The sequence below is a fragment of the Nonomuraea sp. WAC 01424 genome, assembly GCF_003947315.1.
GTDB classification, from domain to species: Bacteria; Actinomycetota; Actinomycetes; order Streptosporangiales; family Streptosporangiaceae; genus Nonomuraea; species Nonomuraea spiralis.
On record NZ_QHHZ01000010.1, the window covers coordinates 109,667 to 340,352 of the forward strand.

The window sequence follows — 230,686 nt, forward strand, 5'->3', positions numbered from 1 at the left end:
CCATCCGGGACGTGGCCGAGTCGCTGCTCCAGCAGCTGGCCGACGGCGCCGACCCCGGCGACCCCCGGGTGCGCGAGGACTGCACGGCCGGGGCCATGCGGCTGCGCCGCCTGATCACCGAACGCGAGGACGTGCCCGACGCGCTGGTGTCGGCCCTGCGCGAGCGCATCGACGCGGCCGAACGCCGCCAGGTGCTGGTGACCGCGCCGCCGTTCGGGGAGAACCTGCCCGCGCTGCCCGAGGGCGTACGGGAGGATCTGCTCAGGGCGCCCGTCCTGGCGCTGGACGGCGCCCGCTCGCGGGCCAGGGTCACCGTGTCGGCGATGTCGGCCATGGTGAGCGTGGCCGTCGTCGCCGACAACGACGACCTGCCGGTCAGTCCCGTCCCGGTGCGCGAGCCCAGCGGGGTCGTGGTCACCTACCAGCGCCAGGGAGGGGAGGTATGGGTCAACAGCATCTGGCAGCGCCCGTGACGGTCGCGCTGGTGGAGGACCACCAGGTGGTGGTGGACGGCGTGCGCTCGTGGTTCGGGCCGGGCAGCGGCGTGGAGCTGGTCGCACAGGGGCCCACGATCGAGTCCGTCCGTGGCGTGGCCGCCGACGTGCTGCTGCTCGACCTCAACCTCAACGGCACGATGGTCGCCGACCGGGTGGGCGGGCTGTGCGCGGACGGCCAGCGGGTGATCGTCTTCTCCGAGCACGAGGAGCCCGAGATCGTCCGGGCGGTGCTGGACGCGGGCGCGTCGGCGTTCATCGGCAAGGGCCGGGCCACGCGGGAGTCCTGCCTGGAGACGATCATGGAGGTGGCCGCCGACCGGCCGTCGGTGACGCTGCCCATGGCCCAGGCCATCGCCACCGACGAGGGCCCGCACCGCCCCCAGCTGTCCGACAAGGAGCGGGCGGCGCTGCTGTTCTGGTTCCAGTCGATGTCGAAGGCGTCGGTCGCGGCCCGCATGGGCATCAAGGAACGCACCGTACGCCAGTACATCGACCGGGCAAGGGTCAAGTACGCGGCGGCCGGGCGGCCCGCGCCGACGAAGGAGAAACTGCTCATCTGCGCCATCCAGGACGGCCTGATCCGGCCCGACGAGGTCGGGATTTACACCTCGCACGCCCGCCAGGGCCCGGCCTCCTGAGTCCCGCGCGCCGGTCCCCGGTGGGAGCGCCGGTCACCGGCGGCGGCGGCGCGGGCGTACGATGGCGCTCGCCCGAGACCTGAGGAGGACCGTGGACCTGAGGAGGACCGTGGACCTGGCCGAGCTGGGCGCGGCGTTCGCCGCGTTCTGGCAGGAGCGGCACCTGTGCACGCTCGCCACCGCGCGACCCGGCGGCCCGCCGCACGCGGTGCCCGTCGGCGCGACCCTCGACCTGGAGACCGCGACCGCCCGCGTGATCACCTCCGGGACCTCGCACAAGGCGCGGCTGATCGGCGAGGACGGCGCTCCGGTGTCGTTGTGCCAGGTCGACGGCCGCCGCTGGTCCACCCTGGAGGGGCGGGCCGTGGTGCGCACCGACCCCGAGCTGGTCGCCGACGCCGAGCGCCGCTACGCCGCCCGCTACAAGCCGCCCCGGCCCAACCCGTCCCGGGTGGTGGTGGAGATCCAGGTGACCCGCGTGCTGGGCAACGTGTGATCACCAACGGCCGGTCGTGCCGGTCGGGGCCCCGCGCGGGCGGGTCGTCGTGGTCTTCCGCGCGGCGAAGTAGGGATGTTAGCTTTCGCCCGTGAAGTCTGAGCCCGGCCGACATCCCGCGGCCGACCGTCCGCGACCCCCCGCCGTGTTATCCCAGGGCCGCGGCTGACGTGCTCCTCGACGCCGTCTACCTGCTCGCTGCCCTCGCCCTGATCCTGGCCAACGGCGTCTTCGTCGCGGCCGAGTTCTCCCTCGTCACCGTCGAACGCGGCCAGGTCCGCCAGCTCGCCGAGGACGGCGACCGGGGCGCCCAGGGCATCGAGGCCGCGGTGCAACGGTTGTCGTTCCACCTGTCGGGCGCCCAGCTCGGCATCACCGTCACCTCTCTGCTGCTCGGTGTCGTCGCCGAACCCGCCATCGCCGACCTGCTCGACCCGCTGCTCGGCGGCGTCGAGGTCGTGCCGGTGGTGGTCGCGATCGCCCTGTCCACGGTGGCGCAGATGGTGCTGGGCGAGCTGGTGCCGAAGAACGCCGCCCTGTCCAGGCCGCTCGCCGTGGCCCGGCTGGCGACGCCGCCGCAGCGGGCCTTCTCGGCGGCGTTCGGGCCGCTGATCCGGCTGTGCAACGCGGTGGCCGACGCGATCGTCCGCTGGGTCGGCGCCGAGCCGCAGGAGGAGCTGGCCTCCGCCCGTTCGCCCGAGGAACTGGGCCTCCTGGTACGCCTGTCCGCCGAGGCGGGCGTGCTCCAGCCCAGCACCGCCGCCATGCTCCAGCGGGCTCTGCGCTTCGGCGACAAGACCGCGGCCGAGGCCATGACACCCCGTACCGACTGCGTGACCGTGCCGGGCACCACCAGCGTCACCGAGTTCCTCAAGCTGGCCAGGAGCCGCCGCCACCTGCGCATCCCGGTCTGCGGCGAGGAACGCGACGACATCCTCGGCATCGCGAGCGTCCCGGGCGCGTGCGCGGTGCCCCTGGCCGAACGCGACGGCACGCCGGTGGCCGCGATCGCCAGGCCCGCCCTCCAGGTGCCCGAGACACTGCGGCTGGAGATCGTACGGGAGCGCCTCGGCTCGGCCCGCGCCGAGATGGCCGTCGTGATCGACGAGTACGGCGGCTTCGCCGGCGTCGTCACCGTCGAGGACCTGGTGGAGGAGCTGATCGGCGACATCGCCGACGAGTACGACCTGCCCGAGGAGCACTCCGACGAGCCCTCGCCCGTGTTGCTCCCGCCGGGCGCCTCGGTCGGCCTGCCCGCGCTGCTGCGCGCCGACGAGGTCGAGGAACGAACCGGCTTCCGCATGCCCGAAGGCCCGTACGAGACGCTGGCCGGGCTGGTGATGGCCGCGCTCGGCCGCATCCCCGGCCCGGGGGACGAGGTGGCGGTGCGGGAGTGGACGCTGCGGGTGGAGGCCATGCGGGGCCGCCGCGTCGAGCAGATCACGCTGACCGCGCCGCGCCGGGCGGGGGAGCGGCCGTGACCCTCGCCGACGGGCTGGTCATCGTGTCACTGCTGGCCGTCAACGGCTTCTTCGTGGGCGCGGAGTTCGCGCTCATCTCCGCCCGCCGCACCCTGATCGAGCCGCGGGCGCGCGAGGGCTCGCGCCGGGCGCAGGCCGTGCTCGCCGCCATGAACGCCGTCCCCACCATGCTGGCGGCGGCGCAGCTCGGCGTGACGCTGGCCTCGCTCGTGCTCGGGGCCGTCGGCGAGCCGGTGGTGGCCGAGGCCGTAGGGCCGCTGCTGGCCGCCGTGGGGCTGCCCGAGCGGCTGACCCATCCGGTCGCCTTCGCGCTGGCCCTGCTGCTGGTGGTCGCCGCACACGTGATCATCGGGGAGATGGTGCCGAAGAACCTGGCGCTGTCCGCGCCGGACGTGGCCGCGCTGTGGCTGGTGCCGCCGCTGTTCGTGCTGGCCAGGGCGACCCGCCCGCTGCTCGCGCTGGTCAAGGCCATGGCCGGGGTGGTGCTGCGGCTGCTGCGCGTCCCCTCCGCCGAGGAGGTCCGTACGGTCTACACCTCCGGCGAGCTGCCCGTGCTCATCGAGGAGTCGCGCCGCCACCGCCTGCTCCGCCAGGACGAACGCGACCGCATGATCGCCACCCTCGCCCTGCACGCCCGCCCGGCCGGCTCGGTGATGGTGCCGATGAGCGAGGTCGTCAGCGTGCCCGAGACCATCGACAGCGCCGGCCTGCAACACTACGCGGGCCGCCACGGCCACTCCCGTTTCCCCGTGCACGGCGCCGACCCCGCCGAGCTGCGCGGCTACCTGCACGTCCTGGACGCGCTGAACGGGCACGGCGCCCGCGAGCCGCTGCCCGTGCGCGCCCTGCCGCAGGTCCCCGCCACCGCCACCCTGGCCCAGGTGCTGGCCGTCATGCGCGCCCGCCGCGCCCAGCTCGCCGCCGTCGCCGACGAGTCCGGACGCGTGCTCGGCGTGGTAACCCTGGACGACGTGCTCGGCGGCATCCTGACCGGCTGACGCGCCGACGCCGACGCCGACCGGGGGCGGCCGGTCGGCGCCGGCCGCCGCGCGTCACCGGACCGGGCGGACGCCTTTCGCGATCTTCCTCAGCTCACTCATGGCGTCGATCTCCTTGGCGTACTCGGGGCCGATGAGCAGCTTGACGGCCAGGTCCTTGCGGAGCTTCCAGGTGACCGTGGGCGTGACCGGGCCGCCGGCGGCCCCCGAGTCGCCGTCCCTGGACAGCCGCGCCGGCCTGCCGCCGAGGTCCACCGTCTCGACCTCCCGTTCCGGCTGGAAGTCGTACAGCGCGGCCGCGGACGCGCCGTGGGCCACGATCACCTGGACGGCGTAGTCGGCCTGCTGGAGGCCCGACTTCCGGAAGCTGGTGGTGTAGCTCTTGCCGGGACCGACCACATCGTCCTTCGACCATTTGCCCCATTCGAGCCCGTCGGGCAGGTAGGTGAGCCGGATGCCGCCGAACTCCCGCCCGTCGCCGAGGTCCCCCAGGGCCTGCGGCGTCGGCGCGGGCGGCAACTGGACGTGGAGCGTGACCGTACTGCCCCACGCGACGACCTTGCCGGCGGCCGGTTCCTGCGTGCCCACCAGGCCGTTGGCGCTGCTCATCCCGGCGAGCGCGGCCTTCAGCCCGGCGTCGTGGAGCGCCTTCGCCGCCTCGGTGGCGCGCCGGCCCGTCACGTCGGGCACGGTCACGTCGTTGCGCATCACGACCTGGTTCTGGCCGGCGTCCGCGGGTCCGCCGGGATTCAGCATCACCGGCACGGTCACGGCCACCGTCGCCGTGACGATCGCCGCCCCCGCCACGCGGAGCCTGGTCACGCGGGCGCGGTGCCCCCGGCGTACGGCGCCGCCCAGTCCGGGCCCGGCCTGAACATCGGCGACGTGCGCCGCCATGGCGTCGGCGAGGTCGTCCTCGATCGTCATCTCGTCACTTCCCTTGCGACATCCATGTTCTGGCGGATCCTGGCGAGCCCGCGCGCGGCCTGGCTCTTGACCGTCCCGGCCGAGCAGCCGAGCAGGGTCGCGGTGGCCTGCTCGGACTGGTCCTCCCAGTAGCGCAGGACGAGCACGGCGCGCATCCTGGGCGGCAGCCTGCACAGCTCGCCGATGAGCGTGTCGCGCAGGTCGAGGTCGGGAGAGTCGGCGGCGGTCTCGGGCGGCCGGGCGAACATGATCTCCTGGACGACCCTGCGCCGCCTCGCCCTGCTGATCGCCGCGTTCACGACGACCTTCCTCGCGTACGCCTCGGGGTTGTCGTGCCTGATCCGAGGCCAGTTCCGGTAGACCTTCTCCAGCGCGTGCTGGACCAGGTCCTCGGCGTCGTGCCGCGTCGCCCCGCACACCAGGATCGCGGTACGCAGCAACGAGGTGCTTCTGGTGGCGAGGAAGTCGTCGAAGGCAGCCTCGTCGTCATCTGTCATCAGTGAAGGTCCCCTTTCGCCCTCCCCAACGCGCGAGCCCGCCCGGAGGTTGAGTGCCTTCTTGAGGGGCTCGTGGTCAGGCGACGACGCCGTCCGCGTGCAGGAACGCCAGCTCCGGCGGCGACAGGGACAGCAGGTCGGCCAGCACCTCGTCGGTGTGCTCGCCCAGCTCGGGGGCGGGCGACGGCGGGACCTGGCGGCCGTCCAGGAGCAGCGGGCCGCCCGGCGCCAGGTGGGGGCCGACGCCCGGCTGGTCGAGCGGGGCCATCAGCGGCTCGCCCCGCAGCGCCGCGGCCCCGCCGGCGGCCAGGTCCTCGAACGTCCGGTACCGCGACCACAACACCGACGTGCCCTGCAGGCCCTCCTCGGCCTGGGCGGCCGTACGGGCGGCGAACCACGGCGCGAGCAGCCCGGCCAGCGCCTCGCGGTGGGCGTACCGGTCGGACTCGGAGCGGAAGTCGGCGGGCAGGGCCTGCTCCAGCGCCGACACCACCCGGGTCAGCCCGGTCGCGGCGACCAGGTCGCGCCAGTGCCGTTCGGTGAGGACCAGGACCATGAGCCGCCGCCCGTCGGCCGTGCCGAAGTCGCGGCCGAAGTCGCCGTACAGGTCGTTGCCGATGCGCGGGCGGCCGGCGGCGTGGAGCTGGGCCTCGGCCAGGAATCCCAGGTTGCCCGCGGTGGCCAGGGCCACGTCGTGCAGGGCCAGGTCGATGCGGCGTCCCCGTCCGGTCGCGGCCCGGCGGCGCTCGGCCGCGAGCAGGCCGACGGCCAGGTAGAGGCCGCACGCCACGTCCCAGGCGGGGAGCACGTGGTTGACCGGGCCGTCGTGGCCGGCGGGCCCGGTGACGTACGGCAGGCCCAGCCCGGCGTTGACCGTGTAGTCGACGGCGGGCCGGCCGTCGCGGTGGCCGAGGAGGCGGGCGTACACCAGGTCGGGGCGGCGCTCGGCCAGCTCCTCGTACGACAGCCCGGCCCGGGGCGGCGCGTTGGTGAGCACGGTGCCGGCGGCGGTGGCCATGGCGGCGACCAGTTCCCGCCCCCGGGCCGAACGCAGATCGACGGTGACCGAGCGCTTGCCCTTGTTCAGTCCCGCCCAGTAGAGGCTGCGACCGGACGGCGCGAGCGGCCAGCGCCGCGCGTCGGGCCCGCCGCCGAGCGGATCCACACGTACGACATCCGCTCCGAGCTGGGCCAGCGTCATCCCGCCGAGGGGCGCGGCGACGAAGCTGGACAGCTCGATCACCCGCATTCCGGCCAGCGGCGCGATCTCCTCATCCGTCACGTCCGTCACAAGCACCTCCAATTACCTCATTGATCTTATGTGCGGACGCGGCCGAAGATCTCGCACGGAAGTTCTGGTAACAAACATTTCCCGAAATAACCGGTCTGCCCCATTGTCATTAACTGGAATTGTTGGAACATATGGTCTGAGTCACGAGTGAAGTCCAAAGATCGCCTACCGCAAGAGGGTGGCGGCGAGGGGAAAGGGGCAACGCTCATGCGCCAGCGTGCTGTCCGGAACTTGGCCAGGCTCGGCACGGCGCACGCCAGGATCACCCGGATTCTGGACGCCGCCGCGGGTGGGAAGAACAACTTCCTCGCCGACCGGGACCTGGTTCGCCATTTCGATCAAGTAACTCCCGTCGCCACCACCGCGGCCCGCGCAGTCCTTGAATATCTGTCCCGGGTGGTACGTCATTTGGCCGCTGTCGAAGGCGTGGACCAATTCATGATCGTGGGAAGCGGGGTGCCGAACGGCTCGTCGGGCGGCAGCCGCCTGCACGAGGTGGCCCGGCTGGCCTCCCCGGGCTCCGACGTGCGAGTGGTGTACGTGGAGAGCGACCCGATGGCGTTGACGCTCGCCCAGGCCACCATTGAGCCGTTCTGCGACCTGGTGCGCGTGGTGGACGGCGATGTGCGGGAGATCGACGAGATGCTCGGCGATCCGGTGGTCCAGACGTTCCTCGACTGGGACCGGCCCATGGCGGTGCTGCTGCTGTCGGCCCACAGCCTGGATGACGAGTGCGCCCGTACCGCCATCAAACGCCTGCGCCACGCCGCGCCGGAAGGCAGCTTCCTCGGCCTGTTGCACATCACGTTCGACGGGGTGCCGCCGGAGCTGGCCCCCGCCATCCGCAGCCTGCTGGCCATGACGCTGCCCGGCCTCACCGTGCGCACCCGCGACGAGGTCGCGGACCTGCTGGACGGCCTCGACCTGATGGAACCCGGCCTGGTGTGGGTGCCCGAGTGGCGTCCCGAAGGCGGCGACCCCGCCTGCGCGGAGGCCCCCAGCTCGTCGGGCAACTACGGCGCCGTGGCTCACATCCCCTAGCATGCCCCCCGCGGGCCGGCCCGTCGCCGGCCCGCGGGCATCCTCTCGCCGGGCCTTCCACGCCTGTCGGCACCCGCCCCCGGCCCCGCCGCGAACGCGGACGCGGGTCACGGGAGACAGCTGGGTGACCGCCATCCTCGTGGAAGGACCGATGTGACCCTGCTGAATCTCCCGGAGCAGGACGACGCGGAGGTGATTCTCCGCTCCAGGGACGACCCCGAACAGTTCGCCGCGGTGTTCGACCGCTACGCCCGGCAGATCCACCTGTACGCCGCCCGCCGGCTCGGCACGCAGGCGGCGGACGACATCGTGGCCGAGACGTTCCTGGCCGCGTTCCGCCGCCGCGAGTCCTACGATCCCGCCGTCCGCCTGGCCAGGCCGTGGTTGTACGGCATCGCCACCAAGCTGATCGCCCGGCACCGGCGCGACGAGGAGCGGCTGCTGCGCGCGCTGAGCCGTACCGGGGCGGACCCGCTGCCCGAGCCGATCGGGGACGTCGTCACCCAGCGGGTCGCGGCCCAGGCCGAGGAGCGCCGGCTGATGGCGGCGCTGGCCGCCCTGTCGCCGGGCGACCGTGACGTCCTGCTGCTCGTGGCCTGGGAGGACATGAGCCTGGAGGAGGCCGCGCAGGCCCTCGGCATCCCGGCGGGTACGGCGCGCTCCCGCATGCACCGCGCGCGCAAGAAGATCAAGGCCGTGATCCCCGCGGAGGAGGAGAACCGATGAACGACCTGAACGCGGTCAAGCAGGTGCGCCGCTCCGTCCCCGCGATGACGCCGCAGGCGGAGCGGGCGGCCCGCGACAGGCTGCTGGCCGCCGCGCGCGAGCCACGACCGCGCCCTGGACGCCCGCGGCTCCCGCGCCTGGCGTGGCGGATGGCGACGGCGGCCGTCCTGGCCGTCGTGGTCGGCCTCACCTGGGTCGCGACCCGCGAGGACGGGACGGCCCCGGTCGCGAGCGTACGGGCGCTGGGCGAACGGGCGGCCGGCGCGGCCGAGGGCGGCCCGGACCCGGGAACGAGCCGCGGCCAGTGGCTCTACATCAAGGAACGGAACGCCGCCCCCGGCGCCTACAGCGGCTACGGCGTGGACGCGAGCAGGCGGATCATCTCCGAGCTGTGGACGAGCGTCGACGGCCGGCAGGTGGCCTGGTACGACGAGAAGGGCAAGCTCCTCGTCCAGGGCACCCATCCCGGCCTCGGCGCCGCCGACCTGGCCGAGGAGCCGGTCACCCCGGAGAGCGTGCTCGACCGGCTCAGGGCCGCGCTCGCCCGGGTCGGCCCGATCGAGCCGGGATCCGGGGAGCCGCCGCCGTCCGTCGACGAACGGCTCTTCCAGGCGATCTATCAGCTCATGGGCGAGCAGGCGCTGCCCCCCAAGGTACGGGCGGCGCTGTTCCGGGCCCTGCCCACGATCGCGGGCGTCCAGGCCACCCCGGACGCGGTCGACGCCGACGGGCGGCACGGCGTCGCCTTCAGCTACACCGGCGACTGGGCGCGCTACGACCTGATCCTCAGCCCCGGCGACTACCGCTACCTGGGGGTGTACGGCGTGAGCGTGGCCGACAGGACCTTCACCTGGACGGGGGGCGGCGTCGAGGTGCCCGCCGGCACGCCGGTCACCTGGTCGGCCCGGCCCACGACCGGCGTCGTGGACGAGCCCGGACGGCGGCCCTGAAACCGGGCTCACCCGCGATACTCCGCCATTTACTAAACTGTTGATGAAAACCTCTGTAATAGGTGGTGAACACCGCCGTCCGGCCGGGCGGCGGTTCGTTCGGTGTCGTCCGGTTGTCGTCCGCGTTCGAACCGGTCGGGGGTGCGTCACGGGCCGTCCGCTGCTAGGACATGTCCTTTCTGGTCGTCGTCGGCAGAGCGATGAATAGGTGGCCCGTTATGTGGAAAAATGTCGGACCAGCGACCTTTTCTGGTCGTACCGTGACCCCGTTCGAGGATGCGGCGATGGACGACTCCGCCTGGCACATCGAGGAGGCGTCCCTGGTGCTGGTGGAGGCGACGCTCGACGCCATGGCCGCGCTCGGGGACCTGTCGGTGCCCCGGCTGCGGGTGCTGCTGGCGGTCGACCGGCACGGTCCGATGAACCTGCGTTCCCTCGCCGAGCGCCTGGACATGTCGTTGTCGGCGGCCGGGCGGGTCGTCGACCGCCTGGACACGGCAGGGCTGCTGAGCAGGGCTCCCGCCGCCCACAGCCGCCGTGAGATCCGCATCAGCACGACGCAGGCGGGCCGGGACGTGCTGGAGCGGTTGCGCGCGGCGCGGCGGCAGCGCATCGGTCACGCGCTGGAGAAGCTGGCCCCGGCCGACCGTACGACGCTGGTGCACGTCCTGCGGAGGCTGACCGAGGCGGCCGACTCCTAAATCACCCCGCCTGCCGATTTTTCCCGACATTGCGGTCAATGTGCGTAATGCCGTTTTCGGGGGCGGTAAAACTTCTCGCGGAACTAACACATTCCATATGGACACTGTCGCATGCTAGAAACAGTCGTCTGACTACGCGCCTCACCGTCAGTCGATACGCCGGTGTCCGGCGGCACGGCAAGAGGGCCGCGTCCCGGCAGAGCTAGCCCGGATACCGAAAAAAGCCTCATTTCCGCATAAAGGGGGTCATGCGTCGTGCCTGGTGGAATACGCATGCGTCTGACACGAGCCGAGCGCGCCGCCGGTGCGGCGGCCGCGCGGCTGCTGGCGGCGGGCACCCTGCTGCTGCGCGCCGACACCACGCCGGACCGGCGGGCGGTGTACCGCGCCGAGGAGAAGGTCAACGACTCCCCGTACCGGCGACGATGGGCGCACGACAAGGTCGTGCGCTCCACCCATGGCGTCAACTGCACCGGCTCGTGCTCCTGGAAGGTCTACGTCAAGGACGGCCTGATCACCTGGGAGACCCAGCAGACCGACTACCCCAGCGTCGGCCCCGACCGGCCGGAGTACGAACCGCGCGGCTGCCCCCGCGGCGCCGCCTTCTCCTGGTACACCTACTCGCCCACCCGGGTGCGCTACCCGCACGCCCGCGGCGTCCTGGTGGAGCTCTACCGCGAGGCCAGGGCGCGCCTCGGCGACCCGGTCGCGGCCTGGGCGGAGATCACCACCGACCCGCGCAAACGGCACCGCTACCAGTCGGCGCGCGGCCGGGGCGGCCTGGTCCGGATCGAGTGGGACGAGGCGCTGGAGATCGCCGCGGCGGCCCACGTGCACACCCTCATGACGTACGGGCCCGACCGGGTCGCCGGGTTCTCGCCGATCCCCGCCATGTCGATGGCCTCGCACGCGGTCGGCGCCCGGTTCATGTCCCTGATCGGCGCGCCGATGTTGTCCTTCTACGACTGGTACGCCGACCTGCCCGTCGCCTCGCCCCAGGTGTTCGGCGACCAGACCGACGTGCCCGAGTCGGGCGACTGGTGGGACGCGGCCTACATCATGTTGTGGGGCTCCAACGTCCCGGTCACCCGTACGCCCGACGCCCACTGGGTCACCGAGGCCCGCTACCGGGGCCAGAAGGTGATCGTGGTCTCGCCCGACTACTCCGACGCGACCAAGTTCGCCGACGAGTGGCTGCACCCGCATCCCGGCACCGACGGCGCGCTCGCCGTGGCGATGGGCCACGTCATCCTGCGCGAGTTCTTCGTCGAACGGCAGGCGCCGCACTTCGCCTCCTACGTCAGGCGCTTCACCGACCTGCCGTTCCTGGTCGCCCTGGAGGAGCACGACGACGGCGGGCTGCGTCCCGGCAAGTTCCTGACCTCGGCGCAGGCGGGCGGCCAGGAGGAGATGGCCGCCTGGCGGCCGATGATCCTCGACGCCGCCTCCGGCCGTCCGGTCGCGCCCAACGGCACGCTGGCCGACCGCTGGAGCACCGAGCAGGGGCACTGGAACCTCGACCTGGGCGACCTCGACCCCCTGCTCACCCTGCACGAGCCCGGCTGCGACAGCGCCGAGGTGGTCCTGCCGCGCTTCGACGAGCCCGGCGGCGTGATCAGCAGGGGCGTGCCGGTCCGGCGGGTCGGCGACCGGCTGGTCACCACCGTCTTCGACCTGCTCCTGGCCCAGTACGGCGTCGCCCGCCCCGGCCTGCCCGGCCGGTGGCCCACCGGCTACGACGACGCCACCGCCCCCGGCACCCCGGCCTGGCAGGAGCGCCTCACCTCCACCCCCGCCGGGCAGGCGATCAGGATCGCGCGGGAGTTCGCCGCCAACGCCGAGCGCACGGGCGGCCGCTCCATGATCGTGATGGGCGCCGGCACCAACCACTGGTTCCACTCCGACACCATCTACCGTTCCTTCCTGACGCTGCTGCTGCTCACCGGTTGCCAGGGCGTCAACGGCGGCGGCTGGGCCCATTACGTGGGCCAGGAGAAGGTCCGGCCGCTGGCGGGCTGGCAACAACTGTCCACCGCGGCCGACTGGGTGCGCCCCTCGCGTCAGATGGCGGGCACGCCGTACTGGTATCTGCACACCGGTCAGTGGCGCTACGAACGGTTCTCGGCGGAGACGCTGTCGAGCCCCGCCGGGCCGCGCCGGTTCGCCGGGCGGCACACCGCCGACCTGGTGGCCCAGTCGGCCCGGCTGGGCTGGATGCCGAGCTACCCCACGTTCTCGGCCAACCCGCTCGACCTTGGCCGCCGCGCCCGCGAGAGCGGCCAGGACCCGGCGCGCTGGATCGCCGGCGAGGTGGCGGCCGGGCGGCTGGCGTTCGCCTGCGAGGACCCCGACGCGCCGGAGAACTGGCCGCGGGTGCTCACCGTCTGGCGGGCCAACCTGATCGGCTCCTCGGCCAAGGGCAACGAGTACTTCCTGCGCCACCTGCTGGGCGCGGCCGACAACGCCACCGCCGAGGAGGCCCCGCCGCCGGACCGGCCCCGGGAGGTCACCTGGCGGCAGGCGCCGCGCGGCAAGCTCGACCTGCTGCTCGCCCTCGACTTCCGGATGACCTCCACGACCCTGTTCGCCGACCTCGTGCTGCCCGCCGCCACCTGGTACGAGAAGCACGACCTGTCCAGCACCGACCTGCACCCGTTCGTGCACGCCTTCACCCCGGCGATCAACCCGCCCTGGCAGGCCCGCACCGACTTCGACATCTTCCACTCCCTGGCCCGCAAGCTGAGCGCGCTGGCCGAGGGCCGCCTCGACGTAGCCCACGACCTGGTCGGCACCGCCCTCCAGCACGACACGACCAGCGAGATCGCCCAGCCGGGCGGCGGCGTGCCCGACTGGCGGCAGAGCGGCGCGACGCCGGAGCCGGGACGCACCATGCCGGCCGTGACGCTGGTCGAGCGGGACTACACCGCGATCGCCGACAAGCTGGCCGCCTTCGGGCCGCTGGCCGAGCGGCAGGGCATGACCGTCAAGGGCGTCACCGTACGGCCGGGCCCCGAGTCGGCCTGGCTGGCCGCGCGCTGCGGCACCGCCGACGGCGGTCCCGCCGGAGGGCGTCCGCTCCTGGACAGCGACGTCAAGATGTGCGAGGCGATCCTGGCCCTGTCGGGCACCACCAACGGCAGGATCGCCGCCGAGGGCTTCGACCGGCTGGCCGAACGCTGCGGCCCCGGCTCGGGGTTGTCGGAGCTCGGCGCGTCGGTCGCCGGGCACCGTACGGTGTTCTCCGACACCCAGGACCGGCCGGTGTCCGCGGGGGCCAGCTTCGAGTGGTCGGGCGCCGAGGGGCACGACCGCCGCTACGCGCCGTTCACCATCAACACCGAGCACCGCAAGCCGTGGCACACGCTCACCGGCCGCCAGCACTTCTACCTCGACCACGACTGGATGGCCGAGCTGGGCGAGCAGCTCCCCGTCTACCGCCCGCCGCTCGACCTCGACGCGCTGGGCGAGAGCCTGCCCGCCGCGCCCGACGGCGGCAAGGCGGTGAACGTGCGCTACCTCACCCCGCACTCCAAGTGGTCGATCCACTCGGAGTACCAGGAGAACCTGCTGATGCAGACGCTGGCCAGGGGCGGCCCGGTCATCTGGATCAGCGTCGAGGACGCCGCCGCCATCGGCGTGGCCGACAACGACTGGATCGAGGCCGTCAACGTCAACGGCGTCGTCGTGGCCCGCGCCGTGGTCTCCCACCGCATGCCGGCCGGCACCGTGTTCATGTACCACGTCCAGGAACGCCTGGTGAACGTGCCCAGGTCGCAGGCCACCGGCCGGCGCGGCGGCGTGCACAACGCGCTCACCAAACTCCTCGTCAAGCCGACCCATCTGATCGGCGGCTACGGCCAGCTCTCCTTCGCCCCCAACTATTACGGCCCCACCGGAAACCAGCGCGACGCGGTGACCGTCATCCGCCGCAGGGATCAGGAGGTGCGTTACTGATGCGACCGATGGCCCAGATCGCCATGGTGATGAACCTGGACAAGTGCATCGGCTGCCACACCTGCTCGGTCACCTGCAAGCAGACGTGGACCAACCGGCCGGGCACCGAGTACGTCTGGTTCAACAACGTCGAGACCCGTCCCGGCCAGGGCTACCCGCGCGGCTGGCAGGACCAGGAACGCTGGCGGGGCGGCTGGCGGCTGCGCCACGGCCGCCTGGTGCCCAGGGTCGGCGGCCGGCTGCGCCGCCTGGCCACGCTCTTCGCCAACCCCGACTTCCCCGGCCTCGACGACTACTACGAGCCGTGGACCTACGACTACGACAACCTCATCGGCGCGCCGCTCGGCGACGACGTGCCGACCGCGCCGCCCCGCTCGCTGATCGACGGCCGGCCCACCGCCGTCACCTGGGGGCCGAACTGGGACGACGACCTGGGCGGCGGGCTGGAGCAGCTCGCCGCCGACGTCGTCCTGCGCAAGGTGAGCGACACCGTACGCCTGGACTACGAGCGGGCGTTCATGTTCCACCTGCCGCGTATCTGCGAGCACTGCCTCAACCCCTCGTGCGTGGCCGCCTGCCCGTCGGGGGCGATGTACAAGCGCATGGAGGACGGCATCGTCCTGGTCGACCAGGACCGGTGCAGGGGGTGGCGCATGTGCGTGTCGGGGTGCCCGTACAAGAAGGTGTACTTCAACCACCAGACCGGCAAGGCCGAGAAGTGCACGTTCTGCTATCCGCGCATCGAGGCGGGGGAGCCCACGGTCTGCTCCGAGACGTGCGTCGGCCGCCTGCGCTACCTCGGCGTCATGCTCTACGACCCCGACCGCATCGGGGAGGCCGCCGCCGTGCCCGAGGAGCGCGACCTGTACCAGGCGCAGCTCGACTGCTTCCTCGACCCCGCCGACCCCGGGGTGATCGCCGCCGCCGAGGCGGCGGGCATCCCGCACGACTGGCTGGAGGCCGCCCGCCGCTCGCCCGTACGGCAGCTCATCACCGAGTTCCGGATCGCCCTGCCGCTCCACCCGGAGTACCGCACCATGCCCATGGTCTGGTACGTCCCGCCGCTGTCGCCCATCGTCGACGCGCTCGCCGACACCGGGCACGACGGCGAGGACGCGGGCAACCTGTTCGGCGCCATCGACTCGCTGCGCATCCCCGTCGAATACCTCGCCGAGCTGTTCACCGCGGGCGATCCGGCCCCGGTGGAGGCCGCGCTCCAGCGTCTGGCCGCCATGCGCGCCCACATGCGGGCCCGCAACCTCGGCGACGAGCCCGACCCGGGCGCCGGCGCCGCCGCCGCGCTGGACGCCGCCGGCCTGGAACGTATGTACCGCCTGCTCGCCCTCGCCAAGTACGACGAGCGGTACGTCATCCCCACCGCCTACGTCGCCTCCGACCACGCCTCGGGCGCGGGCTGCAGTCTCGACGTCCCCGGCGGCCCCGGCATGCTCGCCGAGGGCTTCCACAGCCCGCCGGTCACCAAGGACGAACAGTTGCGCGGCCGCGTCAACCTGCTCAACTGGGACGGCAAGGGCACGCCCGACGGCCTGTTCCCGTCCAGGGGCGAGGCGGCCGAGTGAGCCGGCACGACGGCCGCCTGATCCATCAGGCCGCCTCCCTCCTGCTGAGCTATCCGGGGGAGGACTGGACCGCCCGCCTCGACCTGGTACGCGCCGCGCTCGGCCCTGTGGGTGGTGCGGCGGGCGAGCGCCTGCGTACGTTCTGCGCCGAGGCGGCGGCCCTGCCCGCGCTCGACGCCGGAGCCGCGTACGTGACCACCTTCGACCGCAGCGGCCGCCGGACCCTCCACATGACCTACTACGGCGACGGCGACACCCGCAGGCGCGGCGAGTCGCTCCTGGACCTCAAGACTCTCTACCGCGCCCACGGCTGGCAGCCCGGCACGGGCGAGCTGCCCGACTTCCTGCCGGTGATGCTGGAGTTCGCCGCCCGCGTGCCGGGCCCCGGCGGCCGGCTGCTGCGCGACCACCGTCCCGGTCTCGACCTGCTGCACGCCGGTCTGGCCGCCCGGCGCAGCGGCTACGCCGCCGTCGTGGAGGCCGTGCTGCTGACGTTGCCGAGGCCCACGTCCGCCGACCGCCGGGCCGTGGGCGAGCGGGCGGCGCTCGGCCCGCCCGCCGAGCGGGTCGGCCGTACCGTCCTGCCCGAGGTTCCCGGAGGAGTCCGCTGATGAAGCACCTGAACATCGCCCTGTGGGGTGTGTTGCCGTACGTCGTCCTGGTGTTGTTCGTGGCCGGGGTGATCTGGCGTTACCGCTACGACCGGTTCGGGCTGACCACCCGTTCCACGCAGCTTCACGAGAGCCGCCTGCTGCGGGTGGGCGGGCCGCTGTTCCACTTCGGGCTGCTGTTCGTGATCGCCGGTCATCTCGTCGGTCTGCTCGTGCCCGAGCGGTTCACCGAGGCCGTGCACGTGACCGAGCCCATGTACCAGCTCAACGCCCTGGTCGTCAGCGGGCTGGCGGGGCTGGCCAGCGTGGCCGGGCTCGCGGTGCTGCTGTGGCGGCGGCTGCGGGTGCGGGCCGTACGCCGCGCCACCGGGCGCTCCGATCGCGTCCTGTACCCGGTGCTGGCCACCGTGCTGCTGGCGGGGCTGATCGCCACCCTGCTCGGGCCGTCCGGCCACTACGACTACCGGCTCGGGGTGTCGGTGTGGTTCCGCAGCCTGCTCGAACTGGAGCCGGACGTGGGCGCCATGGCGGCGGCGCCGTTCGTCTTCCAGGCGCACACGCTGCTCGGCATGGCCCTGTTCGCGTTGTGGCCCTTCAGCCGCCTGGTCCACGCCTTCGCCGCGCCCGTCACCTATCTGGCCAGGCCGTACATCGTCTACCGCTCGCGTGGCGGTGCCCTGCCCCGATGAGCACCCGCCCCGCCCGGCCGCCGGCGGCCCGAAGGAGGTGGACGGCATGAGCGCCGAGGCAGCCACGGGAGGCCCGGGAGGCCCCGGATCGGCGGAAGGCCCGGGAGCGGCCGAAGGCGCGGGAGGCGTGGCGCGGTCGCGGGGGGCCGTGCGGGCGCGGGTGGCAGGCGCGCTCGCCGTGTCCTGGAAGGCCGCCCTGTGCATCAGCGTGCCCGCCCTCGTCGCCTGGCTGGCCCGCCAGCCGTTCGTCTTCCCCTCCCTGGGGCCGACGATCTACCTGGTGCTCACCGCGCCGGGGGCGCCCGCGTCGGCTCCCCGCCGTACGGTCGCCGGGCACGCCATCAGCGCCGCCGGCGGCTACCTGGCGCTGACCGTCACCGGGCTGACGCGCACCGCGCCCGACCTGGGGCACATCGACGGCCGCCGGGTTCTCGCGGTCGTCATCGCGCTGTCGTGCACGACGCTGGGCATGCTGGCCACCGACAGCTCCCACCCGCCGGGCGGCGCGACCACGCTCATCGTGGCCCTGGGCTTCCTGCGCACCCCGCTCAACCTGGCCGTCCTGCTCACCGCCGTCGTGCTCACGACGTTCGTGCTGCTCGCTCTCGGACGTCCGCGCCGTTCCTCCGTGGTAGCTTCTCTGAAGAAGCTACTTCCTGGAAGATTTATCTTCTCCAGGAGGAGGAACGGGAAGTGAGGATCGCGTGCCGAACACGTCAGACCGCCCGGACGCCGGCCGGCTCTACCGCCGCTACCTCAGCGCGGTCATGCTGCACGGCCACGCCGCGGCCAAGGCCTGCGGCCTGGGCGCCACCGACCTGTACGCCCTGAACATCCTCGAACTGGCCGGCCCGATGACCCCGGGCGAGCTCGGCACCCGCACCGGCCTGACCACCGGCCCGACCACCCGCCTCATCGACCGGCTGGAGCAGGCCGGATACGTCCGCCGCGCCCCCGACCCGGACGACCGCCGCAAGGTGATCGTCGAGCCGGTCGGCAAGCCCGCCCAGCTCGACCAGGTCATGGACCCCGTCCGGCGGAAGATCGGCGACATCCTGGCCGACTGCCCGCCCGAGCACCTCGACGCGCTCTTCGACTACTTTGACCGGGCTGCCCACACCTACCAGGAGGCCGCCGAACGCCTGCGCTCCGGCTCCTGACGGCGACGGCGGCCCGGCCGTCCCTCGGTCAGCGGAAGTCGGAGATGCGCAGGACCGCGAGCATGTCCGTCGCCCGGGAGCCGGTCGAGAAGGACGCCTCCACCCCGACCCACCCGCGGAAGGCCCCCGAGTCGTCGATGATCTGCATCAGCGGCTTGACGTGGGAGTTGCCCGTGTAGCAGAACTCGCCGCGCTCCATCGCCAGGCACGTGCACCAGTGCCACAGCGTGTCGCGGCGGTCGGACTTGGAGATCGTCGTCAGGTAGTACTGGATGGAGCTGACGTTGGCCTTCGTGCCGCCGCCGTACTTCGGGCAGCCGCCCGACTTCTGGCACGCCCCGCGCGAGGACGGCTGGAGGTAGGTCAGGCACGAGGTGGCCGAGGCGCAGGCGCGGAAGGAGGAGTGGCCGAACGGCTGGTTGCCGGAGTTGACCAGCGTGCCGCTCGCCCAGCTCGTCAGGTCCTGGCGCAGCGAGCCGGGGAAGGCCCGTACCGAGCTCATCGCGCGGCGGGTGGCGGGGGAGGCGTTGCTGCCGTAGCCGTAGCCGTGCGTGGCCAGGGTGCTGCGCTTGAGGTCGAGGCGGGCCAGCTTGCGGTCCGGCGAGGTGCGCACGTACCACTGCTCCGTCCAGGTCTGGGCGATCTTCCAGCGGATGGTGAGCACGTCGCCCGCCAGCGTGTACGTGCCGGTGCGGGTCTCGTTCGGGCCGGCCGTGTAGCCGCCCGCGGTGAGCACCTCGCAGGCGCGCGGGCGCGAGGACACCCCGCCGGACTTGGTGGTGCAGCTAGCGTCGGGCACGGTGCCGGTGCGCTGCCTGGCCTTCGGATAACGCTGCCACCACAGGTACTGGGCGGCGCTCACCGTGCCGTTCGCGGCGAAGCGGTAGGTGCCCAGGCGTACCCAGTTCTGCCGGGAGGCGGCCTGGAGGTGGCCCTGCGAGACGACGAAGGTGGTCTTGCCGCCCGGCAGCGGCGCGGCGGCGACCGCGGCACTCACCGGCAGGACGAGCAGGGTGGGGAGGGCGAGCACGAAGGAGAGGACTGCCGCTGCGGTACGCATGGAGAGACTCCGGAAGGCTTACGGGCGTTGGCTGAGCGTCAACGGCCCACCGTATTCGGGCCGGACCGGATCTGTCTCCGAAACGCGGTCAAGAGGGACCTGACGCCGCTCGACTGCGCCGGTGAGGTCCGCCGGGCGCGAGCGGCCCTAGGATGAAGGGGTTCCCGTCCAGCGAGGAGGTCGATCATGTCGTTCCCACCACCCGGCATGGTTCTCGGCGACGCCCCGGCGCGCACTTCCTCGCGGGAGGCCGCCACAGGCTGATCCACCGCGTCGAAGTGCTCTTCATGACCATCACTGGTTCGATCATGAGGAGCCCGAGTGCTCGAGATCCGCTGGACCGAAGACGGCGAGACCCGGTCCGCCCGCTGGCGTTCCGCCAACGGCTCGCCCCCGCCCGCCCGCGTGGTGGTCGCCGACGACCGCCTCGCCGCCGCCACTGCGTACCGACTGGCCTGCGAGGGCACGGCGCTGCTCTGGCGCGGTGACTTCCAGGCCGCCCGCCGGCTCCTGCGCGCCATGGCGCGCAGGACCGAACGTCCACCGCGCCGGCCCGCGCCGTCGCCCGCCGACGCCTTCCACCGGCACCGGCGGGACCGCGCCCAGTGGGCCGTCACGCTCGGCCGGCTGCTGGTGCCGCTCGGCCCGGACCACGCCGTCCACCTGCGCCGCGCCCCGGACGTGCGCCCGGCCTGCGCCGAGGTCTACGGCCCCGCCGCGGAGCCGTCGGTGACCTCGCTGCGCGAGCTGCTGGGCATCGTCGGGGCCCACGAATGGCGCAGGAGGGGCGTAGAGGTGCCCGCCCTGAACGACCGCATCCATCCGCACTACGGCGTCTTCTCACCGGTCCGCGGCGAGTACGTCGATCTGGTGGCCCGCGCCCCCCTCGGCCCGCTCGCGCGGGCGTTCGACGTCGGCACCGGGACCGGCGTGCTCGCCGCGGTCCTGGCGCGCAGGGGTGTCGAGCGCCTCGTGGCCACCGACCGCGACCCGCGCGCCGTGGCCTGCGCCCGCGACAACCTGCGGCGGCTCGGGCTGGCCGGCCGCGTCCTGGTCGTGGACGCCGACCTCTTCCCGCCCGGACGCGCGCAGCTCGTCGTCTGCAACCCGCCGTGGCTCCCGGCCAAGCCCGCATCCCCCCTCGACCACGCGGTGTACGACCCCGGCGGCCGCATGTTGCGCGGCTTCCTCGACGGCCTGGGCGAGCACCTGGAACCGGCGGGCGAGGGCTGGCTGATCCTGTCGGACCTGGCCGAACGGCTCGGCTTACGGACCCGAGCCGACCTGCTGACCGCCTTCGCGGACGCGGGCCTGCGGGTCGTGGACCGGCTCTGGACGCGCCCCCGGCACCCGCGCGCGTTCGACGGGACCGACCCCCTGCACGCGGCCCGCGCCGCCGAGATCACCTCTCTGTGGCGCCTGCGCCGTACCTGACCGCGTCCGGGCGGGATCACCAGGCTGCACGGGATCTCCACCTCGCCTCCCCGGGATCTGCGAACCGGTCTGGTTGGCTGTGCGCATGATCGACATCGACCCCTCGTCCCGCCCGGACCCGATCGCCTACCTCGACCACGTCGCCGCGACCGACGTCGGCAGGGGCTACAAGCGGCAGGTCCTGGACCTGCTGGAACTGCGACCCGGCCAGACCGTGCTCGACCTCGGCTGCGGCCCCGGCACCGACCTGGCCGCCAAGCGCGAGGCCGTCGCCCCGCACGGACGGGTCGTCGGCGTGGACCGCGACCCGGCGATGGTCGCCGAGGCGCGTGCCCGGCTGGCCGCGCGGCCCCTGGTCGAGGTGCGTCCCGGGGACGTGCACGCGCTGCCGCTGGCGGACGGGAGCGTCGACCGGGCCCGTACCGACCGGGTGCTCCAGCACGTGGACGACCCGGCGGCGGTGCTGGCGGAGTTCCGCCGGGTGGCCCGTCCCGGGGCGCGGATCGTCATGGCCGAGCCCGACTGGGAGGGCATGCTGATCGACTCGCCCGACCCGGACGTCGGCCCGGCGTTGGCCCGGTTCATCGCCCGCCGGGTGGTCCGCCACGGCACCGTCGGCCGCCGCCTGGCCCGGTTGTGCGCCGAGGCCGGTCTCGTGGTGCGTTCGGTGGGGACGGTCGCGCCGGTGTTCCGCGACCTCGCCACCGCCGACCGGGTGCTCGGGCTGCGCCGCAACGGCATCAGGGCGATCGGCGCCGGGTGTCTCGAACCCGGCGCCGAGGAGTGGTTCGACGACCTCGCCTCCCGGCCCTTCCTGGCCTCGGCCCTGCTGTTCCTGGTGGCGGCCGAGGTGGGACCGTGACAGGTCAGCCGATGCGCAGCGGGAGCGTGCGTGGTCCGCGTACCTGACCGGTGGCCCAGGTGACGGCGTCGGGGTCGGCGAGGGTGAAGTCGGGGATGCGCTGGAGCCAGACGTCGAGTGCGGTGCGGAGTTCCATGCGGGCCAGGTGGGAGCCGACGCAGCGGTGGATGCCGAGTCCGAAGGCGGCGTGGCGGTTGACCTCTCGGTCGATGAGGACGTGGTCGGGGTGGTCGACGTGGGCGGGGTCGCGGTTGGCGGCGGGGAAGGAGAGCAGGATCCAGTCGTCGGCCTTCATGTCGACGCCGTTCCAGTGCATGTCGTGCTTGACGAGGCGGGCCATGGTGACGGGCGCGTAGGCGCGCAGGAGTTCTTCCATGGCGGTGGGCAGGAGTGCGGGTTCGGCGACGAGCCGTCGGCGGTCCGCGGGGGTCTTGGCGAGGTGCCAGAGTGAGGCGCCGATCGCGCTCCAGGTGGTGTCGATGCCCGCGATCAGCAGCAGGGCGATCGTGCCCGCGACGTGCCCGGCCTCCAGCTTGTGGCCGTACAGTTCGGCGTCGACGAGGTAGGTCGTCAGGTCGTCGCGCGGGTGGTCCACGTGGTCGCGGATCTGCTCCAGCAGGTAGTCGAAGAGCCGGTCCATGTTGGCGATCCGCTGCTCGGGCGGCAGGTTGACGCCTTCGAGGGCGTTCTCGATGAACTCGCGGAAGCGCGGGCCGTCCTCGGGCGGGAAGCCCAGCATGTCGGCGATCACCCGCATCGGGATGTGCTGGGCGTAGTCGCGGGCCGCGTCCACGACGTCCTGGCCCTCCAGGCCGTCGATCAGCTCGTGGCACAACGCCCGGGTCGACTCCTCGCGCCGGGCGACGGCCGTCTTGGTGAAGGCCGGGAGCAGCAGCTTGCGGGCGTCGTGGTGGAAGGGCGGGTCGGACGAGATCGGCGGCGTGCCGCCCACCGGGGCGCTCTCGGGCGGCGGGCGGAAGTTGCTCATGATGATCGAGCGGGAGGAGAACCGGTCGGTGTCGTAGGCGATGGCCGCGACGTCCTCGTAGCGGGTGGGGAGCCAGCCGCCGCCGAACCGCTCGGTGCGGGCGATCGGGCAGCGTTGCCGCAGGTCGTCCTGGATCGGGTACGGGTCGGCGGCCCACTCCGGCTCCAGGTGGGAGAAGTCGGTCGCCCAGTCCGAGACCGGGCCGGTGACGATCTCGCTGCGGGTGCCGGCCCGCTCGTCCTCGCCGGGCTCGTCGAAGCTCTTCACGAACCGCTCGTCCACGCTCATGTCACGCCTCCCCGACCAGGTCGATCGCGTGCTCCGGGCAGTTGGAGACGGCCAGGCGCGCCGTACGCTCCTGGCCGGGGGCCACCGCGCCGTCGCCGAGGACCGTTCCGTAACCTTCGTCGTCCTCGCCGAACAGGTCGGGGGCGAGGTCGTAGCAGCGGCCATGTCCCTGGCAGCGCCCGGGGTCGATCTGTGCTTTCACGGCGTTCCTTCGTGCGGTGGGGCGGGGGAGAGGGCGGCGACGACGCGGGTGAGCAGCGTGGCCCACTCCTCCTCGCCGACCTGGTACGGCTCCGGCGCGATGAGCGCGCTGCCCATCGCGAGCAGGAGGCAGAAGTGGGCGATCGCGTCCGGAGACAGCCCGGGGTCCAGCTCGCCGCCGGCCTGTCCGGCGCGGACGAGGTCGGCGAGCCGGCCGGCGCGTTCGCCGACGTAGTCGCGCATGGCAAGGGCCACGTCCTCGTCGCGGCGGGCGGCGACCAGCGCCTCGACGGTGAGGTCGCCACCGGTGTCCCGGGGGCGGGGGAGCCGACGGCCGGCGGCGAGGAGCAGGTCGGCGACCGGACGGCCGGGCTCGTCGTCGAACAGCCCGGCCATCAGCCGCCGGCCGTGCGCGCCCAGCGCGGCCACCAGCAGTTCGGCCTTGGAGCCGAAGTGGGCGTACAGGGCGCCGTTGCTCACGCCCGCGCCGGCGGCGATGTCGGCGACGCGGGTGCCGTCGTAGCCGCGCCTGGCGCCGACCACGGCGGCGGCGCGCAGCAGGCGTTCCCGCGTCTCGGCGGCGGTGACGCCGGCGATACGTCCCATGCACGAATTAAAAGATCGTTCATTTCATTCGTCAAGAGCAGGCTCCGATCCCGTTTCGGGCTTCATTTCCGTCGTGGGCTCTTATTCCGTGATGGGCGCCTTCACCACCAGCAGCTCCTCTCCCGCCGCGCCGCTCAGCCGGACCGACAACTCCCACACACCGGCCATCGGGAACAGCTCGCCCTCGGCCGCGTACCGGCCGGGTTGCCGCTGGTCGGCGGTGATCTCCGGGGTGGCGTGGCCCATGCCGGGCATCACGGTCGACAGCGTCACGGTGTGCGGGTCGCCGGAGGTCACCCGTACCTCGGCCGCCACGCGGCCCGTCGTCGGCCTCGGGATCGAGACCGTGACGGCGTACCGGGTGCTGACGCTGGTCAGGGTGAGCGGGGCGGGGCCGGAGCCGCGCGCGTACAGGAACAGCGCCAGCGCCGCCGCCAGCAGGGCGGCGACGGCCAGGACCCGCCTCATCCGAGGGCCTCCGTGACGTCGACGGTGAAGGGCACGGTCACGATCCGGTCGCCGGTCGCGTACTGGGCCCAGGCCAGGTAGCGGCCCGGGGCCGGGAAGCTGAAGGTGAAGCGCAGCCGGGGCGCGGGAACGCCCATCTCGTGCACGTGGCCGAGGAAGGTGCCGTCCTGGCTGCGTACGATCAGGTGCCCCGACATGCCCAGCCACTGGCGCGGCGTGACGCCGATGCCCAGCTCGATCGCCGCCGGACGGCCCGCGACCGGCGCGGACGGCCGTACGACAGGGGTGGCCGCCGGCGCGGGCGGCGGCGGGGCGGCCACCGCGTGCCCGGCGACCTGGAACGCGCCGCTGAGCAACTGGCCGCCGGAGTCCTCGCGTTCCAGCTCCGCGTAGGCCAGGAACCGGCCCGGCCGGTCGGCGCGCAGCCGGACCTCCAGCCGTCCCGGCGCGGTGCGCAGCGGGTGCAGGTGCCGGAAGTACGCACCGTCCTCGCTGGTGACGACCACGTGCGCGAGCGCCTCGTGATGCAGGACGAGATCGTCCACCGGATACCCGGTCGAGCCGTCGGTGAGGTCGAGGCGCAGCGTGAACTCCTGACCGGCCGCCGGACGGGCCGGGAAGGTCGTCACCCGCCCCTGCGCGAACGGCCGCCCGGCCGCCTGCGCGCTCACCGTGGGCACGGCGCCGTCGGGCGGCGGGGGCGGCAGCATGGGCTCGAACACGACGACCATGGCGGCCACGGTCACCGCGGCCGCCGCGCCCCCGGCCAGCGCCATCGCCGGCGTCCTGCGCGACAGCGCGCCGGTCAGCAGGCCGCCGACCAGCAGCAGCCCCGCCACGAGCAGGCCGCCGTAGATCAGGAACTCGCCGGCGGAGCCGCGGTTCACCAGGACCCGGAACGGCAGCACTGCGACCTCGTCGCCCGCCGTCAGCCGGAGCTCGTGCGGCCCGGTGCGCTCCACCGGCAGCTCGACGTAGCGGGGGTCGCGGGCGGCCTGCGCGGTGGCGGTGACCTTGTGGCCGTCCTCGACCGAGCGCACCTCCAGGCCGACCCGCGGCCCGGTCGCCGGTTCGTACGCGATCAGGCCGATCAGCAGCGGCCCCGGCACCCGCGAGGTGGCCTTGACGACGACCGTGAGCTCCGCGCCGGCGATCGTCTGGGCGAAGCGCAGGTCCGCCCCGGCCGCGACGTTGTGGGCCGCGGCCGGTACGGCGCCCGCGAGCAGCAGGACGACGGCGAGACAGAGGACCCGGAGCAGCCGGGTCATGCCCGGCCGGCGTCGGCCGCGTTCGCGGGCAGGGCGTTCGGCAGGAACAGCGCGCCGAGCGCCAGGCCGATCAGCCCGGCGACCACCGGCGCGCCGGTCCACAACTCGGGCACCGCGGGCAGCCCGCCCCCGGCGACCGAGGCGACCGCGATGTAGAGCGACCAGGTGATGAAGGCCGACAACCCGGCGAAGGCCCAGTAGGCGGCCCGCCGCGCGCCGGACGGGCGCAGCAGCCGGATCAGCACGTCGCTCGCCAGGCCCGCGGCGACGAACGTGAGCAGGGTCGGCAGGTTCTCGAACGCCGTCTGCGAGCCGGGCATCAACGCGGCGACCGTGTACATGACGGTCACGCCGCCGAAGGGCAGGTTCCAGCGCCGTACCACCAGCAGCACCGGGGCGAGCAGGACGACGTTGCTGATGGCCATCGAGGCGGCCAGCAGGTCCGCGCCGGGCCCCCGTACGTCGGAGAACGACTCGACGATGGCGGCGGAGCCGTACTGGAGGGCGTCGCCGTACGACAGGAACAGCGACACCAGAGTGGCGGCGAACGCGAGCCCGGCCAGCGCCGGGAACAGCCGCCCGAGCGAGGGCCGCACGCCCACGTCGGGGGCGCTCCAGGCCGAGCGCAGCGGCGTGGTGATGATGAGCAGCATGGTCACGATCAGCCCCAGATGGGACGGGCTGAACAGGATGTCGATGCTCGTCTCGATGCCGAGCACGGTGTGCCAGGTCATGTCGGCCAGGCCGCAGACCGCGAACGCCGGGATCGAGACCAGCCCGGCCAGGTAGCCCTGCGGTACGGCGGCCAGCCCTTGGCGGCCGAGCCGCACGTTGCGGTAGACCTGCCAGATGATCCAGCCCGACACCGCGGCGAACCCCGAGTAGAAGGCCGCGTGCCACGGCGTGAAGAACGTCTCCAGCTCGGTCAGGTTGCTGTGCGCCCACGCGTCGATCATCAGCCCGATGCCGAACCAGACCCCCAGCAGCGCCGTGACGAGATCCGCCCGGAGCGGGACCCACCCGCGTGGTTCCCCCGAGTCCGCAAGTAATCGCCGCACGCCGGCGTTGGTCTCCGCCACTTCGTGTCTCCCCTTTCCATGAACGATCAGTTTCGGAAGCCGCGAAGTGGCGGAAAGCCGAAGATCACCCGCACCGTACGGCCCGGGCCCGCGCCCGTAGCCGCCAGTCTGGTGGACGGCCGGTGAATGTGCGCGGCCGGTGGCTCATCCGGAGGCCGGGCGCTGCCTGGCCACCACCAGGTGCAGGCCGTGGGGGAGCGGTTCGGTCCGCGCGACGTGCAGCCCGGCCGCCTCCAGCAGGGACTCGACGCCGGTCAGCGTGCGTTCGCGGCCGCCGGTGAACAGCGTGAGCATCTTCATGTCCAGCGCCACGGCCGACGTCGGCGAGCGGTGCGGGTCGTCGTCGAGGATCGCGTCCACGATCCACAACTCGGCGTCCGCGTCCATCAGGGCGGCGATCCGGGCCAGCAGCTTGGCGGCCTGCTCGTCGGGATAGTTGTGCACGATGTTGCTCAGCAGGTACAGGCCCGCCAGGGGCAGCGGGTCGGCGAACATGTCGCCCTCGGCCACCGTGACGGCGGACCGCCCGTCCAGGTGCCGCCGGGCCTGCGCCGCCACCTCGGGCAGCTCGAACAGCACGCCGCGCAGCCGCGGATGGGAGGCCAGGAGCGTGGCCAGGACGATGCCGGTGCCGCCGCCGATGTCGGCGACGGCGTCCACGCCGGTCAGGTCCTGCCCGGCCAGCGCGCGGGCCACGGTGACGCTGCGGGTGGCCATGTACTCGTTGAACAGGGCGCCGGCCGCGGGACGCATGCTGAGCCAGTCGTAGGGGGAGCCGACCTGGTGGAGCTCCAGGGCGGCGGGCCCGCCGCGGGTGATCGTCCGGTGCAGCAGGTCGGCGGAGTCCCGCCACAGCTCCTCGCCCCACATCAGCGCGGCGGGGGCCAGCGAGTCGTCCCGCCCGCTGGTGAGCAGGTCGCCCTCGCCGGTGAGCAGGTAGCGGCCGCGGGCGTCCCGCTCGACGAGCCGCAGGTGCTCCAGCGCCCTCAGCAGGCGGCCCAGCAACTGCTCGTCGGGACGGCCGGTCCCGCCGGCGGCGATCTCGTCGGCCAGCTCGTCCACGGCGCAGGCCCCGGCGGCCACCAGGTCGAAGACCGACAGCCGCAGGGCCGCCCGGACGGCGGCGTACAGGATGTAGTCGTCGATCAGGCGCAGCACCCGCGCCCGCTTCCACGTGTCGCTCATGGGTTCCCCTTCCCCGATTCCCAGGGCGGCCGGACGATCATGCTCTCCGTCCGCAGCGGCGCGGGCAGGTAGCCGAACCTCACCATGGTGTCCACCACCGCCTGCAGCTTCTCGGCCTCCAGGCCAGCGGGGAACGTCCCGAGCGTGATGGTCGGCAAAACCTCGCGCGGGATCTTCGTGTACGTGCCCAGTACCCCGGTGACCAGGGCCCGGTCACGCGAGTCGAGCTGGGCGTGGGCCATGGCCCGCTGGAACCCGGCCACGCTGCTGGGATGCGCCCCCGCGTACGACGAGGTCGTGGCCCATCCGGCGATCGCCTTGAACGCGACGTCGGCCGCCGACAGCCCGGCCGCGGCGAGCACGGTCTCGGCGCTCAGCGTGGCCACCGAGCGCAGCGTCGCCACCGCGATGCTCCTCTTCGGGCCGCCGGACGTCTTGAGGTCGCGGACGCTCCGGATCGGGCTGCCGGGCGGCACGAAGAGCTGGAACGCGCCCGGCGCGGCGTGGTAGGCGTCGGCGACCAGCTTGAGCTGTCCGGGTTCGCGCCGCTGGTACAGGAAGCCCGTCACGTAGTTGATCAGCGCGAACTCCAGGGCGCCGCCCCGCATCTTCTCGATCGCCGGGCCGCCGCCCCGCACGACCACCGGCTCCACCTCCAGCCCCTCGGCGGCGAAGTAACCGCGGTCGCGGGCGAGGTAGACCAGCGCGCTGTCGGGGATCGGGATGACGCCGACCCGGATCTTCTCCGGCGGCGCGCCGGACCGGGCCGTTCCGGCGCCGCCCGTCGCGGGCGCGGACCCGCTGCAGGCCGAGGCCCCGACCAGCAGCACGGCCAGCAGCAGGCCCAGCAGGGCCGGTAAGGGACGTAATCGTCTCACGGTTCTCCCTTCGAGGTCCGCCGCCGGCTTTCGCTCCCGCTGGCGGCCTGACACAGGTCGGAACCAACGCCCTTGAGTGCACCATCGGGACGCCCTCCTTGCAACGCCAGGTCAGAACGGGAATGCCGTCGTGTCAGAAGCGGATCACCCTGTTGACCCGTGGCGCGGCCCGTCGTACGGTCCGGGAGAAATATTCGCTGCTAGGCCGAAAGTTTCGGAGTGCCCATGGGCAGAATGTGGAAGCTGGTGGCCCTCGCCGTCGCCGGGGCCGCGGTGCTGACGGCCGCGCCCGCCACGGGCGCCGCCGACCCGTCCTCGCTCCCCGGAGAACACTGGGTCGACACCTGGACCTCGATGCCGCAGCTCACCGAGCCGGGCAACATGCCGCCGCCGCCGTACACACAGGACGGGCTGGTCCTGGCCGACACCACGCTCCGGCAGACCGTCCGCGTCTCGGCCGGCGGGAAACGCGTACGGGTGCGCTTCTCCAACGCCTTCGGCGGCGCGCCGCTGCCCATCACGCGGGCCTCCGTGGCGTTCCCGGAGGGCGGGGCGGCCGGGGTGAGCACGATCCAGCCCGGCACCGCACGGCCCCTGACCTTCAGCGGCCGTGCCTCCACCGTCGTGCCGGCCGGGGCGCAGGTCGTGTCCGACCCGCTGGACCTCGCGCTCGCGCCGCGCTCGGTGTTGTCGGTGACCGCGCACCTCGCCCAGGGGCAGGCCTCGAACGCCCTCACCTCCCACCCCGGCTCCAGGACCACCTCCTACCTGGCCCCCGGCGACCAGACCGACGCCCCCGGCCTGACCGGCGCCACCCCGGTCGACCACTGGTACCTGCTGAGCGCGGTCGAGGTGCGGGCCAAGCGGTCCACCGCCGCCCTCGCCGTACTGGGCGACTCGCTCACCGACGGCAGGGGCTCCACCACCAACCGGAACGACCGCTGGCCCGACCAGCTGCTCGACCGGCTCCAGCCGCGCCTGCCCGGCCTCGCGCTCGCCAACCAGGCCGCCGGCGGCAACCGGGTGCTGAACGACGGACTCGGCCCGGCCGCCCTGGCCCGGCTGGACCGCGACGTGCTCGCCCGGAGCGGGCTCGCCTGGCTGATCGTCTTCGAGGGCGTCAACGACATCGGCACCGCCCCGGCCACCGAGGCCGCGCAGCGGCAGGTCGCCGACGACCTGATCGCCGCCTACGACCAGATCGTCACCCGCGCCCACGCCCAGGACCTGCGCGTGTACGGCGCCACCCTCACCCCCTTCGGCGGCAACACCTCCTACGACGACCCCGGCGGCCTGCGGGAGGCGGCCAGGCAGCGCGTCAACGAGTGGATCCGGACGAGCGGCACGTTCGACGCCGTGATCGACTTCGACCGCGCGGCCCGCGACCCGGCCGCCCCCCGCGCCCTGCTGCCCGCCTACGACGTGGGCGACCATCTGCACCTGAATCCGGCGGGGTACCGGGCCCTGGCCGAGGCCGTGGCGGCCGGCCTGCTGCGCCGCTGACGCGGGAACCGCGGCAGATCCGCGTCCGGGAAGCGTTGCGCCGGAGTGTGTGACTGGTGAGAAGATCGGGGGTGCTCCGAATAGCAAACGCCGTACTCGCGAGATTGCCGGAACCGCTGCGCGCCCTGGCGCTGAAGCACCGTGAACCACTGAAGTTCGCGGTGGTGGGCGGCACGACGTTCCTGGTGGACAACGCGCTGTTCTACGGGCTGAAGCTGACCGTCCTGGAACCGAAGCCGGTGACCGCGAAGATCATCGCGGTGCTCGTGGCGACGATCGTGTCCTACGTGCTCAACCGCGAATGGTCGTTCCGGACCAGGGGCGGGCGCGAACGCCGTCACGAGGCGGCGCTGTTCTTCCTGGTCAGCGGCGTCGGTCTGGTGCTCAGCTCCGCGCCGCTGTGGATCTCCCGGTACATCTTCCACATGGAGACCCCGGACGTGAGCCTGATGACCCAGGAGATCGCCGACTTCATGAGCGCGCAGGTCATCGGCACGCTGATCACCATGGTCTACCGCTTCTGGGCGATGCGGAAGTGGGTCTTCCCCGTGGAGCAGGCCCGGCCCGGCGGCCTGCGCCTGGCTCCCGCCCCCGGCTCCAAGGACAAGGCGGCCTGAGACCGCGGCGCTCCGCGGGTCCGGACCCGCGGAGCGCCGGCAATCTCATGATCAGCGGTAGGCGGCGGCCTGAAGGGTGTAGAGGTCGGCGTAGAGGCCGTTGAGCGCCATCAGGGCCTGATGGTCGCCCTGCTCGGTGATCTTGCCGTGGTCGAGGACGTAGATGCGGTCGGCGTAGCGCACGCTGGCCAGGCGATGGGTGATCAGCAGGACCGTACGGCCCTCGGAATGGTCGCGGATGCGCTCGAACAGGGCGTGCTCGGCGCGGGCGTCGAGAGCGGCCGTGGGCTCGTCGCAGATCAGCAGATCGGCCTCGCGGTGGAAACCACGGGCCACGGCGATGCGCTGCCACTGGCCGCCGGACAGCTCGTGGCCGTCCTTGAACCGGCGGTCGAGCAGGGTGCGGTAGCCGTGGGGCAGGCCCGCGACGACCTCGTCGGCGCCCGCGACCGAGGCCGCCGCGCGCAGGGCGGGCTCGCCCTTGTCGGTGCCCATGGTGATGTTGTAGCGGGCGGTGAGCGGCCAGCGGGTGTGGTCCTGGGCGATGACGGCCGTACGCCGGCGCAGCTCGTCGGGGGGCACGCCGGCCACGTCGGCGTCGTCCCAGGAGACGGTGCCGGTGTCGGGCTCGTAGAGGCCGGAAAGGATCTTGGCCAGGGTCGTCTTGCCTGAGCCGTTCTCGCCCACGAACGCGATGATCTCGCCGCGCTTGATCTCGACCGTCACCCCGCGCAGCGACGGCTCCTCCGCGCCCGGGTAGGTGAACGTCACGTCGTCGGCCACGATGCGGTCGAAACTTTCGGGCACGGCCCCGGAACGATCGGCGGGGACGCGGCGTTCGGCGTCGGCGCAGAACTGGAGGAAGTCGGTGAAGTAGAGGCCCTCCTCGTAGAGGCGGTTGGTGGCGTACATGAGGTTGGCCAGCGAGGACTGGCCGGTCCTGATGGCCAGCACCGCGGTGCCGGCGACCGCGAGCGGGATCGCGGCCACGGCCAGCAGCACGCCGAGCGCGACGTAGACCAGAGCGGTGCCGAGGCCGCCCAGGGCCTCGCCGACCAGCCTGGCCAGGGTCTGGCGTCTGGCCAGGGCGAGCAGGACGTCCTGCTCGGCCCTCGCGACCGCGTCGTACATGCGCAGCAGGAAGCCGCGCATGGTGAACGAGCGCACCTCGGCGGCGGGCTCGCGTTCGGCCAGCAGCTCGGCGATGATCCACTTGCGGCGGCGGGCGGGGATGAGGGAGTACATGGTGGAGTAGCGCATGCGGGCGCCGCGCACCGCCGCCCAGGCGTCGGGCAGCACGGCCAGCAGGAGCAGCGGCAGCAGGACCGGGTGGAGCACGCCCAGCACGCCGGCCGCCGCGGCGATGCCGACGGCCGCGGTGACGACGTCGATGGCCGAGGTGACGACCGAGCTCGCCACCGAGACGCCGCGCTGGTTGGCGCGCTCCAGGCTGTCGTGGAACTCCGGGTCGTCGTAGGCGACCAGCTCCACCTGGCTGGTCAGGCCGTAGAGGCGTTCCTCGGTGTGGCGGGAGATCTGCGGGGTGAGGCGCGACTGGGCCCAGCCCGTGCCGGCCTGCATCGCGGTGCGCAGCACGGCGGCGGCCCCCACCAGGGCGAGGCTGGGCAGGGCGGCCAGCACCCGGTCGGGGGTCGGGCCCTCGCTGAACAGGGCGCTCAGCACGCCGGTGGTGGCCAGCAGGCCGAAGGCGGTGAACAGGCCGCCGAGGAGGTTGAGCACGATGGTGGCCAGGGTGTCGCGGGGGCCGGCCCGCCAGGACATGCTCATCGCCTGGGCGACGAGCGAGGGCAGGCGTCTGGCGATGGTCAGGAAGCCGACCTCGGCCATCTTGTCGTTGTGGGCGTACCAGTCGGAGATGGCGATCTCGCCGAGTTCGAGAGGCTCATCGGGCATGCGTTGAGTGTGCGCCCGGCAACTGACAGTTTCCGGCCCCGGAGGGGGCGAGGTGACAGGACGGTGTCCCGGAGGCCAGCCCGCCTCCGCCGGGTCACGGTGTTCGCGGCCACGGGCTGCCCCTGACGAACCCCCGTCCCCGGCGGGCGGCTCGGCGGGCGGTAGTTGAGTGGGACAGATATATCTGATTTGGAATATTTTCCAGAGAAAGCATCATGGTTACGCTCTTCAGCCATGACTCCCATGAAGCCCCGCCGCCGGCTCGCCGTGGCGGCCGCGCTCGCCGTGGCCGGGTTAACCGTGGCCGCCCCGGCGCAGGCCCGCGAGGCGGCCACCCCATCCGCCGGCACCGTCCTGCGCGGCCTGGACCTCGACCGCGCCAACGTGCTCGACCTGCAGCGCGCCATGGACCGGGGCCGCTTCGACGCCGTGACGCTCACCCGGTTCTACCTCGACCGCATCCGCGCGGTGGACCCGCTGGTGCACGCGGTCGTCCAGACCAACCCCGGCGCGCTGCGCGAGGCCGAACGCAGCGACCAGCGTCGCCGCCGGGGCGCCCACGGCCCCCTCGAAGGCATCCCGGTCCTGCTCAAGGACAACATCGACACCGCCGCGCCGCTCCGTACGACCGCCGGCTCGCAGGCGCTGCTCGGCTCCCGCCCGGCCCGCGAGGCGTTCCTCGTCCAGCGGCTGCGGGCGGCCGGCGCGGTGATCCTCGGCAAGGCGAACCTGTCGGAATGGGCCAACTTCCGCTCCGCCCCGTCCTCCAGCGGGTGGAGCGCGGTGGGCGGCCAGACCAACAACCCGTACGTGCTGGACCGCAACCCCTGCGGGTCGAGCAGCGGCTCGGCGGTCGCCGCCGCCGCCACCCTGGCCGCGGTCACCATCGGCACCGAGACCGACGGCTCGATCGTCTGCCCGGCCGGGATCAACGGCGTGGTCGGCATCAAGCCCACGCTCGGGCTGGTCAGCCGGGCCGGCGTGGTGCCGCTCTCGGCACGCCAGGACACCGCCGGCCCGATCACCAGGAACGTCACCGACGCCGCCGCCGTGCTCTCGGTCATCCAGGGGGCCGACCCGCGCGACCCCGACACCGTGTCCGACACCGTGCCGGGCGGCGACCGCGACTACCTCAGGGCGCTGCGGCCCGGCGCGCTGTCCGGCGCCCGCATCGGCGTGTGGCGCTCGGTCGCGGGCGACAACCAGGAGGTACGCGCCACCCTGGACGCCGCCGTCGCCACCCTGCGCGCCCGCGGCGCGACCGTGGTGGACGTCGAGCTGGAGCGCATGGACGAGGCCGGCGAGGCCGAGTTCCCCGCGCTGCTGACCGAGTTCAAGCACGACCTGAACGCCTACCTGGCGGCCACCCCCGGCCGCCACCCCGCCGACCTGGCCGGGCTGATCGACTTCAACCGGCAGCACGCCGGGACCGAGCTGCGCTACTTCGGCCAGGAGCTCTTCGAGCAGGCCCAGGCCACCACCGGCGACCTGGACGACCCCGCCTACCGCGCCCTGCGCGAGAAGGCCACCACGCTGGCCCGCCGGGCGATCGACTCCTCGATGGCCGCCGGCCGCCTGGACGCGCTGCTGGCCCCCACCAACCACGCCGCCTGGCTGACCGACCTGACCAAGGGCGACGACTTCACCGGATTCGTCTCCTCCTCCGCCCCCTCGGCCGTCTCCGGCTACCCGGCCGTCACCGTCCCCGCCGGGTACGCCCGTGACGTCCTGCCGCTCGGCGTCACCTTCTTCGGCGGGCGCTTCTCCGAACCCGCCCTGATCGCCCTCGGGTACGCCTTCGAACAGGCGACCCAGATCCGCAAGCCGCCGACGTATCTGCGCACCCTGCCCTGACGGGCCGCGGCGGCGGCTACGGTAGGGGGCGACGGCAACGGGGGAAGGAGGCGACGTGCGCACCAGAGTGCCCGCCGCGCTGCTCCTCGTCCTGTCGTGGCTGCTCCCCGCGATCGGCCACGGCGAGATCGCCTCCCAGGTCGCGGCCGTCATGGCCCCGGCCCAGGCGGCGGCCCAGACACCGGCCCAGACACCGGCCCAGGCACCGGCTGAGGCGCCGGTCCGGGCGTCGGTCCGGACGGTCGTCCGGGCTGAGGCCCACCGGCCCGCCGCCGCCAGTCTCCGTTCCACGCCGCCGCCGCAGCCGCTCGCCCAGGCCAGGCCGTCCGGGCACGACCAGGCGGGGCCCGCCGGGCAGGCGTTGCCCGCCGCCGGCCCGGCCCGGCCGCGTCCCTCCTGGACGGCCGTCGTACGGCCGCTCGTCTCCCGTTCCGCCGCCGACCGCCCGCAGGGCGCGCCGGCGGCCCGCGCTCCGCCCTCCACGGTGCTCTGAAGATCCCTCTTCCGCACACCTGAGCCTGTGGAGGCCTCATGTCACGTGCGCCCATGTGGCGCGCGCTGGCGGCGTTCGCCGTCATCGCGACCTCGATCATCCTGTCCCTCACCGCCACGCCACGCCTCGGCCTCGACCTGCGTGGCGGTACCCAGCTCGTCTTCGAGGCCAGAGACTCACCGACGGTCAAGGCCGACTCCTCGGCCACCGACCGCGCCCTCGACGTGCTCCGCCGCCGGGCGGACGCGCTGGGGGTCGTCGATCCCACCCTGGTCCGCTCCGGCGAGAAGCGGATCATCGTCGAGCTGCCCGGCGTGCTCGACCCGGCCAAGGCGGCCGAGGTCATCGGCCGTACCGCGCAGCTCGCCTTCCACTCCGTCACGGGCGAGGCCCAGGCGGGGGACGCCGGCGCGCTGCCCGACGAGAGCGGCCGGCACCTCGCGCTCGGCCCGGTGGCGGTCAGCGGCGACGGCGTCAGCGACGCCGCCGAGCGCAGCGACCCGCAACGCGGGCCCGGCTGGTGGGTCACGGTCGACTTCCGCGACGCCGCCGCCTGGCAGCGGCTGACCGGCACGGCCGCCTGCCAGCAGGCGGGCGACCCCAAGCGGCGCGTGGCCATCGTGCTGGACAAGAAGGTCATCTCCTCGCCGCAGGTCGATCCGTCCGTGCCGTGCGGCACCGGCATCTCCGGCGGCAGCACCGAGATCACCGGGTCCTTCACCCACGAGGAGGCCCGCGACCTGGCCGTGCTGATCAAGGGCGGCGCGCTGCCCGTGCCGCTCGACCTGGTCGAGCAGCGGACGGTCGGCCCCACGCTGGGCGCCGCCGCCGTCGAGGCCAGCGTCAAGGCGGCCGTCGTCGGGCTGGTGCTGACCGCCCTGTTCATCATCGCCGTCTACCGCCTGTCCGGCCTGCTCGCCGCGATCGCGCTGACCTGCTACGGCCTGATCTCCTACGCCGCGCTGGTGGCGATGGGGGCGACGTTCACGTTGCCGGGACTGGCCGGGTTCGTGCTGGCCATCGGCATGGCGGTGGACGCCAACGTGCTGGTCTTCGAACGCGCCAGGGAGGAGTACGCCCTGGCCCCCGGGCGCGGTCTGGCGCCCGCGCTGAACCGGGGCTTCAAGAACGCCTGGAGCGCCATCGCCGACTCCAACGTCACCACGCTCATCGCCGCCGGGCTGCTGTTCTGGCTGGCCTCCGGGCCGGTCAAGGGGTTCGGCGTGACGCTGGCGGTCGGCGTGATCGCCTCGCTGGTGTCGGCCATGCTGATCACCCGCGTGCTCACCCAGGCCGTCATGGGCCGGATCGGGCCGCGCCTCTCCGGCCTCGGCTCCCCCGGCGCGGTCAGGACGTGGGTGGCCCGCCGCGACCCGCAGCTCATGAAGGCCAGGAAGATGTGGCTGGCGGTCGCGGGCGGCCTGGTCGCTGCGGCTCTGGCCGGGTTGTTCGTACGCGGGCTGGACTTCGGGGTGGAGTTCACCGGGGGCCGGCTCGTGGAGTTCGGCACGTCCAAGCCGGTCGAGGCCGACACCGCCCGGGAGATCGTGGCCAGGGCCGGCTATCCGGGCGCGGTCGTGCAGGCCACCGCCGACGGCGTGGCCGTACGGGCGGGGCAGCTCGACCCGGCCAAGATCCAGGCCGCGCTGGAGGCGCAGGCAGGTGAGGTGACCAAGCAGCGCGACGAGTTCATCGGCCCCACGCTGGGCGAGGAGCTGCGCCGCAATGCCGTCATCGCGCTCGGCGTGGCCGTGGCCGCGCAGCTGGTGTACCTGGCGGTGCGGTTCCGCTGGACGTTCGGCACGGCGACCGTGCTGGCCCTGGTGGTGGACCTGGCCGTCGTCCTCGGGCTGTTCGCCTGGCTCGGCAAGCCGGTGGACGGCGTCTTCCTCGCCGCGATGCTGACCGTGGTCGGCTACTCGGTCAACGACAAGGTGGTGGTGTTCGACCGGGTGCGGGAACTGTGGGCCGCCCGCCGGACCGCGCCGCTGGCCGAGGCGGTGAACACGGCGATCCTGCAGACCGTGCCGCGGACCGTCAACACCGGGCTCGGCGCCCTGTTCGTGCTGGTCGCGCTGGCCGTCTTCGGCGGCGACTCGCTGCGCGACTTCGCGATCGCGCTGGTCACCGGGATCGTGGTGGGCACGCTGACGTCGTCGTTCGTGGCGGGTCCCGCCGCCATCGGGCTCGCCCGGTACGACCGCCGTCCCGCCCCGCAGCCCCCCGCTCCCAAGTCCGCGCGGCGGCCCCGCGAGGGTTCGGGAGCCGTGTTGTGACCGGCCGCGGGCCCGCCCGGCGCGGGCCCGCGGTGCCGCCTCAGAGCTGGGTGAGCCAGTCGAGGAGGAGGCCGTTGACCTCGTCCGGGCGTTCCTGCTGGACCCAGTGGCCGCAGTCGTCCAGGAGATGGGAGGAGACCAGGCCCGGCAGGGTGGCGGGGAAGGCGTCCACGGCGTCGGCCAGCCATCTGGTGGTGGCGTCCTGGGCGCCGCCGATGAACAGGGACGGCTGGGTGACGGGCGCGCCGTCGTACGGGGCGAGGTCGGACCAGTCGCGGTCCATGTTGCGGTAGCGGTTGAGCGCGCCGGTCAGGCCGGTGCGCTCGAACTCGGCGGCGTAGAAGTCGAGGTCGGCCGCGCCGAGCCAGCCGGGCAGCCGGCCCTCGGGGAACCGGTCGCGCAGCCGGCCGCCCGGGGCCACGAAGTGCGGGTCGGGCGCGCTAGGGCCGGGCATGGTGTCGGCCGACAGGGCCGCGTACGTGCCCGCCAGCCAGCCGCGCACGTCCGGCTCGATCTCGGCCTCGGCCCGGCCGGGGGTCTGGAAGTAGCTGACGTAGAACTCGTCCGTCCCGCCCATGGCGGCGAACGCCTCGCTGGGACGCGGCCCGCCGCGCGGCACGTACGGCACGCTGAGCATGGCGACCGCGCGGAAGACGTCCGGCCGGAGCAGGGCGCTGTCGGCGGCGATGCCCGCGCCCCAGTCGTGGCCCACGATCACCGCCGACCGCTCGCCCAGCGCCCGCACCACGGCCACGCCGTCCTCGACCAGCTCGGTCATCCGGTACGCGGCCACGTCCGCCGGCCTGGACGAGCGCCCGTAACCGCGCACGTCCACCGCGACCGCCCGGTAACCGGCCGCGGCCAGCGCCGGGAGCTGGTGCCGCCAGGAGTACCAGGACTCGGGGAACCCGTGCACCAGCAACACCAGCGGCCCCTCGCCCGCCTCCACGAGATGCACGCGGCCGGCGGGGGAGGGGACCAGGCGGTGGATGCCCTCGGTGACCGGGGTGAGCTGCGACATCGATCCTCCACGCACGTGATTCCTGGCCTGTCACCAGGATCATGCGCCGGCCGTCCGGCCGCCCGCCAACTCCTTTGCCGTTTCGGCAAACCCTCCGCCAAGGGTCGGTGGCGATGCTCAGAGGTCGGTGGCGATGATCTTCTCGATGTTCCGCTCGGCCAGCGCCGTGATGGTGACGAACGGGTTCACGGTGGTGTTGCCGGGGATCAGCGAGCCGTCGATGACGTACAGGCCGGGGTAGCCGGCCAGGCGGCCGTAGTTGTCGGTGGCCCTGTTCAGCACCGCGCCGCCGAGCGGGTGGTAGGTGAGGTGGTCGCCCCAGATCTTGTACACGCCGAACAGGTCGGTGCGGTAGATCGTCCCCTCCTTGGCGTTGATCTTGTCGAAGATCGTCTTGGCCATGTCGATGGACGTCTGCTTCCACGCCGTCTGCCAGCTCAGGTCCACCTTGCCGGTCGCGGCGTTCCAGGAGAACTGCGCGCGGCGCGGCGTGTTGGTGATCGACAGGTAGAACGAGGCGTACGTCTCGATCCCGGTCGGCAGCGGCGCGACCTCGCCGACGGCGCCCCCGGCCGACCAGTTGTCGATGCCCGCGCACGGGATGGCCGACTGCAGCTTGCCGGTCGGGTCCCACAGGTGGTTGGCCCGGCCGCACATGACGTTGCCGTTGTCGCCCCAGCCCTTGCCGACCTCGTCGTTCAGGCCGGGCAGCGCGCCGGTGGCCTTCAGCTTGACCAGCAGCGCGCTGGTGCCGACGCTGCCCGCGGCGAAGAACACCCGGGTCGCGGTGACGGTCTTGGCGGCGGTGACCGAGCCGTCGGTGGCGAGCTGGTCGATCCGTACGGTGTAGCCGCCGCCCGCCGCCGGGGCGACCGAGGTGACCTGGTGCAGCGGCGAGATCGTCACCTTGCCGGTCGCCCTGGCCCGCGCGAGATACGTCTTCTGCAGGGACTTCTTGCCCTGGTTGTTGCCGTAGAGGATCTCGCCGGCCAGCGCCGACTGGGGTACGGTGCCGGCCGCCTCCTGCTTCATGTAGTCCCAGTCGTACACGTCGGGCACGAAGGTGAACGGGAAGCCGGAGCGCTGGGCGTGCTTGCGGCCGACGCGGGCGTACTGGTAGCAGGCGGTGGTGTCGAACCAGGCCGGGTCCACCAGGCCGACGCCGAGGCCGGAGTTGGCGCGCGGGTAGTAGACGCCGTACATCTCGTCGGCGTTGACCGACGGCAGCACGCCGGCGAAGTTCTCGCGCTTGGGCGTGACCGCCATGCCGCCGTTGACCAGGGAACCGCCGCCGACGCCGCGGCCCTGGTAGACGGTGATGCCGGCGAACTCCTCGGCGTCCAGGATGCCGGTGTGACGGGGGATGTCCCGGTCGATGGGGAAGCCGAGGAAGTAGTTGAGCGGCGCCTTGGTCCTGGTGCGCAGCCAGTAGGAGCGGTAGTCGGGCTCGCGGGTGTTGCCGAAGATCTTCCCGTCGGAGCCGGGGGTGTCCCAGGCCATGCCCATCTCGATCATGTGCACCTCGACGCCCGCCTGGGCCAGGCGCAGGGCGGCCACCGAGCCGCCGTACCCGGTGCCGATCACCAGGACGGGGACGCGGGCGCCGTCCGCGATCGGACCGGCGGCGGCGGTGCCCGCGGCGGCGGCGCGGCCGGGCAGGACGGCGGCGCCCAGGAGGGAGGCGCCTGTGGCGATGAAGGTGCGGCGGCTGGGGTTCATGTCACGTGCCCTCGCTCGGTCGCTTTGACGGCCGTCGGGTTGACGGCGGTCGGCTTTACGGAGGGTGACGGGCCGTCGGTCAGCATGCAGGCCGTGTCGAGACCCAGCACGTGGTTGAGCCGGCCGAAAGCCCACCAGGAACCGATGCTCATGCTCAGTTCCACGATCTCGTTCTCGTTGTAGTGCTCGGTCATCCGGGACCAGAACTCCTCGTCGAGCCCGCGGTGGTCCAGGGCGTACCGCTCGGCGTACTCGGCGGCCAGCCGGGTGCGCGCGTCGAAGGCGTCCGTGGTGCGCCAGGCGGCGACCGCGTCGGCGAAGCCGTCCTCGACCTTGACGCCGTCACGCTCGGTACGCCAGTCGAGGCAGAAGACGCACCCGTTGATCTGCGCGATCCGCAGCCGGGCCGCCTCGAACTCGCGCAGGCCGAGGGTGGTGTGGGCGTAGACGGCCAGGGAGAACTTCGAGGCGGCGGCGCCGATGCCGGGGACCATCTCGCCCCAGACGTACGCGATGGGGTCCCTGCCTCCGGGGACGTCCACGATCATGGGTTCTTCCTTCCGAGCCGGCCGGTCGCGGGTGTCAGGGGGACGTCGAGCGCGTCGTACAGGACGGGCGGGGCGGCGGCGAGCCAGCCGATGGCGTTCACCAGCCGGCCGGCCGCGGTGGCGTTCCCGCCCGCCGAGCGGCTGCCGCCCTCGTCGGTGGCCTCGATCGTGACCTCGATGCGCGGACGGCCTTCGACGATCACCCGGTGGGCGCCGTCGCCGCCGTCCGGGGGGAGCGGCCAGTCGGGGGCGCAGGAGGAGTGGATGCGGGTGACGTGCTCGATCACGATGCGCGGCACGCCCTCGACGACGCCCTGTACCTCGAAGCGCACCGCGCCCTGGGTGCCGGCCTCGAACACGCCCATGCCGGCGGTGCTCACCGTACGGCCGAGCGGGCGGCGCTCCACGACCTCGCGGATCTCCTCCAGCGTGACGCCGAGGGCCCGCGCCATCAGCCGTACCTGGCCGCCCCACACCATGGACGGGACGGACGGCGCGATCATCGGCGGCTCGTAGTCCATCGGGCGGCCCATGCCGACCATGTCACGGACCGCGTCCGGGCGGTCGTAGCCGGAGTAGTCGAAGATCTCCTGGCAGCGGATCGCGTCCACGACCGAGCCGAGGCCGCTGAGCAGCAGGGGCAGCACGTCGTTGCCCCAGCCGGGGTCGATGCCGGAGGCGAACAGCGAGCCGCCGCCCTCCGCGACGGCGGCCAGCACGTGCTCCCGCAGTTCGGGCGGGGCGCCCTGCTGGTCGTAGAGGGCGTACAGGGAGGGCGTGACGACGACGGCGCCGGCCCGTACCGCGCGGACGACGTCGGCCAGCGCGTCGTCGGGACGCAGGTCGCCGGAGGCGGCGTACACGACGGCCCTCGGGCGCGTGGCCAGGACGGCGGCGGGGTCGTCCGTCGCGGTGACGCCGAGGTCGCGGCCGAGACCGGCGAGCTGGCCGGCGTCGCGGCCGACCTTGTCCGGGGAGCGCACGACGACGGCGGCGAGACTGAGGTCGGGATGGGCCTCCACGGCCCTGATGGCGGCGCGGCCGACGTTGCCGGTACCCCACACCACGGTGGACATCATGGGCGGAGCGTAGCAAGCGCTTGGTTTGGTGTACAGGGCCCAAGTCCGATCACCCCCAACGCCCGCGCCCCCGTCGGGACGCCCCCGTCCGGGCACGGCGAGGGGCCGGTGGGGGGCCGGTGGGGCCGGTGGGGGCGACGTCCGCGTTCCGTGCGGCAAGGCGTGGCCCGGGGTGTGGTGCGCCCTGACGGCGGATACCCCGCGGCCCGGCCCGGCCTGGGGGGCGAGGGAGGGGGCGGGTGGCCAGGTCTCCCGGCTCGGCGGCGGGGGAGAGGGCGGGTGGTCGGGAGCTGGGCCGAGTCGCCCGGCTCACGGGCTTGCCCACCGTGAGCCGGGCCCGGTGTGTCGGGGGAGCCCGCGCGCCCCTGCCGCCGTACGTGTTCCGCGGCAACCCCACCTGCGGGGAACCGGGCTCCCTGTCGCCGAGAGTTCTCCGATCCCCCGCCGGTGTCAATCGCGGGAGGAGGAAACGTCCGGATGTGGCCGCGCCGAGCTGAGCGTGACCGGCTTGTCCGGCATGCGTACCCGCAGGTCACGGGCGGGCGAGCGCCCGGCGGGCGCCGCGGCGGGCGCCGGGGCGCCGCCGGGCATCCCGCCCGTGGTGAAGTCCCACCACACGCCCGGCACCTCGTGGGCGACGACGGTGTCGGCCGTGGCCGTGCCGCCGTCGTAGCCGAGGGTGTAGATCAGGCGCTGGTCGTCGTCGGTGATGAACGCCGTCACCGGCCACGACTGCCCCGGCGCGCCGCCCGCCAGATGGGTGACGCCGCCCCGGTAGCTGCGCAGGCTGCGCACCGAGTCGTCGTCGGTGTACTCGTAGGCCAGCGCGGTGCCCGTCTGGCTGAGGAACAGCGCCTTGCCGTAACCGTTGACGTCCTCGGGGACCAGGCAGTTGCCCGCGCCCGGCGTGGCGCCGCCGACCCTGGCGACCATCAGGCACGAGGCCTGGGACGGATGCGCGGTGAACCGCAGGGCCACCACCTGCCCGTCGCCGGAGATGATCGGGTCGCCGATGTCGGTGCCCGGGAAGATCTCCGTCGTGCCGCCGGCGGCGGCGTCGTACAGCCAGGTGTGGTGCTTCTGGGCGGTGGCGTCGTAGGTGGACCAGGTCACCCGGTTGCCGTCGCCGGACAGGATGCCCTCGCCCGTCGAGGTCGGGCAGTCGCCGTCGGTCTGCGAGTCGCACGAGGTCAGCTTCTGCGCCGCGCCGCCCTTGACCTGCCGGTAGAGGTTCCACCGGGAGGAGCCCGAGTGCACGTCCAGCTTCTTCCAGTAGACGACCGCGTGCCCGTCGTCGCTGACGGCGGAGACGTAGCCGTACTCCTCCAGCGTCCAGGAGGTCCTGGCGGCGATGTCGTGCACGATCGACCTCGGGGTCAGCACGCCGGTCCACTCCAGCGAGGTGAAGGCGACCACGTTGCCGTTCCGGCTGGCCAGCGGGCCGCCGACGAAACCGGTGACCGGGGTGACGCCGTCGGCGCCCATCGACACGACCTGCGTGCCGCCCTGCGTGTCCTTGCGCAGGATGAACGGCGCCGCGCTGGAGGGTACGCGCCGGTCGTCTGGCATGAGGTTGCTGCGCGCCTTGGTCATGAAGAAGATGTAGCGGCCGTCGCCGGAGGCCGCGGCGCCCGTGGCGCCGCCCGCCGTGCCGGAGGAGTCGGGCCGGCCCTGCGTCTCGGTGCTGCCCGCGAGGTCCGCGCCGAGCGTGGAGGGCGGGCCGAAGAAGATCACGTCCGTCGGCGTCAGCTTCAGCGGCGCGGACGGCTCGCCACTGCCCTGGGCGTTCTGCGCGATCACGGTGACGCTGTACGTCACCCCGGGCGTGAGCCCCTGGACGAGCTGGTGCGTCGCGTCGCCGCCATAGGCGTACGCCCGCGCGGTCTGGCTGCCGTCCTCGGCCGTCGCGGTCACCACGTAGCCGGAGATGTCGCTCATGCCGGTGTCGGCCGGTGGCGACCAGCTCACGGTGGCCCCGCGCAACGTCGGCGCGGTGAAGGTGTCGAGTTTGGGCGGGCCGGGTGTGCCGTACTTCGTACCGATCTCGACTCCGCCGCGCGCCTGCAACTGCGGGTGCCCGCCGGTCGCGGGGCTGGTCACCTCGACCTCGGCCATGCCCTCCTGCGAGGAGTTGAACAGGCCGTCCGGGGTGAGCGTGCCGGGGCCGCTGATCAGCTTCCACTGGGTGACGACGTCGTCGGGATAGCCGGAGACGGTGACCCTGAACTGGTAGTTCTGGCCCGGTCCCACCCCGCCGAGCTGTGGGGTGACCTTGATGCCCTGGAACGCGCCCGCGGCGTGGGTGACCGTCCAGAACGTGCTGATGATGTCGTCCTTGCGCCAGACCGAGTAGTCCTTGCCGATCGAGCCCAGGTCGATGGCGGCCCCGAGCCGGGCCAGCACCCGCAGCTCCCACCACGGGTTCTGCGTGGTGTCGGCCTTGAGCTGCACGCCCGGCACGTCCACCACCAGGGCGGGGCCCGCCAGGCCGTACAGCAGGAGCTCGATGTCGGTGGAGATGGCGGCGGTGACCGTGCCGTCGCCGTAGGCCCCGACGCCGCCGTCGCTGTAGAAGCCGGGGCCGCCGTCGTTCGGGGTGCAGGACGTGCCGCTCTTGCTGGTGTGGCAGCGTGTGCCGAACTGCTTGTCCCAGTGGACGGCGAAGCTCAGCCCGACCGACGCGGACGCCTCGACCGACAGCGCGACCGAGAAGCGCACGCACACCACGACCGGCACCTTGCCCACCCAGAACGTGAAGCACGGCCCGTTGACGTGCCCGAGGTGCACCCGCTTGTCGAAGGAGAACCCGAGGCCCTGCTTCACCCGCACCTCGGAGCTGATCTTCGTGGTGTTGCTGATGTCCACGCCCCGGCCGGCGGAGTCGGTGCTGGCGCCCATCTTGGTGTCCTGGTCGATCACCGCCCAGCCCTCGACCTTCGTGATCGAGCGGCCCTTCTGCTCGAACGACTCCTCGAACTCGATGACCAGGTTCCCGTCCCGCAGGCCGATCTGCGGCCCGGCCGCCCGGTCACGGGTGTTCTCGACGGGTTTGACCAGCCGCGCTCCCGGCACCGACGGCACGAACTCCACCTGGTCGCCGGTGTCCACGCGGCCGTCGGTGGCGAAGTTGGCGTCGGTGAAGGCGTCGCTCAGCGAGGCGGCCGTGGTCGAGACGACGAACCGCCCGTTCTGCAGCGCGGTGCCGGACACCTTGCCGAAGAAGCCTTCGGGGGTGCGTTCGGTCTGGCCGATGACCAGCAGCGTGCCCGCGGTGAGCCCGGTGACCTCCGCCGGCGGGTTCTCGAACTCCAGGGCCCGCCCCCGTACGGCCCGCAGCGTGGCCGCCGCCTGCGGGGACAACACCCGCGGCTCGCTCTTGACCGTGAGCTTCGGCGTGATCGCCTCGGTCGGGGCGCTGGCCGTGCCGGTGCCCGCGGCGTTGGTGGCGCGCACGGTGAAGGTGTAGGCCGTGGCCGGGTCCAGCCCCGAGATCGTGGCGGTGGTGGCGGTGACCGTCGCGGTCTTGCCGCCGGGGCCGGCCGTCACCGTGTAGCCGGTGACGGGGCCGGTGCCGACGTCGGCGGGCGCGTCCCAGGTGACCTGGACGCTGCCGGAGGCCGGGAGCCCGGCCCGCAGGTGCGTCGGCGCGCCGGGCGGCCGGCTCGCCGCCGGGGTGACCGCCGCCGCGGTGCTCGGGGCGCTCGCGCCCACCGCGTTCCTGGCGACGACCGAGACCGTGTACGCGGTGCCGTTGGCCAGCCCGGTCACCGAGGTGACCGTCGTGTCGGGCGGCGTGTCGAGGGTCCGGCCGCCGGGCTGGACGGTCACCGTGTACCCGGTGATCGCCGAGCCGCCGTCCACCGCGGGCGCCCACTGCACGTCCACGCGCTGGTCGAGGGGGGTCACCAGCAGCGCGGGCGGGGACATGGGCACCTCGGCGGGCGCCGGGCGCACCGCGTCCGAGGGCGGCGACGGGTCTCCCGCGCCCGCCGCGCCGACCGCGGTGACGGTGAAGGAGTAGTCGGTGCCGTTGGTCAGGCCGGTGACCGTGGCCTCCGTGGCCGTCGTGTTCACGGTGGCGCCGCCGGGGGAGGCCGTCACGACGTACCCGGTCACGCCCGCCGCGCCGGTCTCGGGCGGGGCCCAGGTGACGCGTACCGCGCCGTCCCTGCCGTACACGCCGGTGACGAACGGGCGGCCGGGCCTGCCCGCGACGCCGGGCGTGACCGGGTCGCCGGGCGCGGAGGCGTCGGAGACCCCGTTCGCGTTGGCCGCCGTGACGGTGAAGGTGTACGCGGTGCCGTTGGTCAGGCCGGTGACCGTGGCCTGTAACTGGTCGCCGGCGACGGTCGCGGTCGCGCCGCCGGGGGCGGCCGTCACGACGTACCCGGTGATCGCCGAGCCGCCGTCGGAGGCGGGCGCGCGCCAGGTGACCTTCGCCGTGCGGTCGCCCGGCGTCGCGGACACGCCGAGCGGCGGCGAGGGACGGGTGACCGCCCCGGCCGGCGTCACCGGCGCGGACGCGGCCGACTTCGCCGAGGTGCCCACGGCGTTGGCGGCGGTCACGGTGAAGGTGTACGCGGTGCCGTTGGTCAGCCCGGTGACCGTGGCCTTCAACAGGTCGCCGGAGACCGTCGCGGTCCTGTCACCGGGGCTGGAGGTGACCGTGTACCCGCTGATCGGCGCGCCGCCGTCCGCGGGACGCTGCCAGGAGACGGTCGCCGTCGTGTCGCCCGCCGTCGCGCTCACACCGGCCGGCGCGGACGGCGCGGACGCCGATCCGTAGTAGTCGAAGGTGTCGACGGTCACGCTGACGCTCGCGGTGCCGGTGTTCAGGATCACGAACGTGCCGCCGTTGCCCAGCTTGACCGGCACCAGGCTCGACCAGAAGTCGTTCGGCTGGTACGCGATCGAGCCGCCGCCCGGGATGCTCGCCTGGCCCGTGGGGTGGACGCGCAGCAGGCCGTTGACCGTGCCCTTGGCGGTGATGTTCACGCCGACCGCGCTCACCCCGGAGGCCGGTACGCCACCCTTGCCCAGCGGGGCGACCGTGTACGAGGCGCCCGCCGCCACCGTCACGGAGGTGAGGGTCCGTGACGGGGCGACGGGCGCCAAGATCGAGGAGGCGACCGTGGCGGCGGGCGTCGCGAAGTAGCCCGCCACGTCGGCGTACACCGTCAGCGCGGCGGCCCCGTTGTTGTTGACGGCGATCTTGCCGTCCGCCCCGAGGGCGGCGATGACCAGGTTCGACTGGAAGTAGGAGGGCCGGTAGTCGATGTTCGAGCCGGTGGGCAGCGTGCCGCCGGACGGGTAGGCGATCATCTTGCCGGACCCGGTGCTCTTCACCGCGAACGTCAGCGCCACGTACGCCACCCCCGAGGTCGGCACCCCGCCCACCCCGGCCACCGCGAACGTGGCGGTCGAGTTGGCCGCGACCGTCTGGTTGCCGATGACCCGGCCGGTGTCCAGCGGCACGTACCGGGCTCCCGCCGTCGCGGCGGCCGTGGCGGTGAAGTACCCGTGCACGTCGGCGTAGACGTTGACGGCGGCCGTGCCGGTGTTCTTGACCTTGAGCGAGCCGTCCGGGCCGAGCTTGACCGTCACGAGCTGGTCGTCCCACACGCCGGACCGGTAGCGGGTGCCCGTCACCGCGGGCGCCGCGGCCAGGTCGGAGGGGAAGGCGATCAGGCCGCCCGCCGCGCTCGCGCCCTTGGCCGCGAAGTTCACCGCGACGCTGGCGACCCCGCTCGCGGGCACCGCGCCCACGCCCGTCACCTTGACCGTCGTGGTGGCCCCCGCCGCGATCGACACGTTGCTCAGCACCCGGACCCGGACGCCGTAGAACTGGCCCGGTCCCGGCTGAACCGACGCGGCGGCGGCCGGGGCCGCCCCCGTCACCACGAGGATCCCGGAGAAGACCAGGATGAGGGCTGACAACCATCGCATGACCACACCGGCCTCCTGGCTCAGGATCACTCCGCGTTGCGCGGCTGACGCTACCAATGGCCCTGAGCTCGTGAAATACGGCGAAAAATAGAGATTCTTCGTCTATCAACCGCCGTACGGTGGCTTGTCCGACTGCAACTTCGGCGGTAGCCGCCGTCAGCCTTCGGGGGTGGCGTCCAGGGCCACGCCGTACAGGTGGTCGACGCGGAGCCTGATGACCAGGCGGCGGGCTCTGGCCATCTCCGCCAGGAACGCGGCCTCGTCCGCCGGGTCGGCGAAGCCGCCGGACATCGCCAGCAGCTCGCGGCCGGTCGCGTCCCCCGGGGTCGCCGACGGCTCCGACACCTCCGCCCGCCCCTCGGCCACCGCGTACGACAGGATGTTCTCGCCCTGGAGGTGCACCGACGCACGCGGGTCGCCCAGCAGGTGGCGCACCTTGACGCGGCCCTCGGCGGAGGAGAAGCGGATGACGCGCTCGCTCGCGTCCCAGTTCAGGGCCATCGAGGCCAGATGCGGCCGGCCGTCGCGCTTCAGTGTCGCCAGCACGCCGAAGGGCTGGCGGCCGAGGATCGCGAGCAGTTCGTCCTCGGTGAGGGGGCGGGCGCCGGGGCCCTGTCCGGGGCCGTACGAGGGTTCGGTCATGATGATCAGATCCTTTCGGGTCGGGTCGGGTCAGGTCAGAGGGCGGCCGGCTGCTCGGGCCGCACCGCCGCGGGGGCATCGGCGGCCCGGGGGCGGCGCAGGACGATCAGGGCGACCACGACGGCCGCGGCCAGCAGGCCGGCGGAGGTGGCGAAGGCCAGGTGGTAGCCGCCGGTCAGCGCCGCGGCCTCGGCCGCCCCGCCGGCCCGCAACTCCTGCGTACGGGAGGCCGCCAGCGTGGACAGGACCGCCACACCCAGCGCCATGCCGATCTGCTGGGTGGTGTTGAACAACCCGGAGGCCAGGCCCGCGTCGTCCGCGCGGGCGGCCGACATGCCGAGCGCGGTCAGCGCCGGGAGCGCCAGGCCGCCGCCCGCGATCAGCAGCATGACCGGCAGCAGGTCGGTGACGTAGTTCGCGTGCACCGGCACCCGGGTGAGCCAGCCCATCGCGGCCAGCAGGAGCACCAGCCCGGCCAGCAACACGGCGGGCGTGCCGAAGCGGGCGCTCAGCCGGGCCGACACGAACAGCGATACCCCACCGATCGCCACCGCCGCCGGCAACATCGCCAGGCCGGTTTCGAGCGCGCCGTACCCGAGGACCTTCTGCATGTAGAGGGCGACGATGATCTGGAAGGCGAACATCGCCGACAGCGAGAGCATCTGCACGACGTTCGCCCCGGCGACGTTGCGGGAACGCAGCACGCGCAGCGGCATCAGCGGCGTGCGCGCGGTGGCCTGGCGGACGAAGAACCCGGCGAGCAGGGCCAGCGAAACCGCGCCGAACGCCAGCGTGCGCCCGGAGAGCCACCCGTGCTCCTCGACCTTGACCACGGTGTAGATGCCGAGCATCAGACCCGAGGTGACCAGCAGCGCGCCGGTCACGTCGGCGCCCCTGGCCAGCCCGAGGCCGCGGTCGGCGGGCAGCGCGGGCAGCGCCAGCGCGATCGTCGCCAGCCCGATCGGCAGGTTGATGAAGAAGATCCAGTGCCAGCTCAGCACGTCGGTGAGGACGCCACCGAGCACCTGGCCGATCGAGGCGCCGGCCGCGCCGGTGAAGCTGAAGACCGCGATCGCCTTGGCCCGCTCGCGCGGCTCGGTGAACAGGGTCACCAGGATGCCGAGCACGACGGAGGAGGCCATCGCGCTGCCGACGCCCTGGAGGAACCGGGCGGCGATCAGCATGCCCTCGCCGGTCGCCGCCCCGGCCAGCAGGGACGCGCCGGTGAAGACCGCGTTCCCGGCCAGGAACAGGGTCCTGCGGCCCAGGAGGTCGCCGAGCCGGCCGGCGAGCAGCAGCAGACCGCCGAAGGCGAGCAGGTACGCGTTGACCACCCAGCTGAGCCCGGCGGCGGAGAAGCCCAGGTCACGCTGGATGGCGGGCATCGCCACGGTGACGATGCTGCCGTCCAGGATGGTCATCAGGGCGGAGGTCGACAACACGGCCAGGGCTGTGCGCCGGGAATGGAAGGACATAGGTCGTCTCCTGTTCAGGGGGTGAACAAGAGAGACCGTAGCAGATAGTTCCGTTACAGACGATATGTGACGGAACTATTCAGCTCCGTTCCCTGGCCCGCCGTACCGGCTGGGGGGCCTCGGCCGGGGTCTCCAGGTGGCCGGTGACCAGCCGGTTCAGGGCGCGTACCAGCGCCTCGCGCTCCTTGCCGGGCAGCGAGCCGAGGGCCGCGGTGTGCACGCCGTCCACGATCTCCTGGCTGCGCCGGGCCACCTCCGCGCCCTTCTCGGTCACCGCGATGATCCGGGCCCGCCGGTCGGTGCTGGACGGCCGGCGCTCGGCCAGCCCGGCCTTCTCCAGGGCGTCCACGGTCACCACCATCGTGGTCTTGTCCATGTCGCCGATCTCGGCGAGCTGGATCTGCGTGCGCTCCTCCTCCAGGGCGTGCACGAGCACGCAGTGCATGCGCGCGGTCAGCCCGAGCTCCGCCAGGGCGGCCGCCATCCGGGTCCGCAGCACGTGGCTGGTGTGGTCGAGCAGGAACGACAGGTCGTGCTCGGTACGCGAGGGGGCCATGGAAGTCATGTCATCGAGGCTACCCAACTCATCCCGTAGCGGATTATCTGTCGGCCGGCGAACCCGGCAAATCGCCCGCTCTGACGGTCTGGCGCAAGTTGATCTCACTATGTATGTTCGAGCGGAAGGAAAGTTTCGTCCATGGAGGCATGGTGGGCAAGAAGTTTCACGTTCTGGCGTTACCGATCGCCGTGGCCGCCCTGGCCGTAGTGGCGTCCCCCGCCCAGGCGGCGACGGGGTACGACCGCTGCCAGGAGGGCAACTACTGCCTGTTCTCCGGTCTCGACGGCACCGGGGACATCGTCCAGCTCCAGGGCAACACGGCCAACCTGGCGGCCCTGGGCATGGGCGACCGGGCCAAGTCCGACTGGAACCGTACCGACACGCTCATCCATCTCTACTCCGAGGCCGACTACGGCGGCTGCACGGCCGTCACCGGCGCGCGCGGCAAGGGCAACTTCTACATCACCTTCCGCGACTTCTTCGACTCCGTCCGCTTCGGCGGCCCGAACGGCCCCTCCTGCTCCATCGGCGGCGACGACCTGACCATCAAGCGCGCGGCGGCCACCGACTCCCACGGCTGACCTCCGCGGCACCCCCGGCCCGGTCGCGCGCGCGGCCGGGCCTCCTGCCGGCCGGGGCTCTATGATCAGGGCCTCATGAGCCTGCCGCCCACGCTGTCCGCCACCGAGATCACCTCGGCCCGCCTCCTGCTGCGCAAGGCCCGGGACGCCGACCGCGACGGCCTCGTCGAGCTGATGACCGACCCCGAGGTGCGCGAACACCTCGGCGGCCCGCGCCCCCGGGCCGACGTGGAACGTTTTCTCGACGCGGCCGGGACCGCCGCCGCGACGTCCGCCCCGGGCAGCTACGTCATCGCCGGCCGCACGACGAACCGGCTCCTCGGCACGCTGGCGTTGGACCGCCGCGCGGCCGACCGCCCCGGGCACGTCACCGCCGACGGCGGCGAACTGGAGCTGTCCTACGTGCTGCGCCGCGCCGCGTGGGGCGGCGGGCTCGCGTACGAGGCCGCGACGGCCGCGCTGCGCGTGGCGGCGGGCGAGCTGCCCGACCAGCCGGTCCTGGTCGTGACCCGGACCGCGAACGAACGTTCCCTGCGACTGGCCGCCCGCCTGGGGTTCGAGCCCGTCGCCGCCTTCGAGGAGTTCGGCGCCGAGCAGACCCTCGGCGTCGCCCGGCTGGGCTCGTTCACGGGCTGACCGCGGGCTCCTCCGGGGTGCGCAGGGTGGCCATGATGCGGTCGAGGGCGGCCAGGTCGCCGGGGTCCAGGGCCAGCAGGGAGCGCGGCGGGCGGGCCAGGATGCGTTCGGCCTCCGCGGCGGCGGCCGTACCCGCCGGGGTGAGGGCGACGATCTTGCTGCGCCGGTCGCCGGGGGAGACACTGCGGGTCACGTAGCCGCGCCGTTCCAGGTCGTCCACCATCAGCGTGGTGTACGGCTTGTCCGTGGACAGCTCGGCCGTCAGGTCTCTCATGGTCATCGGCCCGGCCAGCAGGCGGCGCAGCGCCTTGACCCGGAAGAAGCTCATGCCGAGCGTCTCGGCGACCTCCTTGCGACGGTCCTCCTGCCGCAGGACGAGGTCGTACATGGCGGCCCAGACGCGGGCCACCGGCTCCTGGCCGGAGGTGTCGCTCATGACGCGGCCGCCGTTCCGGCGGGGGCGAGCCGTTCGGCGGTACGGGTGGCGCTGAGCCGGGCCCACTCGGTCGTGGTCAGGACGCCGAGCAGCAGGACGGCCAGCCCGCACCCGGTGACGATCCACCAGCCGACGTGGCTGGCCGCGGCGAACGCGGCGGCGAACGGCCCGGCCACCGCCGAGGTGACCAGCGAGCCGATGACCGCCACGCCGAGCATCTGGCCGATCTGGCGGCTGGTGGAGGCGACCGCCGCGGCCACCCCGGCCTGCGCGCGCGGCATGCCGGACACGGCGGTGTTGGTGATCGGCGCGTTCACCATGCCGAACCCCAGCCCGAACAGCACGTACGCGGCCATGAGCCGCCAGAGCGGCGTGTCCGCCGTCAGCCCGGTCATGATCAGGCCGCTGGCCGCCATGGTGGTCCCGGCCACCAGCAGCGGGACCCGGGGCCCGGCGTTCCCGACGATCCGCCCCGACAGCGGCGCGCAGACCACGGTCAGCCCCGCCATGGGCAGCGTGTAGAGCCCGGCGTGCAGGGCGGACAGGCCCAGCACCTCTTGCAGGTAGAGGGTGTTGACGAACAGGAACCCGCCCAGCGCGGCGAAGCCGCACACGGCGATGACGGTCGCCCCCGTGAACGGCGCGCTGCGGAAGAAACGCAGGTCGATCAGGGGCTCGTCGCGGCGCAGCAGGTACGGCGCCAGGACGGCCAGCGCCAGCGCGGCGACCGCGAAGCAGGCGAGCGTGCGCGGCGACGCCCAGCCGGCCGTCGGCGCCTCGATGAGGGCGTACGTCAGGGTGGCCAGCAGCACGATGACCAGCACCTGCCCGACCGGGTCCACCCGGCGCGGGCGCGGCGCGCGCGACTCCGGCACGAACAGCGCGCACAGCGCGAACGCGGCCAGCCCCACCGGGATGTTGATCCAGAAGATCGCCTGCCAGCCGACCGAGTCCACCAGCGAGCCGCCCACCAGCGGGCCCAGCGCCATGCTGATGCCGACCACGCCGCCCCACACGCCGATGGCGCGGGCCCGCTCGCGCGGCTCGGTGAAGGTGTTGGTGATGATCGACATCGCGACCGGGTTGAGCATCGAGCCGCCGACGGCCTGCAACGCCCTGGCCGCGATCAGCCAGCCGAGTCCGGGCGCGAGCGAGCACATGAGTGAGCCGAGCGTGAACACCGCCAGCCCGGTCTGGAACGTGCGCCGCCGGCCGACCCGGTCGCCGGTCGAGCCGGCCAGCATGAGCAGGCTCGCCAGCACCACCGTGTAGGCGTCGATGATCCACTGCAGGCCGGAGACGGAGGCGTTCAGGTCGCGGCGGATGGCGGGCAGCGCGACGTTCACGATCGTGTTGTCCAGCCCGACGATGAACAGGCTCATGCAGCAGATGGCCAGCACGAGCAGCCGCCGCCGGGGGCTGAGCGAGGGGGCGGGGACGGCCGGCGCTCGGCTGGTTATAGGCATATAACGATTATATTCGCATAACTAAGGACATGTCGGGCCGCCCCCCGCCCGCCCGCGTGACCACCGGTCGCCCCTGTACGGACTCCCGGTGGTCACCCGGCGCGCGCTAGCCGATGAGGACCGCGCCGGTCAGCGAGATCACGATGATCGCGTAGGCCGACATCTCCTCGGGCAGCAGGAGGACCGCCAGCAGGTTCACCAGGATCAACATTCCGACGACCGCCCAGGTACGCGGTCTGCGCACGATCTCCGCCAGCCGGCTCATGGCTTGTGGAACTTGAACCAGTTGGTGAACGACCAGGTCGCCTTGGGTTTGGTGGTCATGTTCCTGGCTCCTCTCAGTGCCTCGGAGGCCATCGGCAGTTTCACCCCGGCCTCGGCCTTGGCCAGCTCCGTGCCCGCCTTCAGCATGCGGCCGGCGCCGCCCAGCGCCGCCCCGGTGATCCCGGCCGTGGCGAGGCCGGTCCAGGTGAACCCGCTGGTGCCCGCGTTGTTCACCGAGTACGTCGCCATGGCGAAGCTGGCGCCCAACGCCACGCCGCACACCACCGTGATCCCGCACGCGGTCACCGCGACCGCCCCGGCGACGCCGACGGCGACGGCCGCCACCGTCCGGCCCCAGCGGTCCCACCAGCTGCGCTTCTTCTTCTGCTTCTCCCTGGCCAGCGCCTCCTCCGCCTTCCGGCGCTTGGCCTGCTCCTCGGCGAGGGCGTCGCTGATCCGCTTGTTCTCGGCCATCAGCTCGGCGATGCGCCGGGCGGCGGCCGGGTCGTTGAACCTCAGCATGCACGACTGGCTCGTGCACGCCCCGGGGTTGGTCGTGGTGGTGGAGCCGCCGTAGCTGCGTCCCGTCCCGCCGCCGCTGCCGCCCGTGGAGACCGAACTGAGGTTCGTCCGGGCCGGGGGAGCGGACGGCGGCGGAGACGCGGGCGGCGTCTGGTAGGGCCGGCCGTCGGGACGGATGCCCATGTCCTTGCACTCCTGGCCGTCGCAGACCCGCAGGCCGGTCGGGTCGGTCCAGGTGATGGGGTTGTTGCTGGCATAGGCGTAGCCGTTGATCTGCTGCGGGTCCGACAGGTCCATGATCGGGTCGGCGGAGACGAACCGGCCGGTGGCCACGTCGTACTCGCGCGCGCCCAAATGGGTCAGGCCCGTCGAGTCGTCCACGGTGCCGCCGACGAACCCCTTCTGGCCCGGCCAGGAGGCGGGCGCGGTGCCCCGGGACCCGCCGTACGGGGTGGTGGACCTGCGGGTGTAGGCCAGCGTGGTGGCGTTGACCACCAGCTCGTCGGTGTCGTGCCGGTCGCCGAGCAGGTAGTTGACCTTCCCGTCGCCGGTCCGCACCACCGTGGCCTTGGGGCCCTCGTAGTAGCGGGTGCCGCTCACCTTGCCCCCGGCCAGGGTCAGCTCCTGGCCGTCGAGGTAGAGGGTGACTGAACCGGGGTCGCGGCGGATGATCCGGTTGCCGTCGGCGTCGTAGACGAAGGTGCTCGTCCGGCCCGCGACGGTGGAGGCGCTCAGGTCCCCCTCCGCGTTCCAGGTCAGGCTCTGGTCACCGAGCGCGGTGACGCGGCGTTTCGTGTTGCCGGTGGCGTCGTACTCGTAGGTGTCGGTGCGGGCGCCGGGGCCGGTGGTCTCCACCTTCTGCAGGGTGTGCGGCTGCGGCCGGCCGGCGGCGGGGTAGGTGTAGGTGCGCGTGACGTCGCCCGCGCCGCCGTGCTGGACCTCCTTGGTACGGTTGCCCACCACGTCGAAGCTGAACGACTGCCAGTACGGAGCCGGCCCGCCGACGGTCGAGGCGGACGGCGCCGCCGCGCAGTCGTCGGTGGCGGTCCACGCCTCGGTCAGCCGCCGCCGGTGGTCGTAGGCGTAGCACTGGGTGTCGGTCGAGGACCTGTCGTCGCGCGAGTCGCGGGCGCTGACGACGTCACCGGCCGGGTTGTAGGTGAACACGGTGTCGTCGATGGTCTGCGGCCCGACCTTCTCCCGGTCGTCGACCACCCGGGCCGGGCGCCGGGTGGCGTCCTGGTAGTCCAGGGTGCGCACGACCCGGGCGCCGACGTCGCCGAGCACGGTCTGCAGGACCTCCCCGTAGGGCGAGTACTGCGTGCCGCTCACGTACGTCCTGGAGCCGTTGTCGAGCGAGGCGAGCTGGCCGAGCCGGGTGTAGCCCGGCCGGACGGTCTCGGCGGGCAGCCCGCCGGACGCCGGGTAGGAGGTGGAGGCCACCAGCCCGGTCGCGGACCGGTACGTGGTCCCGACCGTGTACGCGCCCGCCAGCAGCCCCTCGCTCGGCGGGATCGTCACCGTCGAGCCGGTCGCCCGGCCCGCGGCGTCGTAGCCCTTGACCGCGTTGACGTAGGCGCCGCCCTCGTCGTAGCGGGTGGAGGAGGTGAGCAGGCCCTTGCCGCCCGGCAGGGTGTCGTAGGTCCACTCGGCGAACTTGGTCGCCCCCTGGGAGGCCGAGGTCTTGCGGCCCAGCTCGTCGTAGGCGTAGGTGAGCGTGACGCCGCGGGAGTCGGTGGTCCCGGTGCGGCGGCCGGCCGCGTCGTAGGTCCAGCGGGTGAGGCCGACGTCCGGGTCGGACAGCGCGGTCCTGCGCCCGCGCAGGTCGTAGGAGTAGGTCCAGGTGTTGCCCGCCGGGTCGGCCACCTTGGTCAGGTGTCCCGCCTGGTCGTATTCGTACCGGGTGACGTCGGCGCGGGAGTCGGCGAAGTCCGCGACGCGGCCGGCGTACTGCCGCAGCTCGGTCGTCCTGCCCCTGACGTCGGTCACGGTCAGCGTGGCCGCGGCGCCCTCCGGCGGGACGGTCGCGGTGTAGTTGCCGCCGTAGGAGGTGGTGGCGCGCCACTTCTCCACGTTCAGCGACTTGAAGATCTCGGCGGTCGGCCGGTCCTGGCCGTCGTACTCGGTGACGGTCTGGGAGGGGACCAGGTTGTCCGCGGCGCCGAACAGCGACGTGTCCGGCGGCGCGGAGTTCCAGTAGGAGGCGTTGGTCTTCCACGACCGGCCGTGGGAGTCCAGGAAGGTGTCGGTGACCAGCCGGCCGCCGCCGTGGGCCTCCTGCTGGGTCTGCCGCTCGCGCAGCAGGCCGTCGTACAGGGTGGTCGTCGTCCGGTAGGAGCCGTCGTCGAGCAGGTCCTTCTTCGTCACGGCCGTCGGCGACGTGGCGGAGACGGCGTAGCCGAACAGCAGGTCGGCGGCGGCGGCGCGGTCGTGGCCGGGCAGCCACACCTTGACCAGCCGGCCCAGCGCGTCGTGGTCGGTCAGGGTGGTGCGGCCGTTGGCGTCGGACGTCGACAGCGTCAGCCCGCGCACCCCGTCCAGGGTCGTGGTGGTGGTGAAGCCCTTGGGGTCGGTGACGGTCGTCCCCGTCGGGACGCCGGTGGCCGGGGTGTAGGCGGTGGTGGTGGCGCGGCCCAGTTCGTCGGTCACGCCGGTGACCCGGCCGTACGCGTCGTGGGTCGCGGTGGTGGCCGTGTGGACGGGCGTGGAGCCGTCCATGCGGTCCAGCGTCTCGGTCCGGGTGACGTGCGCCTGGCCCGGCCTGGGAGCCGTGCCGAGGGGCTGGCCGTCGTAGAAGGTGCGGGTCTCGGCGGACACCGCCCCGGGCGCGGCGCAGGTCCCGCCGGTGGTCCTGACGACCGACGGGTACGAGACCAGCCAGTTGCCGGTGTCCCTGGCGGCGTAGGTGGTGGTGACGCACTCCTCGTCACCGTTGACCGCGGTGTCGCCCTGGTCCGCCGACGACAACACCTGGCCGAGGTCGTCGAAGGTGTAGTCGGCCCGGGTGCGCCGCCAGGCCGTGCCGGTCGCCGTCGTGACGAGCGTACGGCTGCGCTTGACGGACGTCCCGGTCCGCCGGGCGGTGAGCGCCGCCCGGTCCTTCACCGCCCGGGTCGCGGTGACCGGCGACAACCACGGCTCGGACACCGACGCCGAGGAGAGCGCGCCGCCCTCCCCGGTGTAGGTGAGGGTCTCCAGCGTGTTCCCGGCCAGCGCGGGGTCGTCGCTCACCTGGTTGCCCTCGGAGTCGGTCACCGTCCCGCCCAGTCCGCGCAGGTAGACGGTGTCGGTCTGGCTGCGGGCCGCCTCCCCGACCCTGGTCCGTACGGTCCGGTAGCCGCGGAACTGGTTGTACGTGCGGTGCTTGTCGAGGGTGAACTCGCCCTCGTCCTTCGCCCAGGCCGCGCCGTCCAGGTAGTCGTAGGACGTGACGACGGACTCCGAGCCGGACCCGGCGACCTTGTCGTCCTCGACCACCTGGGTCACCACGTACTTGTGGAACCAGTCCTTGACCGGCTCGGCGTACCCCTCGGGCGTCCACCACGACGGGTAACACCGGCGGTTGTTGCCGGCCGGGTCCGGGGTGGCGCCGGCGGCGCAGTCCTTGGCCGAGTACGCGACCAGGGTGTCGGCCCCGGTGTCGGTGCCGATCCGGGTGATGCGGTACTTGTACAGCGGCGGGCGTCCCTCGTCGGAGTCCACCCGGTTCTCCATGAGCGTGCCGGCGAACGTGGTCGCGGGCAGGGTGATCGGGTCCCCGGCGCCCGACCCGGTGCGTACGATCTTCGACAGCCACAGGCCGGCCGCGGTGTTGTCACCCGTGCCGGGGAAGTCCTGCGTCAGCGCCCAGGAGTCGGCCACCCGGCCGCCCACCTGCGTGCTGATGGACGTCAGCCGCTTGCGCGTCCAGAACGTCGGGCCGACCGTCGTGCACTTGGCGCCGCGCGCGCAGTTCTGGTCGACCGGCGTGTCCGGCCAGTTGGCCGCGTGCGCCACGTCGAAGGCGTCGCAGGCGGACAGGCAGCGCTCGGACACGCCGAAGCTCACCTTCGCCGCGGGCGTCGCGAAGACGTCCGAGGCGCGCAGGCCGTACTCGATGCGGTTGAGGTGGCCGGCGCGGACGTAGTCGGTGTTCGCGGTGGGGGAGCCGGCCTTGGCGTAGGAGTTGGTCTGCCGGTCGTAGTAGTAGGCGATGGCGTTGCCGTGCGGGTCCACCACGTAGTCGAGCTGCCAGCGCCAGCCCTGCGAGCAGGAGGAGTCGGCGTAGGCCGCCGCGTGGCACGGCTCGCCCGCGTGGTTGCCGAACACCGGGACGGTGTAGGCCGAGCCGGTCTCCGGCTTGCCGGAGCCCCAGCCGGGCAGCCGGTTCCTGCCGAACCAGTACTGCGTGCCGTCGGGCCGGGTGATCCGCCAGTACTCGTTGTCGTCGTCGCCGTTGGCGGTGTCGGCCGCGGTGCCGCGCAGGTGCTCGACCCGGGAGCCGTCGTCGTGCGACAGCCGCCAGGTGCCCGAGGCGTCGTCGCGGACCAGGGACGTCGCCGAGCCGTTCAGCGACAGGGTGGCGTTGTCGGACTTCCAGCACAGGTCGCCGGTCTTGGTGCTGTTGTTGGCGCCGTTGCCCTGGTCGTCGGCGCAGCCCTGGTAGGAACGCTCGATGAAGCCGGGCTCGTACTCCCAGCCCTCGCCCAGCCAGGACGGCTGGTTGTTGGTCGCGGCGACCCGGCCGTCCACGGCGGAGGAGGAGTAGAGCAGCTCGACGGACGGCGCGAGCCCGCCGGGCACCTGCGGCACCTCGATGCCGTAGGTGTAGGCGAAGCCGCCGGAGTTGCCGCCGTCCGACCACGTGCCGGACGGCGCGAGGGAGGTGGCGGCGTACGTGCCGGTCGCGCCCTTCGGCGCGGCGACCGTCGCGAGCACCGCCACGCCCGGAGCGGGCACGTCGGCGGCGAGCGTGCCCGCCCCGGTGTCGTTGACCGCCGCGAGCGGCGTCCTGGTACGGCACTGCGGCAGGTCAGGGGTGCTCAGCGCGCACCCGGGCAACGTGACCAGGGACAGGCGGGAGGCCCAGTCGCCGCCGAAGGCGCCCTTGAGGGTCCCGTACCCGACCTTGACCGACAGCGTGCCCGGCGTGTCGGGCCGGACGGCCAGCAGCAGGCCGTCCACGCCCGCCCGGGCGGCGTCCTCGCGGGAGGACAGCTCGACCTCGGCGCTGCCGGGCCCGTCGGCGGTGGGCACGCCCACGGTGACCGGCAGCTCCCCGGCCCGTACGCCCTTCCACCCCGGCGCGGCCTTGCCCGCCCGCGCGTCCTGCCGCCCGGCGGCGCGCAGGTCCACCTGCACCCGGCCCGCCCCTGGCCAGGCGACGGCGGGCGGGGTCTTCCACGTCCGCGTCTGGGAGTCGGCCAGGGGCGCCGGAGCGTCCCTGGTGACCTTCCCGCCGGGGACCGAGTGCTCCTTCTGCACCGGACGGATCTTGAATTCCGGCCGTGCGGCCTGCGCCGGCGACGGGTGGAGCATCCCCGCCGCCAGCGCCGCCACGACGGCCATGACTGTTCTTCGCATCATCGTCAGGCCCCGTTCAGGAGATTCCGGTGATCCAGCCGGTCCAGCCCGGACCGCCGACGTTGACCGCCGGCTCCCTGCCGGCGGGCGAGCCCGGGTAGAGGTACAAGCCGTCGGAGAGCGCCGCGGTCTGGGCGGCGACCCAGAAGTCGGGGCCCTCCTTGCCGGGGGTCGGCCTGAAGGTCTTGACCCCGTCGACGTCGGCGACCGTGCCCTGGAGGTCGCCGGGCGCGGCGATCCACGGGTAGCCGGCGGCCGGCCAGGTCTCGGTGCCGTAGGCGCGTCCCTCGCCGAGCACGTACTCGCCGGAGTCGGTGAACGAGCCCGGGTAGAGCGTCACCGCGCCGCTGTCCCGGCGGCGCAGCACGACGTCCGCGGCGTTCTGCGGGTCGGGGGAGCCGTCGCCGTCCGCGTCGGCGATCACGTCGCCGGGCGTGAAGGCGTCGTAGCCGTCCAGGCTGATCGGCGCGGAGCCGGCCCCGCCGGACGGGACGTCGAGGACGCGCGGCGCGGCCAGCTCGCCGTTGGCCGCCGTGGCCAGGGGACCGGCCACGGTGCCGGTGTAGAGGTTGAGCCGGCCGCCCTCGACCACGATCAGGTCGGCGCCCGGCCGGCCGTCGATGTTGCCGGGAGCGATGATCCGGGTGGCCGCCGACCAGTCGCCGCCGCCGGGATGCCGCAGCTCACGCCTGCCCTCGTGGGACGGCCAGCCGGTGCCCTCGTTGGGGTACAACGACAGCCTGCCCGACGTCGAGCGGACGAAGATGTCCTCGTAGCCGTCCCTGCCCATGCCGTCCTCGGGGCCGACGAAGTCGCCGCGGTGGGCCAGCAGCGCGCCGCCGAAGCCGGAGTAGGCCACGTCGGTGCCGCCGTCGGTGGTGCCGTCGCCCCGGCCGGCGTACAGCCGCAGCGTGCCGCTGTTGTTGGTGGCCAGGATGTCGGGACGGCCGTCGCCGGTCAGCGCGCCGTCGCGGTCGCCGGACACCATGCCGTCGGGGTCGGCCACGAAGACCGGCGGCGCGGTGACGATCAGCGTGGTGTTGCTCGCCGATTGCGAGGGCGACCCGTCGTACGGCGAGACGTTGCCGGCGACGTCGATGGCGGCGGCGTGCAGCCGGTTGTTGGGCCAGCGGTGCGGGTAGATCTCGACGGTCGCCGAGCCGTCGGGCCCGGCCTTGACGTAGGTGCCGCCCCCGCACTTGCCCCCGCCCACCGACAGCGGGAGGTTGAGCCGGTAGCAGAAGCCGTCCAGGTGGGCGTCGCTGGAGGTCAGCGTGACCTTGCGGGTGTAGCGGGCCGGCACCTCGCCCACGTCGATGCGGCGGCCGTCGGCGGAGGTGACGACCGGCTTGGTCGGGGCCGTCTTGTCCACCGTGAACGGGCAGGAGTTGGTGGACCAGTCGCCGTCCACGCCGTCGGAGACGCTGGCGTACCACCAGTAGTACCCGCCGTCCTGCAACTGGTCGGCGGGCACGGTCACGGTCGCGGTCGAGCCGCTGGCCACCGTGCGGTTGTCCGACCGCACCGCCGGGCCGTTGTGGAACCAGAGGCCGAAGGCCACGTTGAGGTTCTCGCCGTCGGGGTCGCTGCCCGTCGCCGTCAGCGTGACGTCGGTGTTGCCGACCACCTCCCAGGAGGGGTTGGTGGCGCTGCACGGGATCGCCCGGTCGGAGGAGTTGTTGTTCCACGGCCCCTGGAAGGCGGTCTTGGAGACCAGGCGGGGGGCGCGGTTGTAGGTGACCTGGAGCACCGGGTTGGTGCCGTCCACCCGGAACTTCTTCCAGCCGTAGGCGTCGCTCTCGTTCTGGGCCCGCAACCCGAAGGTGATGTTGCTCTGGCCGTTGTTGGCCGCCTCCTGCACCGCCCCGGCGACCGCGCCGTCGGCGAAGTCCTCGCCCGCCGACCCGCACGAGCCCCAGCCGTGGGCGAAGGACTTGGTCTGCAGGGTGCGGATCCAGCCGGGCTGGTTGTTCCAGGTGACCCAGTTGCCGATCCCGCCGGTCCAGCCCAGATCCACCGCGCGTGCCGAGCAGCTCCAGGAGGAGACGTTGAAGACGTTGAAGGTGGCCGAGATGATGCGCGCGCCCTGGAGGCCGTTGATGTTCATCTCGAAGTAGGCGCGGGCGGTCAGGCCGGTGTCGGTCTCGTGGCCGACCCGGGCCACCGGCGGGTTCTCGCTGCCCACCCGGTTGCCGCCGTCGTAGTAGACGGTGTTGGCGACGCCGGAGCTGCTCGCCTTCTTGACCGCGTTGGCCCAGTGGTTCTTGTAGCCGCCGCTGAAGATCGGGTCGATGACCACCGGGTAGACGGTGGCCGGGTCGTCCAGCAGGGCCTGGTCGGGGGTGATGCGCAGGGTGCCGCCGCCCGCGCCGGGCTCCACGACGGCCTTCATCGGCGCGTTGCGCACCGGGCCGTCCTCGTCCGCCCCGGCCGCCTCGGCCGCGCTGGAGGCGTCCAGGCCCTTGGCGGCGGCGGCGCTGTGGGAGGAGTCCCACATGCGCGGCACCGGCGCCGAGAAGACCGGCGTGCCGCCGCCGTCGGCGGCGGTGATCCCGCCCTCGGCGGTCGCGGTGACGTTCAGGCCGGTCCCGCGGATGCCCAGGCGCAGGGTACGCAGCCGGGGGTCGGCCGCGGCCGCCCGGTCCTTGACGATCAGGTGGTGCACGAAACTGTCGGACTCTGCGATGATCTTCAGGTCGACGCCGGGCAGGACGTCGGCGTACGTGGCGGTGTCGCCGTCCAGCACGGGGGCGGGCAGCCGCGAGGGCCAGGTCAGCGACAGCGTCTTGCCGTCCTTGACCAGGCTCGCCAGCGGCCCGGCGCCGCCGCCTGAGAACGTCATCGGGAACGTCGTGGCCCGGGGGGAGATCGTGCCGTCGGGGTTGCGGCGCAGAGTGTCGTCCACCGGCCGCCAGGCGCCGTCGACCCGGGCGCGCACCGGACGCAGGTGCTCGCGCAGCGTCAGGGTGCCGTCCGGGTTCGCCAGCACGTCGGCGGTCTCGGTGCGGGCGGTGGTCACCTCCACCGGCTTGCCCGACGTCCTGGCCTTGGCCAGCGCCGTCCCCTCGGGGGTCGCGGCGGGCACGGGCGGGGTTTCGGCCAGCGCCGCGGGGAGCGCGGGGGTCGCGGTCAACAGGAGTGCCGCGGCCAGGACGAGCGTCCCGGCCCGGCGCGCGGACGGCGGGGGCCCGCCGGTCCGTGCGACGGCCCTCAGCTTGTCGATCACTAGTGGGGTTCCTTTCAGCGGGAGGACGTGGCGCCCCGAGGGCGCGACAGGACCGTCGTCAGGGAGTCGTGAATCGCCGGGCACAGGGATCGGCCGCGCCGGACTGTTTCGGTCCGGCGCGGCCGTCGGTAATTGGTCGCCGGTTCACGGCGTGGTCACGTGGATCACGCTAGGACGGCCGATCCTTGATCCACCCTCGTCGGATCCTCGCCGCGTCCTCGCCATTGGACAGCGGTGATGTCCAGGCCGTCGAGGGCCTGGAACAAGGGAGAACGTGTATGGCCACAGCCTGGTTCGGCATGCTCGGACCGATGGACGTCAGGGTGGGCGGGCGCCGGGTGGCGCTGCACGGGCCGCGGCAGGAGAGGACCCTCGCCGCGCTGCTCCTGGACGCCGACCGGGTCGTCACCGTCGACCAGCTCGTGGACGTCGTCTGGGAGGAGCCGCCCGCCTCCGCGCGACGGCAGATCCAGGACCTGGTCACCCGGTTACGCCGGACGCTGGTCGACGCCGGGGCCGCCCCCGGCCTGATCACCACGCAGCGGGCGGGCTACCTGTTGCACCCCGGCGAACGCGGCCGGGACGCCCGGACCTTCGAGAGCCTGACCGCGGCGGCACGGCAGACCGCCCGCGCCGACACGGCCGCGGCCGTCGCCGGCTACCGCGAGGCGCTGTCGCTGTGGCGCGGCCCCTTCCTGGCCGGCATCCGCGGCCGGGCCTTCGAAGGCGCGGCCAGGATCTGGCAGGAACGCCGGCTGGCCGCCGTGGAGGAATGCCTGGCGCTGGAGCTGTCGACGGGCCGCCACCACGAGGTCACCGCCGAGGCCCTGGAACTGGTCGAACAGCACCCCTACCGGGAGTCCCTGGTCGAGCTCCTGATGCGGGCGCTGCACGGCACGGGCAGGCTGGCCGACGCCCTGGACGCCTACCGCGCCCTGCAGAAGCGGCTGGCCGACGAACTCGGGCTCGACCCCGGCGCCGACCTGCGGCGTCTGCACGACACGCTGCTGCGTTCCCAGACCGAGGCCGTCCCCGTCGCGCACCCGGCCGGGCACGTCGCGGCGATGCTGCCCCCCGGCGTGTACGGCTTCGCCGGCCGCGCCGCCGAGCTCGCCCGCCTGGACTCCCTGCTCGCCGCGGCGGGGGAGCAGCCGACCGGCGTCGTCATCGCCGCCGTGACGGGCACCGCGGGCGTGGGCAAGACCGCGCTCGCCGTCCACTGGGCCCACCGCGTACGCGACCGCTTCCCCGACGGCCAGCTCTACGTGAACCTGCGCGGCTTCGACCAGCGCGGACGGCCGACGTCGCCGGTCGAGGCCATGCGCGTGCTCGTCGATGCCCTGGGGGTGCCGGCGAACCGCGTCCCGGCCACCCCCGAGGCGTGGACCGGGCTGTACCGCAGCCTGCTGGCCGGACGCCGGATGCTGATCGTGCTGGACAACGCGCGCGACGCCGAGCAGGTACGCCCGCTGCTGCCCGGCGCGCCCGGCTGCCTGGTGCTGGTGACCAGCGGCGACCAGCTCTCCGGCCTGATCGCCGCCGAGGGCGCCCACCCGCTCCGCCTCGACCTGCTGTCCGTCCCCGAGGCCCGGGAACTGCTGGCCCGCCGGCTGGGCGGCGAACGGGTGGCCGCCGAGCCCGACGCCACGGCCGAGATCATCGCCCGGTGCGCGCGGCTGCCGCTGGCGCTGGCCGTCATCGCGGCGCGGGCGGCCGTCCACCCCGGGTTCCCGCTGGCCGCCATCGCCGGGGAACTGCCCGCCGCCCACGACAACCTGGACGCGTTCGACGCCGACGGCCCCGGCACGCAGCTCCGGTGCGTCTTCTCCTGGTCCCACCAGGGGCTCAGCGCCGAGGCCGGGCGGCTGTTCCGGCTGCTCGGCCTGCACCCCGGCCCCGACCTCAGCCTGCCCGCCGCGGGCAGCCTCGCGGGCCTGCCGGTCGCGCTGGCGCGCCCGCTGCTGGCCGAGTTGTGCCGCGCCCACCTCCTGACCCAGCACGCCCCCGGCCGCTACACCTTCCACGACCTGCTGCGCGCCCACGCCGTCGAGCTCGTCCAGGCGCTCGCCCCCGAGCCGGAGCGCCGCGCCGCGACGCGCCGGCTCCTCGACCACTACCTGTACGCCGCCCACGCCGCGGCGCTGCTGCTGAACCCGGTCCGCGACCCGATCTCGACCGTGCCGCCCGGCGACGGCACGGTCAGCGAGGAGGCGGTGGACGACCGGGCGGCGCTGGCCTGGTTCACCGCCGAGTGCGCGGTGCTCGTCGCCGCCGTCTCCCATGCCGCTGACCAGGGGTTCGACACGCATGCTTGGCAGCTCGGCTGGGCCCTCGCCGACTTCCTCGACCGCCGCGGGATGCGGCACGAGCACCTGGCCGTCCAGACCACCGCGCTGGCCGCCGCCCGGCGCGGCGGCGACCGGCTCGGGCAGGCGTACACCCACGTCAACCTCGGCTGGGCCAACACCGCCGCCGACCGCTTCGAGGAGGCCCGCGGCCACTTCCTGCTCGCCCTCGACCTGTACGCCGACCTCGGCGAGTCCACCGGCCTGGCCCGCGTCCACGGCAACCTGTCCACCATGTACGGCTGGAAGGGCCACCACCAGGACGCCCTCGGCCACGCCGTACAGGCGCTCACCCTGTACCGGGAGTCGGGCCACCTGACCGGGCAGGCCCGCGCGCTCAACGCCGTCGGCTGGTTCCACGCCCAGCTCGGCGACCAGGAACAGGCGCTCGACCACTGCCGCCAGGCGCTCGACCTGCACCAGCGGCTCGACGACCGGCTCGGGCAGGCCAACTCGTGCGACAGCCTCGGCTACGCCTGCCACGGCCTCGGCCGCCACGAGGAGGCCGTCTCCTGGTACGAGCGCGCCGTCGAGCTGTTCCGCGACGCCGGCGACCGCTACCACCAGGCCGACACGCTCACCCGCCTCGGCGACACCTTGGACGAGGCGGCCCTCCCGGACGCCGCCGCCTGCGCGTGGCGGCAGGCGCTGGTCCTCCTCGAAGAGCTCGAACACCCCTCCGCCGCCCACCTCAGAACCCGCCTGCCCGCCTGACCGAGCACGTACGACGTGGTGGACCCGCCTTGGGCTGTCATCATGGGGGCGTGGAGGAGGAATCGCCCGTCACCGCGTTCCTGCGGACCGTGAACGCCGGTGACGTGCTCTCCGGGACCGTCGCGGAGATCACGCGATCGGGCGCGGCCGTACTGCTCGACGCCTTCGACGGCGGTCCGGTCGGCGTCATCGGCCCGCTCGACCTCTCCTGGAGCTCCTTCGGGCGCTCCGCGGCCGACCTCCTGGACGTCGGCGCCCGGGCCGCCGCCTGTCGGGCACGGTCGCGGCCGTCGAACGCTTCGGCGTCTTCGTCCGCGTGGCGGACGGCGTCGAGGGCCTGATCCACCTCCCCCGTCCCACCGGCGACCCGGCCGGCGCACCCCGGCCCGGCGACGAGATCACCGTGACCGTCACCAAGATCGACACCCCCCGCCGCCTCCTCACCCTGTCCCGCGAGGCCGCGAGGTGACGCCAGGCGTCTGGCTGCGCCACCTACGGCACCACCTACCACGCCGGCGGCGCGCTGGGCTGGTCCCACCAGCGCATCTCTCAGATCGTCCCTCGCACTACTGCCTGGTCGCGAGCGTCCGAAGTGCATGCCCTTCGACGCAGCGTGCACGAGACGGCAGGGGAGGGGCTGCGGCCGGCCTGAGGGGTGACGCCCTCCCGGGGGCCTGGCCTTCGCCGCTGTACGGCGGATCGCGGCGGCGTCAGTCCGCGGCCGCGGCGTCGATGTTGCCGACGGTCAGGTCCGTCAGCGCCGCGATGGCCTCGGCGGCGGTGGCACGCCCCCGGTTCAGCTCCGCGGCGATCGCCTCGGCCGCGCCCAGCACGCCGACGCAGCGGAGCCGGAGTGCTTCCCGCGTGAGCCCCGAGTACGGCCGCAGGGCGGTGGCCATCAGGTCCGTGTACCCGTCGAGCAGCTCGCGCTCGATCGCCTCCATCTCCTGGCTGCCCTTGAGTGCGGCCGAGACGGCGGTCCACTCCGGCATGTCGGTGGCGCAGGCGAAGTAGGCGGCGCTCAGGACGCGGGCGATCTCGCGGGGGACGGCCGGGGCGTCATGCAGGGCCTCCTCCGAGGCGGCCCGGTGTCGCTCGTCGAGCCGCCGGTAGAGCGCGATCAGCAGGCCGGGGCGGGTGCCGAAATGGTCGTAGACGACCGGCCTGCTCACTCCGGCGGCCTCCGCGAGGCTGAGCAGCGTGAGGTTGTCGGTGCCGTGGGCGCGCACGATCGACATGGCGGTGTCGAGCAACTGCTCCCGCCTGGCCGGCTTGGACAGGCGAGTCGATCCGGTGGCCATCGTCCTCCCTTGCGTCGCCTCTCAGCTTAAGCTACAAAATGTAAGTTACAGAATGTAGGTTAGTGAGAGGACGTCACCATGGAGCACTCCGTACTGATCTTGGGTGGATCCGGCCAGGCGGGCGCGGCGACCGCGACCCTTCTGCGCCGGTGGTACCCGGAGCTGCCGCTGACGATCGCGGGCCGCGATCTCGGCCGCGCCCGGCGGGTCGCCGACGAGCTCGGCGGCGCGACCGCCGCCACCATCGATCTGCGGCGCGGCGACCTCGGCCTCCAGGAGGCCGGCGGCCACTCGGCGGTCGTGGCGACGGTCTGGGACAGCCACCTGAACGGACTGCGCTACGCGCAGGACCGCGGCCTGCCGTACGTCAGCATCTCCAGCGGCCTGGTCGACATCGGACCCGAGGTCGTCGCCGCCGGCCTGCGAGCCGGCGCGGCGCCGATCCTGCTGGCCAGCCACTGGTACGCGGGGCTCGTCGTGCTCGTGGTGCTCGGCCTGGCCAGGGAGTTCGACCGGCTCGACACCATCGAGGTCGGCGGCGTGCTGGACGAACAGGACAGCGGCGGTCCCGCGGCCACGGCGGACATGGAACGCCTGCTGGCCGCCGCCTCGGCGGGGCACGTCCGCCGCGACGGCGTCTTCCACTGGGTCGGCGGTCCCGACGCGGAGGTGGAGGTCACCAGCGTCGACGGCACCGTGTTGCCCGGCCAGATCGTCCCCATCCTCGACGTGCCGAGCCTGGCCCTCGCGACGGGCGCGCCCAACGTCCGCTTCGCGTTCGCGATCGGTGAATCGGCGGGCAGGCGGCGCGGCGGGCCCGCGTCCACGGAGGTCAGGATCGACCTCGAAGGCGTGGATCGCGCGGGCGCGCCACTCAGGACGAGCCGCTACCTCCACCACCCGGAGGGGCAGCGCCCCCTGACGGCGCTCGGCGTCGCCCTCGGCGTCGAACGACTGCTCGGCCTGCGCGGCGCCCCCGTACCGCCCGGCCTCCACACCCCCGAGGCACTGATCGACCCCGGCTACGCGGCCGAGCGGATGGCGGAGATCGGCGCCGTCCTCACCGACGCGCACGGCGACCGCTGACGCGCCCACTGGCCCGGAGAGGCCCGCGGAGTCGCCCGTGGAGTCTTCAGGAAGTCGGAATCCCGTGCGCTTGAAGCCGGGAGAGAATCAGTTCTCGGAGTTCGCGTTCTTGGGCGGCGGCTTCGTGACGTCCGGTGCGATCGGCGGCTGCGGCCCAGCGTTCGTGGACGTCGATCGCGAGAAGCCATTGGGCGATCGTGAGCTTGGGTTTCACGATCTCGCCCGGTGGCGGCCACGAGCCGGAGCCGGGAACGCCGGGTGTCCAGAGGACGATCTGATCCCAACCGGCCCTGCGGATCAGGCCGGCACTCATGTCGGCATGGTGCCGAGATCACGAAGGGTGGTCAAGATGATCAGCAGGCCCCGGCGTGGCAGCGCCAAGGGCTGGGCGGCTCCGTCAGCCGGCGTCCAGTACGAAGAACAGGAAGCTCAGGAACCTCGTGCCGGTGATCTCGCGGAACTCCTCGGGGAACAGTTCGCGGGCTTCCGGCACGTACGGCGGTTCGCTGATGACGCTGATGCGAAAGCCTGCCGCGCTGAAGGCCTCGGTCATCGCGTGCAGCGGCCGGTGCCAGAAGCTCATCCGGGCGGTCTGCCCACCCATGGTCCATTCTTCGGTTCGGCTACGGGTCTCGAAGTATTTGGGCCTTTCCCCGGCCATGACGCCCATGAGGGCGATCACGAAAGGATGGTCGACCGAGACGAGGAGCCGGCCGCCAGGCCTCAGTACGCGTCGCAGCTCGGCCAGTGTCGGTCCCCAGTCCTCCAGGTAGTGCAGCACCAGGGACGTGACGACGTCGTCGAACGTGCCGTCGGGGAAGGGCAGCGGGCCGGCCAGGTCGGCGACCCACAGCTCCGCGTCGGCACCCAGCCGGCGTCGGGCCTGCTCCAGCATCCCGGCGCTCGCGTCGATGCCGGTGACGATGGCGCCTCGATCGCGCAGCGCGGCGAACAGCGGCCCCGAGCCGCAGCCGGCGTCGAGAATCCGCCTTCCGGTCACGTCCCCGGCCAGCTCCAGCATCGCGGGCCGCTCGTAGTACGCGTTCGCGAGGCTCGTCTCGTTCTCGGCCGTGTACCCCTCGGCGATCATGTCATAGGCGTTGAGTGCGGAGGGGTGTGCGGTCTCAACGTGATCTTCGGGCATCGTAGGCATGCGGGCCATTCTGGCCCGGCGGTCTCGGCGGCGCAGACATACGGCAGATCCGGATCAAGCACGCGAACGGACTGACATTCCTGGTGCCGTACTGACTGTCTGGAGGCACCGAAGATGACAGTGAGACCCGCCCCGGACCTGGGCACTGTCAGTTCGACGGATATCGAAATACCAGCGTTTGCGTCATCGAAGTTGACAGTACAGAGCCGAAGATCAATTGCTGCCCAGAGTATGACTGAGCGCTTCAGCTGGTTGGAATCGCCCGCTGAACGCTCAGTCACCACAACCGATCGTGACGAGGTGCTGTTACCTGGCTTCGAGAACGAAGAACAAGAAGCACAGGAACCTCGTGCCGGTGATCTCGCGGAGCTCCTCTGGGAACAGTTCGCGGGCTTCCGGCATGAACGGTGGTTCGCTGATGACGCTGATGCGAAAGCCCGCCGCGGTGAAGGCTTCAGTCATCGCGTGCAGTGGGCGGTCCCAGAACCTCATCTGTGCGGTCTGCCCGCCCATGGTCCATTCGTCGATCCGGCTGCGGGTCTCGAAGTACTTGGGCTTCTCCCCGGTCATGTGCTGGTGGAGAGCGATCCCGAAAGGGTGGTGGACCGAGACGAGGAGCCGGCCGCCGGGTCTCAGCACGCGCCGCAGCTCGGTCAGTGTCGGTCCCCAGTCTTCCAGGTAGTGCAGCACCAGGGATGCGACGACGTCGTCGAACGTCTCGTCGTCGAATGGCAGGGGACTGGCCAGGTCGGCGACCTGCAGATCCGCGTCAGCGCCCAGCCGCTGCCGGGCCTGCTCCAGCATCCCGACGCTCGCGTCGATGCCGGTCACGGTGGCGCCTCGATCGCGCAGCTCAGAGAACAGGGGACCCGAGCCGCAGCCGGCGTCGAGGATGCGCCTTCCGGTCACATTCCCGGCAAGCTCCAGCATCGCGGGCCGCGCGTAGTACGCGTTGACGAGGCTGGTCTCGTTCTCGGCCGTGTAACCCTCGGCGATCCTGTCGTAGTCGTTGAGCGGGGAGGGATTTGCGGTCTCAACGTGATCTTCGGGCATGGTAGACATGCGGGCCATTTTGGCCCAGTAGTTTCGGCGGCGCTCGCGCTATCGATATGGACAGTAGTCGGCGGAAGATCGTTCTTCTTGGTCCGCGCAGGGACCATGCGACGGTCAGATGCTCCAGGCTGGGCAAGCCGGAGCATCTCGGCGTCAATGGCCCGGCGACCTCAGGAGCATCGGGAAGGTTCGAGGTGGTCGGCGAGGCGGCGGAGGGTGACCGCGAACCGACCGCGGATACGAGGAAGAACGCGCTTGCGTGAGTGCGGCGGGATCATGCGTAATCGTTCGGCCGCGGCTTGCTGTTCAGCGAGGTGAGCGCGGCCCCACTCCTCATGCATGAAGGACATGGAAGGCTCCTCAGGGCTCTTCGGGGAACGCGTGGTAGAAGATAAAGATCGGGCGTGTGTCCGGCGGAGGCTCGCTCGACTCGACGCGCGCCTGGGTCAATTCGCGCCACGGCTTCAACACGGCATTGAGCTGGTCGGCGAGTTGCGTGAGCTCATCCTTGGTGAGCCGCAGGTGGCGGCTGCTTCCGAAGGACGCGTGGCGCCAGTCCTCGGGAAGCGTCATATGAGTGCGTTCGAAGTCACGCAGCCGCTCGAACTGGTCGATCACCCACTGTGAAGTCCACGCCTGCAGCGCTCGTTGAGATCGAGAGGATCTCCCGGCCGTCGGTCCAGATCTGCGTCCCGGTCACCTCGCAGGCCAGACCAGCCTCTTGAGGATAGGAGGCCTCCGGGGTCAGCTCTGCTCCGTTTTCGAAGATGGGAGGCTTGTCGAAGAAGGTCCATCGACGGCCATGCGCATCGGTGAACCTGGCCTCGACCCAGCCTGGTTGCGGCTCGTCGCTGATCCAACGAACGACTTGCACCTCAACGTCACCACCCGAACAGCCTGGCAGAGGCTACCCGACGTCAACAAGTCGGGCAGCCGCTGGCAAGCCGGGGGTCGTGTCTCAGGTCGCCGTGCCGGGGTCGGCGAACTGTGCTTCGAGGTCGGCAAGGCGACGGTCCTGGAACCGAAGGTTCGCCCGTGCGGCCTTCAACCGCTCCTCCAAGGTCCGGTTGTCGGTGGTGAGTTGCCGTACTCGCTGTTTGATGGGTGGTGTTCTCAGTGGTGATGCGCTGGATGGCCTCCTGGGTCCACTCGGCCTCCAGATCGCGGACCTGCCCCATGAGCTCGCCGATCCGGGACCGCTGCTGGACGATTTCGGCGTGGGCGGCCTTCAGCGCGTCCTCGGCGTTGAGGGCACGTTCCCGCCAGGTCGCTTCCTGCGCTGCGTCTTGGTCGTCCCGCTCTTGCGCGAGCCGTGTCCGCGTGTCGATCTGGGCTTCGGCCACGGCTGCTCTGGCCTGCGAGTTGGAGTAGAGGAAGGTTCGGGAGACTTCAGCTCGACGGCTGACGGAGGTGACGCTGATCGGGACCTTCTCGCGTCGCATCCGCGCGATCGCGGCGTGGACTCGGTCGAGGGCAGCCAAGGCGCTGTGGCGGCGGGCCGCAACCGCGGCGGCCGTCTTGTGACCGTCGCGGCTGGTCATGCGGACGCCTCTGCAGGGTCGTCGTACTCGCTCCCGCCGGCGTCGTACTCGTCGTAATGCTGCTCGGGTCGCCCTGCCTCGGCGAGGGGGCATCCGTTCAGCAGGGCCATCCGCTCGACCCACGACGCGAACGACTCGCTGTACGCCGGTGCCACCACCAACGCCAGCCGCCGAGGCCAGATCGCCGCCATCTCCGGGGCCGAACCTCCTGCCGTACACGCCGCTACTGTCAACTTCGATGGCGCACTTCCATGTCCGCTTCCAGTTGCTGTGACGGACTGTCATCTCCAAGGCCGCCAGACACTGACAACGGTTTCGCGGGGAAGTCTTGACGTATCAAATGAATGCTTTTTTAATTCGGTTCAGTGACGTGAACCACCCCGAACGGAAGGCAGACGAGGACGTAAGAAGGGGAGCCAGGTTGTGAAGACTCAGATCGACTCCGGCCGGTGCATCGACGTCAGGGATGGAGCTGCGAGATGACCGTGGACGACCGTTTCGGCCCGGAGCTGGAAGAGACGCGCAGGAACCGCCTGCGCGGTACCGTCAGCGAGATCGTCACCGATCCGGTCTCCGACTGGGCCACCGACTTCTCCCACGTCGACCCCCAATGGGCCGCCGACCCGTACCCGATCCAGGACGACCTGCGGCAACGCTGCCCGATCGCGCACACCGAGCGGTTCGGCGGCGTGTGGATCCCCACCCGCTACGAGGACGTCGCGGCCATCGCGTACGACACCGACCGGTTCTCCTCGCGGGCGGTCGTCGTCGGCAATGTCAAGCCGCCCCGGGAGCTCGCGCCGGTGGGCGGCGTCCCGCCGATCTCGTCCGATCCGCCCTTCCATCACGACGCCCGCAAGCTGCTGCTCCCGGCCTTCACCAAGACGGCCGTCGCGCGGCGTGAGGCGTCGACGCGGGCGTTGTGCCACGAGCTGATCGACGGCCTGGAGGGGCGGGAGGTCGTGGACGCGGCCCGCGAGTACGCCCAGTACATCCCGATGCGGGTGATCGCCGACATGCTGGGCTTCCCGCTCGAGGACGCCGACCGGTTCCAGGGGTTCGTGGAGAACGCCCTGGAAAGCGTCAACGAGCCGACCGAGAAACGGCTCGAACGCATCTCCGAGTTGTCGGACTACCTGGTCGCGCAGATCCACGACCACCTGGCCGACCCGCGCGACGACCTCACGACGTACCTGCTCGACGCCGAGCTCAACGGCGCGAAGCTGGACCCGGTCCATGTGGTCGGGACGATGACGTTGCTGCTGATCGCGGGCATCGACACCACCTGGAGCGCGATCGGCGCCTCACTCTGGCACCTCGCCAAGACCCCGGCGGACCGACGGCGCCTGGTCGCCGAACCCGCACTCCTCCCGACGGCCGTGGAGGAATTCCTGCGCGCCTACGCGCCCGTCACCATGGCCCGCCTCGTCAAGCACGACATGCACTGGAACGGCGTCGACATGAAGGCCGACGACTGGATCCTGCTCTCCTTCCCCGCCGCCAACCGCGACCCCGCCCACGTCGACCACCCCGACCACGTCCTCATCGACCGAGAGGTCAACCGCCACGCCGCCTTCGGACTCGGCATCCACCGCTGCGTCGGCTCCCACCTGGCCCGCATGGAACTCCGCACCGCACTCGACGTCTGGCTCCAGCGCATCCCCGACTTCACCCTCGCCGACCCCGACGCCGTCACCTGGGCCGCCAGCCAGGTACGCGGACCACGTACGCTCCCGCTGCGCATCGGGTGATCGAAGCCCGCCGGGGAGGAAGGTGACCGGGTGACCGGTTACGCCGGGCGGGTGTGGTGATTCGTTCGGTGGTCACGTTCCGGGTGGGCGGGCTGTTTAATGCTGCCATGGGCCGAATCGCCGGCGTCACCGCCGCGGAGACTCGTCAACGGTTGTTGCGCGCCGCCGCCGAAGTGTTCGCCGAGCGCGGCTACGACGGCACCCGTGTCGCGGACATCGCCGCCGCCGCCGGGGTGAGCAACGGCGCGTTGTACGCGCACTTCGGCTCCAAGGCCGAACTGCTCGTGGCGGCGCTGGGCGCGCACGGCCGGCGGCGGCTGGCCGACCTGTTCGCCGCCGACCCCGACCGGCCGGTCCCCGATCTGCTCCTGGAGATCGGACGCTGGCTGCCGCAGCGCCGCGACGCCCGCGGCTACCTCATCGTCGAGGCCCTCGTCGCCGCCCGCCGGGACGAGGACGTCGCCAGGCCCATGCGCGACCACGTCGGCGAGAGCGCCGGATCCATGGCCGCGCTGGTACGCCTCGCCCAGGACCGGGGGGAGCTGGACCCGGCGCTGTCGCCCGCCGCGCTGGCCCACTTCTGCCTGCTGCTGTCGATGGGCAGCGCCCTGGTCACACCCGACCTGCACGCCGTCGACGACGAGGAGTGGGCGGCCCTGCTCGCCCGCGTCGTCGGCGCGCTCACCGCCCCCACTTCCGCCCCCGCCCCCGCCCCCGAAGGGAGCACCGCCATGAACGTACGCATCGACCCCGAGCGCTGCCAAGGACACGGCCGCTGCCACGACCTCGCGCCCGCGCTGTTCGGCGAGGACGAGGAGGGTTACGGGCAGGCGCTCGGCGACGGGGTCGTGCCGCCGGACGAGCAGCGGGCGGCCCACCTGGCCGCCGCCAACTGCCCGGAACGCGCGGTCGAACTCTCCTGACCCGCCAAACCATCCGAAGCCGCGGCCTCCACACCCTCTGAAGCCGCGGCTTCCACGGCTGCCGTGATCAGCGGCCAGGCGCTCGACAGCGGGTCGATCAGGCTGAAATGCCCGGCGTCCGCCGGTTCGACCAGGATCGCCGACGTCTCGCCCGCGGCCAGGCGGCGGCTCATCGACACGGGCAGCACCCGGTCCTTGACCCCGTGCACCAGCACCAGCGGCCCCCGGTCGTAGGGCAGCAGGCGCATCGGGTCCACCTCGTCGAGCAGGTCGTCCCGGTCGTGGAGCAGGGCGCGCGCTGCGCCGCCGCCGAGCCCCGCCGTGAACGCCTCACCCAGGTCGCAGACGGCGGCCAGGCCCACCACTCCCAGGATCGCCGGATCGCCGTGCCACCGGGAGCCGGGCGGCAGGCGGTGCCGCAGCGCCGACCACAACGCGAGATGGCCACCCGCGGAGTGGCCCACCAGCAACACCCCGGACGGGCACTCCGCCAGGACGAGCCCGAGCGCCGCGCAGACGTCGTCGAACGTCCCCGGGTGGCCACCGCCCTCCTGGCCCACCCGGCGGTACTCGGGCAACCAGACGGTGTGGCCGAGCGCGGCCAGGGCGGCGGCCATGGGACGGGTGTGCCGCCGGTCGTACCCGGCCAGCCAGTAGCCGCCGTGCAGCAGGACGAGGGGCGGGCGGCCGGTGCCCTCGTAGACGTCGATCACCTGGTCGGGGTGGCTGTCGCCGTAGCGGAGGACGCGGTCGGGCGGGCGTACCGGCCGGGACAGCAGGTCGTGGTAGGACATGTCGTGATCGTAGGAGCGCGTACAGGGGCTTGACCTGGGGTTGCGCTGGCAGGAACGTGCCGTGGGGCGGCAGCAAGAAGACGGGTCGCGTACCGCCGCCGGGGGCCGGGCGCCGCGACGATGGGGGAGTGACGTCCGAGGGAAGTGAGGTTCTGGCCATGTCCCCAATCCGCCGTGTCGTGGTGATCGGCTGTGGGTTGATCGGCACGTCCGTGGCGTGCGCGCTGCGGCGGGCGGGCGTGCGCGTCGAGCTGGCCGACCACGACCCGTGGGCGCTGGCGCAGGCCGCGCGGATGGGGGCGGGCACCGCGCTGCGGGCCGGGGACGGCCCGGCCGACGTGGTGGTCATCGCCACGCCGCCGTCGTCGGTGGCCGCCGTCCTGCGCGAGGCGCAGGCCCGAGGGCTCGGCACGGTCTACACGGACGTGGCCAGCGCCAAGACGCGCGTCCTCGCCGAGGCGGAGCGGATCGGCTGCGACCTGACCGGTTACGTGCCGGGCCACCCGATGGCCGGGCGCGAGATCTCCGGACCGGGGGCGGCGCGGGCGGGGCTGTTCGAGGGCAGGACGTGGGCGCTGTGCCCGCACCCGGCGCTCTCGCCGCGCGCCCTGCGTACGGTGTCGGCGCTCGCGTCCGCCTGCGGGGCCGAGGTGACGTTGCTCGCGCCGGACGCCCACGACCGGGCGGCCGCGGCGGTGTCGCACGTGCCGCTCGTGTTGTCGGCGGCCCTGGCCGCCAGGTTCGCGGCGCAGGGCCCGGACGGGGACCCGGGGGAGATGGGCGCGTTGCCGCTGGCCGCCGGCGCGTTGCGGGACGTGACCCGGGTGGCCGGCAGCCCCGCCGGCATGTGGCGCGACATCCTGGCGCACAACGCGGGCCCGGTGGCCGACCTGCTGGAGGCGATGACCCGCGACCTGGGCCGCGTCGCCGCCGCCCTGCGCGCCGCCGACGACGGCCCGGTGGCCGAGGTGCTGGCCAGGGGGAACGAGGGGCACGCCCGCATCGTCCGCGCGCTGTCGCGCACCCGGGAGCCGGAGCGGGCCGCGTCCTGACCCGGTGGCCGGCGTCCCGGGGGAAGTGCGCACGGGAGGACAAGCGCCCGCCCTCGCCCCCGCCTTATCGTCGCCCCAGGGAGGCTCAGGGGAGGGCGCTGTGCGCGACACGGACCCGGTGGACGTCGACAGGCACGTCACCGACATCTGGAACACGGTGCTCGACGTCGGCGCGCACGAGAGCGACGCCACCTTCGGCGAGCTCGGCGGCACGGCGCTGGCGGCGCTGCGGATGGCCGCCCAGATCCGGGACCGCCTCGGCGTGGCCGTCGACCTGGCCACGCTGCTCCACGACGGCACGCTGGACGCCGTGCTCGGCCAGGTCAGGGCCAGGGCACTCTCGGAGATGTAGGTCCGTGGGCCCGTTGCGAGAATCACGTGCAGACCTTGAGAAGGGACGGCCCATGACCGGCGAACTGAGCCTCTCCGAGCTCCGGGAGAAGGTCGGCGACATCTGGTACGACGTGCTCGACGTGCCCGAGGGACTGGAGGCGGCGACGTTCTCCGACCTCGAAGGGGAGTTCGCAGCCGCGGCGCGGCTGGTCGGGCGGATCAAGGAGGAACTGGGCATCTCCATCGACGTCGGCGACGTCTTCGACGCCGACCCGAACCTGGAGGCCCTGGTGGAGCGCGTCGCCCTGGACGCGCACGTGCCGACGGCGGTGTAGGCCGCGCGATCCGACCCGGGTTCCCGCGGTGCGGCGGGAACCCGGGTTTCCGTCTGTCCGCGGGTTCCCGTCAGGCGGGCAGGGAGCCGAGGTGGTTCTCCTCGGCAGGCAGGGCGGCGTCCTCCAGGGCCCGCGGGCACCCGCACGCGCGGACGCGCGGCAGCCGTCCCACCGTCGCCAGGACCAGCGCCCGCAACCGGTCCAGCCCCTCGTGGAAGATCGTGAACAGCTCGTCCCGGCGTGCTTCCGGGCCCACGCCGAGCCCGGCGTCCAGGTCCGTCACCAGGGCGACGGGCACGTAGCACAGGGCCAGTTCGCGGGCGAGCGTCGCCTCGGGGCAGCCGGTCATGTCGACCAGCGACCAGCCCTGTGCCGCGTACCACTGGGACTCGGCCCGGCTGGACAGGCGCGGGCCCTCGATCACCACCATCGTCCCGCCGTCCACGCAGTCCTGGCCGGTCGCCGCCGCGGCGCCGAGCGCCGTCTCGCGGCCCACCGGGCAGTACGGGTCCGCGAAGGGCACGTGCACGGCCGCGTCGTCGAAGTACGTACGGGCCCGTCCGGAGGTCCGGTCCACGAGCTGGTCGGGCACCACCATCACACCCGGCCCCAGCTCGGGCCGGAGCGAGCCGACCGCGCACGGCGCCAGGATCTGGCGCACGCCCACCGAGTGCAGCGCCCACAGGTTCGCCCGGTAGTTGATGCGGTGCGGCGGCCGGCGGTGGTCGCGGCCGTGCCGGGGCAGGAAGGCGACCGTGCGGCCACCCGCCTCGGTGAGCGAGAGCGGGGCGGACGGTTCACCGTACGGGGTGGTGAGCGTGACCTCGCGTGCGCCGTCGGCGACCGAGGAGAACCCGCTCCCGCCGATGATCCCGATCTCCGCGCTGATTCCGTTCATGATCAGCCTTTCATCGCCGGGGCGGCCGGGACCCGGCGTAGGTGATCCGCCCGGGAAAGGGCATCACGTGCATCGTGGCCCCTCCGCGCGGCCGGGGCATCTCCTGGATTGCCCGACCGGTTCCGATGCCGCACAGCGAAAGAACCCGGCACGCCCGGCCGTGGTTATTCTCGGAACCGAACCTTCGTCGCGCAGGTCATCGGAGAAGAATGCTCGACGCCGATCTTGGATGATCTGTGTCCGGGAAATTCGAATTGTTTCCCGCCGCCAGGATGTGGAGCCGTTCTCATGCCAAAACTGATTCATCTGCCGAAGCCCAGGAAACCGCGTACTCCGGTGACCGCTCTCGACCTGCGCACCCCTTCGGGGCGCCGGCTGCCCTACTGAGGGGGCGGTCGTGTCACGCCGTTTGTTCACCTCCGAATCCGTCACCGAAGGCCACCCCGACAAGATCGCCGACCGGATCAGCGACAGCATCCTGGACGCCCTGCTGGAGAAGGACCCCGGCAGCCGGGTCGCGGTCGAGACGCTGATCACCACGGGCATGGTGCACGTCGCGGGCGAGGTCACCACGCAGACGTACGTCGACATCCCCGCCCTGGTCAGGCAGACCGTCCTCGGGATCGGGTACGACGCCTCCCAGAAGGGCTTCGACGGCGCCTCGTGCGGCGTGTCGGTGTCGATCGGCACCCAGTCGCCCGACATCGCGCTGGGCGTGGACGACGCCTACGAGCACCGCGGCGCGGACGACGCCGACGAACTGGACCGGCAGGGCGCCGGCGACCAGGGGCTGATGTTCGGCTACGCGTGCGAGGAGACGCCCGAGCTGATGCCGCTGCCCATCATGCTGGCCCACCGGCTGGCCCGGCGGCTGGCGGAGGTCCGCAGGGCCGGTACGGTGCCGTACCTGCGGCCGGACGGCAAGACGCAGGTCACCGTCGAGTACGAGGGCGACCGGCCGGTGCGCCTGGACACCGTCGTGGTCTCCACCCAGCACGCGGCGCACGTCGCGCTGGAGGAGCTGCTGACCCCCGACATCACGCGCGAGGTCGTCGAGCCGGTGCTGGCCGGGGCGGGGATCGACACGACCGGGGACCGGCTGCTGATCAACCCCACGGGCCGGTTCGAGGTCGGCGGCCCGATGGGCGACGCGGGCCTGACCGGCCGGAAGATCATCATCGACACGTACGGCGGCATGGCCCGGCACGGCGGCGGCGCCTTCTCCGGCAAGGACCCCTCCAAGGTCGACCGGTCGGGCGCCTACGCCATGCGCTGGGTGGCCAAGAACGTGGTGGCCGCCGGGCTGGCCGGGCGGTGCGAGGTCCAGGTGGCGTACGCGATCGGCAAGGCGCGGCCGGTGGGCCTGTTCGTGGAGTGCTTCGGCACCGAACGCGTGCCCCAGGGACGCATCCACGACGCCGTGCGCGAGGTGTTCGACCTGCGCCCGGCCGCGATCATCAGGGACCTCGACCTGCTGCGTCCCGTCTACGCCGCCACCTCCGCGTACGGGCATTTCGGCCGGGACGAGTTCACATGGGAGCGGGTGAATCGTACCGAGGACCTGCGGGCGGCGGCCGGACTGTGACCGTGGATCCGGCAGGCCGGCGTATGCCCGGGAAAAAGGGAATGGCTGGAAACGGCGGCGGGAAGTCAGCTTCCTGCCGCCGTTCCGCATTTCCCGGGCGGCGCCGGCGGCACATCATGAAAACAGCCTCAAAAAGCTGAGAGAAATTCGGAGGTCGCCGTGCCGGTCATTTCAGAAATCGAGCCCTATCCGATGCCGGACGCCGCCGAGCTGCCGCCCGCCGCGGTCACCTGGACACCCGACCCGCGCCGGGCCGTGCTGCTCCTGGTGGACCTCCAGCACGCCTGCCTCGACCTCTTCCCACCCGGCGAGGCCCCGCTGACCGACCTGGTACGCAACGTGAGGTCACTGCGCGACCTGTGCGCGGGCCTCGGCGTCCCGGTGGCCTACGCGGCCCAGCCGGGCCTGCTGACCGGCGAGCAGCAGGGGCTGGCGAAGGACTTCTGGCGGCGCAGCGACCGACTGGAGCCCGCCCGGCGCGGATTCCCCGACCAGCTCGCCCCGGGGCCGGGCGACTGGATCTTCACCCGGCGGCGCTACAGCGCCTTCCACGAGACCACCCTGCTGTGGTGGTTGCGCGAGTCGGGACGCGACCAGCTCCTCATCGCCGGCGTCTACGCCCACATCGGCGTCCTGACCACCGCGCTGGACGCCTTCACCCACGACATCCAGCCGTACGTGGTGGCCGACGCCGTCGCCGACCTCACCGCCGCCGACCACCGGCAGGCGCTCGGGTACGTCGCCGGCCGCTGCGGCGTCACCCTGACCACCAAGCAACTGCTCGCCGGACTACCGCGCAATTTGTGAGTTGTCAGGCCCGGGTTCGCGACGGACACTGATTCCGCGATCTCCCGGAGCGGGCGCATTCGAAGGGGACCGAAACCATCCACCGGCGATCTCGCCGTGCCGGGACGACGCGTGACCGACGATCCCGGAAGCCGAGGTTTCGCATGGCCACCCACACGGTGTCGACGCCGACCGGCCTGTTGACCGCGCTCAACACCCGGTACCACAAGCCCGCCCTCACCCTCTACCTCGTCGTGGTGCTGGCCCACTGGGCCGAGCACGTCGCCCAGGCCATCCAGGTCTACGTGCTGGGCTGGCCGCTGAAGGAGGCGCGCGGCGTCCTCGGCATGCCCTTCCCCTGGCTGGTCAGTTCCGAGTGGATGCACTACGGCTACGCGCTGCTGATGCTCATCGGCCTGCTCATGCTGCGGTCCGGCTTCACCGGCAGGTCACGTACGTGGTGGAACATCTCCCTGGGCATCCAGGTCTGGCACCACCTGGAGCACCTGCTGCTGCTCCTCCAGGCGATCACCGGGAACAACCTGCTGGGCCGGCCGGTGCCGACGAGCATGATCCAGCTCCTCGTCCCGCGCATGGAGCTGCACCTGTTCTACAACGGGCTGGTCTTCGTGCCCATGGTGGTGGCCATGCTCCTGCACCGCCGTCCCCGCCCGGCCGAGCGGGCGGCGATGCGCTGCGCCTGCGCCGTGTCGCCCGCGTGATGGCGGGCTCCGGGCGCCGCGGGGTCTCCCCGGCCTTCTCGTTCGTCCTCAGCCTGGTGGCGGGCTTCCTGCTGGTCCTGACCGTGCCGAACCTCGGCACGGTCGTCCGTGCCGCCCGCGCCGACGGCGCGCCCGGGGTGTTCGTGCCGCGCACGCTGTCGTGCATCACGCATCCGGGGCACGAGTCCTGCGTCTGGACGGGGGACTTCCGCTCCGACGACGGCGCCATCCGCCGGTCGGACGTCGAGATCTACGGCAGCGACCGCTACACCCACCAGGCCGGGCAGCCGGTCCGCGCGGTGGACATCGGCTCCGGCGGCCGCGTCTACGGGCCGGGCGGGTCGAACGAGTGGGTCTTCAGCGCCCTTCTCCTGGTCGTGGCGCTGGGCCTGCTGTGGTTCCTGCACGCCGGTTCGCTGCGGCGGCTGCTTCCCGGCTCCTCGCGGCCCGGGCTAGCACCGGGTCCCGAGGTCGCCGGCCACTCAGCGGAGGCCGGCGAGCGTGCCGGACAGGAGAGCGGCGAGCGGGCCGGGCGCTGACACCATCGGCCAGCAGCCCGTGTCCAGGGTGTGGAAGTCCCACGACGGCTCGGCGCGTAGCGCGGACACGTCGGGGGACAGACTGCCCTGGAAGTGGTCCAGGGCGCAGACGACGTAGCTGGCCTTCTGCCGCTCCAGCGGAGTGCTGAGCACGGCGGGGTCGGCCACGGCGCGCCCAGGGTGGCCGACGAACCGGGCGGCCAGCCAGCGCGCCTGCGCCGCCGTGAGGCCCTGTCCCTCGGCCACCAGGGTGTGGTCGGGGGCGGGCCAGCGGCCCCCGCCCGTCTCGATCAGGCGCAGCTCCTGCTCCCGCTGCCGGTCGGGGAAGGCGTGCAACATCGAACGGCCGTCGTGCGGCAGGAACGCCTCGACGTACACGGTGTGCGCGACGCGGCCCGGCGCCCGGTCGGCGACCTGCCCGGCCACCAGCCCCGAGTAGCTGTGCCCGACGAGCACGACGTCGCGCAGCCCCTCGTTCTTCAGCAGCGTCAGCACCTCGTCGACGTGCGTCTCCAGGCCGACCCCCGCGACGTCGTCGCGCGGCCCGGACAGGCCGCGCAGGGTGACGGCGCGGGCGTCGTGCCCGAGCAGGCGCAGCCGCCGGACGACAGGCTCCCAGATCCACGCGCCCGACCAGGAGCCCGGCAGGAGGAGGAAGGTCCCCTTCATCTGGATCGTCCTCCTGCTCACGCGACGCCGGCCAGCGGCCCCGGCACGGGGCCACGTGCGAAGTCTGCCCGCGCGGCGGGCAGGTGGAACTCCACCGCCTCGACCGGACGGCCGGTGATCACCGCGACCGCGGCGACGTAGCCGCTGCCGGGCGACAGGACGCGGAAACGCAGGCTCTCCGGCGGGATGTCCAGCGGCCAGCTCAGCAGGGCCGGATCCTCCGCCGGCCCGCTCACCGCCACCTCCGTCGGAGGCACCCGCAGGCCGTGCCCGGTGGCCTTGAGCGCCGCCTCCTTGCGCACCCAGACCTTCGCGAACGCCTCGTACCTGTCCTCCTGAGGGAACGCCTCCAGAACGGTCAGCTCGGCCTCGGTGAGCGCGCAGCGGGCCAGGTCGTCCACCGGGTCGGCCGGTACGGCCTCCACGTCCACGCCCACCGGCCCCTCGGCCGTCACCGCCACCGCCACCCGGTCCTCCGAGTGCGAGACCGACACGTGCAGCGGGAAGCCGCGCGCCCGGACCCGCGGCTTGCCGTGGTACCTGGTGCAGTCCGGGCACGACCGGTCCACCACCACCTCCTCGGGACGGATCCCGAACTGCACGGCGCTCGCGGTGCGCAGCAGCCACGACCCCGTGAGGAACCGCCTGCGGTCGGGCTCGCGGCGGAACCGCGCGGCCCGCTCCAGCTCGGGCTCGCTGAGCACCGACAGCAGGGTCTCCTCCGGATGGTCCCGCGGGCCGGCCCACCAGACCTGGCACTCTCCCGGCGCCACCACAGATGCGATCACTGGTCTTCCTCCCTTACGGCTGTGCTGTTCTGGGACAGGACGTGGCAGGCCACCAGCTCCCACCGGTCCACCTCGGGGTTGGCGAGGGTCTGCGTCACCTCGGCGCGCACCTGGGCGCTCGTCACGGGCTCGTCCACGCGCATCCGGATGACGATGTCCCCGCCGGCCTGGGTGAGGTCCTTGTGCCACTGGCCCGGCAGGAGCGCCATGATGCGGATCCCGTCGATCGGGGAGCCGAGGATCGGCATCCCGCGCACCTGGCGCATCGTCACCTGGATCAGCATGGCTTCGTCGTCGCCGTACGGCGTGAAGGGGCGAACATCGGGTCTCATCTCCATCTCGTCTGCCGGATCTCTGTCTCTCGCACTTTCCACTGTGGGATCCGGGAGGGGCGCGATCCAGGGATGGGGACGTCAGGAAGCTGCAGGCCGCCGCCGCATGCTGTCAGCGTGCCCGGACGATTCCCCGCAGGGGTCCTAGGTCGAAGGTCCCGTGCCGTGCCGACCGGGCGTCCGATCCCGTGGACCGGGGGTGGGTGGCATGGTCGTACCGGAACCAGCGGGGAGGGAGGGACGATGACCGGACCGGACGGACCGAGCCCGGGCGCCGCCCACCCCGCCGCCCTCAAGGGGTGTGCCAACAAATGTCCGCCGGTCGCGGTGCAGCCATGACAGGCCACCGGACCACACACGGACGAAAGGCACACCCATGTCAGCGACCCAGTCCCCGGCCCACGGGCGGCGGCCGGGATGGAGCCTCGCGCTGCTCGCGCTCGGGCACCTGATCATCAGTCTCGACTTCACCATCATCTACGTAGCTCTGCCGGACATCGCAACCGATGTCGGTTTCACGCCGCACACCCTGCAATGGGTGGTCACCGCGTACGCCGTCCTCTACGGAGGCTTCCTGCTGTTCGGCGGCCGGTTGTCCGACCTGATGGGACGCCGGCGCATGTTCGTGCTCGGCCTGGCCCCGTACGCCGCCGCCACCGTACTGGGCGGCCTGGCCACGGTGCCGCCGGTGCTGCTCGCCGCCCGCGCCTTGCAGGGCCTGGCCGGCGCGGTGTTGTTCCCAGCGGTGCTGGCCCTGGTCAACACCACCTTCGCCGAGGGCAGGGAACGCAACCGGGCGCTGACGGTCTGGGCCATGGCGGGAGCCGGCGGGCTCACGGCGGGCTCGCTGGCGGGCGGGGTGCTCACCCAGGCCCTGGGCTGGCAGGCCGTGTTCTACGTCAACGTCCCGCTGGCCGCGGCGGGCGCCGTCGCCGCGTTCGCCCTGCTGCCCGCCGACGGCCGGGTCGCCAGGGGAGGCGTCGACGTGCCCGGAACCCTGACCGGCACCGCGGGCGTCACGCTGCTGATCTTCGCGGTCGCGCACGGCTCCGAGGCCGGCTGGGCGCGGGGCGAGGCGATCGCCGCCGCCGTCCTCGCGGTGGTCCTGCTGGCCGTGTTCCTGCGCCTCCTGGCCCGTGGCCGGACGCCGTTGATGCCGCTGCGGTTGTTCCGCAACCGCGCGCTCAGCGGGGCGGTCGTGGTCATCCTGGTGTTCGGGCTGACGATGCAGGCCGTGCCGTACTTCCTGACGCTGTACTTCCAGGACGTCCTCGGCTTCAGCGCCCTGGAGACCGGGCTGGCGTTCCTCGGCCCGACGTTGTCGATCACGGCCGGCAACGTCCTCAGCGAGCGGCTGGTCCACCGCCTCGGCACCCGCGGCGCGCTGATCATCGGCATCCTCGCCAACGCCGCGGGCGCCGTGCTCCTGGCGCCCGGCATGCACGGGGACGGCTCGCTGCTCACCGTCCTGGCCGGGGTCGTCGTCATCGGCCTGGGCATGGGCATCACGTACGAGGCCATGTGGATCGCCGCCGGCACCGGCGTCCCGGCGGAGGAGCAGGGCCTGGCCTCCGGGGTGGCCTCCACCGCGTTGCAGGTGGGGACGGCCGCCGGCCTCGCGGTCCTGGTGGCCGTCGCCAACCACGGCATCGAGGGGCTGGCGGGGCAGGCCCTGCGCGCCGCCTCCACCGAAGGGATGCGCGCCGCCGTCTACGTCCTGGGCGCCGTCATGCTGACAGCCGTCCTGGCCGCCCTCAGGCTCCCCGCCCGGGCCCGGTCGCACGTGTGACCGTGCGCCCCGCGTGCGGGGCCTGCAGTGCGGCCTACAAGGGAAGGTTGCCGTGTTTGCGCGGTGCTACGTGCTTGCGCTTGTCGCGCAGCATGGCCAGCCCGCGCGCCACCGCCGAGCGTGTCTCCACCGGGTCGATCACGGCGTCGACCAGGCCGCGTTCGGCGGTGTAGGCCGGCTGCACCAGCTCGCGGGTGTACTGCTCCAGCAGCTCGGCCCGGCGGCCGGCGGGGTCGGCCGCCGCGGCCAGCTCCTTGCGGTGGATGATGTTGACCGCGCCCTCGGCGCCCATCACGGCGATCTCGTTGGTCGGCCAGGCGAGCGACAGGTCGGTGCCGATCGAACGGGAGTCCATCACGATGTACGCCCCGCCGTACGCCTTCCTGAGAATGACCTGGATGCGCGGCACGGTCGCCTCGCAGTAGGCGTAGAGCAGCTTGGCGCCGTGCCGGATGACGCCCGCGTGCTCCTGCTCCTTGCCCGGCAGGAAGCCCGGCACGTCCACGAGCGTGACCAGCGGGATGGAGAAGGCATCGCAGAACCTGACGAACCGGGCGGCCTTCTCCGCGGCCGACACGTCCAGCACGCCCGCCAGCACCGTCGGCTGGTTGCCCACCACGCCCACGACCTGGCCGTCGATCCGGGCCAGCGCGCAGATCACGTTGGGCGCCCAGCTCTGGTGCAGTTCGAGGAAGTCGCCGTCGTCCACCAGCTCGGCCAGGACCAGGCGCATGTCGTACGGCTTGTTCGGCTCCACCGGCACGATCTCGGCCAGCCGGGGCCGGGCGTCGCCGGCCGCGCCGCGCGCGGGCAACGCCGGCGGGCGGCTCAGGTTGTTGCCCGGCAACATCGCGACCAGGTCGCGTACGGCGGCCAGGCAGCTCTCCTCGTCGTCGTGCACGAACGTGGCCAGCCCCGACCGGGTGGCGTGCACCTGCGCGCCGCCCAGCTCGGCGTGCGTGATGCGCTCGCCGGTGACCGCCTCCACCACGTCCGGGCCGGTCAGGTAGAGCTGGGCGGTGTCGCGCACCATGAACGTGAAGTCGGCCAGCGCCGTCGAGTAGGCCGCGCCGCCCGCGCAGGGGCCGAGCACGACGGCGATCTGCGGGATCACCCCGGACGCCTGAACGTTGCGCTGGAAGATGCCGCCGTAGCCGTTGAGCGACAACACGCCCTCCTGGATACGGGCCCCGCCGCTGTCGTTGAGCCCGATGAACGGCGACCCGCTGGACAGCGCCAGGTCCATCACCTTGTGGATCTTCTGCGCGTGCGCCTCGCCGAGCGAGCCGCCGAAGACGGTGAAGTCCTGCGCGTAGACGAAGACCCGGCGGCCGTCGATGGTTCCGGATCCTGCCACGACCCCGTCGGTGTGCGGGCGCTGGCGTTCCATGCCGAGGCCCTGGGCCCGGTGCCGGCGGAACATCTCGATCTCCAGGAACGAGCCCTCGTCCAGCAGCAGGTCGAGCCGTTCGCGCGCGGTGCGCTTGCCCAGCGAGTGCTGCCGTTCCACGGCCTGCGGGTGGCCGCGCGCGATGTCCTCACGCGCGCCGGCGAGCTCCTCGCGCAGACGGTCCATGGCCGGCGGGGCTTCCTGGAGGACCTCGGGGGAGATGCTCATCGTTTCCTCCTCGGACTCTTCCGGTACGTCCAGTTAAAGATCGATGGCCGCCGGATGTCACCTCCTCCAGTGCTTGACCCGGCCGGACGTGGCAGGAAGCGGCAACGGCCTGCAGCTTGCTGCCTCGCCGAAGCCTGGTTCATGGCCCCGCCGACGCGCAAAGTTGGAAGTGCGAGGAAACACCGAGAACAACCGCCGAGAAAGAGGCAGTGAAATGACGAACAGCATTGTTGCCAAGAGAATTTCCCAGTGGATTATCGCGATCGTCTCCGGGATCGTCGTCTGGGCCTTGGGTGCCACCGCCGCGCAGGCCGCCGTCGCTGCCGGCCCGGGTGTGGTGAAGGCCGAGGGCAACACCTGGCCCGCGCCCGCCGGCCCCGACGGGAACACCTGGCCGATTCCTTCCCCGCTGGGCAACACCTGGCCGTAAAAGGCCCCGACCACAGAAAGGAATTGACCGTACATTTCCCCGAGGAGGTCTGCTTATTGGAGAAGAGCCGGAGAATGACGAAACCCCCGCGATCGGGTCGCGGGGGTTCGTCCGTGTGCGGCGCGTTTCGTTTGCGGTGCTTTCGTGTGCGGCGCTTTCGTGTGCGAGAGGAAGGAGGGGATCAGATCCAGTGCTCCTCCTTGGCGCGCAGCGCGGCCTGGAAGCGGTTGACGGCGCCGAGCCTGGCCATGAGGTCGGCGACGTAGCGCCGGTAGGTGCGTACCGAGATGTCGAGCTCGCGGGCGGCGATCTCGTCCTTGTCGGCCGTGGCCATCACCGCCAGCACCCGCTGCTCCATCTTCGACAGCGCCGGCTCCTCGCCGGGCGGGTCGAGGTGGTCGGCCAGCGGCACGGCGGCCTTCCAGAGGCCCTCGAAGTAGATGACGAGCTGGGAGATCAGGCCGGGCTCGCGCACCAGCAGCGCCCCCGTGGAATGGGCCTTCGGGTCGATCGGGACGACGGCGACGCTGCGGTCGTACATGAGCATGCGGTCCATCGGCTGGTCGGTGACGCGGATCTGGGCGCCCAGGTGCGCCAGCTCGCGCAGGTAGGACACCATGCGCTGGTCCTCCAGCGCCTTGGGGTGGAAGATCTCGCGCAGGGCCAGGCCGCGCCGCAGCGAGCGCGTGTCGAGCGGCAGCGCCGACTCGATCATCACCTCGTTGAACGGGCCGCCCGGGTGCAGGCAGAGCGTCTCCTTGTAGGAGAAGAAGGCCAGGTCGTCCAGGCGCTGGCGGACCCGCGCGCCGCTCTCCACCCGTTCGATGTCCAGCACCGGGGAGGACCGGTCGCCCTCCCGCTTGTCCTCCAGGAAGCTGGAGATCGCGTCGCGGGCGCCGAACACCCGGCGGATCTCGGCGTTCAGCTCCTCAAGGCGCTGCTCGACCAGGCGCTCGATCGCGATCCTCGGCTCGGTCGCGGTGACCCGGTGGCGGTCGTTCAGGTCGAGCATGGCGAGCCGGTCGAGCGTCTCGACCGCCGACTCCACCGTCTCGGGATCGAGGTCCAGGGCCTCGGGCACCGAGCCGACGCTCTCGCCCCGATGGCGCAGGAAATAGCGGTAGACCGCCTCCGCTTCGGGGGTGACTCCAATGACGGACAGATCCACGCCCCACCTCCCGGGGTCGGCGGCCGGAGCTTCAGTTCCATTATCGGAATCCAGACGGCGCGCACTCCTCGCAGCTTGCGGTTCCTGGCCGGCTCGGTCAGGGCACCGGACAGGGCAGCACGGTGGCCCCGGACGCGGCCCGGTAGCACAGCGCGCCCGGGCAGAGCACCTTGACCACCGGTCCGTCGCCGTCCGCCCGTACGGCGACGGGCTCGTGCCCGAACCGGCGCGCGGCGATCTCCGGCCAGCCGGACGGGCGCAGCCCGCTCACCTCGTCGACCAGCCGGGGATCGGCGTCGACGGCCAGGCGCTCCAGATAGGCGGCGTAGTCGGCCTCCCGCTGCCACACGGCGAACCGGCGCAGGCAGTCGGGCAGCTCCAGCGTGCTCCACGGCTGGGCCTTGGCCGCCATCGCGCGCAGGAACGCCTCGCACACGGCCTGCCTCACCGTACGGCCGGCCGCCGCAGCCAGCGTCGCGCCCTCGCCGCCGACGGTCACCAGGGCGACCCGGAGATCGGGCACCGACAACACGAACGCCGACATCCGCAGCCCCAGCCCCGAGGCCGCGGCCGTCACACCGGCCGGCAGCAGGCGGCCGAGCGCGGCCGAGACCCGCAGCAGCGGCTCGCGCGGCTCGGCCCACCAGCGGGCGACCACGTCGTGGGCGACCACCTCGGCGATCGCCTCCGGCACGCCGCTGTCCACCACGCCGCTCGTCGCGGGCTCGACCAGGCATTCGTGCCCGCCCGCCCACACGACCTCCGCGGGCAGCCGGTAGCGCCGCCCGCTGAGCAGGCCGGTGCCGGGCACGTGCAGGCCGAGGCCCGCGGGCGGGTCGGCGACGAAGTCCGACAGGCGCAGCTCCGTCCCCGCCTGTACGGTCCTGTGCCTGTCGCCGGGCAGCCGGCGCAGGCCGCGCAGGGCGGCCAGCCGGGTCAGGGCCCGCGCCCTGGTCTGGGCCTCGTAGCCGGAGAAGCCGGCGACGATGACGGCGAGCTCGTCGGCCGGCGACTCGGCGCAGGCCAGATGAACGGCGCCACCAAAACACTCGGCCATGGGCGCCGCCACGGGCGCGGCCGTCGGCTCGGTCGTCGGCTCGGTCGTCCCGTGGGTCGCCTCACCGGTCGTCCCGCCGGTCGCCTCAGCGGTCGCCTCAGCGGTCGCCGCAGCGGTCGTCTCGCCGGGCGCCTCCGTCACCGGCCACGAGCCCGCGGGCGTGGATGCCATCGCTTCTCCTCCGGAGCGCGACGGCCGTCGGAGCCGCCGCACACCCAGTACACGCGCAGCTCAGCGGGCCCGTCAACGATCCGGACGCCATCCCGCAATCCGGGAGAAACGTCAGCAAGCTGCCACGCCCGCCAGCTTGCTGACGCCGCCGGACCCCCTGCGGACGCCCCCCGCCCGGCACCGTGGAAGGCGGAACCAGCCCACGAGCGGAGCAGCGAGAAGGCATGCCATGGACTCTTTCAACATCGCCGGACGATTCCTCGACCAGGCCGACGGCGCCAGGACCGCGCTGCTCACCCGCGAGGGCCGCGTGGACTACGCGACGCTGCGCGCCCTGGCCGCCCGCGCCGGCAACGCGCTGCGCGAGCTCGGCGTACGCCGCGGCGACCGGGTGCTCATCGCCGCCGACGACAGCGTCGAGTCGGTCGCCACCTGGTACGGCGCCCAGAAGATCGGCGCGGTCACCGCCGAGGTCTACACGTTCCTGCGGCCCAAGGACTACCGCTACTTCGCCGGCTACGCCCGTCCCCGGCTGGTGGTCGCGGGGCCGTCCGCGCTGGAGAGCCTGCGCGCGGCGGGGCTGACCGGGATGCTCGTGACCGGCGTACCGCGCCACCTGCTGCGCCCCGGCGAGCACCACTTCGACACCCTGGTCGCCGCGCAGGACGCCCGGCTGGACCCGGTGCCGGTCGCGGCCGGGGACGTGGCGCTGTGGAAGTTCACCACCGGCAGCACCGGCGCGCCGCGCGCCTGCGTGCTGCCCGCCAGGAGCCCGCACGTCAGCTTCGACTCCTACGCCCGGGGCGTGCTGGACCTGCGGCCGGACGACGTGGTCCTGCCCGTGCCCAAGCTGTTCTTCGGCTACGCCCGCGACCTGACCGCCCTGTTCCCCTTCGGCGTCGGCGCGGCCGGCGTGATCTTCCCCGAGCGCAGCCGGGTCGAGACGATCTTCGAGCTGATCGCCGAGCACCGGCCCACGGTCCTGGTGAACGTGCCCACCATGATGAGCGCCATGCTCGCCCACCCCGACGCCGGCCGGCAGGACCTGAGCTGCCTGCGGCTGTGCACGTCGGCGGGGGAGGCGCTGCCGCCGGAACTGCACCGCCGCTGGAGCGACACCTTCGGCGTGGAGGTCGTGGACGGGCTCGGCTCCTCCGAGGCGTACCACATCTTCCTGTCCAACCGGCCGGGACGGGTGCGGCCGGGCACGCTCGGCCAGGTCGTCCCCGGCTACCGCGCCCGGGTCGTGGACCCCGAGGGGCGCGACGTCCCCGACGGCGGGACCGGGCGGCTGGAGGTCAGCGGCGACGCGGTCGCGCTGGAGTACTGGCAGGACCCGGACAAGACGGCCGCCACGTTCGTGGGCGGGCGGACCGTGCGCTCGGGCGACCTGGTGAGCAGGGACGCCGACGGCTACTTCCGCTACCAGGGGCGGGCCGACGACATGCTCAAGGTGGGCGGGTCCTGGGTGGCGCCCGCCGAGATCGAGAACTGCCTGCGCGAGCACCCGGCCGTCGTGGAGTGCGCGGTGGTCGGGTACGAGCTGCGCGGGCTGACCCGGCCGCACGCGTACGTGGTGGCGACGGGCACGGTCGAGCCCGGCGAGCTGAAGGCGTTCGTACGGGCCCGGCTGGCGGCCCAGAAGTTCCCCCGGAAGATCACGTTCGTGCCGCGGCTGCCGCAGACGGCGTCGGGCAAGGTGGACCGGCGCGCGCTGGAGGCCGGGGTGTGAGGAGCGGGCGCGCCCGGGACTGGGGGAGTTCCGGACGGGCGCGCCCGCGGTACCGGAAGGCCCCTCAGACGCCGGCGCGGGCGAACTGGCCGGGCTGCCGCCCCGCCCCCGCCGGGCCGCGGTAGGCCTGCGCGAGGTCCAGCCAGCGGTCCGCCTCGGCGCCGGTCGCCGTGACCGCGACCTGCGCGCGGTGCCGCCGCCTGGTCACCAGCAGGCAGAAGTCCTCGGCCGGGCCGCTGACCCGCTGGGCGGAGTCTTCGGGACCGTAGGCCCACACCTCGCCGGACGGGCCGGTGATCTCGAAGCGGAACTCCTCGGCCGGCGGGGTCAGCCCGCGCGACAGGTAGCCGAAGTCCCGGGTGAGTACGGCGAAGACGACCAGGTGCCGGAGCCGGTCGGTCCGCTCCAGCCGGACGCCGAGCGCGTCGGCGACGTCCTGGCCGTGCGCGAAGGTCTCCATGATGCCCGCGCACGCCAGCACGATCGGCGGCAGCGGGTTGACCAGCCACGGCACGACCTCGCCCGCCGGTACGGCGGCCAGACCCGCGTGCACCTCGGCCCGTCCGGCCCGCCACTTGGCCAGCAGCGTGCCGGGCGAGTCGTTCTCGAACGCCTTGAGCGCGGCGTTCACCGCGCCGTCGAAGTTCTTCTCGGCGCCGGCCGTCATGGCCTTGAAGCCCTCCGCGTCCGTGGCGGCGGCGGTGGCCAGACGGAAGATGAAGGCCAGGTGGGCGATCTGGTCGGAGATCGTCCAGCCCGGCGCGGGGGTGGGCAGCTTCCACTGCTGGGCGTCCAGGCCCGACACCAGCGCGTCGAGCTGGTCGCCGTCGGCCGCCAGGTCGTCGAGCACTACCTCTAGCTCGGTCACGTCCTCGTTCCTTTCAGTCGGCTGTCGATGCGGTAGGTAGAGGGGCGGGGGCGCACCAGGCGCCGGTCCGGCGGGCGGCGGTCATGGCCGCCCAGGAGGCGGCCTCGACGAGCGCGGCCTCGCCCGGCGTGGCGGCCTCGAACTCGCCGACCACCCGCCGGTCCACCTGGTGGGAGGCCAGGGCGGTCAGCAGCGCGAGCCGGGCGGCCGGGCGTTGCGCGGGCGGCAGCGCGGCGGCGGCCTCGCCGGCCCAGCCGCGCCCGGGGCCCGGCGGGACGCCGTCCCAGCCGGACACCCGTTCGGCGACCAGCTCGCGGACCGGGTCAGGCAGCCGCCGCGCGCCGCCCTCCTCGATCGCCGCCGCGGCCCTGGCGAACGCCTCGCCGAGCCGCGGGACGCCGCCCGTCCAGGCCAGGTCGTCCGGCAGCGGCGCGCCGGGCAGCAGGCCGAGCGAGCCGCCGGGCGGGGCGGGCCGCCGCGCGGCCGGCCGCATGAGCGCGCCGAACACGCGCAGCGCGGGCCCGCGCGCGCCGCCCGGCAGCTCCGGCGGCAGCGGCGAGTCGCCGAGGAACACGTTGACCATGCGGTTGAGGTACTGGAAGGTCACCGCGACCGCCGCCAGCTCCACGCCCGCCTCCCCGGCGACCGGCGGCCCGCCGGCCCCCGGGGTCGCGCTCGCCCTGGCCCAGGCGGCCAGCGGCCGCAGCCGGGGATCGGCCGGGGCCAGCGCCCGCAGCGTCGCGCCGTGCACGTCCACGCAGTACGGGCACGTGTTGCCCGCCGAGACCTCCATCGCCACCAGCTCCCCGGCCACCCGCCCGGCCGCGCCGGAGGCCAGCAGCGACTCGCGCAGCACCAGCCAGCACGCGGCCAGGACGGGCGGCGCGGGCGAGTGCAGCGCCACGGGCGGCGCGAGCATGCCGAAGTCCCGCTCGACCTGCTCGTACACCCGGGCCACCAGGCCGCGGGCGGCGCCGGGGAGCACCGGGCGGACGTACCGCACCTGGCCGAGCGCGCGCCGCGCCGTCATCCGGCTGAGCAGCCGGCCCATCGCCGGCGCCCTACCCGCGCAGCGCGGCGGCGGCCAGCGGCGCGGTGGCGCGGCGCCCGGCGGTGGAGCCGTCGGGCGCGGGCGCGCCGTAGGAGACCTCCACGCCGCGCTCCCTGGCGGCCCTGACGATCCCCGGCACGGCCCGCTCGGCCAGCGCGGAGATGGTCATCGCCGGGTTGACGGTCAGCGCGCCCGGCACGGCCGAGCCGTCCGTGACGAAGATCCCCGGGTGCCCGCGCAACTCGTGCCCGTCGTCCAGCGCCGAGGTGTACGGGTCGTCGCCGATCCGGCACGAGGACAGCGGATGCACCGTGTACGCCCCGACCAGGTCGTTCGTCCACGGCGTCACCGTGGCCAGCCCGTCGCGCTCCAGGATCTCCTTGCACTCGGCGTCGGCCATCGCCCAGGCGGCCGAGGTGTTGGCGGTCGGCTTGTAGGACAGCCGGCCGACGCCCAGCATCTGCTGGGAGACGCGGTCGGCGTTGCCGCGCGCGGGCGGCGGGCCGAACACACCCTCGTTGTCGTCCTCGATCATCTGGAAGATGATCAGCCAGGACCGCCAGCGCTCCAGCATCTCCTTCTTGCGCAGCCCGAACCACGTCGGGTCCGGCCCGCCGGCCAGCGCGAGGATGGTCCCGAGGCCGGGCGGGAAGTAGAGCTGCTCCAGCGAGTAGCGGGTGTACTCGGGCAGCGAGCCGTCCAGCCGGTCCCAGTTGGCCACCGTCGGGCCCTTGCCGATCTGGTTGGCCGCGTACGCCAGGCCGTCGCCCCGCTCCAGGCCCAGCACCTCGCGCACGCGCTCCTCGTTCAGCACGGCGGTGTTGAGCCGTTCGCCGTTGCCGGAGAAGTAGCGGCCCACGGCGTGCGGCATCGTGCCGAGGTCGCCCTCGCTGCGCTGCAGGATGACCGGCGTGGCGGCGGCGCCGGCGGCCAGTACGACCACCTTGGCCTCGATCGTCCCCTCGCCCTCGGTCAGCCGGTAGTCCTCGCCGTGGACGATCTTGTAGGTCACCCGGTAGGAGCCGTCGGAGGTCCTGGAGATGCTCTGCACCTCGTGCAGCGGCCTGACCTCGGCGCCGTGGGCGATCGCCGCCGGCAGGTAGTTGGCCAGCAGCGACTGCTTGGCGTCGAACCGGCAGCCGGCCATCATCCAGTTGCAGTTGACGCAGGCCGCGGTGTCCACGGCCGCCGGCACCGGGTTGGCGGTACGGCCGGCGTGCCGGCAGGCGGCCGCCCACAGGCCACCCGAGTACGACACGTCCTCCCAGCCCTGCTGGGTGATGGAGATCGACTCGGCGACCCGGTCGTACCAGGGGTCGAGGGTGTCGCGGCTGATCGCGGCCGGCCACATGCGGCGCTTGATGCTGCCGCGGCGCTCGAAGACGAAACGCGGCGCGCGGGGCATGGCCGCGAAGTAGACCACGCTGCCGCCGCCCACGCAGTTGCCGCCCAGCACGCTCATGCCGTCGCCGACGGTGAAGTCGAAGATGCGGGTGTAGGAGGAGCCCAGCTTGAAGTCGTGCTCGTACTCGGATGACTCCAGCCACGGGCCGCGTTCCAGCACGACCACGTCGGCGCCGCCGGCGGCCAGGTGGTAGGCCGGGATCGCGCCGCCGAAGCCGCTGCCGATCACCAGCACGTCGGTGCGTTCGACGCCGTTCATGCGGGGCTCCCTGAAGCTGTCGTGTCCGGGTGGAGGTCGGCGAGGGGACGGCCGTAGGAGTAGGAGGGGAAACGCCACAGCCCGTCCGCGTCGGGCGGGGCGATGCCCATGGCGGTCAGGCCGGGGTGCCCGGCCTTCAGGGCGTCGACGGTGTGCAGGTGGGCCGCGGAGTCGTAGGCCATGTAGCAGAACAGCACCAGCAGCACCCACAACGCCTTCTCCGGGTGGCCGGGCGCGGTCAGCGTGCGCACCAGAGCCGCGCGCTCCTCGAACGGCAGGGCCACGAACTCCGGGACGGCCTCCTCCAGCACGACGCCGTGCTGGTCGGCGTGGGCGCGGGCGTGCTCGTTCAATGAGCGGGCGTAGTCGTCCAGGCCCTCGCTGACGCCGGTGGCGTCCCATTCCAGCAGCTCGATGGCGCCGGCCGCGACCGCGCCGCCCGTCGGGCTCATGCCCGCCACCGCCCGGTCGCCCGGACCACGTTTCGCCCCGGGCACGATGGTGTCCGCGAGCGCCTCCAACGTCTCCACCCGCGTCTCGTAGAGCAGTGGACCCATGGGTACTCCCTCGTTCAGGTCGGCGTTCTGTCGGTACGGTCGGTGGGGCCGGTGCGCGCCAGCACGGCCCGCAGGGTGGTCAGCGCCCTGACGGTCTGGCTGCGCACCGTCGAGGACTCGTTGCCCATGACCCGGGCCGTGTCCTCGGCGCTGCGGCCCTCCCAGAACCGGAAGAAGATCGTCGCCCGCTGCCGCGGCCCGAGCCTGGCCAGCGCGTCCATCAGCACGATGCGCTCGCCCACCAGGTCGTAGGGGTCGAGGGCCGAGACGGCGTCGGGCGGCGCCCCGCTGAGCACCTCCCGGGACCAGCGCATCGACCTGCGGTCGCTGATGAGCAGCCGCCGCATGATCTGCCGCGCGTACGCCTCGGCGCGGTCGCGCCGGTCGAGGTCGTCCCAGCGCCGGTGCAGTGCCAGCAGGGTGCGCTGGACGAGGTCGTCGGCCTCGTGCCAGTCGTCGGACAGCCGGTAGGCGACCCGGCGCAGCATAGGTCTGGCCTCCTTCGCGAAATTCGCGAATTCCTGCCCCCGCGCATCGGCCATCATCCTCACCCCCGGAACACGGCCTTGCGATTGCCGCTTTCTTCGGCATGCTCAGAATTGAATGCGCGGATCGCCGCAACAACCCCTATCGGCCGTCCCCGCGCCCTTATCCACAAAGGCGTCCGCGCCACCCCCTATTCGGCCTCCGCGGACCCCTGTTTTTCGTGCTCCGGCGCTCTTGAGCCCTTCTCGCGTGCGTACGCTCGCGGCGTGAGCGCCTCCGGTGCGGCATTACTGGCGATCAGCGACCTCCACGTCGGGTTTCCCGAGAACAGGGCGGCCGTCGAGGGGCTGCGCCCGCGCACCGAGGGTGACTGGCTGCTGGTGGCGGGGGACGTGGCCGAGCGGCTGGACGCGTTCGAGAGCACGTTGCGGCTGCTCGGCGAGCGCTTCGCCAAGGTGATCTGGGCGCCGGGCAACCACGAGCTGTGGACCACGCCCGGCGATCCCGGCCTGCGCGGCGAGGAACGCTACCGGCGCCTGGTGCAGATCTGCCGGCGCCTCGGCGTGCTCACGCCCGAGGACCCGTACGCGATCTGGACGGGGGAGGGCGGCCCGGCGGCCGTCGTCCCCCTGTTCCTGCTGTACGACTACAGCTTCCGCCCGTCCGGCACGACCCGGGCCGAGGCCCTCGACCTGGCCCGCGGGCAGGGGGTGGTGTGCAGGGACGAGTTCCTGCTGCATCCCGAGCCCTATCCCAGCAGGGAGGCGTGGTGCCGGGCGCGGGTGCGCGAGAGCGAGGAACGGCTGGAGTCGCTCGACCCCGGCCTGCCCACGGTGCTGGTCAACCACTTCCCGCTGCTGCGCGCCCCCACCCGCGTCCTGCGGCACCAGGCTCTGGCGCAGTGGTGCGGCACCGAGCAGACCGCCGACTGGCACCTGCGGTTCCGCGCCGCCGCGGTCGTCTACGGCCACCTGCACATCCCGGGCACGAGCTGGCACGACGGGGTGCGCTTCGAGGAGGTCTCGCTCGGCTACCCGCACGAGCGGCGCCCCCACCACCGCGCCGGACGGCTGCTCAGGCAACTGCTGCCGCCACCCCGCCGCGAATGGTCCAGATAAAACCGCATTCTCAGATAAATTGCCGAGATTTCCGAAGATTTCCCAAAAAAGGGCGATTTGTCATGCAGCGTACTGCCGGCCCAAGAGCGTGTACCAGGTGGCAACCGAAAGGCAATGCATCCGGAGCGCCGCGGAATCGTCGCGACTCCCGGGAATTCGACGGCCGCACCGGCCGGAGAATCGACGGGAACCGCGCGCCCAAGGCCCTCCGGGTTCCGGGAGACCATATGGACGACGTCATCGAACGAGCGGTCCTGCGGGTCATCGAGAGCATGCAGGAGAACCACGGAGAGCAGCTCACCATTGACGACATGGCGCGGACCGCGATGTTCAGCAAGTTCCACTTCTCACGCGTGTTCCAGCGCGTGACCGGGCTGTCCCCTGGGCGGTTCCTGTCCGCGGTGCGGCTGCGCGAGGCCAAGCGCCTGCTCGTGTCCACCTCGCTCAGCATCACGCACATCAGTCACCAGGTCGGCTACTCCAGCGTCGGCACGTTCAGCTCGCGCTTCACCCACAGTGTCGGGTTGTCGCCGAGCAGGTACCGGCAGTTCATGAGCGTCACGGCGGCGGACCTGACCGTCGGCGACCGCGCTTCCGGCGGCCCGTCGGCGAGCCTGCACGGCGTCGTGAGCTCGCCCCTGGCCGACCGGCCGGTCTTCGCCGGCGTGTTCCCCGGCCAGATCATGGAGGGCAGGCCCGCGAGCTTCACCCTGATCAGGCGGCCCGGCCCGTACGTGCTGGAGCACGTGCCCAAGGGCAGCTGGTACGTGATCGCCCAAGCCGTGGCCGAGTCCCGCGAGGACGCCGTGCACCACCCACCAGAGGGTGACGCGGCGACGTGCATCGCGCGCATCGGCCCGATCGAGGTGGGCGGGGGCGACGGCACCGAGCGCGCCGACCTGCGGCTGCGGCCGATGAGCACGCTCGACCCGCCCGTCCTGCTCGCACTGCGCGACCTGCTGGCCTGGACCGACGGCCGCGCGTGACAGAAGGGCCCGCGGACGGCGAACGCCGTCCGCGGGCCCTTCTGTCAGGTCAGGCCGGGCTCACCGTCATCGGCAGCCCGCCGCGCACCCGTAGCGACAACATGGCCTCCGGGACCGCCCGGCGGCCCGGCAACCCGGTCAGCCGCAGCTCGCGGGTGACCATGGCCAGCACGAACGTGGCCTCCATCATCCCCAGGTGATTGCCCACGCAGAAGCGCGGGCCCGCGCCGAAGGGGATGTAGGCGTACCGGGGGCGGTCGGACGGCGCGCCGGGCTCGAACCGCTCGGGCCGGAACGCGTCCGGGTCCCGCCAGTACGCCGGATGCCGGTGCAGCGTGTACGGGCTGATGAGCACGTCCGCCCCGGCCGGGACCCGGTACCCGCCCACCTCGTCGTCCTCCCGCGCCACCCGCGTCAGCGCCCACACCGGCGGGTACAGCCGCATGACCTCCTCCAGCACCGCCGCCGTGTACGTGAGCCGGCGCAGGTCCTCGTACACGGGCGGGCGGTCGCCCAGGACCGAGACGGCCTCGGCGTGTACCCGCTCGCGCACCTCCGGATGCCGGTCCAGGAGGTGGAAGGCCCATGACAGGGTGCTCGCGGTGGTCTCGTGCCCGGCCAGCAGCACCGTGATCAGTTCCTCCCGCAGCCGCTGCCGGGCGGGCCCGGGGTCCTCCCGCAGCCCGGTGGACTCGATCAGCAGGGACAGCAGGTCGCCGCCGCCGGTCGGGTTCGCCAGCCGCTCGGCCACCAGCAGGTCCACGATCCGGTGCAACTCCCGCCGGGACCGGCGGAAGCGCAGGTGCAGCGGCAGCGGTAACCACAACGGCACCATGGCCAGCGTGACCATCTCGAACATGGCCTGGTCCTGGACCCCCTCGAAGGCGTGCCCGATGGAGTCGTGCGCGCCGAGGTCGGCCGCCAGCAGGGTGCGGCCGAGCACGCCGAGCGCCAGGCCGGTCATCTCGCCGGCGACGTCGACGGGCCCGCCTCCGGCCTTGGCCCGCAGCCGGGCCACCAGGCGGCCGGCCTCCTCGGCCAGGACCGTGTCCTGCTGGGCCAGCCGCTTGTTCTGGAACAGCGGCTGGATGGTCCTGCGCTGCTGCCGCCACCGCTCGCCGTCGCTGGTCAGCAGCCCGTCGCCGATCACCCGGCGGGCCTCGTCCAGGCCGATGCCCTTGCGGTAGTTGCCGCTGTTGTCGGCCAGGACGTGCTTGGCGTGGTCGGGGTGGTTGAACAGGTAGATGGCCTTCGGGCCGATCGTCATGCGCACCGCGTCGCCGTACCGGGCGGTCGCCCTGGACAGCAGCGCCAGACGGTCGGAGACCAGCCGCTTGTACAGGACGGGCGCCGCCCAGGGCGGTGGGCCGGGCGGCACGCGGCCGCCCAGCGCCACCGGGCGGGTGCCCAGCGCGGTCACGCCGACACCCGTTGCAGGGCCGGGGAGGTCTCCCCGAAGCGGCCCCGGTAGACCAGCAGCCCGTCGCAGTCGTCCCGCCGGGTCAGCGACAGCACCTCGCCGACGAAGATCGTGTGATCGCCGCCGTCGTACGCGCGCCAGACCCGGCACTCGAACATGGCCGCCGCGCCCGCGATGAGCGGCACGCCGGTGACCTCGCCGGGCGTCACCTCGATGTCGGCGAACTGGGCCAGGCCGAGCGGCCGGTAGCGGTCGGCGAAGTGCCGCGCCTCGGCCTCCTGGTGCCCGGCCAGCACCGACACCCCGAACGACGTCGCCGCGGTGATGCACTGGTGCATCACGGCGCCCTTGCCGACGCACACCAGCAGCAGCGGCGGGTCGAGCGAGACCGAGGTGAAGGAGTTGGCCGTCATGGCGTGGGGAACGGAACCGCCCGTCGTGATCACGGTGACGCCGGTGGCGAACACCCCGAACGCGTCACGCAGCGCCTTGGCGTCCGCGACCGCGGGGGCCGAAGAGTGGACTTGCACGGTTGACCTCCTGGGGTCCGGGGGCTAGGCCACGTACGGTTCGAGCGCCCGGACCAGGGGGTCGGGGACCCTCGCCGGCGCGGTCTTGGTGTTCGGCCCCCGCATGCAGGCCACACGCTGCCTGCCGCGGGCGACGAGGACCTCGGGCGCGCCCGGGGTGACCCGGACGTAGTCGAAGCCGAACTCGATCTGCGTCTGCGCCAGCTCGATCAGGCGCATCCTGATGGACAACTGGTCGAAGGCCGTGATCTCGGCGAAGAACTCGCAGTCGACCTTGAGCGTGAACAGCTTGAGGTCGTCCTGGAGGTCGGCGAGCACGTCGCGGGCCCGTTCCATGAGGAACATCTCGCGGCAGCGTCCCTGCCAGCGCAGGTAGTTGACGTAGTAGACGTTGCCGACGAGGTTGGTCTCCTCGAAGCCGACCGTGTGCAGGTACTCGTAGTAGGTGCCCATGGGCTAGGACCGCCCTTCGGTGAGTATCGCGACGACGACGGGCGCCGGCAGGCCGCTCACCCGGGTGGCGAGCGTGGCCACGGTCGCGCCGGCGGCGGTCAGGACCACCCACCCGTCGGAACCGGCCCGGTCCACCGCGAGCGGTGTCCCGTCCCGTGCCCCGTCCTGCGTCCCGGCGGCCCGTACGCAGGCGAGCGCGGCGCGGACGCGGGCACGGGCGGTGTCCGCGCCGTCCCCGGCCTTCGCGGCGATCTCACCGGCGAGCGCGTCGTGCCCGGTTGAACCGTCGTGCCCGGCGGGTGTGTCCTGCGTGCCGTCCGGGCCTTCGGCGGTGACGGGCTCGACGGCGCAGGCGAGCGGCCCGGGGGCGGCCACGCACAGCGTCAGGCCCGGCACGCGGGCCGACATCGTGCGGCGTCCGTCCCCATGGGCGCCGTCCGCCGCGCCGAGCCGCGCCACGGCCAGCTCGCCGCCGCCGTCGCCCGGTTCCACGACGACCGCGACCCGCGCGCCCGTCAGGTCCTCCAGCGTGCGCTCCAGGTACGAGCCGAGCAGCGGCGCGGCCCACGGACCGGCCCCGCCCTTCTTCCGCACGGCCTGGAGCCGCAGCCCCTCCCAGCGTTCGACGACCTCGCCGTCCTTCGTCCGGACCGCGATGTCGTAGATGTAGGAGTCGCCGTCCCTGGATCGTTCGGAGGCGCAGTAGCGCACCTCGTCCGCGCCCGACAGGGCGGCCCCGGCCGGGTGGACCCGTCCGATGCCGGTCGGCAGCAGGGTCGCGTCGGGCACGCACACCTGGTTGCCGTGCATCAGCGCGTCCCGCATGCCCGGGTCGCCCAGGAGCAGGTCACCGGGCAGGAACCCGGCGAACCAGTCGCACTCCTGCGCCACCTGGAGGTCGGCGTCCACCTCGCGGGCCGCGGCCCGGTGGTAGCGGCGCAGCCGCTGGAAGCGCCTGCCCTGGAAGAGCACCTCGCCGTACAGCTGGGTGTCGGGGTCGAGAGCCACCGGCGGCAGCTCGTCGCCGGACTGCTCGGGCGGCCCCGCGGGCGCGGGCCCGCCGTCCAGGCGCAGCACGGCGGTGAAGTGGTCGACGTCGAAGCCGGTCTCCTGGCTGCGGATGGCCACGGCGAGCGTGTCGTGGCCGGTGACCGTCGCCGCCACCCGGAGCGTGGTGCTCCCGTCGGGCGGCACGATGATCGGCCGGACGAACTCCGCCTGCTCGACGACGGGCGCGCCGGGCCGGCCGGTGACCGCGTACGCCACCTGAGCCATGGCCTCCAGGCCGAACACCGCGGGGAACAGCAGGTTGCCGTCCAGCAGGTGATCGGCCAGGTACAGGTCGGTCCCGGCGTTCACCTCGACCTCGCTGACCAGCTCCACGCCGTGGTAGCGGACCAGCGGAGCGCCGACGAAGCGCAGCAGCGGCAGCTCCGGCTCCTCCCGCCGTACGGTGTGGATGCCCTCCGTACGCCCGCTGATCACCACGACGCCGGGTGCGTCGGGATCGCTCACCAGGCGGCGCATGATCTCCACGCCCCGGTCCACCGGGATCGGCGTGATGCCCTGCTCGACCAGCCGGTCCACGACCGACAGCCGCTCGCCCATGCCGACCTCGGACCAGACCGACCACTCCATGCAGATCGCCCGGCAGCCGGGGTGCCGCTCGCCCGCCTCGCGGGTCAGGTCGGCCAGCCACTCGTTGGCGGTCGCGTAGTGGCCCTCGCCGTGCAGGCCCGCCCGGCCGATGATGCTGCCGAACGTCACCAGCAGCCGCAGCCGTCCCGGCTCGACCGCCTCCAGCACGTTGCGCAGGCCGTCGATCTTCGGTGCGAACGTGCGGCGGAAGGCGTCCAGGTCGAGCCCGGCGATGCCCTCCGGCTCGTTGCGTCCGGCGCCATGCAGCACCGCGGTGACCGGCCCGAGCTCCTGCTCGGCCGCGGCCACGGCCGCCCGCACCTGGGCGGCGTCGGTGACGTCGGCCCTGGCGTAGTGGACGGTGAGCCCGGTCTCGGCCATGCGCCGCAGGTTCGCGGCCAGCTCCTCGTCCTGGGCGGGGTCGGAGCGGCCTAGCACGGCCACCTTCGCCCCGCCGGCCATCGCCATCGCGCACTCGGCCGTGATGCCCTTGCCGCCGCCGGTCACCAGGAGCACGTCGGAGCCGGTGAGCGGCTCCTCCGTCCGTTCCTGCCGGTAGGGCAGGGCCCGCAGCGTCGGCACCCGCCGGACGCCGCCGGCATCGTAGTGGACCTCGCAGAACTCCGTCGTGGCCGCGGCCTCGGCGGCTACCCAGCCCACCGCCTCCGGCACGCCGGCCGGTACGTGCACGACCGTGGTGGGCAGGCCGCTCTCCAGGTGGAACGTCTTGGCCAGCCCCGCCGCGCCCCGCCCGTGCTGGACGAGGACGAGCCGGGCGCCCGGCCCGCCGGCCAGGGCCGCCTTGGCGCCGAGCAGCGCCTGCTCAAGGTCGTCGGCCGCGCACCGCGCGGGTAGGCACACCAGGACACCGGATCCGATCTTCTCCCCTTCGAGGGCCTCGCGCAGCGGCTGGGCCAGGAGCGAACCGGCCGGCGCGAACACCTGCCACCGCCCGTCCCGCTCCTCGGCCGTACGGCGGGGCCGCGGCTGCTCGTCCAGGTCCACGGCGAACGGGCGCACCCACGGCGCCGCGCCCGTCACGCCCCTCGCCGACTGCGCGCGCGGCTGCGCGGCCAGCCGGTCCAGGGCCTCGCCCAGCTCCTGGAGCGTCGCGGTGGCGACGTTGGCCGGCGCCATGCCCGCGGGCACGCCCAGATGCTGGGTGGCCTGGTCGATGATGTGCATCACGGTGACCGAGCTGAGGTGCAGTTCGTCCAGCGGTTTGCTGTCCTCGGTCACCATCTCCAGCGGCAGCTCGGCGCGTTCGGCGGCCAGCCGCCGCAGCAGCTCCACCGTCGACTCGCCCTGCCGCGCCACCTGGCCGTCCGGCGCGGCGGCCCGCTCCCGCGGCTGCGGGGCGGCGGCCTTGACGCGCACCTGCGGCGCCTGCTCGGCGGGGCTGGTGAAGAACGAGAACGCCGCGCCGATCTCCAGCGGCTTGACCAGCCGCCCGTGGAACAGCTCCTCGCAGGCGACGGGCACGCCCGCCACGTGCGCGGCGCCGGCCACGCCGAGCAGCCCGGCCAGCGACTCGCTGTCGGTGTCCAGCGCGACGGCCGGCACGTCGGTCAGCTCGGCCGCCAGCCTGCTCAGCACCCGGCCGGGACCGACCTCGACCAGCAGGTCCACGTCCGCCGCCAGCGAGCCGAGCGCCTGGGCGAACCGTACCGGCGCGGTGATCTGCCGGTGCAGCAGCGCCGGGATGTCCGCGCCGGGGGTCAGGTCGTCCCCGGTGACGGTGGAGACGACCCGCCGGGCGACCGGCCCGAAACGTTCCTCCTCCAGGTATCCGGCCAGGGCCTCGGCCGCCGGGGCGACCAGGGGCGAGTGGAAGGCGTGCGAGACGTTCAGCCTGGTCCAGGTGAGCCCGGCGCGCTCGGCCGCGCGCCCGGCCTCCTCCACCGCCGCCACCGGACCGGCGACGACGGTCTGGAGCGGCCCGTTGTACCCGGCGATCACCACCGGCAGGCCGCCGGCCAGCTCCAGCACGGTCTCCGGAGCGGCCCGGACGCCGGCCATCGTGCCCGGCTCGCTGCGCTCCCGCATCGCCCGGCCGCGTTTGGTCGCCACGCGCAGCAGCGCGTCCTCGTCCATCGCGCCCGCCCAGTGCAGGGCCGACAGCTCGCCCAGGCTGTGCCCGACGGCCGCGTCCGCCTCGATGCCGAGCAGCGACAACGCCCGCAGGCCCGCCATCGAGCCGGTGACGATGCGCGGCTGGGCGATCTCGGTGGCCGCCATGTCGCCGTCGGCGGGCAGCGCCGCCGTGGTGTACACCTCGGCGACGTCGGCGAAGCGCCTGGCCAGCGCGCCGCCGCCGGTCCCCTGGCCCGAGCCCTGCCCGGGGAAGAGGAAGCCGATCCTGGGCCTGGCCGCGGCGCGGCCCACGAACGCCTTGCCGTCAGGGCTGACCAGCGTGTTCTCGCCGGACTCCAGGACCGCCAGCACGCGGGTGAGCCGGCGTTCGGCGTCGTCGGGCGAGGAGACCACGACGGCCGCCCGGCACGGCAGGCCGCGCAGCCGGCCGCGCAGCGTGGCGGCCAGGTCGGCGAGCTGGCCGTAGGACACCTTGGGCACGAACGCGAGCAGCTCCGACACCAGGCCGCGCAGCTCGTCCCAGGAGCCGGCGTCCAACAGGAACAGCTCGGCGTCCTGGGCGGCGGCGGCCAGCGCCTTGACGCGGCTGGACGCGCGCCGCCGCGGCCCGGTGTTCTCCAGCACCACGTGCGTGTTGATGCCGCCGAAGCCCATGGCGGTCACCGCGGCCCGCAGCGGCGCGCCCTGCGGCCACGGCTCGGCCGTGCGCAGCACCCGCAGCGTGGCGCCTTCGTCGGTCAGCACCTGGTGCGGGTCGACGCAGCCGATGGTCGGCGGCAGCACCTGCTCGTGCACGGCCATGGCCGCCTTGATCAGGCCCGCCACGCCCGCGGCCGCCTTGGCGTGGCCGATCATGCCCTTGATCGAGCCGACCGCGGCCGGCCGCGCGGCCGACTCCCTGGCCCGCGACAGCGCGGTCAGCTCGGTCGCGTCGCCGAGCGCCGTGCCCGTCCCGTGGCCCTCGAACAGCTCGACGGTCTCGGGGCCGAACCCGGCCTTGTCGTACGCGCGGCGCATCGCCAGCAGGTAGCCGCTCACCTCCGGCCGGGTGATCCCGCCCTTGCCGTCGGAGGAGACGCCCCAGCCGGCGATCGTGGCGTAGATCCGCCGCCCGGCGGCCAGCGCGTCCTCCTCGCGCATCAGTACGACGATCCCGCAGCCCTCGCCGGGCCAGAACCCGTTGGAGTGCCGGTCGTACAGGCGGAAGTCGCTCTTGGCCAGCGCGCCGGTCTTGGCGAACCCGATCACCTCGAACGGGTCGATGGACAGGTCGACGCCGCCCGCCAGGGCCACGTCCACGTCGCGGTCGGCCAGCGCCTTGCCGGCCGTCACCACCGACAGCAGGGACGAGGAGCAGGCGCCGTCCACGGTGTAGCCGCCGCCGTTGAGGTCGAAGTGGTTGCAGATGCGCCCGGCGATCGTGTTGGACAGCCCGCCGGCCAGCGTGTCCTCGTCCACCGGCGGGAAGGGGCTCTTGTAGGACTCCTCGTAGTCGGCCAGGAACGCGGCCAGGCGCTCGTCGTCCCAGCCCTGCTCCTTCAGGGCCGCGGCGAGCGTGCGGCGCACGTACGGCCAGCGCAGGCGTAACACGTTCGCCCGGGTGAACTCGCCGGTGAGCGTGTTGCCCACGACGACCCCCGTACGCTCGCGGGGCAGCCCCTCGCCGTCCGCGAACCCGGCGTCGGCCAGGGCCCGGCCGGCCATGTCGAGGGCCAGCCAGTGGGCCAGGTCGGTCGACCGGTACGTGCTACCGGCGATCTTGTGTGCCACCCGGTCGAAGGCGTAGCCCTCGATGACCGCGGCGGTCTTGGCGTAGAAGCGGTCCGGCGCTGCGGGATCGGGGTCCCAGTAGTCCTCCAGCCGCATGCGCTCGTCCGGGAGCCGGCGGAAGGCGCGGCGGGCGGCCACCGCGTTCTCCCACAACTCCCTGGGCGAGGCGGCGTCCGGGTACCGGCAGGCCATGCCGACGATCGCGATCCTCGTCATGCCTTCGCGACCTCTTCCCGCGCGTCCCGCAGCGCCTCCGCGGCGGCTGCGCTGACCCTGGCGGCGTCCAGCTCGCGCGCCTTGTTCACGATGTGCAGCGACCACAGGAAGCCGCCGCGGATCAGGCAGACCGCCGCCGTGGCGAAGAAGATCCCGTACGGGATGTTCATGCCCATGAGCAGGCCGTACACCACGGCCACACCGCCGCCGAAGGCGACCTGGGACAGCGGTCTGGACGGGCTCGTGCCCGGGTCGGTGATCATGTAGTTGGTGAACAGGATGAACGCCACCCCGGTCATCATCGACAACCCGCCGAGGATGGAGATGTCGTCGATGATCAGCCCGCGCACCACGGCCTGGAGGGCGAAGACGCCCACCCAGCCGCCGATCAGCCACATGCGGCCGGTCAGCTTACCGTTGATCATGGTGCCGCCGATGATGATGATCCCCGGGATGATCCAGTCGATCGGGTTGTCGACCTTCTCGGTGAAGTGGTACGGCGGCGCGATGCTGGCCCACGGCAGCAGCAGCAGGATCACCGCGATGCCGAAGTTGGACGGGTTCATGAAGTGCCGCATCCGGCCGCGTACCGGGGCCTTGAGCACCCACTTGGCGCCCACGGCGACGGTGACGCCGAACATCATGACCAGCACCTGGTCGTTGACGTAGATCAGCATGTTGAGCGCGATGGAGGTGATGTGCGCCGGGTAGAGGAACTCCATCAGCCCGCGCGGCCCGTTGCCGAGGAATCGCGGCGCCCGGCCCTCCTGGCGGGCCCCGATCACCTCAAGGATGATCTCCACGGTGTAGCCGGTGGCCAGGGCCACGAACGGCCACGACCACGGCTGCTCGAACCCCAGCACGGTGTAGCCGAGGATGTTGAAGATGGTGATCGAGATCGCGAACCGGCGCAGCGCCGTGATCACTTTGGGGTCGTGACGTGGCGGGGTGATCGTCTTGGCGGCCATGCCGTCACTTCTCCTTCGCTTGCGAGCCGAGCTGGAGGGTGTGCCAGCCGGGGGTGAGCCGGAGCTCCTGCTGGTGCCGCTGCCCGGCGCGGTCGCGCCAGTCCAGCTTGACCTGCACGGGGCCGGTGACGTTCGCTCCCAGGCCGATGTGCACCGCGTTCGAGCGCTTGCCGGAGTGGCCGCTGCCGCCGTCCACGCGGCCGACGAACGTGCGGCCGTCGGACGTGGTCACGGTCACCTGCGCGCCGATCACCGGCGACCCGGCGGCCGGCAGCGGGCCGGTCGCGGAGGGGGAGTCGTGCAGCAGGCGCAGCCCGAGGAACGAGCCGGCCGACCTGCTGGTGTTGAGGTAGAAGGCGGGCGCCTCCCACTGACGGGCCACCGCGAAGTCGATCAGGCCGTCGCCGTTGACGTCCCCGGTCGCGATGCCGCGCGTCGGCACGGGCACGGCCAGGCCGAGCTGCTCCGACAGGTTGGCGTAGCGGCCGTCGGGGCCCTTGGCGAAGAAGGCCAGCGTCTGCGCGCCGGCGATGTCGGCGCCCTCGGTGACGTTCGGCCACGACTTGGGGTTGCTGGTCACGCCGTCGTTGGCGTCGGCCAGCTCCTGGAGCGGCGGCCAGCGGTTGACGTCGCCCTTGATGAACCCGGTCGCCTGGACGATCTCGTTCTCGCCGTCGTTGTCGAAGTCCTCGATCTTCGGGTCCCAGCCCCAGCCGGACCAGGCGGTGCGCAGCTCGGCGCTGAGGTCCTTCCACGGCGCCTCGCCCTGCCGCAGCTTCTCGCGCAGCTCGGCCTTGCTCTTGGCGGTGGACAGGAACGTGAAGTTGCTCTCCTGGATGCCGTACGGGGTGGTGATGTTGCTGACGAAGAAGTCGAGGATGCCGTCGTGGTTGAGGTCGCCGGCGTCCGAGCCCATGCCCTTGAAGGAGTCCTCGCCGAGCACCTTCGACTTGGGCACGCCGATCTCGTGCGTCCCGACGGTGGGGGAGAACTTGATCGTGCCCGGCTTGGAGGTGTTGTAGAGCAGGTGGTCAGGCCCGAAGTCGTTGTTCAGCAGCAGCTCGGGCAGGCCGTCGCCGTCCAGGTCGGCGCTGGTCGCGCCCAGCTCCCAGCCGGTGGAGACGTCGGAGGGCAGCACGCCGTCCAGGCGGGCGAAGCCGCCGTTGCCGGTGCCGCGGAAGAAGTAGTCCCGGCCGCCGTTGACGGCCTTGGACAGCGAGTGGTTCATCTGCACGCCGCCGTCCACGCGGCTGTCCAGGATCGGGCTGCCGTCGGGGAAGTAGTTGCCGACGAAGATGTCCTGCTTGCCGTCACCGTCGAAGTCGGCCACGGTCGCGACGTTGCTGTTCCACAGCTCGCCGGTGTACTTCGTGCCGCCGGGGTTGGGCACCAGCTCGGCCGCGTCGAAGGCGGCGGCCTCGAACCGGGTCGCCGTGGGCCGCTGCAGGTGCAGCGTGGGCGTCCGGCCCCACCAGTAGACGAGCAGGTCGGTGCGGCCGTCGTCGTTGTAGTCGGCGGGCACCGCGCCCATGGGCGCCATCGCGTCGGTGACCGGCAGCGAGCCGAGCGACAACGCGAACGGCCGGTACCGCTCGCCGCCGCCCTCGACCGGCGCCGGGGTGACGACCACCTGGTCGGTACGCGGGTCCACGATCACCAGGTCGTCGTCCCTGCCGTTGCCGTCGAGGTCGTTCAGCGCGATCGCGGCCCCCACGGAGGAGATCCACGCGTCGATGTGCTTGTAGGCCTGGTTCACCTTGCGGACGGTCTTGGCCGGGCCGCCGCCCGGCATCGCGATCGTCAGGGGCTTGAAGCCGTACGCGCCGGCCATCTCGGCCTTGGTCGCGTCCGAGGCGAAGGTCGGGTGGCCGATCGCGAAGACGGCGATCATCAGCGCGAGGGCGGAGACTCCCGCCGCCTGCTTGCGCAACCACGCGGCTACCGAGGTCACGAGGGAACACCTCCATGGAAGACGAACGTCTCGGCGATGCGCCGGCGCCACGCCTCATAGGCGGGCGGCTTGTCCTGTGCTGTCGCTGTGGGGCGGGTCGCGCGGCTCACCTCGGCCGCCTGCTCCGCCGTGGTGCCGCAGAGAACGCCCACGGCCGACTCGGTGTGCGGGAAGAGCAGCCCGGCGCGGATCCTGGCCTCGGCCGCGAACACGCTGCCCTGGGCCAGCGGCCCGCGGTGCTCGCCCGCCCGCTCGCGCAGCCACCGCAGCTCGGCCTCGTCGGCCCCGCCCGCGTAGGTGGCGGCCAGGCCGATGCCGCTGTAGAGGTCGGCGTGGCGGGACTCGGGGAACCGCTCGATCAGCGTGACCGCCCGCTCGGCGCTGGTGCCGGCGACGAACCACAGCGCGCGGCCGATGCCCTGGTCGAGGGCGTGGGCGGCGTACTCCTCGTGGCCGGGGGGCCAGGAGAAGCGGGGCTCGCGCACCTGCTGGTGCACGTACCGGTCGGTGTGGAAGTAGGCCTGGTGGAAGCCGTAGCCGTCGTGGACCAGCCACAGCAGCAGCGGGTCCAGCAGGCCGGCCTTCGGCCACAGGAAGCGGGGGAGCCTGGCCATCGCCCAGCCGATCCCCACGTAGACCATGTAGTTGTGGTGGTGGCCGCGTCCCTGGAGGAAGGTGTTGACCCGGCGCAGGTCGCCGAAGGTCATGCAGTCCAGGATGGCGAAGCCCATGCCCGCGCCCTCGTAGGCGAAGCCGCGGAAACGCGCGGGCACCTCTTCGAGCCGGTCCTCGGCCTCGGCGACGGTACGTGATTCCACGGCGTGGGCATAGCCGGCGAGAAAGTACGCGCCGACCGTCTCCAGAATTTCAGTGGACGCCGCGTTCTTCACCCAGAAGCCGCGTTTCTCGACTTTCGTCTCGCCGACGTCCGGCACCAGAATTTTGCGTCTGAGCGACCGCAATGCGCTTGCCAATTGAGCCTCCGCCGCTTATAGCCCGAACAATCCAATTTCATTGACACATGCCGCCCAGCGGCCGGACAACTTCGGGTTTGCTCAGCTCGGAGGCTCATTTTCGGGCACGCGAAAGCGAATGACCTGCCATTTACCGCAGGCCCGTCAGCGGGACGGGACTTCTGCTCCGGCGGCGAAATGCGCGCGTACTCCCGTACGCCACAACTCGTAATCCGGGACGCGCGCCGACGTTCCCGGGGCGACCTCGCTGTCGTCGGCGAGCGCGACCGCGCCCGCCACGTCGAGACCGGTCAGCACCGCGCCCGTCGCCGCGGAATGCTCCGGGACGAACCCCGAGTAATGCCGCGCCTTGGTCGCGAAGACCGAGCCCTGGGCCAGCTCGGCCCGGTGCTCCCCGGCCTCCTCGCGCAACACCGCCGCCGCCTCCGGCTCGCACCCGGCGAACGTGGCGGCCAGCCCGACGCCGCTCCACAGGTCCGCCTGCCGGCCCGCGGCGAACGCGCGCACCGCCGCGGCCACATCGCCCGGCCTGCCGCCGTGGATGAACCACAACGCCCGGCCGACGCCCTGGTCCACGGCGCGCGGGAAGTAGGCCGCGTTCCCCTGCCAGGGGTAGGAGTCGGGCACCTGCTGCCCGTCCACCCAGCGGCGGGTGTGGAAGTAGGCCAGGTCGAAGCCGTACCCGTCCACGGCCAGCCAGCTCATCGTCGGGTGGTACGGGGTGCCGTCCAGGTCCGGCAGCACCTTCTTCCACAACACCCGCGGCAGCCTTGCCATGGCGAAGCCGATGCCGATGTAGGCGAGGAAGATGTGCGGCTGCCCCGGCCCCATGAGCAGGTCCCGGGTACGCCGCCCGCGCCCGCCGCCCATGGCGTCCAGGACGGTGAAGGCCATCGTCGCGCCCTCGTAGGCGAAACCGCGCTGCTCGACGTCCACCAGGGACAGCCGGCGCTCGATCTCCCACTGGTCGCGTACGTCGATGCCCCACTCGAAGCCGCACACGACGGCCTGCGGGATCGCCTCCAGGCGGCCGGTCAGGCCGGAGGGGACGACGGGGAAGCCGCGTGCGCCGAAGGTCACGTCGGCCAGGGATGGCGCCAGTACGAGCCGGCGCAGCGAACCGAGCAGAGACGACATGGTGTGCTCCTCCTCAGGAACGTGAAAGACCCCGCCCATGAGCGGCGCCGCGGCGCCGGGAAGGCCGTCCTGGCGGGGGCAGGGGGCACGTCCCGCCTCTCGGATGACGTGTCCGCTTCAGGATGGGGCCGGACAGCCGGCCGGACATGTCGCAAAGTGCGCGATCGGGGGTCAGCTCGCCCACGCCGTCAGCCGCCAGCCGTCGTCGCCGCCGGGCAGCGGCCTGCGTACCAGACCTGAGGGGGCCGACCAGGCCGACGCCTCGCGCTCGGCCGCCTCGGCCAGGCGGCGGAAGACCGCCGCGACGACCGCTTCGAGTTCTTCGGGGGTCGCCTGCCCCCGCACCACCGTGAGTTCCATGCCTTCGACGCTCGCCCGCGCGCCCGCGGACGCGCAACTTCGTACATGCCCGGCCGGGCCGGGCATGTCAGGGTCGAGTGGTCAGGGCCGAGTGGTCAGGGCTGGGCCTGATCGTCGAACTCCACCACGAGGGGGAGGTCGGCGCGGCGGCGGATGTTCAGCTTGCGGTAGGTGCGGGTCAGGTGCTGCTCGACGGTGCTGATCGTGATGTAGAGCTTGGCGGCGATCTCGCGGTTGCTGTAGCCGGCCGCGGCCAGCGCCGCGACCCGCCGCTCGCCGACGCTCAGCACGCCGATCAGGTCGCCCGGCAGGGGAGAGGGCGCGCCGTCGGCGTCCGGGGCCCGGCTGAGCGCGCTGATCATCGGCTCGGCCCCGCACTCCAGGGCCGCGGCCTGCGCCCGCCCGGCCACCGTGCGGGCCCGCCGGTACTCGCCCAGCGCCTCGTACGCCTCCACGAGGTCGAACAGCGCCCTGGCCAGCTCGTACCGGTCGCCCGCCAGCTGGAGGTACTCCACCGCCTGCCGCAGCAGCGCCGGACGCCGGGCCGGCTCGGACACGGCCGCCTTGAGCCGCATCCCGATGCCCCGCCCCCGGTAGGCGCCGGGACCGCAGCCGTCCAGGTGGGCCTTGATCAGCTCCCTGGCCTCCTCGATCTGGCCCATCCGCAGGCACGCCTCGGCCGCGTCCGCCTGCCACGGGATCAGCGCCGGGTTGTTCAGGCCCCAGGCCGTCACCAGCTCGCCGCAGCGCAGGAAGTCGTGCAGCGCCGGGACGAAGGACTCACCGGCCAGGTTGTAGCGGCCGCGGGCGTACAGGTAGTGCAGCCCGTATCGGGTCTGGAACATGGCCTCGGCGACCGGCCGGTCCAGCGGGTCGCGTACGGCCTCGTGCCGGCCCATCGCGGTACGCGCGATGATCAGGCTGGCCAGCGGGCCGCCGATGGCCACGCCCCAGCTGCTCATGGGGATCGTGTCCAGCGCGATGCGCGCGTGCCGTTCGGCGGCCGGCATGTCGCCCTGGCGGATCGCGATCTCGGCCCGGATGGCCGCCAGGCGGGCCCGGCGGCTGGGCGCCTGCCGGGCCGCCGCCTCGTCGCCGAACAGGTCGCACAGCGGGGCGGCGCGCTCGCAGCGTCCGGCGTAGGTGAGGGCGAGCAGGGAGTTCTCCACGACGTCGAGGGACATCTCGTCCAGGCGTTCGCCCTCCAGGATGCGTTCGACGGCGTCGAGGTTGTGCTCGCGCGGGCCGCGGGTCAGCACCTCGGCCAGGGCGAGCGTGGACTCAAGCCGCCGGTTGACGGCGACCGACACCATGCCCGCCAGGATGTGCTCCCTGGGCGGGTTGGCCACGTACGCGGCCAGCGGCGGGCAGGTGACGCGCAGCCACAACTGCGCCACGACCAGCTCGGCCAGCGTCGCGTGGTCGGAGGCCGACGCCTCCTGGTTGAGCTGTTCGAGCACGTCGCGGGCGTCCTCGAAGCGGCCGTGCCACAGCAGCGCGCGGGCCAGCACGACCGCGTCGCTGCCGTGCAGGCTGCCCTTCTGCAGGGCCTCGGTGAGCTGGTCGAGGTGCCCGGCGGGAGCGGCCGGGTTGATCCGCCACTCCGCGCGGACGAGCATGGTCATCAGCTTGGAACGCTGGAGCTCGTCCGTGCACTCGCGCCAGGCCAGCTTCAGGTAGGCGACCGCCGACTCCACCTCGCCCTTGCGCAGCCCGGCCAGCGCGGCCTCCTCCAGCGTGGGCACCACCCACGGCGCCTCCACCCTGGCGGCCTGGAGCAGGCGGTCGGCGACCACGCCGGGCCGTACGCCCCTGGTGTAGGCCAGCTCGGCGGCCCGCCGGTACAGCTCCTTGCGTTCGGACAGGTCCATGCCGGCCAGCACGGCCGAGCGCACCGCCTCGTGGCGGTAGCCGCCGCTCTTGAGCAGGCCGGTCGCGCCGATCGTGAGCAGTTCCCTGCTGACGTCGACCGGGGGCAGTTCGAGCATCTCGGCCAGCCCGTCGGCCTCGCCCAGGATGGCCAGGCCCTGCGCCACCCGGACGGTACGCGGATGGCTGCGCCGCAGGCACGTCTCGACCGCCCGGACGAACCGGTCGCCGACGACCAGCTCGCGCGGCGGCTCCTCCACGGCCCGCAGGTGATGGCGGTAGTCGGCGGCCAGCTCACCGGCCAGCAACGGGTTGCCGCCGCTGATCGTGTGCCACTCGTCGGCGAACCGCTCGGCCGCGGTGAGCCCCACCTGGCCCGTCACCAGCGCGGCCACGCCCTTGCGTGACAGCGGGGTGAGCTGCAGGCGCAGGCAGTGCGGCAGCCGCAGCAGGTCGGTCTCCAGCGGCCCGTCCGTGCCCTGCCGGTCGTTGAGCGTGAACACCGCCACGATCCGTGCGTTCCGCACCCGCCGCGCCAGGTAGGCCAGGCAGAGCAGGGACGTACGGTCGGCGTGGTGCACGTCGTCCACGACGACCACCAGCGGGCAGCGTTCCGACAGGTCGAGCAGCACCGTGACCAGCGCGTGCACGACCTGCGGGTCGAGCAGCCGCTCGGCGTCGGCGTGCGCCGCGGTCGCGGTGCGTACGCCCTCCTCCAGCAGCCGCTCCGAGCGCTCGCGCTCCTCCTCGACCAAGGGGGCGTCCTGGATGAGCTGGCGGAGCAGGCCGAGCTGAAGCTCCTGCTCCATGCGCGATCCTGTCGCCGTCACCGCGAGCGCGCCCAGCTCTATGGCCTGTTCGGACAGGGCGCGCAGCAGCGCGCTCTTGCCCGTCCCGGCGGGCCCGCTGACCAGCGCGACCCGCCCGCGGCCGAGGATGGCGTTGGCGACGAGCGACTCCAGGCAGGACATCTCCTCCTGCCGTTCGATGAGAGTCATGGCCGTCTCCCCAAGATGTCGTGTTGCGCTCACGCTAGGCCGGGGCGGTATTCGATCTCTATCGTCCCGCCATCAGCCGCCGGCTCCTGGCCGGGCGACGCCGTCCCGCCTCGGGAAGGGGCAGGTCGGAGGTGGGCAGGTCGGAGGTGGGCATGGCGGGCGGCGGGCTGCCGCGGCGGGCGCCGGCCACGGCCGCGCCCACGGCGGCCAGGGCCGCGGCGACCACGTCGCGCCCGATGCCGGCTCCCCAGACCGTGCCGCCGTCCGGCCCGCACTGGGCATAGACGGCCACTTCACCGCCGGGGACACGGCCGGGGACGCTGCCTTGGACGCCGCCGGGGACGCCGCCGGGGACATCGCCTGAGACATCGCCTGAGACGCCGCTTGAGACGCCGCTTGGGATGCCGGTCGGGCCGTCGAGGTGGTGCACGGCGCGGATCCGGACGCCGGCGCGCCGCAGGGCCGCGCGCAGCGCCGCGACCGAGGCCGCCCGGCCCCGCGCGCCCCCGCCGCTGCCCCCGGCCCCGGCGTCGGCCCCGGCGTCGTCGATGTGGAGCGTGGCCACCGTCCCGGCCAGGTCGCCGGGGGCGGTGCCGGCCGCCATGTACTCCTCCTCGAACAGCCGCCTGATCCGCTCCGGCTCGATCTCGCCCTGCCCGGCCTCCGCCATCGCCTGTACGGTCTGGGCCAGCTCGATCTGCAGCCCGCGCGGCAGCGTGAGCCCGTACCGGGCGTTCAGCAGGTACGCCGGGCCAGCCTTGCCCGACTGGCTGGTCACCCGGACCACCGCCTCGTACGTGCGTCCCAGGTCCCGCGGGTCAACCGGCAGGTACGGCACCTCCCACGGCAGCTCGGCCGGATCGCGACCGGTACGGGCCGCCTCCCGGTCCATCGCGTCGAACGCCTTCTTGATCGCGTCCTGGTGCCCGCCGGAGAAGGCGGTGAACACCAGGTCGCCCCCGTACGGGTGCCGCGGCGGCACGGCGAGACCGGTGCACTCCTCGGCCGTGCGCCGCACGTGGTCCAGGTCGGAGAAGTCGATGCCGGGGTCGACGCCCTGGGTGGCCAGGTTCAGGCCCAGCGTGACCAGGCAGACGTTGCCCGCCCGTTCGCCGTTGCCGAACAGGCAGCCCTCGACGCGCTCGGCCCCGGCCAGCATGGCCAGCTCCGCCGCCGCCACGCCGGTGCCGCGGTCGTTGTGGGTGTGGACCGACAGGCACACGTGCTCGCGGTGGGGCAGGTTGCGGTGCAGCCACTCGATCTGGTCGGCGAACACGTTGGGCGTCGAGCGCTCGACCGTCGTCGGGAAGTTGAGGATGATCGGCCGGTCGGGGCCCGGCTGCCAGACGTCCATGACGGCGGCGCAGACCTCAAGCGCGAACTCCGGCTCGGTGTCATGGAAATGCTCCGGCGAATACTGGAACCGAACATCGCACCCTTCAAGCGATTTATCGGCATATTTCATGATTAATCGTGTTCCGAGGACGGCCAGATCCTTGCACTCGTCCCGGTTCATCCCGAACACCAGCCGCCGCGCCAGCGGCGAGGTCGCGTTGTAGAGGTGCAGCGTCGCCCTGGGCGCCCCGCTCACGCTCTCCACCGTGCGCTCGATCAGCTCGTCGCGGGCCTGCGTCAGTACGGTCACGCACACGTCGTCCGGGATGCGGTCGCGTTCGACCAGGAGCCTGACGAAGTCGTAGTCGTCCTGGCTCGCGGCCGGGAAGCCGACCTCGATCTCCTTGTAGCCCATGCCCACCAGCAGGTCGAACAGCACCAGTTTGCGCTCGGGGTCCATGGGCCTGGGCAGCGCCTGGTTGCCGTCGCGCAGGTCCGTGGACAACCAGCGCGGCGGCGCGCTGAGAACGGCGTCCGGCCACCGGCGATCGGCGAGCGGCATCCTGGGGAAGGGTTGGTAGCGGCTGATCTTCATGTCCGGCCTCACTGTCCCTCAGCTGAGCGATCCGAAATAGACGGTCGAGAAATGCGGGGAGATGAGGACCACGATGTTGTTGACGGCCGTCTCGTCGATCATGCGGAAGGTGACGACGATCTCCGGATACGCCGGCCTCAGCCCGAGCCCGACGAAGTAGGGGTCGGTGGCGAACACGATGCGGTACAGGCCGCGGTCGAGCAGGCGGTCGGCCCACTCGCTGACCGATCCGTCCTGGTCCGTACGGGTCTCGGCTTCGAGGACCCAGTGCCCGTCGGCGTCATGGTCGAGGCGTACGTGCAGATCCGCCGCGCCCCGGCCGTAGACCGCGTCCTGGGCTTGCACCGCTATTCCCATCTCACCTCTCCGAGTGGTCCGCGCGAGTCGCCCGCGCACATGGCCACCCGGACGGCGACAGGTCGCGCCGCCCGGGCTCGCGCCCAGGCTCGCGGTGCCGCCTATCCACCGGCCCTCCACCCGCTATCGCTTCGCTATCGCCCGGCGATCGCCGGACGACCCTGCCACTTTTTCCCCTCTATCCGTGCTATCGCCAACAGGTACGGAGATCGGCGTACATGGCGTCTAACGTGCGCTGATGTCAGGTGAAAAGAGGATGGATATAGCGCGAATTGCGGCCCGTGTGAGCGTCCATTCCGAAGCCGCGGACGACACCGCGGTAATCACACGGAGGTAGATCGAAATGACCGCAACGACCACCGTCACCGTCCGCGTCCGCATCGCGATCGCCATCCTGCTCGCCGCGCTCGCCGGCTTCGCGGCCATCGCCGCCGTACCGCACCCCGCGCACGCCGTCCCCGCCGCCGGCGACCACGGCACGGTCAACGGCACGATGGACTGGCCTTGGGGCCTGATCGAGGGTGCCTTTCAGGACTGACGGTGACAGGGAACACGGATCACCCTGAAACGATCCAAAACTGGCAACATACCCCAGGGCGTTGTACCATCCACCCAACCATGGCAGAAACTTTTGAGGGGTAAGCACCAATTACGCCGCTCATCATGGCAATCACGCCCGGTTTCCGGTCGCGTCGGGAAAGATCTTTGACCGAGGGCGATGATTTGTTTGAGGAGATGCGGGTGGAGTTTCGCGTGTTGGGTGCGCTCGAGGTCACTGCGAGCGAGAGACAGCTCGATCTGGGCGGGGCGCGACAGCAGATCGTCCTCGCCGTCCTGATTCTGAACGCCAATCACTCGGTCACTCTGGACCGCCTCGTCGAGGCGATCTACGACGAGGACCCGCCGGCCACGTCCCGAGCGCAGGTGCAGATCTGCATCTCCGCGCTCCGGCGCCTGTTCAGCGCCCACGGCCACCCCGAGATGATCGTCACCACCCGGCAGGGCTACATGCTGCGTGCCCCCGCCGACGCGATCGACGCACGCCGTTTCGAGAGCCTTGTGAGCCGGGCCCGCAAGGCTCGCGACGGCCGTTCCCACCCCGAGGCCATCCAGTACTACCGCGAGGCGCTGGAACTGTGGCGCGGCCCGGCCTTCGACGGCATCGAGAGCAGGGCCGTGCAGGCGCTGGCGAGCGGCATCGCCGAACAGCGCGTCACCGCCAACGAGGACTGCGTCCAGCTCGAACTGGACCTCGGCCGCCACCACGAACTGGTCGGCGAGCTGGCCGCGCTCGTGCAGGAACACCCGCTGCGGGAAGGACTCGCCGCCCAGCTCATGGTCGCGCTCTACCGCTCGGGACGGCAGGCCGAGGCGTTGCAGGTCTACCGCGACGCCCGGCGCGTGATCGTCGAGGAGCTCGGCATCGAGCCCAACGAGCGGCTTCAGCAGCTCGAATCGGCGATCCTCACCTCCGACGAGAGCCTGGACGCGCAGCCGCCCGCCGCGGCCGTCCCGGCCGAGCCGCCCGCCCGCCCACCGGCCGTGCCGGGCATGCTGCCCGCCGACATCGCCGACTTCATCGGACGGCAGGTGCAACTGGAGACCATCAGGCAGCGGCTGACCGTGCCCCTTTCGGGGGACGGCCGCTTCGCCGTGCCCATCCTCGCCGTCGCCGGGCGGGCCGGGATCGGCAAGACCACGATCGCCGTGCACGCCGCGCACAGCGTCGCCGCGCACTTCCCCGACGGCCAGCTCTTCGCCGACCTGCACGGCGGCGTCTCCCGCCCGGTGCACCCCATGCAGGTGCTCGACCGGTTCCTGCGGGCCTGCGGCGTCCAGGGGACGGCGCTGCCCGACACCCTCGGCGAGCGGGCCGAGCTGTACCGCATGCTGCTGGCCGACCGCCGGATGCTGATCGTGCTCGACGACGCGGCCGCCGAGAGCCAGGTGCTGCCGCTGTTACCCGGCAGCCCGACCTCGGCCGTCATCACCACCAGCCGGACCCGGCTCGGCGGGCTGGCCGGCGCGACCCACGTGGACGTCGACCTCTTCGACGCCGCCCAGTCCGTGGAGCTGCTGTCGCGCATCGCCGGGGCCGACCGCGTACGGGCCGAGCCGGAGTCGGCCGCGGCCCTGGCCGAGCTGTGCTGCTACCTCCCCCTCGCGCTGCGCATCGCCGGCGCGCGCCTGGCCTCGCGCCCCCACTGGGCCGTGGAACAGCTCGTGGACCGGCTCGGCGACGAGGCCCGCAGGCTCGACGAGCTCAAGCACGGCGACATGGGCATCAGGGCCAGCCTGTCCCTCACCTACGACTCGCTCACCGAGCAGGCCCGCTGCCTGTTCCGCCGCCTGGCGATCCTGCACTCGCACATCTTCTCCGCCTGGACCGGCGCCGCGCTGCTCGGCCGGCCGCTGGCCGACGCCCAGGACCTCTTCGACGACCTGGTCGACGCCCAGCTCATCGAGGTCGCCGGCGTCGGCAGGAGCGTCAACGTCCAGTACCGCTTCCACGACCTCATCCGCGTCTACGCCCACGAACGCCTGGCCGCCGAGGAGCCGCCCGCCGAGCGTACGGCGGCGCTGGCCCGCGTGCTCGGCGCGCTGCACCGGCTCACCGAGACCGCCAGGACCCGCGAGTACGGCCCGCCCGCCGGCCCCCACCTGCTTCCCGCCCCCGACTCGCCCCTGCCGGACGAACTGGTCGAACGCCTGGTCGCCGACCCGATCGGCTGGTTCGAACGCGAGCGCCACGTGCTGCTCGCCGGCATCCGCCAGTCCGCCCAGGCGGGGTTCGTGGAGTTGTGCTGGCGTACCGCGATGAACGCCGAGCCCTTCTTCGAGCTGCACGTCTACCTCGACGACTGGCGCGAGATCCAGGAGATCGCCCTGGAGGCCGCGCGCAGGGCGGGCGACGAGCGCGGCCAGGCCGAGATGTTGTGCGTCCGCGGCACGCTGGCCCAGACCGAACAGCACTTCGGCGATGCCCGGCGCGACTTCGAGGCCGCCCTCGCGCTGTTCGAGAAGACCGGCAACGTCGTGCAGATCGCCCGGTCCAGACGGAACCTGGCGTTCCTGGAACGCATGAACGGCCAGCTGGAGGCGGCCGCGACGCACCTGGAACAGGCGCTGTCCATCTTCACCGACATCGGCGACCAGATCTCGGCCGCGCACACGCTGGACAACCTCGCCGCCATCCGCTCGGAGTGCGGCGACATCGACGACGCCAAGATCATGCTGGCCGAGGCGCTGGTACGCGGCAAGAGCGGCGGCAGCCGGCGCATCATCTCCCAGATCCTGCACCGGATGGGCCGGGTGCATTTGCAGGCGGAGGAGTTCGCGCTGGCCGCCGTCGTGGTCGAGGAGGCGCTCACGCTGGTGGAGGAGATCGGCGACACCGTCGGGGAGTCGTTCGCCCTGCACGGGCTCGGCATCGCCCACCTGCGCAGGGGACGCCTGCACGAGGCCGGCGACCTGCTGCGGCGGGCGCTGGCCGTGGCCGAGACCGCGCGCCACCGCCTGGCCGAGGCGCACGCCCTGGCCGGGCTGGGCGAGCTGGCCGTCACCACGAACGAGCCCGGCGACGCGATCGGCCGCCTGCGCAAGGCGGTCACGCTGTTCCGGCAGATGCGCGCGCCGCTGTTCGAGGCGCAGACGCTCATGATCCTGAGCGAGGTGCTGGGCGCGCTCGGCGACGCCAGCGCAGCGGAACGGGCGTTGTCGCGGGTGCACGAACTGGCCGACGTCGTCGACGAACGCGCCGGTCAACGGCTGCGCGACAACCTCTCCTCCGCCGCCGGCCTCGTGGAGGGCATCGGCTGACCTCCACCCCGTAACGACGCACCCGATCGGCCCGTCCGGGGATCCCGCACTGTCAGAGATGCCCGCGAGGGGCCGCCGTTGGGATTCTGGCGAGCATGAAGGCTCTGGTGCTGTCCGGCGGGTCAGGCACCCGCATGCGTCCCTTGAGCCACTCCATGCCGAAGCAGCTCATCCCGATCGCCAACAAACCGGTCCTGGAGCACGTGCTGGACAGCCTGCGCGCGCTCGGCGTGACCGAGATCGGCCTCGTGGTCGGCGACAGGGAGGCACAGATCGCCGAGGTCATCGGCGACGGCTCACGGTTCGGGACGCGCGTCACCTACATCCGCCAGCTCCGCCCGCTGGGGCTGGCCCACTGCGTCAAGCTGGCGCGCCCGTTCCTCGGCGGCGAGGACTTCGTCATGTACCTCGGGGACTGCGTCCTGGCCGACGGGATCGGCCCGATCGCCGAGGAGTTCCGCGCGCTGCGGCCGGCCGCCCAGATCGTGGTGCACCGGGTGGCCGATCCCCGTCCGTTCGGCGTCGTCGAGACGGACGAGACCGGCGCGGTGCTGCGCGTGGTGGAGAAGCCGGAACGGCCGCGCAGCGACCTCGTCATGACCGGCGTCTACTTCTTCACCCCCGCCGTCCACGAGGCGGTGGACCGCATCGTCCCCGGACGGCGCGGCGAGCTTGAGATCACCGACGCCGTCCAGTGGCTGCTGACCTCCGGCCAGGAGGTCAGGGCGAGCCTCTACCGCGGCTACTGGAGCGACGCCGGCCGGGTCGAGGACGTCCTGGAGTGCAACCGGCGGCTGCTGGCCCGGCTCTCCCGCGACATCGCCGGCCACGTGGACGCGGCCAGCCTGGTACGCGGCGACGTCGTCCTCGGCCCCGGCGCCCAGGTGATCGCCTCCAGCGTCGAGGGCCCGGCGATCATCGGCCCGGACACCCTGATCGTGGACAGCCATATCGGGCCGGGCACGTCCATCGGGCGCGACTGCGTGGTGCGCTCCACCAGGCTGTCCGACTCCATCGTGCTCGACGGCGCCTCGATCGTCGTCGCCAGCGGCCTGCGCGGCTCGCTCATCGGGCGCTACACCACCGTCGCCCCCGGCCGCAGCGACCACCGCCTCGTGGTCGGCGACCACACCCGGATCGAGCTGACCACATGAACCCAGGGATCAAGGAGTGAGGACGTGACCGACGACGTCGCCCCCCGGGCGGGGCGCAAAGAGTGGCTCGGGCTGGTGGCGCTGTTCCTGCCCACGATGCTCGTGGCCCTGGACATCAGCGTGCTGTTCCTCGCGTTGCCGCATCTCAGCGTCGACCTGGGCGCGGACGCCACCCAGCAACTGTGGATCACCGACATCTACGGCTTCATGACCGCCGGGTTCCTGGTCACCATGGGCTCGCTCGGCGACCGCTTCGGCCGCCGGCGGCTGCTGCTGGTGGGCGGCGCGGCCTTCGGTCTCCTGTCGCTCCTGGCCGCCTTCTCGACCAGCCCCGAGATGCTGATCGTGGCCAGGGCCCTGCTCGGCGTGGCCGGGGCCACGCTGCTGCCCTCGACTCTGTCCCTGATCGGCGTCATGTTCCGCGACCCCCGGCAGTTCGGCCTGGCCATGGCCGCCTGGGGCACCGCCTTCATGCTCGGGATCGCGCTCGGCCCGGTGGTCGGCGGCGCGCTGCTGGAGCGTTTCTGGTGGGGTTCGGTCTTCCTGATCGGCGTGCCGGTGATGCTCCTGCTGCTCGCGGCGGCCCCGCTGCTGCCGGAGTTCCGCGACCCCGCCGGGGGCCGGGTCGACCTGGTCAGCGTCGTGTTGTCCCTCGCCGCGATCCTGCCCCTGATCTACGGGCTCAAGGCGGTCGCCCGCGACGGCTGGGGCGTCGGTCCCGCCGTCGGGATCACCGCCGGGCTGCTCGTGGGCGCGGCGTTCGTGCACCGGCAGCGCGCGCTCGCGCATCCGCTGCTGGACCTGCGGCTCTTCCGTCATCGCGCGTTCACCGCCGCGGTGCTGATCGGGCTGCTGTGCGGGGCGTTGCAGACCGGGACCGGGATGGAGGTCGCGCTGTTCCTCCAGACGGTCGAGGGCATGTCGCCGCTGGAGGCGGGCCTGTGGCTGCTGGGCCCGGCCGTCGCGCTGATCGTCTCGATCAACCTCACCCCGCGGCTGGCGAGCCGGGTACGGCCGGCGTACCTGCTGAGTGGCGGCATGGTGATCGCGGTCGTCGGCCAGCTCCTGCTCACCCAGGTCGCGGTGGGCGCGGTGACCGCGCTGATCGTCTTCCTGGGCGTCTGCTACTTCGGCGTCGGGCCGGTCGGCGGCATGATCAACCAGGTGGCGATGAGCACCAGCCCGCCCGAGAAGGCGGGTTCGGCGGCGTCGCTGGTGGCCACCGGCGGCGAGTACGGCGTCGCGCTCGGCGTGGCGGCCCTGGGCAGCCTCGGCACCGCCGTCTACCGCGGCACGTTCACCCCGCCCACCGGCACCCCGGCGCTCGCCCAGGACGGCATCAACGGAGCCGTCGCCGTGGCCGGCGACCTGCCCGCCGACCAGGGGGCCGCGCTGCTCGGCGCGGCACGGGAGGCGTTCACCACCGGGCTGCACGCGGTCGCGTGGGCGAGCGCCGCCCTGTGCGCCGTGCTGGCCGTGCTCGCGCTGGTCCGGCTGCGCGGCGTGGCGCCGTTCGCCGGGGTGCACGACGGCCACCACCAGCCGGACCAGGAACCCGTCCTGGTGGACTGAGCAGGTGGACTGAGCACGCCGGGAACGCGGGTCCGGAGAGCCGGGCCCGCGTTCCCGGCGGAAGGCTAGCCTGATGCCGTGTCGTCCCTTCTGCTGTGGTGCCCGCTCGCCGGCGCCGCCCTCCTGTACGGCGCCGCCGTCCGGGCCACGGCCGGGGTCACCGTCGCGGTGGCGGCGGCCCTCGTGGCGGCGGCGACGGTCACCGCGGCGGTCTGCGGATGGCGGCCGCCGGCGGTGGCGGGCGCGGCGTTGTCGTCGGCCGGGGTGGCGGCGGTCGTCTGGGCGTTCGGCCGGGCACGCAGGCGCGCGCGGACGCGTACGGAAGCCCTGGCCGCGCACCGGGCGGCGGGCACACGGGCGGGCGACGCCGTCGCGGACGCCGTACGGCTCAGGATGGCCGCCGAGCTGCACGACACCGCCGCCCACCGCCTCACCGGCATCGCGGTGGCCCTGGCCGCCGCCCTGCACGTGACCGACCCCGCGCTGCGGGAGTCCGCCCTGCGCCACGCCGGGGACACCGCGCGCCTCGCCCGCGCGGAGCTGGCCGGCGCGCAGGCCGACGTCGTCGCTCCGGCGGCGATCGACGCGCTGGTCGCAGGCTGGTCCGGGCCCGGCGTGGGCGGCGGCGTACCGGCCCGGGTGCACTACCGCAGGACGGCCACTTCCGCCCCACCCGAGGTCGCCGCGGCCGCCTACCGCGTGGTACGCGAGGCCCTCACCAACACGGCCCGGTACGCCCCCGGAGCCCGGGTCGAGATCGCCGTCCTGGGCGAACCCGGCCGGCTGACCGTCGAGGTGCGCGACAGCGGCGGCGAGGGGGCACACGGCGACCTGGGCACGGGAACCGGCCTGGCCGGGCTGTCCACCACCGTGGCGACCTGCGGCGGCACCCTCACGGCCGGCCCGGACGCCGGCGGCTGGACGGTACGGGCCGACTTCCCGGCCCCGGCCGGGGCGGCCCCGGTGCGCGGGACGTGGTGGCGCGGGCCGCGGGCGTGGGACGCGGCGCTGGTCGGGCTGGCCGTCGCGCTGACGATGGGGGCGAGCCTGCTGCCGGGGGACAGCCCGCCGCCGCGGCACTTCCTCGTGCTCGGGCCGCTGTTCGTCCTGCACGCCCTGCCCCTGTGGTGGCGGGTGCGGCGGCCCGCGTGGAGCCTGGCCGCGATGCTCTCGATCTATCCCGTGGCGATGGCGGGCTGGACCGAGCCCCCCGCGGGCGACCTGTTCCTGTGGGGCTGGTGGGTGGAGCTGGCCCAGCTGTACGCGTTCGGCGCCTACCACCGCCGGCGCGCCGGGATGCTCGCGATCCTCGCCGTCGGCCTGGTGGGCGGCCTCGCGCTGGCACTGGGACCCGGCATCGCCGGTGACCGGACGGCGGCGTGGGCGGTGCTCGGCCCGGCCGTGGCGATCCTGTCGGCCCCGGCGTGGGCGGCGGGCGTACTGGTCGCCCGGCTGCGGGCGCGGCGGCGGGCGGCGGAGACGACCGAGCGCGGCGTGCTCGCCGGACGGCTGGCGGACGTGGCCCGCGACGAGCGGGAACGGATCGCGGCGGGGCTGCGCCGTACGGCGGTCCGGCACGCGGACGCGGTCGTCACGGCGGCCGAGCGGGGCGACCTCGAAGCGGTCCGCGACGCGGCCCGCGCCGGGCTCGACACGCTCCGGCGGCTGCTCGGCGAGCTGCGCCGGCCCGCCGGGGCCGACGGCCCCCCGCCGACCCTCGCCGGGCTGGAGGTGCTCACCGCGCGGCGCCGGGCGGGCGTACGGCACGTCGGCGACCCGGACGGCCTGGCGCCCGAGCTGGAGGTAGGGGTGTTCAGGACCGTCGAGGGGATGGCCGGGGAACGGATCACCGTGTCGTACCTGCCGGAGGGCGTCCTCGTCGAAGGGGCCGCGGGCCGGAACTCCCGGCGGCGGTTGCGCACCCTGGCCGACGCCTACGGCGGGACGCTCACGACCGGCGGGACGACCGGCGGCGCGACCGGCGACGGCGGCGACGTGCGGGTATGGTTGCCCAGATGATCAGGGTGATCGTCGTCGACGACCAGCCGGTGGTCCGCGTCGGGATCGCCGCGGTGCTGGCCGCCGAGCCCGACCTCGACGTGGTCGGCCAGGCCGCCGACGGCGAGTCCGCGGTGGCGCTCGCCGCCGAGCTGCGGCCCGACGTGATGCTCATGGACGTCAGGATGCCCGGCCTCGACGGGCTCGCCGCCACCGCCAGGATCACCGCCGCCAACCCGGGCACGCGGATCGTCGTCCTGACCACCTTCGGACTCCAGGAGTACGTGTTCGGCGCGCTGCGCGCGGGCGCGTCCGGGTTCCTGCTCAAGGATGCCGAGCCCGCCCGGGTCGTCGACGCGGTACGGGTGATCGCGCGCGGCGACGCGCTGCTCGACCCGGTGATCACCCGTCAGCTGCTCGAACGCTTCGCCGCCGCCGCCGCCCGCCGCCCGCCGCCCCGCCTCGACGGGCTCACCCCGCGCGAACGCGAGGTGCTCGGCCACGTCGCGCGCGGGTTGTCCAACGCCGAGATCGCCGACGCGCTGAACCTCAGCCCCGCCACCGTCAAGGACCACGTGGCGGCGCTCCTGGCCAAGCTGGGCGTGCGCGATCGGCTGCACGCGACCATCCACGCCTACGAGAGCGGCCTGATCCGTCCCGGGAGCCGGTGACACCCCGCCGCGCGGCGGGGGCACGGATCGATCGGCGGCAGGAGGAGAAGCCGCGGGGGCGTTCCTAACGTTGTGGCGTATGAAACGTGTGTCAGGCGCGCTCCTGCTCGTGGGCGCCGAGATCGCCGCGGTGGCCGCCGGAGCCGTGGTGTTCCTGCTCGTGGCGGCCGTGACCGCCGCCGTGCCGCTGTTCGCCGGGGCGGGGGTGCTCGCCGTCGCGGCCGTCAGCCGGCTGCTCGGCGGTCCGGCGTTCCGGCGGCTGGGGCTGCCGCGGCTGGTCCTTCCGTACGTGCTGGTGAACACCGTGGTGCTCGCCGCCCTCGCCGGGGTGGCGGTCTTCCGTCCCGCTCCCGTGCCGCCGGCCGCCGCCGCGCCCGCCGGGGTCGCGTACTGGCAGCTCCCGACGGGCTCCCGCATCGCCTACGTCAAGCTCGCCGGCTCCGGTACGACGGCCCGCCCACCCGTGGTCTTCCTGCACGGCGGCCCTGGCACGCCGGGCGAGGGCCTGCCGGAAGGCAGCGAGGACCTGGCCGCGGCCGGGTTCGACGTGTACGCCTACGACCAGGTCGGCGCGGGCCGCTCCACCCGCCTCGCCGACCCGGCCGGCTACACGGTCGCCCGGCACGTCGCCGACCTGGAGGCCATCCGCGGCATCCTCGGAGTGCCGAAGCTCATCCTGGTCGGCAGGTCGTGGGGCGGCACCCTGTCGGCCGCCTACCTCGCCGCCCACCCCGACCGGGTGGCCAGGGCCGTGCTCACCTCGCCGGGCGCCATCTGGGACCCCGCCTTCCCCGGCGGCGTCGGCAGCCCGTGGGACCACCTGCCCGCCGCCCTCCAGGAACAGGCCGACGCCCTGACCAGCTCCCCGCGCATGCTCGTCCAGTCGCTGCTCGTGGGGGTCAACCCCGCCGCCGCGCGCGCGTTGGTGCCCGACGCCGAGGCCGACGCCCGGATGCGCGCGCTGCTGCTGGTGGCCAAGGACACCACGGGCTGCGCCGCCGCGGCGCCGGCCCCCGTGCACGGGAACCCGCCCGGCTTCTACAGCAACCAGGTCACCTCCGAGGACGCCGCCGCGCGGCCCGACCCGCGCCCGGCGCTGCGCGAGGTACGGGTGCCGGTGCTCATCATGCGCGGGCAGTGCGACTACCTGAAGTGGGAGGTCACCTACGACTACCGGCGTACACTGCCGGACTCGACCCTGGTCTACGTCCCGGGGGCCGGTCACTCGATCGCCAACGGCCGCCCCGACCTCTACCGGAGCCTGATCGGCGCCTTCCTCCTGGACCGTCCCCTCCCGGTCCGCCCCTACACGGGGACCACCGACCCCGCCCGGTCCTAGCTAGGACTAACCCGTGTGTGCGCCGAGGAGGTTGGAGAGACGGTGTGGCGGCCGCCGCACCCGCCGTCTTTCGCAGGTGTGGAGGCGTCTCGTATGCTGACCCCGTGCAGCGGGGAAAGCTGATCGCGGACCGTTATGAGCTGATCGGCCGTCTGGGCCGGGGGGGCATGGGCGAGGTGTGGGCCGCGCGGGATCGCGTGCTCCACCGTGAGGTCGCGCTCAAGCTGCTGGATCTCGACGGGATTGCCCAGGCTGACCTGCCCCGGCGGTTCGAGCGCGAGGCGGTGGCTGCTGCCCAGATCGTCCACCCCAACGTCGCCGCCCTGTACGACCGGGGTATCCACGACGACGTGTTGTTCCTGGTCATGGAGAAGGTCGACGGCCAGACACTCACAGCGCGGCTCCAGGCTGAGAGTCCTTTCCCCCTGACGCGTGCCGTGGCCATCGCCAGCAGCGTCTGCGCCGCGCTGGAGGCCGCCCACCGGGCCCAGGTCATCCATTACGACATCAAGCCCCACAACGTCATCGTCACCGGCGACGAGCTGGTGAAGGTCATCGACTTCGGGATCGCCGGGTTCGTCCAGGCCGCGTTCACCGTGGCGCGCTCCTCCCAACTAACCCCGGCCGGAACGCCGGAGTTCGGCGCACCGGAGCAGTTCCTCACGGAACGCGGCGACGAACGCTCCGACCTGTACGCACTCGGTGGGATGCTCTTCGCGATGCTCGCCGGCCGACCGCCCTTCACCGGGCACAACAGCATCGCGGTCGTGCGGCGCAAGCTCGACGAGGAGGCCCCGCCCCTCGACGCGTTCCGCCCCGGCCTGCCGCCGGAGGTGACCGCGCTCGTCGCCGAACTACTGGAGCGCGACCCCGACCGGCGCCCCCAGTCGGCACAGCAGGTCCAGCAGCGGCTTCAGGCACTCCTGGCGTCGTGCGCGGCAGCGGAAGCTCCCACCGCGGCGATGCCCCCGACCCCGCGCACCCGCCTGATGGACGACACGCAGCGCGCGCCCCGGCCGCCCTCTCCCGACTCCTGGAACCGCGCCTCCACCGACGAGACGCCGTTCACCGCGGACGCCCTGCTGCCGCGGCGGTTCACCAACGACTTGGACATCGAGTTCGCGCGGATCGCCGAGGACACCCGCCTCTCCAGTGAAGCGGGCCCCAGCGACCTGGCCGGGGAACTCGCGCGCCGTGACTGTACCGAAGTGGTCGTCGGCGTCTACGCGGAGCAGCCCGGTCCCCACGCCACGCCCGAGAACCCCGTCTACGTCTCCGTCCAGGTCTTCGTGTTCCCCGACGCGGCGACGGCCCGGGACGCGCACAAGTACCTGGGCGACGGGGGCGGGGCCTGGCGCCTCACCATCTGGAGCGCCCGCGACGGGGGTGGCCTCGCCCCCTGTCCTGACAAGGTCCACCGCAGCTTCCGATGGCGGTACAGCCAGAGAGTCCACCGCTACCTGACCGTGGCGCTGGCCTACCGCGCCGACCTCACCAACGACGGCTCCATCCGGCCCTGGCTCGCCGCAGCCTCCCGCAAGGCCGCGGTCTCCGCCGGGCCGCACAACCACCACGGCGGCTAGGCCGTTTCGTTCGGATCATCCGATCGTTAGGCCGGGTGTGCCGTTAACCGCTGTGCAGTGGGCGCGGATTGAGCCGTTGTTGCTGGACCGGACGCCGATGAGGACCTGCAATGGGCGGTCGCGGTCGACTCCACGATCGTGCGTGCCCACCAGCATGCCGCCGGGGCCCGCAAAAAGGGGCCCCGGCCGGCGAGCCGGCCGATCACGCCAATCGGACGCTCCCGCGGCGGGCTGACCACGAAGATCCACCTGGCGGCCGACCGCAACTGTCGGCCTCTGGCCTTCCGCCTCACCGCCGGACAGGCCGGTGACGCCCCCGACTTCGAGCCGGTGATGGCCGCCATCCGCGTCCCACGGGCCACCGGCCGTCCCCGCACCCGCCCCGATATGGTCCTGGCCGATAAGGCCTACTCCTCCCGCGCCATCCGCCGCCATCAAAGATCCACGGGACACGCCCTAGGACCGCCCACCCGGGCGGCGGGAACGCGACCGTGAGCCGCCCGGGACCGAGGAGCACCTCGTGCTCATGTTCACCGGCTACGTGTGAGCCGGGTGAGCGGATCAGGGTACGCGGGTCACCTCGGGGAAACGCGGTGAGGGACCGTGCAGCAGGCGGCTGTCCCGCCCGCGCAGGTGCCGGTCGAAGAAGGCGACGGGATAGGCACGCTGCACGGCCAGGCCGCGCTCGGGCGGCAGCGTGCCGATCTGCTGCCTGAGCTGCTCCGGGGTCCAGCCGAGCAGCCCGACCGCCTGCGGGTAGAGCACCTCGGCGTCGCCGAAGGAGGCGTGCGCCGCCCCCTCGATCTTGACGTTCAGCTTCCAGCCGCGCAGGTTCCGCCAGAACGTGGCCAGCTCGGGCACGACCGCCCGGTCCGCCCGCGCGCTCATCAGCATGTACGGCCTGCCCAGCCCCGCCCGCACGACCGGGCCGAACGCGGGCCCGTCCAGGCTCAGCCCCGCCTTGACCCTCGGGTCCTTGAGCATGGTGGCGGCCACGGTCGCGCCGCCCATCGAGGCGCCGAACATGCCCACCCGGCCGAGGTCGAAGGCGCCGCGCAGGCCGGGCGGCAGGCGGTGCCCCCCGGCCTGCCCCCCGGCGCCGGGATCGCCGCCCCCGTTCAGGACGGCGATCTGGTCCAGGACGAAGCGCATGTCGGAGGAACGCAGCTCGACCTGCGCCTCCGGCGGCGTGCCGGCCGGCATGGTGTGGGGCTCGACCCGCCCGCCGGGGAACTCGACGTGCGAGCTGTCGTGCGTGTGGTCCACGGTCACCACCAGGTAGCCGCGGCTGGCCAGCTCCTCGACCACGGCCGTGTTGTCACCGCGGTCGGCGCCGTTGCCGGGGGAGTACAGCAACACCGGCAGCCGCGTGCCGCGGACGGGCGCGCCCAGCCGGGCGTGGGTGAGCGGCAGCCGTACCTGCTGGGGGGACAGGCCGTTGTCCTTGATGTAGTCGGCGTCGGCGGCCGGGGGCAGGTAGGGCGCGAGGTCGCCGCCGCCGGGCTTCGCCGGGTACCACAGGCTGATCATCAGCTCGCGTTTCGAGCCGGTGTAGGGGTCGGTGCGTGAGGGGTCGACGAGGTACAGCTCGGCGGTGCCGATCGGGTGCGGCCCGCCGGGGCGCGGCAGCGTGAGCGTGGCCGCCTGCGCGGGGACGGTCAGCGTTGCGGTCGCACCCAGGGCGGCGACCAGAAGACGTAAGAACATGACGACAAGGGTCACTCGCGCCGACCCGCCCCACCATCCGCCGTACGGCCGGAACCGCTCCTCCTCGAGACCTAGGAGCGGGCGCCCGGTGTCCCCCGCCGGACGCCGCGCCCGGCGGGCGGGCGGGGGGACGGTCCTAGGCGATGCCGAACCGGGCGCGGGACAGCTCCCGGTTGGCCAGGGCGGCCAGGAAGATCGCGAACCCGGCGTGGCTGTGCGTGGTGGACATGTCCCGCCAGATCCGCTCGATGCGCTGCCCGTCCCGGACCGCGCTGGAACCCGCCGTCGGGAACAGGCAGCCCTCCACGGCCCGCCACGCCAGCCGGGCGACCTCACGGCTGATGGTGGCCAGGCGCACGTCCCGCTCCCTGGTGAACGCCTCCGGCCCGGCCGCGCAGGTCCGGCTCCACTGCTGGATCGCGTTCGTCATGGCCGCCTCCGCGGCGGCGAGCATGCCGCTCGCCTCGCCGTACCAGAACTGGTAGTCGGGGTCCTCGGCGCGGGTCGTGAACGGCGGGAAGATGGTCGTCCTGGTCCGCATCAGCTCCTCGTAGGCGTCCAGCGCGCCCTGGGCCATGCCGAGGACGACGGCCGCGCTGCCGAGCAGCATGACGCTGAGCGGGCCGCCGCCGTACTCGGGGTTGCCGTGCAGGGCCCGGCCCGGGGTGCCCTCGGTGACGGCGACCTGGCTGAGGTGGATCGGCAGCGTGAGATGGCCGGGGACGCGGCCGCCGTCCATGGCGATGCTGTGCGACCCGCTGCCCTTCAGGCCGAGCTGGCCGCCCCAGTCGTCCAGCCGGCGCCACTGGTCGCGCGGCGCGACGAACAACATCGGCGCCCCGTCCACGACGACGTGGCCCATGAAGTGGGTGGCGTACGGCGCGCCCGAGCAGTAGCTCCAGGTGCCGTCGAGCAGCCAGCCGCCCTCGCCGTCGGGACGGGCCGAGCCGCCGGGCGCGACCGTGGCCGGGCAGATGAAGTCGCCGCAGGCGAACAACTCCGACTGGGCCCGCTCGCCGAACAGCGTGGCCACCGCCAGCGTGTGCGCCGAGCCGAAGGAGTACATCCAGCCGGTGGACGGACAACCCCGCGCGAGCGTCATCGACACCCGCATGAAGGTCTCCACGCCGAACTCGTACCCGCCGAAGCGGCGGGGGACCAGGATGCGGTAGAAGCCCGCCCTGGCGAACGCCTCGTGGGTGTCGGGTGCGTAGTAGGTGCGCCGCTCCGTCTCGGCCTGGCGCTCGACCAGGGCGGGAACCATGGCCTCGGCCCTGGCGACGATCTCGTCGGGGGTGAGCCCGGGCTCGGGCGGAGCCACGGGGGCGTGGGTGACGGCTGTCATGCTGCGCGACCCCTTCGTCTCGGGTTTTCCCCCAGCCTCGCCCGCGCGCGACGACCTTCGCATCTCCGTACGTGCCCGGCGATCCCGCACTCCGGAAGATGCACCGCCCGTTCGGCGAATGGGACGTTCAGGGAGCAGTGTCCCGACTGACGTCCCGGGAGGACATGGTGTTGATGACGGGTGCTCCGGCGCGGGAAGAGCTCGTCCGCCGCGCGACGGAGGCAGGCCCTGTCCTGCGCAGGAACGCGGCCTGGGCGGAGGACAACCGCAGGCTGCACGAGGAGACGATCGAGGCGCTGGCCGAGGCCGGCGTCTTCAGGCTGCGGACCCCGCGCCGCTACGGCGGCCACGAGGCCGACACGCGCACCTTGGTCGAGGTCGCCGCCGAGCTGGGCCGGGCCGACGGCGCCGCGGCGTGGACGGCCTCGGTCTACTGGATCCCGACCTGGATGGCGGCCCACTTCCCCGAGGCGGTCCAGGACGAGGTGTTCGCCACCCCGGACGTACGGATCTGCGGCACGCTCAGCCCCACCGCGATGGCCGTACGCGCCGAGGGCGGCATCGTGGTCAACGGCAAGTGGGGGTTCGTCAGCGGCGCCCACCACAGCCACTGGCAGGAGATCGTGGCCGTCGTCATCGGCCAGGACAGCGAGCCCGAGCCCGTCATGGCGCTGGTCCCCATGAGCGACCTGACCGTGATCGACGACTGGCACACCTCCGGCCTGCGCGGCACCGGCAGCGTCAGCACCGTGGCCCAGGACCTGTTCGTCCCCGCCGAGCGGGTCATGCCGCTGGGCGCGATCCTCCAGGGACAGCACGCCGACGGCGCCAACGCCGGCTCCCCGATCTACCGCTCGCCGCTGCTGCCGGTGGCCGCCGCCTCCTCGGTCGGCACCGTGCTCGGCCTGGCCAAGGCCGCCCGCGAGGTCTTCTTCGAACGGCTCCCCGACCGCAAGATCACCTACACCGGGTACGCCAGCCAGAGCGCCGCCCCGCTGACCCACCTCCAGGTCGCCGAGGCCACGTTCAAGATCGACCAGGCCGAGTTCCACGCCCACCGCCTGGCCTCGACCGTGGACGGCAAGGACGCCGGGTCCGCCTCCTGGACCATCGAGGAACGGGTACGCGCCCGCGCCGACATGGGCGCCGTCTGCCGCCTGGGCAAGGAGGCCGTGGACATCCTGGCCACCGCCAGCGGCGGCTCGTCGATCTACAGCGACGTGCCCATCCAGCGCATCACCCGCGACGTGCACGCGGTCAACCAGCACGCCCTCATGCACCCCAACACCAACGCCGAGCTGTACGGGCGGATTCTGTGCGGCCTCGAACCCGACACCCTCTACATCTGAAGGAGATCGCCATGACCACCCTGTCGGCCCCCGACCAGACCCTCGCCGTCGCCGCCCTCGCCCAGCAGATCATCGCCGCCTGGGCCGCCCACGACGCCGAGGCGTTCGCCGACGTCTTCACCGAGGACGGCTCCATGATCCTGCCCGGCGTCCACCGCAAGGGCCAGGCCGAGATCCGCGCCTTCATGGGCCACGCGTTCGCCGGGCCGTACCAGGGCACCCGCGTCACCGGGCAGCCCATCGACCTGCGTTTCCTCGGCGAGGACGTCTGCCTGCTGACCACTGAGGGCGGCGTGCTCGCGCCCGGCGAGAGCGAGGTCGCCGCCGAGCGCGCGGTCCGCGCGTCCTGGCTGGCCGTCCGGCGCGACGGGCAGTGGAAGCTGGCCGCCTACCAGAACAGCCCGCGTGACTGAGATGACCGCTCACGTCGCACAGCGCGCGGTGGTGCTCGGCGGAGGCATGGCGGGCCTGCTGGCCGCGCGCGTGCTCGCCGAGCGCTGCGCCGAGGTCCTGCTGGTGGACCGGGACACGCTGACCGGCGCGGCCGGCCCGCGCCGGGGCGTGCCCCACGGCTGCCACGCCCACGCCCTGCTGGCCCGCGGCCAGCAGATCCTGGACGAGCTGTTCCCCGGCATCACCCAGCAGATGATCGACGCCGGGGTGCCCGCCGGAGACCTCGCCACCAGCCTGCGCTGGTACTTCAACGGACGCCGGCTCGCCCCGGCCCCCACCGGCCTGATCAGCGTCTCGGCCACCAGGCCCGTCCTGGAGGAGCAGGTCAGGAACCGGGTCGCGGCCCTGCCCAACGTGCGTTTCCTGGAGCGCACCGACATCCTCGGCCCGACCGCCACCCCCGCCCGCGACCGCGTCACCGGTGTCCGCGTACGCGGCGCCGACGGCGTCGAGGAGCACCTGACCTGCGACCTGCTGGTGGACGCGACCGGCCGCGGCTCGCGCACCCCCGCCTGGCTCCAGGAGCTCGGCTTCCCCCGGCCGGACGAGGACCGGGTGAAGATCGGCCTGGCCTACACCACCCGCCACTTCCGCCTGCGCCGCGACCCGTACGGCGAGGACCTGTCGATCAACCCGGTCGCCTCGCCGGCCAACCCGCGCGGCGCGTTCTTCCCCAAGCTGCCCGGCGACATGAGCATGCTCTCCCTCACCGGCATCCTGGGCGACCACCCGCCGGCCGACCTCGACGGCTTCCTGGCCTTCGCCAAGTCCCTGCCCGTACCGGACATCTACGAGGCGATCCGCGACGCCGAACCCCTCGACGAGGGCGTCACCTTCACCTTCCCGGCCAGCGTGCGGCGCCGCTACGAGCGCCTGCCCGCCTTCCCCGACGGCCTGCTGGTGCTGGGCGACGGCGTGTGCAGCTTCAACCCCGTCTACGGCCAGGGCATGACCGTCGCCGCCATGGAGGCGATGATCCTGCGCGGGCACCTGGAGGCGGGCGCGGTGCCGCAGTGGCGCACCTTCTTCAGGGACATCTCGCGGGTCATCGACGTCCCGTGGGACATCTCCGCCGGGGCCGACCTCGCCTTCCCCGGGGTGGAGGGGCAGCGTACCGCCAAGGTGCGGATCGGCAACGCCTACATGGCGCGCCTGCACGCCGCCCGCGCCCGCGACGGCGCGATCACGGCCGCGTTCATGCGGGTGGCCGGGCTCGTGGACCCGCCGCAGACGCTCATGCGGCCCGCGCTCATGTTGCGGGTCCTGTGCCAGAGCGGCGGCGGCCCGGCGCCGGCCGCCGCCCCCGAGCAGCGGACGCAGGTCCCGCTGCTCAAGTCCTGACCCCGTCCGCACGAAGAAGGACGCCGGCGGAATCTCCGCCGGCGTCCTTTTCGTGTCGTACGGCTACCTCAGCGATCGGGCGAACGCCCGCACGTCGCCCACCAGCAGCTCCGGCTGCTCCATGGCGGCGAAGTGGCCGCCCCGGTCGAACTCGGTCCAGTGCGTGATCGTCGGGACGTCCCGGTCGGCCAGCCTGCGCACCGGCACGAAGATGTCCTTGGGGAAGACCGCCACACCCACGGGCACGGTGATGGGCGGCGGCCGGTGCCCCTCGGCGGCCATCTTCAGCCCCGCCGCGCCCTCGTAGTAGAAGCGCGCCGACGACCCGGCGGTCGCCGTCAGCCAGTAGATCGACACGTCGGTGAGCATCCGGTCCCGGTCCACCGCGTCCTCGGGCGCCTTGTCGGAGTCCGTCCAGTCGTGGAACTTCTCCACGATCCAGGCGAGCTGCCCCACGGGCGAGTCGGTGAGCGCGTACGCCAGCGTCTGCGGGCGGGTGGACTGCAGCTTCATGTAGCCCGACAGCTCCTCGTCGAACCGGGCCAGCCCGGCCAGGCGCCCCTGCTCGGCGGGCGACAGACCGGCCAGCTCGGCCGGATCGCCGGACGGGAACGCCATCAGCATGTTGACGTGCGCGCCGATGACGTGCTCCGGGGCCAGCCTGGCCAGCTCCAGCGAGATCACCGCCCCCGCGTCGCCGCCCTGCGCCAGGTAGCGGTCGTAGCCCAGCCGGCGCATCAGCTCGGCCCACGCCAGCGCCACCCGGTACGGGTGCCAGCCCGGCTCCGTCGTGTGCCCCGAGAACCCGAACCCGGGGATGGACGGGATGACCAGGTGGAAGGCGTCGGCCGGGTCGCCGCCGTGCGCGCGCGGGTCGGTGAGCGGCCCGATCACGTCCAGGAACTCGGCCACCGAGCCCGGCCAGCCGTGCGTGAGCAGCAGCGGCACGGCGTCCGGCTCGGGCGAACGTACGTGCAGGAAGTGCACGTCGGCGCCGTCGATCTCGTCGACGAACTGCGGGTGCCGGTTCAGCTCGGCCTCGGCCGCCCGCCAGTCGAAGCCGTGCCGCCAGTGGTCGGCCAGCTCCTTGAGGTAGCCCAGCGGCACGCCGCGCTCCCAGCCGGTGCCGGGCAGCTCGTCGGGCCAGCGGGTCGCGTCGAGCCTGCGGTGCAGGTCCCGCAGGTCGGCCTCGGGGATGTCGATGCGGAATGGACGCATGAGTGTCCGCCCTTCTCTCCTCAGAATGTGTCGCACGGTCAGCCGGTGCCGGTACGCCGCAGGTCCTCGAAGGAGGACAGGTCGGGCACGGTCCAGCCGTCCAGGTCGTACTCGCCGAGACAGCGGTCGACGAAGGCCGCGTACTCGTCGAGCTGGCCGCCGCTCATCTGCGAGAACAGCAGCTCCACCCGGGTGTTCTCGTGGTTGCCGCCGTAGTTGCGCTCGTACAGCTCGTGGCGGCCGCCGAACTCCGAGCCGATCGCGTCCCACAGCAGCTTCATCACCTTGACGCGGCCCTCGGCGTCGGTGCCGTCCGAGCCGCGCAGGTACTTGTCCAGGTACGGGCGGACGTCGGGGTTCTTGAAGTCGGCGGCGCCGGAGTTGACGTAGATGAGCCCGCTGGCCACGTCCTGAAGGACGATCTCCCTGACGCGCGGGTAGCCGATCTGCATGAACCAGCGGTAGGCCAGGCCGTACTGGGGGTTGGGCAGCAGGGCGCCCTCGCGCCACTGCACCGGGTTGCGCGCGGCGGCGTCCGACAGCGCCCAGAACAGGTTCCGCCAGGCCAGCACCTCGCCGATCCGGGTCTGCACGCCGCGGAAGTCCTTGGTGCCGGTGATCTCCAGCGCCCTGACCAGCAGCCCGGCGATGAACTCCAGCTTGACCGCCAGCCGGACGCAGCCGTGGAAGGTGAACCGCTCGGTGAAGCCCGACTCACCGGTGAACAGCTGCGCCTTGCCGAGGTCGCCGTAGATGAACACGTTCTCCCAGGGGATGAGCACCTTGTCCAGGACGAGGATGCTGTCGTTCTCGTCCAGGCGGGAGGAGAGCGGGTGGTCGAACGGGCCGCCGGTCAGCGCGGCGGCCATGCCGTAGGACGGGCGGCAGATCAGCTTCAGGCCCGGCGCGTCCATCGGCACGGTCGCCACCAGCGCGAACTCGCGTTTCTTGACCGGCAGGCCGTAGTGGGCGATGAAGTTGTAGTGCGTCAGCGCCGAGCCGGTGGCGACCACCTTGGCGCCGCTGACCACGAGCCCCGCGTCGGTCTCCCGCTCGACGTGCACGTACACGTCGTTGACCTCGTCCGGGGGGCGGTTGCGGTCGACCGGCGGGTGCACGATCGCGTGGTTCCAGAACAGCACCTTCTCCTGCGACTCGCGGTACCAGCGGCGGGCGTTGCCGTCGAAGGGGGCGTAGAAATCGGCGTTCGCGCCGAGGGTGCCGAGGAAGGAGGCCTTGTAGTCGGGGCTGCGGCCCATCCAGCCGTAGCTCATCCTGGCCCACGTCGCGATCGCCCGCTGGTCGGCGACCAGGTCCTCGACCGTGCGCGGGGTGGTGAAGAAGCGGTGGGTGTAGCCCTCGCCGCCGCTGTCGGTGGGACAGGTCAGCAGCTCACGGGTGTCGTCGGCGTGGAGGGCGTCGTAGAGCCTGGCGGTCATCCGCACCGGGTTGTGGAACGCCGGGTGCTCGGTGACGTCCTTGACACGCTCACCGTAGAGGTAGATCTCACGATCGTCACGCAGGCTCTCGACGTACTCGCTGCCCGTGAGCGGGCGGGTCTTCGGCGCGGCATCGGGCATCGGACATCTCCCTGGGCAGGCGGCACGGTGCGACCTTCAGCGTGGCACCCGCGCCCGCGCCGGCCATCTCGCCGTGTGCGCAGTTTCGCCGGGAACGGCCGGCATTCTGGAAGGTGCCCGGCCGCGGGCCCCGGTGTGACGATGGCCGCGTGACGGAGCATCGCCTGTGGGCGCTGGCCCACCTGGGAACCCCGATGGCGATCCGGGTGGCCGCGACGCTGAGGATCGCCGACCGGCTCGCCAAGGCGCCGGCCACCGGCGCCGAACTCGCCCCCGCCGTGGACGCCGACCCCGGTGTCCTGGAGCGCCTCATGCGCTACCTGGCCGCCAGGGGAGTGCTCGCCCGCGACGGCGACGGCAGGTACACCCTGACCGCCCTGGGCGAGGAACTGCGCGACGACCATCCGGCCGGGATGCGCGCCATGCTGGACATCGAGAGCTGGGAAGGGCGGGCCGAGCTGGCCTTCGCCCACCTGCTGGACAGCGTGCGCACCGGCGAGGCCGCCTTCCCCCACCAGTTCGGCCGGTCCTTCTGGGAGGACCTGGCCGCCGAGCCGGCCCGCGCCGCCGCGTTCGACGCGCGCATGGCCGCCGAGGTCCCCGGCCGGGCCCCCGCCATCGTCGCCGGGTACGACTGGGGCGGCCTCGGCCACGTCGTGGACGTCGGCGGCGGCGACGGATCCCTGCTCATCGCCCTGCTCACCGCCCACCCGGGATTGCGCGGCACGGTCGTCGACCAGCCCGCCACCGCGCGCACCGCCGCCGCCGCGCTGGAGGCCGCCGGCCTGTCCGGCCGCGGCGACGCCGTCGGCGGCAGCTTCTTCGACCCGCTGCCCCCGGGCGCCGGCGGCTACCTGCTGTCGTGGATCCTGCACGACTGGAGCGACGACGACGCCACTGTCATCCTGGGCCGCTGCGCCGAGGCGGCCGGGCCGGGCGGCTCGGTGTTCGTGGTGGAGGACTTCGGCCCCGACGGCGAGTCGCCGCGTACCGGGATGGACCTGCGCATGCTCGTCTACTACGGCGGCCGCGAGCGCGCCGTCGCCGACCTGCGCGCCCTGGCCGGACGCTGCGGCCTGGAGGTCGCCTCGGTGCACCCGGCGGGCGCGCTGCGGATCGTCCGGCTGGTGGTGACCCCGTGACGCCCGCCGAGATCGTCGCCGCCCTGGTCGCCCCCGAGGGCCGCCGCGACCCCTACCCCCTGTACGAGCTGCTGCGCGAGCACGGCCCCGTGGTGCCGGTACGCCCCGGCCTCACCGTCGCCGTCGGGTACGCCGAGATCAACCGCGCGCTGCGCGACAACCGGCTCCGCGTCCAGGACGCCGCCGGCTACGACCACATCTATCCCGCCTGGCGCTCGCACTCCTCGCTGCGCGGCTACACCGACTCCATGCTGTACCGCAACCCGCCCGGCCACACCCAGACCCGGCGCCTGGTCAGCAGCGGCTTCACCCCCGCCCGCGTGGCCGGCATGCAGGTGTCGGTCGAGCGGATGGTCCACCGGCTGCTGGACCGGCTGGACGACCTGGGCGCGGGCGGCACGCCCGTCGACTACGTCGCCGAGTTCGCCTCCCGGCTGCCGATCGCGGTCATCAGCGCGCTCATCGGCGTGGCCGAGAACGACCAGAAGTGGTTCCGCCAGGTGGCCTCCGACCTGACGATCGCCCTGGAGGGCATCACCAACGTCAAGCGGCTCGGCATCGCCGACAGGGCCATGGACGAGCTGGCCGGCTACTTCGGCGAGCTGATCGACGACCGCCGCCGCCACCCGGCCGACGACATGCTCACCGCCCTCGTACGGGCCCACGACGACGGCACCCGGCTCAGCCACGACGAGCTGGTCGGCAACCTGATGTTGCTGCTGACCGCCGGGTTCGAGACGACGAGCTTCCTGCTCGGCCACGGCCAGCGCCGGGCCTTCGAGCATCCGGGCCTGGCCGCGCGGCTGCGCGACGAGCCGGGGTTCGCGACCGCGTACGTGGAGGAGGTCCTGCGGTTCGAGGCGCCCGTACAGGCGACCAGCAGGTGGGCCGAGGCCGCGACGGACATCTCGGGCATCCCCGTGCCCGGCGGGACGAAGGTCGTCCTCATGCTCGCGGCCGGCAACCGGGACCCGATCCGCTTCCCCGACCCGGCGCGCTTCGACCCCGACCGGCCGGACGTGCAGCCGCTCAGCTTCGGCGCCGGGCCGCACTTCTGCCTGGGGGCGCCGCTGTCGCGCATGGAGGCGCGCATCGCGCTGCCCCTGCTCCTGCGCCGCTTCCCGGCCCTGGCCGCCGCCGAGCCCCCTGACCACCGGGACCGCTGGGTCGGCCGCGGCCTGCGCCGCTTCCTGATCACAGTCTCCTGACCGGCTCCTGACCCCCGGCGCGCGGAAAGGGCCTCCTCCGACCGGAGGGGGCCCTGTTCTTGCGCCGGAAGGCCGGGCGTCAGGCCACGGAGACCGCGCGGCGGCGGGACTGCCAGGCCTCGTGGGCGCCGCGGACCTTGGCCCACAACGTCTCCCGTTCGGCCTCGTTGACGTCGTCGAGCCGCAGGCCGAACACCTCCTCCAGCGCCCCGAACCACTCCTGCCGGGTGGCCAGCTCCCGCTCGGTCCTGCCGTCTTCGCTCACCCGGCGCAGCATGCAGCCCACCAGGCAGTCGGCCCCGGTCGCGTCGCGCCGCAACACGACCGCCGCCCGTACCAGGCGTGACTCGGGCGAGGTGCACAGGTACGGATGCCACTCCACGAAGTCGCCGGGCGCGGCGGGCGCCGGCTCGACGTCCAGACCGGCGATCGACCCGCGCGGATCGTGGTCGAACCGCCAGCCGCCCGGCTCCACCTCCGAGCCGGACAACCGGAACTCGAACGGCCCCTGCCGATGGACGCCCGGCCGCAGCGGCAGCGGCTCGTGCAGCCCGTCCCCGAGCCCGATGTCCACCAGCCAGTCCTGCCCGTCGAGCGCGACGGTGAGCGCGAGGTGCGGGGCGAACGACGCCGGCGAGGCGGGCGCCCGTACGGCGGCCTGCACCCCGGCGCGGTGCCAGGTGACGTCGTAGCCGAGCGCGGTCAGCAGCGTGGCGAACGCCCCGTTGAGCTGCACGCAGTAGCCGCCGCGCCCGCGCAGCACCCGCTCGACCGACTCGCGCGGGTCCACGGTGGTCCGCCGGCCGAGCTGCACCTCCAGCGTCTCGTACGGCACCCGTTCCACGTGCGCGCGGTGCAGCGCGCGCAGCGCCGGGAGCGACGGCTCACCGGGGTCGCCGACACCGAGCCGGTCGAGGTAGGCGTTCAGGTCACGGTCACGGGTTCGCGGCATGGGCCGGCCCTCCCTTCGATGGCTGCGTCCATCGTGGTCCGCCGCGCGGGCGGCCCGCACCTCGCGGATTGCTCGGCGGGTCCGTACGGCGCAATCCACGAGATGCGGCGGCGCGCGGCCGCGACCGACGATGACCACGATGACACTGCCCTGAGCGGTTCACCGGGAGGAGACGACCAGATGCGCAACCAGACTGTCGCACCGGAGCGGGTGAGCACCCGTTGGGAGGATCACCTGCCCGACCTGCTGGACAAGCTGGGATTGCCGGCCGAAGGGGCGGTCCAGGTGGGCGCGCACCGAGGTCAGGAGGTGGAGGCCCTCACCAGGTGCGGCTTCCGCCGCCTGGTCATGATGGAGCCCAACGGCGACCACCTGCCCGCGCTGCGCGAGCAGCTCCGGCTGCACCACCTGTCCGCCGGGCTGCCCGAGCCCGAGCACGGCCATCCCGCCCGCGAGGTCGTGGCGGCCTGCGCCGGCGTCGAACGCGGGCAGGCCACACTCAACGTCACCCCCTACGACAAGCAGTCCAGCATGCTGCCCCCGCTGCTGCCCATGGCCGTCGTCCGCCAGGACGTCGTCCCGGTGATCCCCGTCAGCGAGGTGCAGCACGGCTGCAACGTGCTGATCGTGGACGCCCAGGGCGCCGAGCTGGAGGTGCTGGCCGGCACCGACCTGGACCGGCTGCGGCTGGCCGTGATCGAGGGCAGCGCCACGGCCCGCTACAGCGGCGGCTCGACGCTGGACAGCATCGCCGAGTACATGACGGCCCACGGCTGGCGCGAGGTGGCCGCCTGGCCGCACCTGCGTCCCGGCGTCGTGGACGTCGCCTGGCTGGCCCCCTGGCCCACCCCGTTCTGATGCGCCGCCCCTCGGCCGGGAGCCTTGAGTGCGAGCGCCGCGGCGCGGTGGCCGTCCTGCGGCTCAACCGGCCCCACGTGCGCAACGCGCTCGGGTCCGGGCTGGTCGCGGAGCTCGGCGGCACGCTGGCCGCGCTGGACGACGACCCCGAGGTGCGCGCGGCCGTGCTGACCGGCGCGCCTCCGGGGTTCTGCGCGGGATCGGACCTGAAGGAGCTGTCCGGGATGACCCGGGAGGGCATGGTGCGGCACGAGGCCGACACCGGCCGCATGGCCAGGGGCGTCCAGCACCTCGGCCTCCCCGTGGTGGCCGCCGTCGAGGGCTTCGCGCTCGGCGGCGGCTTCCTGCTGGCCACCGGCTGCGACGTCGTCGTCACCGCCGAGGACGCCCGCTGGCACCTGCCGGAGGTCCGGCTCGGCTGGGTGCCGCCGTGGGGCATCCAGAGCCTGGCCGCCCGGGTCGGGCCCGTGGCCGCGCGGCGGCTGGTCTGGGGCGAGCGCCCGCTGACCGGCCGCGAGCTGCACGGGCTCGGCGGCGCCGACGAGCTGACCGGGCCGGGGGAGGCCCTGGACGGCGCGCTGGAGGTGGCGGCCAGGCTCGCCGCGCTGCCCCCGCACGCGGTCGCCTCCGCCAAACGCGCGCTGACCGACGCCGTCAACGGGCCCGCCGAGACGCTCGACGCGCGTACGGGCTGGATGTTCGGCGCCGACTGCGCCTCCACCGCGGCCCGCGAGAGCCTGGCCCGCTTCGGGGCCCGGTCATGAGCGGCGGGCCCGGCCGGTCGCACGGCGCAAACGGGCACGGCGCAAACGGGCACGGCCGTGCGGGGAAGGTGTGCGGGGCGGCCGAGGCCGTCGCGCTCATCGCCGACCACCAGGCCGTGGCCAGCACCGGCGTCATCGGCTGGCTCACCCCCGACGCCGTGCTGGCCGCGCTCGGCGAGCGCTTCGCCACGACCGGCGCGCCGCGCGAGCTGACCTTCTACTTCCCCTGCGCCACGGGCGACGCCGTCGGCATCGGCGGCATGGACCACGTGGCCAGGAAGGGCCTGATGCGCCGCATCGTGTCCGGCTCGTTCATCAACCCCCGCCACCCCGTGACCGGCGCCCGTCCCGCCCTGACCGAGCTGATCCAGAACGACCTCGTCGAGGCGTACAACTGGCCGATGGGCGCCGCCATGCACTGGCTGCGCGAGGTGGCCAGGCGCGGACCCGGCTACCTGACGCGGGTCGGCCTCGGCACGTACGCCGACCCCAGGCACGGCGGCGGCAGGTTCACCGGCCTGGCCCAGGACGACCTGGTGGAGCTGGTCGAGCTGCGCGGCGAGGAGTACCTGTTCTACCCGTCCTGGCCGCTGCACGCCGGCCTGGTCCGGGCGAGCTCCGCCGACCCCGACGGCAACCTGTCCTTCGAGGACCAGCCGCTGTTCTCCAGCGCGCTGGCGATCGCCCTGGCGGTGAAGGCGTGCGGCGGGACGGTGATCGCGCAGGTGTCGCGGGTCGTGCCCGCCGGGACGCTGCCCGCCCGCGAGATGCGTGTCCCCGGGGCGCTCGTCGACCGGGTCGTCGTGGTCCCGGACGCCCCCATGACCACCGGCGTACGGCACGACCCCGGCTATCTCGGGCACGTCCCCGACGTCGTCGCGCGCGTGCCCCGGCTGCCGTCCGGCCCGGACAAGGTGATCGCCCGCCGCGTCGCCAGGGAGGTCCGGCCGGGCGAGACCTCGATCTTCGGGTTCGGCGCCTCCTCCGACGCCGTCCTGGCCATGGCCGAGGACGGCCTGCTGGACGAAGGCCGCCTGGCCGACCACCTGTTCACCACCGAGCACGGCTCCTTCGGCGGCATCGTGATGAGCGGCTGGCAGTTCTCGGCCAACTACTCGCCGAGGGCGCTGCTCGACGGGCCCTCGCAGTTCGACTTCATCGACGGCGGCGGTTGCCCGTTCGCCGCGCTCGCCTTCGCCCAGATCGACGCCGACGGCAACGTGAACGTCAGCCGGTTCGGCGCCGCCAACCCCGGCGCCGGCGGGTTCGTGGACATCGCCCACAACGCCAGGCGCCTGGTGTTCGCCGGCACGCTGACCACCGACGGGCTCCGGGTGGACTGCGGCGACGGAGGGCTGCGGATCCTGGCCGAGGGGCGGGTGCGCAAGCTCGTGCCGCGGGCCGGTCACGTCACGTACCGGCTGGGGGAGGGGGTGCGGCGCGGGCAGTGGGCCAGGATCGTCACCGAGCGCGCGGTCCTCGACGTCACCTCCGACGGACTGGAGCTCGTGGAGCTCGCGGACGGGGTGGACCTGCGCCGCGACGTGCTCGACCAGATCGGCTTCCCGGTCCGGGTCTCCCCGTCGCTCGTCCCCATGGACCCCGCCCTCTTCCTCCCCTGACCGCCCTCGTCCACCGCCGCCGGGCCACCCGTGATCGGGCGGCCCGGTTCGCGTCCGTCCCCCCTCATGCCGCGCGGCCCAGCCCGGGTTCGTCCCGCCTCATGCCGCGCGGGTCCGCGCGGCCGCGCGGCTCGTGGGGCTCAGGGCGCGGATCTCCTCGGCCAGGTGGTCCATGGCCGCGCCGAGCTGCGCGTCCGACAGGTACGGCGCCGGCCCGAGCCGCAGGTGGTCGCCCCGGCTGTCGGCCTGCACCCCCTGAGCCGCCAGCCCCGCCCGCAACCGCCCCGCGTACGGCGAGCGCAGCGCGAGGAACCCGCCGAACTCCTCAGGGGCGGCGTCCCGGTCACGGCTGATCACGTGCTCGGGCGCGTCGATCGCGTCGAAGCGCGCCGCCAGCAGCCCCCGCTGCCGCAGCGACACCGCCCGCAACACCGGCGGCGTCAGCCCTTGCCCGGCGAAGAAGTCGAACACCCGGGCCGCCCGGTAGTGGCTCACCGGATCGTAGGTCGCCCCCGCGAACCGGGCCGCCCCCACCGGGTAGCCGACCCGCCCGGCCGCCCGCGGATCGTCGGCCAGCTCGGCGAACTCCGCGTACCAGCCGGTCACCACCGGCCGCAGCCGGTCGGCGTGCGCCGGCAGCCGCAACACGCAGTTGCCCTCCCCGAGCTGGAGGTACTTGTACCCGCCCCCCACCACCCAGGCCGAGTCGATGCCCGCGGTCGAGAACGGCACCACCCCCAGCGCGTGGTAGGCGTCCACCAGCAGCTCCACGCCCCGGCGGCGGCACGCCGCGGCGAGCGCGTCCAGCCCCGGCACGATCCTGGACGTCTCGAACAACACCGCCGAGACCAGCACCGCGGCCGTACGGTCGCAGGCGGCCTCCGCCAGCCGCACGGCCAGCGTGCCCGCGGGTTCCGGCGGGACCACGACCACCTCCACGCCCTCCTCGGCCACGCGGGCGAGCTGCCGCCGCAGCGTGTGGAACTCGCCGCCGGAGGTGACCAGCCGGGGCCGGCCGCGCAGGTCCAGCGCCGACAGGAAACGCAGCACCAGCTCGTGCGTGCTGGACCCGAGGGCCAGCTCGGCGTACGGGTCGCCGAGGAAGAGCCGGAACCCCTCCCTGACCCGGTCGGCCTGCTTGAAGGCAGCGGCCCACTTGTCGTCCACGTCCCTGGCGGCATCGGCGAAGGCCTCGATCTGCCCGTCCAGCGCCGCGTCCGGCCAGGCCTGGTGGGAGTGACCGGTGAGCAGCAGCCGGTCCGCCGCCCGGAAGGCCGCGTAGTGGGGCGCCAGCCGCGCCGAGAGGTCGTTCACGCCCGGCTCCTGACCGCCCACAGGTCGGGGAAGGACGGCGCCAGCGAGGCGCGCAGGTACTCCCCGCCGCTGGAGCCGCCGGTGCCCGGACGGGCGCCGATGGTGCGTTCGACCATCTTCAGGTGCCGGTAGCGCCACTCCTGCATACACTCGTCCAGGTCCACCAGCCGCTCGCAGAGCTGCGCCGCGCCGGTGTCGTCGGTGTAGACGCGCAGCAGCAGGTCCTGAAGGGCCTCCGACGGCTCCAGCGGCAGCCGTACGTCGCGGTGCAGCCGGTCCTGCGGGACCTCGTAGCCGCGCAGGTAGAGGTAGGTGAGCAGCGAGTCGTACAGGGTGGGCCTGGACATCGCGGCCTCGATCCGGCCGCGCGCCGGGGTGCCCTCCTGCTGGCCGAGCAGCATGCGCTCGTCCCGCCGGCCCATGACGGCCTCGATCTCGCGGAACTGCGCCGACTGGAAGCCGCTGCTGGTGCCCAGCTTGCCGCGGAAGGTGGCGAACTGGAACGGCGTCATGGTCTCCATGACGTCCATCTGGGACACCGCGAGTCTCATCAGCTTCAACGACCGGTGCAAAGTCCGCATGGCGTGCGCGGTGAATCCGCCGGCGAGTTCGAGTTGCAGCTCGGCGAATTCGTGCAGCAGTTGTTTGAACCACAGTTCGTACACCTGGTGGACGATGATGAACAGGGTCTCGTCATGGCTCTCGGAAACCGGCCGCTGCGCCTGAAGAATCTCCTCCAGCGCCAGGTACGACGAATACGTAAGAACGGTGTCTTCTCTCATGGCCTCAACGATGCGCGCCCGCCGGAACGCGGACCAGGCCATTCCCGGGCAGCTACCTGCCCCGCCGGGACCGCTTCCTGCAATTCCGGAGAAAGGCATTCCGGAAGATGTGGAAACGCCCGTCCATCGGCCCGCGCGATTCAGCACGACACGAGATGCGGCCGCCCGCGACCGCGCGTGACGATGGCGCCGAGGGGGCGCCGAGCCCCATCAGCGAGCGAACTGCGAGGAAACATGCCATGACCTCACCGGAGATCATCAAGAGGGGCGGCGACGGTAAAAGGGCCCCTCGGCTCGACGGGCTGCGCGGATATCTGGCGCTGGGCGTGATCGTCGTGCACGTGGCCTTCGCCGCCGGCGTCATCGGCTTCTACGACAAACCGGCCGTCGGCATCTGGCCCGTGCTCATCCAGGGTCTCAACGTGCTGCTGCCGCCCTTTTTCGTGATGTCCGGCCTGCTGCTGTACCGGCCGTTCGCCAGGGCCACGATCGTCGGCACGCCGCGCCCGGAGATCAAGGGCTACCTGATCAAGCGCATGCTGCGGATCCTGCCCGCGTACTGGCTGGTGGCCGTGGCGGCGCTGCTGCTGCTCAACCTCAAGAGCGTGGACGGCCCCTGGTACGTCCTCAGCCCCCTGCTGCTCACGCACTACTACGTGCCGGGCCCGGAGGCGGGCTACGCCGGCCTCGAGCCCACCTGGACCGTCCCCGCCGAGGTCACCTTCTACCTGGCGCTGCCGATCCTGGCCTGGATCTTCGACCGGTACGCCAGGAAGGGCGCCGACCCCGGCGCGAAGGCCCGCCGCCTGCTGGTCCCGCTGGGCGTCTTCGTGCTCGTCGGCCTGGCCTGGACCGCGTACACGCACCTGGAGTCGATGGGCCCGTTCCCGTACGAGTACTTCTGGGTGATCGGCTTCACCGGCTTCCTGGCCATCGGCATGGGCCTGGCGATCCTGTCGGCGTACGCGGAGGCCAAGGACACCACGCCGGCCTTCTACCGCCTGGTGGCCCGACGGCCGCTGCTGTTCTGGCTCGGCGCGGCCGTCGTGTACGTGATCAACTGCATCCGGCCGTTCGGCAAGCCCGGCATGGCCGACTACGCCACGGTGCCCGAGGCCATGGCCGAGATGGTGTTGTTCCTGATCTTCGCGCTGCTGGTCATCGCGCCGGTGGTGGTGCCCGGGGTGCACTCGAAGGTCATCGACGCGGTGCTCACCAACCGCCCGATGCGCTTCTTCGGCCGCATCTCCTACGGCGTCTACCTGTGGCACTTCATCCTGCAGTACCTGTGGCTGCAGAACGGCAGCATCTTCGGCGCGGCGCCGGTGCCGATGCCGGTGGTGATGGGCAAGTCCGGCTTCTGGGAGCTGCTGGCGGTCGTGCTCGTGGGCACGGTGGCCGTGGCGACGGTCAGCTACTACCTGGTCGAGCTGCCCGCGATGCGGCTGCGTGAGCGCCTGGTCGCCCGCCGTCCCGCCGTCCCGCACGAGCAGACCCCCGAAACCCCCCGCGTCCCGGTCTGACCCCGCCCCGCCGTCGTCCGCACGACCTGCGGCGGGCGGGGGGAGCGAGGCCCCGGAAGGCCGACAGCCGGCGCGTCCCGTGGACGCGCCGGCTGTCCCCGTCGGCTGGTACGCGGTCAGCCCGCGCGGGTCATGGTGGCCTCGTAGCCGCCCCCCGGCCACTCCCAGCGGCCGCTGATGGTCCGGCCGTCCTCGCTGAGGGCGCCGCTGAACCCGGCCGGCGACCCCTCCGCGCCGAACCAGATGTTGAGGTCGCGCCCGTCGAGCTTCCACACGTACGTGAAGGAGTTGCCGGTGCTGTCGAAGTAGTGCGACCGCAGCGTCCCGCTCTCGGGGTCGTGGCCGATGTACTCCACGCCGTTCATCGTGGCGCCGCCGTGGTCCATCTCGACGCGCTGGACGAGGAAGAAGCCGCCGTCCATCCACTCGAAGGCGAGCCGTCCGCCGGTCGCCTCGCCGGTGCCGAAGTCCTTGCCCGTCATCTCCCAGGTCCCGACCAGCGGTTGCAGGGTCTGGAGCGAGGGGTCGGGGGTGGGGAGCAGGTTCTGCGGGTTGGCGGTCTCTGTCATGTTCCCTCCACGGATGTGAGACAGGTCGATGCCCGGTACGCGGGTCGCGTACCGGGCGAAGGGGAGATCACTTGGCGCCGAAGAACGCCTTGACGCGGGACCAGCGGCCCCAGACGACCAGGGCCAGGACCACCAGCAGGACGGCCTCGATCACGGGCACGCCGCCCAGGGCGATCGCGTTGGTCCCGGCCGCGCCGATCAGCAGGCCGATCAGCGCGAGCGCGGCCACACCGCTCAGGCGCGGGATCAGTAACCCGATCGCGCCGGCGACCTCCAGGACGCCGACCGCGAACCGGAACCACTGGCCGGCGCCGATGGTCTCGAACATCTCGACCATGGTGGGGTCTCCGGCGAGCTTGAGCACGCCGCCCAGGCCGATCTGGAACGCCAGAAGGACCTGGGCGACCCAGAGTGCGATGTTGACGCCGCGACCGGTGGACCGGCCGACGGCGGTGGTGCTGTTCGTGGTGCTCATGCAGTCCCTCCTTGGGAGCTAGCTGACGATCTCCATCTGGCCCATCATCCCGATGGCCGAGTGCTCCAACATGTGACAGTGATAGACGTATCGCCCCAGGTAGTCGGCGAAGTTGGCCTGGAAGCGCACGGTCTCGCCCGGCTGGATGAGCACCGTGTCCTTCCAGCCCGCCTCACCGGGCAGCGGGGCCTTGCCGTCCCGGTCCAGGATCCTGAACTGGGCCAGGTGGGTGTGGAAGTTGTGCGGGACGCCGAAGCCCGACCCGCCGACGTTCGTGTCGGAGTTGGTGACCTCCCAGATCTCGCTGGATCCGCGCCTGACCTGCATGTCGACCCGGTTGGGGTCGAACGCCTGGTTGTTGATCAGGGCCTGGATGTTGACCGGGTCCAGGCTGAGGGTGAGCTGCCTGGTCTGCGTGGCCGCGGCCAGCGGGACCTTGGCGCGCAGCCGGTCGGGCACGCGGCTGCGGTCGAGGGCCCGGCGCTCGACGTCGAACCGGAGCACGGGCCCGCTCACGTCCTCCAGCGTCACCTGCGTGCCCAGCGGGTACGCGCCGAAGTCGATCACGACCTCGGCCCGCTCGCCCGAGGAGAGCACCAGCTTGCTCGTCGGCACCGGCGCCGGCAGCAGCCCGCAGTCGGTGGCGATCTGCGTCATCTGGGCGCCGTTGCCCAGGGACAGCTCGAAGATCCGGTGCGCGGAGCCGTTGAGCAGGCGCAGCCGGTACTTGCGGGCCGCGACCTTGAAGTAGGGCTGGGACTTGCCGTTGGCCATGAGCGTCGGCCGGTTGTAGGGGTCGGCCGGGTCGAAGACGAGCCCGCCCTGGTCGTCGAAGAGCACGTCGCGCAGCAGGATCGGCACGTCGTAGGCCCCGGACGGCAGGCCGAGCTGCTGCTCGTCGGTGCCCTCGACCAGGTAGAAGCCGTGCATGCCGCGGTAGACGTGCTCGGCCTCCATGTGGTGGGTGTGGTCGTGGTACCACAGGGTCGCGCCGGCCTGGTTGTTCGGGTAGTCGTAGGTCTTCGACTTGCCGTTGGCGATCAGGTCCATCGGGTAGCCGTCGCTGGCGGCCGGCACGCGGCCGCCGTGCAGGTGCACGTTCGCCTCGTGGCCGAGCTTGTTGTCGAAGGTGACCAGTGCCCGGCGGCCCTGGCGGACGCGGATGGTGGGGGCGGTGAACTGGCCGCCGTACGTCAGCACGGGGGTGCTCACCCCCGGCAGGATCTCGGTGGTCGACGGCTGGATGGACAGCCGGTAGAAGTCGATGCCGGGCAGCGTGGCCACGGGGGCCAGCACCGGCGGCAGCGGCATCGCGACGCTGAACGGCGCCACGCCGGCGCCGGTACGGACCGCGGGGACGCGGCCGCCGTGGTCGTGCATGCGCATCATGTTCTGCGCCTGCGCCTGCTGCTCCGGCTCGCCCAACAGCCCCCGGGTCACCGGGGCCAGCGCGGCGCCTCCTGCCAGGCCACCGAGAACGATCAAACGCCGTCGGCTCAACATAGGGGGAACTCCCATCGGATTTCGGAGTCGCCATGTCCGAGCGTGGCATCGCCCGCCGGCACGGTCTTCTTCTGAATTGCTCACTTCACGGCCGGATGCCGTGGGAGCCGCCGCCGGGAGGCGGCGGTCGTTCAGCCCACGGACAGGCGCTGTGGGGTGCGCCCGCCCAGGCAGTCGGCGTTGTAGGCGTCGAGCAGGCCCTGCGCCCGCCGCGACGCCTCGGCGAAGCAGTCGTCGGGGTCGGCGCCGTCCAGCACCCGGGCCATGGCCCCGGTCATCAGGTCCTGGATCCCGGCGAAGTCCCCGAGTATCGCGCCCAGCGCCGCCGGGGAGCCGTCGGCCGCGCGGAGCTGGGCGGTCGCGGCCCGGTGCACCGGGTGCCGGTCGAACCAGCCCTCGCCCTCCAGCAGCCCGGCCGCGGCCCGGGTGACCGGCAGGAAGCCGGCGGCCCGGTGCCACTGCGCCGCGTTGCCCGCGCTGAGCAGGTGCTGGACGAACGCCAGCGCGCCGTCCCGCCGCTCCGCGGGCAGCCCGTCGGTCAGCCAGAGCGCCTGGCCGGAGACCAGGTGCCCGGCGCGGGGCAGGCTCTCGTTGTGCGGCAGCGGGCTCGCCGTCACCTCGAACCCGGCCGCCCGCCCGTGCTCGGCGATCATGCCGGCCACGACGGACGACACGATCGTGAACGCCACCCGCTGCTCGCCGAAGGCCCCCAGCGAGGGACCCCAGTCGCCGGGCTCGCCCGCGCGCAGGTAGTGGCCCTCGGCGTGCAGGCGGCGCCACCAGGTGACGTAGGCCAGCAGCTCCTTGGAGGCGAGGTCGACCCGTCCGGCCCGCCCGGAGCGGCCGTTGTCGTGGTCGGCCAGCAGCCCGCCCTGCCCGGCGACGGCCTGCTGGAACAGCCAGCCGTGGTTGGCCCAGGAGACGCCGTGCGGCGGGCCGCCGGGCAGCGCCCGTACGGCGGCGCAGGCGCGCTCCAGCTCCTCCCAGGTGGCCGGCGGCGCGTCGATCCCGGCCGCGCGGAGCAGGGTGGCGTTGCTGAGCAACACCGCCGTGGTCGCCGTCGCGGGCGCGGCGACCAGTTCGCCCCGGTAGGTGTAGTGGCCGCGTACGGCCGGTTCGAGGTCGGCGAGCACGACCGGCTCACCGAGGATCTCCGCGCGGCCCCCGACGGCGCGCTCGATCGGGACGAACAGCGGCGCGCCGGAGCGCGACCGGGTGTCGAGCGCCAGCCGGGTGGCGGTGGCGTAGTACTCCGCCAGGTCCGGCGGCTCGCCGCGGCCGGCCGCGCGGGGCAGGTCGGCGGGCAGCTCGCGGAAACCGTGTCCGGTGAGCTCGATGCGGAGGCCGGGGTGCGCGGCCTCGAAGTCGTCGGCCATCCTCCTGATCGGGCCCAGGTAGTCCGGCAGGGGATGCTCGGCGATCCAGACGCTGATGACCGTTCTCATTCGCCTCATGATGAACGCGGCCACCCCGCCGCACATCTTGTGAAATGCGGTGTTTCGTGAGCTCAGACAGCAATTCAAAGGATGTGGGCGCCGCGACGTGAATGTGACCCTGACTCCGAGTCGCAGAGCGGCGAAACGGAGGAACACGGTGATCAACACTCATGACGAGTTCGACGTTGTCGTGATCGGCGGAGGCCCTGGCGGCTCGGGTACGGCGGGACTGCTGGCCCAGCGCGGACACCGGGTGCTGGTGCTGGAACGGGAGAAGTTCCCGCGCTACCACATCGGCGAGTCGCTGATCACAGGATCGATGCCCACGCTGGAGGAACTGGGGCTGAAGGACAGGCTCGACCAGATGGGGTTCGTCAAGAAGTACGGCGGCACCCTGCTGTGGGGCAAGAACCAGGGCACCTGGGACTTCCGCTTCGCCGAGGCGTCCAACTACGAGTACGCCTACCAGGTCCGCCGGGCCGACTTCGACTCCCTCCTGCTGGCCAGGGCCAGGGAGCTGGGCGCGACGGTGTTCGAGGAGGCCACGGTCAAGGACCTGGAGTTCGAGGGCGAGCGCGTCACCGGCGTCACGTACACGGTGAAGGGCGACGCCGAGCCGCGCACCGCCCGCTGCCGCCTGCTGATCGACGCCACCGGGCAGCAGCACCTGCTGGCCCGCCGCTTCGACCTCATCGAGTACCACGACGACCTGCGCAACATCGCGGTCTGGTCGTACTGGCAGGGCTGCAAGCGCTACGGCGGCACCCGCTTCGGCGACACCGTCACCGAGAACCGCCCCGCGGGCTGGTTCTGGTTCATCCCCCTGCACGACGGCACGGTGAGCGTCGGCTACGTGACCCCCATCGACGAGTACAAGAAGTCCGGCAAGAGCCTGGAGGACCTGTACGCCTCCGAGCTGGCCGCCGCCGAGGAGGTCAGGGCCCTGACCGAGGGCGCGACCCGGGTCAGCGGCTTCCGCAGCATCCGCGACTGGTCCTACACCTGCACCAAGTTCCACGGCCCCGGCTGGGCCCTGGTGGGCGACGCGGCGGCCTTCATCGACCCGCTGCTGTCCACCGGCGTCGGCCTGGCGCTGCGCGGCGCGCACGGGCTGGCCGGCGCGGCGGACGAGATCCTGAACGACCCGGCCTCCGAGGAGGCGGTGCTGGCGCGCTACGAGAAGGACTACCGCGAGTTCCTGGACTCCCTGCTGGACTTCGTGCGCTTCTTCTACGACCGCACCAAGCACAAGGAGGAGTACTGGGACCGGGCCCAGAAGACGCTCGACCCGACCAAGCTCCGCCCCCGGAAGATCGACTTCGCGACGATGCTCTCCGGGGTCTCCGGCATCCACGCCATCTTCCACGACGACTGAGGAACCTGCTGATGTCGCCTACAACTGTGCACGGACACGTCGCCGAGCAGGCCAGGCGCACGCCCGACGCGGTCGCGGTGTCGGCGGGCCCGGTGCGGCTGACCTACCGCGAGCTCGACGAGCGGGCCAACCGCCTCGCCCACCGCCTGCGCGGGCTCGGCGTCGGCCCCGAGACCCCGGTCGCGGTCCTGATGGAACGCTCGGCCGAGCTGGTCGTCGCGCTCCTCGCGATCCTCAAGGCGGGCGGCTGTTACCTGCCCGTCCACAGCGCCTACCCGGCCGACCGCCGGCAGTGGATCGTCGACTCCTCCGGGACGCCCGTCCTGGTCGCCGACCGTACCAAGGCCGGCGAGGGCCTGCCGTCGGCCCCGGCGGTCGTGCTCGCCGACGACCCGGCCGACGCCCTGGCCGCCGAGCCCGCCACCGCCCCCGAGGACACCACCGGGCCCGGCGACCTGGCCTACGTCATCTACACCTCGGGCTCGACCGGACACCCCAAGGGCGTGGCGGTCACCCACTGGGACGTGCTCGGCCTGGCCCTCGACCCCTGCTGGGACACCGGCGCCCACGAGCGCGTGCTCATGGTCGCGCCGTACGCGTTCAACGTCTCGACGTACGAGCTGTGGGTGCCGCTGCTGCACGGCGGCCGGATCGTCGTGGCGCCGCCCGGCGAGCCGGACCTCGACACCCTGCGCCGGCTGATCCGCGAGGAGGAGATCACCGGCCTGCACCTGACCGCCGGGCTCTTCCGCGTCGTGGCCGAGGAGGGGGCCGACTGCCTCGCCGGGGTCCGCGAGGTGCTCACCGGCGGCGACGTGATCGTCCCGGCCGCGGTCCGCCAGGTGCTGGCCGCCTGCCCGGACACGACCGTGCGGGCCATGTACGGCGCCACCGAGGTGACCCTGTTCTCCACCCACTCGCCCATGACCGCCGGGCACGAGCTGGGGACGGTCGTCCCGGTCGGCCGGGCCATGCGGGACGTGCGGCTCTACGTGCTCGACGACCGCCTGAGCCCCGTCCCCGGCGACCTGGAGGGCGAGCTGTACATCGCGGGCAGGGGAGTGGCCCGGGGCTACTTCGGCCGCCCCGACCTGACCGCCGAGCGGTTCGTCGCCGACCCGTTCGGGGAGCCCGGCGAGCGCATGTACCGGACCGGCGACCTGGTCCGGCGCAACGACGACGGGCAGATCGAGTTCATCGGGCGGGCCGGCGACCAGGTCAAGATCCTGGGCTTCCGGGTGGAGCTCGGCGAGGTGGAGGCCGTCCTGGGCGCCTATCCCGGGCTGGCGCACGTCGCCGTCGTGGCCGGGCAGTCGGCGCAGGGCGACAGACGCCTGGTCGCCTACGTCGTGCCCGCCGGGGACGCCCCCGACCCGGCCGCGCTGCGCGCCCACGTCAAGACGTCGGTGCCGGACTACATGGTGCCCACCGCGTTCGTCGTGCTGGACGCGCTGCCGCTGACCGCCAACGGCAAGGTGGACCGCGCGGCCCTGCCCGACCCCGACACCGAGCCGGGCTCGGCCTACCGCGCGCCGCTCAACCCGCGCCAGGAGGTCCTGTGCACGGTGTTCGCCGAGGTGTTCGGCGTCGAGCGGGTCGGCATCGACGACAGCATCTTCGACCTGGACGTCCAGTCGCTGCTGGCGATGCGGCTGGTCAGCCGCATCCGCGCGGCGCTCGGCGTGAACCTGACCATCCGCGACCTGTTCGACGCGGCGAGCGTGGCCGGCCTGGACGAGTGGCTAGAGGCCGGCGCGCGCACCCAGTGAGAGGGACCAGATGAGCAACCCATTCGACGACCGGGAGGCGGCCTTCCGCGTGCTGGTCAACCAGGAGAACCAGCACTGCCTGTGGCCCGCCTTCGCCGACGTGCCCGCCGGGTGGGCGGTCGCCCACGGCCCCACCGTACGCGACGCCTGCGTCGAGTACGTCAACGCCAACTGGACGGACCTGCGCCCGCGCGCGCACGCCGCCCGTACGGACGCCGGATAGCCATGGCCACCACGACGATCTTCAACGACCTGCGCCTGGACCATCTCGGCTTCTACGTCGGCGACCTGGAGGCCGAGTCCGCCCGGCTGGGCGCCACCCTGGGCCTGGCCCCGTACGCCGCGGCCGGGGACGCCCTGTCCCGCTCGGTCGCGCTGGGCGTGAACCGGATCAGGCTCGTGCTCACCCAGCCGCTCGCCGCCGCCCACCCCGGCGCCGGGTACCTCGACCGGCACGGCGACGGCGTGGCCGACGTCGCGCTGGGTGTGCCCGACGCCGCGGCCGCCTACCACGAGGCGGTACGGCGCGGCGCCCGCCCGTTCGCCGCCCCGGCCGAGCGCGACGGCATCGTCACGGCCGCGATATACGGCTTCGGCGACGTGCTGCACACGTTCGTGCAACGCCCCGCCGGAGCCGGCGAGCGCACGCTGCCCGGCTTCCTCGGCGACACGCGACAACAGGCCGGGGCCGACCTCGGGCTGCTGGAGGTGGACCACCTGGCCGTGTGCGTCCCGGCCGGGGAGCTCGACGCCACCGTCGCGTTCTACCGGCGGGTGCTCGGCTTCGAGCTCACCTTCGCCGAACGCATCGCCGTCGGCTCGCAGGCCATGACCACCAAGGTCGTCCGCAGCCACGGCGGCGAGGTGACGTTCACGCTGATCGAGCCGGACGTCACCAGGACGCCCGGCCACATCGACGAGTTCCTGCGCGACCACGGCGGCGCGGGCGTGCAGCACCTGGCGCTGGCCGCCGCCGACATCGTGGCCGCCGTGGAGGCGACCGCCGCCCGCGGGGTGGAGTTCCTGACCGCCCCCGACGTCTACTACAGCCTGCTCGCCGAACGGGTACGGCCGGTGAAGTACCGGCTGGAGGACCTCGGACGGCTCAACATCCTCGTCGACGAGGACCACGACGGGCAGCTCTACCAGATCTTCGCCCGCTCGACCCACCCCCGCGACACCTTCTTCTTCGAACTCATCGAACGACTGGGCGCCCGCTCCTTCGGCGGCGGCAACATCAGCGCCCTCTACCGGGCCGTGGAGCTCCAGCGCAGCGGCCGACGCGATGCCCGCACGGAGGCGGCAGCATGACCATTTCCCCGCCGGCGATCCGGTACCCCCTGTCCTACACGCAGCACTTCCTTCGCCTGTTCGACCAGGGCGACGCTCAGGGGCCCTTCAGCGCCCGCTACAACATCGTCGTCGGCTGGCGCCTGCGCGGCCGCATCGACGTCGACACCCTCCAGCTCGCCATGGACGACGTGGCCGACCGGCACGACGCCCTGAACATGACGATCACCCGAGGGGAGGGGGAGGCGTACCAGGTGCGGCAGCCGTCCGAGCCGGCCCGGCTGCTCGTGGTCGACCTGCCGGCCGCCGCCCCCGAGGAGCGCGCGCTGCGGGCCGAGGAACTGCTCACCGAGGTCGAGGCCGGCTCCTACAGCCTTCAGGAGCTGCCGCACCTGCGCGCCATCCTCGGCCGTTTCGACGACGAGGACGCCGTGCTCGCGCTCATCGTGCACCACACCGCGGGCGACGGCTGGTCCATGCAGCTGCTCATCCGCGACATCGTCACCCGCTACGCCGAGCGCCGCGGGCACACCGTCCCGCCGCTGCCGCAGCCGCGCCCCTACCACGAGTACGCCTCCTGGCAGCAGGAGGCCGCGAGCAGCACGGAGACCGAGGCCGCCCGCGACTTCTGGCGCGACCGGCTGGGCGGCGCGCGCATGCTGGCCGTGCCCACCGACCACGCCAGGTCGGCCGGGCTGGCCAAGGTCTGCCCGGTCCACCGGTTCTCCCTGCCCAAGGACGTCTCCACACGGGTGATCAGCTACGCCAGGACGATGCGCAGCTCGCCGTTCATGGTGCTGCTGGCCGCCTACAACGTGTTGCTGGGCCGGATCACCGGCGCCACCGACCTGGTCATCCCGGTGATCAGCTCGGGCCGCGGGCAGCCGGAGTTCCAGGAGACCGTGGGGCCGTTCTTCAACTTCCTGCCGCTGCGTACCGACCTGGCCGGCTGCGCCACCTTCCGTGAGGCGGTCGAGCGGTCCAGGAAGACCTGCATGGACTCCTACGCCGCCGAGATCCCGTTCCTGCAGATCGTGGCCGAGGCACCCGAGCTGATGGCCGACGCCGCGCTGGAGAGCAAGGCGCTGTGCGCCCTCCAGGTCTGGCAGTTCGCCACCGGCCTGGACGGCGAGCGCGTCGGCGACCTGGAGATCGCCGAGGTGCGCGAACGCCTGCTGGACCAGCCGAACGGCACCGACATCCCCGACGGCGCGCTGCTCACCTTCGACATCGCGCCCTCCGGCGAGATCTTCGGCAACTTCGCCTACAACAGCAACCTGTTCCTGGAGAGCTCGATCGCGACGATGGTGGCCGACTTCAGCGAGATCCTGCGCGCCGGCCTCGCCGCCCCCGACTCCCCCCTGGAGTGATCGCCATGCGCGTGATGTTCACCGTCTTCCCCGCGACGGCGCACTTCCTGCCGATCGTGCCCTACGCCTGGGCGTTGCAGGCGGCCGGGCACCAGGTGGTGGTGGCGGCCCCGCCGGGCGTCGACACCGGGGTCTCGGTGCCCGACTTCCACCGGTCGGTGAACGCGGCCGGGCTCACCGCGGTCTCCTGCGGCGCGCCCGAGCCGCTGTCGGTGCACGACCGCGGCTACCCCGGGTTCGCCGGCCTGATCCCCACGATCGAGGAGTCGGAGCGCCTGGTCACCGCGCTCGGCATCACCGAGGCGGAACGTCCGCCATGGGATGTCTTCTACCACTTCGCGCTGCTGACCATGCGCAACTACCACCCGCCGGTGCCGCGCCAGGACGTCCGGGCCGTCGTCGAGTTCGCCCGCGAGTGGCGGCCCGACCTCGTGCTGTGGGACCCCTGGTTCCCGTGCGGCGCGGTCGCGGCCCGGGTCAGCGGCGCCGCCCACGCCCGTACGCTGCTGGCCCCCGACTACACCGCCTGGGCTACGGAGAAGTTCGCCGGCAGCGGCGAGGAGAACCCCATGACCGGCGTCATCGGCCCGCTGGCCGACAGGTACGGCGTCACGGTCGACGACAACCTGCTGCTCGGCGACTGGACGGTGGACCCGTTCCCGCCCGGGATGAGCCTGCCCACCGGCGTCCGCCGCCTGCCCGTCCGGTACGTGCCCTACACCGGGGCGAGCGTCGTGCCCGAGTGGCTGCGGAAACCGCCGGGCCGGCCGCGGGTGGCGATCTCGCTCGGCGTGTCGATGCGCTCGTTCTTCAAGGGCGACTGGGGGCGTACCGCCAAGCTGATGGAGGCCGTGGCCGGCCTGGACATCGAGGTCGTCGCCACCCTGGACGCCAACCAGCTCCTCGACCTGGACGGCCCGCTGCCCGACAACGTGCGCGTGTTCGACTACGTGCCGCTCGACCAGCTCCTGCCGACCTGCTCGGCGATCATCCACCACGGCTCGATCGGCACCTTCGTGGCCGCCTCGGCCATGAACGTCCCGCAGCTCGTCTGCGACACCGACGAGCACAACCGGCTCGTCGGCACCCCCGTCGAGGACGGCATCGACTGGCAGCTCCAGTGCCAGAAGCAGCTCACCTCGACCCGCACCTCCCGGTACGTCACCACGCGCGGCGCCGGCGTGCGGATCAACCACCAGACGCAGTCCGCGGCCGAGATCCGCGACGAGCTGCTGCGCGTGCTGAAGGACCCCTCGTACACCAAGGGCGCGGCCTCCATCCACGAGGAATGGCTGGCCACGCCGAGCCCGACCGACATCGTCGCGGAGCTGGAGCGGCTGACCGCCGCCGCCCGGTAGCCGTCGACCCCTCAGACAGGAGGCGGACAAGTTGCGGATCCTGGTCACCGGCGGCGCCGGTTTCATCGGCTCGGAGTTCGTCAGAGCCACGCTGCGGGACTCGCCGGGCACGCGGGTCACCGTCCTGGACAAGCTCACCTATTCCGGCAACCTGGAGAACCTCGACCCGGTGGCCGGCCACCCGGGGCTGCGCTTCGTGCAGGGCGACACCGCCGACCCGCTCGTGGCCGACGAGGTGGTGGCAGGGCAGGACGTGATCGTGCACTTCGCCGCCGAGACGCACGTCGACCGGTCGATCGTCAGCGCCACCGGCTTCGTGCGCTCCAACGTCCTCGGCACCCAGACCCTGCTGGAGGCGGCCCTGCGGGACGTGGTCGGCCGGTTCGTGCACGTCTCCACCGACGAGGTGTACGGCTCCATCAGCGAGGGCTCGTGGACCGAGGAGACGCCGCTCGCGCCGAACGTGCCGTACGCGGCCTCCAAGGCCGGCTCGGACCTGCTCGCGCTGGCCTTCCACCGCACGCTCGGCCTGGACGTCGTGATCACCCGGTGCACCAACAACTACGGCCACTACCAGTTCCCCGAGAAGGTCATCCCGCTGTTCGTGACCAACCTGCTCGAAGGCCGCCGCGTCCCCCTGTACGGCGACGGCGGCAACCGGCGCGACTGGCTGCACGTCTCCGACCACTGCCGGGCCATCCGCATGGTCCTCGACCGCGGGCGGGCCGGCGAGGTCTACCACATCGGCGGCGGCAGCGAGCTGAGCAACCTGGAGCTGACCGCCCGCCTCCTGGAGGCGTGCGGGGCGGGCTGGGACCAGGTCGAGCACGTCCCCGACCGGCCCGGGCACGACCTGCGCTACTCCCTCGACATCTCCAAGATCGAGCGGGAGCTGGGCTACGCGCCGTCCGTCGACTTCGAGACCGGCCTGGCCGCGACCGTCGCCTGGTACCGGGACAACCGGTCGTGGTGGGAACCGCTCAAGCACCGCGAGCTCGCCGTGGCCGCCCACTGAAGATCATGAGGAGAGACCATGCAGGACATTGTCCGACGTCTTGACACGTGCCGGGTCTGCGGGCGCGACGACTGGCTGGAGGTCACCTCCTTCGGGTCGGTGCCGCTCGCCAACGGCTTCCTCGACCCCGCCGACCTGCCGGCCGAGGAGCCCGCCTACCCCGTGGACGTGATCGTGTGCCGCGGCTGCCGGCTGATGGCCGTCCGGCACGTGATCCGGCCCGACGTGCTGTTCCGCCACTATGTGTACGTCACCTCCGAGTCCGACCAGATGACCGGCCACATGCGGCGCATCGTCGGCTGGTGCACCCGCCGGGCCGCGCTGGCGCCCGGCGAGCTGGTCGTCGAGCTGGGCAGCAACATCGGCCTGCAGCTCGGGCTCTTCCAGGAGCAGGGGCAGCGCGTCGTCGGCGTGGACCCGGCCGAGAACCTGGCCGCGATCGCCAACGCCCGCGGCGTGCGCACCCTGCCCGAGTTCTTCGGCGGCGACCAGGGCCGCCGCATCCACGCCGAGCAGGGCGAGGCCAAGCTGGTGCTCGGCCGCCAGTGCTTCGCCCACATCGACGACGTGCACAACGTGCTCGACGGCGCCACCGCCGTACTGGCTCCCGACGGGCTGGTCGCGATCGAGGTCCCGTACCTGCTGGACCTGCTGGAGGAGAACCAGTTCGACACGATCTACCACGAGCACCTGTCGTACTACTCGGTCACCACGCTCGGCCACCTGTTCCAGCGGCACGGCCTGCGCATCGTGGACGTCGAGCGGGCGGCCGTGCACGGCGGCTCGATCGTCGTCTTCGCCGCCAGGGAAGGATCGGACCACCCCACCCGCCCCTCCGTGGGCCAGCTCCTGTCGCTGGAGCGGCAGCGCGGCCTCGACACCGACGCCGCCTACCTGGAGTTCGCCGAACGCGCCCACCAGGTGATCACCGAGATCGGCGACCTCGTGCGCGACCTGGCCGCCCGCGGCCTGACCGTCGCCGGGTACGGCGCGCCCTCCAAGGGCACCACCCTGCTGCAGTTCTGCGGGCTCGGCCCCGCCGAGGTGCGCTTCTGCAGCGACACCACCAGCCTCAAGCACGGCAGGCTGCTGCCCGGCACACGCATCCCGTGCTGCTCGCCGGAGCAGGCCCGTGCCCAGGAGCCCGACTACTACCTGCTGCTCGCCTGGAACTACGCCGAGGAGATCATCGGCAAGGAACGGGACTTCCTGAGCCGCGGCGGCCGATTCATCATCCCCATCCCCCAGCCGAGGGTCGTGACGGCCGAGCCCGTCCCGGCGGTGGCCTGAAGGAGATCTGCATGGAATACGGATCCGACCACGCCGAGTACTACGACCGCGTCTTCCGCAGCCGCGGCAAGAGCTTCGAGGGCGAGGCCCGGGAGCTGGCGAACATCGTCAAGGACCGGGCGCCCGAGGCGGCCTCGCTCCTGGACGTGGCCTGCGGCACCGGCGCCCACCTGGAGACGTTCGCCCAGATCTTCGAGCACGTCGAAGGGGTCGAGCTGTCGCCGGACATGCGTGAGGTGGCCGCCCGGCGGCTGCCGGGCGTGCCGCTGCACCCCGGTGACATGCGCGACTTCGACCTCGGACGCACCTTCGACGCCGTGACCTGCATGGGCAACGCCGTCGGCGAGCTGGGCTCCTACGACGAGCTGGTCGAGGCCGTCGGCAGCATGGCGGCCCACCTGGCGCCCGACGGCGTCCTCGTCGTCGAGCCCTGGTACTTCCCCGAGAACTTCCTCGACGGGCACGTCGGCGGCCACACGCTGGCCGAGGACGGGCTCGTCATCTCCCGCATGACGCACTCGCGCAGGGAGGGCGACAAGAGCCGGCTGGAGGTGCGGTTCAGGGTCGCCGACTCCGCCGGGTTCAAGGAGTTCTCCGAGGTGCTCTACTCCAGCCTGTTCACCTGTGACCAGTACCTGGAGGCGTTCGCGAAGGCCGGCTGCCGGGCCGAGTTCAGGCCCGCGTTCAAGCTGGCCGACGGCCGGCCCAACAGCCCCGGGCTGTTCGTCGGCGTACGTGAGGAGGGACCCGGCGATGGCCTTCGCTGAGCCGCTCGTCGTCGGGCGGCCGAACGCCGGGGAACGGGCCCGCCTGCTGGACCGGCTGGGCGGGGTGCTCGACCGGCTCTGGCTGACCAACAACGGCCCGCTGGTGCGCGAGTTCGAGGCGCGCCTGGCCGACCTGACCGGCGCCCGGCACGCCGTGGCCACCTGCAACGCCACCACCGGCATCCAGATCGCGGCCAGGGCCGCCGGGCTGCCGGACGGCGACGAGGTGATCGTCCCCTCCTTCACGTGGGTGGCGACCGCCCACGCGCTGGAGTGGATCGGCATCGTCCCGGTCTTCTGCGACTCCGACGAGATCACCGGCAACGCCGACCCCGAGCACGTCGAACGACTGATCGGCCCCAGGACCCGGGGCATACTCGGCGTGCACGTCTTCGGCTACCCGTGCGACATCGACGCGCTGACCGGCCTGGCCCGCGAGCACGGGCTCGTCCTGATGTTCGACGCCGCGCACGCGCTCGGCTGCACCTACCGGGGCAGGCCGATCGGCGCGTTCGGCGACGCCGAGATCTTCAGCTTCCACGCCACCAAGTTCGTCAACAGCGTCGAGGGCGGCGCGATCGTCACCGACGACGACGCCCTGGCCGCGCGGGTCAGGGAGCTGCGCAACCAGGGCATCGACGCGGCCGGGCAGATCTCCGGGGCCGGGACGGTGGCCCGGATGAGCGAGTTCCACGCGGCTATGGGGCTGACCTCGCTGGAGGCCATCGACACGATCGTCGAGGCCAACCGGCGCAACCAGCGGGTCTACGAGGAACTGCTCGACGGGCTGCCGGGCGTCGTCGTACGCGGCCAGGCGCCCGGCGAGCAGGCCAACTTCCAGTACCTCGTCATCGAGGTGGACGCGGACGTGGCCGGGGCGTCCCGGGACGACGTGCTGGAGGCGCTGCTGGCCGAGAACGTGCACGCGCGCCGGTACTTCTCGCCCATCTGCCACCAGGTGGAGCCGTACCGGTCCGACCCGGCCCGGCACTTCCCGCTGCCCCTGCCACGGGCGGAGGGGCTGGCCGCCCGCGTCCTGTCCCTGCCGACCGGGCCCACGGTGGACGCGGCCCAGATCGCCGGCATCTGCCGCACCGTCCGCGCGACCGTACGGCCGGCCGACCGCAGGCTCGTCGCCTGACACCCGACAGAACAAGGGGCGCCTCCGACCCCGGAGGCGCCCCGCCGTACGCTCAGCGCCCGGCCGGCTGGTCCGTGGTGGAGGCGGCGTCCGGGGAGGGGGTGACGCGGTTGCGTACGACCAGGCCGAAGAGGGCGACCAGCAGGCCGCACGCCCCCGCCAGCGCGAACGGCGCCGCCGGGCGCCACAGGTCGTAGAGCCAGCCGCCGACCCCGGAGACGACGAAGATGCCGATCGCGCCGCAGAGCGTCTGGACGCCGAAACTGGCCCCCCGGAAGCGGGCCGGCACCTGCTGGGCCAGCAGCGGGCCCGCCGTGGTGATGACGCCGACCTCGCCCAGCCCGACGGCCGCCGCCACCAGCATCATGCCCGGCCCGAGCGGATCGCTGACCAGCAGCGTCGACAGGTACGCGGCGGCGGCCAGCGCCTGGGCCAGGATCACCACGTCCTGCCGCCGCATGCGGTCGCCGAGCCAGCCGAACAGCGGCGCGCCCACCACGATCACCATGTACGCGATGCCCACGATGGCGCCGCTCTTGGCCAGCGCCTCCGTGGCGGACATGCCGCGCACGGCCTTGGCGTAGTCGACGATCCACAACGACAGGAAGCTCGCCACGAGCGCCAGGTCGGCCCTGGCCACGAAGGACGCCGCGTACGACAGCGCCACGCCCGGGTCCCGGGCCAGCCGCACGCCCTCGCCGACCAGCCGGGTCAGCCCGACCCGCTGCTCGACGGGCGCCGCGAGGCCGGGCGCGAGCGTGCCACGCAGGGCCAGCGCGCCCAGCAGCACGAGCCCGGCGACCACCAGGAAACCCACCTTGGCGGCCGTGGCCGGGGCCATGCCGCCGTTCTCCAGCATGTTCGGCAGGCGTACCAGCACCAGGACGGCGATCACCGCGCCGATGCCGCTGAACAGCCCGAGCCAGCCGTACGCCTTGCCGCGCGCGTGGTCGCGCACGTAGTCGGCGGTGATCGCGGACATGGTGACGTTCAGGGCGGCGATGCCGAGGGCGAACACGACCCGCAACACGACCAGGACGGCGACGTTCCCCGCGAACGGGTAGAGCGCGGCGCCGACCGCGCACAGCAGCAGGCCCGCGACGGCGACGGGCCGCCGCCCGACGCGGTCGGCCAGCGCGCCGTACCAGACCAGGCTCAGGATGAGCGCGACCTCCGCCGCGACCTGGAGGTATCCCGTCGTACGGCCCAGCTCGTCGCCGGACAGCCCCAGCGCGTCGGTGAGCAGGTACGGCTGGGCGGCCGGCAGGAAGGTGATGGCCGCCGTGCCCAGGAGCCCCAGACCCATGCACGCCCACAGGTTGGTCCGGCTGATGCCCGTCGAGGCGTCGAGACCTAACATGGCAGAGATCATCCCAACGTTCGCCCTAGATCGTCTAGGTTTGGGGCATGATGAGTGACCGAGTCCCACCGGGCGTCAGCGCAGCGGTGCCCAACGTGGCGCGGATGTACGACTATTACCTCGGCGGGAAGGACAACTTCGCGTCCGACCGGGAAGCCGCCGAGAAGGTGTTGTCGATCATCCCGGAGATCAGGGGCGACGCGCGCAACAGCCGGGCCTTCCTCCAGCGAGCGGTGCGCCACCTCCGGCAGGAGGGCGTCGACCAGTACCTCGACATCGGGTCGGGCCTGCCGACCGCCGGGCACGTCCACGAGGTGATCGAGGGCGCGAAGGTGGTCTACGTGGACAACGACTCCGTCGTCCTGACCCACTCCCGCGCCCTGCTCGGCCACTCGCCCGACGTCACCGTCCAGGAGGGCGACCTGCGCCGGCCGGAGGCCGTCGTGGAACGCGCGGCGCAGGTGCTCGACTTCTCCCGGCCGGTCGCGCTGCTCGTGGTGTCGCTGCTGCACTTCGTCACCGACGAGGAGGACCCGGTCGGCATCGTCCACCGCTACCGCGACCTGCTCCCGGCGGGCAGCCACCTCGTGCTGACGCACGTGGCCCCCGACACCATGCCGAGCAAGGCCGACGACGTCAGCGCCGTCTACCGCAACGCGACCTCGCCGTTCACGGCCCGCAGGCGGTCGGTGTTCGAGGCCCTCATGGAGGGGTTCGACCTGCTGGAGCCGGGCATCGTCAACACCCGCGAGTGGCGTCCCGACCGGGACACCGACCCCTCCCCGATCCAGGGCGACTACCACCTGTGCGCGGTGGGCCGCAAGCCGGCCTGACCGGGCGCCCGCCTAGGACTCGGCGAACGTCCACAGGGCGGTCAGGCCGTCCCGGGCCCCGACGGCCAGCAGGGTTCCGGAGGGGTGGAAGCTCAGGGTGGTGATCGGCCGGTGGTGGACGGGCGTCACCGAGACCAGGCGCGGGCGGCGGACCTCGGACACCTCCCACAACGAGACCGCCCCCTGCGCGTCCCCGCAGGCGAGGACCGGCAGCCGGGGATGGAAGGCGACCGCGCGGGCCAGGCCGGTGGGCACGCCGGGCCCGCGGGCCAGGTTCGCGGCGGGCCGGGCCGACAGCTCGCCGGTGTCCCACAGGGCGACGGAGAAGGGGGTGTTGGCGGCCAGCATCCCTCCGTCGGGACTGAAGCTCAGGTACGAGGCCCGTCCCCCGGTCAGGGTCATGACGGGCACGGGCGCGGACGCTGACCTGGCGGAGACGTCCCACAGGTCCACGTTCCCGGCGTGGTCGGCGACGGCGAGCGTGGACCCGCCGGGTGAGAACGTGAGCGCGTCGACGTACGCGGCCCTGACCTTCAGGCTCCCCAGCCGGTACGGCCGCCCCGGCTCGCGCACGTCCCACAGCCGTACGGCGCCCTGGATGTGACCGGTCGCCAGGGTCGCCGTGCCCGGCCGGAACGCGAGGCCGAACGCGGCGCCCACCTGCCCGGCGGCCATCGCCGCCCGCTTGTCGCTCCACGGGTGCACGAAGACGGGCGTGAGCCCCGGGCCGTCCTCCCACGACCAGAACGAGGCGACGCTGTCCCGCCCGCCGTTCGTGGCCAGCACCGGGGACAGCGGGTGGAACCCGGCCGTCGTGACCGAACGCGGCCCGCGGCCGGGCCGGGCGGAGCCGCGCGGCGCGGGCGGCCCCTCGCCGGTGACGGTCCACATGGTCATCGCCTTGGACGCGCCGGCGACCAGGAGCCCTCCCGCCGGGTCGAACAGGACGATGCTGGTCCGGCCGTTGCGCGTCCGCAGGTCGTGCAGCAGGTCGATGATCATGTCGTGCTCCCTGTGGGAATGCCGGGTGCGACGTGGTCCAGGGTCCAGAGGGCGAGCGAGCCGTCGAGCCCGCCGCCGATGACGGCCCGCCGCGCCGGGTGGAAGGCGACGGCGGTGACCGGGAAGGCGCCGGGCAGGTGGGTGACCAGCTCCGGAACGCCGGCCGGACGCCACAGGCCGACACCCCGGCGGTGACCGGCGGCCAGCAGTGAGCCGTCGGCGTCGAAGGCCGCCGTGTAGCCGTAGAGCGGGACGCGGGCCCGCCGTACGGGGGGCCCGGCGTCCGGCAGGTCCCAGAGGGTGAGGCGGGCCCACCGGCCGGCGATCGCCAGACGGCCGCCGCCGGGGTCGAGCGCGGTCACGAAGATCCAGCCCACGTCGCCGGGGAGGCGGTGGCGGAGCCGTGGTTCGCCCGGTTCGCGCAGGTCCCAGAGGTGCGCGACGCCGTCGCGGCCGCCTGTCAGCAACCACGAGCCGTCCGGGCTGAAACGTACGCTGCGCACCGGGCGGCCGTGCGAGCGCAGCGTGGTGACCAGGCGGGCGGCGGCGGGGTCGGTGACGTCCCACAGTGTGACGGCGTGGTCGCCGCCGGCCGCGGCCAGCAGGGGCTCGCTGGGATGGAAGTCGAGTCCCGCGACGTCCTCGCGGTGGGCGCGCAACGCGGCGATCGGACGGGGGTCGGCGGGCGTGCCGAAGGCGTGCAGCCCGATCGTGCCGTCGATGCCGCCGGTGGCCAGCAGGTCGCCGCCCGCCTGGATCGCGAAGGAGCGCAGGGGCGGGGGCGAGGTGTTCCAGCGGGAGTGGGTGACCGCGACGACGGCGGGGCCGTTCAGGTCGTCGAGGTCCCAGACCAGGACGGCGACGCCGGTCCCGCCGGTGACCAGGAAACGCCGGTCCGGCGTGGTCGCCAGCTTGGTGATGCCGCCCCGCAACTGCGCCAGCGGCCGGTGTGCGGGTCGTCCCGCCGGCGGTTCGGTTGCCACGGTGGGCGCGGGCGCGGGCGCGGGCGCGGGCGGTGCGGGTGCGGGGGTACGGGCGCCGGCCAGGTGGTGCTGGATGGCCGCGTGCCGGAACCGGTAGACCGCGCCCGAGCGGACCAGCACCTGGTTGCGCTCGGCACGTTCCAGGAAGGCCAGCATCCGCAGCGGGGTCGCCTGACGGAACCGCCACCACAACCGGGCCATCACGAACCGGCCCCACGCCCCCCGCAACAGCGCGACGGCCCCGATGCAGACGCCGAGCGGGATCCCGTGGCCCGGCACGACCTGCATGGCGTAGCCGACCAGCGCCCCGGTGACCGTGGCCTCGGACGTCTGCGCCAGCGTGAGCCACCGGTCCTGGGCCACGGCCCGGCGCGGCGTGACCGCGCGGACGTCGGCGGCGTCGTCGAAGCCGAGGACGGCCCGCAACGGCCCGACCCACCAGTTGGCGAACCCCATCGCCGCGCCGGCGACCAGCCCCGTCTCCCATCCCCTGAAGAGGGCCACTCCCACGCCGACCAGCACGCCGCTGGAGATGGCCAGCCACACGTTGCGGAGGAAGGAGGCCCGGTCGGGCGGGCGCAGCGCGAGCCTCCTGGGCCGTCCGTCGAGCAGCGTGTCCGGCAGGGCGCGGGAGGACAGCGCGAAGCTGACGAACCCGATGACGCCCACGAGCAACGCCGTCCCCGGCGGCTCGAACGGCAGGACGGCCAGCGTGGTGAGCACGCCGACGATCCACCGGTCGTACTTGCGCGGGTTGCCGACCGCCAGCCGCAGCTCCCACCAGGCCAGGTCGAGGCTGCCGCGCCGGTCCAGCTCGCGGGCCAGGGCGACGAGCGCCCGGTTGTCCCGCGCGATCCGCTCCTTGTCCGTCTCTCCCGCCGACCGGTAGGCCGCCGGTACGTACGCCTCCAGCAGATGGCTCTCGACGGCGGCACGGTCGGGGAACCGCCCGGCGTCGAGCAGTTCCTCCGGGTGGGGGAGCGCGGCGTCGTACGGGGTGCCGGGGGGAGGGTTGTAGCGGGTGCGCGCGAGGGACAGCGTGAAGGGGCTCGTCAACGCGGTGGCCGCCGGGCCGTCCGGGGCGGCGGCCAGCCGTTCGAACACGGGACGCCAGCGGCGCTGGGAGTTGGCGTTGCCCGCGGACGATCTCAGGTGCTCGGTGACCTCGCCGAGGCCGAGGGGCTGGAGGTGGAGGACGGTCGCGTCGTCCGGCGGGTCCCATGGGGGCGGGTGGTCGCCGGTGCGGCAGGTGAGCACCAGGCGGGTCCGTTCCGGCAGGGCGGCGGTGAGTGCGGCGAGGTCGGGCGTGCCGGACGCGAACCCGTCCAGGATCGGCAGTACGAACCCCTCGCCGACCAGGGACCGGGCGGTCCCGAGCAGGCCGTCGGCGGCTCCGTCGGCGAACCCCGCGAACCGGGTGGCGAGCTGGAGGGCGATCCAGTCCGGCAGGGGCTGGGCCGCCGGGTCCCAGGAGCCCGCCTCGATCAGGACGGGCACCGGGCCGCCCGGCGCGACGGCCGCCGCGAGGTGACGGCACAGCCGGGCCGCCGCGAACGTCTTGCCCGACCCCGGCGGGCCGAGGAGGACCAGGGGGCCGGGCGCCGACTCCGCGAAGATCACGCCAAGGTCGGCGACGGTACGCCCCGCCGCGCTGTCCAGGGGCCGCACGCCGAGCCGTACCGGCAACGACGGGACCCCCGGCAACGGCGCAGTGCTTGGCAGCGGCGGGGCGCCCGGTCGTGCCGGGGACGGGCGGGAGGTATCGGGTTCGGCGGCGGTCAGGAGGGCCAGCCGGTCGGCGACCGCGGCCAGGGGGACGTGCGGGCCGCCACGCCGCCGCGCCAGGATCAGCGCCCCGGCCGTCACGCCGGTGAGAAGGGCGGACAGCGCGGTGATCAGGGCCAGCGGTACGGCGCCCCGCAGCGCCAGTGCGAGGCCGCCCGCGGCGGCGGCGACGGACAGCGCTCCGGCGGCGACCGGTGGGAGCCATCGGGAGGTGGACGTCATCGGGGATCCTCTCGTCCTCGGGTCCGGCGGGACGTCAGGGGCTGAACAGGACGATCACCACGGAGACCACGAGCGCGCCCAGGGCGGCGAGCCCGTGCAACGACGGCGCAGGCGGCCACCGCCGCCCCCGCCCCAGCTCGTCACCCGCCCCCGCCTCCCCGCCGCCCGCGCCCGCCTTCCCATCGGCCCCGTCGGCCCCGTCGGGCGCGTCGGTGGCGGGGCTCGCCTGTACGGCGGGTGGGACGTTGCGGTACCACCACAACGCCAGCGACGTGTAGGCGTCCCGCTGGCGGCGGGCGTCCCGCAGGTCGTCGTCGGGCGTGTCCAGATGGCGCAGCAGCGCCAGGCGGTGGAGGTCGACGGCCACCTTCACGTGCCCGCCGTACCGCCGGGCCGCACTGAGCGCTCCCCGGTAGGCGGCGTAGGCGAGCCCGCCGGAGACCCACAGGCAGGACAGCGTCGCCGCCGCGGGCGCCCCGGTCGCGGCCAGTACGCCGGTGCCCGCGCAGGAGTACGCCGCCGCCAGCGCCGAGACCACCAGCAGGAACTCCAGATCGGCCTTGGCGGCGGCGCTCGCGGCCGACACGGACTCCGGCAGCAGGGGATGCAGCCGCGGCCAGATGACGGCGGTCTCGATCCCGTACCGGTCGGCCGGGTAGCTCTCGGCGTTGCGCAGGATGTTGCCGAGGCGGGTCGCCTGCACCTCCTCGGGACGGCTGGGCAGCGGGTAGTCGTGGTAGATCCGGTCGTAGTCGGCCGGGTCGCCGGGGCGCAGCCGGGCCAGCCGCCGCAGGTGACAGCGCCGGCCCAGTGCCGTGGCGAGGCGGCCGGCCGGGCCGCTCCAGCCGCCCTCGTACCAGCGGATGATCGCGCCGGTCTGCGCGCTGACGAACGCGGCGGCGAAGAAGGCGGCGACGAGCGCCGCGACCAGTACGGCCGCGGTGAGCCCGGCGGCGACGACCCGCTGCCACACGACCGCGGAGTACGGCAGCGTGCGCAGCACCACGAGCCCGGCCAGCGCCAGGATGAACGCCGCGCACGGCAGGAACGCGTTGACCAGGAACCGCCGGTCGGCCAGCTTCATGACCTCGTCGAACACGCCTCACGCCTCCGTCCGGAGCCGGTGGCGGTCATCGGGGTTGCGGCAGTACGGCGGCCGGGCGGGATCGAAGTACGCCAGGGAGTTGACCAGCCCGCAACCGGCCTCCCGGCACAGCACCCGGGCCAGGGGCAGCCCGGGAAGACCGTGGACGAGATGATCGTCGGACGACCCGTGGGGCCCCATCTCGCTGGGCTCCGGCACGTGCGCGCCCGACCCCAGATACCGCTGGACCGCCTCCACCGGCAGCACGCCGCTGATCCGCCGCCCGTCGTCGAGGAGGACGACGGCCTCGGCGCCCAGGTCGAGCAGCGTGACCGACAACCCGTCGCAGAACTCGGCGAAGGTCGTCCGCTCCGCGGCCACGACGCACGGCGGCGCGTGCACCCGGACGACGGCGTCCGGCCCGCCCTCGGCGGCGGCGACCACGGCCCCGGCCGTAAGACACGACACCACGTCGTCACCTGCGCCGTCACCCTTCAGGACGACGACATACCGATGCCGGTCGAGAGCGGCGGCGACGCGGCCGGGCGGGGCGTCGCCGGGCGCGGTGAGGAAGGAGCCGGTGGCGTGCGACAGCAGGGTGCTGTCCGGCTGGATCGTCATCTCCAGTCTCCGACGAGGACGAAGGGCGCCCAGTAGTACGGGTGGGCGAAGGCGAGAACGTCGTAGTCGGCCGGGGCGCGGCCGGGATGGCGCAGGGCCGCGCGGGCGCGGGCCAGCGCGGTCAGCAGCCGGGGGTCCGGCGCGGCGCCGCCGCCGGCGAGCTCCTCGTAGCCGTCGAGGGCGGCGGCGAAGTCGCCGGCCGCGTAGTGGGCGTCGGCCAGGCTGCGCAGCAGCACCCGCCGCTGGACGGCCCGGTCCTCGCCGGTCGTGGCCAGGGACTGGCGGCAGTGGTCCACGACGTCCCCGCGGGTGGTGCCGCGCAGCAGGATCTGGGCGGTCCGCAGCGCCTGCGCCCGCGGCGTGCCGGCCGCCAGCGCGCCGTAGAAGTAGTTCATGAACATGCTCGTGGACAGGTCGTCGACGGCCCAAAGGCTGACCACGACGCTGGCCGCGCCCGCGTAGATCAGCGCGCGGGTCAGCCCGATCAGCTCGTCGCCCGCGTGCCGCTCGCTGATCCCGCTCTCGCAGGCGCTCAGCGTGATCAGCTCGGCGGGCATCCGCATGCCCATGATGCGTTCGACGGTCAGCAGGCCGTCGTCCTCCGGGCCGGGGGCCAGGAGCAGGCCGGAGCGCAGCGGGTCGTCGCCGGTGAAGTAGCCGTGGCAGGCCAGGTGGAGCACGCCGACGCCGCCGGCGTGCGCGTCCAGGTCGCCGGCGAGTGTGCCGATGGTCGCGGCGGCCTGCACGCGGGCGGTCGCGTGCTCGGCGTACAGCCGGGTCAGTACGCCGACCTGCCCGTACGCGTGGACCAGCGGCGCCTCAGGCCGGGAGTCGGCGTAGACGAGGACCTGCCGCCGGCCGGGACGGGACTTGGCACGGCAGTAGCGCATCACCGACGCGCTGGGCGAGTAGCACACCGGGTTGCGGTCGATCAGCGGGCCCGCGCCGGTGTCGAGCGCGTGCATGGGTACGTGGTGCAGCACGTCGTGCGGCACCAGCCAGACCACGTCGCCGGGCGCGCAATGCCGGGTCACCGGCTCGATCAGCATGCTCAGCGGCTCGGTCCACGTGCTCGGGTCGCGGGAACGGAACCGGGAGGTGGGCCCGGCCACGGCCAGGGTGTCGCGGACCAGCCGCCGCAGTTCCTCCCGGCCCAGGGGGATCGTCTCGACGGCCGGCTGGTCGAGGTCGGCCCGGACGATCTGCAGGATGGTGGCCCGCTCGGTGACCAGGAACTCGGCGAGGACGGTCGGCGGCTCAGGCACGGGAGGCTCAGGCATGGGCGGGTCCCGGCGGGGTCGCTGCCTCGCCGCCCGGGGCGGCCAGCAGGCGGCGGATGTCGTCGTAGCCGGCGGGCTCGCCGCGGCGAAGCTGCGCGTACTCGGCCCCCTCGGGGCCGGCCTCGGCCAGCCGCCGCCAGACGTCGCCCAGCCGGTCGCGTACGGACCGCATCCGCGCCGTGTCGCCGGACTCCTCGACCCGCGACCACTCGGCCAGCAGCTCCCCCTCGGCCGCCGTGAGCCGGGCGTAGGAGGGCCCGGCAGGCGGGTCGAGCGCCGTGCCCAGCAACTCCAGCATCGAACGGGCGCGGGCCTGCTCGACGAGCTCGAACGCGGTCCGGGCGGGATGCGGGGGCCATGACCCGCCGGGGAAGAACTCCGCCTCGTTGAGCAGGCGTACCAGCTCGACGTAGAGGTCCTCCGACCCGCCCCCGAACAACATCCGCAGGTCGGCGCCGAGCATGCCGCCGCGCAGCGCCTCCCTGATCTCCATCGCCCGCCGCAGGTTCCGGTACGCCCGGGACGGATCGACGGCCCGCTGCGCGATGCCGAGCTGGAGCAGCACCTGGGCGGCCATCGCGGGCAGCCGGTCCGCCTCCAGGGCGTCGGCCGCCTGCTCCAGCCTGGTGCCCGCCGTGTCGTGGTCGCCGCGTACCCACAGCTCGGCGGCGGCGCGGATCAGGCCGCGCGAGCCGTCGTGGCTCCAGGAGGACAGGTTGGTGACGGGCAGGGGCTCGTCGGCGGCGGCGATGGTCTGCGCGAAGCGCAGCAGGCCGCTCGCCGAGTGCCAGGAGGCGGCCATCACGGCGTCCCAGCGCCGGTCGGCCGAGCGGGAGGAGACGATCACCCCGGCCGCCCGTCGTTCGGCGGTCAGCCGGCGCCGGCCGCGCCGCGCGGAGCCGAGCGCGCGGGCCTTCTCGTGCAGGACGACGGCCTCGTCGTGCTGCCGCAGCATCAGGTGGCAGACCGCGGCGCCCAGCAGCACCCAGCGCCTGGTCAGCGGGACCAGCGCCGGCTCCTCGATCAGCGGCAGCAGCCGCGGCAGGATCTTCTCCGGCGGCATCGGCGTCGTGGCCAGTGGCGACGGCACGGCGCCCAGCGCGAGGGCGGCGAGGAACTCGGCGCGCACGTTGTGCAGCCCGCTCGCCCGCCACCGGGTCGTGGCCTCCTCATAGCCTTCCAGAGCCTCGTCGACGAACCCGCGGGTCATGCCGATGTCGCCGCGCGCGCTCGCGCAGCGGGCGCGGGCCAGGTTCAGGCTCCGCCGCTGCCGTTCGCCGGGCGAGGGGATCTCGGCCTCGGCCAGCTCCACCAGGCGCAGCGCCCGGTCGTGCCAGGCCATCGGATCGTTGCCGAGCCGCGGCGGCGTCAGGTGGACGGCGGCGACGGCGGCGTCCTGGCGTGCCGCGGTCGCCGGGGCCACCTCGGAGCACAGGCTGTAGACGAACGCCAGGTCCGGGGCCTTCCCCCGGCGGGCGGGGCGGCGCACCGCGTCGTCCAGCCACTGGTCGACGATGCGCTGCCGCATCACGGGCGGGGCGTCGAAGAAGCGGTGCGCGTCGAGCCCGCGCGGCGTCCAGTCGTTGTCGGGGCGGAGCAGGAGCAGCTCGTGCAGTAGGTTGTAGCCGACGATCCAGGCGGCGAACCCGGCCAGGTCCCCGCTTCCGGTCAGCATCGCCAGGTAGAAGGCGAAGGTGCCGCGGTCGACCAGGTAGCGCAGGAAACCCGTGGGGACCAGGCGGAGCGGCACGACGTCGACGGAGACCGCGGTGATGACCAGCGGCGCCGCGACGCACAACCCCGCCACCCACCAGGCGTTGGCCGCCGCCCAACCGGCGAGCGGGTCCAGGCCGGGCAGCAGCCGGGCGGTCAGGACGGCCAGGACGATCCCCCACAGGCCGCCCCGCCATTCGAGCAGCAGCGTGCGCCGCCGCTGCAACGGCGAGAGCACCTTCGCCGTCGCGTACGCCCGCCACCAGAGAATCGCCATCCCCGCCGCCGAGCCGAAGACCACGGGGGCCGGAATGGCGGGCGCCGGGAACACGGTGCCGCGCGATATCGCCACGGCCGTCGGAGTCAGGGCCATCAGGGCGAGAATCACTTGTGTCGTACGTAATCCAGGCAGCCGCTCAAAAGGATGGCGCACTCCTGCATAATCCCGAAATCCACGAAGAGGCGCCAGCTTTTCGCCGGGACCCGTGGCGGCCCGCGCGGCCCGCTCTATACCGTGGAACGAAACCCGCGTGGTGTGGAGGGGCCGTGTCCACCATCTCGCACGCTCCGTACCTGCTCGTCGTCGTCGCCGCCGTGTTCTGCGCTCTCGTCCACCGTCGCGTGGCGGCGCGCAACGGGCCGCGCGCCAAGATCGTGGTGGCCATGAACGCGCCCCGTCCGCTGCTCGGCGACCTGCTCGCGCTGGCGAAGCCGGCCGTGTTCTGGCTGGCCGCGCTGTGGGCGGCCCACGCCCTGCTGCCGTTCCCGGCGGCCGGCGAGCCGCCGGTGACCGCCGTCCTCCTCACCGTCGGCCTGGTGGTCGGGGTGGCCGGCGTGGCGCCGCTGATCGCCGCGAGCTCGCTGCTGTTCGGCCCGATCCTGGCCGACACCGGATACACGCTGGCCCTGGTCGTACCGATGATCGCCGGCAGTCTCCTCCTCTTCGCCCTGGTACGGCCGGAGCGCTGGCGCGGCGACGTCGCCCAGCTGAGGGTGCTGGCCACCTACGGGAGCATCCACCCGCGCGGCCCCTCCCAGTACGTGCTGGCCGGGCTCGGCGTGGCCGCCGCCGCCGTGCCGCTCGTCGCCACCGCCCTCGTCCCGGCCGACCTCGGCCCGACCGGTACGGCGCTGCGCTGGCTCTGCTCGGCGCTGGTCGCGGTCCAACTGCTGAGCTGGCAGCGGAGCCTGCGCCGCGAGCACCGGTGGTCGCGCTCGTACGCCAACCTCTACCTGGCCGTGAGCGTGGCCGCCGGGTTCGCGGCGGCCACCGTCCTCGGCGCGGAGGTCGTCCGCGCCTGGGTCCGGCACGACTGGCTGACCGGCTGGATCGGGGGGCTCGTCCTCACCGTCGCGGCCCTGCTCACCTGGGTCCTCACCAAGGGGGAGCCGGCCACCTTCCTGGTCGAGGCCCCGCTCCGGGTGGTACGGGCGGCGCTCACCTCCGCCGTCTTCCCGTGCTTCGCCGGGGTGTGCCTCTTCCCCTCCACCGGCACCGTCGTGGCGACCACGATCCTGGCCGCTGCGGAGACGGTCACCCTGGTCGCCGGCCGGCGGCGGCTGCTCGTCCGGGCGATGTCCCGGCGCACGCTCGCGCACGTCGCGCGCTTCGCCCCCGGCAACCGGGTCTACTTCCTGGGCCCCTGGCTGCACGACTCGATCTGGATCCGGCCGGCCCGTCCCGACCTGACGCTCGTCCGCGCCTACACCGGCATGGCGGCCCGCGCGGCCGGGGGCGAGATGATCCCGGGGCAGGCCGTCCTGGCCACGAACACCGACCTGCGCCGGCCGCTCGCCGGGGTCAAGGCGCTGCTCTGGACGACGCTGGCCACCGAGGCGCTGGACCAGGTGGACCGGGAGGTCGCGCCGCGTGTCCCGGCGGACGCCGTGCCCGGGTTGCGCGCCGCGCTGGAAGCCGCGCGGGCCGACGTCGACCTCGCCCGCGCGGTCGTGCACTCTACGGAGGACCAGTGGCCCCAGGTGCCGGCCGCGCTGCGCGGCGCGGCCGAGCGCTACCAGCGCGTGGGGGCGCCTCACCGGGCCGCCCTGGCGGTGGCCCTGGCCGCGGTGGTGTCCGCCGTGCACCTGGCCCAGCCGCAGGCGGCGGAGCGGAGCCTGGACGCCGTGCCCGGTCCCGTCGCCGACATCCCCCCGATCCGGGGGCTCGGACTGATCCTGCGGGCGCAGCTCGCCCCCGCCGACAGCGAGGAACGGGCGGCCCTGCTCGCCCAGGCCGACGCCGTCCCGTTCGAGTGGGCGAGCCTGACCGGCGGGGCGGCGCGGGACGCGGGCCTGGCCGCGTGGGACGACGACCTCACGGAGGGCGTGCTGGGCCTGTGCCGCCGGTTGCGCGGGGCCCTGACCGTCGCGCCGCGTTTCACGATGGTGGAGGGCGGGGGAGCAATTCATGACGAAACTCTCATCCGCGTGGTGTGACGAATAAGAACGCCAATCTACGCAAATGCGGATAATGGGTTTCCGGCGCCCCGGAGATTTCCTGAATTGGGCCAATATTTCGAAACTCCTTCGGGTTATTCGGGTGGTGGGCGCGTCCCGGGGGAGCCGGCGTCGGTCGTCTCGTTTCGAACATGTGATCTAAAAGGTGTGGGGTTCCGGGGCCGGGCGTGGTTACGATCTTGGTGCTTGCCGGCCGTGCCGATCGGCCGGCCCTTCCGGACGGGAGAGATGTCCTTGAGACGTGCCTTGATCGCGCTGGGCGCCGGGCTGAGCCTGCTCGGCTCCGCCCTCGTCGCCGGTCCCGCTCAGGCGGCCACCGTGGTGACGGTCCCCCTGGCCACCGTTGTGGAGAAGGCCCGGTCGGTGGCCGGGTTCTGGCTCGCCGACGACGCCGCCAACCTGCGGAACGCCACGCCGTACACGCTGTGGGCGGTGGCCGGCGGCGAACGCCTCACCACGGGAGCCGTCCCCGACGGGCCCGCGTACCGCGTCCCGCCGATCGGGCCGGAGAACCCGCCGGCGGGCGACCTGATCACGACGTCGGGCAAGGTGTTCTTCGTCGGCAGCGACGGCCTGCCCCACTGGTGCACCGGCACCTCCGTGCAGTCGAACTACCGCAACCTGGTCGCCACCGCCGGACACTGCCTGCTCGACACCGAGGCCCCGATGGGCAGCCTCGGCAACTGGGTCTTCGTCCCGGCCTACTCCGACGGCGCCATGCCGTTCGGCCTGTACGTCGGCAAGCACGGCGTCGTCCACAACGACTTCGAGAACGTCCTCGACTACGACCGGGACTACGCCTTCGCCACCGTCTACAACGGGGTCGTCCCGTCCTCCCCGGACGGGCTGGCCAGCGTCGGCAGGCTGGGCGACAACGTCGGCGGCCTGGGCCTGGCGGCCAACCAGCCGCTCCCGCCCGCCGCCGACGTCTTCGGCTACCCCGCCGGGCTCCACCCCGACGGCACCGGCTCCTACACCGGCCGGACCCTCGAACGCTCCACCGGGCCGACGTTCGCGCTGCGGCCGACCGGCCTGCCCGCGGACCGGGCCGTCGGCGTGGACTCGCCGTTCACGGGTGAGGGCTCGCTCGGGTCGGCGTGGGTGACCGGTTATGCGAGCGACACCCGTACCGGCTATCTGAACGGCCTCACGATCAGCGTGGCCGACACCGACGGCGACAACCGGTACGACACCGGCATCTCCCCGTACTTCGACACCGGGCTGATCCAGGTCTACCGGGACGCCGCCAACCGCTGGACCGGCTCCATCACGTACGTGTCCGGCTGATCCGCCACCCGGGCGGCCGTGCGGCGGTGGCGGTGACGTACGTCACAGTCGTTTCCGTCACGCGGCGCCCGGGCCGTCCGGTCAACCGGGTGTCCCGCCGAGCCGGACCCGTCGCGCCGCGACCTGAAGGAGGAGTCCCATGTACCAGCCCTCGCCGTTCGTCATCGATCCCACCGGTGCCGACCGACACGCCGAGTACCGGGCCCTGCGGGCTCGCGGCCCCGCCACCCCCGTGGACGTGCTCGGCCTGCGGGTCTGGGCCGTCACCGACCCCGCCCTGCTCAAGACCATGCTGACCGGCCCCGACGTCTCCAAGGACGGTCGCGCCCACTACCCGGACTTCGACCGGACCACCCGCACATGGCCGCTCGCCCTGTGGATCGAGGTCAGGAGCATGCTCACCGCGTACGGCGCCGACCATCGCAGGTTGCGGCGCATGGTGGCCCCGGCCTTCGGCGCCCGCCGTATCGCGCGGCTGAAGCCGATCATCCGGTCGATGGTCGAAGAGCTGATCGACGAGCTCGCCGAGGTGCCCGCCGGCGAGGTGGCGGACCTGCGCGAACGGCTGGCCTACCCGCTGCCCATCGCCGTCGTCGGCCACCTCATGGGCGTGCCCCAGGACCAGCGGGACGACTTCCGGCAGATCGTCGACCGCGTCTTCGACAGCACGCTCACGCCCGAGGAGGCCCAGGCCAACGCCGTACGCCTGTTCGAGACCACCGACCGCCTGATCGCCACCAAGCGCGCCGACCCCGGCGACGACCTGACCTCCTTCCTGATCGCGGCCCGCGACGAGGAGTCGGACGGCGCGGGCTTCACCGACGACGAGCTGCGCGACACGCTGATCCTGATGATCAACGCCGGGTACGAGACCACCGTCAACGTCATCGACCAGGCCGTCTTCGCACTGCTGACCTCCCCCGACCAGCTCAAGCTGGTACGGGCCGGCCAGGCCACCTGGGAGGACGTCGTGGAGGAGACCCTCCGCCACGAGCCCGCCATCAAGTACCTGCCGCTGCGCTTCGCCGTCACCGACATCGAGCTCCCCGACGGGCGGACCATCGCCGCCGGGGAACCCGTCCTCGCCGCCTACGGCGCCGCCAACCGCCACCCGGACTGGCACGGCCCGGACGCCGACACCTTCGACGTCACCCGCCGGGTCAAGGACCACCTGGCGTTCGGGTACGGCGTGCACTACTGCCTCGGAGCACCCCTGGCCCGCCTGGAGGTCGCCGAGGCCCTGCGCGCGCTCTTCGCACGTTTCCCGGCGATGGCCCTCGCGGTCCCCGGCGACGACCTGCGCCCGGTCCCCACCCTCATCAGCAACGGCCACCGGGAACTCCCCGTGATCCTGCGCCCGGCCGTGATCAAGGGATGGGCCGGGGGCTGAGCTTGCAGCCGCGGGGCCGGGCGGGCCTGTCGTCGGTCCAGCCGGCCTCGGAGGTCCAGGCCGTGTAGTTCAGGTAGGTGCCCTTGGTGAGCCCTTCGGCGTTCTCGGCCGCGATCGCGGCGTCGGACACCAGGACGGCGCCGGTCCTGGGGGCGAGGATGGTCGTGTACCGCTCGGCCACCTCGTCGTCCGCCCCGAACTCGGCGGAGAAGCCCTCGCTCTTGACGAAGGCGACCGCGAGGCCCGGACGTCCCAGCGGATCGACGACCGTGCCGCCCGTCGTGGTGGTCGGCAGCCCGGCCAGGAGGCGGAGGGCCGCCGCCCGTACCGCGGGGCTGATCGGCATCTCCAGGAGCGCCGCCGAGCCGGCCAGGAACTGCTCGAAGCTCTCATCCTGCGGGTTCGTACGCCAGATGCCGCGCAGCCTCTCCCGCAGTGCGTCGACGTCGGTGGGCAGCGCCGCGAGGGCTGCGAGCGTGAGGTCGCCCAGCCGCCGGTCGCCGAACACGCCATCCGGTTCGACGGCCCGCGTGTACACGCAGCCGGAGGGCCCGTCGCCCACCCGGACCTTCCCGCAGTCCTTGGCGGGCGTGCCCGGGGTGCAGACCCGCTGGGCCGACGACGGCGAGCCGGCCGCCTTCCAGAGGCGTTCGTCGGCGGGCGTGGCCGGACGCACGCTCTCCAGCCGCGCCCACACCTGGACGGGATCGCGCGGATCGCGGGGCTGCCACAGATCGACTCGGGAGACGTGCAACACGTTGAACGTCGCCTTCCCCGCCGTCACCCGCATCAGGCTGCTGTTGAGCAGCGGCCTGCGCCAGTACGCCCCCGTCTGGCCGGGAAGCCGGGCGACGTCGTCGGCGAGCCGGAGCAGGGCGTCGTTGCCGCGGGGCGGCGCGATCACCGGTACGGAAGCCGGCGTCAGGCCCGCCACCAGGGCGATGACGGCGGTGACGACGGCGACGGTCGCCGCGGCGGTCCACCCCCAATGGGCGCGGCGGCGCGCGGTCCGGCCCCGGACCGCCGACGGCTGGGCCTGGGCCGCCGACAGCCGGGCGCGGGCCCGGTCGACCACCTCGGACGACGGCGGCGGCGCGTCCGGCAGAGACTTCGCCAGCAGGCCGAACTCATCCACGATTGTCCTCCAGAGGGTTGACGTCGCCGAGCGCCTTGCGGAGTTGCCCGCGGGCGCGGTTGAGGCGGGAGGCGACCGTGCCGGCCGGGATGTCCAGCGCGGCGGCGACCTCGGCGTGGCTGAGGCCGCCCAGCGCGTGGAGCAGGACGACGTCGCGGTCCCGGCGCTTGAGTCCGGCAAGCGCCCCCGCGAGCCTGCCGGTCAGCCCGCTCGCCGCCACCCGTGCCAGGGTCGCGTCCTCGTGGCTGTGCTCCTCCCGCTCGGCCATCCGGCCGAGCGCCTTCCATTTGCGCAGCTCACTGCGGTGGTGCCGTGCGATGAGATGCGTGGCGATCCCGTACAACCAGGGCCGTACGGCGCCACGGGACGGGTCGTAGCCACCCCGGTACGCGGCCAGGAACACCTCGGCGGCCGTGTCGTCGGCGACGTCCGCGGACAGCCGTCTGGCGATGTAGCGGTGGATCTCCGCGAAGTGCGCGGTGAAGATCTCCTCCCAGTCGGCCCGGAGATCGGGCGGGCCGGTGAGGCCGGGCGGTGTGGCCATGCAGGCAACTCCGAAGGGTCGAGTGAACGCCGGACACCTCTTGTTGCCCAGAGCGTCGCAGTGCTTTCACGCGGCGGCTTCGCCCGGTCAGTGACGCGGGGGGCGGTGGGTGAGGTCGGCGGCGAGGACGGACTCCAGACCGGCGAGGTCGCCGGTGCGCGCGGCGGCCAGGAACGCGCCCACGAGGCGTCGGTGCGCGGCGGCCTCCACCGGGCGGCGCCGGTCGGAGGCCAGCCGCGCGTGGGCACGTCGTACGAGCTGCCGCGTGTGGTCCGTGCCCAGGCCGAGAACCTCGGAGATCCGCCGGTAGGGATAGTCGAACGCCTTGCGCAGCAGGTACGAGGCGCGTTCGGCGGGCGTCAGCCGCTCCAGCAGCAGCCTGATCGCCAGGTCGGCCTCCTCGTGCCGTTCGGCCGCCGTCTCGGGGCCGGGGGCGCGGTCCACGGTCTCGGGCAGCCACGGCCCGGCGCACGTCTCGCGGCGCCGGCGCGCGGACTGGGCGACGTTGAGCGCCAGCCTGGTGGTGGTCGTCGCGAGGAACGCGGGCGGGCTGATGACGACCGAGCGGTCGGCGCGCCGCCACCGCAACCACGCCTCCTGGACCACGTCCTCGGCCTCGCCCACGTCCTCAAGGACGCGCAGGGCGATCCCGTACAACCTGGGGCGCGAGGTGTCGAACACCGAGGCGGCCGCGTCCAGCTCGCCGGCCGGCGGGCGGCCGCCTGTCGCGTCGTCCCTGCCCAGCTCCAGCATGTTCATCGTCACGGTCTCGGCTCCGTTCGCGTCCGTTCGTACGACGGCATCCGGCGAATGCCACTGCCTTCACGGTCGTGTCCGGGCCTCCTCCGCCGCGCCCTTGGAAGTCCCTGGTCGACCCCCTGGCCCAGGGGCCCGGCCCCCCAGGGGGTCCCCGCGGGTACACCGGCAGTGCGAGGGGCGGAACCACAAGCGCCCGGCCCCCCTGACAGGGGCCGGGCGCTTCGCGGGGTCAGTCCTTCACGTGGGCGGCGACGCGGACGGCGACGTGGACGGCGGGTAGCGGACCGGCCGCGCCGGCGGGTCTCCGGGCCGGGCGGCCTCCTCCAGCACCTCGACCGCGTCGAGCAGTCCGCGCAGGCCGATCTCCTCGCGTTCGGCGTCCGCCGGGTCGAACAGCCAGTCGGTGACCGGCAGGTCCATCTCCGTCTCGGGGTGGCTCCGCCGGACCTCGGTCAGTTCGATGCCGACCTCGATCCGGAGCTCGTACAGCGGGTCGTCCGCGTTGTCGGGGGTGCTCATGCCGGATTACCCCGCGTCCCGGTCGAGCCAGTCGCGGTAGGTGATCCGGCCGAGGACGGCGCCCTCGCCGGGCACCAGCGTACGTTCGCCCGGCACGCTGCCGAAGTAGCGCGCCTCCGGGTCGGTGACCACCTCGCGCGGGTCGCCCCAGGCGGCCAGCGCCCGGCGGAAGAACTCGTCCATCCGGTACCGCGTCGGTCCGGCCACCTCCAGGCGGCCGTTCAGCGGCGCGCCCACCGCGGTCCGGCCGACGGCCCGGGCGACCTCGTCGCCGGCGACCGGCTGGAAGAGCACGGGTGCGATGTGCACCTTGCCGTCGGCGGTCGCCTCGTCGGCGATGCCGCGTACGAACTCGAAGAACTGCGTCGCGTGCACCAGCGAGTACGGGATCGGCGATTTCTCGATCAGCCGTTCCTGGGCGATCTTCGCGGCGAAATAGTCGTTGTCGGGCATGCGTTCGGTGCCCACCACCGACAGCGCGACGTGATGGCCCACGCCCGCCGCCGCCTCGGCCGCCAGCAGGTTGCCGGTGGACGTCTCGAAGAACTCCAGTACGGCGGCCCGTTCGAACGACGGCGAGTTCGACACGTCGATCACCACGGACGCGCCCGCCAGCACCTCGGCCAGCCCCTCGCCGGTCAGCGTGTCGACCCCGGTGCCGGGCGCTGCCGCGACGGCCTCGTGCCCGTGCTCGGTCAGCCTGGTCACCAGCTTGGACCCGATCAGACCGGTTCCGCCGACCACTACGATCTTCATCGAGAAACCTCCCTCTTGCCGCCGGGGCACCCGTGTGCCGTCCGGTCACAACCAAGACCGGGCGGCCTTCCGGCCTGTGACAACCGCCGCCGATTTCCTCCCGGAACCGGGCCGACCGTGGGCTTGGCCGCTCGATAGGGTGTCTGGCGACAAAGGTGCCATGTAACAACAAACCCCAGCAAAGGGCGACATCGTGACCGAGACCGGGCCACTGCGGGGACGGCATCGCGAGCTGGCGGAACTGGACGGGCTGGTGGAGCGCGCCCGCGCCGGGCGCAGCGGCGCGCTCGTCGTCTCCGGCGAGGCCGGCGTCGGCAAGACCGCGCTCCTCGACCGGATGGTGGCGGCACGGCCCGGGACCGGCGTCCGGGTGGAGCGCGTGGTCGCCTGGGAGTCGGAGATGGAGCTGGCCTACGCGGGGCTCCAGCAACTGTGCGGGCCCATGATGGGCTCGGCCGTACGCCTGCCGGGCCCGCAGCGGGAGGCGATCGAGGCGGCGTTCGGCCTGCGCGCGGCCGGCGCGCCCAGCCCGTTCCTCGTCGGGCTCGCGCTGCTCGGGCTGCTCACCGAGGCCGCGGACGGCCGGGCGCTGCTCTGCGTGGTCGACGACGCCCAATGGCTGGACGAGGCGTCGGCGCGGGCGGTCGCGTTCGCCGCCCGGCGGCTCGACGCCGAGGGGATCGCCGTCGTCCTCGCCATGCGCACGGTCGGCACGGTGTTCACCGGGCTCCCGCGGCTCGCCGTCGAAGGACTGGGCCACGACGACTCGCACGAGCTCCTGCGCCTGGCGGTCCCCGGCGGCCTCGACCGGCGCGTACGCGACCAGCTCGTCGCCGAGGCACGCGGCAACCCGCTCGCGCTGCGCGAGCTGCCCCGGGCGCTGAGCCCGGCCGAGATCGCCGGCGGCTTCTCCCTCACCGGCTCGATGCCGCTGGAGAGCCGCATCGAGCAGAGCCTCGTCGCGCAGCTCGCGCCGCTGCCCGGATCGGCGCGCCTCCTGCTGCTGCTGGCCGCCGCGGACCCGACCGGCGATCCCGGCCTGCTGTGGCGCGCGAGCGCGGCGCTGGGGCTCGGCCAGGCGGACTTCGACGCCGCCAAGGAGGCCGACGCGCTCACCGTCGGCGCGCGCGTCAGCTTCCGGCACCCGCTCGTCCGGTCGGCGGTCTACCGTACGGCGTCCCAGGAGTGGCGGCGGCGCGTGCACGCCGCCCTGGCCGACGCCACCGGCGCCGGCCGCGACCCCGACCGCCGGGCCTGGCACCGGGCGAGCGCGACGCTGCGCCCGGACGAGGAGGTCGCCGCCGACCTCGAACGTTCCGCCGCCCGGGCGCGCGCCCGTGGCGGAGCCGCCGCCGCGGCCGCGTTCCTGGAACGGGCGGCGGAGCTGACGCCCGACCCGGTCCTGCGCGGGCAGCGGCTGATCGCGGCGGCCGAGGCCAAGCACGACGCGGGCGCGCCCGCAGCCGCCCTGCGCCTGCTCGACACCGTCGGCGGCCATCCGCTGACCACGTTGCAACAGGCCCTCGTCGTACGGCTGCGCGCCCGCGCCGGGTACGCACTCCGCCGCGACGCCAGCGGGCCGGGGCTCCTCCTCGCCGCGGCCCAGGGACTCGAAGGGCTCGACCCGGTGCTGGCCCGCGACACCTACATCGAGGCGCTGGCGGCGGCGATCTACGGCGGCCGGCTCGGCGACGCCGCCCAGGTGACCGCCGTGGCCACCGCCATCCTGCGCGCCACCCCCGCCCCCGAACCTCCCGCCCCCGAACCTGCCGCCGCCGATGCTCCCGCCGCCGATGCTCCTGACGGCGGGACGGCCGGGGGCGGGCGGGCGCGGGACCTGATCCTGCGCGGTCAGGCGCTGCTGGCCGCCCACGGTCAGGAGGCCGCGATCGGGACCCTGCGCCAGGCGCAGCGCGCGTTCCTGGAACAGGCCCCGGACTCCCTGGAACTGCACTGGATGTGGTTCGCCTCCCGAGCCGCCCAGGACCTCTGGGACGCCCGCGCGCTGCGCGCCCTCGCCGACCGGCAGGTCGAGCTGGCCCGCGCCGAAGGCGTCGTCACGGTGTTGCCGATCGCGCTGAGCCTGCTGATGCTGGCCCAGACCGTCGACGGCGACCTGGACGCGGCCGAGGCGTCCTGCGACGAGATCGACGCCATCAAGGACGTCACCGGCCACCCGCTGCCGCAGTACGGACGGCTCTTCCTGGCCGCGTACCGGGGGCAGGCCGGCGAGACGGAACGGCTGGCGGCGCGGATCCGGGCCGACTCGTACACGCGCGGCGAGGGCTACGGGCTGAGCGCGGTCAACTTCTCGCAGGCCATCCTCTACAACGGGCTGGGCCGGTTCGCCGAGGCGGTCGAGGCGGGGCGGCGCGAGCTGCCGTACACGCACGAGCTGAGCCACGCCATGCGTACCCTGCTCGAACTCGTGGAGGCGGCCGCCCACACCGGCGAGCAGGCGCTCGCCGAGCAGGCGTTCGAGCAACTGGCGGGCGTCACCCGGCCGGTGGGCACGAACTGGGCCCGCGCCGTGCTGACGATGGCGCGGGCGCAGCTCGGCCCGCCCGGCACGGCCGAGCCCCTGTACCGGGAGGCGATCGAACGCTTCGAACGGGAACGCATCCCGATCATGGTCGGGCGCTGCCGCCTGCTCCTCGGCGAGGAACTGAGCCGCCTGGACCGGCGCGCCGAGGCCGCCGAGCAGCTCCGGGCCGCGTACGAGTCGCTGTCCGGCTGCGGCCTGAACGGCTTCGCCGAACGCGCCGCCCGCGAGCTGCGCGCGCTCGGCCAGGCGCCGCGCGCACGCCCGTACGAACCGGCGGCCCGCCTCACCGACCAGGAGCTCAACGTCGCCCGCCTGGCCCGCGAAGGGCTCACCAACCGCGACATCGGCGCCCGCCTGTTCATCAGCGACCGCACCGCCGAATACCACCTGCGCAAGGTCTTCATGAAACTCGGCATCAAGGCCCGCACCGACCTCCGCACCGCCCTGTCCGACCCCGACCGCCCACCCGCCCCGGCTCAGTAGCCGTACCGGGCGGCCTATCCTGCTCGGGTGACGCATGGAGATCACCGGCCGGCCGGGCCGCCCGACGTGACGGTGCGCTGCTCGCAGGACCCCGAGCTGGTCGTCCGCCTCTCCGGCAGGCGGTCCGCCGACCAGTACGAGACGGTTTTCGGCGTCGAAGCCCTGGCCGGCGGCCTGCGGGCGGAGATCCCCGACGTGACCGTCACGACCTGGGACGCCGCCGGCGACCTGCCCGCCTTCCTCCAGACCCTCGCAGACGACTTCCGAGGCTGGACGGGCGAGCGCACCTGGCACACCGATCAGCTCACGCTCGGCGCGATCTTCCGCTCCGGCGGCCGGGTCGAGCTGACCTGGACGCTGCGACCGTGGTCGTCGCACCCACCGGGATGGGAGACGTCCGTCACGACCTGGATCGAAGGCGGTCAGCAGATGACCCGTCTGGCCGCCGGGATCCGTGCCTTCCTCGCCCGCCCCTGAAGCGGTGTTGCCGCGCGTCGGTGGTACGGCGGGGGAGTCAGGCGGAGGTGCTGGTGCCGGTGGTGGTCCAGGCGCGGTGGGCGGTTTCGCGGATCTCCTCGTCGGCGGTCTGCTCCACCCGGGACATCGCGGCGCGCAGGATGGGCGGGGTCATCAGGGAGGTGACGATGGCGACCAGGACCACCAGCGTGTACGCCTCGACGCTGAGGATGCCCAGCCGCAGCCCGACCATGGCGACCACGACCTCGATGACGCCGCGGGCGTTGAGTCCGGCGCCGAGGGCCAGGGCCTCCCAGCGGTTGAGCTTGCTGAGGCGGGCGCCGGCGTAGGCGCCGAGGAACTTGCCGACGATCGCCACGGCCAGTACGGCGAGGTCCGCCAGCAGGACCGGTGGGCGGGCGAGGGCGGTCAGGTCCATGCGCAGGCCGGCGGTGGCGAAGAAGACGGGGGCGAGGCCGTACAGGGTCACGGTGCGCAGGGGGGCGAGCCGGGCCGGGTCGACGCGGCCCGCGCTGCCGATGAGCATGCCCATCACGAAGGCGCCGAAGACCGATTCCAGGCCGAGCGCGTGCGTCCCGGCCGAGGCGAGCACGATGAGGACGACCGCCGTCCCGACCGTCGGACCCGCCTCGGGGGACCTGGCGGCCAGCCGCATCGCGCCGCGCACCAGCGGACGCCCGACGGTGAGGGCCAGGACGACGATGACCATCAGGTAGGCCAGCGAGGTGAGCACGGTGCCCGTGGTGACCGCGTTGACGGCCATGGCGCTGACGATCGACAACATGAACCAGCCGAACGCGTCGTCGATCATCCCGGCGGTGAGGGTGAGCTGGCCGATGTTGCGGTGCAGCAGTTTCATGTCGATGAGGGTCTTGGCCAGCACGGGGATCGCGCTCACGCACATCGCCACGCCCATGAACAGCGCGAACACCGTCATGTCGGTGCCCTCGGGGACGATGGCCTTGGGCAGCAGGAACCCGGTCGCGATGCCGAGCCCGAGCGGGATGAGCAGCCCGCCCGCGCTGACCCCGGCCGCGGTCGCCGCCCGCTTCCGTACGAGCCCCAGGTCCATGTGGATGCCGGTCAGCCCGACCAGCAGCAGCACGCCGATCTGCCCGACGGCGTCCAGGAGGTGGAACTGGCCGGGATCGGCGGGGAAGAGCCAGCGCTGGAAGTCCGGCGCGACGTGCGCCAGGATCGACGGCCCGAGTACGACCCCGGCGAACAGCTCGCCCACCACGGCGGGCAGCCGGAACCGGGCCGCGAGCGCCCCGAGTGCCAGCGCGAGCGCGAGCATCAGTCCGACTTGCAGCAGGAAGACGAGCAGGTTGTGCGCGCCTATGGGGGCGATGGGCGTGTGCATGAATGAACCCCTGGAGGTCGGTCCGGTTCCCGAGCGCGGATGCTCATTCATCTAAAAACGCCTGGCACAGGCGTCGCAACGGACGGATGGGGATGCGGCACTTTCTGAGAAACCACCCCCGGACAATCCGCACATTCGGAGAAACCGGACGTCACCGGCCTGTCGCGGGCCTCAGCGGGAGGCGGGCGGGCCGAGCAGCACCGGCAGGCCGCGTATGCCGTTGTCCAGCAGAGAGGTGAGCCGGGGCAGGTCGTCGGCGGGCCCGGCCGCGCGCAGCTCCGGGAACGCCGCGAACAGTGCCGGCAGCGCGACCTCGGCCTGCAGCCGGGCCAGCGGCGCGCCGAGGCAGAAGTGCGGCCCGTGCCCGAACGCCAGGTGCGGCACGGACGGCCTGGTCACGTCGAAGTCGGCGGCGTTGTCGCCGTACCGCTCGGGGTCGCGGCCGGCGGCGGAGAAGCAGGCGAGCACCGCCTCGCCCGCCCGCAGCCGCACACCCTCGATCTCCAGGTCCTCCATGGCGTAGCGCATCGGGAAGTAGGCGTTGGGCGACTCCCAGCGCAGGGCCTCCTCCACGGCCGCGCTCCACGGCACGGCCCCCGAGAGCAGCAGCTCAAGCTGACCGGGCCGGTCCAGCAGGGCGCGTACGGCGTGCGCGATGAGGTTGATCGTCGTCACGTGCCCGGCGATCAGCAGCACCTGGACGGTGTCGCGCAGCTCGGCGTCGTCGAGCTGTCCCTGCTCGTGCAGCGCGATCAGCTCGCTCGTCAGGTCCTCGCCGGGCGTGGCGCGGCGCAGCTCGATGATCTCGCCGACCATCTCGAACAGCGCCCTGCGTCCCTCGGAGGAGTCCGGCGGGCTCTGGGCGAGCTGCACCACCTGGTCGGTGAGCGCGCGCAGGGGCTCCCGGTGGGAGTCGGGGATGCCGAGCATCTCGACGATGACGCGCAGCGGCAGCGGGTAGGCGTACTCGGCCCGCAGGTCGATCGGCTCGTCCGGTGGCAGGGCCGCCAGTTCCTCCAGCAGGTCGCCGACGATGGAGGTGATCCAGGGCTCCATCCGCTGCACCTGGCGCGCGCTGAACAGCTTGACCAGCGGGCCGCGCAGCCGCCGGTGCTCCTCGCCGTCGGCGTTGAGCATGGACGCGTCGGTGACCAGCCGCATCAGGGACGTGCCCTGCGGCGCCGCGGCGCGGGCCTCGGCGTCCCAGTACCGGATGTCGCGCGTCATGGCCGGATGGGACAGCACCGCCTCCAGCGTCGAGTGGCTGGTGGCGGCCCAGGCCCGCACCCCCTCGACCAGTACGGGGACGAGCGAACCGGCCCGGCGCAGCAGCTCGTCGCTCGCGTGCAGGTCGAGGGTGGCCGGGTCGAGAACGAACTCGGGATCCATGGTCATCCTGTCTGTCGGTACGGTCTGACGGTCATCGGCTCGACGTCGCCCCGGTGTAGCGGCGGGGGAGGACCATGACCGGGTTGTCGTCGAGGATCACGTCCGGCGGGCCGAACCTCTCGGCCACGCGGCGGATCTCGGGGTCGTCGAGCAGCAGGAGCCGGCCGTTGTCGATCAGCGGCTCGTCGTCGGCGTACAGGGTGGGCCGGTCGACCTGGCAGTCGCAGTGGGCGAAGCCGGGCGCGTCGGTGACGGGCACGCCGCCGGTGAGCGCGTCGAGGCCGCAGTAGAACGCGCCGGCGTGCTTCTCCCGCTCGAACTGGGTGCCGCCCGCCACACGCACCTTCGGGTTGAGCCCGATCAGGGCGTGGCGCAGGTAGAAGCCGCCGGGGGAGAAACGCCGCAGCCGGTCGGCCGCCGTCCCGCCCGCGATCTCCTGGACCACGTTGCCGGACAGGATGACGCGCAGCGGCTCCTCGGGCACGCCGGTCACCGTGCAGTCCTCGACGACGAGCACGCCCTCGGCCTCGGAGGGCCAGAAGTTGACGCCCCCGTACGGGAAGGGCCGCCACTGGCCGGGGCCGGGCGGCTCCTCGTCCGGCATGAGGGTCAGCCCGGACAGCGTGAGATCGGTGCCGGCCGCCGAGGTGATCCGGATCTTCCCGGTCGTGGACAGCTTCTGCAGCATGAGGTGTACCAGGGCGTAGAAGACCTCGTTGGGGAAGCGCGCGCCGGTGAGCAGCGCGCCGGCCGTGGCGCTCATGTGCAGGGACGCGAACCGCACCGGCAGGGCCCTGATCTCGTCGAAGAACAGCGGCGCGGTGTGCACCTCGCCCCACCAGGTGCAGGCGACGACGACGTCGGACGCCCCGACGGCGGCCCGCTCGACGTGGTGCCCGGCCCCGCTGTCCCAGCCGCCGGGGCTGAACGGCGCCACCGACAGGATGTGCACGTCGGCGTCGCGGTAGGCGGCCGCGGCCGCGATGGCCTGGACGACGACCGGATCGACGGTGTGCTCGGCCAGCACCAGCACCCGCTCGCCCGGCGCCACCCGCAGGTAGTGCATCAGGTTGCGGGCGCCGGGCATCAACTCGACGATCGAGTACGGCGCCGCCGTCGGCTCGGTCGCGTAGCTGAAGGGCGAAGTGGCGTACGGATTCGTGGTCATGCGATGTCCCCCCGGATCCGGTCGTACCCGCAGGCGTGTCAACCCGCGGCAACGTCACGCATTGAACGCGGAAAGGATGAGCCGCCCCCCGCCGCCGCCCTCCCGCCGCACCCGCCGGCGCGGTGGGCACGGCGGGTGCGGCGGGCGCTGCGGGTACGGCCGGCGTTGCGGGCGGGCTCTCAGCGGGAGCGTCGCCGCGCGGTCGCCGACAGCTCGGCCGCGTCGAAGCCGAACACGTCCGAGGGGTCGTTGCCCAGGTACAGGTCGCGGACCAGTTCCCCGGCGGCCGGGGCGTTGCACAGCCCGTGGCCGGAGAACCCGGTGGCGTACAGGAACGCGGGCGGTCCGGGCAGCCGGCCGATGAAGGCCGACCGGTCGGGGCTGGCGTCCCTGGGGCCGCGCACCGCCGTCTCCAGCCCGGACAGGTCCAGACCCGGGTACGTGGTGGCGAGCTGCGTCCTGGCCTTGGCGAACCAGGCGTCCCGGTCGGTGCCGGGGTTGCCCATGCCGATCAGGATCCGGTCGTCGCGCCGGCGGATCAGCAGCCCGCTGGCGGCGTGCAGAGTGACCGGCATGTCGGGAATCTCGGACAGCGGGCCGGTGGTCAGCAGTTCCTGCACCGCCACCCCGGTCAGCGGCAGGTCCAGGCCCGCCGCCGACGCGATCCAGCCCGACCAGGCCCCGGCCGCGCACACGATCGCCTCCGCCGTGAGCGTGCCGTCCGCCGTCTCGATCCGCCCGGTGGCCGGGTCCACGGCGGTGACCGGGCAGCCGGTGCGCAGCGACGCCCCCGCCCGCGCGGCCCCCTCCGCGTACGCCTCCACGATCGCGGCCGTGTCGCTCACGAACGCCTGCGGCGACCACGCGGCCGCCAGCAGCGACGGCTCCTCGACCAGCGGGTTGAGCCGCCGGGCCTCCTCGGGCCCGATCAGCGACACGTCCACGCCCACGGCCCGCTGCGCGGGCAGCTCGGCCTCGAACCTGTTCACCTGCTCCCGTTCGGTGAACAGCACGAGGTAGCCCACCTGCCGCAGCGGCAGCTCGGCGCCGGGCCAGCGCGGGAACGACTGGTACGCGGACAGGCTGCGCACCGCCATCGCCGAGCTGACCGGATCGCCCGAGAAGTAGGCCCGCAGCACGTCCGCGGTGGCCTTGGAGGCGCCGGAGGCCAGGTCGTCACGTTCCAGGACGACGGTCTCGATCCCCGCCTCGGCCAGGTGGGCCGCGATCGACAGGCCGATCACGCCGCCGCCGATGACCACGCGCTCGGCCCGGTCGGGCCGGCTCATGCCGGGGCCACCGTCCCGTCCGGTACGGGAGGCAGCAGCGAGCCCGACACCCGGCCCGGCACCGGACGTGCCACCGGGGACACCGTGCCGTCCGAGCGCAGGTGTTCGTCCACCTGCCACGGGAAGAGCTGGAGGTTCCAGGCACCCAGGCAGTTGACGTACAGGGCCATGTGGGCCATCAGCGCGACGAAGTCCTCGCGGTCCTGGAGCTGGTCGGCGACCTCCAGCGCGCGCTCGGTGAACTCGTGCAGCTTGTTCAGGCCGCAGTAACCGAGGAACTCGGCCGGTGTGGCGGCCATGATGCGCGCCATCTGCTGCAGGAACTCCAGCGGGAGCTGCTGCTGCTGGGCTGCCCGGACCAGGCCGGAGTAGCAGCAGTAGCCCAGCGGGCGGGTCTCGCCGTTGACGAACAGCATCGTGGTCAGCGTGGTGCCGAAGCTGCCCGCGCCGGAGGCGATCCTGCCCTCGTGCAGGTCGACCAGCTCCTGCGGCGGGTCGAGCCAGATGCGCTCGATCTCGTCGTGCAGCTCGGCGAGCAGGCGGTCCGCCTCGGCGTCCTGGGCCGTCGGCCGCCGGAGCTGGTGGCCGCCGCCGTCGCCGGCCCTGCGTACTTCGACGATCACCGGCTGGCCGCCGGAGTACACCGACTGCCACACCGCCTGGCCGGCCTCGGCCAGCGCGTCGAGGTCCTCCTCGCGGACGGTGCCGATGGGCGTGGCGGGCATCGGCTCGCTCAGCGGGCCGTACTTGATGCCGAGGTGCTGCAGGCGGGAGCAGAACACCGAGCCGTCGGGCGCGATGCGCCGGTCGATCTTGTGCACGGCCGGCACGTGCAGCAGCTCGGGCAGCGGGGCCAGGTGGTAGAGGTGGTGGCCCGCCACGAGGGCGTGGCCTTGCAGGCTTCGGTACGGCAGGGTCTGCCACAACGCGTCGGCTAGGTCGCTGTTGCGGCCGTCGAGGTCTGCTGTGACCGATACGCCGATGGTGGGCCAGAGAATTTCTATCTGCCGCTCAGTGGCCGATTTGTTCATAACGCGGACAGTAACACAGCCGTTACGAGGCGTAATCGAGGGGGTCGAGCTCGTCCGGAGGAGGCGTTTTCCGGGCGAGGGGGCGCCGGGGGCGGTCGTCGCCCGCGCCGGCGGAGAAGATTTGGCGCCCCAGTCGTTGCCGACCGGGGCGATGCCAACATTATGGTGTTTTGTCTGTTTTGTATAGGTTTCTTGAAGCAAAGGTGCGGGCCGCGTGCGCACGCGGCCCGCACGGTGGAGCGGGTGATCAGAAGACGCTCACCCCGTAGGCGCTCAGCGCCTCGGTGACCGGCTGGAAGAACGTCGTGCCGCCGCTGGTGCAGTTGCCGCTGCCGCCGGAGGTCAGGCCGAGCGCGATGCCGCCGGAGAACAGCGCGCCGCCGCTGTCGCCGCCCTCGGCGCAGACGTTCGTCTTGATCATCTGACGTACGGTGCCCTCGGCGTAGTTGACGGTGGCGTTGAGCGCCGTCACCGAGCCGCTGTGCACGTGGGTCGTGCTGCCGCTGCGCTGCACCGACTGGCCGACGTAGGCGTTGCCCGCGCTGGTGATGTCACGGGAGCCGCTGTAGAGGTCCACGCCGCCCGGGTGGGCGATGCTGGTGTTGGTGTAGCGGACGATGGCGTAGTCGTTGCCGGGGAAGCTGGAGCCCGAGGTGTTGCCCAGGGTCGTGGTCTTCCCGGAGTTGGAATACCAGGTGGAGGCGATGTTGCCGCAGTGGCCGGCGGTCAGGAAGTAGTAGGTCGAACCGCTGACCACGTTGAAGCCGAGCGAGCACCGGTACTGGCCGCCGTAGATCGCGTCGCCGCCCTGGATGAACAGGCTGAACTTGCCGGGCTCGTTCTCGACGCGTACGGCGGGCGTGGCCGCCGCGCCCTGACCCTGGGCCGCCGCGGCCTGGGTGTTGGCCTGCTGCACCGCGATCTGGACCTTGGTGCGCGCGGTGGTGGCGACGGTGCTGTCCACCCAGACGACGACCTGGTTGGCGGCCGTGTCGACGGCCCAGGCGGTGCCGGGGACGGCGGCCGTGCGGTCCAGGAAGGACATGATGGCCTCAAGAGAGGGGCCGCTGCGGGAGACGACGCGCGGTACGGCGCCGGAAGCGGTGATGGCCTCGGCGTCGGCGGCGTCGGTGGTGGTGACGACCATCTTGCCCTGCGCCTGGTCGAAGTAGGAGCCGGCGGTGCGGGCGCCGAGCTGCCCCTCCAACGCGGTCGCGGCGGCGGCCGGGTCGGCGGCGGTCGTGCAGGTCGCGGGCGAAGCCTGGGCGGGTACGCCCGTGAACGCGCCGGTGAGGAGTCCGGCGGTGGCGACGATCAGTGCGCCGCGCCGGATCCGTAAGCCATGGATGCTCACTGGAGCCTCCTGAGGGTGGGGTGACTTGCCCGCAAATATGAACAAAATCCCCAAGGAGGGCAAGAGGCTCTCATACTTATTTTTTGACCAGGAGTAATAGGCATAGGCAGGATCGTGGCCATCCCTGGTGGGTTGCTGACCTGGGCTGATGCTCCTGAGGAAAAAGATCGTAAACAGCCCGAGCGGGACTCGTGAAAAGTTCGGTCCGGCCTTTTCGGCGCTGTCAGGAAACATATTTACGCCCTGTAAAGAACCAGGCGGGCGGCGCGCCCCACCCCGCCGCCCCGGACGCGCCCAAGGCCGGACCCGTGATCGCGCGCATCCGGCGTCCGGCCGCCCGGCGATCACTACGATTAATCATTAATTATGAAAATATCTTGACGTATCGGACAGTCCGATGCAACTGTTCCGGCATACCTTGAACCACCCTGGCCACGCATCCTCGTCACTCCATGTGCCGAGGTAGGAAGGACCTGCCGTGCCACCGTCCCCCCTCTCCCGACGCCAGTTGCTGGCGCGCGCAGGCCTGGCCGGCGCCGCGACGTTCCTGGGCGGCTGCGCCACCACCGCCGGCTCGGGGAGCCCGGCCGCCACCGGCGCGAGCGGCGCGGCCGGCCGGACGCTCACCCTCCAGTCCAGCCTGTCGGCGCCGCCGGTCAAGGCGGCCATGGAGAAGGTCGTCGCGCAGTTCAACAACCGCGGCAAGGGCTCGGTCACGCTCAACACGGTGGCGCTGGAGACCTTCCGCGTGCAGCTCCCGACGTACCTGACCTCGGCCGACCCGCCGGACGTCCTCAGCTGGTACGCCGGATCGGTCGCCCAGGACTACGCCGCCAAGGGCCTGCTGCTCGACGTGTCCGAGGTGTGGAAGGACCTCGGCGACTACCCCGAGTCGCTGCGCACGCTGTCCACGGACGCCTCCGGCAAGCAGATCTTCGTGCCCACCAACTACTACTGGTGGGGCTTCTTCTACCGCCGCTCCAACTTCGCCAAGTGGGGTGTGCAGCCGCCGCGGACCTGGCCGGAGTTCCTGGCGCTGTGCGAGACGCTCAAGGGCAAGGGCGTGGACCCCATCGGCATCGGGCTAGGCGACAGCCCGTGGGTGGCCTCGATCTGGTTCGACTACCTCAACATCAGGATCAACGGCGCGGCCTTCCACCGCGAGCTGCTGGCAGGCAAGCAGAGCTTCGCGAGCCCCAAGCTGAAGGCGGTCTTCGACGCCTGGAAGCAGGCGCTGCCGTACTTCGACCCGAAGGGCAAGGCGTACCCGTTCCAGGAGGCCACGTCCAAGCTGCTGGCCGGGAAGACGGGCATGTTCCTCATCGGCACCTTCTTCGCCGACACCGCCCCCAAGGACGTCCTGGACGACCTCGACTTCTTCCAGTTCCCGATCCTGGACGAGTCCGTCCCGGTCGCCGAGGAGGCCCCGACCGACGGCTTCTTCGCCAGCGCCAAGGCCGCCGACCCGGCCGGCGCCAAGCAGCTGCTGTCCTACCTGGCGAGCCCGGAGGCGCAGGCGCTGTTCATCACCTCCGGCACCGGCATCCTGCTGCCGGCCAGTCCCAAGGCCAAGATCCCCGAGACGCCGCTGCTGGCCAAGGGCCGTGCGATGTTGTCGGCGGCCAAGGACCTGACGCAGTTCTTCAACCGCGACTCCAGCGACGCCCTCCAGCCCACCGCCGACACCGCGCTGACCCGTTTCATCGACAAGCCGGGCGACATCGAGGCGATCCTGCGCGAGTGGCAGGCGTCCGCCGAGAAGGTCTTCAAGGGCTGACGTGATCGCCGTACTTCACCGTCAGGGCGGCCAGAGGCTGTCCCCGCTGCTGGCCGCGTTCGTCCTGGTGCCGTTCGCGGTCGAGGCCGTGTGGGTGTTCTGGCCCGCCCTCCAGGGTTTCTGGTTGTCGCTGCTGCGCTGGGACGGCACCGGCGCGCCCGAGTTCATCGGCCTGGCCAACTACGCCGAGCTGGGCGGCGACCCGGTCTTCGGCCGCGCGCTGCTCAACACCGTCATCTGGCTGGCCGCCTTCGGCGGGCTGTCGGTGCTCGGCGGCTTCGGCATGGCCCTGGTGCTGCAGCGCGACCGGCGCGGCGTCGGCTTCTACCGCGCCGCCCTGTTCACCCCCGTGGTCTTCTCGCTGGTCGTCACCGCGCTGGTGTGGCGGGTCTTCTACCAGCCCGACGGCCTGCTGGACCAGGTGCTGGCCGCCGTCGGGCTCGGCGGCCTGATCAAGCCGTGGCTGGCCGACCCGGACACCGCCCTGTACGCCCTGATCCTGCCGGCCCTGTGGCGGCAGATCGGCTACGTGATGGTCCTGTACGTCGCGGGCCTGAAGACCATCGACCCCGCCCTGTACGAGGCCGCCCGCGTGGACGGCGCCGGCGCCTGGCAGCGGCTCCGCCACGTCACGATCCCGCAGCTCAAGGGCGTCAACGCGGTCGTGTTGTCGGTGGTCGTCATCGACTCGCTGCGCTCGTTCGACATCGTCTGGTCGCTGACCCGCGGCGGGCCGTACCACTCCTCGGAGCTGCTGAGCACCTACATGTACGCGACCGCCTTCCAGGGGCTGCGGCTCGGCTACGCCTCGGCGATCGCCGTGGCGATCTTCGTGGCCGCGCTGTCGGTGATCCTCGTCTACCTGGTCCGGGCGTTCAGGGAGGACTCATGAGGCTGCGAACCGGGGCCTTCCACGTGTCGATGGTCCTGTTGTCGGCGTTGTGGCTGGCGCCCATCGGCTGGGCGGTGGTGACGTCGCTGCGCACCTTCGACGACCTGGCCGCCAACGGCGTCGGCAGCCTGCCGCGCTCGTTCAGCCTCGCCGCGTACGCCCAGGCGTGGTCGGCGGGCGGGCAGTTGCAGGCGCTGGTCAACAGCATGGCCGTGACCGTGCCGGCGGTGCTGCTGAGCCTCGGTCTGGCCGCGACCGCGGCCTTCGCCCTGGCCAGGTACCGCATCCCGTTCCGGCGCACGCTGCTGCTGGCGATGCTGGCGGGCAACCTGCTGCCGCCGCAGATCCTGCTGGTCCCGGTCGCCAAGTTCACCGAGCTGACCGGGCTCTACGACACGCTGGCCGCGCTGATCGCCGTGCACGTCGGCTTCGGGCTCGGCTTCTACACGTTCGTGCTGCACGGGTTCCTGCGTGAGCTGCCCGGCGAGATCCAGGAGGCGGCCACGCTCGACGGCGCGGGCGTGGGCCAGGTGTTCTGGCGGATCATGTTGCCGCTGACCAGGCCCGCGCTGGCCGCGCTCGGCGCGCTGTCGTTCACGTGGATCTTCAACGACCTGCTGTGGGCCATCACGGTCCTGCGTACCGACACCAAGATGCCGATCACCCCGGCCCTGCTCTCCCTCCAGGGCCAGTACGTCTCCTCGTGGAGCGTCATCGCCGCGGGCACGGTGATCGCCGCGGTGCCCACGCTGGCGGTGTTCCTGCGTTTCCAGCGGCACTTCGTCGGAGGTCTGGCGCTCGGCGCCGTCAAGTAGACGCACGACCGGCGGCGTGGCCGCGGCTTTCGGGCCGCGGCCACGCCGCTTTTTCGTGTTCACGGCTCTGACCTGCGGTGACATCACCGATCTCGCTCCTCATGCGGCCCTCGGGACGGTCGCCGCCGGTCCCGGACAGCGCGCTTGACAGACGGGAACTTTACCTTCAAATTAGGCAAGGCTTACCTAACTAAAACATTCGGGGAGGGCTTGCCGCAATGGACGGGATAGACGGCGGCGTCGCCTTGGTGACCGGCGCGGCCCAAGGCATCGGGGCGGCCGTCTGCGCCGCCCTGGCCGAGGCCGGGGCCAAGGTCGCCGCGGCCGACCTGCGACCGGCGAACGGCGGCGACGGGCTGCCGTACCGCATGGACGTACGCGACGCCGGCGACGTCGAACGGGTCGTCGCCGCGGTCGAACGGGACCTCGGCCCGATCGCGATCCTGGTCAACGTCGCCGGCGTGCTGCTGCCCGGCGAGGTGGACGGGACCGGCGACGACCACTGGCGGCAGAGCTTCGCCGTCAACGCCGACGGCGTCTTCCACACCTCCCGGGCCGTTGCCCGCCGGATGACGCCACGGCGGCGCGGCGCGATCGTCACCGTCGGCTCCAACGCCGCCGGCGTGCCACGGGCCGGCATGGCCGCCTACGCGGCCTCCAAGGCGGCGGCCCGCATGTTCACCCGCTGCCTCGGCCTGGAGGTCGCCCGGCACGGCATCAGGTGCAACGTCGTCTCACCCGGCTCGACCGACACCGCCATGCTGCGCGCGCTGTGGGCCGGCGCCGACCCCGACGAGGCCCTGTCGGCCACCCTGCACGGCGACCCGGCCGCCTTCCGCGTCGGCATCCCGCTCGGCCGGGTGGCCGACCCGGCCGACGTCGCCGACGCCGTGGTGTTCCTCTGCTCGGAGCGGGCCAGGCACATCACCATGCACGACCTCCTCGTGGACGGCGGCGCGACCCTTCGCGCCTGACGAGATTGGACCTACATTGCATCTGCTGACAACCGCGGCGGATCCGCTGGCGGGCTACGACCGCGCGGAGTCGGTGTTGTTCGCCTCCGCCCGCGGCACGCTGCTCACGCGCGGGGTGCGCGGCGTCGCCGCCGGCGACCTGGCCGACCTGGCCGGGCGGGTGGACGGGCCGGCCGCCGGGGCCATCGGCTTCGACGGCACGGCCCACCTGATCCTGCCCGAGTCCGAGACCTGGTCGCCGCCGCTCCCGCCGGGCGCCGCCCCCCTGGTCAGCGGCGGCTGGTGGAGCAGGCGGGTGCCCGAGCCGGCCGCCTACGCCGCCGCGGTGCGCGCGGCGCTGGCCGAGCTGGAACGCGGCGACCTGGCCAAGGTGGTGCTCGCCAGGACGGTGGAGCTGCGTTCCGACGAGCCGATCGACCTGCCGGGGCTGCTGCGGCCGCTGCTCGGCCACGGCTACTCCTTCGCCGCGCCGCTGCCCGGCGGCCGTACGCTCACCGGCGCCAGCCCCGAGCTGCTGGTCTCCCGCCACGGCCGCGCGGTGGTCAGCAACCCGCTGGCCGGTTCGGCGGCCCGCTCCGCCGACCCCGCCGAGGACCGGCGCAGGGCCGCCGCGCTGGCCGCCTCCGCCAAGGACCTGCGCGAGCACCGGCTGGTCGTGGAGGCCGTCGCCGACGCGCTCGCGCCGTACTGCTCGGGCCTTCAGGTGCCCGGCACGCCCGAGCTGACCTCCACCGAGAGCATGTGGCACCTGTCCACCCGCGTCACCGGCACGCTGCGTGACCCCGGCACCCGCGTGCTCACGCTGGCCGCCGCCCTGCACCCGACCCCCGCCGTCTGCGGCACGCCCGAGAGCGGGGCACGCCGGATGATCGAGGAGCTGGAGCCGTTCGACCGCGGCTTCTACGCCGGGCTCGCCGGCTGGACCGACGCCGCCGGCGACGGCGAGTGGGCGGTGGCCATCCGCTGCGCCGAAGTGGCCGAGCACACCCTGCGCCTGTACGCCGGCGCCGGCATCGTCACCGGCTCCGACCCCGAGGCGGAACTGGCCGAGACCTCCGCCAAGTTCCGCACCATGCTGCGCGCCCTGGGGGTCTCCGATGCGCTGGTGTGAGCACCCGCGACGGGCCGCGGAGGTGCGGCGTGCACTGGTCTGAGGAGGAGGCCGCGCGCTACCGGGCGGCCGGCTACTGGCGTGGCGAGACGTTCGGCGGCCTGCTGCGCGACCTGGCCGCCGCGTACGGCCCCCGCACCGCCCTGATCTCGCCCGGCGACCGCTGGACCTTCCACGACCTGGACGAACGCGCCGACCGCCTGGCCGCCGGCCTGCGGGCGAGCGGCATCGGCCCAGGCGACCGCGTCGTGGTCCAGCTCCCCAACGTGCCCGAGTTCCACCAGGTGTGCTTCGCGCTGTTCAGGATCGGCGCCTGGCCGGTGTTCGCGCTGCCCGCGCACCGCTCGGCCGAGATCTCCTACTTCTGCTCCTTCACCGAGGCCGCCGCCTACATCTGCCCCGACGACGAGCACCGGGCCTTCGCCCCCGGCACAGCCGCGCACGTCCTCGGCGGCCTGCCCGAAGCCGACCCGGCCGACCCGGCCGAGCTGCCCGGCCCGCGCCCCGGCGACGTGGCCTTCCTCCAGCTCTCGGGCGGCAGCACCGGGCTGCCCAAGCTCATCCCGCGCACCCACGACGACTACATCTACAGCTTCCGCGCCAGCGCGGAGATCTGCGCGCTGCGGCCGGACAGCGTCTACCTGTGCGCGCTGCCCGCCGCGCACAACTTCCCGATGAGCTCGCCCGGCGTGTTCGGCGCGCTGAGCGCCGGGGCCGCGTCCGTGCTGGCCCCCGACCCCAGCCCCGGCACCTGCTTCCCGCTCGTCGAGCGCGAGCGCGTCACGATCGCCGCCCTCGTCCCGCCGCTCGCCCTGGTCTGGCTGGAGGCCGCCGCCACCACCGGGCACGACCTGTCCAGCCTGGAGGTGCTCCAGGTCGGCGGCGCCAAGTTCGGCCGGGAGGCGGCCAAACGGGTGCGGCCCGAGCTGGGCTGCACGCTCCAGCAGGTGTTCGGCATGGCCGAGGGCCTGGTCAACTACACCCGCCTGGACGACGACGAGGAGACGATCGTCGCCACGCAGGGACGTCCCATCTCGCCGGACGACGAGATCCGCGTCCTGGACGACGACGGCCGCGAGAGCGACCAGGGCCACCTGCTGACCCGCGGCCCGTACACCATCCGCGGCTACTGGCGGGCCGATGAGCACAACCGGACGGCCTTCACCGCCGACGGCTTCTACCGCACCGGCGACATCGTCCGGCGCACCCCGACCGGCCACCTGATCGTCGAGGGACGCGCCAAGGACCAGATCAACCGGGGCGGCGAGAAGATCGCGGGCGAGGAGGTCGAGAACCACCTGCTGGCCCACCCCGCGGTCCACGACGCCAGCGTGGTCGCCGTGCCCGACCCCTACCTGGGCGAACGCGCCTGCGCCTACCTCATCTGCCGCGGCGACCCGCCCAGCCGGGCCGAGCTGCGCGCCTTCCTGCGCGAACGCGGCATCGCCGCCTTCAAGATCCCTGACCGGTTCGAGTTCGTCGACGCCTTCCCGCAGACCGCGGTCGGCAAGGTCAGCAAGCGCCAACTCCGCGAAAGGACATGACATGCCGATCCCCAGGATCGAACCGTACGCCATGCCGTCCGAGCTCCCGGCCAACCGGGTGGAGTGGCGGCCCGACCCGCGCCGGGCCGTGCTGCTCGTGCACGACATGCAGAACTACTTCCTGCGCGCCTTCACCCCCGGCCGCTCGCCGATGGTCGAGCTGATGGCCAACGTGCTGGCGCTGCGCGAACGCTGCGCCGAGCTCGGCGTGCCCGTCGTCTACTCCGCCCAGCCCGGCGCCCAGAGCGCCGAGCAGCGCGGCCTGCTGCTCGACTTCTGGGGCTCCGGCATCGGCGCCGACCCGCGCGAGGCCGCGATCGCCGACGAGCTGACCCCGGGGGAGGGCGAGGTGCTGCTCACCAAATGGCGCTACAGCGCCTACCAGCGCACCGGGCTCGCCGAGCTGATGGCCGCCCAGGGCCGCGACCAGCTCGTCGTCTGCGGCGTGTACGCCCACATCGGCGTGCTGATGACCGCCTGCGAGGCGTTCATGCGGGACGTCCAGGCGTTCGTGGTCGCCGACGCCGTCGCCGACTTCTCCCGGCGGCACCACGAGATGGCCCTCACCTACGCCGCCGAGCGGTGCGCCGTCACCACCACGACCACGCGCATCAGCCGCGACCTGGCGCGGGCGGTGGCCGGTGTCTGACACCGCGGAACGCCTGCGCGCCCAGATCGCCGAACTCCTGTACGTCGAGCCCGCCGAGCTGGGCCTGCACGACGACCTGCTGGACGCCGGGCTCGACTCCATCAGGGTGATGACGCTCATCGAGGGGTGGAAGCGGGAGGGCCGCGAGATCGGCTTCCCCGACCTGGTGGACCGGCCCACCATCGCGGCCTGGGCGGAACTGCTGACATGACCCCCGCCCGTACCCTCACCCCCGCCCCCGACCGCGTCCACGAGGAGCGGCCCGCGTGACCCTCCAGACCATGCCGCTCACCGGAGCCCAGGCCGGGATCTGGCTCGCCCAGCGCCTGGACCCCGCCAACCCCATCTACAACGCCGCGGACCGCATCGACCTGCGCGGCCCGCTCGACGTCGCCATGTTCGGCCGGGCGCTGGAACGCTGCCTGGCCGAGGCCGAGCCGCTGCGCCTGCGCTTCACCGCCGAACCCGCCCAGTACCTGCCCGACTACGACTCCCTGCGCGGCTGCCTGACCGTGCTCGACCTGCGCGCCGAGCCCGACCCCGAGGCCGCGGCGGACGCCTGGATGCGGGCCGACCTGGCCACCCCCGTGGACGTCGTCACCGACCCCCTGTCGCGGCACGCGCTGCTGCGCCTGGCCGACGACCACCACGTCTGGTACCTGCGGGCCCACCACATCCTCATCGACGCCTACGCCCTGTCGATGCTGGTCGGCCGGACCGCCGACATCTACACGGCGCTGGCCGACGGGCTGGCGCCGGGCGCGGGGCCGTTCGGGTCGATGGCGCCGGTGCTGGCCGAGGAGGAGGCGTACCTGGCCTCGGAACGGCGGGAGCGCGACCGGGCGTACTGGCTGGAGCGGCTGGCCGGTGCCCCCGAGCCCCCCGGACTGGCCGGGCCGCCCGCGTTGTCGGCCCGCGAGGTCGTCCGGCGGCGTGCCCCGCTGCCACCCCTTCCCCGATGGGACGACCTGGCCCGCCAGGCCCGCGCCACCTGGGCCGACGTCGCCGCCGCCGGGCTGGCCTGCTACCTGGGACGGCTCACCGGCGACACCGACGTGCTGATCGGCCTGCCGCTGATGAACCGTACGGGGGCCGCCGCGCGGGTGCCGTGCCTGACGGTCAACGTGCTGCCGGTCAGGCTCGACGTACGGCCGGGCCGCACGGTCGGCGACCTCGTCGGCCAGGCCGCGCGCCGGATCGCCGAGGCCCGCCGCCACGGCCGCTACCGCGTCGAGGACCTGCGCCGCGACCTGGGCCTCGGCGGGACGTCGCGGGCCCTGTTCGGGCCGCTGCTCAACATCAAGCCGTTCCCGGCGGAGACGAAGTTCGGCCGGGCCACCGGCACCGTCACCAACCTGGCCGCCGGTCCGGTGGACGACCTGGCCGCGGCCCTGCTGCCCGACGGCGACCGCCTCACCCTCGAACTCGACGGCAACGCCGCCCTCTACGACCCGGCCACCCTGGCCGCCCACACCCGCCGCCTGGCCCGCTTCCTCACCACCCTGACCACCTCCGCCCCCGGCACGCCCCTCGGCCGCCTGCCCCTGCTCACCCCCGAGGACCGCATGTCCCTCCGCCCGGCCACCGCCGGGGCCGTACGGCGGGCCCGTACGAGCGGGCGGACCGTGGTGGACGCCTTCCTGGACCAGGTACGGCGCACCCCCGGCGAGACGGCCCTGGTCTGCGACGGCGAACCGGTCACGTTCGGCCGGCTGGGCGAACGGGTGGACCGGCTGGCCCGGCGGCTGGCCGCCAACGGCGCGGGCCCGGAACGGGTCGTGGCCGTCGACCTGCCGCGCTCGGCCGGCCTCGTGGTGGCCCTGCTGGCGGTGTTGCGCAGCGGCGCCGCCTTCCTGCCGATCGACCCCGCCTACCCGGCGGACCGCCGCGCCTTCATGCTGGCCGACGCGGCCCCGTCCGTCGTGCTGACCCCCGGCTGGACCGGGGACGCGCCCGGGACGGAGACGGCGCCGCCGCTCCCGGAGCCGGGCGACGCCGCGTACGTCATCTACACCTCCGGCTCCACCGGCCGCCCCAAGGGCGTGGTCGGCACCCACGGCGGCCTGGCCGCTCTCCTGGACTCCCACCGCGAACGCCTGTTCCCGGACGGGGGCAGGCTGCGTGTCGCGCACACGGCCTCGTTCTCCTTCGACGCCGCCCTCGACCCGCTGCTGTGGATGATCGGCGGCCACGAGCTGCACCTGCTCGGCGACGACCTCTACCGCGACCCCGAGGCCCTGACCGCCTACGTCCGCGAGCACGGCGTCGACTACCTCGACCTGACCCCGTCCCACCTGAAGGAGCTGCCCGGACTGCTGGCCGAGCCGCCCGGCGTCGTCGTGGTCGGCGGCGAGGCCGTGCCCGGCCCGCTGTGGCGGACCCTGCGCGAACGCACCCGCGACGTCAACCACTACGGCCCCACCGAGGCCACGGTCGACGCCTACACCTGGCTCGGCGACGGCTCTGAAGGACCGACCGCGGGCTCGTCCGCGCACGTGCTCGACGACGCCCTGCACCCGGCGCCGCCGGGCGCCACGGGGGAGTTGTACCTGGCGGGGGAGGGGCTGGCCCGCGGCTACCTGGGCCGTCCCGGGCTGACCGCCGAACGGTTCGTCGCCGGTCCCGGCGGCGCGCGCCTCTACCGTACGGGCGACCGCGCCCGCTGGGCCGCCCCCGGCCGGCTGGAGCTGCTCGGCCGGGCCGACGACCAGGTGAAGGTACGCGGCGTGCGGATCGAGCCCGCCGAGGTCGAGGCCGTGCTGGAGGAGCACCCGTCGGTGGCCGCCGCCGCGGTCGCCGTACGTGCCGACCGCCTGATCGCCTACGTCGTCCCCACCCATGGCGGCGAGCCCGGGCGGGAGGCCGCGGAGCTCGCGCGGTTCGCCGCCTCCCGGCTGCCCGCCGGGATGACGCCCGCGCGGATCGTCGGCCTGGAGTCGCTGCCCCGCACCCCCAACGGCAAGCTCGACCGCGCCGCGCTCCCCGCGCCCGAGGCCCCCGAGAGCGGGGGAAGGCTGCCCGACGGCCCGCGCGAGGAGGCGATGTGCGCCCTGTTCGCCGAGGTCCTGGGCGTCCCGGCGGCCGGCCCCGAGGACGGCTTCTTCGACCTCGGCGGCCACTCGCTGCTGGCCGCCCGCCTCACGGTCCGCATCAGGGAGACCTTCGGCGCCGCCCTCCCGATCAGGGCCGTGTTCGACGCCCCCACCCCCGCCGGGCTGGCCGCCGGACTCGGCGTCACCGCCGCCCCCCGCCCGCCCCTGCGCAGGCGTCCGCGGCCCGATCCCGTGCCGCTGTCGTCCGCGCAGGCCAGGCTCTGGTTCCTGTACCGGATCGAGGGGGCCAACCCGACGTACAACATCCCGCTGGCGGTCCGGCTGAACGGCCCGGTGGACCGCGCCGCGCTGCGGGCCGCGCTCGGCGACCTCGTGGCCCGGCACGAGATCCTGCGCACGGTCTTCCCCGAACGCGACGGCGTCCCCTGCCAGCGGATCCTGGACCGGCACGCCGTCGCGCTGCCCGTCTGGCAGCCCGACGAGCTCCGCCAGGCGATGCGCCGGATCGCCCGGCGCGGCTTCGACCTGGCCACCGAGCCGCCGTTCCGCGCCCACCTGCTGCGCGCCGGCCGGGACGAGCACGTGCTCATGCTCGTCCTGCACCACATCGCGGGCGACGGCTGGTCGGCCGGACCGCTGGTCCGGGACCTGACGACGGCGTACGAGGCCCGCGGGAAGGGCGAGGCCCCGGCGTTCGAGCCGCTGCCCGTCCAGTACGCCGACTACACCCTGTGGCAGCGCGACCTGCCCGCCACCGGCCTGGAGCACTGGCGGGCCGCGCTGGACGGCCTGCCCGACCGGCTGGAGCTGCCCTTCGACCGGCCGCGGCCCGCCGTGCTGGGCGGCGAGGGCGGCACGGTCCCCGTGGCGTTCCCGCCCGCGCTCATGGCGGAGATCGGGGCGCTGGCCCGCCGCGCCCGCGCCAGCGTCTTCATGGTGCTGCACGCCGCCCTCGCCGCCCTGCTCACCCGGCTCGGCGCGGGCACCGACATCCCGATCGGCACGCCGGTCGCCGGCCGCGGCGACAGCGCCCTGGACGGCAGCGTCGGCTTCTTCGTCAACACGCTCGTGCTGCGCGCCGACACCTCGGGCGACCCGTCGTTCGCCGAACTGCTGGACCGGGTCAGGGCCGCCGACCTGGCCGCGTTCGACCACGCCGAGCTGCCCTTCGACCGGCTCGTCGAGGCGCTGAACCCGCCCAGGTCGCGCGAACGGCACCCGCTGTTCCAGGTCATGCTCGTCCACCAGGACGCCCCCGAGCCGCCCGGCGTCGAGGTCGTGCACACCGGGACGGCGAAGTTCGACCTCACCCTGAACGTCGGCCCCGCCGGGACCGGCTTCCTGGAGTACAACCGCGACCTGTTCGACCGGGCCACCGCCGCCGCCCTCGTCCGCCGCCTGACCGGGCTGCTGGAACAGGTCGTCGCCGACCCCGGCAAGCCCGTCGGCGGCCACGACCTGCTCGACGCCGCCGAACGCCGCACCCTGATCGAGGAGTGGAACGGCGACCTGGTCAGCGAGCCCGGCGACACCCTGCCCGGCCTGTTCGAGGCCCAGGCCCGCCGCACCCCGGACGCCGTCGCCGTGGGCACGTGGACGTACGCCGAGCTGAACGCGCGCGCCAACCGGCTGGCGCACAAGCTCATCGCCCACGGCGCCCGCCCCGGCGCCCTCGTCGCCCTGTCGCTGGACCGCTCGCCGGACCTGGTCGCGGCGCTGCTCGCGGTGGTCAAGACGGGCGCGGCCTACCTGCCGCTCGACCCGTCCTACCCGGCCGGCCGGATCGACCACATGATCGCCGACGCCGGGCCGGTGTGCGTCGTGGACGCCGCCTGGCCGGCCGCCCTCGGCGACTGGCTGGACCACGATCCGGAGCGCGACCTGCGGCCCGGCGACGCCGCGTACGTCATCTACACCTCCGGCTCGACCGGGCGGCCCAAGGGCGTGGTGGTCACCCACCACAACGTGGTGCGGCTGCTGTCGGCCACCGACGCGTGGTTCGGGTTCGGGCCCGGCGACGTGTGGACGCTGTTCCACTCCTACGCCTTCGACTTCTCGGTGTGGGAGTTGTGGGGCGCGCTGCTGTACGGCGGCCGCCTGGTCGTGGTGCCGTACGAGACCAGCCGGTCCCCGTACGATCTGCTCGACCTGCTGGAACGCGAGCGCGTCACGGTGCTGAACCAGACGCCGTCGGCGTTCTACCAGCTCGCCGCCGCCGACGACGGCCGCGACCTGGCCCTCCGGTACGTGATCTTCGGCGGCGAGGCGCTGGAGCCCGCCCGGACGGCCGCCTGGCGCGCCCGCCGGCCGGACCTGCCGCGCCTGGTCAACATGTACGGCATCACCGAGACGACCGTGCACGTCACCCACCACGTGCTGCCGCCCGGCGACCAGTACGGCAGCCCGATCGGGCGCGGCATCCCCGACCTGCGCGTCTACGTCCTGGACGACGCCCTGCGGCCGGTGCCCCCGGGCGTCACGGGCGAGATGTACGTGGCCGGCGACGGGCTGGCGCGCGGCTACCTCGGCCGCCCCGGGCTGACCGCCGAGCGGTTCGTCGCCGACCCGTTCGGGCGGCCCGGGACCCGCATGTACCGCTCCGGCGACCTGGCCCGATGGCGTGCCGACGGGACGCTCGACCACATGGGACGGGCCGACCAGCAGGTCAAGGTGCGCGGCTTCCGCATCGAGCCGGGGGAGATCGAGGCGGCGCTGCTGCGGCACCCGTCCGTCGCCCAGGCCGCCGTGATCGTCCGCGAGGACCGGCCCGGCGACAGACGCCTCACGGCCTACGTCGTCCCCCCGCCCGCCGAACCGGCCCTCCCGCCAGGCCCCGCGCCGGACGTCGCGCCGGTCGGTGAGGGTGACGACGTGCGGGCGTTCGTGGCGCGGACGCTGCCCGGCTACATGGTGCCGGCCGCCGTCGTCCGGATGCCCGCGCTGCCGCTCACCGTCAACGGCAAGCTCGACCGCGCCGCCCTGCCCCCGCCCGAGGCCCCCGAGAGCGGGGGCAGGCTGCCGGACGGCCCGCGCGAGGAGGCGATGTGCGCGCTGTTCGCCGAGGTGCTCGGCCTGCCCCGGGTGGGCGTGGACGACGGCTTCTTCGACCTCGGCGGCCACTCGCTGCTCGCGGTCCGCCTGGTGGCCAGGGTCAAGGAGGTGTTCGGCGCGGAGGTGTCCATCGGGACGCTGTTCGAGGCGCCGACCGCCGCCGCGCTCACCGCCCTGGCCGAGGGCGGCGCGCGTACCGATCCGCTCCGGGTGTTGCTGCCGCTGCGCGAGACCGGCTCCGGCGCGCCGCTGTTCTGCGTGCACCCGGCGGGCGGGCTGAGCTGGTGCTACAGCGGCCTGATCCGGCACGTGCCGGACCGTCCGATCTACGGGCTCCAGGCCCGCCGCGACCGGCTGCCCACCTCGTTGCGCCGTTTGGCCGCCGACTACGTGGCCCAGCTCCGGCTGGTTCGGCCGCGCGGGCCCTACCATCTGCTGGGCTGGTCGACCGGCGGGATCATCGCCCAGGAGATGGCCGTTCAGCTGCGGCTGGCCGGGCAGGAGGTCGCGCTGCTGGCCGTCCTGGACGCCTACCCGGCCGAGGGCATGCGCGACCTGCCGCCCTCCGACGAGGCAGAGGCGCTGGAGGCGCTGCTCACGATGGGCGGCTTCGCCCCCGACGCCGCCCTCACCCTGGAGCGCGTGACGGAGATCCTGCGCCGCGAGTCCAGCCCGCTGGCCGGGCTGGCCGCCGCCACGCTCACCGAGCTGAAGGACCTCTACCTCAACACCAACCACCTGGTACGCGCCCTCGACACCCGCCGGTTCGACGGCGACGTGCTGTTCTTCCGCGCCACCGTCGACACGGTGGACGACACCCTGACCGCCGACACCTGGCGCCCGCACGTCGGCGGCACGATCGAGTCGTACGACGTCGCGTGCAGCCACAAGGACATGACGCGGCCCGGCCCGATCGCCGAGATCGGCGCGATCGTCGCCGCCCGCCTCGCCCGCCTCGACCCCACCCCCACACCCGACCTCGCGACCCAGGAGCAGACCCCGTGAACCCCTTCGACGACCCGGACGGCCGCTTCCTCGTCCTGGCCAACGACGAGGACCAGCACTCCCTGTGGCCCTCCTTCGCCGCCGTGCCCGACGGCTGGTCCGTCCGCTTCGGGCCGGACGGCCGGGCCGCCTGCCTGGCCTACGTCGAAGCCTCCTGGACCGACCTGCGCCCCCGCGGCCTGCGCAGGTGAGGGGACGCGTACTCGCCGTCTACGTCACGGCGATGTGCATGAGCGGCCTGGACGCCACGATCGTCAACCCGGCGCTGTTCGCCGTCGCCGCCGACCTGGGCGTGCCGCCCGCCGCGGCCAACGCCGTGGAGTCGGCGTTCCTGGCCAGCCTCGCGGTCGCCATGCCGGTCGCCGGCTGGCTGTGCGACCGGTACGGCGCGCCCCGCGTGTTCCTGGCCGCGCTCGCCGCGTTCACGGCGGCCTCCGGGTTGTGCGCGCTGTCGTGGGACCTGGGCTCGCTGGTGTGCTTCCGGATCCTCCAGGGCGCGGCGGGCGGACTGCTGACGCCCGCCGGGATGGCCATGCTGTTCGCCGCGTACGCCCCCGAGGAGCGTATGCGGCTGTCCCGGTACGTCGTCGTGCCGACCGCGCTCGCGCCCGCGCTCGGCCCGGTGCTCGGCGGCCTGCTGGCCGACACGCTGTCGTGGCGCTGGGCGTTCCTGGTCAACCTGCCGCTCGGCGGCGCGGCCCTGCTCGCCGGGGCCGCCGCGCTGCGGCGCGCCCCCGTGCCGGGCGGCGGCGGCCGGCTGGACGTGCGCGGCCTGCTGCTGGCCGGCGCCGCCTCCGGCCTGCTGATGTACGGGCTGAACGAGGCCGCCTCCGGCGGGTCGCCGCTCACCTGGGCGGCGCTGCCCGCCGGAATCGCCCTCGTATGGGCGCTGGCCAGGTCGGCGCGCACCGCCGAGCTGCCGCTGCTGGACCTGGCGCTGCTGGCCGACCGCGGCTTCCTGCGCGGGGCCGCCACCGCCACGCTGTCGGCCGCGGGCCTGCTCGGCATGTTGTTCGCCTTCCCCGTGATGTACCAGGACGTGCTGGAGGCCACGGCCACCGAGGCCGGTCTCGTGGTCTTCCCTGAGGCGCTGGGGCTCATGGCCGCCGGGTTCCTGGTGGACCGCGCCTGCGCCCGCTGGGGCGAGCGGCGGGTGGTGGCGGCGGGGCTGCTCGGCGGCGCGGCGCTGTTCGCGTTCCTCGCCCTGGCCGGGCCGGGGCCGTGGACGCTGCGGGCGGTCATGTTCGCCGTCGGGCTGGTGCTCGGGCAGGCCGTGACGGCGGTGCAGGTGTCGGCGTTCATGACGGTCGGGCCGGAGGTGATGGGCCGGGCCATGACCGTGTTCCAGTCGCTGCGCATGCTCGGCGGCGGGCTCGGGGTGGGCGTGTGCGCGGCGGCGGCGGCCCTGGCCGGGTACCGCGCCGCGCTGCTGGCCGCGGCGGCGTTCCTGCTGGCCGCGTACGGGACCGCGGTGCTGCTGCGGCCCGCCGCGGCCGGCGGGGCGGCCGGCGGGAACGCCGGGACCGCCGTGCGGGAGGCCGGGACTACCGGCTGAGCGCCAGGTCGGCGGCCGTCCGCGCGAGCAGCACGGCCGCCTCCAGGAGGGCTCGGTCGGCCGCCGGGGCCGCCGCCGCGGCCGCGAACTCGGCGTCGTGCGGCACGGCCCCGCCCGACCCGATGTCCAGCATGGGGTGGATGGCCGGGATGACGTGGGAGACGTTCGCCATGTCGGTCATCGCGAACGGCTCCCGCTCCACCGGCGCCGGACGGCCGAGCGCGGCGGCGTTGGCCGCGTACAGACCGGCCAGGACGGCGTCGTCGCGGAAGTCCAGGTAGTCGGGCTCCGGCCGGGTCAGCCGCAGCTCGCACCCGGTCGCCACCGCCGCGCCGCGGAAGCAGGACTCCACCCGCGCCCGCAGCTCGGCCAGGTCCCGCGCGGCGGCGGCCCTGATCTCGTAGGAGGCCGTGGACCTGGCGGGGATCACGTTGGGCGCCTCGCCCGCCGAGGTGACCACGCCGTGCACGTGCCGGTCGCGCGGGAGTTGCTGGCGCAGCAGGCCGATCGCCACCTGGGCCAGCGTCATGGCGTCGGCCGCGTTGCGCCCCTCGTGCGGGGCGAGCGTGGCGTGCGCGGCGCGCCCGGTGAACTCGGCCTCCAGCGTGCCGAGCGCGAACGAGCGGAACCGGACCGTCTCGAACGGCCCCGGATGCACCATCATGGCCGCGTGCGCGCCGTCGAACACGCCGGCCTCCAGCAGCAGCGCCTTGCCGCCGCCGCGTTCCTCGGCCGGGGTGCCGACGACCCGTACGGTCAGGCCCAGCTCGTCGGCGAGCGGCGCCAGCGCCAGGCCGGCGCCGGTCGCCGCGGCGGCGATGACGTTGTGGCCGCAGGCGTGGCCGAGACCGGGCAGCGCGTCATACTCGGCGCAGAAGGCCACGGTCAGCGGGCCCGTGCCGAGGGTGGCGGAGAAGGCCGTCGGCAGGCCGCCCGCGCCCGCCGTCACCGTGAAGCCGCCCGCCTGGAGGCTCTCGGCGGTCCAGGCGGCCGCCCGGTGCTCCTCGAAGGCGGTCTCGGGATGGGCGTGGATCCGGTGGCTGAGCGCGACCAGCGCGGGGGCGTGGGCGCGTACGTGCCCGGCGATCAGGTCCTTGACGTTCACAGCCAGCCCGCCGCCAGGTCGGTGAGGCCGTCGGCCAGGCCGCCGAGCCAGCAGGCCGGGTCGTGGCCGCCGTTGTACTCGGTGAAGCTCACCTCGTAGCCCTGGGCGGCGAGCGCCTGGGCGAAGCGGCGGTTCTCCTCCAGCAACATCCACTCCAGCCGCCCGGCCTCCAGGTGGAAGCGTACGGGCAACCTCGGGGCGGCGGCGTACCGGCGGGTCAGGCGTTCGGGGTCCTCGTCCGGCCACCAGTACGACCCCGACTGCGACAGGACGTTGCCGAACCGTTCCGGCGCGAGGAAGGCGGCGTAGGAGGCGGTCAGCCCGCCGAGGCTCTGGCCCGCGATCACGGTCAGCCCCGGGTCGCCGGTCGCCCGCCACGTACGCCCGGCCCACGGCAGCAGGTCGTCGGCCAGGTAGCGGACGAACGGCTCGTGGCAGGCCAGCTCCCGCAGCCGCGTGGGCCGGTCGACCGAGTCGGGCATCAGCACGACGGACGGCGGGATCCGGCCGTCGTGGACGAGGTTGTCCAGGGTGGCCGCGACCTGCCCGGCCCACACCTCGCCGTCCAGCAGCACCACGACCGGATGCGGCCCGGCCGCCGAGCCGGGCGGGGTGTAGACCCACACCCGCCGCCCGCCGGACCGCTCCTCGCTCACCCGCCCGCGCGGCACCCCCGGCCGGTGCTCCCGGTACGGCTGCGGCGGCGCCTGCGGCAGCTCCAGGAGCGAGGAAGGACGCCGGCCGGGCGGGCCGGGCACGGTCAGCGGGTTGCCGGGGTCGGGCACGGCCGTGCGCATGACCTGGAGCCAGGAGTCCCGGTCGGTGCCCGGCAGCCGGTCGCAGGGCAGGATCTGGTAGCCGGCGCGCAGGTCGGCGTCGAGCTCGTAGGTGAGGTGCAGCAGGTCGCCGCCGGGGCGGGGGGTCATGACGTGCCCGCTGATGTCGCCGGCGTGCCGGTCGCGGTCGGTCACCGTGTTGATCAGCACGACCGCCTGCTCGCCGCGTGTCCTGGGCCGCCAGAGGAACGTCACCTTGCACCGGCCGGGCGTGCCGGACGGCTCGATGATCGGGGTGGGTGCGGGCGTCATGTCATGACCTCCGGTCCGACAGCAGGGTCCACAGCAGGAAGGGGCCGCCCAGGATGCTGGTCACGACGCCCACCGGGATCTCCGCGCCGTCGGCGGCCACGCGCCCGGCGGTGTCGGCGATCACGACGAGCGCCGCGCCGGTGAGCGGCGCGCCGATGAGCGGGAGGCGGGCGGGCCCGGCCAGCCGGGCGGCGATGACGGGCGCGGCCAGGGCCACGAACGCCACCGGCCCGGCCACGCCCGCCGCCAGCCCGGCGAGCACGACGGCCGTGACCAGCAGGAACATCCTGGTCCGGCCGGGATCGACGCCGAGCCCGGCGCTGACGTCCTCGTCGAAGCGCAGGACGGCGAGGCGGCGGGCCAGCACGAGCGCGGCCGGGACCAGGACGGCCAGCCCGGCCGCCACGGGCAGGGCGACGCCGTAGTCGCGCCCGGCGAGGCTGCCCACGCTCCAGGAGTGCACGGCGGTGGCCGAGCCGAGCCCCTGCCAGGCCAGCAGCGACTGGGTGAGCGCGCCCGCCAGCGTGGTCAGCGCCAGGCCCGTGACGATGAACCGGTAGCCCTGCCTGCCGATGCCGCCCGAGACGGCGAACACGGCCACGGCGGCGGCCAGCGCCCCGACCGGGCCGATCCACCAATGGGCGAACAGCGTGCCCGAGGCGGACGACATCCCGGCGGCCATGATGGCCATGACCGCGCCCTGGTTGATGCCGAGCATGTCGGGGGTGGCCAGCCGGTTGCGCGCCAGCGCCTGGGTCAGGCAGCCGGACAGCCCGAGCGCCGCCCCGGCCACCAGCCCGGCCACCACGCGCGGCAACCTGATCTCCTGGACGAGCAGCACGTGCCCGCCCTCGCCCGTGCCCGCCAGCGCCCGCAGCGCCTGCTCGGCCGTCATGCCCGACTGCCCGGCCGCGACCGCCGCCACGACGGCCGCCGCGGTGACCGCCAGCAGCAGCGCCGCCGCCGCGGACGACCGTACGGGGACCAGCACCGACCACCGCCGCCCCCGTACGGCCCGCGTGTCCGAGGGCAGCACCCCGGCGCCCCGGCCCCGGCGGGCGGTCCGCCGCGGCGACCGGGCCGGGACGAGGTCGCCCGGCCCGGCGGCGACCGCCCGCGAACGGGCCACGACGATCAGCACCGGCGCCCCCAGCACGGCGACCAGCAGCGAGACCGGCGCCTCGTACGGCCGTACGAGCACCCGGGCCAGCACGTCGGCCCCGAGCAGGACCACCGCCCCGGCCAGCCCGGACAACACGATCCGCGGCCCGACCCGGCCCGCGAGCAGGGTCCTGGAGACGTAACCGGCCAGCAGGCCGAGGAAGCCGATCGGGCCCGCCACCGCGACCGCTGCGGCGCTGAGCAGCGTCACGGCCACCGACACCCACAGTCGAGTACGCCCCGGCCGGTGCCCGAGCGCCACGGCGAGGTCGTCGCCGAGCGCCAGCGCCGCCAGCGGCCGGGCCGCGAACGCCGCCATGACCAGCCCCGCCACGACCGCCGGCGTGATCGCCAGCACCCGGTCCATGGGGACCCCGGCCAGCGAGCCGAGGATCCAGTAGCGGTACTGGTCGAACGTCACCGGGTCGGCGACCAGCACGGCCGTGGTGATCCCGGTGAGCGTGGCCGACAGGGCGGCCCCGGCCAGCACCAGCTTCAGGGGCGAGAGCCGGGCCCCGACAGCGAGCACGAGCCCGGTGGCCAGGAGCGCGCCGCCGAGCGCCCACCCCAGGTACGCGCCGCCGCTCTGCGCGCCGACGGTGACGATCCCGGCCACGACGCCGAGCGCGGCGCCCGCGTTCACGCCGAGCAGCCCGGTCTCGGCCAGCGGGTTGCGGGTGACCGACTGCAGCAGCATGCCCGACACGCCGAGCGCGGCGCCGACGACGAGGGCGGCCAGCGTACGCGGCAGGCGCAGGGTGTCCACCACCATCCGCAGGTGGCCGTCCCCGCCGCCGCCGAGCAGGTAGCCGATCACCTGTCCGGGGGCGACCCGGCCCGCGCCGGTGAGCATGGACGCCGCGCACAGGGCCAGCAGGGCGGCGGCACCCAGTGCGAAGACCCGGGCTTGCGTAAACATAAGGTAAGGCTAACCTAAAAAAAGTAAGGCTTACCTTCTTTCTAGCTCGGGAGCTCGTATGGCCCCTCTCCGCAGGGCCGGCGGCCTGTTCGTCGCCGCCGCCGCCGTTCTGACCGTCGTGGCGTGCGGCGCGTCCTCAACGCCCGCCGTGCCCGCCACGTCCGCCGCGCCGGGCGCGTCCGCCGCCGCCGCGTCGGCCGTCCGGGAGGTCAAGGACGCCACCGGCACCCTGATCAAGGTGCCGGCCGAGCCCAAGCGCGTGGTCACCCTGACCCAGGAGGACCTGGACGCCGTTCTGGCCCTCGGCGTGACCCCGGTCGGCATCACCAACGGGCAGGGCATCGGCACGCCGCCCGCGTACCTGGCCGACCGGGTCAAGGGCGTCCCGATCGTGGGGAACCTGCTGCAACCGGTCATCGACAAGGTCGTCGAGGCCGCGCCGGACCTGATCCTCGCCGGCGACCTTCAGGACCAGCAGGTCCTCGACCAGCTCCGCAAGATCACCCCGGCCACCGTGGTGACGATGGCGCCCACCGACGACTGGAAGCTGTCGTTCATGGGCGTCGGCAACGCCCTCAACAAGCTGGACGTCGCCAAGAAGGTCATGGCCGACTACGACGCCCGCGTCGCCGAGGCCAAGACCAAGGTCAAGCCGGCCGAGGTGAGCATCGTGCGCTGGAACCCGCAGGGCCCGAGCTGGATGGAGAAGCGGCAGTTCGCCGGCTTCGTCGCCACCGACCTCGGCATGACCCGTCCCGCCGCCCAGGACAAGGACGGCACCGCCCACTCCATGCCGCTCAGCCTGGAGGCGCTGTCGGACATCGACGGCGAATGGCTGTTCGTCTCCACGCTGACCGCCGACGGCGAGAAGACGCTCGCCGAGATCCGGCAGACCCCGGCGTTCAAGGAGCTGAAGGCGGTCAAGGCGGGCCACGTGGTGTCGGTGAACGGCTCCGTCTGGAGCACCCGCGGCGCCCCGCTGGCCGCCGCCGTCGTCATCGACGACCTGGTCAAGGCCCTGACAGCAGGCTGACCGCGCCCAGGGGCGGCCCGCGTGAGGTACGGGCCGTCACGGCTGTGCCGCCTTCTCGGGTTTCCGGTCGTCGGTATCCGCCCGTGGGGCTCGGCGCCGGACGCTCAGGCTCACCAGCCCGGTCACCGCCAGGCCGATCAAACCCAGGGCCATGCCGATCCAGGCCGGTGCCGCGTACCCGTGCCCGGCCTCGACGGTGAGTCCGGCGAGCAGCGAGCCGAGGGTGTTGGCCAGGTTGAAGGCGCCGATGTTGGCCGCCGAGGCCAGGGCGGGCGCCTGCGAGGCGCTGTCCAGCACCCACGTCTGCAGCGGCGGGATCGTCGCGAAGGCGGCCACTCCGAACAGGACGATCGCGGCGATGAAGGCCGGCTGGTCGTCCGCTGCCACGGCGACGATCGCCGACAGGACGGTGAGGGCGCCGACGGAGACGTAGACCGCGGGCAGCACGGCCCGGTCGGCCAGCCGGCCGCCGAGGAGGTTGCCCGCGACCAGGCCGATCCCCAGCAGCCCCATGACCATGGGCACCGTACCCGGGGAGAAGCCGCCCACGTCGGTCATCATCGGCGCGATGAAGGTGATCACCGTGAACACGGGCGCGAATCCGAACACGGTCATGGCCAGCGCCAGCCACACGCCGCCCCGCCGGAAGACGCCCAGCTCACGCAGGAGGCTCTGTCCTCGGGGGAGAGGTCAGCGCGGGTAGGCGCCGCCGTCCAGGCTCAGCACCTGGTTGGTGAGATATCCGTTGCGCAGGACGGCCAGCGCCAGGTCGGCGACCTCCTCGGGCCGGCCGAACCGGCCGACGGGCAACGTACGGGGATCGGCGCCGCCGGGCAGCATGCGTGTCTCGGCGATCAGGGCGGGCGCCAGGGCGTTGACCGTCACGCCATGGGAGGCGACGCGGGCGGCCAGGAAGTGGGTCAGGCCGTGCAGGCCGGCCTTGGAGGCGGCGTAGTCCGCGCCGATGACGCCGCCGGTGAAGGCGGCGACCGAGGACATGAACAACACGCGCCCGTACCCGCGCGCGGCCATGCCCGGCAGGGCGTGCTGGGCCAGCAGGAAGGGGGCACGCAGGTTGATCGCGAGCGTGCGGTCCCACGCCTGGAGGTCGAGCGTGGCGTAGTCCTGTTGGAGCGCGTGTCCGGCGTTGGGGATCAGGATGTCGACGGGGCCGCCGAGCGCGTCGGCGGCCTCGTTCGGCAGCCTGGCCGGGACGTCCGGGTCGGCGAGGTCGCCGGCGAGCGCGACCGCGTCGACCCCCGCGTTCCGGGCCTGGGCGACCAGCTCGTGGGCCGGGCCGGAGTGCGAACCGTAGACGAAGGCGGTCCTCACCCCGGCGGCGATGAGGCGGCGGCCCAGTGCCCGGCCGATGCCGCCTGACGCCCCGGTGAGCAGGGCCACCCTGCCGGACAGCTCCTCCAGGTAGCGGGCGTTGGCCAGCGGACCGGCGTCCACGGCGTCGAAGCCGAGCTGCGCGCCCAGCTCCAGCACGGTCTTCTTGGCGGTCTCGTCGTCGGCGGCCACCGGCAGGAACAGGCCAGGTGTGTCCAGCGTGGCGGCGAACACGGTGTTGAAGGCCTTGACGACTCGGGCGCCGGGCAGTGCGGCGGCCACCTGCTCGCCCGCCGAGGTGGTGTGCCCGATGGTCAGCGACATGAAGTCGGCCGCCAGCGGGTTGGTGACGTCGATCACGACCTTGTCCCGCAGGGCGGTCCTGATCCCGGCGTCGAACTGGGCGACGGCGGAGAACGGCACGGCCGGCACGGTGACGTCGGCCGCGGCGGCGAGCCCGGCGACCTGGGCCGGAGCGGTGGACGAGTTCGCCGTGGTGACCGTGTGCCCGGCCGTGGCGAGACGGCGTGCCAGCGCGGAGCCGACGTTGCCCTTGCCGATGATGCTGATCTTCATGAGTGGCCTTTCCAGGATGTGGGGGCGCGTCGATGGCACGACGCGAGATGCGTCGAATTCGACCCCCCAGCGGCGGTGCATCACCGAGCTCGCCGACCTGATGATCACCTCGCGCAGCGGCCTGAGCTACCAGGTGGCCCAGCTGGAGAAGGCCGGACTGCTACGCCGCGAAACCGACGCCAGCGACGAACGCAGGGCCATGGTCGTCATCACCGAAGACGGCCGGCGACTCCTCGCGAAGACCGCGCCCGGACATGTGGCGGCGGTCCGCGACGGCCTGATCGATCTGTTGACCGGCGAGCAGGTCGCCCAGCTCGCCGACATCATGGACGATGTGCGCACCCGGCTGCGTCCCCGCGTGGTGCCGGCCGCCTCCCGCAGGAAGGCCACCTGACCGGCCCGCCGCCCCGCGGCTCCCTCGTCGCCGGTTCCCCCCTGCGGGCGGCCACCGCCCGCACCGGCTACGCCCGCCCCCTGGCCGCCCAATGGCATCCCGCGCGAGCGGGCGGCGTTCTACTGGTCGCGTGCGCCGCGGCCGGAGTAGCCCAGCCCTTCGGCCAGCAGCGTGGCAGCCTTGGCGATCACGCTGTTGTCCATGGTCGCGGTGGGGTCGTTGCGATTGGTGTAGACGGCGATGATCAGCGGCGCGCCGGACGGCGGCCAGGCGACGGCGATGTCGTTGCCCGGCGCGTACGGCCCGGAGCCACCCCCGGTCTTGTCGCCGACGGTCCAGTTCTTCGGCAGCCCGGCGCGGATGCGTTCGGTACCGGTGACGCTGGCCCGCAGCCAGTCGTTCAGCCGCTGCCGGTCCTCAGGGACGAGGGTGCTGCCCAGGGTGAGTTTCTGCAGGTTGCGAGCCATGAACGCGGGCTTGATGGTGTCGCGCTTCTCGTCCGGCTTCCAGTCGTTGAGCTCCGGCTCCCAGCGGTCGAGCCGCCCGATCGGATCCCCGAGGGAACGGTAGTAGCGGGTCAGCCCCGCGGGTCCGCCGATCTGCTTGAGCAGCAGGTTCGCCGCGGTGTTGTCGCTGGCGGTGACGGCCGCGTGGCACAGGCGGTCCACGGTCATGCCGTTCTTGAGGTTCTCCGGTAGCTCGGTGATCGGCGAGTTCGTGACCAGCTCCTTGGCGGTCCAGCGCAGCGTACGGTTCAGCAGGCCGGGATCGGTCGTCCGGGCCTTGGCCAAGATGGCGCCGCACAGGACGGCCTTGAAGGTGGAGGCGCTGGGGAACAGCTCGCCGCCCCGGTAGGAGATGGTCTTGCCGGTGCCTGTGTCGATCGCGTAGGCCCCGATGCGCCCCTGGTAGGAGTTCTCGAGCGCGCGCAGTCGCTTCTTGACGTCGGCCGTGCCGCTCGCGAACTGCGCGGCGGCGACGGCGGACGCCGAACGCGTGTCGGCCCCTGCCGTACCGGCCAGGCCGACGACGGCTGTCATCGCCGTGGTGGTCGCCAGTACGGCGGCTCCGAGCTTGCTCCGCAGTCCCCCGCGATGAACGTGTCTCATCTCGACTCCCCGCACTCGATCCGGATCCTCGTAAGAACGACCAGAAGATCAGAGACGGCAACGAGACGTCCAATAGCGGTGTGGGACCACGGCCGATAAGGATTCCGATATTCACCCAGGTAACCGGTTCCGAGCCCGGCACTCCTCAAGTCCGGGCGCGCGTTCCTTCGAGTACGCCGTAGCCGACGAAGGTGAACATGCGCTCACCCGGGACCAGCGGTTCCGGCCGGCCCGTGAAGCGGTGCACGCCGACGCCGAACCCCGCCTCCGGGTCCGACAACCAGCGCCGTTCGAAGCCGCGTTCCTCGAACCAGTCGCAGATCAGCGGCACCCGATCGGGTGCCTCGCGGTGCCGGGTCCAGATGATCGTGGCGCCCGTGTCGCACAACTGCGAGCAGTGGCCGACGGTGCGCCGGATGTCCTCGTCGGTGATGTTGCCGAACACCCCGCACGCCAGCACGAGGTCGGCGGGCGCCATGCCCCGGTAGCTGTCGGTGAGCGCGGCGTCGGCCGTCATCACCTCGACCCGGCCCAGGCCGCCGGCGGCGGCCGCCTGCCGGGCGATGGCGGTGTTGCGCGGGTCCAGTTCGACAAGACGGGCTCGTACGTCGTCGCGGCGTTCGTGGCCGGCCAGGACACCGAGAAGGTCCCGGCCCTGACCGGCGCAGATGCTGACCGTCTTCAGCGGACCGGGGGCGTAACCGTCCAGCGCCACCCGTATCTGCTCCTGGACGACGCGCAGCCGCCGCGCCAGCACGGAATCGGGGAGATCGTACTCGTCATGCCAGCTCCGCCAGTCCATGTCGCTCTCCCGTCGAACATCGGGGGTTGACGCCTCAGGCAGATCGGATGCCCAGACACCCATCTTGCCGCTGAGACGTCTCCATGAACGACGGCGCGCGCGACGGATCACCGGAGTCGGCTGCCGCGAACGATCATGCAAGGGGCGGGCAAAGAGCCGCAAAAGCCATGCTCTAGCGTGACCGTCATGAAGGCGGCTCGGTATTTGTTCTGGCTGGCCTGGGCGCAGAAGGGCCGGGTCGCGCTGGGCGCGATGCTGGGGACCCTTTGGATGGTGGGCCTGACGCTCCCGCCGTACCTGCTGTCCAGGGCGATCGACGACGGCCTGGCGTCCGGCTGGGTGCTGGCGCTGCTCGGCGCGGGCCTGGTCAACGCCTGGCTGGCGATGTTGCGGCACCGTACGATGACCAAGATCCGCATGGACGCCAACTTCCGCACCGTGCGCGCCCTGGTCGAGCAGATCAACAAGCTGGGCGCAGACCTGCCCAAACGCGCCTCGACGGGCGACGTGGTGACGATCGGCATCGGCGACGTCATCACCATCGCCGCCTCGCTGACGGTGACCGGCCCCGGCGTGGGCGCGGTGATCAGCTACGGCGTGGTGGCGGCGCTGCTGCTGCGGGTCTCCGTGGTGCTGGCCGTGGTGGTGCTGCTGGGCGTGCCGCTGCTGGCGCTCGTGCTCGGGCCGCTGCTCGGGCGGCTGATGAAGGTGCAGAACGGCTACCGCGAGAACCAGGGCAGGCTGACCACCCGCCTGGTCGACCTGATCGAGGGGCTGCGGGTGCTCAACGCCTTCGGCGGCAAGGACACCTACGCCGAGCGGTACCGCGCCGACTCGGCGAGCCTGCGCGAGCAGGGCTACCGGGTGGCGTCCCTGACGAGCTGGATCGGCGCGCTCGGCGCCGGGCTGCCCGCGCTGTTCCTGGCCGCCGTCACCTGGCTGGGCGCCCGCCTGGCCGCCGAGGGGACGATCACGGTGGGCGAGCTGGTCGGCGTGTACGGGTACATCGCCGTGCTGGTGGTGCCCGTCTCCTTCTTCATCGAGGGCAGTTTCCAGATCAGCCACGGCCTGGTCGCCGCCCGCCAGGTCACCCGCTTCCTCGCGCTGCGCCCCGGGGAACGATCCAGTCCCGCCGGGCCGGAGATCGCGCAGGGGAGCCTGGTCGGGCTGGCCGGCGCCCGGCCCGAGGAGAGCGTGGCGCTGCTCGAAGGGCTGGGCGGGTTCGACGGCACCTCCCTGATCGCCGACCACGACGCCGCCCTGTTCGCCGGCACGCTGCGCGAGGTCCTCCAGGGCCGGGGCGAGGCGGACGACGAGGCCGTCCACCGCGCCGTGCACGTCGCCGCGGCGCAGGACGTGGTCGCCGGGCTGCGCCACGGGCTCGACTCGGTGATCGAACCCGGCGGGCGCAACCTGTCGGGCGGCCAGCGGCAGCGCGTGCGCCTGGCCCGGGCCCTGCTGGCCGAGCCCGAGGTGCTGCTGGCCGTGGAGCCCACCTCCGCGCTCGACGCGCACACCGAGTCCCTCCTGGCAGGGCGCCTCCGTACGGCCCGCGCCGGCCGTACGACGGTCGTGGCCACCACCTCGCCGCTGCTGCTCGCCCAGGCCGACCAGGTGCTGTTCATCGAGGACGGGCAGGTGGCCGCCACCGGCACCCACCGCGAGCTGATGGAGTCCACCCCCGCCTACCGATCGCTGCTCGCATGAACCGCGACCTGCCCGTCGCCGACCCCCGGCAGGTACGGCGGGCCGCCCTGCGCCTGGTCGGGCGCGACATGCCGGGCTTCACCGCGACGCTGCTGCTCAACAGCCTCGCGGCGGCCGCGGCGCTGGTCAGCCCGTGGTTGCTGGGCGACATCGTCGACGTCATCAGCGCCGGAGGCACGGTCGACGTGCTCGCCGCGATCGCCGTGGGCGCGGCGCTGGCCCAGCTGATCCTGTCCAGGTACGCCGAGAAGATCGGCACCCGCTTCAGCGAGCGTGTCCAGGAACACATCCGCTCCGAACTCCTGGACCGCGTACTGGCCCTGCCCGCCGCCACCGTCGAGCACATCCGCACCGGCGACCTGACCGCCCGCGGAACCACCGACGTGGCCCTTGTCGGCCGCACCCTGCGTGACGCCGCACCCGCGATCCTCGTCTCGAGCCTCCAGGCGCTCTTCCTGATCGTCGCCGTCTTCCTGGTCGACCCGGCTCTGGCCGCGGCGGGCCTGCTCGCGCTGGCCGGCATCGTGGCCGCCTCCCGCTGGTACCTTCGCCGCGCCCGCACCGCCTACCTGGAGGAAGGCGCCGCCCGCTCGGAGCTGGCCGAGCACCTGGCCGCCAACGCCGCGGGCGCCCGTACCATCGAGGCCCTGGGCCTGCAGGTCAAGCGCACGCGGGCGGCGGAACAGGTGATCGAGCGCGGCCGGGTCGCTCAGCTGCGGACCCTGTTCCTGCGCAGTGTGCTGTGGCCCTCGGTGGAGGTCTCCTCGCTCCTGCCGCCCGTGCTGGTCCTGCTGCTCGGCGGGATGCTCCTGGACCGCGGCCAGGTCACGCTGGGTGCGGTCGTCACCTGCGTGCTCTACCTGCGCCAGCTCGGCCAGCCGATCGAGACGGTCCTGATCTGGCTGGAGCAGCTGCAGAGCAGCGGCGCCTCCTTCGCCAGGATCGAGGGTCTCGCGACCCCGGCGCGGGAGGAGGTCGCCGCCGCGGCGCCGCAGGGCGACCGCATCGAGGCGCGCGGCGTGCACTTCGCCTACGAAGGCGGCGACGACGTGGTGACCGGCGTCGATCTGACCGTACGGCCCGGCGAGCGCCTGGCCGTCGTCGGCCCCTCGGGGGCCGGGAAGTCCACCCTGGGCAAGCTGCTGGCCGGCATCGACCGGCCCCGCCTGGGCACGGTCACGGTCGGCTCGGTGCCCGTCGCCGACCTCTCTCCCACGCGGCTGCGCGAGCACGTCGTCCTGGTCACCCAGGAACAGCACCTGTTCCTCGGCACCGTACGCGACAACCTGCTGCTGGCGGATCCGGCGGCCGACGACGACCGCCTGGGCAAGGCGCTGGCGGCGGTCGGCGCCGACTGGGTCGCCTCGCTCGACGACGAGCTGGGGACCCAGTCGTCCGGCGCCGCCCTCGGCCCCGACCGGGCCCAGCAGCTCGCCCTGGCCAGGGTCATCCTGGCCGACCCGCACACCGTCATCCTCGACGAGGCCACCGCCATGCTCGACCCCCGTACGGCCAGGCGCGCCGAACGCTCGCTCGCCGCCGTCCTGGAAGGGCGGACCGTCATCGCGATCGCCCACCGCCTGCACACGGCCCGGGACGCCGACCGGGTGGCGGTCATGGACAACGGCCGGGTGGTGGAGGTCGGAGCCCACGACGAGCTGATCGCGGCGGGTGGCGTGTACGAGGCGCTGTGGAGATCGTGGCACGGCTCACGGGGCGTCGACGCCGACCACGACGTCCCGCAACCCTGACCGCCGAAGCCCCGGAGCCCCCTCGCCGGCCGGGATGCTACGGAATTTCCCGGCTCCGGCGCTGGTTGGCCGGGGTGATCGTCCGTTTTCGATGAGGAGAATCCCATGAACGACCACCCCGACGCCCCGGCCGTACGTCAGCTCCGGCTGGTCGTCGAGGCGGAGGACTACGAGGCGGCCCTGGCCTTCTACCGGGACGTGCTCGGCCTGACCGAGGAGGCCGCCTATTCCTCCGGCGACGGCGCCCGCGTGACGATCCTCGACGCGGGCCGGGCCACGCTGGAGATCGCGAACCCGGCGCAGAAGAAGATGATCGACGACGTCGAGGTGGGGCGGCAGGTCGCGCCGAAGATGCGGGTCGCGTTCGAGGTGGACGACTCCCGCGCGACCACCGACCGCCTGGTGTCGGCGGGCGCGACCGAGGTGGCCCCGCCCACCCTCACGCCCTGGCAGTCGCTCAACTCCCGCCTCGACGCGCCCGCCGGGCTGCACATCACCGTCTTCCAGGAGCTCGCCCCGCTGGAGGAACGCGAGAAGATGGAGGGCTTCGGCACCTCCTGACGAACTCAGGCAGCTCCCGGTCGGCGGCTCACCGGCCCGAGGGGCGGGCACGTACGTGCAGGCGCTCGCCCTGGGGGCCGAACAGCGCGAGCACCTCGGTCGGCTCCGAGGTGGGATTGGCGAAGGCGTGCGGCACCCGCGTGTCGAACTCGGCCACCTCGCCCGCCGTCAGCAGCACGTCGTGCTCGCCGAGCAGCAGGCGCAGCCGTCCCGACAACACGTACAGCCATTCGTAGCCCTCGTGGACCTGCTGCTCGTACTCGCCGTGGGGCCAGCCTGGCGGGTAGATCTGCTTGTACGCCTGCATCCCGCCCGGACGCCGGCTCAACGGGATGTACGTCATCCCGTGCCGCGACAACGGCCGCAGATGCACCCTCGGATCGCCGGTCGGCGGCGCGTCGATCAGCTCGTCCAGCGGCACCTGATGGGCTCGCGCCAGCGACAGCAGCAACTCCAGCGTGGGCCTGCGCCCGCCGGACTCCAGCCGCGACAGCGTGCTGACCGAGATCCCGGTGGCCTCGGCGAGCTGGGCCAGCGTCACCCCCCGCCGCTGCCGCAACGCCCGCAGCCGCGGCCCGACCGCCCGCAGGACCTCCTCCAGCTCCGGTGTGTCCTCCATGGGCCCAGCTTGCCATTTCGGCAACGACATTTGTCAAACCGTCCGCGCGGCCCGCACAGTGTGCCATCGGCGCATCTCTGGAGGAACTGATGGACGACACGTACGACGTGGTGGTGATCGGCGGCGGCGCGGCCGGGCTGAGCGGGGCCCTGACCCTGAGCCGGGCCCGCCGCCGGGTGCTGGTGATCGACGAGGGCCGGCCGCGCAACGCCCCGGCCGAGGGTGTGCACGTCTACCTGGGCCGCGAGGGCACCCCGCCCCTGGAGCTGCTGGCCGCCGGCCGCGACGAGGTGACCGGTTACGGCGGCGAGATCGTCACCGGCACCGCCGTCGCGGCCGAACGCCTGGACGACGGCGGCTTCCGCGTACGGCTCGCCGACGGGTCCGCGGTCGCGGCGGACCGGCTGCTGGTCACCACGGGCCTGGTGGACGAGCTGCCCGAGCTGCCCGGCGTGGCAGAGAGGTGGGGCCGCGAGGTGCTGCACTGCCCGTACTGCCACGGGTGGGAGGTACGCGACCAGCCGATCGGCGTACTGGCCGCCGGGTCGCTCGCCACGCACCAGGCGCTGCTGTGGCGGCAGTGGAGCGCGGAGGTGACCCTCTTCACCCACACCGCCCCGCCGCCCGGCGCGGACGACCTCGCCAAGCTGGCCGCCCGCGGCGTCACGGTCGTCGAGGGGCGCGTCACCGGCCTGTCGCCGGACTCCGGCCCGCTCACCGGCGTCACCCTGGAGAACGGCGACGTCGTCCCCTGCCGCGCCTTCGTCGTCGCACCCCGCTTCGCCGCCCGTTCGGCCCTGCTGGAGGATCTCGGCGTCGAGACGGCCGAGCAGCTCATGCACGGGCACGTGATGGGCACCCACGTGGTCGCCGGCCCGGCCGGAGCGACGAACGTGCCCGGCGTGTGGGTCGCCGGGAACGTGGCCGACCTGGGCGAGAACGCCATCGGCGCGGCCGCGTCGGGCGTCAGGGCGGCGGCGGCCGTCAACGCCGACCTGATCGAGGAGGAGGCCCGCCGAGCCGTGGCAGACCACGCTGCCCCGGTCTCCGGCGAGCGGTTCTGGGACGAGCGCTACAGCGGGTCCGAACGCGTCTGGAGCGGCAACCCCAACGCCCGTCTGGTCGAGGAGGTCGCGGACCTGGCCCCCGGCACCGCGCTGGAACTGGGTTGCGGCGAGGGTGCCGACGCCGTGTGGCTCGCCCGCCGCGGCTGGCGGGTCACCGCCGCCGACGTCTCCGGCGTGGCCCTGGCCCGCGCCGCCGGGCACGCCGCGGACGAGGGCCTGGCCGCGCGCATCGACTGGCAGCGCCACGACCTGGCCGAGTCCTTCCCCGACGGCGCGTACGACCTGGTCACCGCGAGCTACCTGCACTCGCCCGCCGAGCTGTCGCGCGAGAAGGTCCTGCGGGCCGCCGCCGCGGCCGTCGCGCCCGGTGGCCAGCTCCTGGTGATCGGGCACGCCGGCATGCCGCCGTGGGAGCCCGAGGCCCACCCCGGCCTGCGCCTGCCCACCCCGGGGGAGGTGCTCGACGCGCTGGAGCTCGCCGAGGGCGAGTGGGAGGTGGTGCGGGCCGAGGAGTTCGAACGTACCCAGACCGGTCCCGACGGGCGGCCGGCCACCCGCACCGACAACGTGCTGAGGGTACGGCGGCTCCCCTGACCGGCGCGGTCAGGGGAGGCGGTCGCGCAGCACGACGGGGGTGGCGTCCTCAAGGCGGGTGACGGCGCCGGCCAGGTCGTGGAAGGCGTCGATGAAGGCGTCGACCGGGTGGGGGGCGAAGTCGGCGGGTTCGCGCAGCCCGCTCTGCATGCAGGCCACGAAACGCAGGCCGGCGCCGGTGGCCGCCTGGGCGTCGGTGGGGGAGTCGCCGACGTACAGGCACTCGCGGGGGTCGCGGCCGGTCTCGGCCAGCAGCTCGTCGAAGGCGCGCGGGTCGGGCTTGCCGAAGCGGGTGTTGCCCGCGTGGTAGACGGCCGCGAGCCGGCCGTCGAGCACGTGGCCCGGCGCCGTCAGGTGTTCCATCTCGGCCTCGGTGCGCGAGGTCAGCAGCATGACCTCGCGCCCGGCGGCGTTCAGCTCGTCGAGCGTACGCAGGTTCGCCTGGGGCACGACGTCGACCCGCCCGGCCGCCGCGTACTCGCGCAGCAGCGTGTGGTGCGCGGCGAGGTAGGCGGCCAGGTCGAGGCCGGGCGAGCGCATCGGCATCGCCTCGTGCAGCGGCCGGCCCCATGTGGCCACGTGCGCGGCCCTGGACATGGGGTCGCGGCCGATGCGCGCCAGGGCCTCGTTCTCCAGCTCGAAGCACGCGGCCTCGGTGAGGCACAGCGTGTCGTCCACATCAACCACCACGGTACGGATCACAGGCCACACGATAACCGTGCCCGCGTAGTGGAGCCGGAGTCCGGGGGCGCGCACCGGCCGCCGCCGGTCAGTTGACCGTGACGATCGTCCCGGCGCCGTTGGGGTACTCGACGTAGCCGGTGTTGACGCGCGGCGTCGCGCCCGTCCACGAGGCGGTCAGCGTGAACGGCTTGCCGGTCTCCGTCTTCGGCCTGGCCGGCGTCACGGTGAGCGCGCCGCGCGCGTGCCGCGCCTCCACGACGTCGGTCTGGGTCGTGAACGCCGTGGACGTCGTCCCGGGCAGGTCGCCGAGTGTGACCACGACCAGGACGTGGCTGCCCGGCCGGGGACGGGACAACACCGCGCGGTGGTCGCCGTCCAGGCTGTACACCCACGACTCGAACTCGCGTACGCCATTGGCCTCGTAGAAGAGCAGGCCGCCCACCTGGGCCTCCGGGTCGACCGCCCTGACCCGGAACGCGGCCGCCTTGGCGCCCTCGGGCACCGTGACGGGGAACTCGCGTCCCCACACCTCGTCCTGGCTGACCGTGCCGGGTACTTCCTCGGCCGACACCGGCCCGTACGGCGTGACCTGGAACTTCTTCAGCCCCGGCGTCACCTCGAAGGACGACGAGCCCGCCGCGCCCGTGCCGCGCACCTCGGCGGGCGCCCTGGCGCTCAGCGGCGTGACCACGATCGCGCTTCGCACGTCGGCGCCCGCGCCGGTCCAGGTGAGCCGCCCGGTGACGGTGTCCGCCCCGGTCTCGGGCAGCATCTCCATGGTGACGGTGAACTCCTTGGTCTGGCCCGCCTCCTTGAAGACCAGCGTGGACGGCTTGACCTTCGCCCTGAACCCGGGCAGCTCGATCGAGGAGTGGTAGATGCCCGGCGTGAGCGCCGTCACCTTACGGGTAACGGTACGGCTGCCGAACAGCTCGCCCACCGAGATCGTCGGGTAGTTCAGGTCGGGGGCGGCCAGCGGCTTGACACCGGTGCCGGTCGCGACGCCGAGCCCTTCGAGGTAGCCGTACCAGTCCTGCGCGCCCGCGTCGTAGACCAGGCCGGGGGTGAGCATGCGGGACGGGTCCACGTGGCCGGCGCCCTGGGCGAACACGTCCGGGGTCCTGGTGTCGTACGCGGTCGTCATCATGGCCGACTTGATCGCCGTCGGCGACATCAGCGGGTTCCGGCCGAGATAGAGGGCGGCCAGGCCGGCGATGTGCGGGGTGGCCATCGAGGTGCCGGAGTAGAAGTCGAAGTCCTTGCCGTCGTTGCCGGGGGGCGCGACGGCGGCCAGGATCGCCGCGCCGGGCGCGGTGATGTCCGGCTTGAGCAGGTCGCCCCGGGCGGACAGCGCCGGACCGCGCGAGGAGAAGCTCGTGACCTCGGGGTAGGCCACGCCGTCGGCAGGGGCCGGGAGCAGGGTGGCCGTGGCGCCCGGCGTGGCCGCGTACGCCGCGATCCGGGCCGCGTCGGGCGCGTCCACGTGCACGGTCGGGACGGCGTGCAGGTCGGCGTCGGTGGAAGCGGCGGCCGGGTTGCCCAGCACCATGCCGGCGCCGCCGGCCCGCCGGACCTCGGCCGACTTGTCCACGCGGGCGGTCGTCCCGCGCGCGCAATAGACGATCTTCCCGGCCGTCGCGGCCGGGTCGAGCGAGCCGGCCGCGCACACCTCGGCGTCGGCGTCGGTGGCCTGAGCGGCCTTCACCGACACGGCGGTGACCAGCGGCTTCGGGCCGAGCGGCGCGACGACCGAGGTGCTGGTGCCCCGGTAGGCGGCGCCGTTGCCGAGCCGGACCTCGCCCCGGTACGGCGCGATCGTGCCGGCGGCGACCGTCGTCGTCCAGGGCGCGGTGTTGTCCAGCGTGGAGGCGTCGGGGCCGGAGTTGCCGCCCGCGGTCGCGACGAAGACGCCGGCCTGGGCGGCGGCGAGGAAGGCGAGCTGGATCGGGTCGTCGGCGGCCGACTCCGACGCGGTGCTGCCGATCGAGTAGTTGATCACATCGACGCCGTCGGCCACCGCCTGGTCGATGGCCGCGATGAGGTCGGAGCTGAAGCCGCCGGTCGTGCCGCCGTCCTTGCCCTGCCAGAGCGCCTTGTAGACGGCGACGGCCGCGCCGGGCGCGACGCCCGAGATCGCGCCGAAGTCGATGCCGTTCGCGGCGGCGGGGACGCCGTGGTCACCCGCCGCGGTGCCGGCGGTGTGCGAGCCGTGGCCCTGCGCGTCGCGCGGGGACAGGAAGTCGTCACGCTTGTCCGGCGGGTTGGCCCGGAGCCACTGCTCGCCGAAGTAGCGGGCGCCGATCAGCTTCCCGTTGCACAGGTCGGCGGTGAAGCGCTCGCCGGTCTGGCACACGCCCGTGAACGTGGAGCCGTCGGCCTTGTGCATGACCGTGGCCCCGTCCTTGAGGTAGGGCCGGTACGGGTCGGCGTCCGTGGGCGGCTCGGTCCCGAGGGCCGGTCCGGCGAAGGACGGGTTCTCCGGCCAGATGCCGGTGTCCACGACGCCCACGACCACGCCCTTGCCCGCCTTGTCCACGCCGCCGAGCCCGGCCCACAGGCCGCGGTCGCCGGACAGGCGGAGGAAGTCGGTGGAGTTGCGGTCGTCCAGTGCCTTGTGCAGGACGTCCGGGGTGACGGACAACACGCCCCGCGTGGCGTGCAGCCGCAGCGCCTGGGCGGGGGTGAGGTCGGCGGTGAAGCTGTTGGAGGCGACCACGTGGTGGGCGTTGGCGGCGGCGCCGACGCTGCGGGCCACCTCGTCCTGCCGCTTGGTCAGGCGGTCGCGGTAGCGCTTGGCGTGGGCGCTGGAGGTGTCGACCTTCCTGCCCTTGCCACCCTTGGTGGGCGCGATGCCGGTCACGCCGCCGTCGTAGGTGGCGAGGGGCGACTCGGTCAGGGTGACGACGTAGGGGGAGGGGGCGGCGGCGGGCGGGGTGGAGGCCGCCGCGGGCAGGGCCACTGCCGGTACGGCGGCGGTGACCGCCAGGGCGGCGGCCAGCGCCAGTGCGCGGTGAACGCGGGTGTTGCGGGACATTGCTCCTCAAGGGGGGATGAGCCTGGTCACCCGTCCGGGGAGGATCACCGGAGGGCCGTCATGGAGTCAAGCGCCCAGTGGAGATCAGTGTCGAGATATAGTGCTGACATTTTCGGCCACGTGACCAAAAATGACATTTTCGGATGGTGCTTCTTGGGGGACCGGTCTGTGCTCGGCGCGGTGGGCGTCCCGGACTTCGACGAACGGCTCTACCGGTTGCTGCTGCGCCGGCCCGGCCTGCGTACGGCGGAGTCCGCGGCCGCGCTGGGCGTCGGCCCCGCCCGGGTGCGC

190 protein-coding genes and 1 pseudogene (2 of these 191 cut by a window edge) are annotated in these 230,686 nt (G+C 73.2%); 94 read left to right on the top strand and 97 right to left on the bottom strand.

The window, feature by feature from the left end:
* From DMB42_RS27060 to DMB42_RS27080, 5 genes are all read left to right on the top strand, one after another.
* Positions 1-473, top strand: the final stretch of a protein-coding gene (locus DMB42_RS27060) for a hypothetical protein (RefSeq protein ID WP_125637851.1). The gene continues 646 nt to the left of window position 1, outside the view; only the last 473 of its 1,119 coding nucleotides appear in the window; the start codon falls outside the window, past its left edge; it ends in the stop codon at positions 471-473.
* A complete protein-coding gene (locus tag DMB42_RS27065) occupies positions 443-1,135 on the top strand; it encodes a sigma factor-like helix-turn-helix DNA-binding protein (protein WP_125637852.1) in 693 nt (230 codons plus the stop codon). Before DMB42_RS27060 ends, DMB42_RS27065 begins: the two co-directional genes overlap by 31 nt.
* A gap of 91 nt (positions 1,136-1,226) precedes the next feature.
* On the top strand, positions 1,227-1,631 hold the full coding sequence (locus DMB42_RS27070; protein ID WP_260477969.1) for a pyridoxamine 5'-phosphate oxidase family protein: 405 nt from the start codon (positions 1,227-1,229) through the stop codon (positions 1,629-1,631).
* A gap of 170 nt (positions 1,632-1,801) precedes the next feature.
* Positions 1,802-3,112 carry a hemolysin family protein gene (locus DMB42_RS27075; protein ID WP_125637854.1) on the top strand — a complete coding sequence of 437 codons (1,311 nt, stop codon included), beginning with the start codon at positions 1,802-1,804 and terminating at the stop codon, positions 3,110-3,112.
* Positions 3,109-4,110: a hemolysin family protein gene (locus DMB42_RS27080; protein WP_185844878.1), complete on the top strand. Its 1,002-nt coding sequence runs from the start codon at positions 3,109-3,111 to the stop codon at positions 4,108-4,110. Before DMB42_RS27075 ends, DMB42_RS27080 begins: the two co-directional genes overlap by 4 nt.
* A gap of 54 nt (positions 4,111-4,164) precedes the next feature.
* Here the strand turns inward: DMB42_RS27080 and DMB42_RS27085 are convergent, their stop codons facing one another.
* From DMB42_RS27085 to DMB42_RS27095, 3 genes are all read right to left on the bottom strand, one after another.
* A complete protein-coding gene (locus DMB42_RS27085) occupies positions 4,165-5,037 on the bottom strand; it encodes a PASTA domain-containing protein (protein ID WP_125637856.1) in 873 nt (290 codons plus the stop codon).
* Positions 5,034-5,534, bottom strand: a complete 501-nt coding sequence (locus DMB42_RS27090) for a SigE family RNA polymerase sigma factor (protein WP_125637857.1) — start codon at positions 5,532-5,534, stop codon at positions 5,034-5,036. Before DMB42_RS27090 ends, DMB42_RS27085 begins: the two co-directional genes overlap by 4 nt.
* 76 nt (positions 5,535-5,610) lie before the next feature.
* On the bottom strand, positions 5,611-6,825 hold the full coding sequence (locus tag DMB42_RS27095) for a CoA transferase (protein ID WP_260477970.1): 1,215 nt from the start codon (positions 6,823-6,825) through the stop codon (positions 5,611-5,613).
* 207 nt (positions 6,826-7,032) lie between these two features.
* Between DMB42_RS27095 and DMB42_RS27100 the strand changes: the two genes are divergently transcribed.
* The 10 genes from DMB42_RS27100 to DMB42_RS27145 all read left to right on the top strand — a co-directional run bounded on the left by DMB42_RS27100 (position 7,033) and on the right by DMB42_RS27145 (position 18,237).
* Positions 7,033-7,866 carry an SAM-dependent methyltransferase gene (locus DMB42_RS27100; protein WP_125637858.1) on the top strand — a complete coding sequence of 278 codons (834 nt, stop codon included), beginning with the start codon at positions 7,033-7,035 and terminating at the stop codon, positions 7,864-7,866.
* A gap of 153 nt (positions 7,867-8,019) precedes the next feature.
* On the top strand, positions 8,020-8,592 hold the full coding sequence (locus DMB42_RS27105; protein WP_221762359.1) for an RNA polymerase sigma factor: 573 nt from the start codon (positions 8,020-8,022) through the stop codon (positions 8,590-8,592).
* Positions 8,589-9,542, top strand: coding sequence for a CU044_5270 family protein (locus DMB42_RS27110; protein ID WP_125637860.1), 954 nt, complete (start codon positions 8,589-8,591; stop codon positions 9,540-9,542). Before DMB42_RS27105 ends, DMB42_RS27110 begins: the two co-directional genes overlap by 4 nt.
* A gap of 284 nt (positions 9,543-9,826) precedes the next feature.
* Positions 9,827-10,243 carry a MarR family winged helix-turn-helix transcriptional regulator gene (locus DMB42_RS27115; RefSeq protein ID WP_185844879.1) on the top strand — a complete coding sequence of 139 codons (417 nt, stop codon included), beginning with the start codon at positions 9,827-9,829 and terminating at the stop codon, positions 10,241-10,243.
* Between the two features lie 273 nt (positions 10,244-10,516).
* On the top strand, positions 10,517-14,197 hold the full coding sequence (locus DMB42_RS27120) for a nitrate reductase subunit alpha (protein ID WP_125637862.1): 3,681 nt from the start codon (positions 10,517-10,519) through the stop codon (positions 14,195-14,197).
* The gene (narH, locus tag DMB42_RS27125) at positions 14,197-15,777 is read left to right on the top strand and encodes a nitrate reductase subunit beta (protein ID WP_185844880.1); all 1,581 of its coding nucleotides are present in this window, start codon (positions 14,197-14,199) and stop codon (positions 15,775-15,777) included. The genes DMB42_RS27120 and narH overlap by 1 nt, the downstream gene beginning before the upstream one ends.
* Positions 15,774-16,388, top strand: coding sequence for a nitrate reductase molybdenum cofactor assembly chaperone (narJ, locus tag DMB42_RS27130; protein WP_260477971.1), 615 nt, complete (start codon positions 15,774-15,776; stop codon positions 16,386-16,388). The genes narH and narJ overlap by 4 nt, the downstream gene beginning before the upstream one ends.
* The gene (narI, locus tag DMB42_RS27135) at positions 16,388-17,077 is read left to right on the top strand and encodes a respiratory nitrate reductase subunit gamma (protein ID WP_125637863.1); all 690 of its coding nucleotides are present in this window, start codon (positions 16,388-16,390) and stop codon (positions 17,075-17,077) included. Before narJ ends, narI begins: the two co-directional genes overlap by 1 nt.
* 46 nt (positions 17,078-17,123) lie before the next feature.
* A complete protein-coding gene (locus tag DMB42_RS27140; protein WP_125637864.1) occupies positions 17,124-17,774 on the top strand; it encodes an HPP family protein in 651 nt (216 codons plus the stop codon).
* Positions 17,775-17,781: 7 nt separating this feature from the next.
* Positions 17,782-18,237, top strand: a complete 456-nt coding sequence (locus tag DMB42_RS27145) for a MarR family winged helix-turn-helix transcriptional regulator (protein ID WP_260477972.1) — start codon at positions 17,782-17,784, stop codon at positions 18,235-18,237.
* Between the two features lie 28 nt (positions 18,238-18,265).
* On the opposite strand, the gene DMB42_RS27150 is transcribed toward DMB42_RS27145, so the two are convergent.
* The gene (locus tag DMB42_RS27150) at positions 18,266-19,297 is read right to left on the bottom strand and encodes a hypothetical protein (RefSeq protein ID WP_125637865.1); all 1,032 of its coding nucleotides are present in this window, start codon (positions 19,295-19,297) and stop codon (positions 18,266-18,268) included.
* Positions 19,298-19,618: 321 nt separating this feature from the next.
* Between DMB42_RS27150 and DMB42_RS27155 the strand changes: the two genes are divergently transcribed.
* Complete coding sequence (locus tag DMB42_RS27155) at positions 19,619-20,731, top strand: methyltransferase (protein ID WP_185844881.1); 1,113 nt, start codon at positions 19,619-19,621, stop codon at positions 20,729-20,731.
* An 85-nt stretch (positions 20,732-20,816) separates the two neighbouring features.
* Positions 20,817-21,593 (top strand): methyltransferase domain-containing protein, encoded by a 777-nt coding sequence (locus DMB42_RS27160; protein ID WP_125637866.1) that lies wholly within the window; start codon positions 20,817-20,819, stop codon positions 21,591-21,593.
* A gap of 4 nt (positions 21,594-21,597) precedes the next feature.
* Here DMB42_RS27160 and DMB42_RS27165 read toward each other — a convergent pair whose 3' ends face one another.
* The 8 genes from DMB42_RS27165 to DMB42_RS27200 all read right to left on the bottom strand — a co-directional run bounded on the left by DMB42_RS27165 (position 21,598) and on the right by DMB42_RS27200 (position 28,554).
* Complete coding sequence (locus DMB42_RS27165) at positions 21,598-22,869, bottom strand: cytochrome P450 (RefSeq protein ID WP_125637867.1); 1,272 nt, start codon at positions 22,867-22,869, stop codon at positions 21,598-21,600.
* Between the two features lies 1 nt (position 22,870).
* Positions 22,871-23,071 (bottom strand): ferredoxin, encoded by a 201-nt coding sequence (locus DMB42_RS27170; protein WP_125637868.1) that lies wholly within the window; start codon positions 23,069-23,071, stop codon positions 22,871-22,873.
* A complete protein-coding gene (locus DMB42_RS27175; RefSeq protein ID WP_125637869.1) occupies positions 23,068-23,676 on the bottom strand; it encodes a TetR/AcrR family transcriptional regulator in 609 nt (202 codons plus the stop codon). Before DMB42_RS27175 ends, DMB42_RS27170 begins: the two co-directional genes overlap by 4 nt.
* Positions 23,677-23,757: 81 nt before the next feature.
* Positions 23,758-24,144 (bottom strand): FixH family protein, encoded by a 387-nt coding sequence (locus tag DMB42_RS27180; RefSeq protein WP_125637870.1) that lies wholly within the window; start codon positions 24,142-24,144, stop codon positions 23,758-23,760.
* On the bottom strand, positions 24,141-25,412 hold the full coding sequence (locus DMB42_RS27185) for a hypothetical protein (RefSeq protein ID WP_125637871.1): 1,272 nt from the start codon (positions 25,410-25,412) through the stop codon (positions 24,141-24,143). Before DMB42_RS27185 ends, DMB42_RS27180 begins: the two co-directional genes overlap by 4 nt.
* Positions 25,409-26,491, bottom strand: a complete 1,083-nt coding sequence (locus DMB42_RS27190) for a hypothetical protein (protein WP_260477974.1) — start codon at positions 26,489-26,491, stop codon at positions 25,409-25,411. Before DMB42_RS27190 ends, DMB42_RS27185 begins: the two co-directional genes overlap by 4 nt.
* A gap of 144 nt (positions 26,492-26,635) precedes the next feature.
* Positions 26,636-27,676: a methyltransferase gene (locus DMB42_RS27195; protein ID WP_125637872.1), complete on the bottom strand. Its 1,041-nt coding sequence runs from the start codon at positions 27,674-27,676 to the stop codon at positions 26,636-26,638.
* Positions 27,673-28,554 carry an ABC transporter substrate-binding protein gene (locus tag DMB42_RS27200; protein WP_185844882.1) on the bottom strand — a complete coding sequence of 294 codons (882 nt, stop codon included), beginning with the start codon at positions 28,552-28,554 and terminating at the stop codon, positions 27,673-27,675. Before DMB42_RS27200 ends, DMB42_RS27195 begins: the two co-directional genes overlap by 4 nt.
* A 225-nt stretch (positions 28,555-28,779) precedes the next feature.
* Between DMB42_RS27200 and DMB42_RS27205 the strand changes: the two genes are divergently transcribed.
* Both DMB42_RS27205 and DMB42_RS27210 read left to right on the top strand, forming a co-directional pair.
* Positions 28,780-30,057 carry an SGNH/GDSL hydrolase family protein gene (locus DMB42_RS27205; protein WP_125637874.1) on the top strand — a complete coding sequence of 426 codons (1,278 nt, stop codon included), beginning with the start codon at positions 28,780-28,782 and terminating at the stop codon, positions 30,055-30,057.
* A gap of 71 nt (positions 30,058-30,128) precedes the next feature.
* On the top strand, positions 30,129-30,674 hold the full coding sequence (locus DMB42_RS27210; protein ID WP_260477975.1) for a GtrA family protein: 546 nt from the start codon (positions 30,129-30,131) through the stop codon (positions 30,672-30,674).
* Between the two features lie 51 nt (positions 30,675-30,725).
* Here the strand turns inward: DMB42_RS27210 and DMB42_RS27215 are convergent, their stop codons facing one another.
* Positions 30,726-32,588, bottom strand: coding sequence for an ABC transporter ATP-binding protein (locus DMB42_RS27215; RefSeq protein ID WP_125637876.1), 1,863 nt, complete (start codon positions 32,586-32,588; stop codon positions 30,726-30,728).
* A gap of 234 nt (positions 32,589-32,822) precedes the next feature.
* Between DMB42_RS27215 and DMB42_RS27220 the strand changes: the two genes are divergently transcribed.
* The 3 genes from DMB42_RS27220 to secD are packed head-to-tail and all read left to right on the top strand — an operon-like array spanning position 32,823 to position 37,211.
* Positions 32,823-34,442: an amidase gene (locus DMB42_RS27220; RefSeq protein WP_221762360.1), complete on the top strand. Its 1,620-nt coding sequence runs from the start codon at positions 32,823-32,825 to the stop codon at positions 34,440-34,442.
* 55 nt (positions 34,443-34,497) lie between these two features.
* On the top strand, positions 34,498-34,935 hold the full coding sequence (locus tag DMB42_RS53425; RefSeq protein WP_185844883.1) for a hypothetical protein: 438 nt from the start codon (positions 34,498-34,500) through the stop codon (positions 34,933-34,935).
* Positions 34,936-34,973: 38 nt separating this feature from the next.
* Entirely contained in the window at positions 34,974-37,211 is a 2,238-nt protein-coding gene (gene secD / locus DMB42_RS27230) for a protein translocase subunit SecD (protein ID WP_125637877.1), read from the top strand.
* A gap of 40 nt (positions 37,212-37,251) precedes the next feature.
* Here secD and DMB42_RS27235 read toward each other — a convergent pair whose 3' ends face one another.
* From DMB42_RS27235 to DMB42_RS27270, 8 genes are all read right to left on the bottom strand, one after another.
* Positions 37,252-38,232, bottom strand: coding sequence for an alpha/beta fold hydrolase (locus tag DMB42_RS27235; RefSeq protein ID WP_125637878.1), 981 nt, complete (start codon positions 38,230-38,232; stop codon positions 37,252-37,254).
* A gap of 117 nt (positions 38,233-38,349) precedes the next feature.
* Positions 38,350-39,951 carry a GMC oxidoreductase gene (locus DMB42_RS27240; protein WP_125637879.1) on the bottom strand — a complete coding sequence of 534 codons (1,602 nt, stop codon included), beginning with the start codon at positions 39,949-39,951 and terminating at the stop codon, positions 38,350-38,352.
* Positions 39,948-40,499, bottom strand: coding sequence for a carboxymuconolactone decarboxylase family protein (locus DMB42_RS27245; protein WP_125637880.1), 552 nt, complete (start codon positions 40,497-40,499; stop codon positions 39,948-39,950). Before DMB42_RS27245 ends, DMB42_RS27240 begins: the two co-directional genes overlap by 4 nt.
* Entirely contained in the window at positions 40,496-41,578 is a 1,083-nt protein-coding gene (locus DMB42_RS27250) for a dihydrodipicolinate reductase (protein ID WP_125637881.1), read from the bottom strand. The genes DMB42_RS27245 and DMB42_RS27250 overlap by 4 nt, the downstream gene beginning before the upstream one ends.
* 450 nt (positions 41,579-42,028) lie before the next feature.
* Positions 42,029-47,524: a fibronectin type III domain-containing protein gene (locus DMB42_RS27255; protein ID WP_125637882.1), complete on the bottom strand. Its 5,496-nt coding sequence runs from the start codon at positions 47,522-47,524 to the stop codon at positions 42,029-42,031.
* A gap of 156 nt (positions 47,525-47,680) precedes the next feature.
* Positions 47,681-48,166: a PPOX class F420-dependent oxidoreductase gene (locus DMB42_RS27260; RefSeq protein WP_125637883.1), complete on the bottom strand. Its 486-nt coding sequence runs from the start codon at positions 48,164-48,166 to the stop codon at positions 47,681-47,683.
* A gap of 35 nt (positions 48,167-48,201) precedes the next feature.
* Positions 48,202-49,641, bottom strand: a complete 1,440-nt coding sequence (locus DMB42_RS27265; RefSeq protein ID WP_125637884.1) for an MFS transporter — start codon at positions 49,639-49,641, stop codon at positions 48,202-48,204.
* A 79-nt stretch (positions 49,642-49,720) separates the two neighbouring features.
* A complete protein-coding gene (locus DMB42_RS27270; protein WP_125637885.1) occupies positions 49,721-50,206 on the bottom strand; it encodes a MarR family winged helix-turn-helix transcriptional regulator in 486 nt (161 codons plus the stop codon).
* A gap of 140 nt (positions 50,207-50,346) precedes the next feature.
* Between DMB42_RS27270 and DMB42_RS27275 the strand changes: the two genes are divergently transcribed.
* Together DMB42_RS27275 and DMB42_RS27280 are read left to right on the top strand one after the other, a co-directional pair.
* Positions 50,347-50,781, top strand: coding sequence for a peptidase inhibitor family I36 protein (locus tag DMB42_RS27275; protein ID WP_125637886.1), 435 nt, complete (start codon positions 50,347-50,349; stop codon positions 50,779-50,781).
* 75 nt (positions 50,782-50,856) lie between these two features.
* Positions 50,857-51,417, top strand: a complete 561-nt coding sequence (locus DMB42_RS27280) for a GNAT family N-acetyltransferase (RefSeq protein ID WP_125637887.1) — start codon at positions 50,857-50,859, stop codon at positions 51,415-51,417.
* On the opposite strand, the gene DMB42_RS27285 is transcribed toward DMB42_RS27280, so the two are convergent.
* The 5 genes from DMB42_RS27285 to DMB42_RS27300 form a co-directional block, all read right to left on the bottom strand.
* On the bottom strand, positions 51,407-51,853 hold the full coding sequence (locus DMB42_RS27285; protein ID WP_125637888.1) for a MarR family winged helix-turn-helix transcriptional regulator: 447 nt from the start codon (positions 51,851-51,853) through the stop codon (positions 51,407-51,409). The two genes, DMB42_RS27280 and DMB42_RS27285, sit on opposite strands and share 11 nt — an antisense overlap.
* Positions 51,850-53,319: an MFS transporter gene (locus tag DMB42_RS27290; RefSeq protein WP_125637889.1), complete on the bottom strand. Its 1,470-nt coding sequence runs from the start codon at positions 53,317-53,319 to the stop codon at positions 51,850-51,852. Before DMB42_RS27290 ends, DMB42_RS27285 begins: the two co-directional genes overlap by 4 nt.
* 106 nt (positions 53,320-53,425) lie before the next feature.
* Positions 53,426-53,584 (bottom strand): hypothetical protein, encoded by a 159-nt coding sequence (locus tag DMB42_RS53430; RefSeq protein WP_185844884.1) that lies wholly within the window; start codon positions 53,582-53,584, stop codon positions 53,426-53,428.
* Positions 53,581-59,670, bottom strand: coding sequence for an RHS repeat-associated core domain-containing protein (locus tag DMB42_RS27295; protein WP_125637890.1), 6,090 nt, complete (start codon positions 59,668-59,670; stop codon positions 53,581-53,583). Before DMB42_RS27295 ends, DMB42_RS53430 begins: the two co-directional genes overlap by 4 nt.
* 13 nt (positions 59,671-59,683) lie before the next feature.
* Complete coding sequence (locus tag DMB42_RS27300) at positions 59,684-62,893, bottom strand: DNRLRE domain-containing protein (RefSeq protein ID WP_125637891.1); 3,210 nt, start codon at positions 62,891-62,893, stop codon at positions 59,684-59,686.
* 278 nt (positions 62,894-63,171) lie between these two features.
* Between DMB42_RS27300 and DMB42_RS27305 the strand changes: the two genes are divergently transcribed.
* From DMB42_RS27305 to DMB42_RS55190, 3 genes are read left to right on the top strand one after another with little or no spacing between them, the layout of a single operon-like run.
* Positions 63,172-65,952 (top strand): BTAD domain-containing putative transcriptional regulator, encoded by a 2,781-nt coding sequence (locus DMB42_RS27305; protein WP_125637892.1) that lies wholly within the window; start codon positions 63,172-63,174, stop codon positions 65,950-65,952.
* 50 nt (positions 65,953-66,002) lie between these two features.
* Entirely contained in the window at positions 66,003-66,293 is a 291-nt protein-coding gene (locus DMB42_RS55185) for a hypothetical protein (RefSeq protein WP_260477977.1), read from the top strand.
* The gene (locus DMB42_RS55190) at positions 66,269-66,421 is read left to right on the top strand and encodes a hypothetical protein (RefSeq protein ID WP_260477978.1); all 153 of its coding nucleotides are present in this window, start codon (positions 66,269-66,271) and stop codon (positions 66,419-66,421) included. The genes DMB42_RS55185 and DMB42_RS55190 overlap by 25 nt, the downstream gene beginning before the upstream one ends.
* Positions 66,422-66,662: 241 nt before the next feature.
* On the opposite strand, the gene DMB42_RS27315 is transcribed toward DMB42_RS55190, so the two are convergent.
* Positions 66,663-67,253, bottom strand: coding sequence for a TetR/AcrR family transcriptional regulator (locus tag DMB42_RS27315; protein WP_125637893.1), 591 nt, complete (start codon positions 67,251-67,253; stop codon positions 66,663-66,665).
* A 78-nt stretch (positions 67,254-67,331) separates the two neighbouring features.
* On the opposite strand from DMB42_RS27315, the gene DMB42_RS27320 reads away from it, so the two are divergent.
* Positions 67,332-68,339, top strand: a complete 1,008-nt coding sequence (locus DMB42_RS27320) for a saccharopine dehydrogenase (RefSeq protein WP_125637894.1) — start codon at positions 67,332-67,334, stop codon at positions 68,337-68,339.
* A 46-nt stretch (positions 68,340-68,385) separates the two neighbouring features.
* On the opposite strand, the gene DMB42_RS27325 is transcribed toward DMB42_RS27320, so the two are convergent.
* From DMB42_RS27325 to DMB42_RS27350, 6 genes are all read right to left on the bottom strand, one after another.
* The gene (locus DMB42_RS27325; RefSeq protein ID WP_125637895.1) at positions 68,386-68,652 is read right to left on the bottom strand and encodes a hypothetical protein; all 267 of its coding nucleotides are present in this window, start codon (positions 68,650-68,652) and stop codon (positions 68,386-68,388) included.
* An 84-nt stretch (positions 68,653-68,736) separates the two neighbouring features.
* Positions 68,737-69,501, bottom strand: coding sequence for a class I SAM-dependent methyltransferase (locus DMB42_RS27330; RefSeq protein WP_221762361.1), 765 nt, complete (start codon positions 69,499-69,501; stop codon positions 68,737-68,739).
* A 297-nt stretch (positions 69,502-69,798) separates the two neighbouring features.
* Positions 69,799-70,563 carry a class I SAM-dependent methyltransferase gene (locus DMB42_RS27335; protein ID WP_125637897.1) on the bottom strand — a complete coding sequence of 255 codons (765 nt, stop codon included), beginning with the start codon at positions 70,561-70,563 and terminating at the stop codon, positions 69,799-69,801.
* A 342-nt stretch (positions 70,564-70,905) separates the two neighbouring features.
* Positions 70,906-71,163 carry a hypothetical protein gene (locus DMB42_RS27340; RefSeq protein WP_125637898.1) on the bottom strand — a complete coding sequence of 86 codons (258 nt, stop codon included), beginning with the start codon at positions 71,161-71,163 and terminating at the stop codon, positions 70,906-70,908.
* 299 nt (positions 71,164-71,462) lie between these two features.
* Positions 71,463-72,086, bottom strand: a complete 624-nt coding sequence (locus tag DMB42_RS27345) for a DUF6262 family protein (RefSeq protein ID WP_221762362.1) — start codon at positions 72,084-72,086, stop codon at positions 71,463-71,465.
* Complete coding sequence (locus DMB42_RS27350) at positions 72,083-72,277, bottom strand: hypothetical protein (protein ID WP_125637899.1); 195 nt, start codon at positions 72,275-72,277, stop codon at positions 72,083-72,085. Before DMB42_RS27350 ends, DMB42_RS27345 begins: the two co-directional genes overlap by 4 nt.
* A 288-nt stretch (positions 72,278-72,565) precedes the next feature.
* Between DMB42_RS27350 and DMB42_RS27355 the strand changes: the two genes are divergently transcribed.
* Positions 72,566-73,837 carry a cytochrome P450 gene (locus tag DMB42_RS27355; protein ID WP_125637900.1) on the top strand — a complete coding sequence of 424 codons (1,272 nt, stop codon included), beginning with the start codon at positions 72,566-72,568 and terminating at the stop codon, positions 73,835-73,837.
* 107 nt (positions 73,838-73,944) lie between these two features.
* On the top strand, positions 73,945-74,760 hold the full coding sequence (locus tag DMB42_RS27360; protein WP_260477979.1) for a TetR family transcriptional regulator: 816 nt from the start codon (positions 73,945-73,947) through the stop codon (positions 74,758-74,760).
* Here DMB42_RS27360 and DMB42_RS55195 read toward each other — a convergent pair.
* A complete protein-coding gene (locus tag DMB42_RS55195; RefSeq protein WP_125637901.1) occupies positions 74,658-75,554 on the bottom strand; it encodes an alpha/beta hydrolase in 897 nt (298 codons plus the stop codon). The genes DMB42_RS27360 and DMB42_RS55195 overlap by 103 nt on opposite strands.
* Positions 75,555-75,712: 158 nt before the next feature.
* Between DMB42_RS55195 and DMB42_RS27375 the strand changes: the two genes are divergently transcribed.
* The 3 genes from DMB42_RS27375 to DMB42_RS27385 all read left to right on the top strand — a co-directional run bounded on the left by DMB42_RS27375 (position 75,713) and on the right by DMB42_RS27385 (position 77,274).
* A complete protein-coding gene (locus DMB42_RS27375) occupies positions 75,713-76,606 on the top strand; it encodes a prephenate dehydrogenase (protein ID WP_125637902.1) in 894 nt (297 codons plus the stop codon).
* A gap of 100 nt (positions 76,607-76,706) precedes the next feature.
* On the top strand, positions 76,707-76,958 hold the full coding sequence (locus tag DMB42_RS27380; protein WP_185844885.1) for a phosphopantetheine-binding protein: 252 nt from the start codon (positions 76,707-76,709) through the stop codon (positions 76,956-76,958).
* Positions 76,959-77,010: 52 nt separating this feature from the next.
* The gene (locus DMB42_RS27385) at positions 77,011-77,274 is read left to right on the top strand and encodes an acyl carrier protein (RefSeq protein WP_125637904.1); all 264 of its coding nucleotides are present in this window, start codon (positions 77,011-77,013) and stop codon (positions 77,272-77,274) included.
* Positions 77,275-77,344: 70 nt separating this feature from the next.
* On the opposite strand, the gene DMB42_RS27390 is transcribed toward DMB42_RS27385, so the two are convergent.
* Positions 77,345-78,172: an S-methyl-5'-thioadenosine phosphorylase gene (locus DMB42_RS27390; protein WP_125637905.1), complete on the bottom strand. Its 828-nt coding sequence runs from the start codon at positions 78,170-78,172 to the stop codon at positions 77,345-77,347.
* A gap of 397 nt (positions 78,173-78,569) precedes the next feature.
* On the opposite strand from DMB42_RS27390, the gene metK reads away from it, so the two are divergent.
* From metK to DMB42_RS27410, 4 genes are all read left to right on the top strand, one after another.
* Positions 78,570-79,757, top strand: coding sequence for a methionine adenosyltransferase (metK, locus tag DMB42_RS27395; RefSeq protein ID WP_125637906.1), 1,188 nt, complete (start codon positions 78,570-78,572; stop codon positions 79,755-79,757).
* Positions 79,758-79,916: 159 nt separating this feature from the next.
* Positions 79,917-80,564: an isochorismatase family protein gene (locus DMB42_RS27400; RefSeq protein ID WP_260477980.1), complete on the top strand. Its 648-nt coding sequence runs from the start codon at positions 79,917-79,919 to the stop codon at positions 80,562-80,564.
* 143 nt (positions 80,565-80,707) lie between these two features.
* Positions 80,708-81,265 carry a hypothetical protein gene (locus DMB42_RS27405; RefSeq protein ID WP_125637907.1) on the top strand — a complete coding sequence of 186 codons (558 nt, stop codon included), beginning with the start codon at positions 80,708-80,710 and terminating at the stop codon, positions 81,263-81,265.
* On the top strand, positions 81,265-81,804 hold the full coding sequence (locus tag DMB42_RS27410) for a hypothetical protein (protein ID WP_125637908.1): 540 nt from the start codon (positions 81,265-81,267) through the stop codon (positions 81,802-81,804). The genes DMB42_RS27405 and DMB42_RS27410 overlap by 1 nt, the downstream gene beginning before the upstream one ends.
* On the opposite strand, the gene DMB42_RS27415 is transcribed toward DMB42_RS27410, so the two are convergent.
* The 3 genes from DMB42_RS27415 to DMB42_RS27425 are packed head-to-tail and all read right to left on the bottom strand — an operon-like array spanning position 81,748 to position 83,593.
* Positions 81,748-82,473 (bottom strand): alpha/beta fold hydrolase, encoded by a 726-nt coding sequence (locus tag DMB42_RS27415; protein ID WP_125637909.1) that lies wholly within the window; start codon positions 82,471-82,473, stop codon positions 81,748-81,750. The two genes, DMB42_RS27410 and DMB42_RS27415, sit on opposite strands and share 57 nt — an antisense overlap.
* Positions 82,474-82,490: 17 nt before the next feature.
* Entirely contained in the window at positions 82,491-83,261 is a 771-nt protein-coding gene (locus DMB42_RS27420) for a 4'-phosphopantetheinyl transferase superfamily protein (protein ID WP_260477981.1), read from the bottom strand.
* On the bottom strand, positions 83,258-83,593 hold the full coding sequence (locus DMB42_RS27425; RefSeq protein WP_260477982.1) for a hypothetical protein: 336 nt from the start codon (positions 83,591-83,593) through the stop codon (positions 83,258-83,260). The genes DMB42_RS27420 and DMB42_RS27425 overlap by 4 nt, the downstream gene beginning before the upstream one ends.
* A gap of 376 nt (positions 83,594-83,969) precedes the next feature.
* Between DMB42_RS27425 and DMB42_RS27430 the strand changes: the two genes are divergently transcribed.
* The gene (locus tag DMB42_RS27430) at positions 83,970-85,382 is read left to right on the top strand and encodes an MFS transporter (RefSeq protein WP_125637910.1); all 1,413 of its coding nucleotides are present in this window, start codon (positions 83,970-83,972) and stop codon (positions 85,380-85,382) included.
* Positions 85,383-85,416: 34 nt separating this feature from the next.
* Here DMB42_RS27430 and DMB42_RS27435 read toward each other — a convergent pair whose 3' ends face one another.
* Complete coding sequence (locus DMB42_RS27435; RefSeq protein WP_125637911.1) at positions 85,417-87,000, bottom strand: acyl-CoA carboxylase subunit beta; 1,584 nt, start codon at positions 86,998-87,000, stop codon at positions 85,417-85,419.
* A 214-nt stretch (positions 87,001-87,214) separates the two neighbouring features.
* Here DMB42_RS27435 and DMB42_RS27440 point away from each other — a divergent pair, with 214 nt between their 5' ends.
* The gene (locus DMB42_RS27440; RefSeq protein WP_125637912.1) at positions 87,215-87,430 is read left to right on the top strand and encodes a hypothetical protein; all 216 of its coding nucleotides are present in this window, start codon (positions 87,215-87,217) and stop codon (positions 87,428-87,430) included.
* Positions 87,431-87,611: 181 nt separating this feature from the next.
* Here the strand turns inward: DMB42_RS27440 and DMB42_RS27445 are convergent, their stop codons facing one another.
* Both DMB42_RS27445 and DMB42_RS27450 read right to left on the bottom strand, forming a co-directional pair.
* Positions 87,612-88,598, bottom strand: coding sequence for a helix-turn-helix transcriptional regulator (locus tag DMB42_RS27445; RefSeq protein ID WP_125637913.1), 987 nt, complete (start codon positions 88,596-88,598; stop codon positions 87,612-87,614).
* 97 nt (positions 88,599-88,695) lie between these two features.
* The gene (locus DMB42_RS27450; protein WP_125637914.1) at positions 88,696-89,826 is read right to left on the bottom strand and encodes a hypothetical protein; all 1,131 of its coding nucleotides are present in this window, start codon (positions 89,824-89,826) and stop codon (positions 88,696-88,698) included.
* A 229-nt stretch (positions 89,827-90,055) separates the two neighbouring features.
* Between DMB42_RS27450 and DMB42_RS27455 the strand changes: the two genes are divergently transcribed.
* Positions 90,056-91,558, top strand: coding sequence for a benzoate-CoA ligase family protein (locus tag DMB42_RS27455; protein WP_125637915.1), 1,503 nt, complete (start codon positions 90,056-90,058; stop codon positions 91,556-91,558).
* A 64-nt stretch (positions 91,559-91,622) separates the two neighbouring features.
* Here the strand turns inward: DMB42_RS27455 and DMB42_RS27460 are convergent, their stop codons facing one another.
* Genes DMB42_RS27460 through DMB42_RS27480 form a run of 5 tightly spaced genes read right to left on the bottom strand, consistent with a single transcriptional unit; the run spans position 91,623 to position 96,242 of the window.
* Entirely contained in the window at positions 91,623-92,426 is an 804-nt protein-coding gene (locus tag DMB42_RS27460) for a TIGR03084 family metal-binding protein (RefSeq protein ID WP_125637916.1), read from the bottom strand.
* Between the two features lie 13 nt (positions 92,427-92,439).
* Positions 92,440-93,477: a carboxymuconolactone decarboxylase family protein gene (locus DMB42_RS27465; RefSeq protein WP_125637917.1), complete on the bottom strand. Its 1,038-nt coding sequence runs from the start codon at positions 93,475-93,477 to the stop codon at positions 92,440-92,442.
* A 10-nt stretch (positions 93,478-93,487) separates the two neighbouring features.
* Positions 93,488-95,140, bottom strand: a complete 1,653-nt coding sequence (locus DMB42_RS27470) for a GMC family oxidoreductase N-terminal domain-containing protein (RefSeq protein WP_125637918.1) — start codon at positions 95,138-95,140, stop codon at positions 93,488-93,490.
* Positions 95,137-95,697 carry a DUF5987 family protein gene (locus DMB42_RS27475; RefSeq protein ID WP_125637919.1) on the bottom strand — a complete coding sequence of 187 codons (561 nt, stop codon included), beginning with the start codon at positions 95,695-95,697 and terminating at the stop codon, positions 95,137-95,139. Before DMB42_RS27475 ends, DMB42_RS27470 begins: the two co-directional genes overlap by 4 nt.
* Positions 95,698-95,711: 14 nt before the next feature.
* The gene (locus tag DMB42_RS27480; RefSeq protein ID WP_312024761.1) at positions 95,712-96,242 is read right to left on the bottom strand and encodes a sigma-70 family RNA polymerase sigma factor; all 531 of its coding nucleotides are present in this window, start codon (positions 96,240-96,242) and stop codon (positions 95,712-95,714) included.
* A gap of 207 nt (positions 96,243-96,449) precedes the next feature.
* On the opposite strand from DMB42_RS27480, the gene DMB42_RS27485 reads away from it, so the two are divergent.
* Both DMB42_RS27485 and DMB42_RS27490 read left to right on the top strand, forming a co-directional pair.
* Positions 96,450-97,301, top strand: a complete 852-nt coding sequence (locus DMB42_RS27485) for a metallophosphoesterase (RefSeq protein WP_221762363.1) — start codon at positions 96,450-96,452, stop codon at positions 97,299-97,301.
* Between the two features lie 227 nt (positions 97,302-97,528).
* Positions 97,529-98,287 (top strand): helix-turn-helix domain-containing protein, encoded by a 759-nt coding sequence (locus DMB42_RS27490; RefSeq protein ID WP_125637920.1) that lies wholly within the window; start codon positions 97,529-97,531, stop codon positions 98,285-98,287.
* Positions 98,288-98,336: 49 nt separating this feature from the next.
* On the opposite strand, the gene DMB42_RS27495 is transcribed toward DMB42_RS27490, so the two are convergent.
* The 12 genes from DMB42_RS27495 to DMB42_RS27550 form a co-directional block, all read right to left on the bottom strand.
* Complete coding sequence (locus DMB42_RS27495; protein ID WP_125637921.1) at positions 98,337-99,707, bottom strand: cytochrome P450; 1,371 nt, start codon at positions 99,705-99,707, stop codon at positions 98,337-98,339.
* The gene (locus DMB42_RS27500) at positions 99,704-100,237 is read right to left on the bottom strand and encodes a flavin reductase family protein (RefSeq protein ID WP_125637922.1); all 534 of its coding nucleotides are present in this window, start codon (positions 100,235-100,237) and stop codon (positions 99,704-99,706) included. The genes DMB42_RS27495 and DMB42_RS27500 overlap by 4 nt, the downstream gene beginning before the upstream one ends.
* 24 nt (positions 100,238-100,261) lie before the next feature.
* Positions 100,262-100,690: a thioesterase family protein gene (locus DMB42_RS27505; RefSeq protein ID WP_125637923.1), complete on the bottom strand. Its 429-nt coding sequence runs from the start codon at positions 100,688-100,690 to the stop codon at positions 100,262-100,264.
* Between the two features lie 3 nt (positions 100,691-100,693).
* Entirely contained in the window at positions 100,694-106,408 is a 5,715-nt protein-coding gene (locus tag DMB42_RS27510) for a type I polyketide synthase (protein ID WP_125637924.1), read from the bottom strand.
* Positions 106,405-107,376 (bottom strand): enediyne biosynthesis protein, encoded by a 972-nt coding sequence (locus DMB42_RS27515; protein ID WP_125637925.1) that lies wholly within the window; start codon positions 107,374-107,376, stop codon positions 106,405-106,407. Before DMB42_RS27515 ends, DMB42_RS27510 begins: the two co-directional genes overlap by 4 nt.
* 4 nt (positions 107,377-107,380) lie before the next feature.
* Positions 107,381-109,327, bottom strand: coding sequence for a CRTAC1 family protein (locus DMB42_RS27520; RefSeq protein WP_125637926.1), 1,947 nt, complete (start codon positions 109,325-109,327; stop codon positions 107,381-107,383).
* Positions 109,324-110,301 (bottom strand): DUF1702 family protein, encoded by a 978-nt coding sequence (locus DMB42_RS27525; RefSeq protein WP_185844886.1) that lies wholly within the window; start codon positions 110,299-110,301, stop codon positions 109,324-109,326. The genes DMB42_RS27520 and DMB42_RS27525 overlap by 4 nt, the downstream gene beginning before the upstream one ends.
* 144 nt (positions 110,302-110,445) lie before the next feature.
* On the bottom strand, positions 110,446-111,438 hold the full coding sequence (locus tag DMB42_RS27530) for a DUF1702 family protein (protein WP_125637927.1): 993 nt from the start codon (positions 111,436-111,438) through the stop codon (positions 110,446-110,448).
* 171 nt (positions 111,439-111,609) lie between these two features.
* Complete coding sequence (locus tag DMB42_RS27535) at positions 111,610-111,798, bottom strand: acyl-CoA carboxylase epsilon subunit (protein WP_125637928.1); 189 nt, start codon at positions 111,796-111,798, stop codon at positions 111,610-111,612.
* Between the two features lie 95 nt (positions 111,799-111,893).
* On the bottom strand, positions 111,894-114,665 hold the full coding sequence (locus DMB42_RS27540) for a LuxR family transcriptional regulator (protein WP_125637929.1): 2,772 nt from the start codon (positions 114,663-114,665) through the stop codon (positions 111,894-111,896).
* 58 nt (positions 114,666-114,723) lie between these two features.
* A complete protein-coding gene (locus tag DMB42_RS27545) occupies positions 114,724-116,595 on the bottom strand; it encodes a 2-isopropylmalate synthase (RefSeq protein WP_125637930.1) in 1,872 nt (623 codons plus the stop codon).
* A gap of 18 nt (positions 116,596-116,613) precedes the next feature.
* A complete protein-coding gene (locus DMB42_RS27550) occupies positions 116,614-116,940 on the bottom strand; it encodes a hydroxyisourate hydrolase (protein WP_185844887.1) in 327 nt (108 codons plus the stop codon).
* Positions 116,941-117,295: 355 nt separating this feature from the next.
* Between DMB42_RS27550 and DMB42_RS27555 the strand changes: the two genes are divergently transcribed.
* The 9 genes and pseudogenes from DMB42_RS27555 to DMB42_RS27595 all read left to right on the top strand — a co-directional run.
* Positions 117,296-117,490: a hypothetical protein gene (locus tag DMB42_RS27555; RefSeq protein ID WP_125637932.1), complete on the top strand. Its 195-nt coding sequence runs from the start codon at positions 117,296-117,298 to the stop codon at positions 117,488-117,490.
* A gap of 215 nt (positions 117,491-117,705) precedes the next feature.
* Positions 117,706-120,771, top strand: coding sequence for an AfsR/SARP family transcriptional regulator (locus DMB42_RS27560; RefSeq protein WP_260477983.1), 3,066 nt, complete (start codon positions 117,706-117,708; stop codon positions 120,769-120,771).
* A 95-nt stretch (positions 120,772-120,866) separates the two neighbouring features.
* Positions 120,867-121,925: a glucose-1-phosphate thymidylyltransferase gene (locus DMB42_RS27565; RefSeq protein WP_125637934.1), complete on the top strand. Its 1,059-nt coding sequence runs from the start codon at positions 120,867-120,869 to the stop codon at positions 121,923-121,925.
* Between the two features lie 24 nt (positions 121,926-121,949).
* Positions 121,950-123,497: an MFS transporter gene (locus tag DMB42_RS27570; protein WP_260477984.1), complete on the top strand. Its 1,548-nt coding sequence runs from the start codon at positions 121,950-121,952 to the stop codon at positions 123,495-123,497.
* 78 nt (positions 123,498-123,575) lie between these two features.
* The gene (locus DMB42_RS27575; RefSeq protein ID WP_125637935.1) at positions 123,576-125,516 is read left to right on the top strand and encodes a histidine kinase; all 1,941 of its coding nucleotides are present in this window, start codon (positions 123,576-123,578) and stop codon (positions 125,514-125,516) included.
* Positions 125,513-126,166, top strand: a complete 654-nt coding sequence (locus tag DMB42_RS27580; RefSeq protein WP_125637936.1) for a response regulator transcription factor — start codon at positions 125,513-125,515, stop codon at positions 126,164-126,166. Before DMB42_RS27575 ends, DMB42_RS27580 begins: the two co-directional genes overlap by 4 nt.
* A 79-nt stretch (positions 126,167-126,245) precedes the next feature.
* Positions 126,246-127,505 (top strand): alpha/beta hydrolase, encoded by a 1,260-nt coding sequence (locus tag DMB42_RS27585; RefSeq protein ID WP_125637937.1) that lies wholly within the window; start codon positions 126,246-126,248, stop codon positions 127,503-127,505.
* 104 nt (positions 127,506-127,609) lie between these two features.
* Positions 127,610-129,088 carry a serine/threonine-protein kinase gene (locus DMB42_RS27590; protein WP_125637938.1) on the top strand — a complete coding sequence of 493 codons (1,479 nt, stop codon included), beginning with the start codon at positions 127,610-127,612 and terminating at the stop codon, positions 129,086-129,088.
* Between the two features lie 90 nt (positions 129,089-129,178).
* Positions 129,179-129,538: pseudogene (locus DMB42_RS27595) on the top strand (transposase); the annotation flags it as partial.
* Positions 129,539-129,649: 111 nt separating this feature from the next.
* Here the strand turns inward: DMB42_RS27595 and DMB42_RS27600 are convergent.
* Complete coding sequence (locus tag DMB42_RS27600; RefSeq protein WP_125637939.1) at positions 129,650-130,795, bottom strand: hypothetical protein; 1,146 nt, start codon at positions 130,793-130,795, stop codon at positions 129,650-129,652.
* Between the two features lie 136 nt (positions 130,796-130,931).
* Complete coding sequence (locus DMB42_RS27605) at positions 130,932-132,140, bottom strand: acyl-CoA dehydrogenase family protein (protein ID WP_125637940.1); 1,209 nt, start codon at positions 132,138-132,140, stop codon at positions 130,932-130,934.
* Positions 132,141-132,277: 137 nt separating this feature from the next.
* Between DMB42_RS27605 and DMB42_RS27610 the strand changes: the two genes are divergently transcribed.
* From DMB42_RS27610 to DMB42_RS27620, 3 genes are read left to right on the top strand one after another with little or no spacing between them, the layout of a single operon-like run.
* Positions 132,278-133,489, top strand: a complete 1,212-nt coding sequence (locus tag DMB42_RS27610; RefSeq protein ID WP_260477985.1) for an acyl-CoA dehydrogenase family protein — start codon at positions 132,278-132,280, stop codon at positions 133,487-133,489.
* An 11-nt stretch (positions 133,490-133,500) separates the two neighbouring features.
* Entirely contained in the window at positions 133,501-133,902 is a 402-nt protein-coding gene (locus tag DMB42_RS27615; protein ID WP_125637941.1) for an SgcJ/EcaC family oxidoreductase, read from the top strand.
* Between the two features lies 1 nt (position 133,903).
* Positions 133,904-135,283, top strand: coding sequence for an FAD-dependent monooxygenase (locus DMB42_RS27620; RefSeq protein ID WP_125638177.1), 1,380 nt, complete (start codon positions 133,904-133,906; stop codon positions 135,281-135,283).
* Between the two features lie 63 nt (positions 135,284-135,346).
* Here the strand turns inward: DMB42_RS27620 and DMB42_RS27625 are convergent, their stop codons facing one another.
* The gene (locus tag DMB42_RS27625) at positions 135,347-136,501 is read right to left on the bottom strand and encodes an epoxide hydrolase family protein (protein ID WP_125637942.1); all 1,155 of its coding nucleotides are present in this window, start codon (positions 136,499-136,501) and stop codon (positions 135,347-135,349) included.
* 38 nt (positions 136,502-136,539) lie between these two features.
* A complete protein-coding gene (locus tag DMB42_RS27630) occupies positions 136,540-138,081 on the bottom strand; it encodes a 4-hydroxyphenylacetate 3-hydroxylase family protein (protein ID WP_125637943.1) in 1,542 nt (513 codons plus the stop codon).
* Positions 138,082-138,230: 149 nt separating this feature from the next.
* Between DMB42_RS27630 and DMB42_RS27635 the strand changes: the two genes are divergently transcribed.
* Together DMB42_RS27635 and DMB42_RS27640 are read left to right on the top strand one after the other, a co-directional pair.
* Positions 138,231-139,223, top strand: a complete 993-nt coding sequence (locus tag DMB42_RS27635) for a methyltransferase (protein ID WP_260477988.1) — start codon at positions 138,231-138,233, stop codon at positions 139,221-139,223.
* A complete protein-coding gene (locus DMB42_RS27640; RefSeq protein ID WP_125637944.1) occupies positions 139,220-140,431 on the top strand; it encodes a cytochrome P450 in 1,212 nt (403 codons plus the stop codon). The genes DMB42_RS27635 and DMB42_RS27640 overlap by 4 nt, the downstream gene beginning before the upstream one ends.
* Before the next feature lie 79 nt (positions 140,432-140,510).
* On the opposite strand, the gene DMB42_RS27645 is transcribed toward DMB42_RS27640, so the two are convergent.
* Positions 140,511-141,383 carry an arylamine N-acetyltransferase gene (locus DMB42_RS27645; RefSeq protein WP_125637945.1) on the bottom strand — a complete coding sequence of 291 codons (873 nt, stop codon included), beginning with the start codon at positions 141,381-141,383 and terminating at the stop codon, positions 140,511-140,513.
* 180 nt (positions 141,384-141,563) lie between these two features.
* Between DMB42_RS27645 and DMB42_RS27650 the strand changes: the two genes are divergently transcribed.
* The 3 genes from DMB42_RS27650 to DMB42_RS27660 are packed head-to-tail and all read left to right on the top strand — an operon-like array spanning position 141,564 to position 144,627.
* The gene (locus tag DMB42_RS27650) at positions 141,564-142,241 is read left to right on the top strand and encodes an FkbM family methyltransferase (protein ID WP_185844889.1); all 678 of its coding nucleotides are present in this window, start codon (positions 141,564-141,566) and stop codon (positions 142,239-142,241) included.
* On the top strand, positions 142,241-143,005 hold the full coding sequence (locus tag DMB42_RS27655; protein WP_125637947.1) for an enoyl-CoA hydratase/isomerase family protein: 765 nt from the start codon (positions 142,241-142,243) through the stop codon (positions 143,003-143,005). Before DMB42_RS27650 ends, DMB42_RS27655 begins: the two co-directional genes overlap by 1 nt.
* Positions 143,002-144,627, top strand: a complete 1,626-nt coding sequence (locus DMB42_RS27660; RefSeq protein WP_125637948.1) for a CoA-transferase — start codon at positions 143,002-143,004, stop codon at positions 144,625-144,627. Before DMB42_RS27655 ends, DMB42_RS27660 begins: the two co-directional genes overlap by 4 nt.
* A 99-nt stretch (positions 144,628-144,726) precedes the next feature.
* On the opposite strand, the gene DMB42_RS27665 is transcribed toward DMB42_RS27660, so the two are convergent.
* Entirely contained in the window at positions 144,727-145,941 is a 1,215-nt protein-coding gene (locus DMB42_RS27665; RefSeq protein ID WP_221762365.1) for an aminotransferase class V-fold PLP-dependent enzyme, read from the bottom strand.
* On the bottom strand, positions 145,938-146,723 hold the full coding sequence (locus tag DMB42_RS27670) for a tryptophan 2,3-dioxygenase (RefSeq protein WP_125637949.1): 786 nt from the start codon (positions 146,721-146,723) through the stop codon (positions 145,938-145,940). Before DMB42_RS27670 ends, DMB42_RS27665 begins: the two co-directional genes overlap by 4 nt.
* A 239-nt stretch (positions 146,724-146,962) precedes the next feature.
* Here DMB42_RS27670 and DMB42_RS27675 point away from each other — a divergent pair, with 239 nt between their 5' ends.
* Positions 146,963-148,246, top strand: a complete 1,284-nt coding sequence (locus DMB42_RS27675; protein WP_185844890.1) for an acyltransferase — start codon at positions 146,963-146,965, stop codon at positions 148,244-148,246.
* Positions 148,247-148,362: 116 nt separating this feature from the next.
* Here the strand turns inward: DMB42_RS27675 and DMB42_RS27680 are convergent, their stop codons facing one another.
* The 4 genes from DMB42_RS27680 to DMB42_RS27695 form a co-directional block, all read right to left on the bottom strand.
* The gene (locus DMB42_RS27680; RefSeq protein ID WP_125637951.1) at positions 148,363-148,815 is read right to left on the bottom strand and encodes a DUF1579 family protein; all 453 of its coding nucleotides are present in this window, start codon (positions 148,813-148,815) and stop codon (positions 148,363-148,365) included.
* A gap of 67 nt (positions 148,816-148,882) precedes the next feature.
* Positions 148,883-149,290: a DoxX family protein gene (locus DMB42_RS27685; protein ID WP_125637952.1), complete on the bottom strand. Its 408-nt coding sequence runs from the start codon at positions 149,288-149,290 to the stop codon at positions 148,883-148,885.
* An 18-nt stretch (positions 149,291-149,308) separates the two neighbouring features.
* Positions 149,309-150,775: a multicopper oxidase family protein gene (locus DMB42_RS27690; protein ID WP_260477991.1), complete on the bottom strand. Its 1,467-nt coding sequence runs from the start codon at positions 150,773-150,775 to the stop codon at positions 149,309-149,311.
* A 149-nt stretch (positions 150,776-150,924) separates the two neighbouring features.
* Complete coding sequence (locus DMB42_RS27695; protein ID WP_221762366.1) at positions 150,925-152,238, bottom strand: extracellular solute-binding protein; 1,314 nt, start codon at positions 152,236-152,238, stop codon at positions 150,925-150,927.
* 148 nt (positions 152,239-152,386) lie between these two features.
* Between DMB42_RS27695 and DMB42_RS27700 the strand changes: the two genes are divergently transcribed.
* Genes DMB42_RS27700 through DMB42_RS27745 form a run of 10 tightly spaced genes read left to right on the top strand, consistent with a single transcriptional unit; the run spans position 152,387 to position 163,604 of the window.
* Positions 152,387-153,604 carry an NAD(P)/FAD-dependent oxidoreductase gene (locus DMB42_RS27700; RefSeq protein WP_125637955.1) on the top strand — a complete coding sequence of 406 codons (1,218 nt, stop codon included), beginning with the start codon at positions 152,387-152,389 and terminating at the stop codon, positions 153,602-153,604.
* A gap of 11 nt (positions 153,605-153,615) precedes the next feature.
* Positions 153,616-155,373, top strand: coding sequence for a non-ribosomal peptide synthetase (locus DMB42_RS27705; RefSeq protein ID WP_125637956.1), 1,758 nt, complete (start codon positions 153,616-153,618; stop codon positions 155,371-155,373).
* A gap of 10 nt (positions 155,374-155,383) precedes the next feature.
* Positions 155,384-155,596, top strand: a complete 213-nt coding sequence (locus DMB42_RS27710) for an MbtH family protein (protein WP_125637957.1) — start codon at positions 155,384-155,386, stop codon at positions 155,594-155,596.
* A 2-nt stretch (positions 155,597-155,598) separates the two neighbouring features.
* Entirely contained in the window at positions 155,599-156,684 is a 1,086-nt protein-coding gene (gene hppD, locus DMB42_RS27715) for a 4-hydroxyphenylpyruvate dioxygenase (RefSeq protein WP_125637958.1), read from the top strand.
* Entirely contained in the window at positions 156,681-158,033 is a 1,353-nt protein-coding gene (locus DMB42_RS27720; protein ID WP_125637959.1) for a condensation domain-containing protein, read from the top strand. Before hppD ends, DMB42_RS27720 begins: the two co-directional genes overlap by 4 nt.
* Positions 158,034-158,038: 5 nt before the next feature.
* A complete protein-coding gene (locus tag DMB42_RS27725; protein ID WP_125637960.1) occupies positions 158,039-159,391 on the top strand; it encodes a nucleotide disphospho-sugar-binding domain-containing protein in 1,353 nt (450 codons plus the stop codon).
* Positions 159,392-159,422: 31 nt separating this feature from the next.
* A complete protein-coding gene (rfbB, locus tag DMB42_RS27730; RefSeq protein ID WP_125637961.1) occupies positions 159,423-160,406 on the top strand; it encodes a dTDP-glucose 4,6-dehydratase in 984 nt (327 codons plus the stop codon).
* Between the two features lie 18 nt (positions 160,407-160,424).
* A complete protein-coding gene (locus DMB42_RS27735; protein WP_125637962.1) occupies positions 160,425-161,696 on the top strand; it encodes a class I SAM-dependent methyltransferase in 1,272 nt (423 codons plus the stop codon).
* 11 nt (positions 161,697-161,707) lie between these two features.
* The gene (locus DMB42_RS27740; protein ID WP_125637963.1) at positions 161,708-162,463 is read left to right on the top strand and encodes a bifunctional 2-polyprenyl-6-hydroxyphenol methylase/3-demethylubiquinol 3-O-methyltransferase UbiG; all 756 of its coding nucleotides are present in this window, start codon (positions 161,708-161,710) and stop codon (positions 162,461-162,463) included.
* Complete coding sequence (locus DMB42_RS27745) at positions 162,450-163,604, top strand: aminotransferase class I/II-fold pyridoxal phosphate-dependent enzyme (RefSeq protein ID WP_125637964.1); 1,155 nt, start codon at positions 162,450-162,452, stop codon at positions 163,602-163,604. Before DMB42_RS27740 ends, DMB42_RS27745 begins: the two co-directional genes overlap by 14 nt.
* A 52-nt stretch (positions 163,605-163,656) precedes the next feature.
* On the opposite strand, the gene DMB42_RS27750 is transcribed toward DMB42_RS27745, so the two are convergent.
* Entirely contained in the window at positions 163,657-164,964 is a 1,308-nt protein-coding gene (locus DMB42_RS27750; protein ID WP_185844891.1) for an MFS transporter, read from the bottom strand.
* A gap of 47 nt (positions 164,965-165,011) precedes the next feature.
* On the opposite strand from DMB42_RS27750, the gene DMB42_RS27755 reads away from it, so the two are divergent.
* Positions 165,012-165,797 (top strand): SAM-dependent methyltransferase, encoded by a 786-nt coding sequence (locus DMB42_RS27755; RefSeq protein ID WP_125637966.1) that lies wholly within the window; start codon positions 165,012-165,014, stop codon positions 165,795-165,797.
* Between the two features lie 12 nt (positions 165,798-165,809).
* Here the strand turns inward: DMB42_RS27755 and DMB42_RS27760 are convergent, their stop codons facing one another.
* From DMB42_RS27760 to DMB42_RS27785, 6 genes are read right to left on the bottom strand one after another with little or no spacing between them, the layout of a single operon-like run.
* Positions 165,810-166,799, bottom strand: coding sequence for a WD40 repeat domain-containing protein (locus tag DMB42_RS27760; protein WP_125637967.1), 990 nt, complete (start codon positions 166,797-166,799; stop codon positions 165,810-165,812).
* On the bottom strand, positions 166,796-169,789 hold the full coding sequence (locus DMB42_RS27765) for a WD40 repeat domain-containing protein (RefSeq protein WP_125637968.1): 2,994 nt from the start codon (positions 169,787-169,789) through the stop codon (positions 166,796-166,798). The genes DMB42_RS27760 and DMB42_RS27765 overlap by 4 nt, the downstream gene beginning before the upstream one ends.
* A gap of 34 nt (positions 169,790-169,823) precedes the next feature.
* Complete coding sequence (locus tag DMB42_RS27770) at positions 169,824-170,888, bottom strand: hypothetical protein (RefSeq protein WP_125637969.1); 1,065 nt, start codon at positions 170,886-170,888, stop codon at positions 169,824-169,826.
* 3 nt (positions 170,889-170,891) lie between these two features.
* Complete coding sequence (locus tag DMB42_RS27775; protein ID WP_125637970.1) at positions 170,892-171,494, bottom strand: hypothetical protein; 603 nt, start codon at positions 171,492-171,494, stop codon at positions 170,892-170,894.
* Positions 171,491-172,774, bottom strand: a complete 1,284-nt coding sequence (locus DMB42_RS27780) for a CHAT domain-containing protein (RefSeq protein WP_125637971.1) — start codon at positions 172,772-172,774, stop codon at positions 171,491-171,493. Before DMB42_RS27780 ends, DMB42_RS27775 begins: the two co-directional genes overlap by 4 nt.
* Positions 172,767-174,860 (bottom strand): hypothetical protein, encoded by a 2,094-nt coding sequence (locus tag DMB42_RS27785; protein ID WP_125637972.1) that lies wholly within the window; start codon positions 174,858-174,860, stop codon positions 172,767-172,769. Before DMB42_RS27785 ends, DMB42_RS27780 begins: the two co-directional genes overlap by 8 nt.
* Before the next feature lie 173 nt (positions 174,861-175,033).
* Here DMB42_RS27785 and DMB42_RS27790 point away from each other — a divergent pair, with 173 nt between their 5' ends.
* The 3 genes from DMB42_RS27790 (at position 175,034) to DMB42_RS27800 (ending at position 179,621) form a co-directional block, all read left to right on the top strand.
* Positions 175,034-176,923, top strand: a complete 1,890-nt coding sequence (locus tag DMB42_RS27790) for a hypothetical protein (RefSeq protein ID WP_125637973.1) — start codon at positions 175,034-175,036, stop codon at positions 176,921-176,923.
* 255 nt (positions 176,924-177,178) lie between these two features.
* Positions 177,179-178,231 (top strand): serine protease, encoded by a 1,053-nt coding sequence (locus tag DMB42_RS27795; RefSeq protein ID WP_125637974.1) that lies wholly within the window; start codon positions 177,179-177,181, stop codon positions 178,229-178,231.
* A 139-nt stretch (positions 178,232-178,370) separates the two neighbouring features.
* The gene (locus DMB42_RS27800; protein ID WP_125637975.1) at positions 178,371-179,621 is read left to right on the top strand and encodes a cytochrome P450; all 1,251 of its coding nucleotides are present in this window, start codon (positions 178,371-178,373) and stop codon (positions 179,619-179,621) included.
* On the opposite strand, the gene DMB42_RS27805 is transcribed toward DMB42_RS27800, so the two are convergent.
* The 5 genes from DMB42_RS27805 to DMB42_RS27825 form a co-directional block, all read right to left on the bottom strand.
* Positions 179,599-180,756 (bottom strand): CU044_5270 family protein, encoded by a 1,158-nt coding sequence (locus DMB42_RS27805; protein WP_125637976.1) that lies wholly within the window; start codon positions 180,754-180,756, stop codon positions 179,599-179,601. The two genes, DMB42_RS27800 and DMB42_RS27805, sit on opposite strands and share 23 nt — an antisense overlap.
* Positions 180,749-181,300 carry an RNA polymerase sigma factor gene (locus tag DMB42_RS27810; RefSeq protein ID WP_125637977.1) on the bottom strand — a complete coding sequence of 184 codons (552 nt, stop codon included), beginning with the start codon at positions 181,298-181,300 and terminating at the stop codon, positions 180,749-180,751. Before DMB42_RS27810 ends, DMB42_RS27805 begins: the two co-directional genes overlap by 8 nt.
* 87 nt (positions 181,301-181,387) lie before the next feature.
* A complete protein-coding gene (locus DMB42_RS27815; RefSeq protein WP_125638182.1) occupies positions 181,388-182,059 on the bottom strand; it encodes a sigma-70 family RNA polymerase sigma factor in 672 nt (223 codons plus the stop codon).
* Positions 182,060-182,296: 237 nt separating this feature from the next.
* Complete coding sequence (locus tag DMB42_RS27820; protein ID WP_125637978.1) at positions 182,297-182,578, bottom strand: hypothetical protein; 282 nt, start codon at positions 182,576-182,578, stop codon at positions 182,297-182,299.
* Between the two features lie 6 nt (positions 182,579-182,584).
* Positions 182,585-183,334, bottom strand: a complete 750-nt coding sequence (locus tag DMB42_RS27825) for an SDR family oxidoreductase (RefSeq protein ID WP_125637979.1) — start codon at positions 183,332-183,334, stop codon at positions 182,585-182,587.
* Positions 183,335-183,527: 193 nt separating this feature from the next.
* Here DMB42_RS27825 and DMB42_RS27830 point away from each other — a divergent pair, with 193 nt between their 5' ends.
* Together DMB42_RS27830 and DMB42_RS27835 are read left to right on the top strand one after the other, a co-directional pair.
* On the top strand, positions 183,528-186,362 hold the full coding sequence (locus tag DMB42_RS27830; protein ID WP_260477992.1) for an AAA family ATPase: 2,835 nt from the start codon (positions 183,528-183,530) through the stop codon (positions 186,360-186,362).
* A gap of 27 nt (positions 186,363-186,389) precedes the next feature.
* Positions 186,390-186,839, top strand: coding sequence for a DUF6228 family protein (locus DMB42_RS27835; RefSeq protein ID WP_185844892.1), 450 nt, complete (start codon positions 186,390-186,392; stop codon positions 186,837-186,839).
* Positions 186,840-186,876: 37 nt separating this feature from the next.
* Here DMB42_RS27835 and DMB42_RS27840 read toward each other — a convergent pair whose 3' ends face one another.
* From DMB42_RS27840 to DMB42_RS27865, 6 genes are all read right to left on the bottom strand, one after another.
* Positions 186,877-188,202 (bottom strand): cation:proton antiporter, encoded by a 1,326-nt coding sequence (locus DMB42_RS27840; protein WP_125637981.1) that lies wholly within the window; start codon positions 188,200-188,202, stop codon positions 186,877-186,879.
* Positions 188,203-188,373: 171 nt separating this feature from the next.
* Complete coding sequence (locus DMB42_RS27845; RefSeq protein ID WP_185844893.1) at positions 188,374-189,591, bottom strand: cytochrome P450; 1,218 nt, start codon at positions 189,589-189,591, stop codon at positions 188,374-188,376.
* A gap of 31 nt (positions 189,592-189,622) precedes the next feature.
* A complete protein-coding gene (locus tag DMB42_RS27850; protein ID WP_125637983.1) occupies positions 189,623-190,759 on the bottom strand; it encodes a hypothetical protein in 1,137 nt (378 codons plus the stop codon).
* 179 nt (positions 190,760-190,938) lie between these two features.
* The gene (locus tag DMB42_RS27855; protein WP_125637984.1) at positions 190,939-192,048 is read right to left on the bottom strand and encodes an FAD-binding oxidoreductase; all 1,110 of its coding nucleotides are present in this window, start codon (positions 192,046-192,048) and stop codon (positions 190,939-190,941) included.
* Positions 192,045-193,079 carry a hypothetical protein gene (locus tag DMB42_RS27860; RefSeq protein ID WP_185844894.1) on the bottom strand — a complete coding sequence of 345 codons (1,035 nt, stop codon included), beginning with the start codon at positions 193,077-193,079 and terminating at the stop codon, positions 192,045-192,047. The genes DMB42_RS27855 and DMB42_RS27860 overlap by 4 nt, the downstream gene beginning before the upstream one ends.
* A 247-nt stretch (positions 193,080-193,326) precedes the next feature.
* On the bottom strand, positions 193,327-194,433 hold the full coding sequence (locus DMB42_RS27865; protein ID WP_260477993.1) for a S1 family peptidase: 1,107 nt from the start codon (positions 194,431-194,433) through the stop codon (positions 193,327-193,329).
* A 478-nt stretch (positions 194,434-194,911) separates the two neighbouring features.
* On the opposite strand from DMB42_RS27865, the gene DMB42_RS27870 reads away from it, so the two are divergent.
* The 11 genes from DMB42_RS27870 (at position 194,912) to DMB42_RS27915 (ending at position 210,859) form a co-directional block, all read left to right on the top strand.
* Positions 194,912-196,210 carry an ABC transporter substrate-binding protein gene (locus tag DMB42_RS27870; RefSeq protein ID WP_125637986.1) on the top strand — a complete coding sequence of 433 codons (1,299 nt, stop codon included), beginning with the start codon at positions 194,912-194,914 and terminating at the stop codon, positions 196,208-196,210.
* Position 196,211: 1 nt separating this feature from the next.
* The gene (locus DMB42_RS27875; RefSeq protein WP_125637987.1) at positions 196,212-197,102 is read left to right on the top strand and encodes a carbohydrate ABC transporter permease; all 891 of its coding nucleotides are present in this window, start codon (positions 196,212-196,214) and stop codon (positions 197,100-197,102) included.
* A complete protein-coding gene (locus DMB42_RS27880) occupies positions 197,099-197,917 on the top strand; it encodes a carbohydrate ABC transporter permease (RefSeq protein ID WP_125637988.1) in 819 nt (272 codons plus the stop codon). The genes DMB42_RS27875 and DMB42_RS27880 overlap by 4 nt, the downstream gene beginning before the upstream one ends.
* A 218-nt stretch (positions 197,918-198,135) precedes the next feature.
* Positions 198,136-198,891 (top strand): 2,3-dihydro-2,3-dihydroxybenzoate dehydrogenase, encoded by a 756-nt coding sequence (gene dhbA / locus DMB42_RS27885; RefSeq protein WP_125637989.1) that lies wholly within the window; start codon positions 198,136-198,138, stop codon positions 198,889-198,891.
* A gap of 16 nt (positions 198,892-198,907) precedes the next feature.
* Positions 198,908-200,002 carry an isochorismate synthase gene (locus DMB42_RS27890; protein WP_260477994.1) on the top strand — a complete coding sequence of 365 codons (1,095 nt, stop codon included), beginning with the start codon at positions 198,908-198,910 and terminating at the stop codon, positions 200,000-200,002.
* Positions 200,003-200,031: 29 nt separating this feature from the next.
* Complete coding sequence (locus tag DMB42_RS27895) at positions 200,032-201,546, top strand: (2,3-dihydroxybenzoyl)adenylate synthase (RefSeq protein WP_260477995.1); 1,515 nt, start codon at positions 200,032-200,034, stop codon at positions 201,544-201,546.
* Position 201,547: 1 nt separating this feature from the next.
* On the top strand, positions 201,548-202,195 hold the full coding sequence (locus DMB42_RS27900; protein ID WP_221762367.1) for an isochorismatase family protein: 648 nt from the start codon (positions 201,548-201,550) through the stop codon (positions 202,193-202,195).
* Positions 202,188-202,406 carry a phosphopantetheine-binding protein gene (locus tag DMB42_RS54360; RefSeq protein WP_221762368.1) on the top strand — a complete coding sequence of 73 codons (219 nt, stop codon included), beginning with the start codon at positions 202,188-202,190 and terminating at the stop codon, positions 202,404-202,406. The genes DMB42_RS27900 and DMB42_RS54360 overlap by 8 nt, the downstream gene beginning before the upstream one ends.
* A gap of 55 nt (positions 202,407-202,461) precedes the next feature.
* Complete coding sequence (locus DMB42_RS27905; RefSeq protein WP_260477996.1) at positions 202,462-209,304, top strand: non-ribosomal peptide synthetase; 6,843 nt, start codon at positions 202,462-202,464, stop codon at positions 209,302-209,304.
* Complete coding sequence (locus tag DMB42_RS27910) at positions 209,301-209,495, top strand: MbtH family protein (RefSeq protein ID WP_125637992.1); 195 nt, start codon at positions 209,301-209,303, stop codon at positions 209,493-209,495. The genes DMB42_RS27905 and DMB42_RS27910 overlap by 4 nt, the downstream gene beginning before the upstream one ends.
* Entirely contained in the window at positions 209,492-210,859 is a 1,368-nt protein-coding gene (locus DMB42_RS27915) for an MFS transporter (protein ID WP_125637993.1), read from the top strand. Before DMB42_RS27910 ends, DMB42_RS27915 begins: the two co-directional genes overlap by 4 nt.
* On the opposite strand, the gene DMB42_RS27920 is transcribed toward DMB42_RS27915, so the two are convergent.
* From DMB42_RS27920 to DMB42_RS27930, 3 genes are read right to left on the bottom strand one after another with little or no spacing between them, the layout of a single operon-like run.
* On the bottom strand, positions 210,849-211,964 hold the full coding sequence (locus DMB42_RS27920; protein WP_221762369.1) for an amidohydrolase: 1,116 nt from the start codon (positions 211,962-211,964) through the stop codon (positions 210,849-210,851). The two genes, DMB42_RS27915 and DMB42_RS27920, sit on opposite strands and share 11 nt — an antisense overlap.
* The gene (gene fes / locus DMB42_RS27925; protein WP_125637994.1) at positions 211,961-213,052 is read right to left on the bottom strand and encodes an enterochelin esterase; all 1,092 of its coding nucleotides are present in this window, start codon (positions 213,050-213,052) and stop codon (positions 211,961-211,963) included. The genes DMB42_RS27920 and fes overlap by 4 nt, the downstream gene beginning before the upstream one ends.
* 1 nt (position 213,053) lies before the next feature.
* Complete coding sequence (locus tag DMB42_RS27930; RefSeq protein WP_125637995.1) at positions 213,054-215,132, bottom strand: iron ABC transporter permease; 2,079 nt, start codon at positions 215,130-215,132, stop codon at positions 213,054-213,056.
* Positions 215,133-215,190: 58 nt separating this feature from the next.
* On the opposite strand from DMB42_RS27930, the gene DMB42_RS27935 reads away from it, so the two are divergent.
* Positions 215,191-216,165 carry an iron-siderophore ABC transporter substrate-binding protein gene (locus DMB42_RS27935; RefSeq protein WP_125637996.1) on the top strand — a complete coding sequence of 325 codons (975 nt, stop codon included), beginning with the start codon at positions 215,191-215,193 and terminating at the stop codon, positions 216,163-216,165.
* 36 nt (positions 216,166-216,201) lie between these two features.
* Here the strand turns inward: DMB42_RS27935 and DMB42_RS27940 are convergent, their stop codons facing one another.
* Positions 216,202-216,831, bottom strand: a complete 630-nt coding sequence (locus tag DMB42_RS27940; protein ID WP_396983858.1) for an MFS transporter — start codon at positions 216,829-216,831, stop codon at positions 216,202-216,204.
* 24 nt (positions 216,832-216,855) lie between these two features.
* A complete protein-coding gene (locus DMB42_RS27945) occupies positions 216,856-218,073 on the bottom strand; it encodes an SDR family NAD(P)-dependent oxidoreductase (protein ID WP_125637998.1) in 1,218 nt (405 codons plus the stop codon).
* Between DMB42_RS27945 and DMB42_RS27950 the strand changes: the two genes are divergently transcribed.
* Positions 218,057-218,467 carry a MarR family winged helix-turn-helix transcriptional regulator gene (locus DMB42_RS27950; protein WP_125637999.1) on the top strand — a complete coding sequence of 137 codons (411 nt, stop codon included), beginning with the start codon at positions 218,057-218,059 and terminating at the stop codon, positions 218,465-218,467. The two genes, DMB42_RS27945 and DMB42_RS27950, sit on opposite strands and share 17 nt — an antisense overlap.
* A 119-nt stretch (positions 218,468-218,586) precedes the next feature.
* Here the strand turns inward: DMB42_RS27950 and bla are convergent, their stop codons facing one another.
* Together bla and DMB42_RS27960 are read right to left on the bottom strand one after the other, a co-directional pair.
* Positions 218,587-219,576, bottom strand: coding sequence for a class A beta-lactamase (gene bla, locus DMB42_RS27955; protein ID WP_125638000.1), 990 nt, complete (start codon positions 219,574-219,576; stop codon positions 218,587-218,589).
* Positions 219,577-219,721: 145 nt separating this feature from the next.
* Positions 219,722-220,378, bottom strand: coding sequence for an SAM-dependent methyltransferase (locus tag DMB42_RS27960; protein ID WP_125638001.1), 657 nt, complete (start codon positions 220,376-220,378; stop codon positions 219,722-219,724).
* A gap of 186 nt (positions 220,379-220,564) precedes the next feature.
* Between DMB42_RS27960 and DMB42_RS27965 the strand changes: the two genes are divergently transcribed.
* From DMB42_RS27965 to DMB42_RS27975, 3 genes are all read left to right on the top strand, one after another.
* Positions 220,565-222,085, top strand: coding sequence for an ABC transporter ATP-binding protein (locus DMB42_RS27965; protein WP_260477997.1), 1,521 nt, complete (start codon positions 220,565-220,567; stop codon positions 222,083-222,085).
* Positions 222,082-223,836: an ABC transporter ATP-binding protein gene (locus tag DMB42_RS27970; RefSeq protein ID WP_125638003.1), complete on the top strand. Its 1,755-nt coding sequence runs from the start codon at positions 222,082-222,084 to the stop codon at positions 223,834-223,836. Before DMB42_RS27965 ends, DMB42_RS27970 begins: the two co-directional genes overlap by 4 nt.
* A gap of 105 nt (positions 223,837-223,941) precedes the next feature.
* Positions 223,942-224,397, top strand: a complete 456-nt coding sequence (locus DMB42_RS27975; RefSeq protein ID WP_125638004.1) for a VOC family protein — start codon at positions 223,942-223,944, stop codon at positions 224,395-224,397.
* Between the two features lie 28 nt (positions 224,398-224,425).
* On the opposite strand, the gene DMB42_RS27980 is transcribed toward DMB42_RS27975, so the two are convergent.
* A complete protein-coding gene (locus DMB42_RS27980; protein ID WP_125638005.1) occupies positions 224,426-225,016 on the bottom strand; it encodes a helix-turn-helix transcriptional regulator in 591 nt (196 codons plus the stop codon).
* Positions 225,017-225,105: 89 nt separating this feature from the next.
* On the opposite strand from DMB42_RS27980, the gene DMB42_RS27985 reads away from it, so the two are divergent.
* A complete protein-coding gene (locus DMB42_RS27985; protein ID WP_185844895.1) occupies positions 225,106-226,677 on the top strand; it encodes an FAD-dependent oxidoreductase in 1,572 nt (523 codons plus the stop codon).
* A 9-nt stretch (positions 226,678-226,686) separates the two neighbouring features.
* On the opposite strand, the gene DMB42_RS27990 is transcribed toward DMB42_RS27985, so the two are convergent.
* Together DMB42_RS27990 and DMB42_RS27995 are read right to left on the bottom strand one after the other, a co-directional pair.
* Positions 226,687-227,379: an HAD family hydrolase gene (locus DMB42_RS27990; protein WP_221762370.1), complete on the bottom strand. Its 693-nt coding sequence runs from the start codon at positions 227,377-227,379 to the stop codon at positions 226,687-226,689.
* 67 nt (positions 227,380-227,446) lie between these two features.
* On the bottom strand, positions 227,447-230,395 hold the full coding sequence (locus tag DMB42_RS27995; RefSeq protein ID WP_125638006.1) for a S8 family serine peptidase: 2,949 nt from the start codon (positions 230,393-230,395) through the stop codon (positions 227,447-227,449).
* A gap of 153 nt (positions 230,396-230,548) precedes the next feature.
* Here DMB42_RS27995 and DMB42_RS28000 point away from each other — a divergent pair, with 153 nt between their 5' ends.
* A protein-coding gene (locus tag DMB42_RS28000; RefSeq protein ID WP_221762371.1) for a hypothetical protein crosses the window boundary here: on the top strand, positions 230,549-230,686 show its start. It continues 861 nt past the right edge of the window; 138 of the gene's 999 nt are visible here — the first part of the coding sequence; its start codon is at positions 230,549-230,551; its stop codon lies off the right edge, out of view.

Bases quoted from the DNA above. Each gene is read 5' to 3' on its own strand.
- DMB42_RS27065 (WP_125637852.1), top strand. From the start codon at position 443: ATGGGTCAACAGCATCTGGCAGCGCCCGTGACGGTCGCGCTGGTGGAG.
- DMB42_RS27085 (WP_125637856.1), bottom strand. From the start codon at position 5,037: ATGACGATCGAGGACGACCTCGCCGACGCCATGGCGGCGCACGTCGCC.
- DMB42_RS27090 (WP_125637857.1), bottom strand. From the start codon at position 5,534: ATGACAGATGACGACGAGGCTGCCTTCGACGACTTCCTCGCCACCAGA.
- DMB42_RS27100 (WP_125637858.1), top strand. From the start codon at position 7,033: ATGCGCCAGCGTGCTGTCCGGAACTTGGCCAGGCTCGGCACGGCGCAC.
- DMB42_RS27110 (WP_125637860.1), top strand. From the start codon at position 8,589: ATGAACGACCTGAACGCGGTCAAGCAGGTGCGCCGCTCCGTCCCCGCG.
- DMB42_RS27115 (WP_185844879.1), top strand. From the start codon at position 9,827: ATGGACGACTCCGCCTGGCACATCGAGGAGGCGTCCCTGGTGCTGGTG.
- DMB42_RS27120 (WP_125637862.1), top strand. From the start codon at position 10,517: ATGCGTCTGACACGAGCCGAGCGCGCCGCCGGTGCGGCGGCCGCGCGG.
- narH (WP_185844880.1), top strand. From the start codon at position 14,197: ATGCGACCGATGGCCCAGATCGCCATGGTGATGAACCTGGACAAGTGC.
- narI (WP_125637863.1), top strand. From the start codon at position 16,388: ATGAAGCACCTGAACATCGCCCTGTGGGGTGTGTTGCCGTACGTCGTC.
- DMB42_RS27140 (WP_125637864.1), top strand. From the start codon at position 17,124: ATGAGCGCCGAGGCAGCCACGGGAGGCCCGGGAGGCCCCGGATCGGCG.
- DMB42_RS27150 (WP_125637865.1), bottom strand. From the start codon at position 19,297: ATGCGTACCGCAGCGGCAGTCCTCTCCTTCGTGCTCGCCCTCCCCACC.
- DMB42_RS27160 (WP_125637866.1), top strand. From the start codon at position 20,817: ATGATCGACATCGACCCCTCGTCCCGCCCGGACCCGATCGCCTACCTC.
- DMB42_RS27165 (WP_125637867.1), bottom strand. From the start codon at position 22,869: ATGAGCGTGGACGAGCGGTTCGTGAAGAGCTTCGACGAGCCCGGCGAG.
- DMB42_RS27175 (WP_125637869.1), bottom strand. From the start codon at position 23,676: ATGGGACGTATCGCCGGCGTCACCGCCGCCGAGACGCGGGAACGCCTG.
- DMB42_RS27180 (WP_125637870.1), bottom strand. From the start codon at position 24,144: ATGAGGCGGGTCCTGGCCGTCGCCGCCCTGCTGGCGGCGGCGCTGGCG.
- DMB42_RS27185 (WP_125637871.1), bottom strand. From the start codon at position 25,412: ATGACCCGGCTGCTCCGGGTCCTCTGTCTCGCCGTCGTCCTGCTGCTC.
- DMB42_RS27195 (WP_125637872.1), bottom strand. From the start codon at position 27,676: ATGAGCGACACGTGGAAGCGGGCGCGGGTGCTGCGCCTGATCGACGAC.
- DMB42_RS27205 (WP_125637874.1), top strand. From the start codon at position 28,780: ATGGGCAGAATGTGGAAGCTGGTGGCCCTCGCCGTCGCCGGGGCCGCG.
- DMB42_RS27215 (WP_125637876.1), bottom strand. From the start codon at position 32,588: ATGCCCGATGAGCCTCTCGAACTCGGCGAGATCGCCATCTCCGACTGG.
- DMB42_RS27220 (WP_221762360.1), top strand. From the start codon at position 32,823: ATGACTCCCATGAAGCCCCGCCGCCGGCTCGCCGTGGCGGCCGCGCTC.
- secD (WP_125637877.1), top strand. From the start codon at position 34,974: ATGTCACGTGCGCCCATGTGGCGCGCGCTGGCGGCGTTCGCCGTCATC.
- DMB42_RS27235 (WP_125637878.1), bottom strand. From the start codon at position 38,232: ATGTCGCAGCTCACCCCGGTCACCGAGGGCATCCACCGCCTGGTCCCC.
- DMB42_RS27240 (WP_125637879.1), bottom strand. From the start codon at position 39,951: ATGAACCCCAGCCGCCGCACCTTCATCGCCACAGGCGCCTCCCTCCTG.
- DMB42_RS27245 (WP_125637880.1), bottom strand. From the start codon at position 40,499: ATGATCGTGGACGTCCCCGGAGGCAGGGACCCCATCGCGTACGTCTGG.
- DMB42_RS27250 (WP_125637881.1), bottom strand. From the start codon at position 41,578: ATGATGTCCACCGTGGTGTGGGGTACCGGCAACGTCGGCCGCGCCGCC.
- DMB42_RS27255 (WP_125637882.1), bottom strand. From the start codon at position 47,524: ATGCGATGGTTGTCAGCCCTCATCCTGGTCTTCTCCGGGATCCTCGTG.
- DMB42_RS27260 (WP_125637883.1), bottom strand. From the start codon at position 48,166: ATGACCGAACCCTCGTACGGCCCCGGACAGGGCCCCGGCGCCCGCCCC.
- DMB42_RS27265 (WP_125637884.1), bottom strand. From the start codon at position 49,641: ATGTCCTTCCATTCCCGGCGCACAGCCCTGGCCGTGTTGTCGACCTCC.
- DMB42_RS27270 (WP_125637885.1), bottom strand. From the start codon at position 50,206: ATGACTTCCATGGCCCCCTCGCGTACCGAGCACGACCTGTCGTTCCTG.
- DMB42_RS27275 (WP_125637886.1), top strand. From the start codon at position 50,347: ATGGTGGGCAAGAAGTTTCACGTTCTGGCGTTACCGATCGCCGTGGCC.
- DMB42_RS27280 (WP_125637887.1), top strand. From the start codon at position 50,857: ATGAGCCTGCCGCCCACGCTGTCCGCCACCGAGATCACCTCGGCCCGC.
- DMB42_RS27285 (WP_125637888.1), bottom strand. From the start codon at position 51,853: ATGAGCGACACCTCCGGCCAGGAGCCGGTGGCCCGCGTCTGGGCCGCC.
- DMB42_RS27290 (WP_125637889.1), bottom strand. From the start codon at position 53,319: ATGCCTATAACCAGCCGAGCGCCGGCCGTCCCCGCCCCCTCGCTCAGC.
- DMB42_RS53430 (WP_185844884.1), bottom strand. From the start codon at position 53,584: ATGAGCCGGCTGGCGGAGATCGTGCGCAGACCGCGTACCTGGGCGGTC.
- DMB42_RS27295 (WP_125637890.1), bottom strand. From the start codon at position 59,670: ATGATGCGAAGAACAGTCATGGCCGTCGTGGCGGCGCTGGCGGCGGGG.
- DMB42_RS27305 (WP_125637892.1), top strand. From the start codon at position 63,172: ATGGCCACAGCCTGGTTCGGCATGCTCGGACCGATGGACGTCAGGGTG.
- DMB42_RS27315 (WP_125637893.1), bottom strand. From the start codon at position 67,253: ATGGCCACCGGATCGACTCGCCTGTCCAAGCCGGCCAGGCGGGAGCAG.
- DMB42_RS27320 (WP_125637894.1), top strand. From the start codon at position 67,332: ATGGAGCACTCCGTACTGATCTTGGGTGGATCCGGCCAGGCGGGCGCG.
- DMB42_RS27325 (WP_125637895.1), bottom strand. From the start codon at position 68,652: ATGAGTGCCGGCCTGATCCGCAGGGCCGGTTGGGATCAGATCGTCCTC.
- DMB42_RS27330 (WP_221762361.1), bottom strand. From the start codon at position 69,501: ATGGCCCGCATGCCTACGATGCCCGAAGATCACGTTGAGACCGCACAC.
- DMB42_RS27335 (WP_125637897.1), bottom strand. From the start codon at position 70,563: ATGGCCCGCATGTCTACCATGCCCGAAGATCACGTTGAGACCGCAAAT.
- DMB42_RS27345 (WP_221762362.1), bottom strand. From the start codon at position 72,086: ATGACCAGCCGCGACGGTCACAAGACGGCCGCCGCGGTTGCGGCCCGC.
- DMB42_RS27350 (WP_125637899.1), bottom strand. From the start codon at position 72,277: ATGGCGGCGATCTGGCCTCGGCGGCTGGCGTTGGTGGTGGCACCGGCG.
- DMB42_RS27355 (WP_125637900.1), top strand. From the start codon at position 72,566: ATGACCGTGGACGACCGTTTCGGCCCGGAGCTGGAAGAGACGCGCAGG.
- DMB42_RS27360 (WP_260477979.1), top strand. From the start codon at position 73,945: ATGGGCCGAATCGCCGGCGTCACCGCCGCGGAGACTCGTCAACGGTTG.
- DMB42_RS55195 (WP_125637901.1), bottom strand. From the start codon at position 75,554: ATGTCCTACCACGACCTGCTGTCCCGGCCGGTACGCCCGCCCGACCGC.
- DMB42_RS27375 (WP_125637902.1), top strand. From the start codon at position 75,713: ATGTCCCCAATCCGCCGTGTCGTGGTGATCGGCTGTGGGTTGATCGGC.
- DMB42_RS27385 (WP_125637904.1), top strand. From the start codon at position 77,011: ATGACCGGCGAACTGAGCCTCTCCGAGCTCCGGGAGAAGGTCGGCGAC.
- DMB42_RS27390 (WP_125637905.1), bottom strand. From the start codon at position 78,172: ATGAACGGAATCAGCGCGGAGATCGGGATCATCGGCGGGAGCGGGTTC.
- DMB42_RS27405 (WP_125637907.1), top strand. From the start codon at position 80,708: ATGGCCACCCACACGGTGTCGACGCCGACCGGCCTGTTGACCGCGCTC.
- DMB42_RS27410 (WP_125637908.1), top strand. From the start codon at position 81,265: ATGGCGGGCTCCGGGCGCCGCGGGGTCTCCCCGGCCTTCTCGTTCGTC.
- DMB42_RS27415 (WP_125637909.1), bottom strand. From the start codon at position 82,473: ATGAAGGGGACCTTCCTCCTCCTGCCGGGCTCCTGGTCGGGCGCGTGG.
- DMB42_RS27425 (WP_260477982.1), bottom strand. From the start codon at position 83,593: ATGAGACCCGATGTTCGCCCCTTCACGCCGTACGGCGACGACGAAGCC.
- DMB42_RS27430 (WP_125637910.1), top strand. From the start codon at position 83,970: ATGTCAGCGACCCAGTCCCCGGCCCACGGGCGGCGGCCGGGATGGAGC.
- DMB42_RS27435 (WP_125637911.1), bottom strand. From the start codon at position 87,000: ATGAGCATCTCCCCCGAGGTCCTCCAGGAAGCCCCGCCGGCCATGGAC.
- DMB42_RS27440 (WP_125637912.1), top strand. From the start codon at position 87,215: ATGACGAACAGCATTGTTGCCAAGAGAATTTCCCAGTGGATTATCGCG.
- DMB42_RS27450 (WP_125637914.1), bottom strand. From the start codon at position 89,826: ATGGCATCCACGCCCGCGGGCTCGTGGCCGGTGACGGAGGCGCCCGGC.
- DMB42_RS27455 (WP_125637915.1), top strand. From the start codon at position 90,056: ATGGACTCTTTCAACATCGCCGGACGATTCCTCGACCAGGCCGACGGC.
- DMB42_RS27465 (WP_125637917.1), bottom strand. From the start codon at position 93,477: ATGGGCCGGCTGCTCAGCCGGATGACGGCGCGGCGCGCGCTCGGCCAG.
- DMB42_RS27470 (WP_125637918.1), bottom strand. From the start codon at position 95,140: ATGAACGGCGTCGAACGCACCGACGTGCTGGTGATCGGCAGCGGCTTC.
- DMB42_RS27475 (WP_125637919.1), bottom strand. From the start codon at position 95,697: ATGGGTCCACTGCTCTACGAGACGCGGGTGGAGACGTTGGAGGCGCTC.
- DMB42_RS27480 (WP_312024761.1), bottom strand. From the start codon at position 96,242: ATGATGGCCGATGCGCGGGGGCAGGAATTCGCGAATTTCGCGAAGGAG.
- DMB42_RS27490 (WP_125637920.1), top strand. From the start codon at position 97,529: ATGGACGACGTCATCGAACGAGCGGTCCTGCGGGTCATCGAGAGCATG.
- DMB42_RS27505 (WP_125637923.1), bottom strand. From the start codon at position 100,690: ATGGGCACCTACTACGAGTACCTGCACACGGTCGGCTTCGAGGAGACC.
- DMB42_RS27510 (WP_125637924.1), bottom strand. From the start codon at position 106,408: ATGACGAGGATCGCGATCGTCGGCATGGCCTGCCGGTACCCGGACGCC.
- DMB42_RS27515 (WP_125637925.1), bottom strand. From the start codon at position 107,376: ATGGCCGCCAAGACGATCACCCCGCCACGTCACGACCCCAAAGTGATC.
- DMB42_RS27530 (WP_125637927.1), bottom strand. From the start codon at position 111,438: ATGTCGTCTCTGCTCGGTTCGCTGCGCCGGCTCGTACTGGCGCCATCC.
- DMB42_RS27535 (WP_125637928.1), bottom strand. From the start codon at position 111,798: ATGGAACTCACGGTGGTGCGGGGGCAGGCGACCCCCGAAGAACTCGAA.
- DMB42_RS27540 (WP_125637929.1), bottom strand. From the start codon at position 114,665: ATGACTCTCATCGAACGGCAGGAGGAGATGTCCTGCCTGGAGTCGCTC.
- DMB42_RS27545 (WP_125637930.1), bottom strand. From the start codon at position 116,595: ATGAAGATCAGCCGCTACCAACCCTTCCCCAGGATGCCGCTCGCCGAT.
- DMB42_RS27555 (WP_125637932.1), top strand. From the start codon at position 117,296: ATGACCGCAACGACCACCGTCACCGTCCGCGTCCGCATCGCGATCGCC.
- DMB42_RS27565 (WP_125637934.1), top strand. From the start codon at position 120,867: ATGAAGGCTCTGGTGCTGTCCGGCGGGTCAGGCACCCGCATGCGTCCC.
- DMB42_RS27580 (WP_125637936.1), top strand. From the start codon at position 125,513: ATGATCAGGGTGATCGTCGTCGACGACCAGCCGGTGGTCCGCGTCGGG.
- DMB42_RS27585 (WP_125637937.1), top strand. From the start codon at position 126,246: ATGAAACGTGTGTCAGGCGCGCTCCTGCTCGTGGGCGCCGAGATCGCC.
- DMB42_RS27600 (WP_125637939.1), bottom strand. From the start codon at position 130,795: ATGTTCTTACGTCTTCTGGTCGCCGCCCTGGGTGCGACCGCAACGCTG.
- DMB42_RS27605 (WP_125637940.1), bottom strand. From the start codon at position 132,140: ATGACAGCCGTCACCCACGCCCCCGTGGCTCCGCCCGAGCCCGGGCTC.
- DMB42_RS27615 (WP_125637941.1), top strand. From the start codon at position 133,501: ATGACCACCCTGTCGGCCCCCGACCAGACCCTCGCCGTCGCCGCCCTC.
- DMB42_RS27620 (WP_125638177.1), top strand. From the start codon at position 133,904: ATGACCGCTCACGTCGCACAGCGCGCGGTGGTGCTCGGCGGAGGCATG.
- DMB42_RS27625 (WP_125637942.1), bottom strand. From the start codon at position 136,501: ATGCGTCCATTCCGCATCGACATCCCCGAGGCCGACCTGCGGGACCTG.
- DMB42_RS27630 (WP_125637943.1), bottom strand. From the start codon at position 138,081: ATGCCCGATGCCGCGCCGAAGACCCGCCCGCTCACGGGCAGCGAGTAC.
- DMB42_RS27645 (WP_125637945.1), bottom strand. From the start codon at position 141,383: ATGCCGCGAACCCGTGACCGTGACCTGAACGCCTACCTCGACCGGCTC.
- DMB42_RS27650 (WP_185844889.1), top strand. From the start codon at position 141,564: ATGCGCAACCAGACTGTCGCACCGGAGCGGGTGAGCACCCGTTGGGAG.
- DMB42_RS27655 (WP_125637947.1), top strand. From the start codon at position 142,241: ATGCGCCGCCCCTCGGCCGGGAGCCTTGAGTGCGAGCGCCGCGGCGCG.
- DMB42_RS27660 (WP_125637948.1), top strand. From the start codon at position 143,002: ATGAGCGGCGGGCCCGGCCGGTCGCACGGCGCAAACGGGCACGGCGCA.
- DMB42_RS27670 (WP_125637949.1), bottom strand. From the start codon at position 146,723: ATGAGAGAAGACACCGTTCTTACGTATTCGTCGTACCTGGCGCTGGAG.
- DMB42_RS27675 (WP_185844890.1), top strand. From the start codon at position 146,963: ATGACCTCACCGGAGATCATCAAGAGGGGCGGCGACGGTAAAAGGGCC.
- DMB42_RS27680 (WP_125637951.1), bottom strand. From the start codon at position 148,815: ATGACAGAGACCGCCAACCCGCAGAACCTGCTCCCCACCCCCGACCCC.
- DMB42_RS27685 (WP_125637952.1), bottom strand. From the start codon at position 149,290: ATGAGCACCACGAACAGCACCACCGCCGTCGGCCGGTCCACCGGTCGC.
- DMB42_RS27695 (WP_221762366.1), bottom strand. From the start codon at position 152,238: ATGAGAACGGTCATCAGCGTCTGGATCGCCGAGCATCCCCTGCCGGAC.
- DMB42_RS27705 (WP_125637956.1), top strand. From the start codon at position 153,616: ATGTCGCCTACAACTGTGCACGGACACGTCGCCGAGCAGGCCAGGCGC.
- DMB42_RS27710 (WP_125637957.1), top strand. From the start codon at position 155,384: ATGAGCAACCCATTCGACGACCGGGAGGCGGCCTTCCGCGTGCTGGTC.
- hppD (WP_125637958.1), top strand. From the start codon at position 155,599: ATGGCCACCACGACGATCTTCAACGACCTGCGCCTGGACCATCTCGGC.
- DMB42_RS27720 (WP_125637959.1), top strand. From the start codon at position 156,681: ATGACCATTTCCCCGCCGGCGATCCGGTACCCCCTGTCCTACACGCAG.
- DMB42_RS27725 (WP_125637960.1), top strand. From the start codon at position 158,039: ATGCGCGTGATGTTCACCGTCTTCCCCGCGACGGCGCACTTCCTGCCG.
- DMB42_RS27735 (WP_125637962.1), top strand. From the start codon at position 160,425: ATGCAGGACATTGTCCGACGTCTTGACACGTGCCGGGTCTGCGGGCGC.
- DMB42_RS27740 (WP_125637963.1), top strand. From the start codon at position 161,708: ATGGAATACGGATCCGACCACGCCGAGTACTACGACCGCGTCTTCCGC.
- DMB42_RS27745 (WP_125637964.1), top strand. From the start codon at position 162,450: ATGGCCTTCGCTGAGCCGCTCGTCGTCGGGCGGCCGAACGCCGGGGAA.
- DMB42_RS27750 (WP_185844891.1), bottom strand. From the start codon at position 164,964: ATGTTAGGTCTCGACGCCTCGACGGGCATCAGCCGGACCAACCTGTGG.
- DMB42_RS27755 (WP_125637966.1), top strand. From the start codon at position 165,012: ATGATGAGTGACCGAGTCCCACCGGGCGTCAGCGCAGCGGTGCCCAAC.
- DMB42_RS27760 (WP_125637967.1), bottom strand. From the start codon at position 166,799: ATGATCATCGACCTGCTGCACGACCTGCGGACGCGCAACGGCCGGACC.
- DMB42_RS27765 (WP_125637968.1), bottom strand. From the start codon at position 169,789: ATGACGTCCACCTCCCGATGGCTCCCACCGGTCGCCGCCGGAGCGCTG.
- DMB42_RS27775 (WP_125637970.1), bottom strand. From the start codon at position 171,494: ATGACGATCCAGCCGGACAGCACCCTGCTGTCGCACGCCACCGGCTCC.
- DMB42_RS27780 (WP_125637971.1), bottom strand. From the start codon at position 172,774: ATGCCTGAGCCTCCCGTGCCTGAGCCGCCGACCGTCCTCGCCGAGTTC.
- DMB42_RS27785 (WP_125637972.1), bottom strand. From the start codon at position 174,860: ATGGCCCTGACTCCGACGGCCGTGGCGATATCGCGCGGCACCGTGTTC.
- DMB42_RS27800 (WP_125637975.1), top strand. From the start codon at position 178,371: ATGTACCAGCCCTCGCCGTTCGTCATCGATCCCACCGGTGCCGACCGA.
- DMB42_RS27810 (WP_125637977.1), bottom strand. From the start codon at position 181,300: ATGGCCACACCGCCCGGCCTCACCGGCCCGCCCGATCTCCGGGCCGAC.
- DMB42_RS27815 (WP_125638182.1), bottom strand. From the start codon at position 182,059: ATGAACATGCTGGAGCTGGGCAGGGACGACGCGACAGGCGGCCGCCCG.
- DMB42_RS27820 (WP_125637978.1), bottom strand. From the start codon at position 182,578: ATGAGCACCCCCGACAACGCGGACGACCCGCTGTACGAGCTCCGGATC.
- DMB42_RS27825 (WP_125637979.1), bottom strand. From the start codon at position 183,334: ATGAAGATCGTAGTGGTCGGCGGAACCGGTCTGATCGGGTCCAAGCTG.
- DMB42_RS27840 (WP_125637981.1), bottom strand. From the start codon at position 188,202: ATGCACACGCCCATCGCCCCCATAGGCGCGCACAACCTGCTCGTCTTC.
- DMB42_RS27845 (WP_185844893.1), bottom strand. From the start codon at position 189,591: ATGGATCCCGAGTTCGTTCTCGACCCGGCCACCCTCGACCTGCACGCG.
- DMB42_RS27850 (WP_125637983.1), bottom strand. From the start codon at position 190,759: ATGACCACGAATCCGTACGCCACTTCGCCCTTCAGCTACGCGACCGAG.
- DMB42_RS27855 (WP_125637984.1), bottom strand. From the start codon at position 192,048: ATGAGCCGGCCCGACCGGGCCGAGCGCGTGGTCATCGGCGGCGGCGTG.
- DMB42_RS27860 (WP_185844894.1), bottom strand. From the start codon at position 193,079: ATGAACAAATCGGCCACTGAGCGGCAGATAGAAATTCTCTGGCCCACC.
- DMB42_RS27880 (WP_125637988.1), top strand. From the start codon at position 197,099: ATGAGGCTGCGAACCGGGGCCTTCCACGTGTCGATGGTCCTGTTGTCG.
- dhbA (WP_125637989.1), top strand. From the start codon at position 198,136: ATGGACGGGATAGACGGCGGCGTCGCCTTGGTGACCGGCGCGGCCCAA.
- DMB42_RS27900 (WP_221762367.1), top strand. From the start codon at position 201,548: ATGCCGATCCCCAGGATCGAACCGTACGCCATGCCGTCCGAGCTCCCG.
- fes (WP_125637994.1), bottom strand. From the start codon at position 213,052: ATGACGCCCGCACCCACCCCGATCATCGAGCCGTCCGGCACGCCCGGC.
- DMB42_RS27930 (WP_125637995.1), bottom strand. From the start codon at position 215,132: ATGTTTACGCAAGCCCGGGTCTTCGCACTGGGTGCCGCCGCCCTGCTG.
- DMB42_RS27935 (WP_125637996.1), top strand. From the start codon at position 215,191: ATGGCCCCTCTCCGCAGGGCCGGCGGCCTGTTCGTCGCCGCCGCCGCC.
- DMB42_RS27950 (WP_125637999.1), top strand. From the start codon at position 218,057: ATGATGCTGATCTTCATGAGTGGCCTTTCCAGGATGTGGGGGCGCGTC.
- DMB42_RS27945 (WP_125637998.1), bottom strand. From the start codon at position 218,073: ATGAAGATCAGCATCATCGGCAAGGGCAACGTCGGCTCCGCGCTGGCA.
- bla (WP_125638000.1), bottom strand. From the start codon at position 219,576: ATGAGACACGTTCATCGCGGGGGACTGCGGAGCAAGCTCGGAGCCGCC.
- DMB42_RS27960 (WP_125638001.1), bottom strand. From the start codon at position 220,378: ATGGACTGGCGGAGCTGGCATGACGAGTACGATCTCCCCGATTCCGTG.
- DMB42_RS27965 (WP_260477997.1), top strand. From the start codon at position 220,565: ATGAAGGCGGCTCGGTATTTGTTCTGGCTGGCCTGGGCGCAGAAGGGC.
- DMB42_RS27970 (WP_125638003.1), top strand. From the start codon at position 222,082: ATGAACCGCGACCTGCCCGTCGCCGACCCCCGGCAGGTACGGCGGGCC.
- DMB42_RS27975 (WP_125638004.1), top strand. From the start codon at position 223,942: ATGAACGACCACCCCGACGCCCCGGCCGTACGTCAGCTCCGGCTGGTC.
- DMB42_RS27980 (WP_125638005.1), bottom strand. From the start codon at position 225,016: ATGGAGGACACACCGGAGCTGGAGGAGGTCCTGCGGGCGGTCGGGCCG.
- DMB42_RS27985 (WP_185844895.1), top strand. From the start codon at position 225,106: ATGGACGACACGTACGACGTGGTGGTGATCGGCGGCGGCGCGGCCGGG.
- DMB42_RS27995 (WP_125638006.1), bottom strand. From the start codon at position 230,395: ATGTCCCGCAACACCCGCGTTCACCGCGCACTGGCGCTGGCCGCCGCC.